Here is a 230,686-nt window from a genome sequence, read left to right on the forward strand (position 1 = left end):
TCCACCCGTGTTCTCCACGGCTTTGTTACCCCGCACCATGAAACCGTAAATCTTCCATTAGGAGTACTGAAGAATCGTGGCACAGAAAACCACCATTGAAACCGTCGTGAACCTCTGTAAACGACGCGGACTGGTCTACCCCTGCGGCGAGATCTACGGCGGTACCCGCTCCGCGTGGGACTACGGCCCGCTCGGTGTCGAGCTGAAGGAGAACATTAAGAAGCAGTGGTGGCGTTCCATGGTCACCTCCCGTCCCGATGTCGTCGGACTGGATTCCTCGGTGATCCTCCCCCGACAGGTGTGGGTCTCATCCGGGCACCTGGAGGTGTTCACCGACCCGTTGGTGGAGTCTCTTCACACCCACAAGCGTTACCGTGCTGATCATCTGCTGGAGGCATACGAGGAGAAGCACGGACACCCGCCGGCAAACGGGTTGGCCGACATCAACGATCCAGAGACCGGACAACCCGGAAAGTGGACCGAACCCCGCGAGTTCTCCGGAATGCTCAAGACATTCCTCGGTCCCGTCGATGATGCCGAGGGGCTGCATTACCTGCGCCCTGAAACAGCTCAGGGCATCTTCGTGAACTTCAAGAACGTCATGACCTCGGCCCGGATGAAGCCGCCGTTCGGTATCGCGCAGATCGGCAAGTCCTTCCGCAACGAGATCACCCCGGGCAACTTCATCTTCCGGACCCGGGAGTTCGAGCAGATGGAGATGGAGTTCTTCGTTAAGCCCGGAGAGGACGAGGAATGGCACCAGTACTGGATCGATCACCGTTTCAACTGGTACGTCGACCTCGGTATCGACCCGGAGAACCTGCGCCTCTACGAGCATCCGCAGGAGAAGCTGTCGCACTACTCCAAGCGCACCGTAGACGTGGAGTACGCGTTCCACTTCGCCAACGGTAAGTGGGGAGAACTGGAGGGCGTGGCCAACCGGACTGACTTCGACCTCTCCACCCACACCAAGGGGTCCGGGGAGGATCTTTCCTACTTCGATCAGGAGAGTGGAGAGCGCTGGACCCCGTACGTGATTGAACCGGCTGCCGGACTCGGCCGGTCGATGATGGCGTTCCTCATGGATGCTTACCACGAGGATGAGGCCCCGAACTCCAAGGGCGGGGTGGACAAGCGCGTCGTACTCAAGCTCGACCGTCGTCTCGCCCCGGTCAAGGTCGCGGTCCTGCCGCTGTCCAAGAAGGACACGCTCACCCCGACCGCCGAGAAGATCGCCGAAATGCTCCGTCAGCACTGGAACATTGAGTACGACACCTCCGGTGCCATCGGGCGTCGTTACCGTAGGCAGGACGAGATCGGTACCCCGTTCTGCGTCACCGTGGACTTCGACACCCTCGAGGACCATGCCGTCACAGTCCGGGAGCGCGACACCATGGAGCAGGAGCGCGTCGCCATCGACGAGCTGGAGAGCTACCTGGCCACTCGACTGCTCGGCTGCTGAAACCATGCTCAGGGGAAACCCGGCGCCCTGATTCGGGGCGCATTCGTTCACCGGAAGAAAGGCTGACACACCGCCATGGAGAATCTGACCTGGGGTCCACGGCAAACGACTGACGGAAACACGAAACTGTCTCTCGCACTGGGGGACAGAGACGTCGCCGTCTTCGGGACCGAGCCCGCAGACAACCACTCCGCCACAGTTGAAGGCGAAGAGTGGCGGTTGTCCGCCTCGAAATCAGGTCCACTCCGTGCGACTCTCGCCGACGGGAGGGTATTCACCGCGACCCCGGACAAGTCCAGGCTCGCCCGTGCCAAGACCATCACCGTGGACTTTGCAGGTGACGCTGAAGCTGTACTGGTCAACGAATCCCGGTCCGACTGGGTCATCGAGGCGTCCGACGGGAAGAAACTAGGGCAGTTCTCCGGTGCGAATCACGGGGTACGTCGCGTCATCGTCGAAATGGAAGCGGACGCGGAGCTGCCGCTCGACCGAGCCGTGTTCACCGCATGGGTGTCCCGGAAGGCCCTCGAAGCGAAGATGATCAGCTCCACTCTCGTGCTCACGGTGAGTCTGCTCATCCTCACTCCACTGATCATCTGGTTCTTCCTCAACTGATCGCCGGGATCCGATATTGATGGATGATGAGGACAGGGCCGGCCTATTTGCTGAGGAATCCCCGAACCACTGGGTTTGGGCGGATGGCTACCTCCGTGACGGGCACGGCAACATCATCGCCATGATGTCAGCGGGAGTGATCCACACATCCGGGGAGCGGATTTTGATCGAGAGATCGGCCCCCGGACTGCGGTTCCGCTGCCGGGCAACCCTTTCCGGAGGGGAGGTCTACACCGTCGTGCAAACGGGATTCACCGTTCGCCGCCTGGCTGCCTATTGCTCGGGGACCAGGTACACCTTGCGGAGAAGATCATTCTTCGGTACCGACCGGGACATCATCGGGCCATACGGGGTGGTGGCCCGGACTCACCCCGACCACCGGGGATCCCTGTCGGTTTTCGACGGCCCCAGGCACACGGACCTGCCCATGTTTCCAGGCATTGTACTGTCCTGGGCGTGTGTCCTTGTGGATGCGGTCGAACACAACGTGAAGGTCTGATCAGCTCAGAACTTCCCGCCGAAGGAGCCGCCGAGATTGCCCCCTCCGCTGCTTCCCCCGAAGCCGCTGCCTCCACCGAAGCCGCCACCCCGGCCTCCGTTGCTGAGAATGGAATTGAGCACCATACCAGCGAGAAATGCACCGTTGCCGCTGCCGTTACGGCGGTTCATCCGGCGCTCGTAATCACGGATGTCTTTCTGGGCGCAGGCGAGTGCGGCGTTCGATGCGGACACACACTGCCCTGCTGCTCGAGTCGCGGAACGCAGATCAGTGTTGCGTTGCTGCAGGGCTGTGGCGTGGAGGCGCTTCGCTGCGGCGAGATGTGTCCGTGCGGTGCCCCCGATTACCCTGCCGCGGGTGGAGATGAGATCCTCCGCTGCCTGCAGAGTAGCGGCTGCAGTGCTGAGTGCCCTGTTGAACATGGCTTGTCGACGGCCGGCGTCGGCGGCCTCCGAACGGAACGTCGCCAGATGATCATCAAGCTCCGCATCCAACGCGAGTAACGTTTCCCAGGCCCCCAACGGATCTGAATCGGCGCGGCTCAATGCTTCTGCGCTTTCACGTTCCGCTCGGTTCGTCACCTCAGTGAGAACGGTGTGGTCGACATCGAGCCCGTCGCGTCCGGCGTCCGCGATGATCTGACGTGACTCGGAGATCTCGGTCCTGATCTCATCCGCGAGGGGGCCGAGATTGCTCTGTGCGGCACGAATGTTCGATTCCCCGTGTTCCACGCCATCAATCAGCATTTCAGCCTGCTGCAGCGCAGACTCGATGTGCCGGATATCATCCACCAAACCACCCTGCTGGCCAGCGGGTTTCACGATGAGAGAGCGTGCATGTTCCATCGTGGATTCCGCCTCGGTCACATGTGCCTCGGCGAGATCCGGATTGTCCTCAAGCGGGGAGATCCACTGCGGATCGAGGCGAGCATGCATCTGGGTGAGGGAATCACGTACCTGTGGTAGCCGAGTTCGCAGCGTGATGGTTCGACGGGTGAGTTCATCGAGTCGGCTGTCAGCGTTGATGAGAAGATCCCGCATTGAGTGGAACTCCTCGGCCCGTGCCTCCAGCGCCTGATCGGCCTTTTTGCAACTCGTGATGATCTCGATCAGCAGGCTCCTCCGGGTAACGGCATCCTCCGGTATCGAATCATCGAGTTGTCGACGGATCGAGAACGCACGTTGCAGTGTTCCCGTCGAATCGTTCATGGCACGGGTGAACGGCCTCGTACGTTCCGCGCCAAATTCAGCGACAGCGAGATCCAGCTCCTCGCGGGCCCCGCGAATCGACTCATCCGTACTCACCAGTTCATCCTGCGCCAGATGCTCCAGGACATCGAGTGGCAGATCCTCCAATCGATCAGACTGTTCCGGGGCCAGTCGCTGGGCATCAGCGAGCAGGGTGTTCCGTTTCTCCCGGGTGTTTTTCTTTGCGGAATGCCTGATTCCGAGGAATGCCGCCGCTATCGCACCGCCACCACCGAGCAGGAACAACCAACCCGTGCCCGACATGCCGCCACCCCCACCGGAACCTGAAGCAGCATCGACAAGAGCAAAGGCAGCCCCCGGGAAATCATCTTCCACCAGGTGCTCATAGGCAGTGGACCGTAGACGTTCTGCCTCGGACGGGGAGAATTCCTTTCCGTAACTCAGACCGAAATCCCGGGACTCGACCGCCACAGCGAAAATCAGGACATTCGCACCGTCATTGGCGCGGAACTCCCGTTCTGCCCACGTCGAACCCTCGATGCCGCCGAAATCACGCTCGAACACGACATAGATCTTGCGCGACGAGGTTTTCTGGTATTCCTTGATCTTCGACTCTAGTTCCGCCACCTGGCTGGGATTCAGAACTCCAGCATGATCCGTGACCGTGGAGGTGAGAGCACCGGGCTGCTGTGCGACGACGGAGATGTCCTGTACGGCCCATGCAACTGGCGCGCCTGCACCGAGCAGCGCCATCAGGCACACTGCTGTCATCCCGGCGAGCCGTGCGGGGAACCTCCGGCGCATCAGCGGCGAAGATACCGATCGGTCAGTGTTGCAGGCTCGAAGGAACCGTGTTGCAGAATTCATGGCCCAAGGGTACCGCGATCAGTTTCATGATGAGTGGCACACTGGGACCCATGAACCGTCTTGCCCCAGTATTACCGATGGCGGTCGTGCTGATTCTCTGGCCTCTGCGGATACTGCTGGAGCCGCACCGTCGGCCCCCTGATCCTCGGCGGGCTGATGCGCTCATCATCCCGGGGACAGCACAGTACGACGGTCGGCCTAGCGCGCAGTTCGCAGCCCGCCTCGATCACGCGATCACTCTGTGGAGACGGAACCCCGCTCTCCACATCATCACCGTCGGTTCCTGTCTTCCGGGAGATCGGTACACGGAAGCCGACGTGGGGGCTGCTTACGTTCAGGCGGCAGGCGTCACCCCGGATTCCATCGAGGCCGTGCCGGTGGGGAATGACACCCGGGGTTCACTCTCGGCGGTAGTCAAGGAAAAAGGAGGACGCGGCGAGGTCATCATCGTCACTGATCCGAACCACTGTCTGCGGGCGAGGATGATAGCCAGGGAGGTCGGATTCGGGCGGGTTTCGACGGCCCCGGCCCCTGGAACGCCGACACGGTTCCCTGGGGCACCCTGGGCGTGGACACTACTCCACGAATCCGCCGGGCTCGCGGTAGCCGATCTACGTCGGCTACCGTTTTCTGCGCCGGCAGCCGATAAGCTGGAACATGCGTTACGTGCTGCAGCGGGGCGTCTGCGACCGTCGAGAAACACCCGCTATCGACACCTCGACCGCGACAGGACCTGACCCAGAACACCTCGATCCCGGAGGAGACGTCGAAAAGCCGTGGACAGTTTCGCCCGATATCACTACACCACCGAAGATTCCGCGCGCTTCTGTGATGAGAAGCCCAAAGGTAGCCAGATGATCGCTACAACAGTGGACAGTCGCAGTGCCTTCGCACGTGACCGGGACAGGGTGCTTCATTCCGCCGCACTGCGGAGGCTCGCTGACAAAACACAGGTTGTCGGCCCACGGGACGGAGACACCCCCAGGACGAGGCTCACCCATTCCCTTGAAGTAGCCCAGATAGCCCGTGGAATCGCCTCCGGTATCGGGGTGAATCCTGACCTTGCTGATCTGGCCGGGCTCTGCCATGACATCGGGCATCCTCCCTACGGACACAACGGAGAGGTTGCCCTCGATGAACTCGCTGCCGGATGTGGTGGATTCGAGGGAAACGCCCAGACGCTGCGGATCATTTCACGCCTGGAACCGAAAATCCTCGCGACCGACGGCACCCCGCACGGCCTCAACCTGACCAGAGCCTCCCTCGATGCCGCCTGCAAATATCCGTGGACACGGGTATCACCCGACGGGACGGTGCGCCGGAAATACGGTGCATACGAAGAAGAAGCAGAGTTGCTCGCCTGGATCCGTGAGGGGCACCGGACGGAAGACTTCCGACCGTCCATCGAAGGTCAGGTCATGGATTGGTCCGATGATGTCGCCTACTCCGTACACGACGTCGAGGATGGAATCTGCTCCGGCCGAATCAGTCTGAAGGTTCTATGGGACCTCTTTGAACTCGCGGAACTCGCGGAGAAGGGGGCCGAGGCGTTCGGCGGAGATCCGGAGGAAATGATCTCCGCAGCGGATTCCCTGCGTCAGCTCCCAGTCGTTGCGGCAGCAGCGGACTACGACGGTTCGCTCTCATCTCTCGTTGCACTCAAGGCGCTGACGAGTGAGCTTGTGGGGCGGTACGTGGGAGCCACCGTCACCGCGACGCTCGCTGAAGCTGACGGTCAACCGCTCGGAAGAATGCATGGTCGACTCGTGGTTCCTCCGGCTGCAGCATCGGAAGTGCAGATGCTGAAGACGATTGCGGTGCTCTACGTGATGGAGGAAAGTCGGCACCGACAACGTCAGGACCGTCAACGGGAGAGGATCGCCAGGGTGCACGATTATCTGACCTTCGGAGCACCAGGTACCCTCGACCCGATATTTGCCGCCTGGTGGACAGAAGCTGACAGCGACGCGGCACGGTCCCGGGTGATCATCGACCAGATCGCCTCGATGACTGAATCTCGCCTGGAGCGGACGGCAAAGCAGGCCACCGGAATCGCCGGGTACTACATTTAGTCATGCATCAGAGGCGTAGGGGAGGGAGGAGAGTCGACCGTCCCCAAGATAAACAAGACAAGGGAACGCAACATTCCGGCACTATCGTCACGTGTTTGTCGATGAGGCCGTGATGTCTCATCTGGTGGAGAAGTCGCGTACTCCACTCGTCTCGAATCAGATCAGGAAGAAAATGATTCGGGGGATTGAAGTGTCCTAATGGGGTTGGTGAGTTTCCTTTTTCTGGCTGCGTGGTGGGGCGGTGGCAGCGGAGGCTGGGGGTGTCACACCGTCTCGACGTGGCCCCGACTCCGGGGTCTGCCGTACTCATGCCGCCGGAGCCATCGATCTGTTGATGATGCGGACGTTGTGTAGAGGTGTGGAACGGTCTAATGTTTTTAAGTGTGCGCACTAATGCACATTAGACCGTGCTTCACGCAGGGTTTCGGTCCAGTGGCCGGAGACTTTGCCATAACGAGGAAACGGGGGCGGTATGACAACCGTAAGGGCCAGGGTTTCACCGCTGCTGAGTGTTCTCCGTCATCGAACGTACAGGAGGCTTTTTACAGCGCAGATCGTTGCGCTCGTGGGCACCGGCTTGCTTACGGTCGCCCTGGGATTGCTCGCCTTCGACATTGCGGGAGGGGATGCCGGGCTTGTTCTCGGGACAGCGCTGACTATAAAAATTCTCGTCTACGTGATCGGTGCACCGACCATTACTGCGATGGCTGCGAAGCTGCCGGATAAGCCGGTTCTCATCACCGCGGACATCATCCGCGTTGCGATAGCTCTCTGCTTGCCCTTCATTCATTCTGAATGGCAGCTCTACGTCGCGATATTCCTTCTGCAGGCGGCTTCGGCCACCTTCACTCCAACGTTCCAGTCCGTCATCCCCCAGGTTCTTCCTGATGAGGACGACTACACCAATGCGCTGTCACTTTCCAGGATGGCCTATGACGTGGAACAGATCACCAGCCCCGCTGTCGCAGCTCTTCTGCTCATAGTGATGAGCTACCACAATCTGTTCATCGGAACGGCGATGGGTTTCTTTGTCTCGGCGTTGATGGTTATCGGGACGAAGCTCCCCGTACGACCCCAGTTGTCGGAGTCTGCTGAGGGGGGATTTTTCGCCCGGATGTTCCGTGGTGTTGGCCTCATGGTTTCCCTGCCGGAACTGCGTGGGGTGTTGTGGTTCAATCTTGCGGTCGCGGCACCGATGGCCATGGTGATGATCAACACGGTTGTCATCGTTCGTGGGGAGATGGGGAGAAGCGACACGGCCCTCGCTATAACCCTGGGGGCGTTTGGGGCGGGATCCCTGATGACGGCGCTTGTCCTGCCCAGGATGCTCTCGGCTGTCGGTGATGTTCGGGTGATGGTGTGTGGAGCAGGCGCAGGAGTGGGGGCTCTTGTAGGAGTGATGGCGATTCTGTGGAGAGGTGCCCATTACGACGGATATGGGCTCTGGGCTTTACTTATCGTGTTGTGGTTTGTCTTGGGCTCCGCTACGTCAGCGTTGCAGACCCCGATGTCCAGGGTTCTGCGCAGGAATGTCGAGCCTGATGCATATACGTGTATTTTTGCAGCCCAGTTCTCCCTGTCGCACGCCTGTTACCTGGTTACCTATCCCGTGGCAGGTTTCATAGGGGTCAGGTTCGGATTGACCGTGGCGTCCGGAGCCCTCCTTGTCTTGACCGTTCTGGGAGGGGTTGCGGGTTGGTCAGCAATCCGGAGGACGACCGCAGTAGCGTGAGAAGGCATGGATACCCAGCATCAGGATCCCCCCGCATCTCTGAACCATGATCCGTCGATAACGGATGAGTTGCTCGATACCGGAGCTGCGACGATGAAGCTTCTTGCTGAGCCGACCCGTCTCCACATCCTTGTGCTACTGCGTGGTGCCGAATACTCGGTCACCGATCTTGTTGCGGTTACGGGAGCGTCGAGAACGGTCGTGTCGCAGCATCTCGCCAAGCTGAGAGCCGGAAAACTGGTACAGACCCGTAAGGATGGCCGCCGTGTTATCTACCGTATGGATGATGGGCACCTGGTTCGGCTCATTTCCGAAGCTGTCAATCATGCGGATCATGTGTTGAGCGGGGAACCTCGACACAGCTAGGTTCCCCCCGGGGGTATTTTTCTAGTACAGGCCATTGAGGTGTATTTATTTTTCTTTACCGTAAGGAAAATGTGTATCCAGGTAATCGGTAGCGGGTAGTTTTGGGCATTTATTTATTGGCGCCTTCTGTCGGTTATGAGTTCCTTCAAAAGTCGGCTATAAAGTGAGCGTGCTGTGCGTCCTGGCGCTCAAATTTGGTAGTACTAAAATTGGTTCGGATTGTTTCCGTATCAATTTTGAAATGATCAATCCCTATAGTTCTATCAAATTGATTCCGGAGAAATTCGGTTGAGCGAGGGTGGGTGACAGTGTCCATAAGTGCATGCACGGAAGACAGATCACATGTGTCCGACTAGTCTGATGGGAAAAGAATGGCCATGATCAAGAACTCGGTGCACAGTCGCCGACTGCAGGGTGCTCTGAAGCGGATGACCGCCGTGAGCTCTGCTCTGATGCTGGGAATGGTGACGTGTGTTGTTCCCTCAGTAGCCAACGGTGCGGATGGAGCGAGTACGGCAACCTGTGAGATTGACCCGATGGAAGACTATCGTCCCTGGAACGTCGTCGCGTTCGAGGACCTCACGGCGAATGCTGAGAGTGACGGTTCGATGGGGGTTGGCGGGACCCTCAGTTTCCGTGAGACCAATGTTGTTCTGCACTCCAAGGACATCGCCAGGGTGGAGGGATATGATCAGGCAATTGGTCTGGTCGCTGGAAAGTTGAACCTTGGTGCTCCGACATCCGGCGAGTTCAAGATCTTGCACGGAGATCTGATACTGGAAGATCGTGAGGGAGTCGAGTTTACTCGGGCAGGTGGCAGCGGAGATGTAATGAAATTCGTCGTTGCCGAAGGAAGAACCCGTGACAGTCGACCCAGGGTTGCACTGAATAATAAATACAACGACACGGTCCATGAGCCTGGAGCCTTCGAGAAAATCTTCGGATCCCAGGAGAAGGCCCAAAAAATTAGCGCTCAGATTGCAGCCGCAGCCGATGAAGGGGCCGCCGTTGAACCGAAGGTGGTCTGGGAGGGTACGAAAGTCAGTATCGATCTGAAGCCCGGAGAAACAAACATCTGGTCGGTGACCCCCGAGGAGATCAGTAAACTCACCGAGCTGAAATTCCAGGGCAAGTCCCCCAACGTCAACTCTGGCTCGACCCTCATCGTCAACGTTGTCGGCGATGAACCGGTCACCTTCAGGATGAACATGGCGGGTGGCCGTGATCCGAAGGCGATCCTGTGGAACATGCCTAATGTCACACAGATTTACCAGAACGGTGACTCCATTGATGGATCGATCCTCGCACCACTGGCGGATCTGCAGAAGAACAGTGCCAACATTCAGGGAACCCTGGTCATAAAGGGAGGAACCCTGGGCGGAAGTGAACAACACTTCTTCCCGTTCACCAGCAAGGTGAAGGTGCCTTGCGGAGCCACCCCTCGTACCGGATCCTTCTCGGTGGTGAAGAACGTCAGTGGTGACTACACACCATCATTAGATGAGAAATTCCGGATCACCTACACGTGTGATGACGCCAGCACCACCTCGGGAGTGCTTGAGGTGCCCGGTGACGCTACTCCGGTGAGCGGGCCCGACCTGCCGGAAGGAACCCGGTGCACGATCAGCGAGGAGGAATCCTCAGCGGACCGTGACGGTTACCACGTTGAAACGACCTACACCGGTAACCCGGTGAGTATCGCGGCAGATTCCACGTCGAACGTCCGGGTCACGAACAAGTACACGAAACCCGTCGCCGGATTCAGCATCACGAAGACGATGCAGGGGATTTCCCCGGCACAGCCGGATCGCGAATTCACATTCAGATACTCCTGCAATGACCCAAAGAAAACCTCGGGAGACGTTCGCGTCACAGCCAACGGTGAAAAGGTGGACGTTGTCTCGGACGCGCCAATCGGAACAGCGTGCGTCATCTCGGAGGACGCAACAGATGCGCAGGTCACCGGTTATGCGCTGAAAGAACCTGATGCTCAGACCGTGACTGTTGCCACGGCTCTTCCCACCGCGCATTTCGTCAACGAGTACACCGCTGTCACGCCGGGCCCCACGCCTCCGGAAGAGGAGCCCACGCCTCCGGAAGAGGAGCCCACGCCTCCGGAAGAGGAGCCCACGCCTCCGGAAGAGGAGCCCACGCCTCCGGAAGAGGAGCCCACGCCTCCGGAAGAGGAGCCCACGCCTCCGGAAGAGGAGGATCCTTCTTCCTCGGTGGGACCGTCCAACAGTATATTGCCTGCGGTTGTGGCGACGATCGCACTGTTCGCGTCTCTGGCTGTACCAGCAGCATCCTCGTTCGTAGCGCCTGCGGTACCAGCAGCAGCGCCGGCAGCAGCACCGGCAGCAGCACCGACGACAACAGCCGTTCTCCCGGCGGAAAACCAGCCGACTACGACGACGGCTCCGCGGAACGCGGTACTTGCTGCGACAGGTGCTGACGTCGTTTGGATCGTATTCATCGCTGTTGTGGCGATGCTTCTCGGTGGTCTACTGTTGGCGTCGAAACGGCGGAAAGGGCAGTAACCGACGTCGGGTCGCGCACTGACCTCTGCGTCAGATGATCGGATAGCTCCGATGGACCTCGGAGCTATTCGATAGGCACACCGAATGATGAGGAAGTGATCCCCATGGTGGTACGTCACACCGTGGGGATCACTTCATCTGTAGATCGACACCGGTATCCAGGAAAACGGTGCACAATCCAATCCGTCGCTCCCGAGGCCAGTGCTCCAAACCATGACAGATGACTTTTCTCAGATACGTGCGTTCACGGAGAAAATCAGCGAGGGAGTCCAGGTTCCGGGGGATAGGCGTCCCGTTCCCGGCTCCACTGGCTCTGAAAAGGGCGGAAAACCAGGTGGACTCGTCGGTGGCAGCCGCACGGTCAAGCGAAACTGTCCGTGGTTCCAGCTCCATCACTTCTCCTCTGCATCCGGGATCAGACAGAAACTGTCGTAGTGGTCATCCGTGTAGTACCAGACGTCCGGGTCGCGATCAGTCCCACCGCCTGTGATGATGCGACGTTCACCGCGGTGCCCGAGACCCGGGGTCTCCACCGTGTACTCCCGGTAGTAGCTGGTGTTCTTCCTTGGTAGCCGCTGCTCGTAGTTGCCGAAATGTGTTCCATCGTGCGACGGATAATTGAATGGGCCGCCCGCGAGGATGTCGGAAACTACCATTTCAGCCTGGTCGGGGAGAGTGCCCAGGGGACAGGTCTGTTTCAGTGCCGCGGATGGAGACCGTGTCCCCGCCTGTGCGGGTGAGGAAGGTGTCGTCGACGAGCTGGTGGTCGGATACGTCGGCCGGGACTGAGGCGCGGAGTCTCCGCCCAGATCGATACCGAACCACGCTGCACCGAGGACAAGGGCGGCTCCGGCGATGGTGCCCAGCAGTCGGCGATTGTTCATTCCCCCATGATTGCACGGACACCGGTCTGACCGTGGGTCTGGGCGGTGCCATCGAATCACTGTCGGAGGCGAGGTCAGTCTTCGCACCCGTGGCTCCGGCACTACAGTGGTGGGCATGGCAAAGGGACGTATTCCGGAGAGTGACATTGCGGCGATCCGTGAGCGTACCCCGATCGAGGAGATCGTCGGGGAGTACGTCCAGCTCAAACCCGCAGGCAGTGACTCATTGAAAGGCCTTTCCCCCTTCAAGGACGAGAAGACGCCCTCTTTCCACGTTCGCCCGAACCGGGGCTACTTTCACTGTTTCTCGACGGGGGAGGGCGGGGACGTATTCAGCTTCCTGATGAAGATGGAACAGATTCCCTTCCCGGAGGCCGTGGAGATCTGCGCCGAGAAGATCGGCTACCACATCAATTACGAGGGAGGTGGCCCCGGGCGCCGTGAAGAACCGGGGACCAGGCAACGACTCGTCGCCGTCAACAAAGCCGCCCACGCCTTCTACCGAGAACAATTGGAGACGCCGGAGGCGGCCGCCGCCCGCGCGTTCCTGACTGACCGAGGTTTTTCCGCCGAACACGCCCGGAGCTTTGGCTGTGGATACGCGCCCGGCGGATGGGACACGACGACGAAGCATCTGCTCCGGAGAGGCTTCGATGTCAAGGAACTCACCGCGGCCGGTGTCACCACCATGGGGAAACGTGGTCCCATCGACCGCTTCCACCGGCGTCTTCTCTGGCCCATCCGGAATCTCGCGGGCGACGTCATCGGTTTCGGAGCGCGAAAGCTCTTCGATGATGATCAGATGGGCAAGTATATGAACACCCCCGACACTCTTCTGTACCACAAGTCAAAGGTGCTGTTCGGGCTCGATCACGCGAAGAAAGCCATCGCCTCCGGGCACCAGGCTGTTGTCGTTGAGGGGTACACCGATGTCATGGCAATGCACGCGGCCGGAGTCACCACAGCGGTTGCGGCATGCGGTACTGCGTTCGGTGAAGAACACCTTCAGATACTGCGCCGTCTCATGCTCGACGACAACTACTTCCGTGGTGAGCTCATCTACACCTTCGACGGAGACGAGGCCGGCCAGAAGGCCGCGATGCGCGCTTTCGAAGGGGATCAGCAGTTCACCGGGCAGTCCTACGTCTCGGTGGCTCCCGACGGCATGGACCCGTGTGATCTCCGTCTGGAGCGCGGCGATGTCGCGGTCCGGGATCTCGTCGCGAGGCGAGTACCCATGTTCGAGTTTGTCGTGCGGACCATGATCGCCGACTACCCCCTTGATTCAGCGGACGGGCGCCTCCAAGCACTACGTCGGGGTGTACCAGTGGTCGCCGGAATTCGGGATGAGACCCTGCGCAACGAATACGCCCGCCAACTTGCAGGCTGGGTCGGTTGGGCGGACCCCACCGAAGTCCTCGACCAGGTACGGGCCGAGGCTCGGCGTCCGAAGAGAAAACAAGAGCCACGGCGTGCGCGAAGGTTCGACAACGCAGAAACACCATCGGCCAATATGCCGTCGAAATCCGCCCTGGAAATGCCTGACCAGCGTACCCCCCGGCTCTGGCCGGAACGTGAGAGCCTCAAACTAGCGCTGCAGTATCCCGAGCATGCCGGCGGGTACTTCGACGGATTACCCGCCGATGCATTCACACATCCCACTTATCAGGCCATCCGTCGTGCCATCGGTGACGCAGGTGGATGCGGAAATGCCCACGACGGTGTCGACTGGCTGTCGAAGGTCGCAGGCGAGATGGATGACTTCCTCGGGCAATCACTGGTTTCCGGACTTGCAGTAGAACCGATCCACTGTGACTCGGAGGAACTGGAGAAATACACTGACAGCGTGCTCTCCCGACTGCAGGAGGTTCGTGTGGGAAACCAGATCGCGCAGCTCAAAGGACAGCTACAACGGATGCGCCCCTCGGATGACGAACTCGCCTACAATTCGATGTTCGCCGATCTCGTCGCACTCGAGCAGGCGCGTCGGGAACTACTCGACCGGGCATTCAGGACCGGATGACCCCGCATCTCACATCACCTGCGGAGATTCGGGAGTCCAGTTTGATCCGCAGAGGTTGATTTCGGTGTTGTCTCGGCCGCAGAAAACGGAACACCCGGCGGGACCAGTCGATTTGAGACGGGATCCTGCTGGAGCATGAAGCTGCGGACCGCCGACAAACACCGTAAAAGATCCAGTACCAACACGGCATGGTGATTCACGGAAATACTGACGGCGGTGCTCAAGAAGAACGGTCAATCTCTGTCAGGTTCAAGAACCGTCTGATCCGGATTGTCACCTCTGAGATTCTTGACCTCCCGCATACGGGGCTCAGGATCAAGCTTGTTGGCGACGGCCTTCCTGGTCGCGGTCACAGCAGCCCGAGCGATAGGGGACTCGACCGCCAGGCTGTACCCCTTCTTGATCTGGTGGTAACGCTTTCGCCCGGCTTTCGTCCCGAAGACGTAACCTGCTGCCGCACCAACGACGAACTGGATCATGGGTGAGGGATACTCCTTGGTAGAGAACATAGGACAACTCTCTGCCCACTCTACCGAAGCGATCAAACCAGGCGCGGCGAATTGGCGGAGCGGCGAGCTAGGTGACCCACGCAGGTACCCGAAAGACAGGAAGAGAAGGTTGTTAGTCTTGCACCGTCTCCGTGCCCGGAACCAGGACACGGAGACGGTGCACCGCACATATGAACATTCACTGACCTCCGAGGAGAAGAACGTGGAATCACCTAACACCACCTGGTTCGACAACCAGCAACTACGCGCATCCGTCGATATGCGCACCCTCATCGCCGAAGTGCGTGATGCACTGGTTGGATTGCACAAGGGTGACTTCGAAATCCCACTGCGACTCGCGCCGGGTGATGGAAGATTCCTGGTTATGCCGGTCCGGCACATCGGTAGCGAAACCCTCGCGGTGAAATCCCTGTCGGCGAACTTCACCGGACGTCGACCCGCCCTCTCCGGAACACTCACATGGGAAGAATGGCACACCGAACGACACGTCGGCGTCGACGCCGCAGAAGCCACAGCCATGCGAACGGGCGCTATCAGTGGAGTCGCCACGGACCTCCTGGCCTTTCCCGGGGCCCGGAACCTCACCGTCATTGGTGCGGGAGGTCAGGCACCCGACCAGATCAGAGCTGTACTCGCCGTCCGCGACATCACCTCAGTCACCGTCACATCACTCAAACGTGATTCAGCCCTCGCATGCATCTACCGGGTCGAGAAGGAATTCCACGGAGTGCGCTTCACGGCAACCACCGACCCCAGGGACGCGGTCGCGGAGGCGGACATCATTTGTTGTGCCACCCCATCGACGGCACCGCTGTTCTCCCTCGACGACCTGAAACCCGGGTCCCACGTCAACCTCATCGGATCCTACCGCCCAGAAATGCGGGAAATGTCGGGAGATGATGTCGCACAGGCATCATTGTTCGTCGACGACATCCAGGCGGTGACCACCGAAGCAGGAGAAGTCATCGAAGCCCTGGAATCCGGGGTACTAGACCGGTGCGAACTCCGCACCCTCGGATCGGCGCTCACTGAGGGAAACGTCGCACATGAGCCGGAACAGGTATCGATATTCAAATCAGTCGGGGTCGCAGTGCAGGATTGGGCGCTGATGCGGACGCTGGTAGACACGATGGACACTGGGGCCCGGAACTGATCGGCAGAACCTGCTTGATATGTAAAAGGGCCGGACGGAAAAACCGTTCGGCCCTTTCTTTGGCTCCCCCAACTGGACTCGAACCAGTAACCCTTCGATTAACAGTCGAATGCTCTGCCAATTGAGCTATGGGGGAATATCGTGTCCCGGCTTGTAACCCGGCAACGAGAAGTAACTATATCGACGCCTGTGTGTGATAGCAAATTGCCAGGCCAATGAGGTTTTTGGGGGATGTCGATCGAGGGGTGATTATCCCGGTGTGCTCCGAAGGTTGTATCGTGGCTATACTGGCTCCCGACCGTCGTTCTCTCACCGGCGGTCGGGGGCTGTAGCTCAGTCGGTTAGAGCCGCGGACTCATAATCCGCTGGTCCCGGGTTCGAGCCCCGGCGGCCCCACAATGAAGCCCCGTTGCCTGTTGGTGGCGGGGCTTCGTGCTGTCTCTTTCTGTCGTCCTTGCCTGTCGGGAGCCGGGCGATTGTGGGGAAGCCGATTCGGGGGTGGTTGCATGCCACCCCCGGTGTGTGGGGTGGCATGGGTGGTTTATTCGTGGTCGGATAGATTTCATGCTCACTGTTGACCCCTCAATCCTGGGGATATACCGAAGTCTCGATCTGATTGGCGTTTTGCTCAATGGTGCGATTGGCGGGACGATTGCCCGGCAACGGAATTTCGACATCATCGGTTTTTCGGTGCTGGCCCTGCTTTCTGCGCTCGGGGGTGGCATGGTTCGGGATGCGTTGTTGCAGCAGGGGCCTCCGGCGGCGATCGCAGAGCCGATGTACATGGGTGTCGCCGTCGCCGGTGGTGTGCTGGCCATGGTCATTCATCTCAAGGGGCGGCCCTGGGAGCTGTTTCGGGTGCACGGGGATGCGGTGATTCTCGGTGTGTGGGCGGTGACCGGTTCGACGAAGGCGCTCAGCTATGGGCTGCCTGCGGCGTCGGCGGTATTCATGGGGGTTCTCACGGCGGTCGGTGGTGGAATGATCCGGGATGTCGCGTGTGGGGAGATTCCGTCGATCTTCGGTGGGAACACGCTCTATGCCACGCCTGCGATCACGGCGGCGACGACGATGGTCGCATTCAACTGGGCGGGTCATGATGGTGTGGGGATGATTGTGGCCACCGTCTGTGGGGCGGGCTTTGCGATTCTCGCGTATTGGCGTGGTTGGGTTCTACCTGCGAATCCGGAGTGGGCGCCGGTCAACATGACGGCGGCCCAGATGGTGAAGGCGCTCAAACGGGCGGAGCGCAAGGGGGAACGTGAGGGAATCGCTGAGGGGAGGCGTGAGGGTCATGCCGAGGGAGTTGCCGAGGAGCGTCGACGGTGGCGCGATTCGGGTGGGGAGGATCCGGGTCGCTCTGACTGATTCTGAGAGATACTTTCATTCACTGTCCTGAACTGGGGTTACCCATCGAAAAAATATAGACAGATATGTCTATATTGACCATACAGGTCGGTACAGAGTAGGGTCGTCGGCATGAGCTTCCGTCAGCCCCCGCGCATGTCTCCCGGCACCGCGACCCGAGTGGTCGCCCGCTGTCGCCCGTACATGTGTGCGCTGTGCCGCTGTCGCTGACTCTCAGACTCAGGCGTGATTGCTGTCGTTCGTATTGAACTGCGCGACAGAACGCCCGCGTGTCCCGTGGAACCGCAGTCGGACTGTGCGGCGACTCTCCGTGTTCGTGAATCCATACCACTCGTTTGAATCCAAACTCTCTAAGGAAACATTGACGTGTCTACATCAATCTCCGGCTCTCCTGCACGCTCTGACGGGGTGCAGAAACCCGATGCCGAGGCGCCCACGAAGCGCTCGAATCCGCTGACCAGCTTCGGCGCCCAGATCATCTACGGTCTGATCGCCGGCCTCATCCTCGGCCTCGTCGCCAGATCCATCGGTGGCGAAAATTGGCTTGCCACCACGTTGACGGCGGTTGGATCGGCCTATGTCGGTCTACTCAAGGTTCTCATTCCACCGCTAGTGGTCACCGCTGTCGTGACGTCGATTGCGAATCTCCGTCAGGTCACCGATGCGGCTCGTCTCGCGTGGCAAACACTGCTCTGGTTCGCCATCACTGCCTTCGTGACGGTCTTCGTGGGTATCGGTATCGGTCTGTTGATGCACCCCGGACGTAGTGCCAGCATTGATGTTGCTGCGGCTGCGGCTCCCGGATCCATTGGAAGCTGGTCCGCGTTCATCCAGTCCCTGGTTCCGAGTAACATCCTCGGTCTTGACCTTTGGGTGCGTGGTTCAGGTGACAATCTCTCTGTCAACCCCGATTTCAATGTTCTGCAATTGCTCCTGATCTCCATCGCTTTTGGTATCGCTGCTGTCAAGGTCGGTAAGGATGCGGAGCCTGTGCTCGGAGTCGCCCGTTCACTGCTCACCATCATCCAGAAGGTGCTCTGGTGGATCATCCGGCTCGCGCCCATCGGTACCGCGGCGCTGATCGGCAAGGCGGTTGCAGTCTACGGTTGGGAGACCCTCGGCTCCCTCGGTAGTTTCGTCCTGGCGATCTACATCGGTCTCGCCCTCGTGATCGGTGTCGTCTACCCGCTGGTACTGAAATTCAACGGACTGTCGATCGCACAGTTCTATCGCAAGGCATGGCCGGTTACCTCCCTCGGTTTCGCGAGTCGTTCTTCGATGGGCACCATGCCGGTCACCGAACGGACTGTGGTTGGTGCGTTGGGAGTGCCCCGTGCCTACGGGTCCTTTGCGGTGCCGCTCGGTGCGACGACGAAGATGGATGGTTGCGCCTCGATTTATCCTGCCATTGCCGCGATTTTCGTGGCGGAGTTCTACGGCATCAATCTGGGACTGACTGACTACCTGTTGATCGTGTTCGTCTCCGTCATCGGTTCCGCAGCGACTGCGGGCACCACCGGTGCGATTGTGATGCTCACGTTGACGCTGTCCACACTCGGTTTGCCGCTCGAAGGCGTCGGACTTTTGCTTGCCGTCGACCCAATCCTGGACATGGGGCGTACCGCGGTCAACGTCACAGGTCAGGCGTTGATCCCCACCATCGTCGCCAAACGGGAGGGAATCCTCGACGAGGAACTCTTCGCATCCGACCGAACGGCAGCCAGCGCAGAACGCTGACGATGCCAACCATCTGAAAAGGAGGCCCCGGAATAATCGGGGCCTCCTTTTTCTCGGCTCAGTTCTCCAGGTGCCGGGCCAACCAATCGACGATCGGTGGGACGTGTGTCACAGCCGGGTCCGGGTGTCCGGTCATCAGTGCTCGTGCGATCGGAGAATCCGGCGCCTCGATGACGCTGACATCTCCGCCGTGGGCACGCCAGGATTCCCCGAGAGTCTTCGAGTCGTGGCCGTTCACCACCAGATCAGACATGTGATAGGTCAGCAGGACGGGAACAGTCGGTGCTTGGGTCCCGAGTTCCTGCCTGTGGAACTCTGCACCTACCTCGGGCATCCGGTCGATGACGTCGATGAGACTCTCACCCGTGGTGGTGAGGGACGAGGCCTTCCGGAACGCTGTCGGAAGAAAAACTCCGGGGGTGCATGTTCGCCGCATGTCCTCGATCATCTGTCGGCCCTCGTCGGTGAGGATGCGCTCCATCTCCGCCCGGATCGTCGGGGAATGACGCATCTGGGTGTCGGTGGCCATCAGCATCAGGCCCATGGCCAGGCTGCCATCAGCATCCGCTGTCAGTTGCCGGAAATTGTAGGGGGGTGAAGAGACTGCGACCGCTCGTAGATTGAGCTCCGGGGTGTACTCGTGGGCATTCTCTGCCATCCAACCTGTTGCGGCCCCTCCCTGTGAATGGCCGGTGGCGACAACGGGAGCTCCCGGCCGGTTGAGCAGCGTCAGGGCTGCGATGCCGGCATCTGCAGCGGCGCGACCCGTTGCGACGTTGTCCATGTAGGGGTGAAGGCCGGGTGATCCGAGTCCGGGATAGTCGGTGACGACGACATCGATGCCCCGATCAAGTAAGAGGTGCGCACGGAAATAATCCGGTGCGGTCGCGGACAGCTCGGGGTGCGCTGGGCTGAAGGTAATACCTGTGCGGACGACGTTGGAGAATGCACAGACGTCGTCCATTCCCTGGGTGACGGGCGCGATTACCGCCAGGGGGCGTTCCCCCGGTCCAGTCCACGGTCGGCGTGTTCGCATCAGCAGTGCGGTAGCTGGAATCTCGACGTTGTCCGAATTGAGTGTGGAGTAGGTGAATGTCGTGTCATCGCTGATGTCGAGTGGGGTGCCGTCGGTGAAGACCCGGGTGGGGTGCTCTGGTCCGGGAATACCGTGATCGGGCAGTGGTCCTGACCAAAGGACTGCGTCCTGTCCCGGTTTAGGGGCCGGATCGGGGGGAGCCGCAGTGGCGATGCTTGTTGTGGTGGTGAGGATGGCGGTGGTGATCAGAGCCGCAAGTACTGGTCGGGATCTGAAGGACGTCGCTGACATGGAGTATGCGCTCTCGGAATTTTGTGGGCGGTTGGTGGGCTTTTTGGGGTAGTTCATTCTAAACACCCGTTAGAATCACCGATATGCAGCGTAGTGTTACCGAGTTCCTCGATTCTGTCGCGGGTTGGCCCGTCGAACACGTCTCTGCGGCGGTGATCGCGGACGGGAAGGTACGATCCATCGGTGACGCTGAACGTCCCTATGAGCTGGCGAGTGTGACCAAGCTACTCTCCGCCTGGGGCGTCCTTGTGGCGGTTGAGGAGGGGATCTTCGAGTTGGATTCGGAGGTCGGGCCAGATGGGGCGACAGTCCGGCAGCTTCTCTCCCATGCTGGTGGCGTTGGTTTCGCCTCACGGGAGCTGGAGCGGGCACCAGGGGTGAGACGGATCTACTCATCCGCAGGCTTCGAGATCCTCGCTGATGTCATTGCCGCTGAAGCCGAGATGGATTTCGCCTCATATCTCCGGCAGGCGGTCTTCGCTCCGCTCGGTATGACAGGGACCTCGCTGGAGGGGTCCGCCGGCCACGGGGCCGTGTCCACGGTCCGGGACCTGACGGTCTTTGCACGGGAAGTCCTTGATCCGGTTCTGCTTCATCCGGTGACTGTGGCGGAAGCGATCGAGGTGCAGTTCTCGGAACTGGATGGCGTGGTTCCCGGCTACGGCATGCAGAAACCGTGCCCCTGGGGTCTCGGCTTCGAGATTCGGGGTTGCAAGAACCCGCACTGGACCGGGGCGTCGATGCCGGACGATACGGCCGGACATTTTGGTCAGTCAGGTACCTATTTTTGGGTGCATCGACCGACGCGTCGGGCCATGGTCGTGCTGACCGACCGGGATTTCGGTGCTTGGGCGAAACCGCTCTGGGCAGAGACCAATGATGCGGTGTGGAGGAAACTCGACACCGAGTGATTCTCAACTTGAGGTTGAAAAAATGGGGGGATCAAGTTGGTGTCGAGAGTTGCCGGTGTGATCTATGTTGCCTGAAACTGGGGTCAGGATAGCCCGCTGTTGTTCATCCATTGCTCTCTGATAGCTCTTTTCACGGGGCAGGAGTTTAGTCGGACAGGCGGGGGCGCGGACAGAGGCCGTTGGGGAAGACGAACCTCGTCTTGCACCGTGTCTACCGCGGGATCACTCGCATGATGTAACCATCGTGCGTTTCAGCCGTGATGACATGGTGTTCGTGCTGCCCATTGCGAGGACATCCGTGAAACAGCAATCACCATGCTCTACAACGCCTGCCCTACGCGACGGCTACGGCACCACCACGCCGGATCCGTTCGCTGTTGCTCAGGCGGACGCTGCCTATGCGCGTCTCCGCATCGTCGGGTTACCGGTAAAACTCCGGCCGTTGGTGGAGTCCGCCATGGTCGTGTGTCTGCCTACACCGGGAATTCCGGCGCAACCGGGGGTCGATCCGCTGACCACTGAGTGGTGTACACGCTGGCGGCGGTCAGACACCGTGCCGCGGGCCGTCGATTGTGATCAAGCGCTGAGTGGTGCGCGAAAAGAATTCCTCCGTTTGTCCAGGATCTTGGACGGTCTCGGGTCCGCCCACGGATTTGATGTGGAACTGAAGGTTTCAGATCTTCGGTCAACGGAGGATGGGTGGTGGCCTTCACGGACACCACGAGGATCAGTCAGGGCTGCCACCGGCGGCATGCTTCTCGACGAGCGTCACGATGTCGGCGACCGAGTCGAGGCGGTCCATGTCGGTGTCGATGATCCGGATGCCGAATGCGTCCTCCAGACGCACAGCTATCTCGACGAGTGACAGGGAGTCGATGGCGAGATCCGCGATCCGGGCGTCGGCGGCTATCTCATCATGCTCAAGGCCCGTGGCGGTCGCGATGATGTCCACCACGGGCGTCAGTGTGCCGGTACCTGGCTCCGCGGGATGGGTGATGGGTTCGGTGAGTGACATATCGTGTGGTGTCCTTCGCTGTTGATCGGACTGTTCAGAGTGCGGGGCGCTGCCGTCAAGATTACCGGCAGAGCTCTGTGTCGGAAGAACAGCCCCCGAGGCGGTATTGTGTCATCAATCATTCCCATCTGTTCCCGTACAAGGAAGGCCGTCAATGGTCCTGGATCCCGGCCGCGCAGTGAACGCGCTACGTCGTATCTCACACCGGATCACCCCGTGGGGTCGCTCCGACTTGCGTACCGTCCGTGATGGCATCCAGGCTGAAGGCGTCCGGCCCGGACTCACCGACGTGGATCGCCGTGGAACCGTCACCAACGACGGAATCGACATCCACTATTATGAGGTCGGTCCGGAGGATGCGGCGACCGTGGTCGTCTTCGTCCACGGGTTCACGTTGACCGCTGAATCGTGGTTCTTCCAGGTTGATCACCTGCGGCACGTGTATCCGGGCGTGCGTTCAGTATTACTCGATCTTCGTGGACACGGTGCCACCGGAATGGTTCAGCCCGAACGTTGCACGGTCGACGGTGCGGCTGATGACGTTCTCGCAGTGATCGCGGCGCGGGTTCCAACCGGTAGGATCATCCTGGTTGGTCACTCCATGGGGGGAATGATCCTGATGAGTCTCGTCCGTCGCTGTGGGGAGGTACTGCGTGGCCGCATCGGTGGTGTCGTCACCGTGTCCACCGCGATGGAACCGATGGCTTCCGGCGGTATCGCCCAGATCATCGATAATCCCGTGGCAGATAAGGTGCACGGGGTCATCTCCCGGAATCCGGAGGAATCCGACCGGATCCGAAAAGAGATGATGGAGATGCTGGCTCCTCTTCTAGCAGTGACGATTTTCCAGCGTAACGGTACCGACTATGATGTCATCGAATTTCATGCGGACCAGATCCATACGACCCCGGCAGAGACCTACATCGGGTTTTTCTCGGAGCTCCAGAGTCATGAGGAACTCGCTGCGGTGCCCTACCTGAGTGAGGTTCCCGGGTATGTGGTGGTTGGTGACAAAGACAATGTGACTCCCGTGGAACAAGCGGAACGCGCCGTCGAACTCTGGCCCGGTGCGAAACTTCGGGTCATTCCCGATGCCGGGCACATGGTGATTCTTGAGGCGCCGGATTCCGTCAACCGGATCATCGACGAAGCCATCCTGGCGGAACACCCGGCGGTTCCCCACACGAACTGAACATCACCGGAGGAAGTCGAACCAGCTACCGCTTCCTGCGGAATGTCCCGGTGCCAGGGTCTTCACCTTGAGATTGCCACCGAAGCTGAATCCCCTGACCTCGATCTCGGGATCTCCGGGCAGACCTGTCTCCGCGGTCTGGAGATCACCCAATATCGTCGCGTGGTCACGTTCACAGACACCCCCTCCGGGGACGATCACGGTGCAGTTCCCGATCAAGCTCATCAGCGTGATTCGGCACGAGTTGGATTCCATCGTGGTTTTCCGCAGATCGAGTGTGACATCCTCGATGAGCGTATGGATACGTAGATTCCGGGGCAGATACCAGGTGCGCTGTCTGGTGATGTCCCCGAGCACAGCGGTGAGATGGCTTTCGGGACTGGATTCATCGGGCCCGCAGGTTCCGGGATCGGTGCAGCGACTCGTGGGACGATCGCGCGGATGTCGCCGGGATTCTCGGCTGTTCATACCGCTGTGGACAGCTCACTGAACGTTCCGAGATCCAGGTGTCCCCGCCCCACGGCTCTGATCAGTTCCGCCTCGGTTTCATCGCGTAGTCGACGATGCGGGATTTCACCGAAACCTCCGGTTACACCTGGATTGCCTCGTGTCGAGTCCATGTTCCCGCGACTAGCGGGACCGTCCCGGGTGGCGTGTTGCTGATCGTCTGGGGATCGGAGGAGTGTCTAAGAGGAGGGCTTTCGCCCCGGAAACTCAGTTTCCGGGGCGAAAGCCCTCTAAGGAGAAGCGTCGATGATCCGGTCAGACTACCGTCGGATCCGTGATCTCGAACTTCTTGGCGGCATTGTCCGCCACGGAGACATCGATTGCGCCCTCGCGCGCCAAGCCTGCGAGAACTGCGACGACGACGGATTCGGCGTCAGTGTTGAAGAAACGGCGGGCAGCTCGGCGGGTGTCGGAGAAACCGAAACCGTCGGTCCCGAGGGTGGTGTAGTCCCCAGGCACCCACTTGCGGATCTGCTCCGGAAGCGTGGTGGCGAAGTCGGACACCGCGACGAATGGCCCCTCGACGTCGGCAAGTTTGCGCTGCACGAACGGAGCCTCGAACTCATCGGCAGGGTGACGCAGCTGCTGGAGGTCATGGGCCTGGCCGTCGCGGGCGAGTTCGTTCCACGAGGTGACGGAGAAGATGTTGGTGCGCACACCGTACTCCTCGCCCAGGATCTTCTTCGCCTTCAGCGCCGCCTGCATGCCGATACCGGATGCGAGGATCGAGGCTTCGTGGCCCTCCCCGTCACCGGCGGGATCATAGAGGTAGATGCCCTTGTGCAGGCCCTCGAGATCGAGGTTCTCCGGCTCCTTCGGCTGGGGGGTCGGCTCGTTGTAGATCGTGATGTAGTAGATCACGTTCTCGCCGCGGCCCGGACCGTACATCCGGTCGATGCCTTCACGGATCAGATGAGCCAGCTCGTAGGCGAACGCCGGGTCATAGGTGACGACAGCCGGGTTGGTGGACGCCAGAATCGGGGAGTGGCCGTCCATGTGCTGCAGTCCCTCACCTGTCAGCGTGGTGCGGCCTGCGGTGGCGCCTAGGAGGAAGCCACGGGCCATCTGGTCCGCGGCTGCCCAGATGGAGTCTCCGGTGCGCTGGAAACCGAACATCGAGTAGAAGATGTAGAGCGGAATCATCGGCTCACCGTGGGTGGCGTAAGACGTGCCTGCGGCCATGAACTCGCCCATGGAGCCGGCTTCGTTGATGCCCTCATGCATGATCTGCCCGTCGACGGCCTCACGGTAGGAGAGCATGAGGTCGTTGTCGACCGGGGTGTACTTCTGGCCGTGGGGGTTGTAGATCTTCAGTGTGGGGAACCAGGAGTCCATGCCGAATGTACGGGCCTCATCCGGGATGATCGGAACGAAGCGCCGACGGAGTTCCTTGTCGCGCATGAGTTCCTTGAAGGTACGCACGAGGGCCATGGTCGTGGCTACCTCCTGCTTGCCGGACCCCTTCCGGAGTGACTTCAGCACGTCCATGTCGGGAACCTCCAGCGGCGTGTAGGACTCACGGCGCTCAGGTACGAAGCCGCCGAGTTCGCGGCGGCGCTCCAACATGTACTTGATCTCCTCGGAGTCCTTACCGGGGTGGTAGTACGGAGGAAGATAAGGATCCTTCTCGAGTTCCTCGTCGGAGATCGGGATCTGCTGCTTGTCGCGGAACAGCTTCAGATCATCGAGGGTGAGTTTCTTCATCTGGTGGGTCGCGTTGCGTCCCTCGAAGTTGTGGCCCAGGCCATAACCCTTGATGGTGTGCGCGAGGATGACAGTCGGGCGGTCCTTCGTCTCCATGGCCCGCTGGTAGGCAGCGTAGATCTTGCGGTAGTCGTGGCCACCACGCTTGAGCTTCCAGATCTCCTCGTCGGTCATGTCCTCGACGAGCTTCTTCGTCTCCGGTGTGCGGTTGAAGAACTCCTCACGAACGAACTTGCCGTCGTTGGCCCGGAACGTCTGGAAGTCGCCGTCGGGGGTGGTGTTCATCAGGTGGACGAGCTCACCGGTCTTGTCCCGCTCGAACAGTTCATCCCACTCGCGGCCCCAGACCACCTTGATGACTGACCAGCCGGCACCACGGAAGAACGACTCCAGCTCCTGGATGATCTTGGTGTTGCCGCGGACAGGGCCATCGAGACGCTGTAGGTTGCAGTTGATCACGAAGGTCAGGTTGTCCAGGTTGTTCAGAGCGGCAAGCTGGATCAGGCCGCGCGATTCAGGCTCGTCCATCTCACCGTCACCGAGAAATGCCCAGACATGCTGCTGCGAGGTGTCCTTGATTCCGCGATTGTGCAGATAACGGTTGAACCGTGCCTGGTAGATGGCATCCATCGGTCCGAGACCCATGGACACCGTCGGGAACTCCCAGAACTCGGGCATGCCGTGCGGGTGCGGGTAACTGGGCATGCCCCCCTGCGGACGGGAGACCTCCTGGCGGAAACCATCCATGTCATCCTCGGTGAGGCGACCTTCGAGGTACGCGCGTGCGTACATGCCGGGAGAGGCGTGCCCCTGGAAGAAGACCTGGTCTCCGCCGCCCGGGTGGTCTTTGCCCCGGAAGAAGTAGTTGAAACCGACCTCATACAGGGGGGCAGAGGAAGCGTAGGTGGAGATGTGTCCACCTACCCCGATCCCCGGACGCTGGGCACGGTGCACCATGATCGCGGCATTCCAACGCATCCACTTGCGGTAGCGACGCTCAATGGCTTCGTCTCCGGGGAAATCCGGTTCCATCTCAGTGGGGATCGTATTGACGTAGTCGGTCGAGGTGAGAGGAGGCAGCGGAACCCGCTTTGCCGTGGCTCGTTCCAGGAGACGGAGCATGAGGAAACGGGCCCGGTCAGGACTCGCTTCAGCGAGGAGTCCGTCTAGTGAGTCCATCCACTCGCTGGTCTCCTCGGGGTCCGAGTCGTTCAGATACGAGGCGACTCCGTCCCGGATGAGCGCGAAATTACTGTCTTCGGACGGGGTGGCCGTGGCGTCCTGCTGCTGGGACATACCGAATCCTCCTGTGGATCATTCATCTGGTCTCTGTGTACGGGTCTTCCATCCCGGAGGCATATGTGATCATGATTCTCCGGAGATACACCCGTCTCCGCGGTGGGCGGAGATGTGCACATGTCCACACCAGGATACGGGTAGTGTCCGTGGAAGGGTGTTCCGGGAGAAACCTTCTATTCAGCATGTGCCGCGAGCACTGCTTTTAGGGGTGTTTGTCGTGGCCGCTCTGATCGGCTTTTCACCGTTGCGGGGGTCGTTCCCTGATTCCTCGGAGTTTTCTTCCGGAAAAAACCCGGGTGATGGTCCGCTGCGGGGAGAAACCCGGTAGCGTGTACATGCGAGATCACTTTCACCGGGGAATGTCCGATGTCCTTACGCTCCGCCCCACGGGCGGGCGGAAGGATCGGGTAGCATTCCCGGACCAATTCTTTAGGAGGAAACGCACAGTGAGCGACGCTCCGGGCGCGGCCAAGGAAAGCGCCCAGGAATACGCCAAGCTTCTCGGGGTCAAACCGGACCATATCGTCCAGGAGGTGGGCTGGGACGAAGACTGCGACAGTGAGATCAGTGAAGCGGTCGAGGACGTCATCGGGGAGGCTCTCCTTGAGGAAGACACCGACGAGATCTGCGACATCGTTCTGCTGTGGTGGAGAGAGGAGGATGGTGACCTCGTTGACGGACTCGTTGATTCGATCCGTCCACTCGCTGAAAACGGCCGCATCTGGCTTCTGACTCCGGGAGCAGGAAAACCAGGGCACATCGAACCTGGACTGATCGCGGAATCCGCGCAGCTTGCCGGCCTAGTCCAGACATCAGCGGAACGACTCGGATTCTGGCAGGGATCGTGCCTGGTGCAGAGCGGTAAAAAGCGCTAGCTTCGCTTTGTGGTGGGACTCGTGCTAGAGTATCCGACGTTGTCCACCGCAACTGCCGCCAGCTATGGCCGCGTGCGGTGTCAGCGCCTTTAGCTCAGTTGGAAGAGCAGCTGGTTTACACCCAGCAGGTCGGCGGTTCGAGCCCGTCAGGGCGCACATACGGAGAAAACCCCGGGAAATTCCCGGGGTTTTCTCCGTATATGCGGGAAAGTGGGCGTGGTCAATTGGGATCCACGGTCCGGATCGGTCCCGTCTCATCGGATCTTCTGCGGGTATTCGTACAGGCCAGCGTTCTTCACGGATGATATTCGGTGGGGTGCGGCGTTACCATGGCAGCCATGATTCTCGATGTACCCCCGGTAACAGGTGTCAGTGATCCGTTCCCGATACAAGTCTCGGATCTGACCCCGGGAGACATCGTGCGGGTGGGAATCCGGGCGACGGATGCCAGGGGCATCGTCTGGTCGTCGACGACGGAGTTTACCGCGGCAGAGGATGGCTGCGTGGACACCGGAGCGACCTTACCCGGGGCTGCGGAGTGGAGACCCGCAGACAGCCTCGGCCCACTGTGGACACTTCGCCCCGAGCACGGCACACCAGGCGCGGAATTCCTCGTGGAACCGGGGTTCACGGTGAGTCTGGACATTCGGGTTCGGACCGTCAGCGCAGCCCTGGGGGCGGGTGCCTCTAGGACGGTGGGGCGACGGGCCAGGGAGATCAGTGCTGCTTCCCATGTTTCTCCGCTCGGGGGGCAGTCGCTCAACATCCGGATGTTCGCTCCAGATGACGGATCGCCGCGTCCCGGGGTGATTCTGCTCGGGGGCGCTGAAGGAGGTGTTCCCGCTGCTGCTGCGGCGGAGCTTGCGGATCGTGGCTGGACCACCGCGGCGTGGGGGTGGTTCCCGCAGGAGTCGGGTGGTGTCGACGTCGGGGTTCTGCGTGCTGTTTTGCATGATTTTGTGGCGCATCCGAGGGTTGACGGGGACAGATTGGCTCTGATCGGGAGAGGCCGGGGCGCCGAACTCGCACTACTGTTGGCGGTGGCGGAACCTGATCTTGTCGGACCCGTGGTCGCGCATTCACCGAGTGATGTGCGCACGAATGATCCGCATGCCGGATCGTCCGGTTCGACCTATCGCGGGGTCGTTGAACCGTCGGTGGCTCTTTCCTCACAGGGGTCGAGTTCTCGGTGGTCGAGAGTGTCCACGTTTCTTCGGCCGGCGTTGTCCGGACGTCCGCTGCACTTGGCACCGTACTATGCGGAGGCACGCCGGAAGGCCGGTGATGGGGAGGTGAAAGCCGCCCGGATTCCGGTGGAACGCATCCGTGGTCCGCTGCTCGTGACCGCAGGAACCGGGGATGAGGTCTGGGATTCGGCAACGATGGGTGAGGCGCTCGCGCATCGGGCTGCGGAAGCCGGAATTGATGCTTATGGCGTGGTGTATCCGGGAGCGGGTCATGGGGTGGGCTGGCCGTTCACCCTGTCTGGTTTACCGGTTGCTGATACCGCTGTCGCTTACGGCAAGACGGTGCTCCTGGGTGGGGACCGTGCGGCATCTGGCGCCGCAGCGGCACGGTCCCGGGATCTGGTTCTTGAATTCCTCCGGCAGACTCATGGAGGGGAACCGGAGTGAACGTCGGGCTCTTTGCCGGTGTGATCGCGGATCGGGTGGTTCCGGACCCCAGGAGAGGACATCCTGTTGCTCTTTTCGGGCGGTGGGCTTCCTGGTGTGAGAGACACAGCTACCGGGATACGAGAGCGGCGGGGTGTGTGTATCTCGTGGCGTCGGTGGCACCGCCGGTCGCTGCGTCAGTGCTGATGTCGCGATGGGCCCCCAGGCTGTCGTTGGCGATGTGCCTGTGGGCCGCACTCGGAGGCGCAATGCTGGAGCGTACGGGAACACGGATGGCAGACGCTCTGGAAGAAGGGGACATGGCGGCGGCACGGTATCTGGTTCCCTGGCTGTGTTCCAGGGAACCAGAGCTTCTCGACGCCGCGGGTATGGCGCGTGCGGCTGTTGAATCGTTGGCTGAGAACACATCGGATGCCGCCGTCGCCCCGCTGGTCTGGGCGGTCGTGGGAGGCGCCCCGGGGGTGGTGGCACACCGGGCCGTGAACACCCTCGACGCGATGGTCGGTTACCGGAACGCCCGTTACGCCAACTTCGGTTGGGCTGCGGCCCGTGCTGATGATGTGATGGCTTGGGTGCCCGCTCGGGTGACTGCTCTGGTGCACACGTGTCTTGCCGCATTCGTGGGGCGCGGTGGTGAAGCCGTGCGCGCGTGGCGGGAGGACTCGGCGGCCCACCCGAGCCCCAATGCGGGGATAGTTGAGGCGACTGCCGCGGCGGCACTGGGGGTGCGGTTGGGTGGCCCCACGGTGTACGCGCACGGGATGGAGGAACGACCTTTTCTCGGCGGTGGGCGGGCGCCGGATACGGCAGCGCTCAGGGACGCAGTCCGGTTGTCCCGCCGTACGCAGATGTTTATCGCTGTGGCTGCGGTCCTGTCCCGTGTCCGCTGAGGCTGAACGCGCCGGGGTAGTTCAGGCTGTCGGCATCCGGAGAACGGCGGTGTAGAATCCGTCCTCCCGTTTCCCGGAGTGCAGGAGTCCCGTTCCCGGCCCTTCGAGGAAACTCAGGGAGGAGTCTGCGGCCACCCGGTCACCCGACATCGCGAGAGCTGCGAGCAGAGACTGCATCGAGTCCACACCACCCGATGCGGACTCGACGTCGCCGTCCGACAACCCGGTGATACGCCAGCGGGTCTCCCAGAAATCTTCGCCGCGATTGACGGGGGCCGCGATCTCCACAGTGACGGAGCTTCCGTCCTCGCGGTGCAGGGTACGGCTGACCAGAACCTGGATGGTGTTGTCCACGGCTAGAACCTCTCTTCATTCTTCTCGGCGATGGTGCGGTAGTAATCGGTGTGTCCGGCGCCGTAACTAGCCCGTTTACGCCGGCGGGACCCGTGCGGCTGGCGTGCGGCGTCGGTGGAGGCGAGCTCCGGCAACGCGCCCCGGAGCGGAGATGGGTTTCGGTCGTCTCCATCTTCGCCCGATGGAAGAGTGGCACCGTCTTCCTCACGGTCCCGGCGCCGCTCCCGGATCTCGGCCCAGATGAAGTACCCCAGACCGAGTGGTGCCATGATGCCGAAGGCGATCCACTGGACACCGTAGGAGAGGTACGGTCCTGCATCCAGTTTCGGCAGTGGGATGGCGTTGAGTTGGCCGGGGGAACCGTCGGCCAGTTGTATGTAATCCTTGCTGAGTGGAATACCCGTGAGCTCGGATATCTGGTCGGTGGAGATTCCGTGGACCTGTGTGTGATTCTGCTCGGTGACCGGCTCCCGCTCAGGCGGGTCTTCGGTACGGCGGAGATAGCCGGAGATCATGACCTCGCCCTCGGGAGCATCCGGTATCTGCGGAAGTGAGTCGGCTTCGACGGGTAGCCAGCCCCGGTTGACCAGGAGCATATTTCCATCAGTCGACTCGAAGGGAACGAGCCCCTGTATCGCGGGTTGATGGTCGACCGGGCGGAGCCGGAGCAACACCTCGTCCTTCGGGAGATATCTCCCGTTCAGGGTCACGCGGCGCCATTCCAGTTCAGGGGATACCGTGCCACCGGGACCGAGGAGATCAGTGGCGGGTACGGGGTCAGTGTCGAAGGCCTGCTCGATGCGCTGATTACGTTCGCTCGTGGCCTCGTTCTTACCCAATTGCCAGGGGGCGAGGACCGTGAACGCGGTGTAGGCGAAGACAACCACCACCACTGCGGTGATCACCCAACCCGGTGTGAGAAACACCTTGAGCACCGACAGCGGACGTATGGGTCCTCCGGGGCGTGCTGCTCTCGCGTTCACATCGGTCAGTCTAGTGCCCGTCGGTGGGACAACCGAAAAATCGGTAGGTCCGGGTCACCGTCCGGACATGTCTGTGCAGGTCTCCCGGACCCAGTTGATGAGTCCGGGGAGGGCTGCATCGATTTGCTCACGCACGACCGTGAAGTCTGCGGATGTGCCGTAGTAGGGGTCGGCGCAGTCATCGTCACCACTGGTGGGGTCGAAGCTGCGGAGCAACCGGATGCGCTCGCCGGGAACCCCTGCGTTCCGGAGTTCCCGGACATGACCTGAATCGAGGGCGATAAGGAGGTCGGCGTCGCGGTGTCCGTCACCGAACTGACTGGCGCGGTGGGTGGATCCATCGTGACCGGATGCCTCGAGCTCGGCTACGGCCCTTTCATCGGCGGGTTGACCGACATGCCAACCGCCCATTCCGCAGGAACGGATGAGGACGCGTTCGGTGAGACCGGCGTCCTCCACCGCATCGCGGGTCATGATCTCCGCCATCGGGGACCGACAGATGTTTCCAGTGCACACGAAGACTATGTAGACGTCCTCGGTGCGCTCCCTAACTCTGCTCGTTCCACTCATCGACTATGTCCTCCAGATGTTGGGCGTTGGTGGCGGTCCAGCGTGCCTTGATGTGTTCGTCGGTGTTCCCGTATCCCCAGGCACAGGCGACTGCATCGATTCCGAAAGCGGCCGCGCCGTCGAAGTCGTGGATGCGATCGCCGATCATGAGGATATCGGACTCAGCCCCCCGTAGCTCCATGGAATCCAGGACGTGGGCGATGACCGATTCCTTGGACCTGCGGGTACCGTTCTCTTCGGCGGCACCGAGAAAATCGATGAAGTCCATCATCCCGTAGAGCTCGAGGGATTTTCGGGCGAAGTATTCCCCCTTGGAGGTCGCGGTGCAGACCCGGAATCCCTTCTCCTTCCAACGTGCGAGGAGTTCCCGCATGCCGGGGTACGGGTCGGAGTCGGCCCACGAGCCTTCGCCGTAATGGCGGAGGTAAACCTCGACGGCGTGATGCGCTTCATCCGGTGTCATGCCGACGACCCGCATGGTCTGCTCCATCGGGGGACCGGCGATGCGTGAGAGGATGTCCTCGCTCGGGCGCGGGTGGCCCATGGTGTCGAGGGCATGGAGGAAACTGGCCCGGATCCCCGGGTAGGAGTCGATGAGTGTTCCGTCAACGTCTAACAGCAGAGTTTTCACACCTCTCAGTGTGACAGAACGTAACCTGGCCCGTGTGAATGAGGATGACCTGCTGCGGTACCACGGTGATCTGGCCACCGCCGATATGGTGGGCATCGCCGGGGACGTTGTCGATTTCGCCGTGAATGTCCGGGCCGGGGGACCCCCGGAGTGGTTGGCTTCGGCATTGCGGGAGGAGATCGTTTTTCTTGGGTCCTACCCGTCTCCCGCGCTTATCGACGCCGCGCGTTCCGCCGCCGCGCGTAGGCACGGCGTTGATCCGGAGTGTGTGCTGCTGCTTGCCGGGGCTGCGGAAGGGTTCTCCTTGATTGCCGGTCTGGGGGCGAAGCATCCTGTCGTCGTACATCCAGGATTCACTGAACCGGAAGTGGCGTTGCGTGCGGCGGGCACCACAGTGGAACGTATGGTGCTGGAGTCTCCCTTCACCCTGGGGGACCGTATTCCCCCGGCTGCCGCCGACCTTGTTGTGGTCGGTAATCCCACGAATCCCACTGGAGTACTGCATTCGGCGGATGTCCTCCGGAGTTGGTGTCGGCCGGGGAGAATCACTGTCGTGGATGAGGCCTTCATGGATCTCACCGATGAAAGCACCTCGGTGGCCCGGGACGTCAATGACCATACGGGACTCGTGGTTATGCGTAGTCTCACCAAGACGTTCTCTCTCGCGGGACTGCGTTGCGGTTACCTGCTCGCTGCTCCGGATCTGGTTCGGCGCCTGTCAGTGAGCCGCCCGCACTGGCCGGTGGGGACTCTCCAAGCCATCGCAATCAGGAACGCGCTCCGCGACGGGGCCGGGTTTGTCTCGGAGCAGCGGGTGACGGTGGAAGACCAGCGTGCCCGGATGCGTCGGATGCTCTCGAACGCTGGATTTCTCGTACACACGGACTCCCAGGCGCCGTACCTCCTGGTTACACCCCCGGTTGATGATCCAGAAGCCACCCGCCTCGCGCTCGCCGGGCGGGGCATCCTCGTTCGGCGCTGCGACACCTTCCCGGGATTGGACCATACCTACTGGCGGCTCGCCGTGCGCGGTGCCCGGGAAGTTGCCACACTGGTGGAGTCGGTCACCGGACATGCCCCGAAGAACATCAAGGAAAGAGGACGATAATGGCCACCACCGTCGCCGAGATCCGTCGGATCATGGACACCGCCTATCCGCCGCACCTCGCGGAGAGCTGGGACAGTGTCGGATTGATCTGCGGTGACCCCGATGCCCCTGTGAGTAGGGTCGCCTTCGCGCTTGACTGCACCGATGAGGTTGCCCGCGCCGCGGTCGACGCCGGTGCAGACATGCTCATCGTCCACCACCCACTCCTCCTACGTGGCGTGGACAGCGTCGCAGCGGATACCCCGAAGGGACGGGTACTGCACACCCTGATCCGCGGGGGAGTGGCGTTGTTCGCCGCGCACACCAACGCAGATTCCGCCCGTCCCGGAGTCAACGACGCCCTCGCCGAAGCGATCGGCGTCACCCCGGGTCGTGCGGTCGCTCCGAAATGCGGCAAGGGGCCGGACAAGTGGGGGGTCCAGGTTCCCGCCGGAGATGTGGATGCCGTGAAGAAAGCACTGTTTGACGCCGGTGCGGGGGCCATCGGAGACTACCGCGAATGCTGCTTCCAATTTCCGGGACGAGGCCAGTTCCGTCCCGTCCATGGAGCGAACCCCGCTCTCGGAACAGTCGGGAACCTCGAGTACGTCGACGAGATTCGAGTTGAGTTCGTAGCCCCCAGGTCGAGTCGTGCAGCGATCACCGCGGCCCTGCGCGCCGCACACCCGTACGAGGAACCGGCCTTCGACATCACCGCATCAGAGGACGAGGGGGACCCTGACACCGCACCGGGCCTTGGTCGCATCGGCGATCTGCCGGAACCGATGCGGTTCGTCGATTTCGTGCAGCAAGTCGCGGATCGCCTCCCTGTTACCGAATGGGGAGTGCGAGCCGCCGGTGATCCGGACCGGATGGTGCAGCGGGTTGCTGTGTGCTCCGGATCCGGAGACAGCTTCCTCGACGTGGTCGCGGGAATGGGGGACATTGACGTGTTCCTCACCTCCGACCTTCGGCATCACCCGGTGGATGAGCACTTGCGTGCCGGTGGCCCAGCCGTGATTGACACCGCACACTGGGCGAGTGAATCACCCTGGTGCGCCCGCGCCGCAGAACTCATCGCCGGCAGGGCCGGTGTTGAGACCCGTGTCCTCGACATCCGCACCGATCCGTGGACCATATCCCGGCATCCGCGCGATGAGGGGTAACGTGAACTCTCCCGTACCGTGATCAACGGCGGTAGCCCGCTCCGACCGAAGAACAGAAAGCCCCACCGTGAAACTCGCTCCCGACAACCAGCGCCTCATCCTCAAGCTCGCCGACATCGACACCGCGCTCATCGCCGACCGTGCCGAGCGTACCTCCGACGAGCAGAAGGAGCTCGACGCGCTCATCGCGGAACGTGCCAGACTCCGGGATGGCGCCGCTGTATCCAAGATGGGTGTCGGAGATCTCCGCCGTGATTTGCTCCGCCTCGATCACGATCTGGTCAAGCTCGAACGTCGTCAGAAGGCTGATCTCGAGGGACTCGGCGCCGCCACAGAACTCAATGATCGGCGGGATCTCGAGCACGATCTCGCTTCCACCCGCAGACGCATCAAGGAAATCACCGCTGAACGGGAGGCGATGCGGCGAAGGATTGAGGCGACCAGCCTCAACCATGACTCCGACGGCGCCGTTTTCGATGAGATCGAGGAGAAGATCGCCGCCGCGACCCGCGCCCGTGATGCTGCTCTCAGGGCACGCGAATCCGCACATGCTGACCTGGAGATGGCGCGCGATGATCTCAGATCCCAGCTCGCTGATGTGGCTCCCGAGGCGCTCGAAGCCTACGACGAACAGTACGACTCGTACGGGGTGGGAGCGGCTCGTTTTGCGGGAAACTCCTGTACGGCATGCTATCTCGTGCTTCCCGCCGCCGGAATCTCCCGGATCCGCGCTACGGCGAAAGACAGTGTCCCCAGGTGCCCGGAATGCGGTACCTGGTTGATCCGCAGTTGAACGTAACCCCGGAATGAAAACGGAGAACACACGGTGAAGGTGATCATCGAAGCCGACGGAGGCTCCCGCGGGAACCCCGGCACGGCGGGTAGCGGGACCCTGATCTTGGACGGGGACGGCAAGACGGTGCTTCGGCGGATCGCTGAGTACGTGGGAAAAGCAACGAACAATGTCGCCGAGTACCGGGGCCTGATCAACGGCCTCGTTGCAGCGCGTGATCTCGGGGCGACCCACGTCGAGGTCCGGTTGGATTCCAAACTCGTCGTCGAACAGATGTCGGGGCGATGGAAGGTCAAGCACCCCGACATGAAGAGTCTCGCCCTCGAAGCCCGTGATCTCGCCGCTGGATTCGAGCGGATCCGTTACACCTGGATTCCGCGGAAGAAGAACAGTCGTGCTGACGAACTCGCCAACTTCGCGATGGATGCTGGGGCTGATGGCGCGGAACCGGGGAAAATCGATCTTGGGGAACGCTCCGGGGACAACCCCGACTCCGCTGCGGAACCGGGGGCCGCTGCCGCAGCGGCTTCAGCAGATGCTCCGGCCACCCCGGCCACCTGGAACGGCGCGGTGACTCGACCCACCCGGATGATCCTGCTGCGACACGGGCAGACAGCGATGTCCGCGGCTGGTCTGTACTCCGGGCGCAGTGACCCCGAGTTGACCGACCTCGGGCGTAGACAGGCGGAACGTGCGGCAGCGATGCTTGCTGGGCGGGGCGGTATCGACGCCATCGTGTGTTCGCCTCTCACTCGTGCCCGGCAGACCGCGGAGGTCTGCGCGGCAGCACTCGGTCTTGATGTGGACAGTATCGATGATCTCACTGAGCTCGATTTCGGGGCTTGGGACGGCCTGACTTTCGTGCAGGCTCGGGAATTGGACCCCGAGCTCCACGAGAAATGGCTCTCCGATATCTCCGTCACGCCACCCGGCGGAGAATCACTTCAGGCGGCGTACCGACGCACCAGACGCGTGAAGAAACACATCGAAGAGACATACGGTGCCGCCAATGTTCTCGTGGTGAGTCATGTCACTCCGATCAAGGGGATTCTGCGGCTCGCACTCGACGCCGGTCCCGGGATCTTTCACCGCTTGCATCTCGATCTCGCGTCTCTCTCGGTGGCGGAGTTCTACGCCGACGGCCCCACTACCGTTCGACTCGTGAACGAGACCGCCCACCTGCGCTGATTCCCCCGTGAGTTCCGCCGTCTCGTCGGATGAGGCCGGACACTGTACAGTGACGGGTGCGAATGAGTCGATCGGGCGGTCGCGGCCGGTGAATCGGCGGGCGGAACTTCTGTTTCTCCCAGCGCAGACACCGTAGTCGAGGAAAGTCCGGACTCCTTAGGGCAGGGTGGTTGTCAACGGCAACCCAGGGTGACCTGCGGGACAGTGCCACAGAAAATAAACCGCCCCGAGTTTCCGGGCAACCGGGATTCGGGGTAAGGGTGAAACGGTGCGGTAAGAGCGCACCAGCGCCGCAGGTGACTGCGGTGGCTAGGTAAACCCCACCCGGAGCAAGGTGAGAGGGCGCATCACCGGATCTCAGTGAAGAGATCCCGGTGTGCCTGCGCGGACGATTGAGGGCTGCCCGCCTGAGTCCGCGGGTTGACCGCTTGAGGCGTCCAGCGATGGTGCGTCCAGATGGATGACCGCCGCCGCGCCGGTTAGACGGCGCGGTACAGAATCCGGCTTACAGGTCGGCTCATTCGCGCGAATCTCCCCGGGGGGCTGACGGTCAGCTCCAGTTCCCCGGAACGTTATCCACGGCCGCAGGACTGCCATCCGCCAGTGGAATGACGAGCAGTCCGTCATCGGTGAGGCGGATCGCCGCGTCGTCGTGGGAGTCTTCACAATCAGCATCGGAGGGAAACCACGCGATGACGGCGCGGCTCGCCCCAGCGTGTGCGGCCCGAGCGACCGCCGCACCCCGGGCAATGCACAACCGAACCAGTGCATCCGTGTCAGAACCGAGACCGAACGCGGCACACATCTGAGCCTGTGAATCGGAGAGCGTTCCTAGAGCTTCTGGGATTCGGCGCGACCGCAAGAACGCGGCGCAGTCGAACGCCCGTCGAGTTTCTGCAGTGAGGAAACCCATCCATCCCGCCGCTTCAGCAACGGGCGGTTGGGCTTCAGGCCCCCGAACCTCATGGACGGTCTCGAGCCAGTCGATCACCCTTTCCTCGGAATCGGGAAGGAGCCGGAGGGACTCTACCCCGTAGATTCGGGAGGCGAGTTCGATGAAATCGCCTCGGCGCTTCAGCTCAGACACTCCGGAGCCCGAAGGTTCAACGGAACCCGCGGGGACCGTGACGAGGTAGGTGCGGTAACTCAGTGGGGCCGGTGAGGGTGCCTGGGTTACGGAGCCGTCCGCGTAATCGATGACGGACAGCACCTGACCGGTACCGCCGCGTAGCGCCGTCGTGTGCCGGGCTCTCATCGGTGGGGTTCCACCGAACAAGGAAGCCGCTTGGGTGCATACATCGGCGATTCTCGTCCTGAGCGGTGCATCCGGTTGGTGCCCGGCAAGGTCAGCGAGGCCGAGCGCGAATGCCGTTTCCGCGGCTGCGTGCTCACCGAGACCGCAGCCCGGCGGAATGTCAGAAATGATCGTGATATCGAACCCCGGGGTCTCACGGCTGATCAGTTGCCGCTGGATCATCATCCACGCGACGCCCCCGAGCCGGTTGGCCCAGTTGTCCTGTATCCCTGACAACGGAGACGCGGGCAGCGCCGCATCCGGTTCGTTAGGCCCGTTCGACCGCAGGTTGGCGTGTGTGGAGAGAATTTCCATGGTGGTCGACGTCGTGACGACCACGGGTGTGTCATCGGTACCGTTGCGCAGCACCCGAACCCGGACTGTGTCGTCGCGGCGCCTGGATGCGCCAACGACAACGCGACGTCCGCTCATCCCGCTCAACACGATCCCTCCGTAAAGATCGGTGTGCTCCCCGATGACGAGAAAGGTCGCTGGCGCGGTGGCGATGAGGCCCGGTGCGCTGCCGTAGGCCGTGGTGTGTTCCTGGAACATTGTGTTCCGGTTGGCGGTACCGGTGGTCGGCCACATCAGTCTGGTCAAGAACTCGGCTCCTCGGATCGGTGACGGACAGCCCCACTGTAGTCGGCGTATCGTCGACGCCCGCACGTCCGGGGTGATCCGATAGGTAACCTGGATCGTGATGAGAACCGATGGGCGACGCCTGTCACCGGTGGGGTGCGTTTCCTGCGGTGGACACCGGGGAATCGGACGCTCCCGCCGGTTTCCGCCAAACTTATTCAAGGAGCATCTAGGACGATGGACACCATGTCACCAGACGATCGTGAATGGTATTACAACCCTGAGACCGGTGAGGTCGTTCGCGGTAAACAGGGAAGCTGGACGAACCGTATGGGACCCTATGATTCAGAGGATGAGGCCAGACAGGCACTCGACATCGCGGAACGCCGCACCCGTGAGGCTGATTCATTCGACCGCGAGGATGAGTCCTGGGGTGTGGCGCCGTCGTGGGAGAAGAACGACGGGCAGTGACACCACTCGGGCGTACTATTTCTTCCTGTCGCCCTTCTTCTTGTGCTTCTCCGGCTTCCCACCGGATTTACGGCGGGTTTTCCTCCGCTGGTTGTCGAACTCGGAGTATGCGTCGACGACATCATCCATGGTTGCCCGGTAGCCGTTCAAGGCATCGGCGCTGTTCTCGAGTTCCCGCTGGTACAGCATGCCGTGGAGGAAGGTGTCGGTTCCGGTGGCACGTGCTTGGCGTGCCTTCTCGAGGAGCAGCTCCCTGGAGGTCGCCGCGTCCTGGAAGTCTCCGAGCACGGACTGCATCGTGCGGCAGGCTCTGTACAGGTGTTTCGTCTTCAATCCGGTAGCCGCGCCGACCGCTTCCGCAGAGTAGCGGAGCTTCTTCACTGCCTTCCTGATCCGGTGGATGTTTTCCTCACGTTCCCGCAGCGGCAGTGATTCGTCCCGCCAGGTTGACATCGCATGGTCATGGCGGGCAAGCAGTCGTTTGTAGGCGTGGGTGAGGTGATCCACCAGGACCTCCGCCGCCGGAATGGTCGTGTCATCGGAAAACTCACGGAACGGCGGCTCCGCCAGCAGTTCCTCCAGATCGCCGAGCAGTCGCAGGTAGTCCGTGGAATTCAGGTGTTCGACGACCTTCCGGTGGGCGGCCCGGTAGTCCGCAAGCACTGAGTCGATCAACTCACGGCAGGACTCGGCGGGGATCACACAGGGATCCTCATTCGCGGTCAGCTCCCGGAACCGCTCAGCCACCACCTCTGCGTCGCGGGCCGCACCGAGGACAGCGGCCAGTTCCTTGAGCCTGCGGGCTGTTCCGCGGTAACGGTCGCCGTCCATGACGCCGTTGAAGGCCTCAAGATGGCTGCGAAGTTCACGCGTGGCGACGCGCATCTGATGCACGGAATCCCACTCGTCTCGTCGGACCCTGGGGTCGAGGTTGATCAGACGGCTGTGGTTCTGCGCGAGCGCTGCGAGCACCCCGGCTTCCGCCGAACCAGGTTCGGGTACAGCGACCCTGGGGGGAGCCGGTGCGTTGTCAATGGAATCCCCGAGAGCGGACACCAGCTTCGAGGGGCTCTCCGCTGGACTGGCTCCGGCGTTTCCGAACAACTCCGTGGCGGATCTGAGCAATCCGGTTCCCGCATCGGTTCCGGCGTAATCGTCCGAGAGCTCGATTTCCCATTCCCGCCAGGTGGTCCGGTCTCCGTCCGGGAGCAACGACCATGCGGTGACGTGGTCATCACAAAATTCGGCGCACACCGTTCCATCGGCAGACACCAAGGTCGACTCGTATCGTTGATTGTCCACCCTGGCGATCGGGATGAGCGGCAGATCCCGGACAATCGACCGTACGGATTCGACCAGTGCCTCGGGGACGGTGTTCGCGTCATCCTCGGCCAGATCGTGATGGAGTTCCATACGTCCGCCGTCACCGGGGAGCTTCGCGTGCCAGCCGGCGTCGGTGCCGCCGGTGCGTCGGCGCAAGGTGATCCTGGACCGGGTGAGCCGGAGATCACCCGTGTCGTAGTAGACGGCCGAAAGATCATGAACTGCTGTTTCCGGCACGGCGGAGACCCCGGTGATCCCGGTCAGGTCGGGTACCTCCGTGGCGTCGGTCACCGCGAATTTAACTTCAACCTCAAAAAACTCACGCGTGGACATATGTTCGTTTGTACCAGCTTTTATTCCCTCTACACGTGGAATATCTGTGTCAGGGGAGACTTTGGCGCCATCGGTCAGTGGCGGGAAGACGGTGGGGACCGAACACTGCGTGTGCGGGGAGTGGAGAGGAACAGATCCTATCTGCGACGGCTGATTCATCCTTCCGCATATCACGGTGTGCTTGCTGTGCTCAGACGCCCTCTCCGGGTGTACGGACGGCTAGAGTTGGGTGGCATGAACAGTCAACAGGAATTCGTCCTGCGCACCGTTGAGGAACGTGAGATCCGTTTCGTCCGGCTCTGGTTCACCGACGTCCTCGGATATCTGAAGTCGGTGGCGGTCGCTCCCGCGGAGTTGGAGACCGCGTTCGCGGACGGCATCGGATTCGACGGTTCCGCAATCGAGGGGTTCTCCCGGGTCAGTGAGGCGGATACCATAGCCCGACCTGATCCCTCGACGTTCCAGGTGCTTCCTTTCGACAGGGACGAGAATTCCCCGAAACAGGCCCGCATGTTCTGCGACATCACGATGCCTGACGGCCAACCCTCGTGGGCGGATCCGAGACAGGTGCTGCGACGTCAGACAACATCGGCGGCCAATGACGGGTTCGTCTGCAACATTCACCCGGAGATCGAGTTCTTCCTCGTCAGATCTCTTGACACAAATGGTCAACCGCCGGTTCCCACCGACAACGGTGGATACTTCGATCAGGCTGTCCACGACGACGCCCCCAACTTCCGACGGGATGCGATCGAGGCCCTCGAGTACATGGGTATCTCGGTGGAGTTCTCCCACCATGAGACCGCGCCGGGACAGCAGGAGATCGACCTGCGGTACGCCGATGCCTTGACGATGAGTGACAACATCATGAGTTTCCGGTATCTGATCAAGCAGGTCGCCCTCCTCAACAAGGTACGTGCCACTTTCATGCCGAAACCGTTCACGGATCACGCCGGATCTGGGATGCACACCCACATGTCCCTGTTCGAGGGGGATTCCAATGCCTTCCATGATCCGGATGATCCGTACAACCTCTCCCGGACGGCGCGGAGTTTCATCGCGGGGATCATCGAACATGCGCCGGAAATCTCGGCAGTGACGAACCAGTGGGTAAATTCCTATAAGCGGATAGTCTTCGGTTCCGAGGCGCCGACGGCAGCGACCTGGGGGTTATCCAACAGGTCCGCGCTTATCCGGGTACCCAACTACCGTCCGGGCAACGTCGATTCCAAACGGATCGAGGTGCGGAACCTTGACTCAGGATGCAATCCGTACCTTGCCTACTCTGTGCTTCTGGCCGCAGGTCTGAAGGGGATACGCGAGGGATACGAGCTGGGTGAACCCGCCGAGGACGACATCTCCTCGCTGACCCGTCGTGAACGACGTGCACTGGGGTACAAGGATCTGCCGACTTCCCTTGATCAGGCGTTGCGCCTGATGGAACAGTCGGAACTCGTGGCGGACACCCTGGGGGAGCACGTCTTCGAGTTCTTTCTCCGTAACAAATGGCGGGAATGGCATGACTACCAGGCGCAGATCACCCAGTGGGAGCTGCGCACCAACCTCGACTACTAGCCAGCCGACATCTCGGGGGTCTAGGACCGGCCCCCGGGGGAAGGACCTGCACCTCTCATGAATCAACCGCGCTCCACCCGCAGGGCGGTACCTGCTCCGGCGGGCCTGAGTCTCAACGGACCCGGTGCCGAACGTGATCTTACCTGGCTTGGCTGGATGAATCCGGAGTCCGTTGAGCTCCTCTGGGCGCTGTCTGGGGCTGGTGACCCAGACCTGGCGTTGAACTCCCTGGTTCGACTGATGGAGGCACTGGATTCCGCTGACGGGGTGCCCAAAGGGGAGGTCGGGCCATCCCGGAGAGAACTGGACGGTCAACTGCGTGTCGACGTTCCACTCCGGGTCAGGTTGATCTCACTGCTCGGAGCCTCGACGGCATTGGGTGATCATCTCGTGGCGAACCCCGAACTGTGGCGTCTCATCTCGAAACCGGCACCGGATCGTGCCGAGATGATGCAGGCGATGCTCGGTTGTGTCGATGCTGTTCCCGCGACGTTCGATCTCCCGGACGGGGCGGAATCCGATGATGCCGCGAACGACTATCTCTCGGCTGCGGGAACCTACCGTGCACGGATGGTGGGGCGAGACGCCGAACAGGTACTCCACCGTACCTACCGCACCCTTCTCATGCGGATCGCTGCTCATGACCTCGCGGGTACTTACCCCGAATCCCCGCGCCGCGTGGGGCAACCCGAAGTTCCGTTCACCGTCGTCGCGGGACTTCTCACGGATTTGGCGGATGCCGCACTGACCGCAGCCCTCGCGGTTGCGGTGGGCGGGGTCTACGGGGAGAAACCCGTGGACACCCGGATCTCGGTGATGGCGATGGGTAAATGCGGTGCACGCGAGCTGAACTACATCTCGGATGTCGACGTCATCTTCATCGCCGAACCCGCGCACAGCCGCGTGACACGGGTCGCCGGTGAATTCATCAGGATCGGCTGCCGGGCGTTCTTCGAGGTGGACGCGGCCCTCCGTCCGGAGGGGAAGCATGGTGCACTCGTCCGCACCCTGGACTCACATATTGCCTACTACCGGCGTTGGGCGCACACCTGGGAGTTCCAGGCGCTGCTGAAAGCCCGCCCAATGACCGGGGACCGAGGCCTCGGCCAAGCCTACCTCGACGCTCTCAACCCGATGGTGTGGGACGCCAGCCAACGGGAGAGCTTCGTCGACGATGTTCAGGCGATGCGCCGCAGAGTCATCGAAAACGTTCCCGAGAACCTCCGGGAACGGGAACTGAAACTCGGGAGAGGAGGACTTCGGGATGTCGAGTTCGCCGTTCAACTGCTGCAGATGGTGCACGGCCGCTCCGATGAGAGTCTCCGTGTCACCTCGACGGTGGATGCACTCGGTGCACTGATCACAGCAGGCTACATCGGAAGGGAAGACGGCCAGGCACTGATCGGCGCCTACGAATTCATGCGTCTACTGGAACATCGGCTGCAGCTTCAGCGTGTCCGACGTACCCACACCATGCCGGATGCCGGAGACGAAGCAGCGCTGCGCTGGCTCGCCAGAACATCCGGGGTCAGAGGCTCCGGGCACACCTCACTCGCAGTGACGATGCTCGAGGAACACCGTCGTGTCGTCCGCCAGATCTCCTCACTGCACGCGAAACTCTTCTACCGTCCACTGCTTAACTCAGTGGTGAACCTCCCCGTGGAGACACTTCGGCTTTCGGCCGAATCGGCGAAGCTCCAGCTCGCGGCCCTCCGCTACCAGTTCCCTGACCGCGCCTACGAGCACCTCCAGGCGCTGGCTTCCGGGGGGTCTCGCCGGGCGAAGATCCAGGCGATGCTGCTCCCCACGCTGATGGAATGGCTGTCCACGACGGCGGATCCCGATGCCGGACTGCTGAATTACCGGAAGTTGTCCGAGGCCGCGAGAGACAAGCAGTGGTTCCTGCGGATGCTCCGTGATGAAGGCATCGTAGGGCAGCGATTGATGAAGATACTCGGCAACTCACCGTACGTCTCCGACCTCATTCTCTCGACACCGGACACGATCAGACGCCTGGGGGATGGAGCCAACGGGCCGAAATTACTGGACACGGACCCCGACACCGTGTCCAGTTCACTCGTCAGTGCCGCGTGCAGACATGCGAACCCGGACAAGGCCATCGCCACGGCGAGATCCCTGCGACGGGCGGAACTCGCCCGGGTTGCGGCCGCAGACCTTCTGGGGATGATGGATGTAAAAGAGGTGTGTCGCAGTCTGTCCCTCGTCTGGGATGCTGTTCTCGAGGCCGCACTGAGGGTGGAGATCGCGGCGGCCACCGCGAATTCTGGGGATACTCCGCCCGCTCGGATCGCGGTCATAGGGATGGGGCGCCTCGGCGGTGCCGAACTCGGCTACGGCTCTGATGCGGACGTCATGTTCGTGTGTGAACCCGCCGAAGGGGTCAGTGACACCGACGCGGTCAAATGGTCCGTCGGTATCTGTGATCGGTTGCGACGGCGGCTCTCGAAGCCCAGCGACGATCCACCACTCGAGGTGGACCTGGGGCTCCGCCCGGAGGGCCGGTCAGGCGCGATTGTCCGGACGATCGAATCATACGGGAACTACTATGAGAGATGGGGGGCGACCTGGGAGATCCAGGCACTCCTTCGCGCCGCCGCGATCGCGGGGGACCCCGACGTCGGAAAGCGATTCCTCCGCACCATTGATAGGTTCCGGTACCCGGAAGAGGGGATCGGTGCCGAGACCGTTCGCGAGGTCCGCCGGATGAAGGCGCGGGTGGACAATGAACGGCTACCGCGTGGAGCCGACCGCAAAACTCACACCAAACTGGGGCGTGGCGCTCTCACCGATATTGAGTGGACGGTACAACTGCTCACCATGCTGCACTCGCAGGAGTTCCCGGAACTGCACAACACCTCAACCCTCGAAGTCCTCGATGTCATCGAGGAGCACGGAATCATCGAGAATTCGAAGGTTGCGCGACTGCGTACCGCGTGGTTGACCGCCACCCGTGCCCGGAATGCCCTGGTTCTCGTCCGGGGAAAACGCACCGATCAGCTTCCGTCTCCCGGGCCCCAGCTCGCGCAAGTCGCAGGAGCAGCGGGCTGGGACCCGAACCGGTACCAGGAGTTTCTCGAGTACTACCTGAAGGTCACCCGCCGTGCACGACAGGTCGTCGACGAGGTGTTCTGGGGCGAACCAACCTTTGAACCCTAGATGTCGGTGCTATGCCGTATGAATATGCGACGCGCGACCCAGATGGCGGGCATCAGAACCACGAGAAGGATTAGTGCGGCGATCACCGGGATATCCGAGGCGGCTCCCGGTGCGGGTGGGGTGAACAGAGCACCGATGCCGCCGAGCATGTTGAACGTCGCGTGCAGCAGGATCACCGCGGGCAGATCGCGGGTCAAGTGATAGATGACACCGAGGAGAAGTCCGATCGCGAAGGCATAGAACACCTGGGTGGTGACGGTCAGGATGAGCTGGGGATCTGTGGTGAGACGGATGAAGTGCAGTACCGCGAAGATCCCGGAGGCTGCGATGATTGACCACCAGGTACGTCGTTGATCTGTCCCGAACGCCTCGGTAAGAACATTCTGGATCAGCCCGCGGCACAGCAATTCTTCCCAGGTACCGGTCAGAAGAGCGCCGACCACGAAGAACAGCACGGAGCTGGGGGAGGGGAAAACAAGTCCACCGGAGGGTGGTGCCAGGAAGAAGGCGGATGCCAGAACCGCACCCGCAATCAAGAGATAGCCTCCGTACCGGATGTTCCTGACGCGGAACCTGGTGTCACGGAGGGTGGAGACACGCCTGAGGAAGACATACAACAGGCCGGTGACAATGAGCGGGAACACGTAGATAGTGATCGCGGTGGATTCGGTGGATTGTTTGCTTCCGACCAGAAGAGATGACACCCAGAGGCTCGCGAGCCCGATTGACGCAATGACCACGGCCAAAGGAGCAGCCCACCGGTGCTGCCAGTGAAGTTGACGCAATATCGTTCCTTTCTCTCGAACGGTACCGAGCGATACCGCAGAGAATGCTAATCCCCGGAAAGCCCCGAAACTTCGTTCCCAGGGGCCTACAGGCAAAGTCTCCTGAAACTCACAGTGGACCCACAGAACCCGCCGAGTGATGACGCACAGAATGAGTGAGGGTCCTATCCACGGTCATGCAGAACCGGTGACGCCCGGAGGGCCTACCTAGGCGAAAAAATGGGGGATCCAACGGGAGAAGATCCTCAGAAGTAGCGGGCATGAGGAAGCAGGAGGTTCGAGAGGGCATCAACAATTCGATCTATAGAACAGTCAGGGTGCCCTTAGTTACAGTTGGGGCACCGAATCGGAACACGACATGGTGCACGTGATCCGGCGGGGAAACCGCTTAAGGAGCCCACGATGCTCCGCAAACATGAAGGTAGAGAAGGCATGACGACAGCAGTCCAGCCACGGAGCGGCTCAGATTTCCTCCCGCTTTCCAAGGCCCTCAAAGCGTCCACTGCGGACGCCCATGAATCGGCTGAATACTCGACATTCACCCAGGATCTGATGGCCGGTGACCTCACCGTCGCCGACTTCATCGCGCTCCAGGAGCAGTCCTGGTTGTTCTACCGGGCCCTCGAGAATGCTGCGCGTGTCGTCGCCAATGACCCCATCGCCGCCGTGATCGTGGATCCGGCGCTTGAACGTGTCCCTTCCATCGAGGCCGACCTCGATGCCCTTCACGGCAATTCTGAATGGAGGGAGACGGTCATACCGTTACCCGCCACCGTGGCATACGTCGCCAGGCTCAACGAGATCGCGGATGCGGCTGACGCCCCCGGGTTGATCGCACACCATTATGTCCGCTACCTCGGTGATCTCTCCGGTGGACAGGTTATCGCGCGTATGATGCAGCGCCACTACGGTCTCGGGCCGGAGGTGCTTTCTTTCTATCGATTCGCCGAGATTCCGAAGATCAAGCCATACAAGGACAGTTATCGTGCGGCACTCGACTCCCTCCCCCTTGGAGTGTCCGACCGCGAGCGTCTGCTGGATGAGGCGTGCGCGGCCTTCCTCTTCAATTTCAACCTTTTCGCTGAGCTCGGGCGCAGTAACCGGTAGAAAGCCGTGAACGGTGCATGTCTATCCGGCATGATCTTGGTCTGTGACAGCTTTATCCTCCGAGGAATCTCAGTGGCAGAATAAACGCATGGACTCTCCGCGTCGTGATCGTGGTTGCGGCTCCGACAGACCCGATGCCGTGCTCCGGAAATTCCGGCCCACGACGTTCCGTTTCGGAGAGGCATGGTGGGGTTGGATGAATGCCACTTTTTGTGTCTGTCTCATCTGCGTTGCTGTGACGCGCGTGTCCCGAGACCTCACCTACTGCATGGTCCACATCATCCACCGGCTACGTGCAGCCCCTCACTTCGCTCAACCAGGTTTTGGAGACTCTTTAACCTGGGGGAGGTTCGTCATGCCTGGGATACATCGAGAGTGGAGCCTCAACAGGTGGGGGTTGGAGTACTCATCGGATGCTGGGAAAGTAGCGGTTTTCTGAGGATTGTGGAGACATCGAATCACCTATATGTTGTGCCTGTGACTTAATCAATGGGTGTATATCGTGTTTCTCACAATCGCGTTCGAATAATCCCATCAGTGTCATTTGCGGCTTAGAGTGGCGGGCATGAGCACATTGACCCCACCGCAGGCGCAGCACACGAGCCAGGGCGCCCACCTCGTCGATCCCGTCAACACCGTCACCGAATATCTGTCCCGCGCCGACTGGCGGGTCAACGCGAATGCCAACCAGGACTACTCGCTCGGTGGACTGATGCTCAACGCCACCGGAAAGGTGGTGGCGAACTACTGGCTGGGCGAAATCTTCAGTTCCGCGGCCGCAGCAGCACACCGTGACGGTGACATCCACATCCACGACCTCGACATGCTCGCCGGTTACTGCGCGGGATGGTCGCTGAGGCAGCTCCTGGAACAGGGCTTCGGGGGTGTCCCGGGCTCGGTCAGTTCCGCTCCACCGAGGCACTTCTCATCAGCTTGTGGACAGATCGTCAACTTCCTCGGCACCCTGCAGAACGAATGGGCAGGTGCGCAGGCGTTCAGCTCCTTCGATACGTACATGGCCCCGTTCGTCCGGATCGACGGGCTCACGTATCCGGAATTGAAACAGCTCATGCAGGAGTTCATTTTCAACCTCAACGTGCCCAGCAGATGGGGAATGCAGACCCCGTTCACCAATCTCACCTTTGATTGGACCTGTCCCGCAGATCTCCGGGAGGACCACCCCTACATCGGCGAGGAGGTCATGGACTTCACCTACGGGGATCTCGGCCTTGAGATGGAGCTAATCAATCGAGCCTTCATCGAGGTGATGGCGGAAGGTGACGCCGACGACCGGGTATTCACGTTCCCGATCCCCACCTACAACATCACCCGTGATTTCGACTGGGACAGTGAGAACGCTCATCGGTTATTCGACATGACCGCCCGCTACGGTCTGCCCTACTTCCAGAATTTCATCAACTCCGATCTCGATCCCGGCCAGATCCGCTCCATGTGCTGCCGCCTCCAGTTGGACCTCCGGGAACTCCTGGCCCGTGGAAACGGGTTGTTTGGCTCGGCCGAACAGACCGGCTCCATCGGTGTCGTGACCCTCAACTGTGCACGCCTCGGGTACCGTTTCGCAGGCGATGAGGAAGCACTTCTAGCCGAGGTTGAGCGCTTGGTTGAACTCGGGGTGGATACGCTGGAGCGGCGTCGTGCGACGATTGCGGAACTCATCGACGTCGGCCTGTACCCCCATACCCGGCGGTGGCTGCCGAGCCTGGACAACCACTTCTCCACCATCGGGGTCAACGGGTGCAACGAGATGGTCCGGAACTTCACCGGTGACACCTACGACATCACCGACCCCCAAGGGCATGCACAGGTCGCCCGGCTCCTCGACCACATCAACACCCTCCTCGTGAAAGCACAGGAAGCCACCGGGCACCTCTATAATCTCGAAGCCACCCCTGCGGAAGGCGCTACCCACCGTTTTGCGAGAGAGGACATCCGACGTTTCGGGGGCACGATCATCCACGCCGGTACCGCCGCGGAACCGTACTACACCAACTCATCCCAACTACCAGTCGATCACACCCCAGACCCCTTCGCCGCACTGACTCAACAGGAGGATCTGCAGATGAAGTACACCGGCGGTACCGTCCTCCACCTCTACATGGGGTCGGCGATGAGCTCCGGGGATGCGTGCTCAACTCTGGTGCGGCGGGCTCTGGAGACATTCCGGCTCCCGTACATCACGATCACTCCGACGTTCTCCATCTGCCCGAATCACGGCTACCTTTCCGGGGAACATCCCCACTGCGAACACTGTGGGGAAGAAACCGAGATGTGGACCCGGGTCATGGGGTACTTCCGTCCGGTATCGAGCTTCAACACCGGGAAGAAGGGGGAGTTCCGCGAGCGGATGTACTTCGTGGAACCGGCACTGTGACGACGGAGAGTACGGAGCTCGGTTTGCCAGTCGCAGGGATCATCCCGTTCTCCGCGACGGACTGGCCCGGTCGGCTCACCGTCACGGTGTTCACACAGGGCTGTCCGTGGCGGTGCATCTACTGCCACAACCCGACGCTCCAGCAGGTTTCCGCCGGGGCCCATGATTTTTCGGAGGTCACGACACTGCTGGAGCACCGCCGCGGACTCATCGACGGGTTGGTGATCAGTGGCGGAGAACCGACCATGCACCGTGCACTTCCCGGTGCGGTCCGGGAGGTGCACCAGCGTGGTTTCCAGGTCGGGCTCCACACGTGCGGGTATGCGCCGATACGTCTCGCGGCGCTCCTGGACGATGAATCCACCCGGCCCGACTGGATCGGGCTTGATGTCAAGGCGCAGGTGTCTGACCTTCCCGGTGTCGTAGGTTGTACCCCCTCTGCTGCAGCCCGATCCACGGCTGCTCTGAGCATTGTCGCGGAGGCGGCCGCACGAACTGGGATGGAGGTGCAGGTCCGCACCACGGTTTGGGCGGGCGGCGTCGTCGAACGGAATCTGGCTGCGCTCCGGGACCACGTGGCCGAGTACGGGTTCGACCTGGTAGTGCAACAGGCGCGGGGCGTCGGCCCGGACGGACACTACCGGGTTAGCGCCTAGCGTCGGCAGCTCGTTATGTAGCTGGATACGCCGACAATAGGGCCAGGGACCCGATTACTCCGTGCAATCGGGTCCCTGGCCATTTTCCCCACGGCCCCTCACCGCCGGTTCTGGGGCCGACGACAGAGAGATGACGTTATTAGTCCTCCACAGCGGTGACGGTCACCTCGATGTTGCCCTTCGTTGCGCGGGAGTAGGGGCACACGGTGTGCGCGGTGTCAGCGAGCTTCTGTGCCTCGTCCAGCGTCATCTCCGGGATGTGCACCTCGATCTCGACTGCGAGGGCAAATCCCTCAGCATCCTTGCCCAGGCTCACTCGCGTTCCAACGGAGGAGCCGTCGATGGATGTGCCCTCGTTCTTGGCGACGAGCTGAAGCGCTCCATGGAAGCAGGCGGCGTAGCCAGCGGCGAAGAACAGTTCGGGATTCGGTGCCTTCTCAGAGCCGCCCATAGCCTTCGGCAGGGCAAGATCAGTGTCGACGAGACCATCGGTGGTGCGGACATGTCCGTCACGCCCACCACCGGTGGCCAGTGCTTCTGCGGTGTAGATGTTCTCCATGTTAGGTCTCCTCGATAGGTTCAATGGAAGGGTACCGACAACGGTAGAGGAAACACGGGGAGAAAGTGTACTAGCAGATCACCGTACGCCGATTGCGCCCTGCGCGGGGTTCTCCTCACCTTGGGCGCTAGGGCGTGTGGCGTCATGTTTTCGCAGGGCACGGCGGCTGATGAGGAATCCGATGATCCCGAGTCCCCACACCGCGAGAGCCGCTGATCCAGCGAACTGGAAATCCGCCCACACATAACCGGATCCGCTGTCGCCGTGTGCGACGTCGAGAAGCACTCCGATACCCTGCGTCGCCAGCATTCCCCCGGTGAAACCACCCATGTTCGCCAACCCCGTACCAGCCGCAAGTACCCGACGGTCCATATATTCACGGACAGTGTCGAACGCGAAGTTTCCCGCCGGACTCACGACCGCCATCATGAGATTCACCGCCATTAGCACCGTGAAGCTCCTCGGCGCGGCGGGAAGCAGGAACCATACCCAACCCCCGGCGAGGATCACCGCCGAAGCCAACACGAGTCCGTCACGCCCTCGTCCGACCCTCCCGGAGACTAACCCGGCGAGGGGGCTGGCAATCATGATGACCACCATGTTTGCCACGAGGACGGTACTGATCTGAGATTGACTCAACCCGAGTCCCAGGGACATCAGGGGAACACCCCAGATGAGAGTGAACACAATCTGCGGGAATATACAAGTAAAGTGTGTGAAAAATCCTTGCCAACAGGCCGGATGAGTGATGACACAGCACAGTGCTGCCGCGAGCTTCACGGGCGCCTGCTTCCGCACGGAGCGAACTGGTTCCGGGACGTCCCTGATGACCAGTATCGCCGCTACCGCAACGATCAGCCCCGTTGCCCCCAGAGAGACGAAAGCTGTCACCCATCCTCTCGAATACAGGATTGCAGCGAAGGGGATCGCGGAGAGAACCTGGCCGAGCTGACCCAATGCAGAGGTGAGCTGCATCATCAATGGAGCCCTGCGCAGGGGGAACCAGTTAGGCAGTATTCGGAGCACCGAGAGGAACGCTGTCGCATCACCGGCTCCGATCAGAACTCGCGCGGAGATTGCTACGGCGTAGGCGGCAGTGCATCCGAGGATGATTTGCCCGATCGCCATGATGACCGCGCCGACCACCAACATGCGGCGTGGCCCGAAACGGTCGACCGCCAACCCCATCGGGATCTGCATCAGCGAGTAGACACCGACTTGTACGGCGGTGAACACCGCCACCCGGGAGGCGTCGATCTGGAAATGATCGAGGGCGGCGACGCCTGCGACACCGAAGGACGTTCTGCCGGTGGTCGCGGTGATGTAGACGGCGACCGCCGCCAACCAGACCGCCAGCGAGCGCCCGGTCACCCTAGTTGATTCGTCTCCGCCGCGAGCCATACGGATGACAATAGAACGTGGTTTCCCGATCACTGATCCCCGTTATGCGGACAGGGGGGAGCATCCGGGGGAAACGGAACTGCTAATCGACGGCGGCGACCGCTGCTAGGACCAGATCCCAGAACCGTCGGTGGTCGAGATCGACCGCGACCTTTGTCCGGCAACCTTTAGGAATCGGCTCCCGAAAATCGGCGACGGTCATACCGGCTGTCAATGACCCGGACAATTCCACATCGACGGGCACGGTCCGGGTGGTCATCACTTCGGGGTCAATGAGGTACGCGACCGCGCAGGGGTCGTGAACCGGCGGATCGTCAAACCCCTGGTTGTCCTTGTATGCCCGGCGGAAGAATCCGAACAGCCCCAACAGGAAACGCCCGGTTGCACTATCGAGTTCGCGGAGTTCGGCTTCGATCTCCGGAGTGGCGAGTGCCTGGTGCGTGAGGTCAAGCCCCACCATCGTGACCGGCCAGTCCTCGTTGAACACGATGTGCGCGGCTTCCGGATCGGTGTGGACGTTGAACTCGGCGACTGCCGTGCAGTTGCCCGTCTTGTAGCCGCCACCCATGAGCACCACTTCACGGACGCGCTCAACGATCCGGGGTTCCTTGCGTACCGCAAGGGCAATGTTCGTCAGCGGTCCGATCGGGACGAGTGTCACCGTCCCCGGCTCCGAGGACATGACTGTGTCGATGATGAAATCGACGGCGTGCCCCGCTGCAGGCTCTGCGGTGACGTTGGGGAGATCGACACCGTCCAATCCCGATTCACCGTGGACGTGGGCAGCGAACACGCCTTCCCTCACGAGTGGTTGACCGCAGCCTGCGTACACCGGAACCTCGGGATGGCCGGCAACCTGGAGAACGGCCAGTGCGTTGCGGGTCACCTTCTCCAGTGTCTGGTTTCCACCGACGGTGGTCACACCGAGAAGATCAATCTCGGGGTTACCGACTGCGAGGATCAGCGCTACTGCATCGTCGTGCCCCGGGTCACAGTCGAGGATGATTTTCCGTGCCATTGTGTTCCGCCCTGCCTGTCATAGCTCAACATTGATGGGAACCCCACCTACTCCTCGTCGATGGTACGTGCGTCGAACAAGTCAGTGACGTGAAAGCGTCAGGATTCCCCGGTCGTCCTCGCTGCTGGCTGTGACCCGGACCAGTTCACCGAGGGGGTGTGCTGGAGTCAGATCGAGGGACTCCACGGTGGGGGCTCCGGGAATGTTCGCGAAGACACGCCACCGGAGCCGGCCGTTATCGAGCATCCCGAACGCGACCGCCTGATCGCCCCCGATCTGTGCGAGGCACTCCGAGAGTCGGTCATCGGGAAGAGCCATCGCGACGATGAGTTCGCTGTCTCCGGCCGTGGTGACATCGCGCAATGAGGGAATTAGCTCGGGGTCGGTCGTCAGTGCCTTCGTGAGACGGGGAATCATGAGGTTCCGCAGATCGAGATGGTCTTCCTCTGGGTCACGGTAGACCCTGACCATCACTGAACCGGAATCATCGAGGGGCTTCTCGTCGAAGATCTTGATTGTTACCTCCGACGGTTCGACGCCCCGGGCGGCTGCTGCCGCCGCCACCGCTTCTCCCAGTGCGGTGCTCCGGGTGGTCGTTTTCGTCGTGAACTCGAAATCGAGGCCCCGGGTGGTGCAGTTGTCCGCGAAAATCCTCTGGGCGACACGTGCTTCATGGGTTTTCATGCCGTCATCAATCCTTGGGGGTTCGTGTTTTGGGAGCGGTCCGGTCTGCCCGAGACAGGCCCGGCATCAAGGATAAGGCACCACTGGTTAGGGCAGGGTGATCGCCCGGATGCCTGATCTGTGAACTTGATCCTCGGCCTGTTTCCGGATTTTGGTCCGCCACCGCCGTGAACGGTGTGTTCGCTGAAACCTGGGCGGACGTGGGGGAGTGGGCAGACATCCGCCAGGGGTGGCTACGACATGGTTCGGGTCGGGATGTTTGTCCGATCTGATTGCTGTGTTGACGAATGTGATCGTCATCTCGGGAGTTCCAGGAGGCTGCGGTCCTGCGGTTTATAGAGGTGATCTCGACCACGTCTGCGCAGCGTGTTCGGGATATGGGCACTATTCCGCGCCGTGTCGAGTGCTCTATAAGACAGAGGGCGCCATGGAGTGTTCCGGATCACGATAGTTAATGTTATGTTTGTCTCTGATTCTGATGTTTGTAACGCGTTTAGACACATCCCCGATCAAGGAGATCTTGTGAACACAATTCGCCGCATGATGGCGGCCGGTTGCATTGGTGCCGTTGCCTTGGGAGGCCTCGTGGCCTGTGGATCAGGCGGTGGCTCTGACGACGGCGTCGGCTCCGTCTACTTCCTGAACTGGAAGCCGGAGCAAGAGGCAGCATTCAAGGAGATAGCCGAGGAATACACGGCGGAGACCGGAGTGCCGGTCAAGGTTGTCACCGCTGCTTCCGGTACTTACGAGCAGACCCTCAAATCCGAGATCTCTAAGTCAGATGCACCGACTCTCATCCAGGTCAATGGCCCTGAAGGTCTCAAGACCTGGAGCAAGTACATCGAGGATCTGAGCGATACCGATTTCGCGACCAGGCTGAAGGACCCCGAGCTTGCGCTGACCGGTGAGGACGGAAAAATCTACGGTGTTCCCCTCGCGGTTGAGGGTTACGGCATCATCTACAACCAGGCGATCTTGGACGACTACTTCGCGCTTTCCGGTGCCAAGGCGGCTTCTGTCGATGAGATCGACAACTTCGCCACGCTCAAGGCCGTCGCCGATGACATGCAGGCGCGCAAGAACGAGCTGGGCATCGATGGAGTTTTCGCCTCCACCTCGTTGGCGTCCGGAGAGGACTGGCGCTGGCAGACACACCTGTCGAACATTCCCGTCTACTACGAGTTCCGTGATTCGGGGGTGACTGACAAGGAGCAGCTCGACTTCACCTACAACAAGGAGTTCAAGAACCTCTTCGATCTGTACCTGAACGATTCCACCACCCCGAAGACCCTCGCTCCGTCGAAGACCGTCACCGACTCGATGTCCGAGTTCGCCCAGGGCAAGGCCGCCATGGTTCAGAACGGAAACTGGGCATGGAGCCAGATCTCCGACATCGACGGTAACGTCGTCACCGAGGAGAACATCAAGTACCTACCGATGTACACGGGACACGAAGGGGAGGAGAAGCAGGGACTGGCTGTCGGTACCGAGGCCTACATGGCGATCAATGCCAAGGCCGATGAGGCGGACAAGAAAGCCACGAAAGACTTCGTGAACTGGCTGTTCCTCACGGATGCAGGTAAGAAGCACGTCGTCGAGGATCTCGGTTTCATCGCCCCCTTCGATAACTACACCGATGCCGACATCCCGAATGACCCACTGGCGAAGGAGATCGCCGTCTCGATGAACGACACATCCCTTAACGTTGTTCCCTGGGTGTTTCAGGTGTACCCGTCGCAGAAGTTCAAGGAGGACTTCGGACAGGCTCTCGCGCAATACGCTTCTGGCAACCTGGCATGGGATGAGGTTGTCAGCACGGTGCGCGATAGTTGGGCCGCAGAGAAGAACTGAGTCCACAGTCACTTAACCGCTTTAGCCATCGTCCGGATGCGTTTCCGGGGGTCCACCGTAGGCGCATCCTGACGATGGCATGTGGCCGAAAAGAGTAACCGATGAGATCCAGTCTCAAGTACTACTTCCCGATCTTCGTTCTCCCGACTCTGCTGGCGTTCGCCGTAGCGTTCCTCGTTCCCTTCTTCATCGGTCTCGTGTTGTCCTTCTTCGACTTCACCACGATCACCGACGGCACCTTCGTCGGGGTACAGAACTACATCGACGTCTTCGCCGATCCCAGGAGTGGCTTCACCGAGAGTTTCATCTTCACGATCATGGTCGTCGTCGTTTCAATGATCACGGTCAACATCTTCGCATTCGCCATTGCCTGGGCACTGACTCTCAAGCTGCGGGGAACGAACTTTTTCCGGACTGTGTTCTTCATGCCCAACCTCATCGGTGGCATCGTCCTCGGTTACACCTGGCAGGTGATCATCAACGCGATACTGGCGAAGTATGGCACCACGATCGTCGCTGACTGGAAATACGGGTACATCGGCATGATTGTGCTGATCAACTGGCAGTTGGTCGGATACATGATGATCATCTACATTGCCGGTCTGCAGAACGTTCCCGCCGAACTGATCGAGGCCGCGGAGATCGACGGTGCCGGTAAGTGGCTGATCCTCCGGCATGTCACTGTCCCGATGGTCATGCCGTCCATCACGATCTGTCTCTTTCTCACGCTGGCCAACACGTTCAAACTCTTTGACCAGAACCTCGCGCTCACCAACGGTGCTCCGCAGGAAAAGACCGAGATGGTCGCGTTGAACATTGTCAACACGATGTTCCTGCGTATCGGCGAAGAAGGCATCGGGCAGGCGAAGGCCGTCATATTCGTCGTGGTGGTCGTCGTGATCGCCATGTTCCAGATTCGCGCAACCAGATCAAAGGAGATCGAGGCATGAGTACATCCGCATCCTCCGGGGTTCCGGATTCCGCAGCCCTCGGCCCCGTGGGCGCCAATCCGTCCCGTCAAGGTCGTACACATCGCGATGACGGGGCGATCGGCCCAGTTGGCAAGGTGTTCACCTATGCGCTGCTCGTATTCCTGACGATCGTGTTCCTCGGTCCGATCGTCTTCATCGGAATGAACTCATTCAAAACCAAGTTCTCCATCGCGACCGATCCGTTCTCTCTGCCGGTGAAGAATATGTGGGTTGGACTGCAGAACTACGCGACCGGGCTTCAGTTGTCTGGTTTCTACAACGCGATCATCTGGTCTTTCTTCATCACTGTCTGCTCAGTCGTCGTCATCGTGTTCTTCTGCGCGATGACCGCCTACTACATCACCAGGGTGAAGACCTGGTGGACGTCAGCGCTCTACTACATGTTCGTGTTCTCCATGGTCGTGCCCTTCCAGATGGTCATGTTCCCGACCGTCAAGATCGCAGACACCCTGGGACTCGACACCCCGTGGGGAATAATCGTGCTCTACCTCGGCTTCGGCGCGGGACTCTCCATATTCATGTACTCGGGCTTCATCAAGTCGATTCCGTTGGAGGTCGAAGAAGCCGCGATGATCGATGGGTGCAATCCACTGCAGATCTACTATCGTGTCGTCATGCCGATGCTCAAACCGACGGCGATCACGGTCTCGATCCTGAACACCATGTGGATCTGGAACGACTATCTCCTGCCGTACCTGGTGATCGGACTGTCGAGGCCGGAGTACCGGACGATCCCCGTCGTGGTCCAGTTCCTCGTGGGGTCCAACGGTAACCGGGACATTGGTGCACTGATGGCGATGCTCGTGCTGGCAATCATCCCGATCATCATCTTCTACGTGGCCGCCCAGAAGTACATCATCGAAGGCGTCGCAGCCGGCGCAGTCAAGGGATGAGCGGGGAACCTGGGACACGGAGTTCGCCCGGGGAGCAGATGTTCTCGGTGAATGGCCGGATGCACGCGGCGATGGCACTGTTCGCGGATGTCGTCACCGTGAACGTCCTCGTCGTAATCAGCAGTATCCCTCTGGTTACCGCCGGAGCGTCCCTCGCCGCGGCCTACAGTGTCATCTTCCGCAGGCTCAATGGAGAACACGGTTCCTTACCTCGGTTGTATGTGCGCAGTTTCCGGTCCGTGTTTCGGAGGATCACCCCACTGTGGGGCGTCTTCGTCGCCCTCATTCTACTTGCGGTATACGAAATCGCGCTTCTCGACGCAGTGTCCGACGGTGCGGCGGCCACAATGTTCCGGGCGTTCATCATCGGCGGATCGGTCATCGTCGTGATGATAGGTTCCTGGGTGATCCCGGTAGCCGCCGTCGGTGGGGCGGGGCCACGCGACACCCTGGGGGTCGCGGTATCGCTGGCGTTCCGGAAGCTGCCGAGGACGCTTTCTCTGCTTCTCATCCTGCTGTCACCCTGGGCGTTGGCGGCGGTGTCACCGATGTGGGCCGCGCGGGTGCTGCTGGCCCTGCTGACCTTCGGGACCGGCCTCGTGGTGTACCTGGGTGCGCTGATCGTCCGCAGGCCCGTCCACCGTGTTTTCGGGATTCCGGTCACGGAAGAGCCAACTGAAACGATGAAGAGCCCCTGCACCCGGTGCGTCGGAGAGCGAGAATAAACGCCGTGTGATCACCCTGTCCACCAGTTCGAACTGGTGGACAGGGTCAAGATCCGGTCAGCAGTCGTAGTACATCTCGAACTCCTGCGGGGTGGGGCGCAGGCGGACCGGGGTGATCTCGTTGTCGTACTTGAACTTGATGTACGTGTCGATGAGGTCCTCGGTGAACACGTCTCCCTCGGTGAGGAAATCGTGGTCACGCTCCAGCTCTTTCAGGGATGCCTCGAGGGAGGTCGGCGCCTGCGGGATGCTGGCTGCCTCCTCCGGGGGAAGCTCGTAGAGGTCCTTGTCAACCGGCGCGTGCGGTTCGATGCGGTTCTTGATGCCGTCGAGACCGGCGAGCATCATCGCGGCGAAGCCAAGATAGGGGTTACCGGACGGGTCCGGTGCGCGGAATTCGATGCGCTTGGCCTTCGGGTTGGATCCGGTGATCGGGATGCGCACGGCGGCGGACCGGTTGCGCTGCGAGTAAACGAGGTTGATCGGTGCCTCGAAACCCGGCACGAGACGATGGTAGGAGTTCAGCGTCGGGTTCGTGAAGGCGAGGACGGCACCAGCATGGTGCAGGATACCGCCGATGTAGTAGCGGGCCATGTCTGAGAGACCGGCGTACCCGGACTCATCGTGGAACAGCGGTTTGCCGTCCTTCCACAGTGACTGGTGGGCGTGCATCCCTGAGCCGTTGTCGCCGGCGATGGGCTTCGGCATGAAGGTCACCGACTTGCCCTGCTGGAAGGCTGTGTTCTTGATGATGTACTTGAAGCTCTGGAGATCATCCGCTGCGTGCAGGAGAGTGTTGAACCGGTAGTTGATCTCCTGCTGTCCGCCGGTACCGACCTCATGGTGCGCGCGCTCCAATGAGAAACCACACTTCGCCAGATTGCGGCACATGTCGTCGCGGAGATCTTGAGCGTGGTCGTATGGAGCGACGGGGAAGTAACCGCCCTTCATGCGGGTCTTGTATCCGAGGTTGGGGGAGCCGTCGAGGTTTTCCTCCTCGCCGCGGTTCCACCAGCCCTCGACAGAATCGAGGTGGTAGAACCCAGAATTGGTATCAGTGGCGTAGGACACCTTGTCGAAGATGTAGAACTCGGCTTCGGCGCCGAAGAAACACGTGTCGGCGATACCGGTGGAGGTGAGGTATTCCTCCGCCTTGCGGGCGACGTTGCGCGGATCGCGGGAGAACGGCTCGCGGGTGAATGGATCGTGCACGAAGAACTTCATGTTGAGGGTCTTCGCCTTCCGGAACGGATCAACCACCGCGGTGGCGAGATCCGGAAGCAGATTCATGTCGGATTCATCGATCGTGGTGAATCCGCGGACGGAGGAACCGTCGAACGCGAGCCCCTCCTCGACCGCATCCTCATCGAACATGGACGCGGGAATTGTGAAGTGCTGCTCAATTCCCGGAACATCGGTGAATCGGATGTCGACGAACTCGATATTCTCGTCGGCGATGAACTTGGTGACGTCTTCTGTGGTTTCAAATGCCACGGTGACTCCTAATAGCGGGCCGGTTCGGGGTGGCCGGATGCATGATCGTCTCGGATGATCTCTCACATGAAGGGAGCCGGACCAGTGACCGCGCGCGGCCGCCGATGCGGAACCTATTCACATATACCCAACACTGTACCCAGTTTCTGTCGCGTGACCATAACCCACGCCGTGTGCGCAGTGGCACTGTTCGGACGCTAGATTGGGGGTATGGCACGCGAAAGACACAGTTGGCTGGATGGACCGAAGATTCCCGCGCAGAACGAGAATCCGCTCGCACCCGCAAAATGGCCGGGGGAACGGCTCGGTCTCCCCGAAAACGGCTATGGTGCCCTGGCCAGTGTGATGCGCCGTGTCGGGGGGATTGCATTGGATTGGATCGTCGCGATGCTGGCTACGGTCATTGTCACCTCGATGACGGATGCACTCGGGGGGTTCGCTACCGTCGAGCTACTGATGTTCTTCATCATCAGCGTTGTAACTGTCAGCCTTTTTGCCCGCACTCCGGGGCAGGCGATGATGAAGATGGGGGTCGCTCGTGTCGACCGTCCCATGGAACGTGTCGGGTTCCTCCGTGCTCTGGTTCGTGCCGTTCTCACCGTATTCATTTTTCCCCCTGTTCTTGTTGATTCTGACGGGAGAGGCCTCCATGACCGGGTTACCGGCACAGCGGTGATCCTCGGCTGAACGCCCTGCAGTGTCACAAGAAAAAACCTGGGAATGGCGTGCCATTCCCAGGTTTTCCGCTGCGTCTTTCCTACAAGAGTATGAACAGCACCGCTTGAGCGGCGATGATCTTCGCCATCATCGCCATGGGGTACACCGTCGTATAGCCCATGGATGGCAGTTCATTTCGGGTCTGATCGGAGACATAGCTGAGCACCGCGGGGTGAGTCTGTAGGCCGGCGACGATTCCCGCAGTCTGGCCGAAGGGGATCCGCATGACCTTGTGCCCGATGAACAACGTGAACAGGGACAGCGTGAAGGTCAGGATCGCGCCACCCGCGATGATCTTCAAGGTTGCGGGATCGCCGAGAGCTTCCTTGAAACCAGCTCCTGCGGTCGTGCCGATACCGGCGAGGAACAGCGTGATACCGAACTGCCGAAGTGCGAGATTCGCGCCGTAGGGAACCTGCCAGACGATCCGTCCGGTGCGTCCGTAGGATCCCAGGATCAGAGCCACGACGAGAGGACCGCCAGCGCTTCCAAGCCGCAGTGTGATGCCACCGGGGAGTGGGATCGGGATCATCCCGACGAGCACGCCGATAGCCATCCCCGCGAGGAGTGGGAGGAGGTTGATGTCAGACAGTCGCTTGTAGGAGTCTCCGAAAAGACGGGTAGCCTGATCAATCCGATCATGGGTACTGACGACACGCACCCGGTCGCCCAACTGGAGAACTGTGTCGGGGGTCGCGACCATGTCGACATCGCCGCGGCGCACGCGGGTGACGAGCATTCCGGGCATTCTGGGGTTCAACTTCGAGAGCGGAATCCCAACCATGGAACTGGTGGAGACGAAGATTCGGCGGTAATCCAGACGTTCATCGTGCGTCGGATCCCCGGGGAGCAGTTCACCGATTTCCGCTGCCGCGAGTTCAACTTCTTCCGGCGTTCCGACGATGGAGAGGATATCCCCGACGCTCGCCGTGTCACCAAGCTCCGGTAGAAAAAGTCTACCGTTGTGCTCAATCCGCGACACGATGATCTGGCGGTGGAGGCGGTTCCGGATGTTCGTGATCTCGGCGAGATCCTCCCTTTCGACGCGGACACGGCGGGTGATGAGTTTCTGTGGCGCGACGCCAGCCTTCTGTGCCTCCTTGTCGTGATCGATCTTCCATACCTTGCCGAGTATGGCTACCGACAGGATGACACCCAAAACACCGATCGGATAGGCCAATGAGTACGCCACGACCGGTAGCTCGATGACTGCTGCAAGCTCGGCCGGGTCACTGACCAGCCCCGGGACGGCATCCACCACCGCGGCCATGGCCGGGGTGTTGGTCATCGCTCCGGTGAACATGCCGGCACCTGATGCACCACCGATCCCGAGCATGGGGATGATGGCGAGAGCAATCAAAGCGACGATGAGAATTGCTCCGACTCCGAGGATGTTGTGCCGGATACCGGTGGTCCGGATGGAACGGAAGAAACCGGGTCCGGCTTCGAGTCCGATCGTGTAGACGAAGAGTGAGAGTCCGATGATGAAGACGATCGGCGGGAGCTGGATCTCGGGTTCGATGGTGGAGAACCCGATGCCGACGAAAAGTACGGCGGCGACACCGAGGCTGAATCCACCGATTCGGAGTCGGCCGAAGACCAAACCGATCGACATGATGACGAGCAGGGCCAGGAGTTGATTGTCGACGAGTAGTTGCACACCTCTATGATCCCCCCGGTCATGTCCGTTTTGCAACAAGGTTCACTAGGGGGATGATCACAATAAGTCGCAGGTGGGGGCGCATAATGGAGTTACCCTGCGAATAGTGTTTGTGAGGGGTTGTTATTGAGGGGTGGTAAAACGGACATAATCAGAAATGTGCGGCGGGAACTTTTTGGATACCTTATCCTAGATGAGGGCGGTAGTAATGTCCGGGTGTTGCCCGGGGGACACATCGGAGAAGCAGAAAAGCCGCTTTCGTACGGTCTCGTACGAAAGCGGCCCGGAAGACGAGAACTACTTCTTTTTCCGTTCGGCGGCCCGGCGGGCGCGTCGGCTCAATCCAGCCACTGAGCCCCCCTTGGGTACCGGCCCCTTCGGAATCCCGGGGTTACCCTGTTGTGCATCCATCGCCTCGAGGCGGGCATACAACGAATGCACCTCATTCTTCTTGATGTTCCGGGGGAGTCTGACCAAGGCACGCTGTAGCTTGGCCACTGGGACAGCATCCTCACCGTCACCGACGTAGATCTCATACACGGGATACTGACTGGCTATTCGCTGTAGACGACGACGTTGTTGTGCGACGAGAGGCTTCACCCGGCGGGCATCTCCCTCAGCAACGAGAACGATGCCGCAGACACCGACAACGCGGTGCACAGCATCCATCTGGGGTGTCGCGGCAACGGCGGTGTGGGTCTTCCAGACCATGCCAACGCCACTCCGCAGATTCTCCAGCGCCCAACCAGCGGCCCCGGGCTGCCCTTCCGCCCGGCTGTAGACCGACTTCTGTAGACGGTTGGTGAACAGCCAGAGGGCGGCAAGAACACCGAACACGAGACCAATGGGCAGCATAAACCACTGCCCACCCCAGAGCAGTCCGATGAGGAATCCGAGTGCACCGAGACCGATGATGGCGAGTACTGCCAGAGGCAGGAACTTTTTGTCCTGTTTCCTTAGCATGTTGAATGCCTGCCACATTTGGGCACGGGTCTGCTTACGCTGAGCCCGCTTGGCGGCTTTCTCTTCCTTCATCGCGGCCTTGGCGGCCGCCTTCTTCTCATCTGCCATGACCACAACAATAGGTGATGGCAGATGAGAAGGCGTTCACCGACCCCGGCCCCGGTCAGCAACCAGTGCGCTGGAACGGGGCGAAACTCTGCACCGGAGTGTCCTGAGATGCTCCATACTTGCTGATGAGGCTTGATGCCTCCTGAGCGGTGGTGCCCTCGGTCGTATCCTTCAGATGCGCGAGATTCTCAGGGAGTTTTTCACCGCGCGCTTCGATTGTCTGGGCGTAGAGCCTACCGGCGCGGTAGGAGGAGCGGACGAGTGGCCCGGACATGACACCTGTGAAGCCCATCTCCTTGGCTGCCTCAGCATGCTCAAGGAACTCCTCCGGTTTCACCCACCGCTCAATGGGGTGGTACATGGGTCCGGGCCGCAGATACTGGGTGATCGTCAGGATGTCACAACCTGCATCATGCAGATCGTGCATCGCCTGGGTGATCTCCTCGTATGTTTCACCCATGCCGAGAATCAGGTTGGACTTGGTCACGAGACCGAAGTCTCGAGCCTGCCGTATCACCTCAAGCGAACGGTCGTAACGGAATGCGGGCCGGATCCTCTTGAAGATCCTGGGAACTGTTTCGACGTTGTGCGCAAAGACCTCTGGCCGGGCTTCGAATACCTCCTGGAGGAGGTCGGGTTTTCCGGAAAAATCTGGGGTGAGGTTCTCGACACCGGTATTTGGATTGAGCTCGTGGATCTTCCGCACGACCTCCGCGTAGAGCCAGGCACCCTCGTCCGGGAGATCATCGCGGGTGACGCCTGTGATCGTCGCATAATTGAGCTTCATCTCACGGATTGATTCCGCCACCCGGCGGGGTTCATCCCGGTCGAGTGGTTCCGGTTTTCCGGAGGAGATCTGGCAGAAGTCACATCTGCGCGAACACTGCGACCCACCGATGAGGAAGGTTGCCTCCCGGGATTCCCAGCACTCATGCAGATTCGGGCAGCCCGCCTCCTGACACACAGTGTGCAGGGAGGCTCCGGCCACCCGTTTCTTCATGTCCTTGAATTCGGGACCGGTTTTGGCGGTGGTACGGATCCAGCGCGGCTTGGTCTCGATCGGGGTCTGAGCGTTACGGGCCTCAACCCGCAGCAGCTTGCGTCCTTCTGGTGCTACAGTCACGGCCCCCACCCTACCCGGGGGAGTCCGCACGGTGAAAAGAGCAGTCAGTGCTCTGCTGATCCACCCCGGATGCCCGGAGCGGGTGGAACCGCACACGGGTCCGGCGCAGAACCGATGGTGTGCTCGGCCACCGTGAGTCTGCCGGAGAGTGTTTCGTCCAATGCGGACGCGAGTGGGGAGATCATCTCATCAGGGGTCACGGTGCGGTTCAGCTCCACGGAGAGCGTCGTGACTCCTGCGTCTGAGATTCCGCACGGGACGATGTGTTCGTAGTATTCGAGTGTGTTGCAGCAGTTGAGCGCGAGCCCGTGCATCGTTACCCCACGAGTCACTCGGATCCCGAGAGCCGCCACCTTCCTGTCCGGTTGATCCCCGTCAGATGGTAGCCAGACCCCGGAACGCCCCTCGATCCGGCCCGCGCCGGTGAGTCCGACCTGCCGGACAACCTGGATCAGCGCTTCCTCGACCCGCCTGACGTAGTCCACGACGTCGATAGGCTCTGTCAGCTTGATGATGGGATAACACACGAGCTGTCCAGGACCGTGCCAGGTGATGCGGCCACCCCGGTCAACATCCACACACGGTACCCCATTGGTGGGACGATCCGACGGCTGTGTTCGCTTCCCGGCCGTGTAAGTCGACGGATGAGTCAACATAAGGAGCTGGTCCGATATCTCATCCGCAGCGCGGGCGCTCGCTATCTCGGCCTGTTCATTCCACATCCGGCGATAGTCCACCTCGCCGAGCTCTCGGACCACGAGCGGGACACTCAAATTTCGGATTGGGGAATCTGCTGGTGTGAATGGAGGACGCGGGGCACTCATAGTGGATTCAACAGTACAACCACTGGAATGCTGGCAGGGAATTAGGGGCAGAAGGGGAGTACGTTCGTACGTTGTTGACGGCAGTAGGGTTCGAATGTACTGACCAGAGTTTCCCAGACAGTGTCGGCGAAGGAGGCGTCGGGGTAACGGTTATCCGTTTCCATGCACGCGATTCCGTGGGCTGCAGACCAGAGGGTTGTCGCGACAAGTTCGTTGTCCGCGATCATTGTGACAGGGCTACCCGCCCACTCCTGCATCTCCTGAAGTAACCGGCGCCATGGATCTGACTGGAGGGTCTCACAGGTGGTGGTGCCACTGGCAACCAGTCGGTAGAGCTCCGGCTGAGCGGTAGCCACCTCCCGAAATGCGGACATGAGATCCGCCAGATGGAAATGGCCATTCTCGTCACGTGTCGCCCACAACATTTCACCGATAATCGCTATCGCATCGATAGTGAGCATCGCACGGAGTTCATCCTTGTTGGATGTGTGCTTGTAGAGTGACGGGGCTTTAATGCCGATCCGCTCCGCGAGGCCTCTCATGGTCAGGGCATCCCACCCTTCGGATTCCGTCATGTCCCGGGCGGTGGCTATGATTTGCTCGGCTCGCGCAGTGCGTGAGGGGAGTGTGGGGGCGGAGATATTCACGCCCCTAAATGTATCACTGTTGACGTAATGTGGCCGCAGGAACGAAGCCCCAGCCCGGTGAACGAAGCCACCGGGCAGCACCCCGTGAGCGACAGGTGAATCTGTATCCAGGTCCAGACGAACCACATATTTGGGGCTGGAGTTGCCGTCAGCGGAATACTGAACAGTCGCTGTTAAGAAAGCCGGAAAGGCTGATGCCCGTCACTCGCCGGAGGCGGTCAACGGGCATCAGCATGGAATGTACGGAGCTAGAGGTCCAGATCCTCCACGAAGTCAGCCTTCTCGAGGCGGTCTCGGACAGTCGTCATGAAACGTCCTGCATCGGCACCATCGATGACCTGGTGGTCGTACGTCATTGGGAGGAACACCATCTGACGGACGGCGATGGCGTCGACACCGTCATCGGTGACCACGACCGGACGCTTCACAATGGCACCCGTTCCGACCATCGCAGCCTGCGGCGGGACCAGGATCGGGGTGTCGGTGAGGGCACCTTCGGAACCGATGTTCGTGATGGTGAATGTTCCACCGGTCAGATCGCTCGGCTTGAGCTTGTTGTCGCGGGCACGCTGAGCGATATCCGCGATTGCCTTGGAGATTTCTGCGATCGACATGTCCTGCGCCTTGTGGATGACCGGTGAGAGCAGCCCACGCGGGGTATCCACGGCGATGCCGAGGTTGACGTCCTCGTGGTACGTCATTTCCTTGGTCTTGGCGTTGTAGCTCGCGTTGACGTTCGGGTGGGAGACGAGGGCCTCGATCATCGCCTTCGCGAAGAACGGGAGGTACGTCAGATTGACACCATGCTTCTCCTGGAAAGCGACCTTGTTGGCCTTGCGCAGTTCGGCCACCTTGGTCATGTCGACCTCGTGGACCTGCGTCAGTTGGGCGGCCGAATGAAGGGACTCGAGGGTCTTCTTCGCGGTGATCTCACGGATCCGGTTCACCCGTTGCGTGGTTCCACGCAACTTCGCCTTCTCCGGGTCGACCGACTTCGTCGAGGCCCGGGAAGCCTTCTCTGGAGCAGTGGTTGTTGACTGTTCTCCACCGTTCGCGGCGGCGAGAACGTCCTGTTTACGAATTCGCCCACCGACGCCAGTACCCTTGATCGAGGTGAGATCAACCCCGTGCTTGTCTGCAAGTTTACGGACAAGCGGAGTTACATACGGTACGGAACCATTGTCGGAGGTCTTTTTCTCCGCTCCCTTCTCTTGCTTGGGCTCGGGCTTCTTCTCCGGCTCGGTCATCTTTTCTGCAGCCTTCTCTTGCTTGGGTTCGGCCTTCTTCTCCGGCTCGGCCTTCTTTTCTGGTTCAGCTTTCTTTTCTGGTTCAGCCTTCTTTTCCGGCTTCGATTCCGGGGCCTCGGCAGGCTTTGCGGATTTGTCTCCGATTCGGACGATGACCGCGCCGACGTCGACGGTATCGTCTTCCTCCGCGAGGATTTCCAGGATGGTGCCTGCGACGGGGGAGGGAACCTCGGTGTCGACCTTATCTGTGGAGACTTCGAGGAGTGCCTCGTCGACCTCGACGGTATCGCCGACAGATTTCAGCCAGCGGGTGATTGTGCCCTCGGTGACTGATTCGCCGAGTTCGGGCATCTCGACATCGGTCGACTCACCGGAACCGGATGTATCAGCGGCTTCCTCGACCGTGTCATCCTCGTTTTTCTCCTCGGATGCCCGGATCTCCTCTTCGGAGGGAACCTCGCCGTCGGAATCGTCCGGATCGTCACTGGACGTGGATTCGTCTCCGATTCGGACGATGACCGCGCCGACGTCGACGGTATCGTCTTCCTCCGCGAGGATTTCCAGGATGGTGCCTGCGACGGGGGAGGGAACCTCGGTGTCGACCTTATCTGTGGAGACTTCGAGGAGTGCCTCGTCGACCTCGACGGTATCGCCGACAGATTTCAGCCAGCGGGTGATTGTGCCCTCGGTGACTGATTCGCCGAGTTCGGGCATCTCGACATCGGTCGACTCACCGGAACCGCTCTTCTTCGCGGATGTCGAATCCGCGGAATCCTTTTCTTCGGATTCATTGGAAGTATCCGATTCCTGTGCGGATTCACCGCCCTCATCGGAGGAATCAGAGTCGGAATCGTCAGCCGTATCAGCGGAATCGCCGATCTCGGCGATGACCGCACCGACATCGACCGTCTCGTCCTCTTCTGCGAGGATCTTGGTCAGTACACCGGAAACCGGGGACGGGATCTCGGTGTCGACCTTGTCTGTGGAGACCTCCAGCAACGGCTCGTCGGTTTCGACCGTGTCACCGACTTCCTTGAGCCAGCGGGTGATTGTGCCCTCGGTGACGGATTCACCAAGTTCGGGCATCTCTACAGAGAACGCCATTGTGTCAGACTCCTCAAAAACGTCGTGTCGGGTAAAGCTCTTAGTACCTTGAGAGTACCGGTTCGACCCGCCAGGTGTGGCCTTCGCCCCACAGAGAATCAGATTTTCCCCCTACAATCGTTGATTGTGTTCAACATATTCGGTCGCAGCAAGTCGAAACCGGGCCTGAAACCCCCGAGGGCCCCCGGGGATACGATCCGGGAGGACGATCTCGCTGACCTCATGGAGTGGAATGGGGGTAGGGCCCTCGTCGAAGGTTTCGTCGAACCGGAGACGGTGGTCAACGAGATGTCAGTGGTTCTCGTGGATGGTGACGGTGACTTTATCCGCCGCAGTATCGGTGGGCCGAAAGGTATTGACGTGGTCGCGCGGCGACTCGGTGTTCCCATCTATGACGTGGAGGAAACCGGCTATCCGCAGCGTATGCGCGAACGTATCGAGCGGGAGCGCCTACTTCGTAAACGTCGTGAGCAGCAGGAGCGTCGCGCGAGATTTGAACGAGGTGAAACTCCGCGTCCCTGACACGGCTCCTAAGACAGGAAACCGGCTTCCGGACCATCGGTCGGAAACCGGTTTCCTGGTCGGTAAGAACTAGACGGTCATTCCGAGGCGATCGCGGTGAGTGCATCCACGATGGTGCGTACCGGCACACCTGTGGCGCGCTTCGGCGTGTACCCCCAGACTCCACCGGTGTTGAACGCTGGCCCGGCCACGTCGATGTGAACCCATTCGACACCTTCGGTAACAAAAGCACTCAGATAATGGGCGGCACCGAGCATGCCGCCAAACCTGGAGGGATTGACGTTACGGAGATCGGCAACCGAGGACTTCATTCCTTCGGCGACGTCCTCCGGGATGGGCATCGCCCAGGCGTCCTCACCCACAGCCCGACCGTGCGCGGCGATCCGGTCCCGGAATTCTTCGGATCCCATCACACCGGACGTTCGCACACCGAGGGCAACCAATTGTGCGCCCGTGAGGGTCGCAGTTTCGATGAGATAGTCCGGATCATCCTCACAAGCACGGGCGATCGCGTCGGCCAGGATCAGCCGTCCTTCGGCATCGGTATTCAAGATCTCCGATGTTGTTCCGCCGTAGTGGGTGATCACATCTCCCGGTCGGTAGGAGTCGCCACCGGGCATGTTCTCTGCCAACGGAACCGTGGCGGTCACGTTCACCCGCAGATTGAGGCGCGCCGCGGCGATGATTGAGGCGATGACGGCTGCGGAACCACCCATGTCCGAGATCATGTGATCCATGTTCGAGGCGGGTTTGATGGAGATTCCGCCAGTGTCGAAGGTGATTCCCTTGCCTACCAGCGCAACGGACTTCGAGGCCTTGCGTGGGTTCCAGGAGAGGCGGAGGAGACGGGGCTTCCTGGCGGATCCTCGGCCCACGGCGGTGATGCCGCCATACCCGTCCTTCAACAGGCGTTCATCATCGAGAACCTCGACCTTGATTCCGTGTTCTCGGGCTTCACGCGCCGCGATCTCGGCGTAGGACTCCGGGTAGAGGTGAGAGGACGGGGTGTTCACCAGGTCGCGGGCGAATACCACCGCTTCCACGGTGATCTGCGCCCTGACGAACTCCTTTTTGTCGCCGCCGAGAAAGACAACCTCACCGACCGTCCGCTTCTTTGCGGGGGCCTCATCGGTCTTCAACCCGCGGTACTCGTACGCGCCGAGGGCGATTCCCTCGACAGCGGGCCGCAGGCCGAACGCACCGATCGTGGTCGCCACCGTCGTGAACCCCCGCAACTCGCGGGCGGCGACACCGGCTGCCCGGCGTAGACGGTCATCATCAAGCTCATCCGAATTTCCCAGCCCCACCGCGACAACCGTGCCGACCCCGGTCGCCTTGAGCCCAGGTACCCGGGTGACCTCTTCTTTGGCCCCTGTGGCACCGACTGAAACCAGTTGCTGCCACACGGCGATTTCTACCTCATCATCGAACATGCCTGTTGCAGCGAGTTCGAGCCCCTCGTTCCCCTCGAATACCGCGACGAGCAATGCGTCGGTGTCATCGGGGAGTTTCTTCGCGAGGCTGAGGGCAGGGACACTGCCTCGGGCCGGAAGTGTGAAAGTGGCAGACACAGTGATAATCCTCCAGAGATAACTTCGTCGGACGGTGATGGCCGAGAACCCGGAATGAATCTGAGTACCACGATCCGTCCCGGGCACGCGAACAAGCCTAGCCTGACCGGGGGAACATCGCTCGATAAGGGGACGTCGGAACACAACCGGTTCCCGGATCGGGGAGGTGTAACCTGATCCGCATGAGCTCCCTGACATTCGAAGTGACCCGGAACGAGAACCCGACCAGTGCCGAACGACGAACAGAGATCCTCGCAGATCCCGGTTTCGGACGCTCCTTCACCGACCACATGGTCACCATCGAGTGGACCGCTGAGAAGGGGTGGCATGACGCACGAGTACGCCCTTACGGACCGCTGAGCCTTGATCCCTCCACCTCGGTGCTGCACTATGGTCAGGCCATCTTCGAGGGCCTCAAAGCCTACCGTCATGCCGATGGATCCATTCGTAGTTTCCGTCCCCATGCAAACGCAGAGCGCCTCCAGCAGTCCGCGGCCCGTATGGCCATGCCGGAGCTTCCTGTCGACGTTTTCGTGGAATCGGTACGGCAGCTCGTGGACATCGACCGTGACTGGGTTCCCACAGCGGGTGGGGAGGAAGCGCTTTACCTGCGACCGTTCATGATCGCGACCGAGAGCACACTCGGGGTGCATCCGTCGAACAGTTACACCTATGCGGTCATTGCGTCACCTGCCGGCGCCTACTTCCGTGGCGGAGTCAACCCCGTCTCCGTCTGGCTGTGCGAGGATTTCGTGCGGGCCTGCCCCGGGGGAACCGGTGCCGCCAAGTTTGCGGGAAACTACGCTGCTTCCCTGAAAGCTCAGGCTCAGGCTGCGGAGAAGGGATGTGACCAGGTCGTCTGGTTGGATGCGATCGAGCATTCCTACGTCGAGGAAATGGGGGGGATGAACCTGTTCTTCGTCTACGGTGACGGCGACGCAGGACCCGGTGAAATCACCGTCGCCACACCAGCACTCTCCGGTTCGCTTTTACCGGGTGTCACCCGCCGTTCGCTGCTCCAGGTCGCGAAGGACCAGGGGTTCAGGACCGAGGAGGTCCGCATCTCCACCGAACAGTGGCGTTCAGATGCCGCTTCCGGACGGTTGAGAGAGGTGTTCGCTTGCGGCACAGCGGCGGTGATCACGCCAGTTGGTCACGTGAAGAGCAATCAGGGAGACTTTGACATCGCAGGTGGAGAGTCCGGCGAGATCACGATGAAACTGCGTGAGATCCTCACCGGAATCCAGAAGGGTGAGATCGAGGACACCCACGGATGGTTGTACACGCTGGTCGAGTGATGGAGCCGGGTGATTCTGCGCTTTTCACCCGTCGATGAGTGGACCGGGCCTCCTTCCTGTGCGATCTGGGGGCCCGCTTCTTCCCATGCACCGGAGGGCGTGATGTTCAGGTTGGTCAGATACGGCAATGGACGGCAGTGAGCAGGGCCAACGTAACCACTGCAGTGGACATCTCTATCAACGCCCCGATGCAGTCCCCGTTGAGGCCACCCAGTCTGCGCGCGAGATGTCCTGCCACCGCCAACGCGAAGATCACGGCAACGAACCCGGCGAATGCAACCCCTGTGACGACCTCGGGAAGAACATCTCCACTCGGCAGGATGAGTGCACCCGTACCACCGACAAGTCCGCTGATGGATATCCACCAGAGAGCGATCCATCGGAGCGGTAAGGTGCCGATGATCAGGGCACCGAAGCCGGTTCTGGAAAAGGGCCGGAACAGTCGGCTGCATCCGACCATCGCCGCCATTCTGGCGAGAGCGGGCACCACCGCGACAAGGAGCAGTCCGTTTACACCTGAATATGAGGTGATCAGGTCGGACAACGCAACCACCTGTACCCCCACGGTCAGTACGACCGCCGTGACACCGAGAGCACCGGTGTACCGGTCCGAGATGATTTCCCGTGCGCGTTCCGGGGCGGCGTAGGAACCCAGCGCGTCGCCGACATCCGCGAGACCGTCGATGTGCATCATGCGGGTCAGTAGAGCCCAAGACACAACACAGAGCATCGCGGTCACTAAGGGGCCGAACCCCACTACCTCGGCTACGGAGCAGATGAGGACTGCGGCGGCCCCGAGGACCAGCCCGGGGACTGGTAGTACAGCCATCGCCCTGCGCCCGGTGATCCTGTCGAAGACTGTGGCTCCCCGGAAAGGAAGCACGGTTAACCAGCTCAGTACCGTAGACAGCCCCTCAGTGATCGCCGGGCCGTGTTCGCCGGTGGTTTCGGCGGCTTTACCGGACACCGTTAGTTCGCCCCGGACACACCGGCTGATTCGAACGTTGTCATATCACGCATCACGTCGACGGCGACTTTCACGAGTGGTAAGGCAGCGGCTGCGCCTGAGCCTTCACCCAGGCGCATCTGAAGTTCGATGATCGGCTGTTTCCCCAGATGTTCGAGGGCGATGCCGTGTGCGGGCTCGGCACTGCGGTGGCCGGCGAGCCACCATTCTGAGGCTCCGGGGGCGAGACGCTCCGCCCACAGTGCCGCGGACGTCACCACGACGCCGTCGAGAATCACAGGGGTACGCCGTACCGCGGCTTGCGCAAGGAACGCAGCCAACGCGGTTATGTCGGGAGAAGACACTGTGCGGAGCACGGCCACGGGATCATGCACGAGGTTCCTTGCGCGGAACATAGCGTCCCGGACGGCCGTGGTCTTCCGTTTCCATCCCTCATCGTCGATACCGCTACCACGACCGACGACAACTACCGGTTCCGTACCCGTAGCCAGTCCAATCAGGACGGATGCAGGTGTGGTGTTCCCTATGCCGAGGTCGCCCGCGATGAGGAGGTCAGCGCCCGAGTCAATTTCCCGGTCGGCGATGGTCCTCCCGACCTCGATTGCCCGTGACGTCTCGTCGGCGGTCATCGCATCCTCGACATTGATGGCTCCGCTCCCCCGACGAACGCGATCCGGCCCGTTGGCATCGTGATCGAGGGAGATGTCGGCAACTCTGACTCGGGCGCCCGCAGCACGGGCAAGGACATTCACGCCCGCGCCGCCGACCTCGTCGATGTTCCGTGCCATCTGGAGCGAGACCTCCGCCGGGTAAGCCGAGACGCCGTACCTGGCAACCCCGTGATCGCCTGCGAAGACAACGATAGACGGGTCAATGAGGGGGACTGGGGGACAAGATCCCTGACATGCGGAGAGCCACGCGCCGATCTCTTCGATTCGACCGAGGGAACCGGCGGGTTTCGTGAGCGTGAGTTGGTGTGCGACAGCGGCCCGGTAAGCCCCCGCATCGGGAGATGTAACGGCTGGGAACAGATCGGCATCGGTCATGGAGCTGTCTCCTTCGATCAAAATTCGGGTGAGAGCTGAATGCCGTACCGCTGACACGGAGGCCATTCACGCTGGTGTCTTTTCCCGGATGCCATCTGTTGGTTCCCGGTGACGCTGAAATTGGCTGTTGAGTTACTTCAAGACTAGCGGCAGACCGGCAACAACCAGTATGACCCGATCGCAGACCTCCGCGAGCTCAGAGTTCAGCCTGCCGATTTCATCTCGGAACAGTCGAGCCGAACGCTGTTCGGGGATGACACTCATTCCAACTTCAGGTGACACGAGGATGAGATCGAAACCGACCGGTAACCGCGCCACCGCGGACACCAGTTCCCGACAACGTGGAGCGACGGTACCCCGGGGTTCCTCCCACGCGGCTGCGGTATCGACGGTGGACGTCAACCAGGTGCCGAGGTCATCGATGATGATCCAGCCTGGAGGCGGATTCATCAGTACATCGACCGCGTCAACGGTGTCGACGGTGCGCCAGTACGACGGACGACGCGCGGCGTGCTCACGGATTCGCGCGGAAAAATCGTGATCACCGGGCCAGGGCCGAGCTGTAGCCACATAGGTGACATCAGGAGCGTCGGGGGGAACCAGAATCTCGGCATACGATGACTTACCGGAACGGGCACCTCCGAGGACAAGCGTGCGCATCGTACCCGGACCCCGTTCTTATACCTCGGCTCCGACAGTGACACGCGGTTTCGGGGTGCGCAGTTTCCGTGGCTGCGTCGCACGGGAGTAAGCGTAGAAACCAAGGGATACCCCGGGGGCGGTACTGCCGGGGAAACGCTCCCGGGTGGCACGGTTCACCCTGCGGGCGATCACGACCCCCTCGATGAAGAACATCAGGATCACCGCCATGGCGATCAACGTCAACGCGTTGGCGACGACCGGGTAGTACTGCGAGGTGAACATGATGACGAGCAGAACAAGGGCGACCGGCATCACCAACGAATTGAAGAATCGTTGACTGTCGACCCAATCGCGAACGAAACGCCGTTCATCGCCTTTGTCCCTGTCCTGGAGGTATCGGTCATCGCCTGCGTCGATGTGTTTCTGTACTTCACGTCTGCGGGCTGCGCGTTCGTCGCGTTCGCGTTTCTTGTACGCCTTGTATTCCTGTTTGGTCATTGACGCCTTCAACGCCTTCTTGCGTTCCCGCATCTGCCGGAGAGTCTGTGGATTGTCGACTGGGTCCCGGATGATGCCTCTCTCGCGCTCAACCTCCTTACGTTTGGGAGTTGGACGTCCCTTGGGTGGGGTGTACCCCTTGGGGAGTGAGCGCGAAGGAGCGTCATGTTCGTCGGTGGAACCGGCCCCGGTGGGTCCGGACTGCGTTGTGCCGTCGGAGGCACCGGTGCTCGAGGATTTCTGCCAGGGTAGTTTCACACAGTCAAGATTACAGCGGGTCTCAGCGGCTCGGGGTACCGGGAGGGGCAGCACCGTGATCAGCGTTCCGGGTGACGTCTCGATCACGAGGTCACGATGTCGGTCCCCGCTCATACTTCGCTGGTGTGCGGGAGATGGCACCCGCCAGGTGCATCGTCCCCCGGCGCAGTAGTACGGTGGTGCACACAAGCTCGACGTCACCCTTCACGGGTGCCATCTATCAAGGAGAGACACCGACATGACCGCACCCGAGACAAGTACCGGTGTGATCCTCACTGAAGCTGCGGCTGCCAAAGCCAAGGCACTGCTCGATCAGGAGGGTCGCGATGATCTGTCCCTGCGTATCGCCGTACAGCCTGGTGGCTGTGCTGGGTTGCGCTACCAGCTTTATTTCGATGACCGTGATCTCGATGGAGACAAGGTCGATATGATCGGTGGTGTCCGCCTCGTCGTGGATAAGATGAGCGTTCCCTACCTCAATGGGGCGCGGATCGACTTCGCGGATACGATCGAGTCCCAGGGCTTCACCATCGACAACCCGAACGCCTCCGGTTCGTGCGCCTGCGGGGACTCCTTCAACTAATTCAGGTTGTTCAACACCGCTCTGGTCGGTACGTAGGAAGAAAGATGACCGTTCCCGGCCCCGGGAACGGTCATCTTTCTTTGTGTTCCAGATGGTGGACTGTTGAAAAGTGCGGGAAAACGATGTCCGTACCGTACCCGATTCGGTTCCCACAGCCGGTGGTCCCAGACCCAGTTCGGCGCGTGAGCGTCAGATCTCGACCGGGTACTCCCGCTGTTCGATGTTCGGGTGGATCCGGTGCTCGACGAAAATCCCGTGCCAGATCATGAACGCCAGAACCGTCCACAGACGGCGGGAGTGGTCGGAGACTCCTTTACGGTGTTCGGTGAGCATCTCGCGGACGGCCGGGATGTTGAAGATGTGTTCCGTCCCGGATGCATTGATGGTATCCAATGCCCAGTCGTGGAGTTCGTCGCCGGCGAGCCAGTGCCGCATGGGAACCGGGAACCCTAGTTTACGACGATGCAGGACATGCGGTGGAACGATCTGTTCGAGTGCTTTGCGCAGGGCGTATTTCGTTGTTCCCTCCGCGATCTTCAGGTCATACGGGATCGTCTCGGCGACGGCGAACACCTCACGGTCGAGGAACGGGACACGAAGCTCCAGTGAGTTGGCCATCGTGATTTTGTCCGCTTTGACCAGGATGTCTCCGCGCATCCAGGTGAAGAGGTCGAGGTGCTGCATCCGCGCTACTGGGTCCATGTGTGTGGACTGCGCGTAGATGGGGGCCGTGACATCCGTGTGGTCCCAGTCGCGGCGGGCGTCGGGGAGCACTCGCTGTAGTTGCTCCCAGTTAAACGAACGCGCATTGCCGTAGTAGCGCTGTTCCATGGGCATAGTTCCGCGCTCGAGGAGTGACTTCCCCTTCATTCCGTCCGGAAGCGACCGGGAGAACATCGCGAGGGCTTTCTTCAGCGGGTCGGGTACCCGGTTGAAGGGGGCGAGCGACAGCGGTTCCTTGTAGATGGTGTATCCGCCGAACAGCTCGTCCGCCCCCTCGCCCGAGAGCACCACCTTGACGTGTTTTCTGGCTTCGGCGGCGACGAAGTAGAGAGGGACGAGCGATGGGTCAGCAACCGGATCATCCAGGTACCACATAATCTTCGGTACCGCGTCGACGTATTCTTCCGGTGAGACAACCTTGACGATGTGCTCTGCACCGATCGCCTCCGCAGATTCTGCGGCGACATCGACTTCGGAGTAGCCCTCACGTTCAAAGCCCGTCGTGAAGGTGAGGAGATTCGGGTTGTGCCGTTTGGCGAGGGTCGCGATGGCAGTGGAGTCGATTCCACCGGAGAGGAAGGATCCGACGGTTACATCCGCTCGCATGTGTTTTGCGACGGAATCCTCCAGCGCTGCGGCGATACGGTCGAAGAGATCCTGTTCGCGCCCCTTGGGGACAGGGCGTGCCGGGAACTGCGGTCGGAAGTAACGGCTCTGGATGACCCCGCCGCCGGGAACGACAGTGGCCGTGCATCCGGATTCGAGGCGGCGGACCCCGGCATGCAGGGTCTCAGGTTCCGGTACATACTGAAGATCGACGTAGTGCTCGATGGCGCGGTTATCCAGGGTGTGATCGAGTCCGATGGCCGGGCCCATCTCGAGGATGCACTTCTTCTCGCTGGCGAACACGGTGCCGTGGTCGGTTGTCGCGTAGAACAGCGGTTTGATACCAAAGGGGTCACGGGCGAGGAAGAGCTCGTGATCCTTGGTGTCCCAGATGGCGATGGCGAACATCCCCCGAAGGTGGTTCACGACATCCGCCCCCCAGTGGTGGAAACCGACCAGAATTGGCTCACCGTCACCGGAAGTGGTGAACGCATAGCCGCTCTCCTCGAGTTCACGCCGGAGCTCGAGATAGTTGTAGATCTCACCGTTGAAAGTCATGGTGTAGCGGCCGGGTTCACCCTCCGGGCCCCACGAGATCGGTTGGTGTGAATGTGCGATGTCGATGATTGATAGCCGATTGAAACCGAAAACGGCTGATTCATCGTGCCAGGTCCCGTCCTCATCCGGGCCGCGGTGCCGCATGCAGGGCAATGCCTGCTCAACAGCAGTCACGTATGATGCAGCGTCTCCGCCGGACGTGAGCATTCCTAGTAGACCGCACATTGCCGGTTGTCCTTCTTCCTGTTGATGCCGGGTGATTTTGAGCCTGTCCGTGCCGGGGCCGGACCCATTGGAGATACTGTACTTGGCTGTGGAACAGCTACGGTTCGAGCACCGCTGATCGGGTGGCGATACGGAGGGGGAATATTCTCTCTGACCGTAGTCTGGGGGTGGAATGGGGGGTATTCCTCTTGGTTTGGATCAGGGGGAAAGGGGCTCGATACTCCGGTGCGTGAGCTGACACGCTAGATGACGAGTGGGGTCATTCGCCCATTTGAGGGTATCCACAAGGATGAGATTGTGTGAGTTACCTAACAGGGGGAGGGGTTGATGTTGGGTCTGACCATGGCGCATGCAGTAAAATCCTCACCGTTCTATAAGGCGTGAAACGGTCACGTCGGTGCAGCGACAGCAGACGGCGTGGTTTCCCGGCCCGGATGCGATAGTCTGCGAAGTTAGGAAGGGCGTTGACGTCCTTATATTTTTAGTGTGGACAGGAAGGCAGACACACGTGGAACAGCGAAACAAGCGTGGTTTCAGGCGCAAGGCGATGCTCGTGGGCACCATCGGTGCGGGCAGTCTTGCACTGACCGGCTGTGATGTCGAGGCGCCAGGCGGAACGATCGGCCATCTTCTCCGTTTTGGATGGCCGGAGGGAATTACGCCTGAGGCCACGGCCATGGGTAACTTCTGGGTCTGGATCTGGGTCGCGGCCTGGATCATCGGAGCAGTGATGTGGGGGCTCATGCTCTATTCCCTCTTTATGTTTTCGGCGAAGCGTGCTGAGAAACAGGGGAAGGGTGAGTTTCCGAAGCAGGTCGGTTACAACGTTCCGGTCGAGCTGGTTCTCACCGTCATGCCCATTCTCATCGTTCTGACCATCTTCTTCTTCACTGTCCAGACCCAGGACAAGGTGACCGCGCTGGACAAGGATCCCAAGGTCAAGGTTGATGTGACTGCTTTCCAGTGGAACTGGAAGTTTGGTTACGGGGAGGTCGCTGCTGAGCTGTCCCCGACAGGAAACCTGTATGACGGAACTGATCAGGCACGCCAGGCGGCCGCGCAGCAGCATGAGGGCTTCGAGACGACCCGTGGCGCGGAGGGTGAGGCACATCATCCGAAGGAAGCCGGTCCGATTCATGGCAAGCCTTCGTCCGATTTGAGCTACCTCCATTTTGACAAGATCGAGACCGTGGGAACTACGGAGGAGGTTCCCGTTCTGGTGCTTCCTTCGCAAACCGCCATTGAATTCGATCTCGCTTCCGCGGATGTTGTTCACTCCTTCTGGATCCCGGAGTTCCTGTTCAAGCGTGATGCGTTCCCGCACCCGGAAGCGAACCTCTCCGAGCGCCGTTTCCAGGTTGCAAAGATCGAGGAGGAAGGCGCATTTGTCGGACGGTGTGCCGAGATGTGCGGTACCTATCATGCGATGATGAACCTGGAGATCCGGGTTGTCTCTCCGGAGCGGTTCACCGAGTATCTTAGATACCGGATGGAGAATCCGGATGCCCCGAACTCCGAGGCGCTGAAGGCGATCGGCGAGGCTCCTTACGCGACGAGCACCAGCCCGTTCCTTCCCGGACGTACCGACACACGTTCCGTCAGCCCCGGCAGCAACACCGTCGACCTCAACAAGACCGCACAGTAAAGGGAGCTGACCAACAATGAGGAATGCCTCCAAGATTTTCTACGGGATCACTGTTTTCATGGTGGTCATGACCGTGATCTACATCGTATCCACCATGCACCTCAATGATTCCGCGAATATTCAGGGCCTGGAGTGGGTCGGCGCGACCGGTCTCGCACTGTCTGCGGCACTTGCACTGATGCTCGGCGGTTACTTTCATTTCACCGAACGTCGTATGGACATCCTTCCCCAGGACTGGGAGGAAGCTGAGGTTGAGGATGGATCCGGGATGCTCGGGTTCTTTAGTCCCTCGTCCATCTGGCCTTTCGCGATGACCTGTGCTATTGCGCTTCTTGGATACGGCGTCGTGTTCATGGCATATTGGCTGGTCGGTATCGGGGCTGTGCTACTCATCATCTTTGCCACGATGCTCAATCTGCAGTACGGCGTTCCACCCGAGAAGCACTGACCGGCGTATCGGTCGAAATTAGCGGTCCTCCAGCCTTCCGGAGGACGCCCCACAGTACCCCGCCCTTATTTTACGGGCGGGGTACTGTGGTTTTGCTATGTCGTTGGTGATCCGTGATGTTGTGCTGTTGAACATGTCGGTGGAAATGGTACAGGCTCTCGTTTCGTTGTCGAATACCTGTACGATCCTCCTCGTGGAGTCATCTCGTCTCAGAAGTTGGCGATTTGACGTGATTATGTCGTGTTCCGCTTCTCCACCTTTATTTATGTATGGGCAGAGAGGGTGGTGGGGGGACATGGCGCGGAGGAGTCGGAATGTGCCTCCGCGAAGAAGAATGCCTGCGGTGAATTTCCCTCTCCTGAACTTTCCGGTGGGGCTAGGCGATCCGTAACGCGCTGGCTGCATTAAAAACCCTGGTGAGCGGGGGTCAAACTAAAGTTGTAGAGGGCGCAATTCCAGTCGGTCTAAAATGTGAGATGGGTAACATCTGTTTTTCCGTTCCGTCCCCGATGGTCCTCTGGGGGGTGTTTAGGATTTACCGCGGATGACGCAATGTGGGGGAGGGGGTGAGGGGGTGTGGCCCTGCTACCTGCGAAAATCGTGCGTCGGATGGAAGAGGCGGAAAGTTCCACGGTCCAGGAAAATTTCCGGATAATTTAAGGAACGCCTGGAAGAACCTGCACCTTTTGATAATCGACTGATTGTCGTGGGGGGCGTGAGATGACTTAAACCTGAAAACCGACCATACTGGTTGACGTGACGAGCGCAGTAGGAAACCCAGGAATGGCAGCAACGCAACGTGTTGCGGCACTGAACCGACCCAACATGGTCAGTGTCGGCACCATTGTGTTCCTGTCGCAGGAATTGATGTTCTTCGCTGGTCTGTTCGCGATGTACTTCGTGTCTCGCGCCAACGGCCAGGGGGAGAGCTGGGACCATGGGACCAGCTTTCTCAACGTCCCGTATGCGTTGGTGTTCACCACCATTCTGGTGGCCTCTTCGTTCACCGCGCAGTGGGGCGTCTTCGCTGCGGAAAGGGGGGACGTCTTCAGCCTGCGGATCTGGTACACAATCTCTACTCTGATGGGTCTGACCTTCCTCGGGGGCCAGATGTACGAGTACACGCACGCGGTGCATGAGGGATTGACGATTCAGGGCAGTGTCTACGGTTCGGTTTTCTACATCACCACCGGATTCCATGCGGCCCACGTTCTCGCGGGTGTCCTCGCTTTCGTGGTCGTCCTGATCCGGGTCAGCAAGTCGAAGTTCACGCCGGCCCAGGCAACCGCAGCGATGGTCGTGTCGTACTACTGGCACTTCGTCGACGTCGTCTGGATCGCACTGTTCATCACTATTTACTTCATTAAGTAGGCCGTAGCCGCCGACGCGATCACGGACTCACCCCCGGGTATCCGCGCACAGGCCTACAGCCCTTCACTTTCCGAGCACACGTAATAAGGAAAATGATGGAAACCAACCCACAGACCACCGGGACCGCCGCATCAGCAGCGGCCTCGGCCAAAAAGGTCAAGAACCGCCGCAAGGTTCGGCGCACCGTAGCTGGTGCCGTCGCGCTGACGGTCGGACTGACTGGCGCCGGCCTCCTGGCTGGCGCTCTGACACCTGATGTTCAGACCGCTACCGCGGCCAAGGATGAACAGTCCATGATCCAGGAGGGCAAGGATCTCTATGACACCGCCTGCATCACTTGCCACGGGGCGAACCTCCAGGGTGTGAAGGACCGTGGTCCTTCACTGATAGGCGTCGGTGAAGGTGCCGTCTACTTCCAGGTTCACAGTGGCCGGATGCCGATGATGTCGAACAACGCTCAGGCGGAGCGGAAGCCCGCTCGGTACAACGAAGAGCAGACTCTCGCGCTGGCCGCTTATGTCAACGCCAACGGCGGCGGTCCCGGTATCGTCCGTAATGAGGACGGAACCGTCGCACTCGACAGCCTCCGGGGCAAGAACTACAACGGCAAAATCGACCCGGCCGACGTTGCCCGTGGTTCGGATCTTTTCCGACTCAACTGCGCGTCATGTCACAACTTCACGGGTAAGGGTGGAGCCTTGTCCTCGGGTAAGTTCGCACCGCCACTGGCACCGGCTAATGAGCAGGAGATTTACCAGGCCATGCTCACCGGGCCCCAGAATATGCCGAAGTTCTCCGATCGCCAGCTCTCTCCGGATGAGAAGAAGGACATTATCGCCTTCCTGAAGTCCGTCAAGGAAACCCCCGACCAGGGTGGTTACGGTCTCGGTGGTGTCGGACCAGTCGCTGAAGGCCTCCTGATGTGGCTGTTCGGCATCGTGGTTCTCGTCGCCGCCGCTCTGTGGATTGGATCGCGCTCATGAGCAACACCGAAAAGAAGTACACGACGCAGGAACTCAACGCGATGACTAATGAGGAGCTCGCCCGTCTGGGTACCGAGCTCGATGAGGTCACGGTCGCCTACCGTAAAGAGCGTTTCCCGCTGGATAATGATCCCGCTGAAAAGCGTGCGGTTAGGACCGTCGGATTCTGGTTCGGTCTCGGTGGTGTCATGGCCATGGCCTGTATCGCGATCTACATCTTCTGGCCTTGGGAGTACAAGTATCTCGGCCAGGATGGGCTGTGGGCCTACTCCCTTTACACGCCGCTTCTCGGACTGACGCTCGGTCTGTCGGTGCTTTCCCTGGGTATCGGAGCGGTCGAGTTCGTCAAGAAGTTCATCCCTGAAGAGGTGGCGGTCCAGCGTCGTCACGACGGTCCCTCCGATGAGGTCGACCGAAAGACCATTGTCGCACTGTTGAATGACTCCTGGGAGACCTCGACTCTCGGCCGCCGTAAGGTGCTCATGGGAATCATGGGAGGCAGCGCGGTGCTCGCTGGTCTCGCGATGTTTGTCCCATTAGGTGGAATGGTCAAGAATCCCTGGAAGAAGGGCCCTCTCGGTATACAGGGTGACGGTACGTTATGGACGTCCGGGTGGACGTTGTTCGACCACGGTGAAAAACTCTATCTGGGCCGGGACACCGGTGCCATCGCTATCGAACATGACGGTCATATGACAACCCAGGGGATCACACGGTTGACCCGTATGCGTCCCGAGGACATGGAGGCCGGCGGCATGGAGACGGTTTACCCACTGCCGGTGAGCTACGTGAACGACGGTGACGCCTACGATCCCAAGGCTGACGTCTACACGGAGCAGATGCACTCGATTCACGGGCCCCGTAACCCGGTCATGCTGATTCGCCTTCGTAGTGCTGACGCAGCCCGTGCCGTTCAGCGTGTGGGCCAAGAGGCCTTCCACTATGGTGACTACTACGCGTACTCGAAGATCTGTACCCACATCGGTTGCCCGACCTCGCTGTACGAACAGCAGACCAATCGTATTCTCTGTCCGTGTCACCAGTCGCAGTTCGACGTGCTGCAGTTCTGCAAGCCGGTGTTCGGTCCCGCTGCCCGCGCACTTCCGCAGCTTCCGATCACCGTCGATGATGAGGGTTACCTCGTCGCGGCTGGCAACTTCATCGAGCCGGTTGGTCCGGCCTTCTGGGAGCGTCGCTCATGAGTAACAAGAAACTTGCCCAAGTAGCCGACAACCTCGATTCACGGCTCACCATCTCCGGTGTCATGCGCACCCAGATCAATAAGGTCTTTCCGACCCACTGGTCGTTCCTCCTCGGTGAGATCGCGCTTTACAGTTTCGTGATTCTGTTGATGTCCGGGATCTACCTCACCCTCTTCTTTGATCCGTCGATTACCAAGGTCATTTATGACGGGACCTATGCTCCCCTGCGAGGCGTGGAGATGTCGCGCGCCTATGAGACTGCCCTGAACATCTCCTTCGAGGTTCGCGGTGGCCTGTTCATCCGCCAGTTACACCACTGGGCGGCTCTGATGTTCGCCGTCTCGATCATGGTCCACATGATGCGTATCTTCTTCACCGGCGCCTTCCGGCGTCCGCGTGAGGCAAACTGGATCATTGGTTGTATCCTGCTGCTGCTCTCCGTGGCTGAGGGCTTCTTCGGCTACTCACTTCCCGACGACCTGCTTTCCGGTGTCGGTCTACGAATCATGTCCGCCATCGTCATCTCACTCCCGGTTGTCGGCACCTGGATGCACTGGTTGATCTTCGGGGGCGATTTCCCCTCTGACCTGATGCTGGATCGCTTCTACATCGCTCACGTACTGCTGATACCGGGTATTCTTCTCGCACTCATCGCTGCGCACCTGGCGCTCGTGTGGTTCCAGAAGCACACCCAGTTCCCAGGGCCTGGACGTGCGGAGAACAACGTCGTTGGCGTTCGTATTCTTCCGGTGTTCGCTGTGAAGTCCGTGGCATTCGGTTTGATCACCTTTGGTCTTCTTGCGCTGCTCGCAGGTATAACCCAGATCAACGCTATCTGGAACCTCGGTCCGTACAATCCGTCGCAGGTTTCGGCCGGTTCCCAGCCGGATATCTACATGCTGTGGACTGACGGTGCTGCCCGTGTCATGCCTGCGTGGGAGCTGTATTTCGGTAACCACACGATTCCGGCGGTGTTCTGGGTCGCTGTGATGCTCGGTATCCTGGTCGGCCTGCTGTTCGCCTACCCGTTCATAGAGAAGAAGATCACGGGCGACGACGCTCATCACAATCTGCTCCAGCGTCCGCGGGACGTGCCGGTGCGTACCTCGATTGGTGTCATGGCGATGGTTTTTTACTTCCTACTGACCTTGTCCGGTGGAAATGACCTATTTGCTCTGCACTTCGATATCTCCTTGAACGCCATGACCTGGATTGGTCGTATCGGGTTGGTTGTACTTCCGCCTCTGGCTTATTTCATGACGTACCGTCTGTGCATCGGGCTCCAGCGTTCTGATCGAGAGGTCCTGGAGCACGGTATTGAGACAGGCATCATTAATCAGATGCCGAACGGTGCATTCGTCGAGGTCCACCAGCCGCTCGGACCGGTGGATGAGCACGGTCACCCGATTCCGCTCGAATATGCTGGTGCGAAGGTACCGAAGCAAATGAACGAACTCGGTTACGCCGGGCACCCCGGACGCGGAGGTTTCTTCAAGGCTGACCCCGAAGATATCGCGGCGAAGGCACGTGAGATTGAGGAATCGAATCATCACGAAGAGACCGAGATGCTGCGGAGGTTGCAGGAATCGGTTCGTGCTGAGGATCGTGCCCGCGGGTTCGACAACTAGAATCATTTCCGGTTCTTCGAAATCGGTGAAACCCCGGATCTCCGGCCACATTCAAAGTGGCAGGGATATCCGGGGTTTCCCGTTTTCCGGTACTTCCAAAGTCAGTGGCGTTAGTGTTCCTCTGTTCCCCTTGTGCGGGCATCTGCGGGTGCGTGACACTGCTGCGGGCTATCCAACGGTGTTTCCGAGGTAAGCGGATTCGAGGACAGCTCGTGGCGTGAGGCGAACCGAAGTGGGGCCGATACTTCACAAATTCGATTTTCGACTGCTGCTGATGACAGGTAAACGGTAGGTGCTCGGCATTGTCTTCCCAGATGCCCGAGTGGGTTCTCGTCGATTCTGCTTGGGATAGTGATCAGTTTTGGGGCGCGGTGATACAAAGGGGGCCTCCCTGGGGTGTAGTTGTACTGATGACGTTGTATCGGCGCAATGTCTGGGCGCGGTGGAAACCGGAACCTGCTGGGTGGACGTGAAGTCGGAGTCTGCAGGGCGCATTATCCTGCTAGGAACCTAGCGGGGGGGGCAGGGTTTGGGTGCCTCCGGATAGTGGAGGCCGGTGGTCGTCTTCATCGGATTCGCTGTATTCGGACCTCGATTCGGAATATGTGACGAGTACCACAAATATTTATCTGCTACTAGATACTGTGTTTGGTTGGCGAGGGGACATGTTTCTCGAGGCTATTTGGAATTTGCGGTAAACTGCTGGTCAGTGCCTTTTTTGCTAGACTGTGCAGTTGGGGAGCTTGCCAGGGGGGACGGGGCTGATGGTTTGGTTGAGGTCCGGTTGAGAAACGATAACGGAGCGATAACGTCCTTGGATTGACGGTTTGAGTGGACATGTTGTTATCCGTTTCGTAATCTGATTGAGACATTGCGGCAGGCGACGGGGATAGTCCCGGAAGCACCGCCAATGAAAACCGAAATACACACCTTTTCGCACCTTCGACAGACGGCAGAGAGTCTGCCTGAATCGATACCGCGAGCCGGGGACCCGACACCCAAAGTAACTCTGGGGTGAATCCCACACGAGAACGACCACCGTCGCACGATGGCCGTGGAGTGGGGTAGGAGCCTTCCGCTTCCGAGCCCGACAGCTAACCCGGCAGGTAACACACTGGAAGATTTGGAGATTCATTCGTGGGTAAGCACAGCCGCCGTAGTAACAAGACGGTCCAGCGGGCAGCAATCGCATCCGCTGCAACTTTCGGAGCTACCGCCGCTCTGACCTCCCCGGCACAGGCCGCGGAGGTTTACATTCCCAATACTGACCTCTCCTTTGAGGTTGCGGGTCTGGAGAATATTCCGAACATCGCATCGGTGCCGGGCATTTCCGAGTGGGTTCCTTCACTCGCGGGACAGGCAGCCCAGGCCAATTACTCCGCTATCGCGGCGGCTCCGCTCGAGCAGCAGTTCGTTGCTGCGCCGGCTGCTGATGGGCAGCGTGTTGTCGATGCCGCCCGCTCAAAGATCGGATCCCCCTACGTGTGGGGTGCCACGGGTCCGAATGCGTTCGATTGCTCGGGTCTGACCTCCTGGGCTTACGCCCAGGTGGGCAAGCACATTCCCCGTACGTCTTATGCACAGGCTGCAGGTGGAACGCCCGTTTCCTTCAATAATCTTCAGGCCGGAGACATCATAGCCTTCTACTCAGGCGCGTCCCATGTGGGAATTTACTCGGGACATGGAACTGTCATCCATGCGATTCAGTCGGGCACCCCGCTCTCCGAGACCTCACTCGACTACATGCCGTTCCATTCAGCGGTTCGTTACTGATTCACCTCGGTGACCACTTCCGTTCCGCCATTCGGGTTTCCCGGATGGCGGTTCGTCAGTTCAGGGTGTCGGAGCGCTGATCCAGTGAAGTACCGGTGAAGAGTGTGGATCGTCGCTGAACTCCGCTCGCAGTCATCCCAGGGGTATTTTCGGAAGACCCGCTAACGTTCTATAGTCGTTTGAAGCGGATCGCTCTCCCGGTCTGTTCCCTTAATGAACCACACTCTCGGAAAGTTGAACACCGTTGCAGTTCTTCAGGTTGCGTCGACGTCAGTCGATCTTCGCCAGCGTTGCTGTCGTTGGTCTCATGTTCTGCCCGTCGGTTCCTGCCGTCGCAGACCCAGAGGGGGTGCAGGCAGAGGCTGAGGCGCCACAGGATCTCGGATTCCTCATCGAGGAACTCGGCCGGAATTCTCACCAGGCTGAGGTGCAGAATGAAGAGGTGAAGCAGCTTGAGGAACAACTTGCCGAGAGGGAACGCGAGGTTGAGGAACTCCGGAAACGTGCCGATGAGGCCCGCGAGCGTGCAGAGCAGGCTGATCGTGAGGTTGACGGGGCCAGAGCTGAGGTCGACCGGATCGCCCAGTCTCGTTACCGGGGGGTGGCCGTTGATCCTCTCACGATGTTGATCGATGCCGCTGGGCCGCAGGAAGCGATTGATCGGTCAGCATATATGAATGCCCTGTCTCGTCGATACTCGGATGCGCTCAATGAGCTGAAGAGGGCCCGTGCGGATGCGGGACGCGCCAGGGGAAAGGTGTCGAGGGCGCAGGCACAGGCTGAGTTCCGCGCCGGTGAGCTCAGAGCCAGACGTGCGAAGTTGGAAGCGGAGCGTATTGATCTTGAACGCCTTATAACGGATATCCGGAATCGGGTCGAGAACATGTCTGCGACCGAGAAACTCGCCTGGATCAACAAGAACGGGCCCGTAGACCATTCTCTTGACGGAATTATGGGCATGAATCCGTCAGGGATGTCGGCACTTGAACAGGCGATGTCCAAGATCGGGGCGCCGTATGTCTGGGGTGCCACCGGTCCTGATTCTTTCGACTGTTCAGGGTTGGTGGTCTGGGCGTACGCGCAACAGGGCAAACGGTTGCCGCGCACCTCTCAGGCGCAGATGGCGGATGGTGTCCCGGTGAGCCGGGACCAGCTTCAGCCGGGCGACGTGATCGGTTTTTATCCCGGAGCCACCCATGTAGGAATCTATGCGGGTGACGGAATGGTGGTCCATGCCTCGGATTTCGGGATTCCTGTGCAGGCGGTGCCGATGGATTCGATGCCTTTCTTTGGCGCGCGTCGCTACTAGCGCGGACTTACCCGATGACGCGGACTCTTCTGGTCACCAATGATTTTCCACCCGCACTCGGTGGAATCCAATCGTATCTCAGGGATTTTATCGGGACGTTGGATCCCGAGGAGACGGTGGTATTTACCTCGACCCAGGACCGGGCCGCAGCGGTTTCCCATGATGCCGATGTTCCCTATCGCGTCCATCGCTGGCACAGGAAGATCATGCTTCCGACCCCCGCCACTGCCCGGGCGATGCAGGGCGTGATTCGTGCAGAGAAGATTGACACGGTTTGGTTCGGAGCTGCCGCCCCTCTTGCTCTCCTCGCACCAGCTGCGAGGCAAGCTGGTGCCCGCCGGATAGTGGCTTCGACGCATGGACACGAGGTCGGGTGGTCGATGATCCCGGGGGCAAGAGCGATGCTCCGCCGCATCGGATCCCAGTGCGACCATGTCACCTACATCTCCAATTACACACTCGGTAGATTCCGGAGTGCCTTCGGTCCTGCTGCCACATTCAGCGCCTTGCCGTCAGGCGTCAGCACGGATGTGTTCTGCCCGGCGGACGAGGCGGAGAAAGAAGCTACCCGGCGTGAGTTCGGTATTCCGGGGGAAGCACCTCTGGTCGTCTGTATTTCCCGCCTTGTCCCTAGAAAAGGCCAGGATCAGCTGATTCGTGCGATGCCCGGGGTGCTTGCGGTGAATCCTGAAGTCAGGCTACTCATCGTTGGTGAGGGTAGCTACCGGAGGCGTCTATCGGCCATGATCACACCGAACCTCGTGGATAGTGTGCAGTTGACCGGGAAACTCGATTTCGAGGCGATGCGACGCCTGCTTGCGGCAGCAGATGTGTTCGCTATGCCGTGCCGTACCCGGGGGGGCGGGCTTGATGTGGAAGGACTGGGAATTGTGTACCTCGAGGCTCAGGCCAGTGGTGTACCGGTTATCGCCGGTGATTCCGGAGGCGCACCGGAAACCGTCACTCGGGAGACCGGGATCGTTGTCGGTGGGCGTGACACCGGAGCGTTGACTGAAGCGCTGAACCGTCTTCTCGGAGATGCAGATCTGCGATCCCGGATGGGTGTTGCCGGGCGGCAGCATGTACTCGGTAACTGGACGTGGGACATCATGGGCGCCCGCTTGAGGCGTGTTCTGGAAGGAACTGCATCGGTTTAGAAACCCGCCAACCGTACCGCAAGTGGGGAGTACGGCTCTCTTCCCGATATAATGGCCAGGTTGTTGAACAAGACGTCACAGAAACAAGGTGCGAACATGCCACTCCCATCGGGTTCGGTCACCGTCGGGTTCGATATCGGCGGAACCAACCTGCGGGGTGCGGCGGTGGATGCCGAAGGCCACATCATCGACACCACGCAGGTGCCAACCCCCGGAACCGCTGAAGAACTTGAAACCGCAGTCACCGAAATCGTGTCCCATTACCGTCGTCGCCAACAGGTGACCGGTGTGGGGCTCGCGGTAGCCGGGTTCCTTGATCCCGAATGCACCACGGTGCGTTTTGCCCCCCACCTGCCGTGGCGGGACGCTCCGGTTCGGGACATACTCCAGGAGCAGTTGGGACTTCCGGTCACTCTTGAGCACGATGCGAACGCGGCGGCGTGGGGTGAGTACCGTTTTGGGGCTGCCCGGGGTAGTCGAATCTGGGTGTTGTTCGCGGTGGGTACCGGTATCGGTGGTGCGCTCATGATCGAGGGAAAACTCTACCGGGGTGCATACGGCACCGCCCCAGAGTTCGGCCACCTCACTGTCGTCCGTGACGGTCGTCCGTGTTCGTGCGGAAAATTCGGTTGTCTCGAGCGCTACTGTTCAGGTACTGCTCTGGTCGACACCGCCCGGGAGATCATCGTGGCCGGGGCCGACGATACGTACGGTCTCGCTGCAGATTACCGCGAGAGCGGAAGTGGGGAACTCACCGGACGGGTGATCATGGACGCCGCTCGAGGTGACGATCCGGTCGCGGTTGCGGCGGTACGGGATTACACCGCGTGGTTGGGACAGGGGCTCAGCGTTGTCGCTGATGTGCTCGACCCGGAACTGATCGTCATCGGGGGAGGGGTCTCGACGGATGCCGATCTGTGGCTGGAGGATGCGCGTTCTCACTTCACGGGGGCGATCGTTGGAGCTGGGCACCGTCCCCTTGCTCGTTTGGCCACAGCAGAGCTGGGTGCTGACGCAGGTATGATCGGCGTGGCGGACTTGGCCCGGGGAGACACCTGATACCCGAGCTGCAACCCGTCAGCCCTGACTCACATGGTGCATTACTGATCAGTGGGCCGGTAGAACGAGTCTTTTCGTCTTGTCGAAGGAGCGTATAACGCCATGAAGATCAAGTGGTACTGGTTGTTCAAACATGTCGTGATCGGGCCGTTCCTGCGGGTATACAACCGTCCTGATGTCCGCGGTGTAGAGAACGTTCCGGCGACCGGTGGCGCGATCATGGCGTCCAACCACCAGACCGTGATGGACTCCTTCTTTCTGCCGTTGCTGATCCCCCGTCGGATCACGTTCCTTGCGAAACAGGAGTACTTCACGGGAAAGGGGATCATCGGTAAGCTGCAACGCGCATTCTTCCTCTCTGTCGGTCAGGTTCCCATCGACCGGAGTTCCGGAGATGCCGCACGCTCTGCCATCGAGACCGGAATCGAGCTCGTGCGTCAGGGTAAGGTTCTGGGGATATATCCGGAGGGGACACGCTCACCGGACGGCCGCATCTACCGGGGAAAGACGGGGGTGGCGCGTATGGCATTGGCGACGGGGGCACCGGTGATACCCGTCGCCATGTTCGGTACTCGTAAGGCGAACCCGATCGGTACTTGGGTGCCACGGCCCGCTAAGGTTGGCATGCACATCGGAAGTCCCATTGACCCGATTCAGTTCGTCACATCAAGAGGACTCTCGTCCGATAGCTATGAAGCTGCGCGGGCGCTGACGGACCATATCATCAAGGTTCTCGTTGATATGACCGGCAATGAGTACGTGGATTGCTATGCAGCGGACGTCAAGCAGTCCCTCGCTGCCGGTAACGGTTATCCTGATGGAACGGAGCCGGGCTTCGGCCAGAAAAAATCCCCGGGGGAGTGAGTACTCCATTTCCGGGGGCCGTTCCGGGAAAGATCCATACGAGGCCAACCTGGGTGACTCACTCGGGACGGATCATCGATCTCTTCTTTTTCATCATCGCTACACTTGCCGCGACCGTCCTCGCCATCGACGTCTTCCGTGCTTCTTTCAGCGCCAGACTTCTACACCTGCTTCTTCTGCTACCTTTCTGGGGGATAGTCGCTTATCTGGTTCTCCCTCGAATACACACACTTCTGACCGCGATCTACGTTCCCAACTATTTCATCGGACGGGCGCGGACATCCGACGGATTGTTGGGTGATCCGATCAATCTCGCATTCGACGGAAGCGCCCGTGAGATACACACCGCCATGACGAAAGCGGGATGGCGCCTCGCCGACGACATCACGATGCGTAGTTCCCTCGGAATAATCCGTTCGGCTTTGCTCCGAAAAAGTTATCCTCACGCTCCTGTCAGTCCACTCCTGGTTTTTGGGCGGAAGCAGTGTTTCGCGTATCAGCAGGAGGTGGATGGGAACGCGTCACAACGCCACCACGTTCGCTTCTGGCGGTGCCCTGATGGGTGGTTCCTGCCGGGGGGAATCCGGGCAGATTGGCTCGCCGCAGGTACCTATGACCGTGCTGTGGGTCTGTCTCTCTTCACATTGCAGATTACCCACAAAGTCGATGCAAATATCGACGTCGAGCGTGACTACATCGTCAATTGCTTGGAGGGGTCGGATGCACGGATCCAACACCGGGTAATCGAGAATTTCTCAACCGGCTACCATTCCCGGAACGGCGGCGGAGATGAGGTGCGGACTGATGGGAACTTGCCGGTGGTCGACCTGACAGGGGTCATCCCGGACCAGGATTTCGATCAAATGCCGTGGGCCGTGGTACGAGCAGCGTGCGGATATCCCGACCTCGGTGATCCCGCTGCCGGCGCCGCAGCGAGCCCTGACTCAGACCTGCATGAGGTGCTCCGGTCGTCTGGCGCGAAGGAAGACGGCGACCGCAGGCCGAATTCGGTGATCGCGGGAGTGTTCCTTGCATTCGTTGCTGTCTTTTTCGACGTCATCATCGATGTCCAGGCTGTGGAGCGACTCACCGCAGAAATCGACCCGGTACTCGGAGGTATCGTCCAGATACTACGTGGAGTCAGCTACGTGGGGTTGTTGATCTGCGCCTGGCGTACCTGGCGGGGCAGTGGCAGCTCGAGAATATGGTTGCTCGGATTTGCGCTGTTCAATCTGTTGGCAGACGGCGTCATTTTCAAAGCCATGGGAGAACAACTCGATGCGGTCTTACCGGTTGCGGCGATCTGCGTCAACATCGTGCTTCTTCTGGCGTTATCCGAGGATAGTGCGAGGATCTGGAGTACCCGGAGGGGTGTGTGCTCGAAGGCTCCATCTCGGGAGGGGCCCGTATGGTGAGGTGCACACAGCACATGGTTGGATGGAGGTCATGACTGATACCACACCTCCGTGTCCCGAATGCACCTGCGAGTACACCTATCCGATGGACGCCCTGATCATCTGCCCGGAGTGCGCCCATGAGTGGGCGCCGGGCGAGGAGCTCGGTGAGTCGGAGAATCCGGGTACTCCCGTGATTGTGGATGCCGTAGGTAATGTTTTGCAGGACGGAGATACCGTTACCGTTATCAAAACCATGAAGGTGAAGGGAGCGGCTCAGCCCATCAAAGCGGGTACGAAGGTCAAGGGAATCCGCCTCGTTGACGGAGTTGGGGACCACGACATTGACTGTCGAATCGAGGGGTTTGGAGCGATGCAGTTGAAGTCATCGGTCGTGCGTAAGGCATAGACGTGCAGGCTGGATCAGCGCTGAAAACGTCGCTGCCACACACATCGTCCTGAACAGGGTTGTTTTCGTGCTGGGGTCAGACCAGGTGGCCGGACACGATTACGTTGTAGTCCAGGTCGCGGCCCCCGCCTACGGCGCATGCGATGAGAATGATCCGTCCCGGAATATCGGTTGAGTTGAGTTCGATGTCGTTGATGGCGTCTGACTTCGGGACGAGCCAGGTATTGTCGACCACCCACTGTCGTTGACGTCCCGTGCCGTCCGACAGTGTGATCAGGGAACCGTTGAGGACCGGCGTCGCCCAACGGCGTACAGTGCCCCCACCATAGGCGGGAACCATTTGTGGCGGAGCCGAAAGGTTCACGGAACGCGTCGCCAGTTCGGAGAAACCGTTGAACACCAGCCACTGCTGGGCCCACGCGTGGCCGAGGACATAGACCGTACCCCGGTCGGCGGAGGTCGGCGATACTCCCATCCCACGGACCCACCGGACCATGCTGTTCTGCGGGCCGGGGGGATTCAGTGGGAGCACGTACGCCATCGGCCCGTAATCTGCTCTCTCCACCGGGGCTGGACCAGTCATCCGGAAGATCCCGGTTTCACCTGGGGCGGGTCCTACGTTGGGATTGTGGCCGGGAAGGTTCATCACGGCTGCGGGTGTGGGAATGAGCGGTGGTGCAATAGGAATCGGGTGCGCGACATGTGCAGCGACGGGGGTGTGATCGGTGTTTCCACTGGGAGAATCCGGTGTCGGTGACGGCGGGATGTCAGCCGAACCTGCTCCGGCGTCAGGTACCGGGACCAGTGGTCGAACCGAAGCCGGATCGGATTCCTTCCGTGGATCCACCGATGCGGGGTGCGTGGTCGATTGTGCGGGACTAATGTCCTGATCTGACGAAGACTCACTGGTTGAAGGGGGTGTGGAGCTCGTTGATGATGGGTTCATCGCATGGGGGGAGGCCTCCGCGGTTGTGTTGAGACCTGATGGCTCAGAGGTCACTGACTTCACGACCACGAAGGTGGTGAAAGCCAGGAGGATTACCGCGAGGACGGCGAGTACCGCGCGGGTACGGGGTGGAATGCCGCTGGTGGCTTCGTTCATGATACCCATGTTACGCGCCTGTCTGGGGATTTAAGCAACGTCCGTGGAATATCGGGGTGGGGTTCCGGACCCTGAACATTCGCTTAGACAGACCGGTCCGTGGAACTGGTGGTCAGAGTTGGATCTGGCAATGCTCCGGGGGTGGTTGGCGTAGGGGGTGTTGATTCGGTGGGGGATCGCAACATGCGTGTTATCTGCCCTGTTGAACGGATAGTTTTGGCAGGATGCTTGGGTGTTCGATGGTTTTGGGGATGTGAGTCGGTGGGTGGTTTGGTGTCCACACGCTTGACAGACCAAGCGGTCTAGTATTGGCTTGTCTGCATGGCCACAGGCCACCTTGGGCCGCCCCAGCGGTCAGACATCTGATCTGTTCAAGACGAACAAAAGGACCCTCCATCCATCATGAGTAACTCGATTACCGCCACTGTCGTCGGCGTACCCCGCATTGGACCGAAGCGAGAGCTGAAGAAGTCGCTGGAAACCTACTGGCGTGATTCATCGACCGGATCCGACCTCGCGGAGACAGCTCGGGTTCTGGCCCGAAACTCCGCGGCCGATCTGGTTTCCGCAGGCCTGGATTCTGTACCCACCATCGGTCGCAGTTTCTACGATCAGGTTCTGGATACTTCAGCACTACTCGGGGTACTGCCGCGGCGGGTCGCGGACATCACCGATCATGACAGCACCGGCGAGGGGGATGATCTGCCCGCCTTTATCGACCGTTACTTCGCTGCGGCCCGCGGCACCTCGGAGCTTCCCGCATCCGCGATGACCAAGTGGTTTGACACCAACTACCACTACATCGTCCCGGAATTGACGGCGGACACTCGTTTTGAACTTGATGACGAGGCATTCGTCGCGGATGTCAGGGAACTGGTTGCAGCGGGTCTGCCCGCTCGTCCGGTTGTCATCGGCCCGCTGACCTATCTTGCTCTCGCCCGGACCACCGATGGCTCAGATGCGTTGGACCACCTTGAATCGGTGACGAACGCATACGTCGCGCTCATCGACGACCTTGCCAAGGCCGGTGTCACCTGGATCCAGTTCGATGAACCCTGGCTGGTCACCGATGTGGCCTCCGACGCCGGTCGCCGTGATGATCTGCTCAAGCGCACCCGTGTCGCTTACGAGCGTCTCGCCGCCGCTGCGGCCGCCGTCCCCGGTGCTCCCGAGCTGCTGGTCCAGACCTACTTCGGTGACGGCGACGTCGCCGTGCGCACCCTCACCGGGACCGGTGTCGCCGCTATCGGCGTCGATCTCGTTACAGGCCGCACCGATGAGCGCCGTTCCGACGCCACCGCGATTGCAGATGGGGATCTCCTCCCGTCCTGGAAGGGAACAGAACTGCTTGTCGCCGGAGTCGTCGACGGGCGTAACATCTGGCGCACGGACCTCAGCGCCGCGCTGAACACCCTGAAGGCACTGAAGGAGCGCGGTTCTGTCGCCGTGTCCACCTCCAGCTCATTGCTGCACGTACCCTACTCCCTCGCCCAGGAAACCTCCCTGGACGATGATGCCGAGCTGCGCTCCTGGCTCTCCTTCGGTGCGGAGAAGGCCGCGGAGGTCGCCCTCCTCGCCCGCACCCTGACGGGTGAGGACACCGATGCCGACCGCGCGGCGGTCAAGGAATCCGCCGAGGCGGTCGCGTCTCGCCGCGGTTCGGCCCGCACCCACAACGAGCAGCTGCGGTCCCGTACCTCCGCAGTCACGGACGCCGACCGCGACCGCGACGACTATGAGACCCGTGTCGTCGCCCAGCGCGAGGAACTCGGCCTGCCGCCGCTGCCCACCACCACTATCGGTTCCTTCCCCCAGACGACCGAGATCCGTCGCGCCCGCGCGGCCCACAAGAAGGGCGAACTCACCGACGAGCAGTACACGCAGGCTATGAAGGACGAGATCGCCGACGTCATCCGCCGCCAGGAGGAACTCGGACTCGACGTCCTGGTCCACGGTGAGCCCGAGCGCAACGACATGGTGCAGTACTTCTCCGAGCAACTCGAGGGCTACCACTCCACGGACCTCGCGTGGGTCCAGTCCTACGGGTCCCGGTGCGTCCGCCCGCCGATCCTGTTCGGTGACGTCACCCGGCCCACCCCGATGACCGTCGACTGGTTCCGCGTCGCCCAGGAGCTCACCGACAAGCCCGTCAAGGGCATGCTGACCGGCCCGGTCACCATGCTCGCCTGGTCTTTCGTGCGTGACGACCAACCTCTCGGCGAGACTGCCGACCAGGTGGCCCTCGCCCTGCGCGATGAGATCGACGACCTTGTCGACGCAGGCGCGAAGATCATCCAGGTCGACGAGCCCGCCATCCGAGAGCTCCTCCCGCTGAAGGCCGAGCAGCAGACCGACTACCTCCGCTGGGCCGTCGGTTCCTTCCGCCTGGCGACCTCGGGTGTCGCCGCGAACATCCAGATCCACACCCACATGTGCTACTCGGAGTTCAACGAGCTCATCGGTACCGTCAGTGACCTGAACGCGGACGTCACCTCGATCGAGGCCGCCCGAAACGGGATGCAGGTTCTGACCGCGCTGAAGGACTCGGGATTCCACGCCGGCGTCGGCCCCGGTGTTTGGGACATCCACTCACCGCGTGTCCCCGACCGCGGAGAGGTCGACGAACTTCTCGCCGCTGCTCTCGATTCCGTTGATCCGCGTCAGCTCTGGGTCAACCCCGACTGTGGTCTGAAGACCCGCGCTTGGCCTGAGACGACCGCGAGCATCGAGGTGCTCGTCGCCGCCGCGAAGAACGCCCGAACCACCGTCTGACCCTGGTGACACCCACCGACACTGACCCCCGCGGCCGTCGACATGCACGATGACGACTGTGGGGGTCATCCCTTTCCCGACCACGAAAGACACACCATGACCGACAACAATTCACTCTGGGAACTCGCCACCCGGCTCCGTAGCAGACACCGCTACGTCGATCTGACCCACGCATTCCATGCGGGGCAACCGAAGTTCTCGGCACTCCCCGACGAGGACCGTACGCGCCTGTTCACCGTCACCGAGCACGGATTCACCGTCGACGAGTACCGGTTCGTCGGGCAATGGGGGACCCACGTCGATCCGCCGATCCACTTCGTCAACGATGCGCGAACCCTCGACGAACTTCCCGTCAACGAGATGATCCTCCCGTTCGCCGTCCTGGATGTCACGGAACAGGTCGCCGGGAACCCGGACTACACGCCGACCGTGGACGACGTCCTCGCCTGGGAAGACCGGAACGGCCGCCTCCCCGAGGGCGGGTTCGTGGCGCTGCGGACCGGCTGGTCGAAACGTTGGCCCGACGCGGAGGCGATGTTCAACGCCGACGCTGACGGCGTGTTCCACTACCCGGCCTGGAACATCGAGGTCGTCCGCTTCCTCCTGGAGGAGCGGGGGATCACCGCCATCGGCCACGAGACCACCGATACAGATCCCGGTGTCGTGGTCAGCGGAGGAACTCTCCCGACCGAGTTGTTCCTGCTCCAGCAGGACCGCTGGCAGATCGAACTCATGGCGAACCTCGAGGAGGTTCCGGAGACCGGCGCCATCATCGTAGCTACCTGGGCGAAGCCGAAGGGCGGAACCGGGTTCCCAGCCCGGGTGTTCGCTATCCTGCCGTGACCGTGGCCGGTTTTCTCTGGACCAAAATCAGCCAGGTGACCACGAGATAGAATGCGGGAAGCAACGCGAGGAACTCCGTCAAGGGGTTCCACCCGGAGGTGGGGCCGGAGAACCCGGCTTCGAGTGCAGTGGGAGGCCAGAAGAAAAGGAGCATCCAGACACCGAGTGCGGCGGCAACGGTGCTCCGAACTTGCTCGGTACCCACTTCCGACCGGGTTCGTATCATCAACATCACCACCAGAGGCACCGCGAGAGACCACAGCGGGACCGATACCATCGGCAGTACCAGCAACGGGATGGTGAACCACACCGCCATTTTCTCGTGCTCGGATGCCGTTGAGTGGTGCAACCGGTACAGTACCCAGCCGCCGAAAGCTGCGGCGGTCAGTACCGGGGCAACCGTCGTGAAGGGGCTGGTTCCTGTGGTGGTGCGAGCGAGGAATCCCACCGGGGATGCGTTGAGCGCCGACCCCAGGGATATCCCCGTCAACGCGGGGAGGAACCCAGCAACCGGCCAGAGGATTACCATTGTCGTTGCTCCGGTCACCAGGGCTGTTACCAGTCCACGGCGGGTACCGCGTACCACTATCGCGCCGAGGGTCATTAGTGGCCACCCCGCGAGACCTATCGCGATTCCACTCAGAAGCCCTCCCGGAAGACGATTGCTTCGTGGGGCGAACGCATCGGCTGCGAGTAGTCCCACAACCAACAGCGTCAGTGGTTGGGTGGACACCCCTAAGCGCACGGGCAGACAGAGCATGATGACGGGGGCGCTGAACGCCAGTACCCTCCAGCCGTGTCCCGGGACAACCACAACCGCGATGACCACTATGAACAGTATCGCAGCCAGTAGTGAGACCCTGGGATCGGCGTTACCTCCGGTGCCCGTGAGCATGTGGCGAATCGCCACCGCAGCCTCCTGGCTGACATCAACGGGTACGACGCCGGGTACCGTACCGCTGACCACCCCCGATGAGATGATGATCCCCACTGCGACAAGAATAGCTCCCGGCCAGGCCGGGAGTTTCGTGTTGACTCCACCGAGTCGCCCCGGATCGCCACCGAGGATCTCCGGTGCCGCGATCACTGCTCCGATCAGAATCAGAGTGAGTAGGACGTAGGTGTTCCCGATGAGATGAGCGCCCGGTGACCAGTCGACCTCGGCCCCTCGGTAAGGAAGCGTCCACTGCGGAGCGACAATGCAGGCTGTGGTGAACAGGGCAGTGAGCCACAGTGCCAGTGCTCCCGACCGGGTGCCCCGGAGATCGACTGCGCGGAATCCGAGTACCACCACGAGGGGTGCCAGCCACACCCAGTGGTGTGTCCACGCGACCGGGGAACATAAGAGTGCGACGGTTGCGTTCAGGAGGAGTGCCCCTGTCATCGCACCGCGGTTCACTGCTCTGATCATGGCGAAGATGACAGCAGCGAGGATGAGTCCGACAGTCATGAGCCATAGGGTTGTTTGTGTGCCCTCCGGGAGGGTCCGTGCGAGAACACCTCTGAGCGACTGGTTTCCGGTGTACGCGAGTTGTCCGATACGGTCTGGATCGGAAATGGTGTGCAGCCAGTATTCAACGGAATTGGACGGGGTGATCGTCCATGCAACCGCAGTGAATCCGATGCCGGAGAGGACACAGACACCCGCGGAACGCCAGTCTCCGCGTACGAGAAAATAGAGACCGAACACGGCGGGAGTTAACTTGATCGCCGCAGCCAGGCCGATGAGTGTTCCCCTCGGGAGTACTGTCCGGCGGCCCAGAACATCGATGATGACAGCCAACATGAGCAGGATGTTGACCTGTGCGAAGTTGAGCGTCTCCGCCACAGGTTCCAGACGCAGAGCAATGGGAAGGAGCACCAGTGCCGTTGACCAGGTGGTTGAACGGCTCCACCCGGGTCGTGACCGTTCAAGTACCACGACTAGGCACCACCACAGCGCCACTACGCTCGTGATGTTCAGGAGTGCGGCGCCTAGGTCTCGGTCCAGGAAAGCCGTTGGGACGAACAGGATTGCCGCAAGCGGGGGGTAAGTGAAGGGCAGTTTGATTCCGCCAACCGGAAATGAGGCGGTGTAGAGGGCGATTCCATCGAGCAGCGCGCGGCCACCGTTGCGATAGACATCGAAATCTATGTGGTAGCGCAGGAGTTGTTGATTTCCGGGGTGTGAGGTATTGAACACGAACGGGAGTACCGCGATCACGGTCGCGATGAGCGCTGCGGCTCTGAGGCCTACATAGAGTGGGTCGGGAAGGCGGTCGCCGACGGTCACCGGGGCGGAAGCGGACATGATCCGGGATTCTATCTGCCCCGGGCCGTCCGTGGAATGGAGTGCCCCGTTAGGCTGGAGAGGATGACGCCATGATCCGGGCGCCACCGCCGATTTGATCGGCCTGATGACGAACAGTGAGGTTCCAGAGCGTGCGCTTCTTCTATGACACCGAATTTATCGAGGACGGACGTACGATCGAACTCGTCTCCATCGGGATCGTGGGCGAGGACGGCCGTGAGTACTACGCGGTGTCCACGGAGTTTGATCCCCGGAAAGCGAATGACTGGGTGAACCGAAACGTGCTCTCGCAACTACCGAACGTCAGTTCTCCGTTATGGCGGGACCGCATGAGGATCAGGGATGAGGTGAAGGAGTTTCTGACCAATGCGCCCGGAACCCCGGAACTCTGGGCCTGGGTGGGGGCCTATGATCACGTCGTTTTGGCCCAGCTCTTCGGGGATATGCGTTCTATGCCCCGTTCGCTGCCCCGGTTCACCCACGAACTTCGCCAGTACTGGGAGGCGGCCGGTCGCCCTACTCTCCCGGATCTCCCAGAGGGAAACCATGATGCGCTCGTGGATGCCCGACATAACCTGGATAAATTTAGGTTATGTGAACGGTATCTTCCGGTTGACAGCCTGAATCGTGTCCGGTCTGCATACTGATATTATCTTTCAGTGGGTCGGTGCGGCTTTCTTTTTGGGGGTCGGGGGCCGGAGATGTACTGCGCACGTGGTATGAATGTAGCGTGAGTTGGACAGTAGACCTCCCAGTAGATGAACTTCCCGATCTTCCTCCGTTGCCCGATGGTATTCAGCAACGCTTCGATGCTGTGATAGCCAGGGACGCGAAGCAGCAACCGACCTGGGATCAGCGCCAGGCCGATAATGTTCGTAAGATCCTGGAATCCGTACCCCCGGTTGTCGTAGCGCCCGAGATTCGGAGGCTGAAGAAGCAGCTCGCCGATGTTGCGCTCGGCAAGGCGTTTCTCCTGCAGGGCGGTGACTGTGCGGAGACCTTCGAATCGAACACTGAACCGCACATCCGTGCGAACGTCAAGACGCTTCTGCAGATGGCTGTCGTTCTGACCTACGGTGCTTCAACACCGGTGGTCAAGATGGCGCGGATCGCAGGCCAGTATGCCAAGCCCCGGTCCTCGGACCTGGATGAGAACGGTCTGCCGAACTACCGCGGAGACATCGTTAACGCGGTCGAGGCAACCGCGGAAGCTCGGCGCCACGATCCGGCGAGGATGATCCGTGCTTACGCCAATGCGTCGGCGGCACTCAACCTGGTTCGTGCCCTCACGTCTTCGGGTACCGCTGATCTCCACAAGTTGCACGAGTGGAATCGCGAGTTCGTGGCAACATCATCCGCGGGTGCCCGTTATGAGCAACTCGGTCAGGAGATCGAGGCGGGTCTCAAGTTCATGGCCGCGTGCGGAGTGAACGACCAGAACCTGCATTCGGCGAACATCTACTGTTCTCATGAGGCACTCCTCGTTGACTATGAGCGTGCAATGCTGCGACTCGCGGAAGATGAGAACGGGAAGACCGAACTTTATGATCTGTCCGCACACCAGGTGTGGATCGGTGAACGTACCCGTGGGATGGAAGACTTCCACGTCAACTTCGCGGCCCTCATCGCCAACCCGGTCGGACTGAAGATCGGTCCCGGGTGTACGCCGGAAGAAGCGGTTGCCTACGCTGAACGGATCGACCCGAACCGCGAGCCCGGACGGCTCACACTGGTGGCCAGGATGGGCCACGACAAGGTTCGGACAGTACTACCGGACATCATCCGGGCGGTTGAGGAATCCGGGCACCGTGTCATATGGCAGTGTGATCCGATGCACGGCAACACCACCACTTCGTCGAATGGCTACAAGACCCGTCACTTCGATCATGTCATCGACGAGGTGCAGGGCTTCTTCGAAGTGCACCGTGAACTGGGTACGCACCCGGGTGGCATTCACATTGAGTTGACCGGTGAAGATGTCACCGAGTGTCTCGGTGGAGCAGAGGACATCACGGACATTGACCTCCCGGGTCGTTATGAATCCGCGTGTGATCCTCGATTGAACACCCAGCAGTCCCTAGAACTGGCGTTTCTCGTCGCGGAGATGCTGCGCAACCAGTAGTTTTTCCGCTGAACGTGCATAAATGAACACCCCGCACGGGTTAATCACCGTGCGGGGTGTTCTGCTTGTTCCCCAGGCTTAGAATGCGGGAGTCTTCTTGTTGTAGGTAAGGGTAGGGAGTCATTCGTCGCGCCTCTGAGACCGCTGGACCGCGATTTCCCGGCATAGGTTGTTCTTTATCCGACTGTCCTGATCTTCACCGTCGTTTCCGGAGAAACGTCACGGTTCCCGGAAGGGGACTGGGTGACCACGCGAGCCCCGTCAGAGGTGCCATCGAGGCCCGTGTACTGTAGCCCCGCATCCTCTAGGAGCTTCCGGGCCTCATCGGTGCGCTTTCCGATGAGGAAAGGGACGTTAACCTTCTTGGCGACGAGAAGATTGACTCTGGGGTCCGAAGGATTGACTCTGGTACCGGGATCGGGGGAGACATCCATGACTGCATGAGCAGTTGCCCCGACGAGATCTGTGCGGGATACATCTCCTATCGCAAATCCGGCTTCGGAGAGTTCTCTGCGGGCATCTGGCTCGCTCATACCGATGACATCGGGAACGGTGAGTGCATTTGAAACGAGCAGTGCGACGTCGGAACCCCGTTTCAGTGTGGTCCCTGGCGCTGGTTCGGTGGTGATCGCGTTGCCTGCGTCTACGTTGGGATCAAACTCGTTGGTTGTGGCAGCTACGGTGAGCCCTGCCCTCTGCAGAGCATCCATGGCTTCGTCTTTCGACATGCCGGTGACCCTGGGAATTTTTATGGGAGCTGGTCCCTTGCTCAGATACACGGTTACTTTTCCACCGACCGGAACGACTCCGCCGGAGGGCGGTTCTGTCCTGACCACCCCGCCAGCGGCAATGTCATCGGAGTATACGGATTCACCGTCGTTCCATTCGAGGGTCCGATCGGCGAGCGCCGCCCTGAACCGGGCGGCGTCGTGGTCGGTGGGGAGGGCTGGAACTGTCGGGGCTCCCAGCGAGACGAGAACTGAAACCTGTCTGCCCCGGGGAATTCGTTCCATTCCCGGTGGGTCGGTGCCGACAACCTGAGCTAAGGGGATCGTGTCGTCGTAGACACTGCGGGAGACAGGTTCAAACCCGGCCTCGGTGACAGTCGCAGTGGCCGTCGCGGGATCCATTCCGAGAACCTGTGGTATCTCACCGTATCGACCGGATCCGAACCACCAGGCACCTACCGCGATTGCTGTCGTGCTGACTGCGACCAGTGTCAACCAGATGATCAGACCGACCTTTGATCCGCTCGTCACCGGTGGTCGGTAATGAAAGTCCAGTTCCGGTTCTGCTTCTGACTCCGGTGTCGGTGTCGTGTGGACGGAGGGGACATGTGCACCGGAGGTGACCCCGGTGGCGGGGAGAAACGTCGTCTCAATTGAACCTGGTGGTGCTGCAGAAACGGGCGGTAGCATTCGGGTCTCGTCCGCCGGTGCGTTCTGGGTAGCGATGTGGGTGGTCTCCATATCGCCGACACCATGATCGGTTCCTCGGCAATCAATCTGGTCAGGCACCGAGATGGTGCCTGTGAGCATGTCTGTGGGCATGTCGATGAAACCGGTCGCCCGATGTGCCGCCGAGTTTTTCGGTGCAGGAACTCTGAACGCCGCGAGCCCGAGTTCTGTGGACACGTCTTCGAGTGCATCAAGGAACTCACCGGCATCGGTGAACCGGTCTCCCGGGTTGCGGCTGGTCGCAGTGGCGACCAGCTCGTCGAAAAGCCGGGGTACCCCTTCGATACGGGTGCTGGGTGGCGGAACATCCGACGTCAGACGCGCGCGGGCCCTGGTGACATCATCCTCACCGTAGAAGGGGGTTTCTCCGGTGAGAAGCTCGAAGAGCACTATACCTGCGGAGTAGACGTCGCTCGGTGGTCCGATCTCGCTGTTCTCGACCTGCTCCGGAGAGAGATAGTTCGCGGTGCCGATAATTCGATCACCTGCGGCGGGGGAGGCGGCGGCCGCACGAACCAGGCCGAAGTCCGCGAGTTTCACCTGCCCGTCAGAGTTGATCAGGATGTTGTCGGGCTTGATGTCCCTGTGCACCATCCCCGCCTTATGGGCGATCGACAGTCCCGTCAGGGCGCTCCGCATGACCGCTGCCGCAGCGTGTGGTGGCATCGGCCCCCGCTCGGCCAGGAGTTCACGGAGCGTCCCCCCGGTAATGAGCTCCATGATGAGAAATACATGCCCGCCGTCCGCGCTCGTGTCGTACACATTGACGAGACACGGATCCGACAACTGGGCCATGGAGCGGGCCTCCCTGCGGAAACGGTTGCGGAAGACAGGATCCCCTGCGTAACGGTCATCCATCACCTTGGCCGCGACGCTTCGTCCGAGTCGAAGATCCACGCAGCGGTAGACAGTGGACATCCCACCGCGGGCTATCGGCGTGTCGATCCGGTACCGGTTCTCCAGAACTTCTCCGACGTCCAGGTGTGTCATGGACCCAGTATGGTCGAAGGAGGCCGAGTGTTCCAGCCGACTGATGGTCAGAACGCGTCGTATGGCGGCTGAGTAGGGTAGAACGTTACGACGCGCTACATTGATTGGTGTGAGTTTCCCAGAAGCCCGTGAAGTCCTGCCCGCCGATGAACCATTGCTGAGTATCCCCGAAGCTGCCGAGAAGATGGGGGTCGTTGTCACCCATGTTTTTGATCTTCTCGGTGAGCACAAGCTCATCGCCGTCACCGTGGACGGAACGAGGATGCTGCCCGCCGTCTTCTTCGGCGCGGACGGCCGGGTCAACCGCTTTGTTCCCGGTGTTATCGCCCTGTTGACGGACGGTGGTTACGACGACCGTGAGATTTTCGATTGGCTGTTCACCGCCGATGACTCCCTTCCAGGTCGTCCGGTGGACGGTTTGCACGGGCACCTCGCCCGAGAGGTCATGCGCCGCGCTCAGGCTGCGGGGCTCTGACAGAGGTCGGCTCAGCCCCGGACCCGGTTTCCGGTTCTGTTGATATTCGGGGCACGTCCGTGTCTGTGAGCAACCACCTGGTGAGGTACCACGCGATCACCGCCAGCGCGCCCATCCACATGAGGTTGTACATCTGGTGGTTGCCGCCGCCGGTGAACGACATCGCCACGACCACCGAACACCAGAGCGTTGCCCCGACGATGCGCCGAGACGGGGTGAAAGTACCCAGCAACACGAGCAGGCTGACGTAATACCAGGGAAGGGTAACGGCATTGAGCGTTACCACTGCTGTGTAGGCTGCCGCGATTCCCATGATGTTCCTCCGGTCACCATCTCGGAACACCCACCATGCCGTGACAAGACCACCGAGCATGCCGAGCATCCCGACCTGCCGCAGAACCGCTAGGACCGTGTTGTAGCTGACGTCGTTTCCCAGCACCCCGAGTACAGGGGTCAGCACTCCCGCAGACAAGGACGGGAGAGCGAGTGGATTGATCACCTTGGAATTTCCGGATAATTGCGCGATCCATCCCCAGCCTGCACCGGAGAGAACGGTGCATCCGGTCACCACAACAAGGGTCGTCACAACGGCCCACAACCCTGCGGCCAGGAAAGAAAACAGACTTCCGAACATTGGACTCCGGCGGATCAGATGTCGCTGCATCATCCAGACGAGGAATGGAAGAGCAATGACCGCGGTGGCCTTGAACGACACGGAAACCGCGATCAATACCAGAGCAGATGTGAAGTGTCGGTCGAGGGCGAGCAGCAGCCCCAGGGAAACCAGGCCGACCATGACGGACTCATTGTGCATGCCTCCGATGAGATGGAGCACCGTGACCGGGTTTGCGACGCCGAGCCAAAGTGCCGTCGCTCCGTCGCCACCGATTTTCGCCGCTATCCGGGGAATGCTCCAGACGATTGCACAGAAACCGGCCATGGTGATGATCTTGTAGAGCAGTACTCCGAGCGTGACGTTGTCTCCCGCGAGGGTGGTCACCCCGTTTCCCAACCAGAGGTGTAGAGGACCGTACGGTGTGGTGGTGTTCCGCCAGTCGTGGGAGACCTCAAGGAGCATGGGGCCTGGGTTGACGGCCGCCCCCTGGGAGTAAGGATCGAATCCGTCGCGGACCATCGCCCCCTGCATGAGATACGAGTAGACGTCGCGGGAGAGAATCGGAGCGGCGAACAGGAATGGCAGAGTCCACCAAGTAAGTGAACGGACCACGCCACGGCAGTCCACCATGCCCCTTAGTACGCCACGTCCCAAAAGAACCCATGCCAGACTCATCAATCCGAGCCCCAGCCACATCGCCACGGTGGATACCGCGGCACCGTGTCCATAGGAGAGGAAGGACAGGCCCAATGCGTCGAGAACACCGCCACGGTAGCGGATCGCACCGCCGCCGAATGAGGCGAGTGTGATGATGATGGCGGCCACGGCCCCCACTCGGCGGGCGTCCGGGTGACGGGTGGACAGTCCGTCGAGTAGGCGGAAGCGGAGGATGGTGTTCACGGTGTCACATTCGCCGGGTGGTGGCACGGACCGTGAGATCGTCCAGCATCGACCGGACGGACGGTGTGAGCTCGACCGCGTCCAACTTTGAGAGCCCCGACGCCGTCAGTTCTTGGATGCGGTGCTCGACCTTCTGCTCAGCGCCGGTCATACGAATCAGATCGGTCAGGTCCGCGATGTCGGACGGTGAGGTCACTGCGCCGATTCCAGCCCGCAATTTCTCTGCCTCGGCGGGAGCGTTCGCATCGAGGTGGCGCAGAGCCTCCGCCACCAGTACTGTCCGTTTTCCTTCCCGGAGATCGTCTCCGGCAGGCTTCCCGGTCACGTCAGGATCGCCGAACACCCCAAGGAGATCGTCCCGAAGCTGATATGCGATGCCGATGTCATGTCCGAAACCGCGGTAGGCGGAGACAAGCTCAGGGGACGCCCCGCCCAGCATTGCTCCGAGATGGAGAGGACGTTCGATGGTGTAAGCGGCTGACTTGTAACGATTGATCTTTTCTGCGACCTCGATCCGTTCATCACGAGAGGATTCCACGGTGATATCGAGCATCTGCCCGGCGATCACCTCGGTTCGCATCGCCCACCACGGTTCCATCGCTGCACGGAGTCTTTCCACCGGGAGGTCCGCTCCCAGAAGCATCTCATCGGACCACGCGAGTGCGAGATCCCCCAGCAGCGTAGCCGTTGACAGGCCGAAATGTGCTGGATCTCCCGCCCACCCAGCCTCGCGGTGCCGGTCCTCGACGATACGGTGGACCGTTGGTCGGCCGCGTCGAGTGTCGGAGGAATCGATGATGTCGTCATGGATCAATGCGCAGGCCTGAATCAGTTCTAGGGAACTCACGGCTTCCAGCACCGCGTCGGGATTTTCTGACGTGGATTGCGTACCCAACCAGCCCACCCAAGCGAAGAGGGGACGAATGCGTTTTCCACCCCCGAGAACGAAGTCCTCGAGCAGATCCGTCGCCTCGACGACGTGTGCGTCGATCCCGGTAACTACCTCTCTTCTCGTGGCGAAGAAAGTGGCCAGGTGGCACTGGACGAGTGCTGGGATCATGCTCAGGTCGTGGGGCTTGTCTGTGCTGGTCATGCGAGTCCTCGGGGGGTGGTTGAGGGGGGATGGTGGACCGAATTATGAACAGAGCGGTCTATTTCGGGGTAGGTTCGTTGGGCAACCGTTCCTGCCTCACCAACAAGATACCCAGAGATGTCTCCATCACATACACCTGCCGTCAACCAGACCTCGGTAACTGAAGCGATAAGCCGTCCTGCCAAGGGGCGTATCCCGTTTTCGGTCGAATTCATGCCGCCTCGCGATGATGCCGCAGAGCAGCGGATGTGGCACGCGGTCGACACCTTTGACAGTCTCGGTGCCGCTTTCGTTTCCGTGACGTACGGGGCAGGTGGGTCGACACGTTCCAGGACTAGTCGGATAGCCCGGCAGCTAGCGAGACGTCCACTCCCGACGCTTGTGCATCTGACCCTGGTCAACCACACCGTCGAGGAGCTTGAGGATATTCTGTGGACTTATGCGGGGGTCGGCCTAACAAATCTGCTCGCGCTCCGAGGAGACCCCCCGGGTGACCCGACCGGCGAATGGAAGCCAACCCCGGGAGGGCTCACCTATGCCATCGACCTCATCGAGATGACTCGTGCGCTTCCGGAAACGCGACACTTTGAGATCGGTGTCGCGTCCTTCCCGGAACTCCACTACCGGGCGACCTCGGAGGAAGCGGACACACTGCACACCTTGAATAAACTCCGTGCGGGAGCCGAGTACTCGATTACCCAGATGTTCCTCGACTGCGACCACTATCTCCGGTTGCGGGATCGACTTGCCGCGGCTGATCCGGTGCATGGCGCGAAGCCTGTCATTCCAGGGCTGATGCCGATTACCTCTCTTCGATCACTCCGTAGACAGATTGAATTGTCCAGCGCGAAATTACCGAAGAAACTGGAGCAGCAGATGGTTCGGGCGGCGGGCGGGGATGAGAACGCGAACGCAGATGCTGTCAGGGAGGTTGGGATCGAATGGACCACATGCATGGCTGAACGTCTCATCGCCGAGGGGGCGCCAGATCTTCATTTCATGACGTTGAACAATGCTCGGGCGACACAGGAGGTTCTGCATAACCTTGGGATGGCGCCTGAATGGAGTGGCAACGGGGTTATCGGGAGCTTCGTGGCGGGATGACTCTCTCCGTGTTCCGGAGGGGGAGTTCGGCCGCTAGAACGGCGAAGAGTCTGGGATCCGCGAAGAAGGTGAAGTGGCGGATGACGTCGGTGAAGCCCAGGGACCGGTAGAGGCTGAATGCGCGGTTTGCTTCATGGGGTACCTCGGGGGTGGAAAGCAAGGCCCAGGACTGGGGGGCATCCTCGAGCAGTGCGGTGAGTAGTTTTCTCCCGATACCGCGTCCCTGCATCTCCGGGAGTACGTGGAGTTCACTGACCTCGTAATAATCCGCGAGCATCTCAGGCCACCGGGGATCCACTCCTCCGGATCTGGCGAGGCCATCGGCGATCGCGCGGGTCCAGTTCTTTCCGGGCTCACCGTTCATTCCGTATGCGATTCCGGTTATCTGACCGTCGGATACCGAACAGACGGCTTTGAACCCGGGGTTGTGGACGAGACTCCGCCATTGGCGGACTCGGCCTTGTCGGGAATGTCCACCTAGGCCTTGGGCATCGAGGTCCATTGCGATCCAGTAGATGTCCACCAACTCCGGGCAGTGGTTTACGAAATCCAGGGGGGACATGGGGAGGATGGCGGTATTCACAGGCTCCATGGAACCATGTGTATCCCTGTTGACGGGAGGGACGGGGTGTGATTCCGGTCGCGGAGCAGTTGTTGGGGGTTTCCTGGTTGAGGAATCGGTGACTCATTCCTGACTGCACCCCGAGGAATATATCGAATATATGTTCTAAATTTGGTTCGGTGTGTCCCCCGGGTGTTCTACCTTGTTTGAGAAAACAGTCTCCGGGATGGGTGTGGCTGGGTTTCGATGGAAAGGAAGGTGAATGATCGTGTCCAACGTTGTTTCCGCAACCACGCGTTTCAATCAGGATGTGGGGGCCCGGACGAAGTTTCTTCGGCGTGCGGTTCTTCTCCTGTCGGAAGCTCGTTCTCAGCAGGAAAGGGGTGTGCTTGATGCGGCCGTGGAAGAGGGGTATCGGGCCGCGTTGAGAACTGCGGGTGCTCTGGTGGCGAATAGTTCCGTCTCCCGGAGGCGCCGGCTGCCGTCGAGTGCGTGGGATCAATTGTCACTGGTGGATGCTGAGTGTGCGTGTTGGGCCGCGCGTCTATCCCGGTATTCTGGTCTTCGGAATCGGGCTATGTGTGTGACCGGTTTTCTCGATGGTGCCGTGGTGGATAAGTTTCTGAATGAGGTGGGGGAGTTTATTGATGTGGCGGAGCGGCGGGAGGGGATACTGCGGTCTGCGGCCTGAGTGGCGTCTCTGTGGATGGACGGCGGTGTCCGTATCGCCTCACTGTGTTGCGGTGGAGGTGGGGTGGGAACTTTCCGGATAATCTGAGCGTTATCGTTTATGACAGCAAGACACAGAAGTATGGCGCCACGCCCCGGGAGGATCACCATGTCGCTTTCTGAGCAGGAACAGAGGATGTTCCGTGAGATCGAAGAGTCGCTGATGGCGGACCCGAAGTTCGGGTCGGGGCTCGGTGGGGTTGTGTCGAGTGGGTCGGCTTCACCTGCGGTGTCCATTAGGGGAATTGCGGTCGGTGCCGTGGGGTTGCTGCTGCTTATCGGGGGCGTGGCCTTCAGTCTCCACAGTCTCTGGTTTGTCGCGTTGAGTGTGCTCGGCTTCCTGATTATGTTCGGGGCGGGGGTGTGGATGCTGCGTGGTGGCGGGGGTCTCGATGACGGCTTCGATGATGATCTGGGCGACCTGACGTCCCGGGCGCGATTCAGTGGATTCGGGGCGCGTGACTCGTCGTCCGGTTTCGGCTCCCGAATTGAGGATCGGTTCCGCAAACGTTTCGAGGAGTGATTCAGGGCTCTATCGACCGTAGATGAGAACCCCGCCGGAGAACCTTTCCGGCGGGGTTCTCATCTGTCTGCTTGCTCGCGGGAGTGGGCCCGAAGGTGTGTACTCGCGCATCCCCACTTTCCCCCACCATTTTTCCCCACTTTGCCCCACTGTCATGGGCGAGTGTTCTTTGCATTCTTAAATCACCAGGTAGATGGGGTAATTGAGGGCTTTGGGTCCGGTGGTGTGGATGGGGTTGGAGTTGTGTGAGGTCACTTTTGGGGGAGTGTAGTAATTGTGGAGCTTCTGTGTCTCCCACTTGAAATCTTGATAAAAAATGCAGGTTAAAGCATTGATTGATGAACTGTAGGTTTGTGAATTGAGTCCTCTGGTGTTGCTGGTGGGGGAAAGTGGGGTACTGTGGTGCTCAGTGGCGGGAAGACCGGGGATACGTGTCCCGGTTGGACCGTCGGAGATGGATTCATCCTCCTGAGGACACGCGAGTGAAAGGCGGTGCCGGACATGTTTCTCGGCACCTACACCCCGAAGCTCGATGACAAGGGAAGGCTGACTCTTCCGGCGAAGTTCCGTGAGGAGCTTGCCGGTGGTCTCGTTGTTTCCATGGGGCAGGATCACTCTCTGGCGGTCTTCCCCAAAGAAGAGTTCGAGGCGCGCACCCGGCGTGCCGCCGAGATCTCACGGACCAATCCGAGGGCGCGTGCCTTCATCCGTAATCTCGCCGCGAGCGCGGTGGAGCAGCGGCCTGATGGGCACGGTCGGATCACGCTCTCTCCGGCGCATCGTGAATACGCGAGGCTCACCAAGGAGTGCGTGGTCATCGGTGCAGTCGAATCCCTCGAGATCTGGGACGCCCAGTCCTGGGATGAATATCAGAAGCAGACAGAGGAGATGTTCTCTGCTGCTGCTGATCCGGATCTCAGTGGTCTGCTCTGACCGTGACCACAACAACCGAATCGAGTGGAGTGCGTGCACGGACTCTGTCCGGAGCGTCGCTCTGGTGTACTTCCCCGACATCAGATAGATGCCCCGGACAGGGCCCTGCACTCACCCCATCGACCATATGAACAGCAACCCGGGCCCGGTGGCCTGGCCGACCGACCAGGAGGGGGCGATGATGATGACCGTCGACGGCGACCACGGACATGTTCCCGTCCTGCGTGACCGAGTCACGGAGTTGCTTCAACCTGCGGTTGAAGCCGCAGGAGACCAGGCGGTGATCATCGACGGGACACTCGGGGCCGGTGGACACACAGAGCATTTCCTCACGACTTTTCCCAATGTTCGCGTGATTGGGCTGGATCGTGACCCCATCGCGCTGGCCCGGGCGACTGAGCGGTTGGCGTCCTTCGGAGACAGGTTCCGTGGCATTCACACCCGCTTCGACCATTTCTCTTCCGCGATTTCCGATGATGGTGGTGCAGTCTGTGCTCTCGTGAGGGAGTGCGGGGTCGCTGGTGCGCTGTTTGATCTGGGCGTCTCATCCATGCAGCTCGACCAGACTGAACGTGGTTTCGCGTATTCGAAGGACGCACCATTGGACATGCGGATGGATCCGACTTCAGGGATCACCGCCGCGGACATCCTCAATACCTACGACCACGGTCAACTGGCCCATGTACTGAAGGCCTACGGGGATGAGCGTTTTGCAGGCAAGATTGCTTCAGCGGTGCTCCGTGAACGGGAGAAGGAACCGTTCACGACGTCCGGCCGACTCGTCGAGTTGCTCTATACCACGATCCCGGCGGCCGCCCGACGTACGGGAGGGCACCCCGCGAAGCGGACGTTCCAGGCACTGCGCGTCGAGGTCAATGGTGAACTTGATTCGGTGGCTGCGATGGTTCCGGCGATCACCCGGGAATTGAGGGTTGGTGGCCGTGCTGTGTTCATGGCCTACCAGTCGTTGGAGGACCGCATCGTGAAACGGGAACTCGCAAGACTGACCGTTTCCAGGACTCCACAGGGGCTACCGGTTGATCTACCGGGTACCGCCCCTGAGTTCCGCCTCGTGACACGTGGTGCAGAAAAGGCACCACAGAACGAGATTGAAGACAATCCCCGGGCTGCCCCAGTGCGGGTGCGCGCAGTGGAACGGATAGCACAGTCGAACGGAGAGACCCGATGAGCACGACAGCACGCCTCCGGGCGACCCCTGAATCAGATTTCGCCCATGTCCCTGCAACCCCCACCCGTGGCCCCTCACGGGGTCGGATGTCTACCCCAGGAGGAGATACCAGAACCCCGGTACGTGGGGGAGGTGGAGCTGACGCTACGGTGATTGATCTGCGGCCTGCTCCACGGGTCCGTCCTCAGCGTCCGAATGCGACTCCGCCGATGCCGCAGCGTCGGAGGTTCCAGTGGGCACCTGGATCCAGACAGGTGGTGTCGGTCCGAGGTCGTCGTATCGTGGCTCCGAAGGCCGATCCGGTTCGTGTCCGATTCGCGATTGTTCTCGTTGTGACGCTTCTCGCCGGGGTCATGCTGACCATTTACCTTTCCGGTCTGACCACTCAGCAGACCTTTCGGCTCCAGGAACTGTCGCGTACGGACAGTCGACTGGGAAATCAGATCGAGACACTGAACCGGGATCATCAGTCGGCGACGTCTGCCGCGGAAATCGCGCGCCGGGCGGCGGAACTCGGAATGGTCATTCCGGATCAGCCCGGTGTTCTCTCCGTCAGGTCCGATGGAGGTGTTGACGAGCTGCGTGCAGCGGAACCCGATGCCGTCCGACCGATTATCGACGTCAACGGATCCCGTGTCATTCCGGGTCCTGCCAGTAGTGATCCGGTGGAGACCGACGCTGTCGTGGACCGGGTTCAGCCGTTACCCCGCGGTGGACTCCCCGGTGCGGAGCAGATGCCTGTTCCCGTGCCATCTGAGCCCCCTGCTCCTGCACCGATTGAATCTCCCGCGGCTCCTCCGGTGTCAGGTGCCAACAGTCTGGTTCCTGCAATCGCACCATATGCGCCGAATGTCCGAACTGACCGGACGGGTGGGAGCGGACAGTGACGACACCTCCGGACCAGGGGGGCGGGAAACGTCGTTCGGCGCCCCGGACTTCCCGGTCCGGAAAGCCCGTGTCGACGGTGCCGTTCAGAAATGAAAGTGTTCCGCGGCAGGCGCAGGGGACCGATCAGATGGTGCGTCGGATGAAAATTGTCCGATCACTCGTTGTCGTGGGCGTTGTGGTACTCGCGGTTCGGCTCGCCTGTGTGCAGCTCGTCTGGGGGCCTGAACTAGCGGCTCATGCGCAGAGTCAACGTACCCGGGAGTACACCGATTTCGCGCGTCGTGGAATGGTGACCGATCGTGACGGTGCGCAACTCGCCTACACGATGCAAGCTCGTTCGTTGACGGTAGCACCGCTCGTGTTACGCCGGGAGATCACGGAACGGCATGAACTGGCGGTGAGGAGTGGTGATCCGGAATTGCTGGAGAAAAATCCGCCGTTGGATGACGTCCTAGAAGAGATGTCCGAGGTCATCCCGAAGATGGTGAAGGATGCGGGGGCCTCGGTCCAGAAGGTCAAACCCACGGAGATCCTGGAAAAGCTACGGGCGGACAACTCCTACACCGTTCTGGTCCGCAACGTTGATCCAGACGTCGCGGTGGAGATCGCCGAGCGTTTTCCCGGTGTCGCCGCGGACCGCCAGGATATCCGGCAGTATCCGAACGGTGCGATCGCGGAAAACGTGATCGGGAAGATCTCCATCGACGGTGAGGGGCAGTTTGGGTTGGAGGCTGCGTCAGATGCCGTATTGTCCGGAATCAACGGGAAATCAACCGAAGATGTGTCCACCAACGGACAGATCATTCCGGGGACCCTCCGGGATCAGGTTCCCGTGGTACACGGCTCAGATGTTCGGCTGACTCTCGATCTCAACCTGCAAACCTACGTGCAACAGGAGCTTGAACAAGCGAAAGAGAATTCCCGGGCCAAGTCTGCATCCGCGGTTGTCCTTGATGCGGAATCTGGTGAGGTACTTGCGATGGCTAACACGGATACGATCGATCCGACCGGTGACATTGAAGCACAGCTCGCCAGAGGAAAGTTCTTCGGGAATCCGGCGGTTCAGGCTCCGTTCGAGCCCGGTTCCGTGGCGAAGATCATCACCGCCGCGACCGCGATCGAGGACGGAGTCACCACACCCGATGAGGTTCTCCAGGTACCGGGGTCCATCAACATGTCCGGGGTCACCGTCAAGGATGCCTGGCCGCACGGTGTAGTCCCGTTCACCACAACCGGTGTGTTCGGAAAGTCCTCGAACGTCGGCACGTTGATGTTGGCTGATCGGGTCGGGCAGGATCGGTTCGCGGAGATGCTGGATAGGTTCGGTGTGGGCAGGTATACGGGAATCGAGCTTCCGGGTGAATCCCCTGGTCTGCTTCTCGATCGTTCCCAGTGGTCCGGTGGTACCTTCGCCAACCTTCCGATCGGACAGGGTATGTCTCTTACCCTGTTGCAGATGGCGGGGGTCTACCAGACCATCGCGAACGACGGTGAGCGGATCGAGCCACGTATCATCCGGTCCGTGACCACCGCGGACGGGGAGGTCATCGAACAGCCGGAGCCCGGGAGGGTGAGGGTCGTGAGTCCGGAGACCGCGAGGACCGTTCGGGACATGTTCCAGGCCGTTACCCAGCAGGATCCTTCGGGAGTTCAGCAGGGGACAGGGCCGCAGGCTGCGGTTGAGGGGTACCGAATTTCCGGGAAGACCGGAACCGCCCAGCAGGTCGACCCGACGTGCAACTGTTACTCCAACTCCGATTACTGGATTACTTTCGCGGGTATCGCTCCGGCGGATGCGCCCCGTTTCGTGATCGGGATCATGCTGGATGATCCGGAGCGGGGTGTGCACGGTGAAGGAGGTCAGTCCGCTGCACCGTTGTTCCACGACATCGCGGCGTGGCTGTTGAACCGGGACAATGTTCCGTTGTCGGACCCCCTGGAGGAAGACCTGATCCTCCAGGCGCAGTGAGGGCGCCGAATCGGAATCCACCCCGGAAGGCGGCCCAGGACTCTCGTCCTTCGGTGACCACAGATAGAATCACGTTCCGCCCCTTAACCGAGGCAGTACACATATGAAAGCAATAAGGAGTGTGCCAGAATCGTGGCCATCACACTGGATACCATCGTCGAAGCGAGTGGCGGAAACCTGAGCCAGGGTGCCGACACTTCGGTATGCATCAACGCGGTCGGTATCAACGCCCAGGAGTTACCTGACGGGGGATTGTTCGCCGCTGTTCCCGGGACCAGGGCACATGGGGCAACGTACGCACGGGAGTCCGCGGCGGCTGCAATCCTGACTGACGCCGAGGGAGAGCGGATACTGATGGACCGGCACGAGAAACGACCGCTCATCGTCGTTGATGATGTCCGGTCGGTTCTGGGCGAGGTTGCTGCCGCGGTGCATGGACACCCGTCCCGTGATCTGACGTTGTTCGGTGTGACGGGTACATCGGGTAAAACGACAACGAGCTATCTGCTGGAAGCCGGGCTTCTCGCTGCTGGGCACAGTGTCGGTGTCATCGGTACGAACGGTACCCGGATCAATGGTGAGCCGCTCCGGACGGAACTGACCACACCCGAGGCACCCGTCCTACAGGAGCTGCTGGCCCGGATGCGGGATGAGGGGGTCACCCATGTGGTCATGGAAGTTTCCTCGCACGCGATTGCTCTGGGGAGGATCGTCGGCACTGAATTCGATGTCGCGGGTTTTACCAACCTGTCGCAGGATCACCTTGATTTCCACGGCTCAATGGAGAACTACTTCGCCACCAAGGCCCGCTTCTTCCGCCCGGGATCGTCGATCCGTGCGAAGCATTCGGTCATCTGCGTTGACGATGAATTTGGGCAGAAACTGTCCCGCCTCGCTGGCCCGGCAGCCGTCACCGTGTCCACGGGTTCACACCCCGCCTCGGTAACGGTGACTGATACGGAGACGGGGAAGGCGGGTACTCAGCGATTCACGATGCGTATTGACGGACTCGACATCGGTTGCGATGTTCCTCTGCCCGGACGGTTCAACGTTGCTAATTCAGCGTTGGCGTTGAGTATGGCTGTCGCGGTGGGTGAGGATGCGAAAACCATAGCGGAAGGGTTGAGCCACGTGAATGTGCCGGGCCGCATGCAGAACATCGACTGTGGTCAGGATTTCCTCGCGGTCGTCGATTACGCACACAAGCCTGCCGCAGTGTCCGCGGTACTCACGACCCTGCGGAATCAGGTTGAGGGGCGAGTCGGTGTCGTCATCGGGGCCGGGGGAGACCGAGATACGACGAAGCGGCCGTTGATGGGGGCTGTGGCGGCTCAGTTGGCGGACCTCGTCGTGGTAACGGATGACAACCCGAGGAGCGAGGATCCGGAGACGATCCGGGAGGCGATCCTTCAGGGGGCCCGGGAAGCTGCGAGGGAAGGTAAAAATACGGGAAAAAAGAAAAGGTTGGCTGATATCCGGGAGATCGGTTCCCGGGCGGATGCGATCCGGACCGCCGTCGACTGGGCGCGTGCGGGGGACGCGATCATCATCGCAGGTAAGGGACATGAGACAGGGCAATTGATCGGTGATGTTCGCCATCATTTTGATGATGCGGAGATTCTGACCGAAGCCATCGAGGCCCGGGTACGGGCGGAAGCAGAAACGGAGGAACCGGCATGATTCGGATGTCTGTGAGCGACATCGTCGGGATCACCGGCGGCTATCTCGCTGATGGAGCCAACCCGAACGCCGTTGTCACGGGGTCGGTCGAGTTTGATTCGCGGAGGGTCCGGTCCGGGGGACTCTTCGTCTGTTTACCTGGAGCGCAGGTGGACGGTCACGATTTCGCAGGCAGCGCGATCGAAGCCGGCGCAGTAGTGGTGCTCGCGGCACGCGAGATCGGTGTCCCGTCGATCGTCGTCCCGGAGGTACCGATTCCAGAAAGTAACGCGGCGGCGTATGAGCATGATCCTGCGGGCCACGGTGCTGCGGTGCTCGCTGCGTTGGGTCGGCTCGCCCGCCACGTCGTCGATGTCACAGCCGGTCACGGGATGCGCGTGGTCGGAGTCACAGGCTCAGCAGGGAAGACCACCGTCAAGGACCTGATTGCCTCCGTACTGCATACCGCGGGATCCGTTGTAGCTCCGCCCGGATCCTTCAACAACGAGATCGGGCACCCGTACACCGCACTCCGTTGCTCCACGGATACGGACTATCTGGTCGCAGAACTCTCCGCCCGGGGAACCGGACACATCGCGCAGCTTGCGGCGATCGCGCCCCCGGTGGTGGGGGCAGTACTGAACGTGGGTACCGCTCACATCGGGGAGTTCGGGGACCGGGACACCATCGCCCGGGCCAAGGGGGAACTGGTGGAGGTGCTGCCGACGTCCTCGGCCGGCGGAGTCGCCGTTCTCAACGCCGATGATCCACAGGTCGCCGCTATGGCGGGGCGCACCCGTGCCCGGGTTGTCACGTTTAGCGCAGCCGGCAGGCTCGAAGCCGACTACCGAGCTGCAGATATTCGTCTTGACGACGGTTGTCGACCCAGCTTCAAGCTCACCGGTCCCGACGGTCTTTCGGCGAGCATCAAGCTGAAACTCGTGGGGGAGCACCAGGTTTCCAACGCGTTGGCAGCGGTCGCCGCCGGTATAGCTGCGGGAGCGGATCCCGCGTCCGCGTGCGCAGCGGTAGCTGCGCACGAACCCGTGTCTGGGCGTCGGATGGAAGTTACCCAGCGGGGTGACGGGGTCACCGTGATCAATGATTCCTACAACGCCAATCCCGACTCGATGGCGGCCGGGATCCGGGCACTGGCGCACAGTGCCGGTGCCCGCGGAGGTACCGCGTGGGCGGTGCTCGGTCAGATGAACGAACTCGGTCCTGATTCCGCGGAGCGGCACGCGGAAATCGGTACCCTGCTCGGTGATGCCGGAATTCAGCGCCTCGTCGTTGTCGGGACCGGGGTCAACACCCACGCTCTGGCACAGGCGGCGGAAGTTGCGGGAACCCGGGTTGCCACGGCTGATTCAGTTGATGCGGCGATCAACCTGGTTCAACCGGCGCTTGCACCGGAGGATGTGGTGCTGGTCAAAGCGTCATCCTCCGAGCAACTCTGGCGGGTGGCTGAAACGCTGCTCGCACTGCCGGTAACGGACAATCTAGAGGAGCAGGACGTAGAACAGTGACTCAGATCATCATCAGTGGAACCATCGCTTTCCTCGTCGCCATTTTCCTCACCCCGGTGCTGATCCGCTGGTTCAGCAACGAAGGCCTGGGACAGCAGATCCGCGAAGACGGTCCCGCCTCCCACATGCGTAAGCGCGGAACTCCGACGATGGGAGGTGTCGCGATCATCGTCGGAATCGTCGTGGCCTATGTTCTGGCGTCTCTGATCGGAGTAGCCCGTGGATTCGGAGGTTTCACCGCCTCCGGTCTCATCGTCCTAGGACTCACCGTGGGGATGGGGCTACTCGGATTCGCCGACGATTACATCAAGCTCGCAAAGGGACGCAACCTTGGATTGAACAAAAAAGCCAAGCTTATTGGCCAGATGGTTCTCGCTCTGGCTTTCGGTTGGCTGGTCCTGCAATTCGCGAACGATGATGGTCTGACCCCTGGTGGCACCAATCTGAGTTTCATCCGGGACATCGACACCTTCAACATTGCTCTCGGAGGTGGCGCCATCGGGCTCATCCTATTCCTTGTGTTCATGAACATCGTCATTGCGTCGTGGTCCAATGCGGTCAACCTGACGGACGGACTTGACGGTCTGGCTGCAGGGGCGACCGCGATGGTCATGGGAGCCTACACGTTGGTGACTTTCTGGCAGTTCCGGAACTCCTGTTCAGTTTCAGTGGAGCCCGGCTGCTACTCGGTGCGTGATCCACTGGATCTGGCGATCCTCGCGTCGGCGGGCCTGGGTGCATGCCTCGGATTTCTGTGGTGGAACGCAGCTCCCGCCAAGATCTTCATGGGAGACACCGGCTCTCTCGCTCTCGGAGGTCTCGTAGCCGGTGTCTCCGTTGCCTCCCGCACTGAACTTCTGATGGTTGTCGTCGGAGCGCTCTTCGTCATCGAAGTGGCCTCCGTCGCTATCCAGATAGTGGTGTTCCGGACCCGCGGCAAGCGGTTCTTCCGCATGGCCCCCTTCCATCACCACTTCGAGAACGGCGGGTGGGCAGAAACAACCGTGGTCATTCGTTTCTGGCTACTCACCGCTATGGCGTGCATGACAGGCATTGCGCTGTTCTACGGCGAGTGGCTCACAAGTTCCGGGGTATAAAATGATCTCTTTCGATGGCTCGATCCTCGTCGCAGGAGCCGGTGTTTCCGGTACCGGATGCGCACGCATGTTGTGTGAGCTTGGTGCACGGGTGGTGGTTGCGGATGATAACGAGACCGCCCGACTGCGGGTTTCGGAAGCTACTGGGTGTGAGACGACGGATGTCGTTACGGCGCTCTCTCAGATCGGGGAGTACAGCATGGTGATCACTTCACCCGGTTGGCGTCCAGATACGCCGCTGCTCCGCAAAGCGACGGAATGCGGAGTCGAGGTCATCGGAGACGTCGAACTCGCATGGAGGCTCGACCGCGCCGGTTGTTTCGGGAACCCGAGGACCTGGCTCGTGGTGACTGGAACCAACGGAAAGACCACCACCACCGCAATGTGCGCCGCGATGATGATGCGGGGATCGGGGACAGCCGCCGCGGTCGGGAATATCGGTGTGGCCATCGGCGACGCTCTTTCCGCGAAACCACGTATTGACGTCCTCGTTGTGGAACTCTCCAGCTTCCAGTTGCACTGGGCACCGACACTCGTCCCAGATGCAGGCGTGTTGCTGAATCTTGCAGAGGACCACATCGACTGGCACGGATCCTTCGATGGCTACGCAAACGCGAAACTCAGGGCACTTCGCGGGAAGACTGCGGTCATCGGTGCAGATGATGCAGAAGTGGTCACCCGCGTATCGGGGGTAGAGACAACCGCCAACCGGATCGTTAGCTTCACCCTGGGTTACCCGGAGGAGGGGCAACTCGGAGTACACGACGGACATCTCATCGACAACGCCTATGGCGACAATCTGATCCTGGCGTCGGCTGACGGTATCTCTCCTCCCGGCCCAGCGGGTATCTACGATGCTCTGGCCGCGGCTGCGCTGGCACGGTCCCAGGGACTCGGACCTTCGGCGATCAGAGAGGCACTGGAGGTATTCGAGGTATCCGGGCATCGGGGACAGGTGGTCCACACGCATGCCGGTGTGACTTATATCGACAACTCGAAGGCGACGAATCCTCATGCCGCGGACACCGCGCTCACCGGACATGATTCCGTCATCTGGATCGCGGGTGGACAGCTCAAGGGAGCGGACGTCGATGATCTCGTCGCGCGTCACGCCCACCAACTGAAGGCAGTGCTGTTACTGGGCGTCGACCGGCGTCTGATCGCTGATGCCGTTGAAAAGTACGCACCGCAAGCACACATCCACTGCACCGGCTCCACTGATCCGGAGGAGGCGATGACAGAACTGGTCAACCGTGCCATCCAGATTTCCGAAACCGGAGATATCGTCTTACTTGCCCCGGCGGCCGCCTCGCTCGACATGTACCGCGGCATGGGGCACCGCGGTGACTGCTTCGCCCGGGCCGCCCGAGTTTTGACCGACTGATTTGAAGAGAGGCCCTACGACCATGACCCAGGACACCACCGCAGAACGAAAACAATCAGCACCGGACCGGCTGAGTGCCAGGTGCCGAGACTATCTTTCGCGCCCTTTCTTCGACTATTTCGTCATCCTGTCCGTTGTTGGGCTCCTCACTGCGGTGGGGGCCGTCATGGTTCTTTCATCGTCCACGACCTGGTCCGCACTCAAGAGCGGGGTTTGGACGCAGGGAATCCGCCACATGATTTTCCTCCTCATCGGTTACGGAGTCCTGTGGCTGGCCCTCTGGATGCATCCGGCGATGGTCCGGCGACTCGCGAATCCTCTGCTCGTGGTCACGATCATCCTTCTCGTCGCGGTGCTCATCCCGGGAATCGGTACGGGACTGGAGCAATCCGGTGCGAGGTCGTGGTTAGCGTACCGCTCCTTCACATTCCAACCTTCTGAACTGGCGAAGGTCACCCTCGCGGTGTGGGGTGCACACCATCTCAGTGATCGTGGACCTGTCCGGCACTGGATCAACAACCCCTACATGCAGTACAGCGCGGTCTCAATGTTGATCGTGTTTCTGATCCTCGGCCAGCCCGATGTGGGAATGGCAATCGTCTGTTTTTCAGTTGCAGCCCTTGTTCTCATTTTCGCAGGTGTCCCCGGACGGTTCATCGCAGCGATTGTCGGAGCCTTTGGGTTCCTGGCTATCGGTTTCTCTGTGCTGTCCCGGCTCCGCAACAATAACGGTGCCTACCGTACGCACCGACTTGAGGTCTATTGGGATGCCCTTCTCGGTGACTTCGATGATGTCCGTGGTAAAGCATTCCAGTCATACCAGGGTTTCCTCTCTCTCGCTGAGGGAGGCGCCAGTGGCGTCGGCCCGGGACAGTCCCGGGCGAAGTGGTTCTATCTTCCGGAAGCGAAGAACGACTTCATTTTTGCGATCATCGGTGAAGAGACCGGACTAGTCGGTGGAACCATCGTGATCATGCTTTTCGGTGCGCTCGGTATCGTCGGACTCCGGTGTGCGATCCGGTCTTCGGACCCGTTCCTGAAACTCCTCGCCGGTACGCTCACGGCAGGTGTCGTCTCCCAGGCCTTCGTCAACATCGGATATGTCATCGGGCTGCTTCCGGTCACGGGTATCCAGTTGCCGATGATCTCCTCCGGTGGGAGTTCAGCCATCATCACAATCGGATCGATGGGATTACTCGCCAGCGCAGCCCGTCATGAACCCGAGGCTGTGTCGACGATGCAGTCCTATGGACGTCCCGCACTCGACCGACTCCTCCGGTTACGGGAACCCGACCCTGAGGGATCACGAGGGTTCGTGCACAGGAAGCCTCGTCCGACGAGGAAGCGGGCGGAACAGGTGACTCGGAGATCACGGGGTGGGGACGCGGGAGAATCACGTGCCCGTCAGTCAGCACGATCCGCCCGCTCTACCGATGGTAGCGTCACTGACAGGAAGACCCCGCCGCGTAGACCGCAGCTCGGCGAACCCACCCGATCCGACCGTCGTCACACTCGCAGAAGAGGCTGAAACACCCATGAACACCCCGTTGTCCGTCGTTGTCGCTGGAGGTGGAACCGCCGGTCACATTGAGCCTGCACTCGCGGTCGCGGATGCCCTGCGTAGCCGCCACGGTGCTCGGGTCACGGCGCTGGGAACCAGCCGTGGCCTGGAACAGGAGTTGGTTCCGGCGCGCGGGTACGAACTCGCACTCATCGATCCTGTTCCGGTACCTCGAAAGCCAGGTCTGGATCTCGCCAGGTTGCCGCTGCGTGTTCGTCGTGCGGTCCGCCAGACAGTCGACATTCTTAGGGAGGTCGACGCTGATGTTCTCATCGGTTTCGGTGGCTATGTCGCGGCCCCGGCGTATCTCGCCGCCCGGAAGGTGGGGATCCCCTTCTTCGTTCATGAGGCCAACGCACGTACGGGACTTGCCAACAAGCTTGGTGTTTGGTGCGGAGGAACCGGTCTCAACGCGGTGGAAGGCTCGGGTCTACGGGGACAAGTGGTAGGGGTTCCGATTCGGCCGGGACTGTCCGGTGAAGAACTCACCGATTCCGGGAGGGCCGCCCGTAAAGCGCAGGCCGTCGCAAAATTCAGGCTCGACGCCGATAAGAAGACGCTGCTGGTCACCGGCGGATCTCAGGGGGCTGCATCGATCAACCGTGCTGTGCGTGAGGCCGCCCCAGCGATCACTGCTGCGGGTCACCAGATCCTGCACGCGTACGGGCCTCGTAATGCGGCACCGGAGACCTGTGATGGTTGGTGTGCACTGCCCTACATTGACGCGATGGAACTTGCTCTCGCTGCGGCTGACCTCGTGGTCTGTCGTGCGGGCGCGATGACGGTCGCTGAAGTTACGGCATCGGCCCGCCCCGCAATCTATGTTCCGCTTCCTCATGGAAATGGAGAGCAGGAACTCAACGCCCGCCCCGTGATCGGGGCAGGGGGAGCTGAACTCATACGTGATGCCGACCTCACCGGCTCCGTCCTCGCGGAGCGGGTGAACGCTATCCTCGGCGATGAGGACGTCCTCGCACGGTTTGCCGCGGCCGCCCGTGGCAGTGGTCTCGGGCATGCCGCGGAGACGATTGCCGATCTGGTGGCCGAAGCCGCCCAAACCAACTGAATTCCCGCCCCAAGAAAAACAACGAGGTAGATGATGACTGACCTTTCCCGTGTCCATCTGATCGGCATCGGCGGCGCCGGGATGTCGGGGGTGGCCCGGATCCTCCTCGCCCGTGGAATGCAGGTCTCCGGTTCCGATGTGAAGGACTCCCGCATCGTTCTCGCGCTTCGGGCGATGGGGGCGACTATTGCGATCGGCCACGATGTGAAGAATCTTGAACTGTTGGGTGAACGACCTACCGTCGTTGTCACCTCTTTTGCGGCGATTCCGGAGGACAATCCGGAACTCGCGGGTGCTCACGCCGCAGGTATCGAGGTTATCCGACGCTCGGATCTCCTCGCGGAACTGATGTCGGGGCGCCGGCAGCTCCTGCTTGCGGGCACACACGGCAAGACCTCGACTACCTCGATGGCTGTCGTGGCTCTCCAGACCGCAGGCTGTGATCCGAGCTTCGCTATCGGTGGTCAGCTCAATAAAGCTGGTACCAATGCGCACCACGGTACGGGGGATATTTTTGTCGCTGAAGCGGATGAATCGGATGCCTCACTTCTCCGATATGAACCGACAGTCGCCGTGGTGACCAACATCGAGCCTGACCACCTCGATTTTTTCGGCACTCCGGAAGCGTACTTCCGGGTGTTCGACGACTTCGCTCGCCGTCTGACCCCGGATGGCACACTGGTGGTTTGTCTTGATGATGATCACGCGGCCGCCCTAGGTCAGCGATGCATCGAAGCTGGAATCCGTGTTCAAGGGTACGGTACCGCCGCTGCAGCCGCAGCTCATCCGAGCATCGAGTGCGGGGCCAGAGTCACGGGGATCACCACAGAAGCGTTCGGCTCACGTGCCACCGTTGACGTCTCCGGGCGAACGCTGACGGTGAACATGCACACCCCGGGTGTACACATGGTGTTGAACGCGACCGCCGCTCTCCTTTCGGGGATTCTGCTCGGGGCTGATCCGGATCGTCTCGCTGCAGGATTGTCCGGATTCACGGGGGTGCGCCGTCGGTTCGAGCTACGCGGTGAAATTCTCGATGGAGCGGGGCGACATGCGGGAGTTCGTGTCTACGATGACTACGCCCATCATCCGACTGAGGTCAGTGCGGTGCTTCGGGCGACCCGGGAGAAACTAGACGGTGAGGACGGGGACGGTCGTATCGTCGTGGTGTTTCAGCCACACCTCTATTCCAGGACCAGTGAATTCGCCGTTGAGTTCGCGGAGGCGCTCTCCCTAGCTGAGCGTGTCGTTGTCCTGGACATCTTCGGTGCCAGGGAAAGACCCGTCGAGGGCATCGACGGACGAATTATCGCGGACAAGGTGAAGACGGAACGCTGTGTTTACGTGCCGGAATTCAACCGAGTCCCCGGTGTCGTAGCGGACCTGGCGGGTCCTGGTGACATCGTGCTGACGATGGGGGCCGGAAGTGTCACTGTCCTCGCCGAGGAGATTCTCGCGGAGTTGGGGCAGTGAGAGGGCGGACCTCCTGGACGGTCGGTGTGCTGGCAACCGTCATCTGTATCGGGTTCATCGTGTGGTTCGCGCCGGTACTGCAGGTCGGTGAGATCAAGGTCAGCGGGGCGAAGCAGACAACCGAAGCCGAGATTGTGGCTGCCACAGGTATCGTTCCCGGGGCGAACATGGTGCGCGTTGATCCCGCTGGAGCGGCTCAGAAGGTCGCCGCGTTGCCGTGGGTTGAGCGCGCCCATGTCGAGCGTCACCTTCCGGGAACCGTAGTTGTGGAGGTCGCCGAGCGGAACGCGGTGCTGTATGCGACGCGGTCGGACGGCGATCATCTCATAGATGCCAGGGGTGTTCCATTCATCATCGCGGATCCACCGGTCGGTGCGGTCGAGATCACGGGTACGTCCGAGGACGATCCCGATGTGTTTGCGGGTGTAGCCTCGGTCCTTGAGAGCCTCGACAATCCCCTGCGTCGGCAGCTTGCGCGAGTGCGTGCACCCGATACCTACGAGATAACACTCTTCCTTCTAGACGGTCGTGAAATTTACTGGGGTGCTCCGGAGGGAAACCGGGACAAGGCACGTGCCGCCGCTGCTGCACTGAGTCGTGCAGGCCGGGTCTACAATGTTTCGGACCCGGTGCAGGTCACGGTACGTCAATAGCGTTTCTGGAGCGACTGTTTGCCCATGTCAGAAACCTTAAAGCTGTGGTTGAGACTACCGACACGCCGCGCGAATGTCCGCCACATCTGTGTCTCCATCGCACATGATGGTGTACAACAAGTCTTCCGAACTCTCCCGTGCGCACGGTGCTGGAGCTGTGCGGCCTTCTCCATCTGATCCAACAACCTGAAAGGCGAGTGCCTAAGACCATGACCTCACCGAAAAACTTCCTCGCCGTCATCAAAGTCGTCGGTGTCGGCGGTGGCGGCGTTAATGCCGTCAATCGCATGATCGAGGAGGGGCTCAAGGGCGTCGAGTTCATCGCCGTCAACACCGACTCGCAGGCACTGATGTTCTCAGAGGCGGACGTCAAGCTCGACATCGGACGTGAGGCCACCCGGGGGCTTGGGGCGGGAGCCAACCCCGATGTCGGACGTACCTCCGCCGAGGACCATAAGTCCGAGATCGAAGACTGCCTCAAGGGTGCCGACATGGTTTTCGTCACCGCAGGTGAGGGCGGTGGAACAGGTACCGGTGCGGCCCCCGTCGTGGCCAACATCGCCAAGAAGGCGGGCGCGCTGACCGTCGGTGTGGTTACCCGCCCGTTCCGATTCGAGGGGCGCCGCCGTACTAAGCAGGCTATGGAGGGGATCGAGGCACTGCGCGCTGTCTGTGACACCCTCATCGTCATTCCGAACGACCGCTTGCTGCAGCTCGGTGACCTCAATCTCTCCATGATGGAGGCATTCCGTACCGCTGATGAGGTTTTGCATAACGGCGTCCAGGGCATCACCAATCTCATCACCACTCCCGGCGTGGTCAACGTCGACTTCGCGGATGTCCGTTCTGTTATGGCTGATGCCGGTTCTGCACTGATGGGAATCGGTTCCGCGAGCGGTGAGAATCGTGCGGTTGAAGCCACACAACAGGCGATCAATTCACCGCTGCTGGAATCCACTATGGAGGGGGCACGGGGTGTCCTGCTGAGTTTTGCTGGCGGTTCCGACCTGGGACTGCAGGAGGTCAATGAGGCGGCGGCTCTCGTTGAGGAGAAGGCTGACGAAGACGCCAACATCATTTGGGGAACGATCATTGACGACAATCTCGGTGATGAAGTACGGGTCACCGTGATTGCGGCAGGATTCGATTTCAAGCCTGCCCCCGCGGAGAGTAGTCGACAGGCGCCCCGGGAAACGAGTTCGACGCCGGTTCCCCCGGCAGCCCCGACCCCGACGCCGGAACCGGCCCGGGGACAGTCCTTGTTTGGCGGTGGTGGTCACGAGGAGGACCGTCCTACGGATCGTGATCCCGTCGGCCGCACGGAGAGCTCCAATTATGATCAGCGCGCGGACTCGGTGCGGCATCGGCTCGGTTCAGAACGGACTGGGGCCGACCGGTCGGCGGGAGGGATGTTCACCGGCTCACGTGGCCGCCGTGATGACATCGATGACACCGATGATCTGGACGTCCCGGATTTCCTGCGCTGACCGGAAAACGATGATGGTCGATGATGCAGTACCCGGGGAGAAAGACCCCGGGGAACGTCCGGTCCGGAAGGTGTTCACCACTCGGTCCGGAGGTCTCTCGGAGCCGCCTTTCGACTCCTTCAACCTTGCCGACTACGTCGGTGATAACCCTTCTGCGGTCGGAGCGAATAGGGAACGGCTGGCTCGGGTCATGGGGCTCTCGTCGGATCAGATCGTTTGGATGGAGCAGTTACACACTCCGACGGTCACAGTGGTCGAGGGGCCCTGTTCTGAACCAGTCCCGGCGACGGACGCATTGGTGACTACGGTCAGGGGACTGGCCCTCGCTGTTCTTACCGCTGATTGCGTACCGCTTCTGATCAGTGATCACGAGGCGGGTGTCATTGCGGCGGTCCATGCCGGTCGGATCGGTGCGCGTAACGGCATCGTGGAACGTACCGTTTCATGCATGGTTGACCTGGGGGCGGATCCGGTGCGTATGCATGTTTGGATGGGTGCCGCAGCCAGTGGCGTCAATTATGAACTCCCGGAACCCGTACTCACCGATCTCGAAGCGAGGCTTCCGGGTGTCCGGACCCGTACACTCCTCGGTACCTGGGGTGCAGATCTCCGGATCGGTATCTCCAGGAGGTTGGAGGAGCTTGGAGTCACGCATATCGACGCCGATCTAAGGTGCACTATCGCGGATCCCGAGTTCTTCTCGTACCGCAGGGATGGTAAAACCGGTCGACAGGCCGGGCTGATCTGGATGCCCGAGGAAGATTCACCGTGAACCGTGCCGAGGAGATCGAGCGCCGTCTATTGGTGGTGAGGGGGAGGATCGCAGAGGCTGCACGATGCTCAGGCCGTGATCCTTCCGGGATTCGGCTCCTCCCGGTGACGAAGTTCCACCCGGTGTCCGACATCGGAATCCTGCGTGGTCTCGGTATCGAGGCAGTGGGCGAGAGCAGGGTCCGTGATGCTGTGGAGAAAGCTACCGCGTACCCGGATATAGCGGTTCACCTGATCGGACAGATCCAGACAAACAAGGCCAACGCTGCCGCCCGGATCGCGGCGGCGGTGCACTCCCTGGACAGTGTCCGGCTCGCTGAGGCGCTCGATCGGGGTATGGAGCTGGCGATTGATCGGGGCCAGCGGCCGGATACGCCGTTGCCGGTACTCGTCCAGTTCAGTGCGGACGGTGATCCGGCTCGTGGTGGGGTCGCAGAGGGGGATCTCGGAGAACTTCTGGACGCGCTGTCCCGCTGTCCGCGTCTGATCCTGGCCGGTGTGATGTGTGTGCCGCCGTTGGACAGTGACCCCGCCGAGGTCTTCGCGGTTGCTGCGGAGATCCGGGATCGGTTTGCCCAGGCGGAGGGGCGACCGATGGAGCTCTCCGCGGGAATGTCCGCAGACCTCACCGAGGCGGTATCCGCGGGTTCGACGATCGTGCGTGTCGGTACCGCGATTCTCGGTCCGCGTGGATAGGGTGGGGTCCGAACCGCAGTGGGAGATGACCGGAGGTCGCTTAAGTCGACGTCCCTTGAGAAGCAAAGGAATTTACATGTCGAGTGTCAAGAAGTTCAAGGAGTTCTTCGGACTGGCGCCCTACGAGGATGGAACGCACGACGCGGCCTACTACCGTGATGATGTCGCGTACGACGAGATGGTCGGTCCCGAGGACCACTATGGGGCAGCTCCGCGTGCTGCGTCATCTCGCGGGTATGGCTACGGAACGGGGCGTCCAGCATATGAAGCTCCGACGTACGCCCCCACGATCGTTCCTGTCCGCCTAGTCAGCTTCAAGCAGTGCACCCGTGTCGGGGAACCCTTCCGTGCCGGTGACGCGGTGGTGATTGATCTCAACGCGATGGACCGCGAGGAAGCCCGCAGGGTGATTGATTTCGCCGCAGGACTCGTGTTCGCTTTGCGCGGGGAAATGCGTAAGCTCTCGTCGCTCACCTTCGCGCTGATCCCTGATGGGGTTGAGGTGACCATCGCGGAGCTCGAGGACGCGGCGGGGCTCCGTTAGTCACTTCGTGCGGTCGGTCCGAATATCTCGGGTACCATCTCTCCGGTACTGAACCAACCCCCGTTTCCGGCGTGAATTGCCCGGAGACGGGGGTTTCGCTCGTCGGCACTACGATCCGATAAGCTCAGAACGGTGTACTCTCTCATCCTGATTCTGCTGCTCCTTCTCCGGCTCTACAGCTACATTCTCATCCTCCGGATCATTGTGGAGATGATCCACTCCTTCTCCCGGAATTTCCGCCCGCCGCGGTGGTTCGCGTATCTCGCGGAACCTCTGTTTGTGGTGACCGACCCGCCGGTGAAGGCGTTGCGTCGTGTAATTCCTCCACTCCGGATGGGAAATGTCGCGCTCGACATGTCGATCATCGTGCTGTTTTTGTTGCTTTCGCTGGCCCGTGTCGTTCTCTACACGTTGCTCTGAGGAGATGTGTATTCTGGAACACGGATGTTCGGGCTGCCAAAGGGTGGGTCGTTTAATTCCGACACAGTGAAGTGTCCGGATACACTTTCCTGATAATTAGAAGTAATATTGGTTCAGTCAATGAGCCACAGGTGACCCCTGTGGGCACCAGGGGCCCGATTTCTCCGTTTTCACCAGGGTCCACCAACGAGCGAAGGGAACCGTCCATGCCGCTGACTCCAGCCGACGTGCACAATGTCGCTTTCAGCAAACCGCCGATCGGAAAGCGTGGCTACAACGAGGACGAGGTTGACCAGTTCCTCGACATGGTTGAAGACACCCTCGGTCGTCTGATCGACGAGAAGGAAGATCTGCAGCAGCAGGTCGAGGAAGCGCACAATGAACTGAGGCAGGCCCGATCCGGCTCTGCTGGGGTTGATGAGGGCGCTCTCCGGTCCAAGCTCGAGAAGGAAATCCGCGCGGAGTACGAGCGCAAGCTCGCTGATGCGAACGCGGTGGCTGACAAGGCCCGCGCCGATGCGAAACAGGCCCGTGCTGACGCTGAAGAGGCCCGGGCGGAGGCGGCGAAGGCTGCCGAGGCTTCCTCGTCGGCAGCTTCCCAGCCCGCAGCGTCCAGTGCAGACACGCAGGTTCAGGCTGCCCGTGTTCTCGGCCTGGCCCAGGAAGTTGCGGATCGTATCCAGGCAGACGCCCGTGCGGAGTCCAAGTCCATGCTGGATGAGGCTCACGCGGCTGCAGAGCAGGAGATCTCCGAGGCATCCCGCAAGTCTCAGTCGCTCGTTTCCGATGCCGAGAAGCGTGCTTCCGAGAAGCTCGCCGCGGCGAACTCCGAGGCTGATCAGAAGATCGCGGACGCAAATTCTCGCGCAGAGAACCTGGTGAATGAGGCAACCCATAAGGCGGAAACCATGGTTGCGGAGGCGAAGCAGACCTCCGAGTCGATGGTTGCGGATGCGAATGCACAAGCTGACGCGCAGGTTAAGCAGGCTCAGGACAAGGCTGATGCACTTCAGGCGGACGCTGAGCGTAAGCACACCGAGATCATGGCGACGGTCAAGAACAAGCAGTCGGTTCTGGAAGCTCGGATCGCTGAATTGCGCACCTTCGAGCGGGAGTACCGTACTCGCATGAAGACCTTCCTCGAGAGCCAGCTTGAGGAGCTGTCTAGTCGCGGTTTCGCTGCCCCCAACGGTGGGGACACCGAGGGTAAGGCTTAACCCCTCACCACGGTTTTATACACAGACAGGCCTCCCGGCGGTTATGCGTTCGGGAGGCCTGTCGTTTGCGGTTGACACAACCGACATGGCCTCTCGTCGGGAAGAGGAAGGAATTTCATGCTGATTGCTGCGCTCATCACCGCACTCATCGGTTTTGGTCTGCTGGTGATGACGGTCCAGTCCGGTTCTGACGTCTACTCATGGTTGCTGATCGTCGATGCCGCGGTCGGTCTCGGGCTACTGGCCGCGGACTTCACTGTAAAACGTCGACGCAGACGGACGGCATCCGAAGATTGATCCGGTGCGGTGGTGAGTTATACTTTATTCACGCTGCGGTTCCGTTTTCGGAGCGCGCTAGGCTATGATCCGGCCATCACCGGGGAGCCTTCCGGAAGAACAGTTTCCCCTTGTTGGGGGAGCTAAGTAGAACCGGACGGTTGGGACCGTGATAGACCTTCTCGAAGACAATCAAGTGGGGCGCCGTACACCGGTGTCCAAGCAGGGTGGTACCGCGTGTCGGTTTTCCGACGCGTCCCCGCGCACGATGAACACCTGACAGTGATTGTCCTCGAACGCAAGGAGCGTTGATCTCCCATGAATAACCCAGTTGGCGGTGTCTACCCGAAGGTGGATCTTACCGGTGGTTCCACCCGTTTCCCCGACATGGAGAAGTCGGTCCTAGACTTCTGGCGGACGGACGGTACGTTCCGCAAATCCATCGAACAGCGAGAGGGCGCACCGGAGTATGTCTTTTATGACGGTCCGCCTTTCGCGAATGGCCTGCCGCACTACGGTCATCTTCTGACCGGATACGTGAAGGACATCGTGCCACGGTTTCAGACGATGCGGGGAAAGAAGGTTGATCGAGTCTTCGGCTGGGACTGTCACGGCTTGCCTGCTGAGTTGGAAGCGGAGAAGCAGCTCGGCATCAAGGACAAAGGCGAGATCGAGTCCATGGGGTTGTCGACGTTCAATGAGTACTGCGCTTCCTCTGTCCTTCGGTACACCGAGGAATGGAAAGATTACGTTACCCGGCAGGCCCGCTGGGTTGACTTCGACAACGGGTATAAGACGATGGACTCCGATTTCATGGAATCCGTCATGTGGGCCTTCAAGGAGCTCTATGACAAAGGGCTGATCTACCAGGGTTTCCGTGTTCTTCCTTACTCCTGGGCGGAGCACACGCCTCTGTCGAACCAGGAGACCCGACTGGATGATTCCTACAAGATGCGCCAGGATCCGACCCTGACTATCACGATGCCGTTGACTGGGGCGCTCCCCGGTTCGGCCGCGGAAAAGACCCTGTCCACTCACCCCGAACTCGCAGATGCCGCGGCTATCGCCTGGACGACGACGCCCTGGACGTTGCCGTCCAACGCCGCACTCGCGGTGAATCCGGGTGTTGATTACGTACTCGTCCGCATAGGAGAGCAGGGGCATTCGGACTTCACCGGTCGGATGATCCTCCTCGCCGAGGCCCTCGTCGGGGCGTACGTTAAGGAGCTGGGGGAAGATCACGAGGTATTGGCGACTTTTGCGGGCGCTGATCTGGTGGGCTTCACCTACGAACCCATCTTCACGTTCTTCCCGGTGGAAAATGGATTCCAGATCCTCGCGGCTGAATACGTGACCACCGAGGACGGTACCGGTATCGTCCATCAGGCTCCGGCTTTCGGTGAGGACGACATGCTCATCTGTCAGGCCAACGACGTCGAGGTTGTCGTGCCCGTCGACATGGACGGCAAGTTCACCTCCATGGTCCCGGACTATGCGGGGACTCTCGTGTTTGATGCGAACAAGGACATCATCCGGGATCTAAAAGCGAAGGGGCGTGTGCTGCGGCACCAGACTATCGAACACTCCTACCCGCACTCGTGGCGCTCCGGTGAACCGCTCATCTACATGGCGTTACCGAGCTGGTTCGTCGCTGTCACCAAGTTCCGTGATCGCATGGTTGAGTTGAACCGTGAGGAAATCGAGTGGATGCCGGCTCACATCCGGGACGGCCAGTTTGGTAAGTGGCTCGAAGGTGCACGGGACTGGAATATCTCCCGCAACCGTTACTGGGGTTCTCCGATCCCTGTGTGGGTGTCCGATTCCGAGGAGTATCCCCGCGTCGACGTCTACGGCTCATTCGACGAACTCGAGCGTGACTTCGGTCGTCGTCCTGAGTCACTGCACCGTCCTCATATCGATGAGCTGACCCGTCCGAACCCCGACGACCCTACGGGTAAGTCCACCATGCGCCGTGTCCCCGAGGTGCTGGACTGCTGGTTCGAGTCCGGGTCCATGAGCTTCGCACAGAAGCACTATCCCTTCGAGAACAAGGATTGGGTGGAGACCCACTGGCCCGCAGATTTCATCGTCGAGTACTCGGGTCAGAGTCGTGGTTGGTTCTACACCATGCACGTGCTCTCGACGGCGCTGTTCGACAAGCCTGCATTCAGGAAGTGCGTCGCCCACGGCATTGTGCTCGGTGACGACGGCCTGAAGATGAGCAAGTCCAAGGGTAATTACCCGAACGTGAACGAGGTCTTCGACCGCGACGGGTCCGACGCGATGCGCTGGTTCCTGATGAGTTCCCCGATTCTGCGGGGAGGTAATCTCATCGTCACGGAGCAGGGAATCCGTGAGGGCGTGCGGCAGGCGCTACTACCGATGTGGAACGCCTACAGTTTCCTGCAGCTCTATTCGTCGAAGTCTGCGGAGTGGAGTACCGCCTCTGACAATGTTCTCGACCGGTACATCCTGGCGAAGTTGCATAATCTGGTGGGCAATGTCCGGGATGCACTCGACGGGACCGATGTTGCGCGGGCTTGTGATGAGGTGCGATGGTTCTGCGATGCGCTCACGAACTGGTATGTGAGGCGTTCCCGCGAGCGTTTCTGGGCGGGTGATACCGAGCATCCGGAGGCCTTCAACACCCTTTACACGGTGTTGGAGACTCTGACCCGTGTTTCGGCACCCCTGCTACCGCTGGTTACGGAGGTCATCTGGAGAGGCCTCACGGGAGGCCGTTCCGTGCATCTGGCGGATTACCCTGATCCGTCCGATTTCCCGGTGGATGACGATCTGGTGCGCGCTATGGATCAGATTCGTGGTGTCTGCTCGGCGGCGAGCTCCGTGCGCAAGTCACACAAACTGCGTAATCGTCTGCCTCTGCCCAAACTCACGGTCGCGATGCCAGAGTCTGGCCTGCTCGCACCGTTCGCTTCGATTCTTCGCGACGAAGTGAACGTCAAGGAGGTCGCACTCACTGACGATGTTGATTCGGTTGGACGTTTTGAGGTCGTGGTCAATGCACGTGAGGCGGGACCGCGTCTGGGCAAGGACGTACAGCGTGTGATCAGGGCCGTGAAGTCAGGGAACTACACTCGCGAGGGCGACAGTGTCATCGCGGATGGCATCGAGCTGAAGGCTAACGAGTACACCGAACGTCTGAAAGCGGCTGATCCGGAGTCGACCGCACAGGTGGACGGAGCCGAGGGGCTGGTTGTCCTCGATCTCAGTGTCACCCCGGAGCTGGAGGCCGAGGGGTGGGCTGCGGACGTTGTCCGGGGTCTTCAGGATGCCCGCAAATCCAGTGGCTTCGAGGTTTCGGACAGGATCACCGTGGTGCTGTCGGTTCCCGGGGAAAAACTGGAATGGGCGGAACGACACCGTGACTTCATCGCGGGAGAGGTGCTCGCCGTCGAGTGTGAACTGGTGACCGGTGAACTCGATGGTGACGCAGCGGACATCCATGAGGTGATCAGCGGGGTGACCGCGATGGTGGCCAAGGCCTGACTCGGTGCCGATGTCGGCATCCGCGTGGTTGTGCGATCCGGGTGGCGGGGTGTGGTTGCGGACATTCGCCCACATGTTCGTTTCACGCTACGCTGTCCGGTATGCAACGGTGGGTGCTGCACGTCGACATGGATGCGTTTTACGCGTCAGTTGAACAGATGACCCGGCCCACGCTGCGTGGGCGGCCCGTACTGGTTGGTGGAGTCTCGGGGAGAGGCGTGGTTGCGGGCGCGTCGTATCAGGCACGGGCTTTCGGCGCGCACTCTGCGATACCCATGCACCAGGCCAGGAAACTCGTCGGATTCGGGGCCGTCGTGGTGAGTCCGCGTGGAAAAGTGTACTCGGCGGCGTCGAGGCGGGTCTTTGAAGTGATACGTCGGCAGGCAGGTGTCATTGAACAGCTCTCCATCGACGAGGCGTTCATGGAGCCACTGGAACTCGTTGGAGCGACGTCGGAAGAGGTTCTGTCCTGGGCGGAGAATCTGCGCGCGGAGGTGAAGTCGGAGACGGGTCTCCCGTGTTCGATCGGTGCGGGATCCGGAAAACAGTACGCGAAGATCGGGTCCGGTGAAGCGAAGCCCGACGGGGTGTACGTGATTCCGGTGGAGCGTCAACGGGAGATGCTCGATCCCTTACCGGTACGCAAGCTCTGGGGGATCGGGCCGGTTGCGGAGGCGAAGCTGCGTCAGCTCGGCGTAAACACCATCGCGGACTTCGCGGCGATGACGGAAGCTGAGGTACGTATCAGTCTCGGTGGCACCGTTGGCGTGGCGCTCTGGCATCTCGCTCGCGGTCATGATGACAGACCTGTCATGCCGCGTGCCGTCGCCAAACAGATTTCCACCGAGCACACCTATCCGAAGGATCTGACCACCGTGGCGGAGGTCGATGACGCGATTGACCGGGCGGCTTCCGGGGCGTACAACCGGCTGCTCGCTGACGGACGAGGAGCGCGGACCGTCACGGTGAAACTCAAGATGGCGGACTTCCGTACTGAGTCCCGCTCCCAGTCTCTGCCGTACACGACGGATGAGAAGGCGACTCTCGTCGCCGTGGCGCACAACCTCGCCCGCTACCCGGATGAGGTCGGCCCGATCCGTTTGGTCGGGGTGAGTTTCTCCGGGCTTGAGCACGCCAGGCAGAACATCCTCTTTCCCGAACTCGATCAGAAGATCACCGTGCCCCGAGCTGATGCTGACTATGAGGTGGGCGTTCGTGGAACGGATCACCAAACTCCGGTGATCACGGTGACGGAACCTGCACCGGAATCGAGATGGAAAGCCACCCAGGATGTACGCCATCCGGAGTACGGTCACGGCTGGGTGCAGGGGGCGGGACACGGGATTGTCTCGGTTCGATTCGAGACACGTACCACGGGCCCCGGAAAGACACGGACATTTGATGAGGATGATTCTGCCCTGGAGGCGGCGGACCCCCTCGACTCACTGGATTGGGGGGACTGGTTTGCGGACCAGAGGTACTCGACCGGCTGATTTCTCATCACGGCGGTGAGAAATCAGACCGGGCGGGTGGTTCTGGTGAGGCTTGTGGTTCTCTGCAGGAAGGCGGCATCGGGGTTGCCTCAGATTATCTGAACAGGAACGATTCCTGAAGAAAACACGCACTGCGCTGAAAGCGGGGGACTTTCCCGTAAACGATCCCATTATCCCTTGAGGTTGCGTATGAACAGCGGATTTTTATCCGCTTTCCTTTCTTGGGGGGGCGAGAGTGCTTCGTAGCCTATCTCGGCAAGCTTCTCATCGGGTCGATTTCCGGGGATCCCCGTGGAGATTCGCTGCAGTGGTTATCGGGAGCTCGACGCGCCCGGTCGGGCGGCGGAACGGGATGATCTGTGGGCAATCAGAAAATTAGAAAAAGGTCGCCGGGTGTCGCCCGGTTGCAATCGCGATCGCCAGGAGAACCCGTGCCTGCCCTGCCCGGAAGTATGTGGAGCCGACCGCTCCGAGAGAATTCAGTGTGGCTCCGCCACCCGCGCCACCGTACGATCCACTGACATTGCCTCGAGGAACCCGCGTGCTGATTACGACGGGTACCCCGTCGCGTAGCGCATCACCGACACCTGTGGCGAGTGCTGTGCCGATGTTTCCGGACCCCATCGCCTCAATGACCAAGCCATCTGCTCCTGATGCCAGAGCCGAGTCGACGAGTTCTCTCGGAGCTCCCGGGTAGGCGCTGATGATGTGCACCGTAATATCGGCCAGATCAACCGGGGGGACGGGGTCCGCGCGGGTGGGCTCCTCGGGAGCGTTCGTGGCGAAGGCCAGTTCATCAGTGGTGTGCCACTTCACCGCGCCACGGGCAGGTAGCACGGCCCTTCCGAAAACGATCAGAACCCCGATTCCCCGGGCGGTCGGTGAGGTGACCACGTTGATCGCGTCAAGAAGGTTCAATGGGCCGTCGGACTCCGGATGGTCGTAGGGCAGTTGTGCACCGGTGAGTACTACTGGCCGCTCGTCCCGGTGGAAGGTGTCGAGCGCGACCGCTGTCTCCTCCATGGAATCGGTCCCGTGGGTGACAACCACACCGGTGACATCCGGGTCCCCCAGCGCTTCCTCCACTGCGCGACGGAGTTCATCGATGTCGGCGAACGTCATCGAGGAGGAATCGAGGCGGCTCAGTTCACGGATGTCGAAAACCACGTCTGCGGTATCGAATCGTGCCGCCACTGGGGCGAGGAGATCGTGACCGTTCACCGTGGGGACCAGCGCACCGTCAGGTGCCGCGGTGCAGGCGATTGTTCCTCCTGTGGTGATCACGACGATTCGCTGTGGAGGAGTATCGAGGAGCGTCTGTGAACCGTGCTGATGCTTGTTCATGGGTTCAAGCCTGCCATATCGTGTGGCTGGAGAATGGCTCGGTACAGGGCGTGCAACCATTTGAATGGCAGCGTCAGTAACTTCTGTTCCCGTCAGACACGCTGGTAAGCTGGGCACCTGTGCACGCCCGCCATGCGGTGGATCGCGGCCGTAGCCGTGAACCGGCTCGGTTTCGTTGGACCCCGTACGGACACCGAACGAGGTACCGGGCGTCCTACTCATGAGGAGATAACGTGAACATTCGCACCTACCTGACCCCCGCCGCAGCGGGGGCCGCCATCCTGTTGCTCGCAGCCTGCTCCGGTGGTGATGAGGGCATGGACGCCACTGTCGTTTCGTCGTCGGAGAGCATTGCTTCCAGTACGGGTGTTGCACCGATTCAGCAGCAGCCGACAGCCGAGGACCTGAATGCCATCCTGGCCACGGCGACGAACCCGGATGCCTCCGTCGAAGAGAAGATCCGCACGGTGCAGGGAGGAGAGCAGGCCCCTGAACTCTTCGAGACGATGACCCGGTCGAAGCAGGAGTCCGGTGCTGATTTCCAGGTGGTTCCCCCGGTTCTTCCGGGATACACCACCGATTCGGTCCTGGCAACAGTGAACTTCACGCTTCCGGATCGGCCCAGTCAGGTCGCCGACAACGTTGAATTTGTCTATGAGGACGGGACATGGAAGCTGTCCCAGAGTTGGGCATGTACCTTGATCACGAACACTGTCCCGCCGGAACAGGTTCCTCCGATGTGTCTTGAGGACGGTGGTGCTCCGCTGCCGGCCGTTGATCCGGTTGCCCCGGAGGCAACAACGCTGGAAGCTCCGGCGGAGTAGATCTTCCGGTCCCGCAGATAGCTAAGCCGGTCCCCGACGCGGGGCCGGCTTTTTCAATGTGTGTCTCAGCCGAAGTGTGTGGCTGTGTGACTGTCCTGGACCACCCGGATATCGGAGCCGTCTCCGGTGTAGATGATCCGGGTGGTGAAGGCCACACCACCGGAGTTCGGTAACGGGTCACCAAGATCAAGGTCCAGTCGGCCGGTGGATGTGGTCTCTGTACTCTGGACGCGTAGTTCACCGGCGGATGTCCCGTCTGCTCCGGGGGGCAGGATCGCATCGAGGGACAACGCCCCGATACTCGGGCGTTGATCGACTTCGACGTTGAGGCTGACGGTTCGGTCATTCAGGCTGGTGAGCGTGTAGGTCACGGTCTGCAGCATTGTGGTCGATCCGGTGATGCGGCTCTCGACGGTCCATCGTGCGCCCGGCCCCACCGGCTCCCCGGGAAACACGACCGCTAGCGTCACGAGACTTCCCAGTTTGGTTTCCATACTCGCTCTACTGATGTCTGATGCCGATTCAGGAGCGTGGAGCGACATTGTCAATGGTTTGCCTGACGGGGTGGTCGCATAACTCAGCGTGAATCCATCGGCACCCGCCAGCTCGGTGTTCCAGTCGATGTCGGAGTCACCATAACTGGTCAGGCGCGGGTCTCCGCCCGCGAACCGTGGGGTGCGTGCGGTGATAGTCACCCTTCGTGTCGCACCGGTTTCTTCTGCGGTGACGGTGTCACCGTCAACTGCCCGTACGGTAGCTTCTGCGTCGAAGTTCAACACTGGGAGGTTGTCTGGTTCAGCGGGGGGTGTGGTGTCCAGCCCGGTGTCAGGATCGATGAGTGTGCTGAAGCCGCCACCGAGCCGCACGGGAAGTAGCTGGGTGTCCGCCTCCTCCGTGGGAATTCCGTAGGTGAGCACCTTCGTGGCGTCTCCGGCATCGAGCAGGGTGACGCGCGGTGGGTCGAGGGTGATGGTCACGGTGTCTTCGGAGTCCTGGTTGCTCTGTGCCGGATCCTCAATGGGGTCCGTGACGCCGGAACAGGCGGTCAGGAGGAACACTGTTGCTGCGACGACACAAGCGGTACGGATACGGCTGCTGGTTTTGATCGGGGAGCGTCTCACCCCGACAACGCTACCGGTGACCGCCGGTTCAGGTGGTCAAGTGGGTTTTGCGTCCGTTTTGGGGGAAGATGGTGTCCGTGACTGACATGGTGAGGCGAAACAAGGGTTATCTGGCGTTCACGGTGGTCGTGATCGTCATTGCCGCCACCGTTGACCAGATGAGTAAAGCTCTGGTGTTGGCGGGTATGGAACCGGGTGAGGTTGTGCCGCTCATCGGGGAGTGGTTCCGGTTCCACCTGGTGTTCAATCCTGGTGCGGCGTTCTCCTTCGGTACCTCATTCACATGGGTGTTCACCGCGATCCAGTTGCTGTTCGTCGTCGGTATCCTCTGGAATTCGCCTCGTGTCGACGGGAGGCTTGCCGCTTTCGGTCTGGCGCTTGTTGGTGGTGGGGCTGCGGGGAATCTGATTGACCGGTTGTTCCGTGATCCCGCTTTCTTCTTCGGGCATGTCGTCGACTTCATTTCTGTGGGGAACTTCGCTGTCTTCAATGTTGCGGATTCGTGTATTACCGTCGGGGTCATCGTGTTCCTGGTGTCGGCTCTCCTGGATTCGCGTGCCGGGGGCCATCGGTCGGAGGTGTCGGCATGACCCGTCCTTCGAGGCAACTTCCGGTGCCGGATGGTCTCGCAGGCATGCGTGTGGACGCGGGTCTGGCGAAGCTCCTCGGTCTGTCACGTACGGTCGTCGCGGACCTCGTTGCCGCGGGTGACGTACTGGTGGACGGGCGGGTGGTCGGTAAATCAGATCGGTTGACCGCGGGTGACTGGCTTGACGTCACCCTGCCGGAACCCGAGCGTCCTCTGGTCCCGAAGGAGGAGTTCGTGGAAGGCATGGACATCCTCTACTCCGATGATGATGTGATCGCCGTGAACAAGCCCGTCGGTGTGGCCGCACATCCGACTGTCGGTTGGGAGGGGCCGACTGTGGTCGGTGGTCTCGCAGCAGCCGGTTTCCGGATTTCCACCTCGGGTCCACCGGAACGGAAGGGCATCGTCCAGAGACTCGATGTGGGCACATCGGGAGTTATGGTGGTCGCCGCCAGCGAGCGTGCCTATACTCACCTGAAGCGCGCGTTCCGGGACCGTACCGTGACCAAGACCTACCATGCACTGGTGCAGGGGCATCCCGATCCGTCGACGGGTACCATCGAGGCGCCCATCGGTAGGCATCCGTCCGCAGGCTGGCGGTTCTGTGTACGTAGTGATGGGAAACACTCGGTGACCCACTATTCGACGATCGAGGCGTTTCGGGAGGCGTCGCTTCTCGACGTTCATTTGGAAACCGGGCGCACCCACCAGATCCGTGTGCATTTTTCCGCACTGCATCATCCGTGCTGCGGTGATCCGATGTATGGATCAGATCCGAATCTCAGTAAACGACTGGGGCTCGACCGCCAATGGTTGCACGCAGTGTCCCTCGGTTTCACGCACCCGGCCGATGGTCGGGCGATGGAGATCGTTTCCCCCTATCCTGACGATCTTCAACACGCCTTGGATATCCTCCGGCAGGTCTGAACAATGGACGTCGAGAAGATCCGGATGGGCATCGCGGTCGTGAGTACCGCGGTGCTGGTGGGATCCGTGGCCTGGCTGTCCACCTCAGACCGGGTGGCGAAACCAATGCCCGTCAACGGTGACACCCTCGGCCGGGATAACACCGAATCCCTGGAGGAATACCGGTTGAGGGCGTCCGAGAGTCTTCGCTCGGCGTCGGCGAATGATCCAGGGTTTGCATTGGTGACCTTCCGTGAACTGCAGCCTACTGAGTCCGCGGCCCAGATTCTGGAGCAGGCGGACATCGGACGGGTCAACGCCCTGGTTCTTGAGGGAGCTGTTCCAGTCGCACTCCCAGAGCCCACGGGAGCGGAGGGGCGGCGCGAAGTGTTCGACAGAACCTTGACCCTCATCGGTGACTCTCTCGGAGAAGGTCACGATCTTCTCGATCGGCGACTCCGTGCAGTGGTGGTCTGGGAGGACGGTCGGCACCTCCGGTTCCTCGCCCGGGAACCGGAGGTACTGGCCATCGAGGTACTGCCACCGGATGCCGTCTGGGGGCGGATCGGTGTGCAGCCGGTGATCAGGCCGGAGTGACGTCCTCGATCGTCGCGGTGGATCGGCGCCGGGATCTTTGCTGCGCGAGCAGGTCTGTGAGGTAGATCGCCACTGAGACCCAGATGATGCAGAATCCGATCCACCGGACGGGGGAGAGAGTCTCGTCGACGATGAGTACGGCCCACAGCATCTGAATCGACGGGGTCATGTACTGGAGCATGCCGACCGTGGCCAACGGGATGCGACGTGCAGCCATACCGAACAACAGCAGCGGGACTGCAGTAACGACACCGGTGCTCATGAGCAGCAGTGTGTGTCCGGTGCCGTGGCCGGTGAATGTGCTTTCTCCCCGTACTCCGAGAAATACCAGGTAACCGGTTGCAATGGGGAGAAGGACGAGGGTCTCTCCGGCGAGGGAAGCCGTGGCGGAGATCCCTATTCTTTTCTTGAGTAGGCCGTAGGCACCGAAAGTCACGGCGAGGGTGAGTCCGAGCAGCGGCGGTTCACCCCCGACGATGGTGAGTATGAGGACGGCGACGAGAGCGATCGCGACCGAGATTTTCTGCGCCGGGCGGAGTCGTTCCTTCAGGAAGATCATCCCCATAGCGACACTGACGAGTGGGTTGATGAAGTAGCCGAGGGCGGCCTCCGACACGTGGCCGGTGTTGACGGCGATGACGTAGACCAGCCAGTTGAGGGCGATCAGGAACGCCGCTGCGATGATTGTCAGCCAGGTTCGCCGGTCAGCGCGGCGGAGCGCGGGGATTCCTCTGGTGGTACCCATGATGATGAGCATGACCAGCGCGGTCCACACGATGCGATGGGCCAGGATCTCTAGCGGTGAAGCCGGTTTGAGCAGTGGAAAATAGGCCGCGAACGCTCCCCAGAGAAGATAGGCGAGAACACCGAATATCATTCGGAACACACTACTCTTCCCGTTTCCGGTGACTGTCCCACGTTTCGTCTTGATCCGGATCGCATTGCTGTCACCCACGGGGTGGGGTCATGACCTGCACCCCTCGCCGGGGTCTGCTCCGGCGGATAGACTATGCGGCCATGAGCGGCTCTTCTTTCGTCCACCTGCACAACCACACCGAATACTCCATGCTTGACGGCATGGCCAAGGTGGACATGCTCGCCGAGGAGGTTGTCCGACAGAAGATGCCCGCCGTTGGCATGACCGACCACGGTAACATGTTCGGTTCCGACGCCTTCTATCACGCCATGACTGATGCGGGGATCAAACCGATCATCGGCATCGAGGCGTACCTGGCTCCGGAGTCGAGGTTCAACAAGCAGCGCATTCGTTGGGGTGAACCTCACCAGAAATCCGATGACGTCTCGGCCTCCGGTGCATATCTGCACCAGACGATGATTGCGGAGAACGCCACCGGGCTGCGTAATCTCTTCTACCTGTCCTCGATGGCGTCCTACGAGGGGCAGCTTGGTAAGTGGCCCCGCATGGACGCCGATCTCATCGCGGAGAACGCCACCGGCATCATCGCTACGACCGGCTGCCCGTCCGGTGACGTCCAGACCCGCCTACGCCTGGGGCAGTTTGATCAGGCTCTCGAGGCTGCGGCGATGTGGCAGGACATCTACGGCAAAGACAATTATTTCCTCGAGCTGATGGACCACGGGATCGACATCGAGACCCGGGTCCGGCGCGAACTACTGGAGATCGGTAAACGCCTCGACCTACCGCCGCTGGTGACCAACGACTGCCACTACGTCGTCAAGGACCAGGCCAAAGCCCACGAGGCGATGCTCTGCGTGCAGACCGGCAAGACTCTGCACGATGAGGACCGGTTCAAGTTCGGCGGTGACGGTTACTACATCAAATCCGCCGAGGAGATGCGCTCCATGTGGGATGACACCGTCCCAGGGGCCTGCGACAACACCCTGCTCATCGCTGAGCGGGTCCAGGACTACAGCGAACTGTGGACGCCGCACACTCACGACCGCATGCCGATTGCTACCGTTCCGGACGGGTACACCCCCACCTCGTGGCTCACCCACGAGGTGATGGAAGGACTGAAGGAGCGTTTCAACGGTGGTCAGGTTCCGCAGGAGTACCTGGATCGGGCGACCTACGAGATCGATGTCATCGACGGCAAGGGCTATCCCTCCTACTTCCTCATCGTCGCGGAGCTGATCAAGCACGCCCGCTCGGTGGGAATCCGGGTCGGGCCAGGTCGAGGTTCCGCAGCCGGTTCGTTGGTTGCCTACGCCCTGACGATCACCAACATCGACCCCATCGAGCACGATCTGCTTTTCGAGAGGTTCCTCAACCCGGAACGTCCTTCCGCGCCCGACATCGACATTGACTTCGACGACCGCCGCCGGGGTGAGATGATCCGATATGCGGCGGACAAGTGGGGTGAGGACAAGGTCGCGCAGGTGATCACCTTCGGCACCGTGAAGACGAAGCAGGCGCTGAAGGACTCCGCGCGTGTGCAGTTCGGTCAGCCCGGTTACCAGATCGCCGACCGGATCACCAAGGCCCTGCCTCCGGCACAGCAGGCCAAGGACATCCCGCTGTCCGGGATCATGGATCCCTCACATGCACGCTACGGGGAGGCTCAGGAGGTGCGTACGCTCATCGAGAATGACCCTGATGTGCGTGCCATCTACGACACCGCACGTGGTTTCGAGGGCGTCATCCGCCAGGCCGGTGTGCACGCCTGCGCGGTGATCATGGCGAGCGTCCCGCTGCTCGACTGCATACCGATGTGGAAACGTGCCCAAGACGGCGCGATCATCACCGGCTGGCCCTATCCCTCCTGCGAGGCCATCGGCCTGCTGAAGATGGACTTTCTGGGTCTGCGCAACCTCACCGTCATCGGTGACTGCATCGAGAACATCAAGGTCAACCGGGGCGTCGACATTGACCTAGAAGCACTCACCACCGATGATGAGGAAACCTACAAGCTGCTCGCCCGCGGAGACACTCTCGGCGTGTTCCAACTCGACTCCGGCGGTATGCGTGAGCTACTGAAGCGGATGGAGCCCACCGGCTTCGACGATATCGTCGCCGCTCTCGCGCTCTACCGCCCGGGCCCGATGGGAATGAACGCGCACTGGGACTACGCGGACCGGAAGAACGGCCGCCAGCCAATCACCCCGATTCACCCCGAGCTGGAGGAACCACTCAAGGAAATCCTGGAGGACACCTACGGTCTGATCGTGTACCAGGAGCAGATCATGCGTATCTCCCAGAAACTCGCGAACTACACCGCCGGCCAAGCCGACGGGTTCCGCAAAGCCATGGGTAAGAAAAAGCCCGAGGTGCTGGCCAAGGAGTTCGTGAATTTCCAGGCGGGTATGCGCTCCAACGGCTACTCAGACGAGGCGATCAAGAAACTCTGGGACACCATCGAGCCGTTCGCCGCCTACGCGTTCAACAAGTCCCACGCCGCCGGTTACGGCCTGGTCAGCTTCTGGACGGGATACCTCAAGGCCAATTACACCGCCGAATACATGGCCGCCCTGCTGACCTCGGTCGCGGACAACAAGGACAAGTCGGCGATCTACCTCGCCGACTGTCGACACCTTGGCATCCGGGTGCTCTCCCCGGACGTCAACGAATCTCAGCTCACGTTCCAGTCCGTTGGCGAGGACATCCGCTTCGGTCTCGGGGCGGTGCGCAATGTCGGTGCCGACGTCGTCGCCTCCATCGTGAAGAGCCGTGAGGAGAAGGGGACGTTCGCGAACTTCTCTGATTACCTGGACAAGATCGACACCGGCCCCTGCTCCAAACGCGTCACCGAATCCCTCATCAAGGCCGGTGCCTTCGATTCCCTCGGACATCCCCGCAAGGGTTTGATGCTCATCCACGAGGAAGCGGTCGATGCCGTGATCACCACGAAGAAGGCTGCTGATAAGGGACAGTTTGACCTTTTCGCCGATCTCGGTGGACAGGACGAGACCCTCGCCAACGCGTTCGCGGTACAGGTACCGGACGAGAAATGGGAGCGTAAACACGAGCTCGCCCTCGAACGCGAGATGCTTGGCCTCTACGTCTCCGGGCACCCGCTCGACGGGTTCGAGCAGGCGTTGGCCGCGCAGACTGATACCCCGCTCACGACGATCCTCGCCGGGGAACTGAAGAACAAGGCCGAGGTCAAGATCGGCGGGATCATCTCCGCCGTCGACCGACGCTTCTCCAAGAAAGATGGCTCCCCGTGGGCGATCGTCACCGTGGAGGACCACAACGGGGCCTCCGTGGAACTGCTCGTGTTCAACAAGGTCTATGCACTGGTTGCGCCACAGATCGTGGAGGACAACATTATCCTCGCCAAGGCCCACATCTCGATCCGCGACGATCGCACCAGCCTGTTCTGCGATGATCTGAAGACGCCGGATCTTGGGCCGGGCAACGGCGCCGGGCTTCCCCTACGGCTGACGTTGCGCACCGACCAATGCACCATGCCCACCATAGCGAAGCTCAAGCAGGTGCTCATGGCGAACAAGGGGGACTCGGACGTGTACCTGAACCTGGTCGACGGCGATGAATCAACGGTGATGATCCTCGGGGAGCATCTGCGGGTCAACCGTGACGGAAACCTCATGGGTGACTTGAAGGCAACAATGGGGCCGGGGATATTGGGTTAGCTGACGGTATTCCGTCAAGTCACGGTCGCCGATGAAAGCACCGTTTTGAATATGCGGACGCGAACACTGAATCGATCGCCATTGAAGCAGGGGGTATCTTCTGCGAAACCAGTGTGATGGCGGGATACAGCAGCTCCGGGCCCGGGTTGAGGTGCTGTTCTGGGTGTTTCTTTCCCTTGGGACGTCCGAGCTTCCAGGTGAGATCCCTGTAGTGGGGTGGGGGATTATCGCTGGGATTGGAAGAGTCCTAACACCCATCCGGTGGTATGGCGACGGCGGAGGATTGTGGCGCAGTGATTGTCGGAACACGGTGACCTTGGTCGGGGAGCTCCATTTTCTTGCATCATGGTGCACGGAAAGCTGGGGTTGGGCGAACAGTCCCGGTAACTGCGGGGTGTGTTCCGGTGCCCGAGACCCGGAGATACGGAGATGATGTTGGGCGCACTACAATCAACGGTCATGACCGATCATCGAACCAATTCTGTCTCATCCGACCCTGTATCGACGGCGACCATGCCGATTCATGCTGCAGACATCCAGATGGCACAGGCGCGAATTTCCACGGTGATCGGCCCGACCCCGCTCCAGTACTGTCCCCGGTTGAGTGAGGAATCCGGCGCCGAGGTGTACCTCAAGCGCGAGGACCTTCAAGATGTCCGCTCGTACAAGATCCGGGGGGCCTACAACAACGTGGCTCAGCTTACCGAGGAACAGCGGGCGGCCGGGATCGTCGCCGCATCCGCCGGTAATCACGCACAGGGAGTTGCGTATGTGTGCCGGACTCTCGGGATCGACGGTCGGATTTTCGTGCCGGACCAGACTCCGAAGCAGAAACTTGACCGGATCCGCGTCCACGGTGGGGACCGCATTGAGGTCGTCGTGACCGGCCACAACTTCGACGAGGCCTCCGCCGCGGCACGGGCCGCGGCCGCGGAATCCGGTGCGACCGTCGTGGAACCTTTCGACGCGCGGAACACCATCATCGGCCAGGGAACAGTGGCTGCAGAGATCCTCTCCCAGCTCACGTCCCTGGGGAAGACCGCCGACAGCATCCTCGTACCTGTCGGTGGCGGTGGACTCATCGCCGGTGTCACGAGTTACCTCGCGGACATGGCCCCGCGCACCGCGGTCGTCGGCGTCGAACCCGCCGGTGCTGCATCCATGCAGGCCGCACTCGCGGCCGACGGTCCCGTCGCACTCGACTCCATCGACCCCTTTGTTGACGGTGCCGCCGTCAAACGGATCGGTGATCTTAACTACGAGGTGATCGACCGGAACCGTTCCCGGGTGCACATGATGAGTGTCAGCGAGGGCGCGGTCTGTACGGAAATGCTTGGTCTGTACCAGAATGAGGGGATCGTAGCGGAGCCCGCCGGGGCGCTCTCCGTCGCGGGGCTCAAGGAGTTCCGCCCCCGTAAGGGGGATGTCGTGGTGTGCATCATCTCAGGCGGTAACAATGATGTGCTGCGCTACAACGAGATCGTGGAACGTTCGCTCGTTCACCGTGGGCTCAAGCACTATTTCCTGGTTGATTTCCCGCAGGAACCGGGGCAACTGCGCATGTTCCTCGAGGAGATCCTCGGGCCGGACGACGACATCACGCTGTTCGAGTACCTGAAGCGTAACAACCGGGAGACCGGAACCGCACTGGTCGGTCTCCAGCTCGGTGCCGCCACGGATCTTGACCCGCTGCTCGAGCGGATGGCGCAGTCGCGGATCGGGTGCCGCCAGTTGCAGCCCGGAACCCCGGAGTACCACTTCCTCACGTAGCGCTCCACCGGTTTGTCGAGGTCGGAAGCGGTCGTGTTATCTGAACTAGGTAAGCACACTCGGACCGACCCCGGAAGAACCCGTGACAGATACCGCTCAGGCCCACCCGCGACGCTGGTGGGGACTCACCGTCCTCTGCTTCGCCATCGCTGTTCTGGCGATCGACACCACCGTACTCAACTTCGCCGTACCGGCGATTGCCGCGGACCTTGACCCGTCCGCGACGCAGATGCTGTGGATCATCGACGTCTACGCCTTCGTGCTGGCCGCGCTCCTCATCACGATGGGGACGCTCGGCGACCGGGTGGGACGCCGGAAGGTGCTTCTCATCGGGGCGGGACTGTTCGGTGGGGCCTCGGTGCTCGCCGCCACGGCCCAGACGCCCGAATGGTTGATCGTCGGGCGTGCACTCCAGGGTGCCGCCGGGGCGACGCTCATGCCGTCGACGCTGTCGCTCATCCGGGAGATGTTTACCGACTCCCGGGAACGGGCACGTGCCGTATCGGTGTGGGTGTCGGTGTACGCCGTGGGTGCCGCCATCGGCCCCGTGCTGGGCGGCTATCTGCTCGGGCACTTCCACTGGGGTTCCGTGTTCCTCATCAACGTGCCACTCGTCGCCGTGATCATCGTCGGGGGACTGGTGAGTCTCCCGGCGTCCGCCGGGAAGAACGGTGCGGCATTCGACGGCCCCGGCGCCGTGTTGAGTATTCTCGCGTTGTTCACCCTCGTCTATGTGGTGAAGGTCGTGCCCGTCGAGGGGATCGACGTCTGGGTCCTCGCGTGCGCGGCAGTGTGCGTCGTCTCCGCCCGTCTGCTCGTCCGGCATCTACGGACCACGGAGACACCGCTGATCGACGTCGAGCTCCTCCGCAACCGCGTCTACGCGACGGTCGTCGTCATCAACGGGGTGTCGATGTTCCTCTACATCGGGGTGCTGTTCTACCTCTCCCAGTACCTGCAGACGGTGCTCGGATACACCCCGCTCGCCGCTGGTCTGCTCATGTTCCCCGGGCTGATCGCCTCGGTCCTCGCGACGCTGGTCACCGGTCGGCTCATGGTGCGGATCCCGCCCCGCCCCCTGCTCGTCGCCGCACTGATCCTCGCCGCCGTGGCGAGTGTCATCTTCGCCGCCGACGCCCTCGGCATGGGGGAGCACCTCGGCGGCTCGGGCCCGTGGCTCGCTATCGGATTCACGGTCCTCGGCATCGGCTGCGGCATGATCGACCCCGTCAGCAACGACTACATCCTCACAGCGGCACCACCCAGGCGCGCCGGTGCCGCCGCCTCACTGTCAGAGACCGGCTACGAGCTCGGTGGGGCGTTCGGTACCGCGGTACTCGGCGCGACGGTGATGGGGGTGTTCGGCCACCGGCTGGCCGTGACAACCGATCTCCCCGAGACCGCCGGAGACTCCCTCGTGCGCGCCCACCATCTGGCGGGCGGGAACACCGACCTCATCGCCGCCGCGGACCTGGCGTTCCGCTACGGGGTCGTCGCCGCCAGCGCGGTCGCCGCGCTCGTGGCGCTCCTGACCGTTCTCGTCGCGAACCGGACTCTGCGAGAGTCGGACTGAGACCGCAGGAAGCATCTTTCTCGCTGAGCGGGAGTCAGCGTTTGATGAGCGCGAAGCCCCAGGCATCCAGCGTCGTCGTATCTGTCTGGACCTCGGGCGCGGTGAACGAGTAGATCAGTTCACCGCCGACCTCGACCTCGATCGGCTGGTCGGAGTAGTTACCCACGAACACCACGTCGCCACGGTCGACCGCCACCCACCGGTCACCGTGGGTGACGCCGACGTCAGGCAGCCACGGGCGTGCGAGCCGGTGCTCGTGGCGGAGCCGGAGCAGCGTCCGGTAGGCCTCGAGGATGCCACACTGTTCGGTGGTGAAGTCCCAGTCCAGCTTCGAGGCTTCGAACGTCGCGGGATCGGAGGGCTCCGGGATCTCCTGCTCATCCCAGCCCCAGCGGGTGAACTCGCGCTTTCTGCCTTCACCGGTGAGTCGATTCAGCTCGTCGTCGGTGTGGGAGCAGAAGAACGCGAACGGCGTCGTCGCACCGAACTCCTCTCCCATGAACAGCATCGGGGTGTAGGGCGAGGTGAGGATTGTCGCAGCCTTGAGTACCTGCTGGGCGGGGGAGAGGTTCATGCTTGGCCGGTCCCCGGTGGCCCGGTTGCCCACTTGGTCATGCGTGGTGGTGTAGGTGACGAAGGAACTAGCCGGGGTGAACTCCCGGTTCACCGGACGACCGTGGCGCTTGCCCCGGAACGTCGACATCGTGCCGTCGTGGAGGAACACCTCCCGCAGTGTCTTTGCCAGGACCTCAGTGGTGCCGAAGTCCGCGTAGTAGGCGTGGCGTTCCCCGGAGACGAGGGTATGCAGTGCGTGATGGATGTCATCGTCCCACTGGCCGGCGATACCGTAACCACCGGCCTGGCGTGCGGTGACCAGGCGGGGATCGTTCTGATCCGATTCGGCGATGAGACTGCGCGGCACACCTGTCGCTGCGGATACCTCGGTAGCCATGATCTGCAGTTCCTCCAGTAGATGCAGGGCACCCGGATCGTGATAGGCCTGCACCGCGTCGAGGCGTAACCCGTCGACGTGGAAGTCCTCGAACCAGCCGCGTGCGGCGTCGATGATGTACCGGCGCACCTCGTTGCTGTCTGGTCCGTTGAGGTTGACCACGTCACCCCAGCCGGTGGAGCCACCGGCGGTGTAGGGGCCGAAGAATCCGTTGTAATTTCCGTCTGGGCCGAAATGGTTGTAAACCACGTCGAGCATCACTGCGATACCCCGATTGTGAGCGGTGTCCACGAGTTTCTTCAGTCCTTCGGGACCGCCGTAGCCCGCATGGACCGCGTGCCACAGCACGCCGTCGTAACCCCAGTTCCGGTTGCCGCCGAAAGGCTGAACCGGCATGAGTTCGATGGTGGTCACACCCAGATCGACGAGGTGGTCGAGTTTGTCTACTACACCTGCGAAATCGCCGGTGGGGGAGAAGGTGCCCACGTGGAGTTCGTAGATCACCTGGCCGGGGAGATCACGGCCCGTCCAGTCTCTGTCGGACCACGGGTAGGTGTCCTCCGGGACGCGGGAAAGTCCGTGGATACCGTCCGGTTGCTCGGTGGACCTGGGATCGGGCCACGGACCGGACCATTCGTTGTCCTTGTAGACCCGGTACCCGTAACGCATACCTGGTTCCGGGATCAGGGGTGTCTCCGGTGTCCACCAGCCGTCATCGATCTGCCGCATCGGGTGGGTGGTGTCGTCGACGATGAGCTGGAGGTCGTCGGCGTAGGGGGCCCAGACTGAGAAGTTTCGCATGCACCCAAGGCTAGGCGAGTCTGCTAGTTCCGGCACAATGGAGTTCATGTACCGCCTTCCCGCTCCTGATGTGGTCACCACCACCGAACTCGAGATCAAACGGTCCCGGTTCATTACCCTGATCACCAGGGCTGCGGATGAGGAACGGGCACGGGCGTTCATCGCCGAGGTCCGTGGCATGTACCCGGATGCTCGCCATCACTGTAGCGCCTACATCCACCACGTGGATGGTGCGAATCCGGTCGAGCGCTCGAGTGATGACGGGGAACCGTCGGGAACCGCTGGTGCGCCGATGCTGGAGGTACTCCGTGGATCGGGTCTTCTCGACGTCGCGGTGGTCGTCGTCCGTTATTTCGGCGGCGTCAAGCTCGGAACAGGTGGGCTGGTACGCGCCTACTCGGACGCGGTGTCCGGTGTACTGGAGCGAGTTCCGGTGGTGACCCGGGCGCGGCGTGAGTTGTACGCGGTGACTGTAGGTCATGCTGACGCGGGCCGTCTGGAATCAGAACTGCGTAACCGGGGGATCGATGTGACCGGTACCGACTACGGGGCGCAGGCGACAATCCACCTCGCGGTGGAACCCGGGGGCGGAGAGGTGCTGACCGGAACCCTGGCGTCCGTGACACAGGGAACCGTGGCGCCGGAACGGTTGGGCACGGAGTGGATTGAACTCCCTTGACGGAGTGACCGATAGACTTGTTTCCCATGAGTATTGAAAAATATCCGAGGAACCCGATTGAACAGCGGAAACACGCGGTCCGGAAACACGCGCGGGCCGGTGTGGTGTGTGTCGGTGGTGGCGTCGTCGGAGGCATTGTCCTGGCGCTCGTCGCGTCGAGCTGGTTCTGGTTGATCCTGGGGCTCATCGTCGCGGTCGTCGGGGGGTTCTACAACTGGCGACGCATCCAGGCGATCACAAGCCATCGGGATGACTACTGACGATGGCCGGTGGCACGCAATCCGTGGAAGAGACCGGGCCGGTTCGCGTTGATGCGTGGGTCTGGGCGGTCCGGCTACTGAAAACCCGTCAGGCTGCCGGTCAAGCCTGCAAGGCGGGACATGTGAAGGTCAACGGTGGAGCGGTGAAACCCGCCCAGCAGATTGTTCCGGGTGATCGTGTCAGGGTGTGGGTGAACCATCGACTGTATGAGGTCGAGGTGACTCGCACCATCCGGAAACGTGTCGGTGCCGCGGTTGCCAGGACCTGCTACATTGACCACTCGCCGCCGCCACCGCCGAAGGAGGTATTCGCTTCGGTGCCGCGACGTGACCGGGGAGCCGGGCGCCCGACGAAGCGGGAACGACGGGAGACGGACCGGTTGCTCGGTAGAGCTCCCTGACCGTCTCACATCGCAGCTCACATGCTGGAGCCTGCGGGCGGGAAGTTGGCGCCGAACCCGCGGAAGAAGTCCGCTACGGACAATGCCCACACGTGGATGGCGTCGGCGAGGTCGGGGAAATTCTGGATGGAACTCATGTTATTCATCTACTCCTTGTATCCGATGCCGCAGATGTACTGCGGTGTCGTTGCAGTGTGTCCGTTCAGTCAGCCGATGATGTGATCAGCTTCCATTACCTTAAGGCGTTGCCTGAGCCGAGCGGCCCGGCTCGCCGCGCGGGTACCTGTCTTTTTTGTTCGTTCGATGTGTTCCTTGCCGAAACGACGCAGTAGCAGATCATCGATGATCCGCACCTGGCCGGGGGTGAACCGGTAGCGCATGCACTTCTGCACCGCGTCGATGTCCGTCTCATCGAGAAGATGCCGTAGTTCTCCGACGGTGGTGATTCCGTTCGCGGCGAGGATCTCCTCCAACCATACGTAGTACTCGAATTTGGACCTGGGGAAACGGTTTCCCACGAGAACCGCGAGTACTCCGGGGAGAGTCTCGGCGGATAGCTCCACGTCACCGGTGGACCCGGGTGCGTCACCCTGGATTGAGGCGATGAGGTCGAACTGCTGGTCTGCCAGTTCGATCAGGCCCGCTGTCAGCGTGAACGCCCGGTCGACACGTGGATCGAGGCTCTGCCCCCCGCCCTTGTACCGAATATCGTGCTCGAATTCCGCCCACGCATGCTGCAGGACGGTACGCACCTGAACCTCGAACCGGAGTCCCGCGTAGTCGGTGAGTTCGGATGCCGTATCGCTTGTTCCATCGACGCTGACGATGAGATGGTGGGAGCCGTATCCGAAGGAACCGGATACCCTGGTTTCCGCTGTCTTGTCCACCGATCGGTGGACGGTGAACGCCTCCCGCAGAACACTGATCACCTGGGGGATCTCCGTGGAGTGGTACACCGTGACCCGGACACCGAGGATGTCGTGGATGTCTGCCCACGGGTCGGGGTAGATAGGTTTACCAACGCCGTCTGTCTTGTAGGCCTTGGCCTTCAGTGAACGCCATTCTTTGACCCGTACGGAGACACGGTCATAGGTGACACCGGACTCCGCGAGAAGGTCCTCGATCACGTCCCGGAACTCAGCCGCAGCACGCGGGTGGGCACGGACCCAGTCCGCGTAGCGCTGGCCAAGTTCGGAGATTCTCTTGGCACGTCCTCCCATCAGCGCTCTCCGGGCTCCCTGACCAGAAGAGCTGCTGGAAGAAGGGTGAACAGATCCGTGGCAGCCTGCACGCCGGTGAACGTCCTCCCGGTCAGGCGGTCGGTCCAGGTTCCCTCGGGAAGGGTTACCGTGGTTCCGTGCCAACCACCGGCGGTGGCGAGACGCAGGGGACGACGGACCGCGAGGGCGATGACCTGGACATCCCGTTCTTCCGGACCGCGGGCGATACCGACGACGTGTGATTCGGCGGGGCCGACCGCGAAGACCGCCTGGTAATCACCGCCGACGAAACAGTCGGGATGGTCGCGGCGGACCTCCAGTGCTGCCTGGACGACAGCCTGTTTCGCCATGCTCGCCCGGACCCGGAGATGCGGATATGTGTCCTCGGCCTCCTCCGGGGTGAGCGCGAGACTCCCACTGTCAGTGCGCGAGGTTGGAACGGAGACACCGGCGGACACCGCGGAATCACAGACCGCGGTGACGGGACTGTTCGCCGTGGTGAGGAGATCCAGGGTCTGACTTCGCGCCGTGTAATCGACGAATCGCCGGTTATCGGGGTCCACCAGGGAATCATCCAGGAACTCGGTTCCCTGGTAGACGTCGGGGATACCCGGGCCGATCAGTTGCAGGAGCTTTCTTCCGAGGGTGATCTGGACGGCCGCTGCTGCGAGCGGTTGGGCGTAGCTCGCTATTCGGTCGGTCGCAGGTCCGGAACAGAGCGCGTCGATCCAGTCTGAGACCGATTGTTCGAAACTCTCGTTGACCTCGGTCCATGTGGTGTGGACCCCAGCCTCGCGGATCGCCTTAGTGGCGTACGCCTGGAAACGTTCACGGACGGAATCTGTCATCTCGCCGTCTGCGGGCCACACCCCGATGAGGTTTTGCAGGAGGAAATGCCCCGTTGCGCCGTCCGGCGGTGGTGTGATGGCGGTGACCTCGCGGACGAGTTCAGCGAAGTCACCGGGGATGTCCGTCATCTCGATGATCCGGGCGCGCACGTCTTCGCCACGTTTCGTGTCATGGGTGGACAATGTGGTCATCGTCCGGGGCCAGAGCACACTGCGTTCCTGCTGGAGCAAGTGGAACTCCGCGGGGCCGACTCCAAAGCGCCCAGGTGCGCCGCCGACTTCCTGCAGAGCGACGAGACGGCAGGCCCGGTAGAAGGTGGTGTCTTCGACGCCTTTGGCCATCACTGCACCACACACCTGCGCGAAGCGGACGGCAGCTTCCCCATCCGCGAGCAGGCCGGCGGTGATCAGGTCGAGAGCATCCCGACGGGAGGGGAACCGGCGGGTCATCTCCGCCACGACGGTCGCGGTGACCCTGGACAATGAGATGTAGTCGGCGCGGTAGACGGGCATCGCGGCAACAAGTTCCATAATCGTGTCCGTGAGTACCCCCTCACTCACTCCGTCGCCGGCGGTTGAGAAGTTGTCGCGGCGAACTGCCCGGGCCAACCGGCGGATCTCCGCGGCCAGTTCATCGGCGGCCACGGACCGCTTGAGTGCGTGTTCCGTGGCGGTTACCGCGGCTTCGTCCCATGCGGAGCCAGATTGTTGCATCGCCAGCATCGAGAGTGTGTCTTCCGCATCGCGGGAGATGAAGACGCCGTCCAGCTCGCGCAATGCGTCGTACCCGGTCGTTCCGTCGACATCGAGGCGAGGATCGAGGGGTTCATCGACACCGAGGATCTTTTCGACGACGAGCCAGCGGTCCTCGCCGATCAAGGCCCGCAGGCGTCCCAGATAAGAGAAGGGGTCGGACAATCCGTCAGGGTGGTCGACCCGGACACCGTCGATGAGGTCTTCCGCAATCAGCCGGGACAGGACACGGTGGGTGTGCTCGAATACCACCGGATCCTCCTGGCGGACCCCGGCGAGCCCGTTGACAGAGAAGAAACGGCGGTAACCGATGATCCCGGACTTCCAGTACATCAGACGGTAGCTCTGGGCGTCATGGACTGCGACAGGATCACCGGCATTCTCCGTGCCTGGACGGACCGGGAAGACGTTGTCGTAGTAGCGGAGAACGGGTTCACCGTCGATCTCATCCAGGGTGAGTTTCTCGGCGTCATCCTCGGCACCGAGAACCGGCAATCCGAGTTTCCCACCCGCACCATTGTCGTTATGCCAGTCAATGTCGAAGTAGCTCTCATACTCGCTGTCGCGACCGAGTTTCAGCACATCCCACCACCAGGTGTTCTGACGGGGATCGTCGACGCCCAGGTGATTTGGGACGATGTCGATGATGAGCCCGAGCCCGTGTTCCCGGGCGGTTTCCGCGAGACTACGCAGACCGGTTATACCGCCGAATGCCGGATTAACCTCGGTCGGATCGATGACATCGTAGGAGTGCGCGGAATCCGCAGGAGCGGTGAGTATGGGGGAAAGATAGAGGTGACTGACCCCCAGTCGTGCCAGATACGGAACCACCGCCTCGGCGTCGGCGAAACCGAAGGACCGCCCGGAGGGATCAGCATCGGGGCCTCGAAGCTGCAGGCGATAGGTGGCAGTGATGGGACGGCGGGTCATGATTCTCCTGGATGGGGGATTGGTACGGGCACCGGGGCGCATGCGTCCACCACTGTAGCCCGCGAAGCGAGGCGAGTAAGCACGGCGTGGAAGGAAACATGGTGACATCACGGAAAGTCCCACGGATCGTACTCAAGGGAGACAGGAAACCGTCATCTCGATGGATCGGGTCGAGGTAGGACACCCAGGCCGGAATCTTGGCCGCGCAACCTGTTGATGGGAGCGGGAGGTGGGCAGACCCGGTTGAGAACGGGTACGAGGTTCCTCCCAAACGTCAGAACGGGGGCTGTAGGTCTTCTTCTTCCGCGGGGTCAAGGCCGAGGGTCGTGTAGAGCTGTTCCGCCGACCAGAGTGCGATTTCCTGGCCTTTGGAGATGAGTTCTTCGGCTCTCTTCTGTTTTGACGTCGGTTTTCCCCATTCACCGCAGACGAGAATCGTGGTCTTCCTAGTCACGTTCTTACCCACTGTCGCGCCTGCCTCCGCGATTTCCTGCCAGAGTCGCCCCTTGTCAAAGGCTCCGAAATCGCCGGAAAGGGTCACGTTCTGGCCGAAGAGCAGCCCCTCGTGGTCCGCGTCCGGATTCGGTTCGGGGATGGTGTCAGGTACTGCTACCTTCGCCCAAGGCACCGCCCTGGAACCCCTTTCCTTTTCGCTACGGCCGGAGTGGGATGACGCGGTACGGGGCGCCTTCCCGGGTGCGGTGACCAGAACAGGCCAGACCCGTTCATCCTCAACACGCCCGAGGGTGAATCCAGCTCCAGTGTGTATCTCATCCACGGTGGTACCCGAGGCTGTCCCTCCGCGACTATCGCGAAGGAGGACGAGAATCCGAGCTGTGGCTTCCGCGGCAGCGGCGGCTGAATCAGGTTCCGGGATCCCGAATGTCGTGCACAGGCCACCGAGAGAATGGTCAGTGTCATCGGGGCGCACCTCACGTGCGATAGCCAGGGTACAACCGAGCGGGCACCCCGATAACACTGATGAGGCTCCGGTGGAACGGAGAGTACGGATGAGAGCCGTCGCCTGCCGGTAGGCGTTATGAGCGACGAGAGGCCCAGGACGGTCTGTGAGGTACTCTCCGAGTGCGGCGATGAGAGCTTCCGCAGCAGATCCGGTTGTTCCGGTGGAAGTCCACTCGGTGGAATCAACGACCACACCGTTTCGGACGCTGGCTACACCAATTCCACTGATCCCGTCCCAGGATATGTCATGTTTGACGTGGATCGCTGAGAAATCCAGACCGGGAATCTCGACATCCGGTAGGTCGCCGCTCCCCGCGGCTGCGAGGGCATCGACGAACCGCTGCAGTTCCGTTGTCTGGTTCGGACTGAAGACGATCTCAGCACCGGAGCCTTCGAGGAGAACCCTGGCGCAGGTGACGGAGTCACCCGGGATGACGGTGACATCGGTGATCGACGCCAGCGGGATCTCGGGCCCGGGACCACGGAGGGCCGTCAGCAGTGGATCATTGTGTACCGTCACCCGTTGACCGGTGACGATGACCGAACATCCGTGGGCTGCGATCACGTGGGTTCACCTCTCGATGCTGATGATGTGGGACGGGATCAGACGTAGTCCCCGGTTCGATCGCGGTAGTCATCCTCGGAAGATACGGTCCGGCGGGTTCCGAGATTACTCGGCTTCGACTCCGGCATATCATCGTCCGTTCCGTGCACGCAGCCCGGAGATGCGTTCGGCGTGTGGGCGTCCTCCTCCAGCTCCGTATCTGTTTCCGGTGGGACCATCTGCTTGAGGATCATCGTGGAACGTGCAGACACGGTGATCTTTCCACCGGCTTCAATGACTTCCTCCTCCAGCGGGTAGCCAGTTTCTTCGACGGTGTCGACGATCAGGCGCCAGCGGACTCCGAAGCGCTTACCCGGGAGAGTGAACTCCAATGGTTCGTGGTACGCGTTGAAACACATGATGAAGGAATCATCGGTGATCCGCTCGCCTCGTTCGCCGGGCTCCGCTATAGCGTCGCCGTTGAGGTAGACCATCAGAGACTTACCGAAGGTGAAGTCCCAGTCAGCCTGCGTCATGAGTTTTCCGGATGGTACGAGCCATGCGATGTCACGCTGACGGAGATCGTCATCACCGAGTGGGCCACCGGCGAGGAAGCGGCGCCGACGGAACACTGGATGATTAGCCCGGATCCGCAGCAGTCTGCGAGTGAAGTTCACCAGGGATTTGTTGTCCTCGGCTTGTTCCCAGTCGATCCAGGACAGTTCGGAGTCCTGGCAGTAGACGTTGTTGTTACCCTCCTGGGTGCGGCCCATCTCGTCACCGTGGGCGATCATCGGGGTGCCCTGGCTGAGCAGCAGCGTCGTCAGGAAGTTCCGGCGTTGCTGTGCACGGAGCTGCAGCACCTCAGAATCTGAAGATGGACCCTCGACTCCGCAGTTCCAGGAGCGATTGTGGCTCTCCCCATCGCGTCCGTCTTCGCCGTTGGCGTCATTGTGCTTCTCGTTGTAGCTCACCAGATCGTTGAGGGTGAAGCCGTCATGGGCGGTGACGAAGTTGATCGACGCGGTGGGGCGTCGGCCGTTGTTGGCGTAGAGGTCTGAGGATCCCGTTAGCCGCGAGGCGAATTCACCGAGGGTCGCGGGCTCACCACGCCAGAAGTCACGAACGGTATCCCGATACTTTCCGTTCCACTCAGTCCAGAGCGGTGGGAAGTTGCCCACCTGATAGCCGCCCTCGCCGATGTCCCAGGGCTCAGCGATGAGCTTCACCTGACTGACCACCGGATCCTGCTGAACGAGGTCGAAGAATGCGGAGAGCCGGTCCACATCGTGGAGTTCGCGGGCGAGGGTCGAAGCGAGGTCGAAGCGGAAGCCGTCGACGTGCATCTCTGTGACCCAATAGCGCAGCGAATCCATGATCAACTGCAGAGTGTGCGGATGACGGACATTCAGGCTGTTTCCGGTACCGGTGTAGTCCATGTAGTGCCGTTTGTCGTCTTCGACGAGCCGATAGTAGGCGGCGTTGTCGATGCCGCGGAACACGATGGTCGGGCCCATGTGATTGCCCTCGGCAGTGTGGTTGTAGACCACGTCGAGGATGACCTCGATACCGGCATCGTGGAATGCCCGGACCATTCCCTTGAACTCGCTGACAGCACCACCGGGCTTCGTGGCGGCCGCGTAATCCTGATGTGGCGCGAGGAAACCGAAGGTGTTGTATCCCCAGTAGTTGCGCAGTCCGAGCTCGCGGAGCCGGTCATCCTGTAGGAACTGGTGGACGGGCATCAGCTCGATAGCGGTCACACCGAGATCCTGCAGGTACTCGATGATCGAGGGGTGGGCCAGTCCGGCGTACGTGCCACGGAGATTCTCCGGGACATCGGGATGGGTCATTGTCATGCCCTTGACGTGGGCCTCGTAGATGACCGTCTCGTGGTAGGGCGTTTTCGGGGCTCGGTCATTCGCCCAATCGAAGAAGGGATTGATGACGACAGAGGTCATCGTGTGCCCGAGGGAATCCTCAGTGTTCCGCTTGCTGAGGTCCTCCGGATCAGTGATGTCGTAGGAGAACAACGATGGGTGACCGTCGAACTCACCGTCGAAGGCTTTGGCGTAGGGATCGACGAGCAGCTTGTTGGGATCACACCTGTGTCCGTTGGCCGGATCGTAGGGGCCGTAAACGCGGTAGCCGTAGCGCTGTCCTGGCTGTACACCGGGGAGGTAGCAGTGCCATGTGTGGGCATCGACTTCCTCAATCGGGATACGGGTTTCGTTGTCGTCCTCATCGAGCAGGCACAGCTCGACCTTTTCCGCGACGTCGGAGAAAAGAGCGAAATTGGTGCCGGCTCCGTCGTATGTGGAGCCGAGCGGATAGGCGTCGCCGGGCCAAACCTGGTGGGCGTCTGCGGTGGAACTAGTCATGGTCAGCAATCATATATCGCACGGTGCGCCAAGTCCCTTCAGCACAACTGACACACCCCGCCGGAAAGCTTCTTCTTCAGCTAGGTCACAGGGAGAATGTTGTTCACTGTGCGGGTCGGATACGGTGGCCAGTCGCAGTGCCATCACGGATTGTTCGTGGAGTGTCACGCCCATGATGAAGTGGAGAAGAGTCGTGGCTCCGGTTTCACAGGCTTTCGGACCGAGTTCACTTCCAACGTTCAGAGCTGCAGAAATGGTGTTGATGAGGGCGGTGCGGAGAGTTGGATCGGGTAGTGCTGCGGAGACGATTTCCGCTCCGTCGCGGTGATCCAGGAGTACGGACCGGAGGCGGGCGCAGATGTCTTGGGTTGCTTGCGGCCATGTGTCGGCGATGACATCGGGGGTGCTTTCGAGAACCGGAGCACAAATAGCCTGCCCGATGGCCGCGATGAGTGCTTGTTTGCTGGGAAAGTGCCAGTAGAGGGCGCCTGGGGCGACCTCGAGCTGTCGGGCCACCCGGCGCATGGTCATGTCCGCTAGGCCATAGGTGTCTGCGATCTCGAGGCTGGCGGAGATGATGGACTCACGGGTCAACTGCACACTGCCACGATAGCCGTCCACAGGTTCGTTGAGGCGGATTGGGTAGCAGGGGGTTCCCGGGGACGAGAAGGTGGTCTGTCCGGGGTGGTTCCAGTGGATCTATGTCATTGGGTTTCGCAGATCGGTGCCGCACATCTGACAGTCAGTCAAAGATTGCTCAAGTTTAAGGAAAAACAACTGGCAATCTGGGGTCAGGTTGTTAGGGTGGGAATGCTAGATCTTGTGAAACATCAGATCAGGGCGCGGATATTCTCCGTGCCGTCCGAATGAACTAGTCAGGAGAACCACCCGTGCCGAGTCTCAGTCTCGCAAAGAAGACCATTGCAGCAGCCGCACTGATCGCTCCGCTTTCCATGAGCATGGTGGCATGCAGCTCGAACGGAGATGATGCGGAGGGATCGATGACGTCGACCTCCACGTCGGCATCCACTACGACGTCGACCGAGACCTCCACCTCAACCACGAGCAGCAGTACCGAGTCCGAGGAGATGCCGAAGCCGGAAGGAACATCTTCAGGGAAGGAGCCTGCTCCTGCTCCTGCGCAGGAGCAGGAGGCCGCTGCCGCTGTTGCTGCTGCGGCGGCGGCTCTGCCGTCTCCGAAGCCGGCCGCACCGGTTGAGGGAGGGCGCCCCGCTACTCCGGAGGAGACCCAAGAGATCGAATCTCTGGCCCGGAGCGTTGCATGGGGTCCCACTTTGAAGAGCTACCTTGGGGGTATCCTCGATAACACCTGCCGGTCCGTTCTCCAGGCGCAGGGCGGTCGCGAGGCATTCGATCTGAACCAGATCCCGGATATTCCGATGGAGGCCATTCCTGAGTTGCAGGGCCGCAAGGCTGAAGTGCAGAGCGTGAAGGATGTCAAGGTGGACGGAAATACAGCCTCCGCGACGGTCACCACTGCCACGGGGGGTCATGTTGAGTCGGGAACTATGCGGTTCCTGAAAGAGGACGGTGCCTGGAAGCTGTGTGACTGAGTGACCTGACGCCCGCAAAGGTGCCTTTGGCTCTTCCATAACAACCCCCTGCACGAACCCTGGTGGTTCCGGTAGGGGGTTGTTTTCATGTTATGGGGATGATGAGAGTTCCCCCCGGATCGGGTCATCCGTGTAAGGTGACGGGCTATTTCTTGAACAGTGTTCAAGGGAGCCGGTACCCTTGAATTTTGAGCGGCCACCAGCTCAATCTTGACGAGTATCTGGTGAACGAAGTTAGTCCATACACCCAGGAGGGCCCAAAGATGACCAAGGCAACCATCGACAACGATGCACCCGAGCATGCGCAGGGTGACATTCTCGCGGTCGCGCGGAAGAAGGTTCTCGAAGGTGGAATGGGGTTGAACAAGGACGAGACTCTCGCAGTACTGCAGCTTCCTGATGATCGACTGTCCGAACTGCTTGAACTCGCGCATGAGGTCCGACTGAAGTGGTGTGGTGAGGAAGTCGAGATGGAGGGCATCATCTCCCTCAAAACGGGAGGGTGTCCGGAAGACTGCCACTTCTGTTCGCAATCGGGTTTGTTCGAGTCCCCGGTGCGGTCAGCATGGCTGGATATTCCGGCCCTTGTGGAAGCAGCGAAGCAGACACAGAAGACCGGGGCCACCGAGTTCTGCATCGTCGCAGCGGTGAAGGGGCCGGACGAGCGATTGCTATCACAGTTGGAGCAGGCTGTCGCGGCGATCAAATCCGAGGTTGAGATCGAGGTCGCGGCGTCCGTGGGAATCCTGACGCAGGAGCAGGTCGATCGCCTCGCAGCCGCCGGTGTGCACCGGTATAACCACAATCTCGAGACCGCCAGATCATTCTTCCCCCAGGTTGTCACCACCCACTCGTGGGAGACCCGCCGGGACACACTCCGGATGGTCAAGGAAGCGGGTATGGAGGTCTGTTGCGGTGGAATCCTCGGAATGGGGGAAACCCTCGAGCAGCGCGCCGAGTTCGCGCAGGATCTCGCGACGCTTGATCCGACAGAGGTCCCGATGAACTTCCTTGATCCACGCCCCGGAACCCCGTTCGCGGATTACGAGGTCATGCCGGCCCAGGACGCACTGCGTGCCATCGGTGCCTTCCGACTCGCGCTACCGAAGACGATCCTACGGTTCGCGGGTGGCCGTGAGCTCACACTCGGGGATCTCGGGGCGGAGCAGGGGCTACTCGGTGGCATCAACGCCATTATCGTGGGTAACTACCTCACCACACTCGGGCGTCCACAGGAGCAGGATCTTGAGATGATGGGCAAACTCCGACTGCCCATCAAGGCGCTGAACTCCACCTGTTAGCGAGTCCGACAGCGAATACCGAAAGGGAATGGAACATGGCCCGTGTCGCGGACAACAATGATCTTCTTGAGGCCCTGATTACGGGAGCTTCACCTGTCTATCATCCGAACACCGGCCAGTGCATTGCCGAGGGAGAAGAGATTCGCTTGTCGCCCTCCGCGCGCGCTGGTCTCGAGGCCCCGCGGTACTGTCAGCTTTGTGGTCGGCGGATGATCGTTCAGATTCGACCTGATGGCTGGGACGCCGCCTGTTCCCGGCACGGTCGTGTCGACTCCGCGTACCTCGGTCGACGTTGACCGCAACCGGGGCGGTGTCCGGGGGTTACGGGATGATGCCCTTTTCCGCGTAGATTGGACGTCCATGAACCTTCCCCATTCCTCCGACGGATTGAAGGACACCCCGGACGGTACCGAGTTCCTGACTCCGGAGCGTGGGAAACCCGCGCGCCGGAGTCAGGTCAGGCATCTGTTGCCCCGCGTGAGTCGGGCGACCGGTTCCTACGCGGGGATCCTCGCGTTGGCCCTCATTCTGTCTCTTGTGGCGGGAGTTCTCTCGGGGGTGTTCCGTCCGGTCTATACGGCGCGGATCGCAGAGGACGCGAACATCATTCTCGTGTCTCCCGGATCACAGGAGTTCGACACGTGGTTGGGGATGATCACGGGCAGTTCGATCCTCGGGATCATCGTGGCGCTGGTCGCGTTCTTCCGGGCACCCGAGCTACTCGGACCGAAAATGCTGGCGTGGGTGACGCTCTGTTCTCTCCTCGGGGCGTTCACTCTCGTTGGTATCAGCGACGTCGTCGCTCATCTGGTGCATCAGCCCCCTGCACCGGATGCCCTGGAGATTGGGCAGGACTATGAGTTGGTGCCCCGTGTCGACCTCGATTGGGGGGCGATTATCTCCCCCTATCTGGCGTTGCTGAGTTACTGGTCAGCCACGGTGCTCGTCCGTCCGGGTCAGCCACGCGATCGCGGAGACGGATGAGATTCTCCTAGTCCTAGATCGGGTCGGAGAGCACCTTCCGGATCACGGTGACAGCTTCGACGACACCCGTGATACCGCATTCGAGTGCTGATTTGAGCTGGGCATCGGTGGCCCCGCTGGATGCAGGGAACAGCGCCACCGCGCACACGATGACCCGTTCGGTGTCCCGGCTGGTTGGCTCGGTGTTCGGCGCACCGACGAGAGCGGCCCGGACGTTGACCGTTGGACAGCGTCGGTCGAAAGCGGCACATGCCATCGCAGCTTCACCGAACGCATCGGTCGGCGGACCATCCCAGCGGACCGTCCAGCGGGCGATGATGATGACGTCACCGGGGCCTGCGGCGGTGGTCGTGTTCACCGTGACATGGATGTCCACGTCGTTGATCCGCAGCGCCAGAGCACGGTAGTGGGGATGGGGTTCGGCATCACCACGGACTTCCTCGAGGATGAGCCGGAGACGGTACAAGTCCAGAGGCTCCGGGAGAGAGAGTTCAACCGGCTTTGAGACGCGGGGCGGAATCACGATTCCCTCGACCGGCTGCGTGGCTTCAACGGAATCGGAACGAAGGAGTTCCGATGCATCCACGCGGGGACCTGCGAGGACGGGTAACTCGTCGAGAAGGGTCAGGCATCCGGTGATCACCAGGACCAGAGCACGCTCGAGGAAGGTCCGCAGTTGGGTTCTGCTGATACCGGCTTCCACGCACAGGGACGTGTGGAAGCGCACGCTGAGGGTGGCGTCTGCGGCGACGGCCGGGTAGAAGCAGACCAACAGGGAACGCTCATCTCCCAGAGACAGTGCGTCCTGAAGCAGGGGGAGCTGCTCCACGCCGGTCCGTCCGCGGAGCCGTCCCCTCAGTACGAGATGCAGACCACCGTTGTCACTGAGTAGGAGAAGCTCACTCCGGACTGTCGGCCAGGCTATCAGGATACGGTCCGGCATCACTGTATGACGGATCCCGAGTGCGTCAAGTACCCCGGTGAGGGTATCGACGCTCAGGGGACGAACGGGTTCCGGTGTCTGGTTCCGGAGTCTGCGCACAGCCCGGAACGGCGCAGGTCCGAGTATCCGGAGCAGTGTCCGACGCAATCCACGATTGAGCTTGCCGGGGGGTGTCTGCCGGGAGAACACCGTGTCATACCCGTCGGAGAACAGCGCGGATGCATCCCCCGGGATGCTCGGGAGGGAGGAGTCGCCGTCGGCGGAAGGAGAAGTCACGGGTTCAATCTTCCGGCCACTCCACCACCGAGGATCCCGTGACATCCTCGCTGATGGAACCGACCGCGAACAGTACCCGTCGCAGCCCCAGAGAAAGCGTGTGCCGGAGTTGTGCGGAGGTCAGTCCCGCTGCCGTGGGGACCGACATCTCGACCCGAACCTGAAGTCCGTCGTCGTCGGTGTGGCAGTACGCTTTCGTCAGCGCAGATTTTTCATTCCAGGTGTTACAGCAGAGGAAGAGCCGCATGAAGTCCCGGTCCGGATCAAGGCCCGGATCCCACAGTCCCCGAAGTATCAGGGACGGGCCGTTGTCCAGGTGCAACCCGACGAGCACCCGATTGACCGTCGTGGCGAGCCAACTCTCGCCGCGGTGCATTCCGTGGATCCCCAGTTCATTGAGTGTCGATTCCAGTCTGGGGAGATCAACCGGTGTGGGCGACTCAGGATCGGGAAGACCGTTACCTCCGGTGGCGTTCCCGTTGATCCCGTCGCTGATGTCGTGATCTTCCTCCGGATACTCTGGTTCCTGCACGGGCGATTCCCTCTTTTCTTCTGCGCTGGTACCTGGACCGGTCTGAAACGGTAGTGTTCCGTGGAGTGCACCGGAATCCTGTGCACTCGGTGATGTCGGTTCATCGCCTGTGGCCTTGATCTGCGGAAATTCGGTCAACAGCCGGTCAACAGCTAGTTCTATGACCTGCATCGCCGTACGGATGAAGGTACGCAACTGCTCATCGGTGGCACCAGCGTCGATGGGCAGTGATATTCGGAAACGGATGGACACCGCACCGTCATCGGTGATGTGCAGCAGGGCTGTCGGATTGATCCGTTCCGCATTCCACGAGTTGATGGTGCGCGCTACTGCATTGATGTCGGAGAGATCAAGCGTGCGGCGCAGTTCCCCCTCCGCAATGAGTACCCGCGCCTCGACTCTACCGATGTAGAGGAGAACCCGGTGATCCGCCCAAGGCAGTAGTAGACGCCCGTCCCCGGTGCGGAAACGGTAGTCACACGCCCTGACGGCTGCGATCACGTCCTCCATGCCGATGTTCGTGGGGCCCGGCTGGCCCCCGGCGCGGTCGCTCATGATCTGCTCCACTCCTCACCGTGTGACCTCGTAGACCTCTCCGCCAATATACGCGGCGATGCGTCGGCACCGTCCTCATCCGGTGTCCCCATGGTCGTTGCGCTGTCGGGAGAGAATACAATGACCGCTGAAAGCACCACGGCCCCCGCACCGCATCCGGGGGCACCGGGGTGTGACCTTTCACCGCAGACACACGACGGGATGATGCAGTCAATGCCCATGCTCACGCTCACCGATCTCACCGGACAGAACCCGACCAACAGTCATCTGCGGAGGACTCTGCCCCGAGGCGGCACCGACGTCGACTCCGTCCTCGGGGTGGTCGCACCGTTGGTCGCCGATGTCCGGGACAACGGAGCCATCGCAGCCCTCGCATACGGCCAGAAGTTTGACGGAATCATCCCGGAGAGTGTCCGGGTGCCAGCCGACGTCATCGCCCGTGCAGTGGACACCCTCGACCCGGAGGTTCGTGGGGCTCTCGAGGAATCCATCGACCGGGTACGACAGGTCCACCGGGCACAGATTCCAGAGGGACACACGGTTGAGCTCAGTCCTGGCGGTATCGTCGAGGAACGCTTCATCCCCGTCGAGCGCGTCGGTCTCTACGTGCCCGGTGGCAACGCCGTTTACCCGTCAAGCGTGATCATGAACGTCATCCCCGCACAGGAGGCAGGCGTCGACACGCTCGTGGTCGCCTCGCCCCCGCAGGCCGCACACGGTGGCTGGCCCCACCCCACCATCCTCGCCGCCTGCGCGCTGCTCGGTGTCGACGAGGTGTGGGCCATCGGCGGGGCGCAGGCGATCGCGCTGCTCGCCTACGGCGATGAGGAGGGAGCTGAGCTGGTGCCCGTCGACATGATCACCGGCCCGGGCAACATCTTTGTTACCGCAGCGAAACGGCTCTGCCGTTCCGTGGTCGGCATCGACTCCGAAGCCGGGCCGACGGAGATCGCCATCCTTGCGGATAACACCGCAGATCCGGTACACGTCGCCTATGACCTGATCAGCCAGGCGGAACACGATGTCATGGCGGCGAGTGTCCTGGTCACCGATTCCCGGGAACTTGCAGAGGCCGTTGATCGGGAGGTCACCGCCCGTTATGGTGTCACCCGCAACGCCGAACGGGTAGCTCAGGCGTTGACCGGACCTCAATCCGGCATCATCCTCGTCGATGACCTTGACACCGGTATCCGTGTCGTTGACGCTTACGGCGCGGAGCACCTGGAGATTCACACAGAGAACGCCGCAGACGTGGCCCGCCGGATCCGCAATGCGGGCGCCATCTTCGTCGGCCCCTATGCACCGGTGCCACTCGGTGACTATTCCGCGGGGTCCAACCACGTCCTGCCGACCTCCGGAACCGCACGCCATTCATCCGGTCTGAACACCCGAACCTTCCTCAAGGCCGTGCACCTCATCAACTACGACGAATCCGCGCTCAAGAACATAGCGGGTACCGTCGTGGCGCTCGCCGACGCCGAAGATCTGCCCGCCCATGGAGAAGCGATACGCGCCCGCTTCGAGAATCTGCCCACCGAGACAACCGCAGCATCAACCACTGAGGACAATCGATGACCGACGTCACCACACCGCTCGCCGCGTCCACCACCCTCGCGGACCTGCCGCTCCGGGAAGCGCTGCGCGGCGAACACGCCTACGGCGCGCCGCAGCTTGACGTCCCCGTGCGGCTGAACACCAACGAAAACCCCTATCCGCCGTCCGATGCGTTGATCGAGGATCTGGTGGACACCATCCAACGCCTCGCGGGAGAGCTGAACCGGTATCCCGAACGTGACTGTGTTGAGCTTCGCGATCATCTCGCGGCCTACATCACCGCGCAGACCGGCATCACCGTGACCCGGGAAAACCTGTGGGCCGCCAACGGATCCAACGAGGTTCTCCAGCAACTGCTCCAGGCCTTCGGCGGCCCCGGCCGTACGGCTCTCGGATTCGTGCCCAGCTATTCCATGCACCCGATCCTGTCCGCAAGCACGCATACCGAGTTTCTACGCTGTGAACGCGGTGCCGATTTCCGAATAGACATGGATGCAGCGCTGTCCGAGATCAGGCGTCTCCAGCCTAACGTCGTGTTCGTGACCACCCCGAACAATCCCACCGGTGACGTGACCTCCCTCGACGACATTCGCCGGATCGCAGCAACCGCGCCGGGCATCGTCATAGTTGATGAGGCATACGCCGAGTTCAATGACGGGCCCTCCGCAGTGGAACTCATCGAGGAATTCCCCTCCCGACTGGTGGTATCCCGGACGATGAGCAAGGCCTTCGACTTCGCAGGTGGTCGTCTCGGATACTTCGTTGCGGCTCCGGCCTTCATCGATGCGGTCATGCTCGTGCGTCTCCCGTACCACCTCTCCACTCTGTCTCAGGCTGCGGCGATCGTGGCACTCAAGCATTCGGGGGACACCCTGGCGACGGTCGCGAGGATCGCGGCGGAACGTGACCGCGTGGTCGCTGCACTAGAGCAGATTGGCTACGATGTCGTGCCGAGCCGGTCGAACTTCATCTTCTTCGGGCACTTCGATGACGCGGGCGCGGCCTGGCGAGCATTCCTCGACGCGGGGGTGCTCATCCGTGACGTCGGGGTCCCGCACCGGCTCCGTGCCACGATCGGCCTTGACTCGGAAAATGACGCGTTCATCGCCGCGGCCCGCGATATCGCGGCCGCAACCGGTATCGGCGATGCCGCTTCCACAACCACTCCGTAACACAATCATCCGGCAACACTGGTCACGAGGAATGAGAACTCACCCATGGCAGATCTGAACCACATCACCACCGATGGACCCTCCGGCTCCGGGAAAAACCGCCGCACCCGTGTGGAGCGTGCCACCCGGGAGTCGACGATTGCGGTGGAGATTGACCTTGACGGCACCGGCCGGTGCGAGATTGTCACCGGCCTGCCGTTCTTCGACCACATGCTTACGGCATTCGGAACCCACGGTAGCTTCGACCTGACCGTGCATGCTTCGGGCGACATCGAGGTTGATGCGCACCACACCGTGGAGGACACTGCAATCGTTCTGGGCGGTGCGATACGCGAGGCATTGGGAGATAAGTCCGGGATCCGGCGTTTCGGGTCCTGCCAGCTCCCGATGGACGAGACCCTGTGTGAAGCGATCGTCGATGTTTCGGGGCGTCCGTACTTCGTCATGGACGGAGAACCTGAACAGATGATCACCTCCGTGATCGGTGGGCACTATGCAACCGTGATCAATCGTCACTTCTTCGAGACCCTGGCGTTCCATGCTCAGATTGCCCTGCACCTGCGCTGCCACTACGGCCGCGACCCGCACCACATCACCGAGGCCGAGTACAAGGCTGTAGCCCGCGCACTGAGGGCAGCCACGGAACCGGATCCCCGGGTCACCGGGATTCCCTCGACCAAGGGGTCGCTGTAACCAATGTCGGAGCTTGTTAGAGTGGCAGCCGGACAGACGGATGGATCCGCACACTGGGTCGTCTACCTGTTGTTCGTCATTGCCGGCCTCTTGGTCGGTGGGACCTGGGCTGCTTACCAGGCGGAGAACCGGGTCATGACATTCATTGGCGCTCTCGCGGCGGCTGTGGCATTTGCCGCAGCGTTGCTGTGGTTACTGGGAGAGGTGGGTTAGATAGGTGAAGACTTCGGCGCGGCTGCTGTCACGCGATGAACTCGAGAAGCTCGACAACATGTGGAGCAGTCCGGCGCTGAAGACGGCACTCGTCGCCGTCGCCGCAGCTTTCGCCTCTTGGTCCTTGATGTTGCCGGTGGTGCCGCTGGCGGTTATCAGTTCGGGGGGATCCGACAGCCTTGCCGGTGCGGTCACGGGCGTGTTCATGGCGGCGACTGTCCTCACTCAGATGTTCACTCCGAAGGCGCTACGGAAGTTCGGATACATCCCGGTGATGGTCGTTTCCGCGTTTCTCCTGTGCGTGCCCTCCGTGTTCTACGCATTGTCCGTCGATGCGATCCCCGTGCTGTCGGTGTCCGCTGTCCGTGGCGTCGGTTTCGGTGCCCTGACTGTCGCCCAGTCCGCCCTCATGGCGGAACTTGTGGCCCGCAGATTCCTGGGTAAGGCTTCTGGAGCTCTCGGACTTGTCGTAGGCCTGTTGCAGATGATTTTTCTTCCCGCTGGGCTCTACCTCGCGGAGACAGTCGGTTTTACTGCCGTCTACCTCATCGCCTCAGTGATCGGGATCGGTGCCACGGCTCTGTGCTGGTCGCTTCCCAGGCTCTCCCCGGAGAAGCGGGAGTCCCTGCGTGCCACCGGTTCGGTCACCGAGACCGGGTATTCGGTCGCCACCTGGAAACTCATCACCGTTCCTGCCCTGGCTATCTCGACGATTGCTATGGGCTACGGTGCTATTTCCTCCTTCCTGCCCGCTGCGGTCAAGGAACTCGATCCTGCTGGGGGTGCCGCAATCGGTGGTCTCGTTCTCGCACTCGTCGGTGGGTCACAGATGCTCAGTCGTTACGGAGCGGGAATCATCGCGGATCGGAGGGGGGAAGCAGGGCGCCTGGTGATTCCTTCACTGGCTGCGGGTATCGCTGGGCTCGTTCTGGCCACACTTGTTCTCGGGCTCGGGCTCAGTCCGTGGCTTCTGCTCTTCTCCGCTCTACTCTTCGGCGCTGGTTTCGGTGCAGTGCAGAATGAGGCCCTGTTGATGATGTTCGCCCGGCTGCCCAGGTCACGGGTCACCGAGGCCTCGGCGATGTGGAACATCGCCTTCGATTCCGGGACCGGGCTCGGGTCCGTCGTACTCGGCGTCGTCGCCGCCCGTGCCGCCTACTCCGGTTCCTTCGGGACTGCCGCCGGACTGGTCACCTTCGGTCTCGTCATCGTTCTCGGGGATCGGACCATCGGCCGCCACCGGATAACCGAATACAACAACACTCGGGCAACTCTCCGCCGGGTTCCGATGGCCCGTACAGCGGTTCGCAGCGCCCGTGCCATCGGTCGTGCAGGCATGAAGCCGGTGCACGTCGCGGAACTGCTCGCCAAGAGCACCCCCCGGCCACACGTTCGTCGACGCCCCGAGGGCATGACTCGGGAGGAATTCAACGCCGAACTCCGTGCCGAGGCCGCCGAGCGCCGGGCGCAGAAAGCCGAACGTCGTTCCGGCCAGCGTGAATACAAGCTACAGGTCCGGGAGATTCGGGCCGATGCGCGCGCGCACGTGGAGCGCGCGCGGAAGGAAGCTCAGGCACACATCGAACGTGCCCGCGAAGAGGCCCGCGAGATGGAGCGGCGTCGTCTCGCGGAGCTCCGGAAACCGGGGCATTCAGGCTCGACCACGCAGTTGCGGGCGGCGAGAAAAACATCGATCACACCCGTCGACCTTGATCCCCGGACAGATCCCCCGCCAGGAGCGGACGATATGCGGGAGATGGGCGCCGACAGGCGGAGCCACGACCACACCACTGACACCGACACCACCGGGAGCACCAGATGACTGCACGACACACCCCCACCGTCGCCTTGCTCGACTACGGCTCGGGCAACCTGCGTTCCGCTCACCGAGCCATTGAACGGGTGGGTGCCGACGTCACGGTGACGAGCGATCCGGCGACCGTTCTCGCCGCAGATGGACTCCTCGTCCCCGGTGTAGGTGCTTTCGCAGCATGTATGGCGGGACTCGGGAACATTCAGGGAGCACGTCTCATCGGTGAACGGCTAGCCGGCTCACGTCCTGTGCTGGGTATCTGCGTCGGCATGCAGATCCTCTTCGAGCGTGGGGTCGAGCACGGCACCAGCGCTGAAGGATGCGGGGAATGGCCAGGAACGGTAGAGAGACTCCGGGCTGAAATCCTGCCGCACATGGGCTGGAATACCGTGGATGCCCCGGAGGAATCCCGGATGTTCCGGGGGATCCGGGACGAACGTTTCTATTTCGTGCACTCCTACGGAGTCCGTGAGTGGGCGATGCCTGCTGACGGTATGCTGGCACCCCCGACCCTGAGCTGGGCTGAGCACGGCGGTGACCGTTTCCTCGCGGCGGTCGAGAACGGGCCGCTGTGGGCGACGCAGTTCCATCCGGAGAAGTCTGGAGACGCCGGAGCCGAACTTCTGCGCAACTGGTTGGACACTCTCTGAGGGGTGGCTCCAGGTGGGGTGACGCAATCGCTTCAGCCACCGCTAGGATTGGCTCCATGACTCTCACACTTCTGCCCGCAGTCGACGTCGTGGATGGTAAGGCCGTCCGCCTGCATCAGGGAGAGGCAGGCAGTGAAAAGAGTTACGGTAGCCCACTCGATGCAGCTTTGAACTGGCAGTCTCAGGGAGCCCGGTGGCTGCACTTTGTTGATCTGGATGCCGCATTCGGGCGTGGCTCCAACCATGTGATGATGGCTGAGGTTGTCGGGGCCCTCGACATCGATGTTGAGCTGACCGGGGGGATCCGGGACGATGAATCTCTCGAACGGGCGCTCTCCACCGGTGCCCGGCGCGTCAATATCGGGACCGCTGCCCTGGAGAATCCCGAGTGGGCCGCGAGGATCATCGGAGCTCACGGAGATCGAGTCGCGGTCGGGCTCGATGTTCGGCTCATTGATGGTGAGTGGCGTACCCGCGGCCGGGGTTGGGTTTCCGACGGTGGAGATCTCTGGGAGGTTCTTGAGCGTCTGGACCAGGCGGGTTGCCAGCGCTTCGTGGTTACGGATGTTTCCCGGGACGGAACTCTCACGGGTCCGAACATTGATCTTCTCCGCGATGTCGCGGCGGCCACGGATGCTCCCGTGACGGCCTCCGGGGGGATTGCGGAGCTCTCCGATGTCACGGGTCTTATGCCGTACGTGGCAGAGGGAATCGACTCTGTGATCATCGGTAAGGCCCTGTATGAGGGCCGCTTCACCCTCCGTGAGGCACTTGACGCGGTGGCTGGTGCCGATGTTCGGTTCTCCGACGAGCAGAATAGCCGTCACTGATCGTGTCCGGTGGTCTGGATGCCCGTGGCCTGCTGGCGGTCGCGGAAGCCGTCGCCGATGATGCGGAGCGGTCGATCCGTTCTTCCCTGGGGATTGCCCGCATCATGGAGAAGGGGGAGGGGGACGTAGCCACCGAGGTTGATCTCGCGGTGGAAGCCACTGTCAGGAGGCAGCTCACGCTGTTGACCGGGATTCCCGTCTTTGGTGAGGAAGCGGGTGGTGACCCGGATTGCGGTGCCGTCTGGGTGGTTGATCCCGTGGACGGTACCTCCAATTTTGCGGTGGGAAATCCCATGTGTGCGTTTCTGCTCAGTCTTCTCGTCGACGGGCAGCCGGTGTGCGCTCTGACTTCTCAACCTGCGACAGGTCAGCGTTTCACCGCCTACTCCGGTTCACCGCTCATGGTGAACGGGAAACCACAGCGCCCGATCAGTGAGCGGGATCCCTGGTTGAGTCACATCGGATTCGGGTCAATCATCTCTCCCGTCCAGTCCTCGTACCCGACTTCCGCCCGCCATGAACTCCTGGACAGACTCGGTGCCAAGCATCCGCGGCTCCGGGTGACTGGATCGGTGGGGCTTGATCTCGCTTTCACCGCGGCAGGGATCTTCGGTGGTGCCGTCACGTTCAGCCCGCACGTGTGGGACAATGCAGCGGGTGTACTGCTCGTCCGAGCGGCCGGAGGTGTGGTGACCGATCTGTTCGGGGCGGAGTGGCAGCCGGATTCCTTCGGGGTCGTGGCCGGGGCGAAGAGTGTGCACGACGTGATCCTCGGTACGATCAGTGAGACCCTCGGTTCCGACCGTTGAACAGTTCCACCCGATCTGAGAAGGAGGCTGACGGAACGTGTCCGTAGCTGTCCGTATCATTCCGTGCCTAGATGTGGCCGACGGCCGTGTCGTCAAAGGCGTTAACTTCACAAACCTGCGTGATGCCGGCGACCCCGTTGAACTCGCCGCGCGCTACGACGCCGAGGGAGCTGATGAACTGACGTTTCTCGATGTCTCCGCGTCCAAGGATGGGCGGGGGACGATGCTTGATGTTGTTCGGCGTACGGCGGAACAGGTGTTCATCCCGTTGACTGTCGGCGGTGGTGTCCGTTCAGCGGAGGACGTTGATCAGTTGTTGCGTGCGGGAGCGGACAAGGTCAGTGTGAACACCTCTGCCATTGCCCGCCCGGAGCTCCTTCGCGAGCTCTCGGAGCGGTTCGGTGCGCAGTGCATCGTGTTGTCCGTCGATGCCCGCAGGGTTCCTGAGGGGGGAATGCCCCAGCCGTCCGGGTTCGAGGTGACCACGCATGGTGGTTCACGGTCGGCGGGTATCGACGCGATCGACTGGGCCCGTCGTGGAGAAGAACTCGGGGTGGGGGAGATCCTCCTCAACTCGATGGATGGCGATGGCACCCGGGACGGTTTCGATCTGGAGCTGTTGGAGGCGGTTCGCGCAGCGGTGTCGGTACCGGTGATCGCATCGGGTGGTGCGGGTGCGAAGGAGCATTTCCCGCCGGCGGTCGCAGCGGGAGCCGATGCCGTCCTCGCCGCTACGATCTTCCATTTCCGGGAGCTCACCATCGGGGAAGTCAAGGAGGCACTCGCCGATGCGGGATTCGAGGTCAGACGATGAGTGTGAACGGTACGACGGACACCGGGCGGTGTGAGGACCCGTCCCGGTACGATCTCGATCCCTCGGTCACGGAGCGGTTGAAGCTGAATGAAGCAGGCCTCGTGCCCGCCGTCGTTCAGGACGCTAATTCCGGTGCCGTTCTGATGCTGGCGTGGATGGACACTCATGCGTTGGCCTATACCCTGGCCACCCGCCGCGGCACCTACTACTCCCGTTCCCGCCGTGAGTACTGGGTCAAGGGGCTCACCTCCGGCCACGTCCAGGAGGTCACGGGTGTCCGTCTGGACTGCGACGGGGACACTATTCTGCTCACTGTCCGGCAGACAGGTGGCGCCTGCCATACCGGAGACCGCACTTGCTTCGACGCGGACGAACTGCTGTGAAGGCTGGGGCGATGACCCGGTTGGCTACCCTCACTCTCGGTGTAGGGGCGGTTCTACTTTGGTTCTCTTCGCGGTTGCGGTGGGTCACGGTGACCGCGTACGACGACAAATCCGGGGATGCTGTCCGGAACCTTCCCGGTGCGGTTTGGGCGTCGGAGGTCACCGTGATCGCACTCGTCCTTCTCGCGGGGACTGTCGCTGCATGTGCGCTTCGTCGTACCGCACGTCGGGTCATCGGGGTCCTGACGGCCTTTGCTGCTGTCGGGGCCAGTTGGGCACCTCTGTCGCTGTTTGCGGGGACCCCGGATGCGGAGCGGGCGCGGATTCTCCTGACCTCGGGTGTCGCCACGCAGAAAGCGGATTCCCCCGTGACGTTGAGTCAATGGGCTGCGGTTCAGTCGCTTGATGTCCACGTGGCGGGGCCGACCGTCGCATTCGTGGGGTGTGCATTCGCGCTGGTCGGGGGAGTGATCCTCGTCCTCCGTCCCGGTGGTTCGGTAACGGCCGGTTCGAGCCGTTACGTCACCCCGGGGGCACGTCAGGAGCGCTTGGCGGAGGATCTGGAGAGGTCTCCGGAGTCTGGGAGGGTTTTGTGGGATGCCCTTGATGCCGATATCGATCCCACTGATGGACACACCGATGGTACCGGGGGTGACTCACGGCGATGATCTTGTGATCTCCGTTCCAGAGATTGGGTGACGGGAGGGGTGTTTCCTGTCTGTTCGGAGGTAGCCAATTTCACCGGACACCAGGCCAGCCGTTAGCCTTGATACTGAACACGGGTGACCCGGTCCACCGGATGCACCGCAGGAAGATGGATCGGACGGATCAGACATGACCACGGTTTTCGATCAGATCATCGCAGGAGTCGTCGAGGACGTCGCCGCGCGGGAGGCTGTCGTGCCGTTCCGGGAGATGAAGGCACGCTCTCGTGATGCAGAACCCGCCCGAGACGCCATCGCGGCTCTGATGAAGCCCGGCTGTGGGGTGATTGCCGAACTGAAGCGGGCGAACCCAGTCGGCGGTCCGATTGCACTCATAGAATCCCCCTCGGAGTTGGCGTGCGCCTTTGAAGCGGGGGGTGCCCGGATGATCGGCTGTCAGACGGAGCGGAGACGATTCCATGGTTCACTAGAGGATGTCCGTGCCGTTCGCAGAGCGGTGACAGTTCCCGTGATGTGCCGTGACTTCATGGTCGATCCTTACCAGATACACGAAGCCCGGTACTATGGCGCGGATATGGTCCCGTTGCAGGTCAGGGCTTTGGAGCAGGCACATCTGGAAGCGCTGCTTGATCGTGTTCAGTCCTTGGGGATGACTGCGATGGTAGAGGTTCGAACTCCTGAGGAGGCGTCCCGGGCCATTCAGGCCGGTGCGCGGGTCATTGGTGTCAATGCTCGGGATCTCAACACACTCACCATCAACAGGGAGGCTTTCGCGGAGATAGCCCCAGGTCTTCCGTGTGGAACCATCCGGGTCGCTTTGTCCGGGGTCCGGACGACGCGGGATCTGATGAGTTATGCCGGTTCCGGGGCAGACGCTGTGGTCATCGGTGAGGAACTCGTCACAGCAGCGGACCCGGCGGGTATGTGCCGCAAGCTGGTCACCGCCGGGCAACATCCAGCCTGCCCCTCCAACCGGTGGTTTTGAGGGTGGGCGTCACTTGCCGCAGGCCCGGTGTAAGGACACACTGGAACGCATGACGATCTCACCTGAACTCCCCAGCATTCTCCGGCGTCGACAGGCGACGGTGCTCCGTGTCTCCGTTGCGACGCTGTCCGCCTCGGCGTTGCTACTCGCTGCTTGCACGAACCCGAATTCCGATACCGGTGTGATGGAGGAAGGCACGAGCACGACCACTGCCCGTGAGGAGACCTCCGACACCACTGTGATGGGTGCCCTGTGCAATGCCTTCTACAGTGTTGCGGCGGCTCAGGCTGACGTGGGTTCCGGCCCGCTCCTGGCCGGAACCCACGGTTATCTGGTCACCGCCCAGGAAAGACTAGGCGCTGTCGAAGGTGAGGCCGAGGGGGACGCCGCAGAGCAGTACGACACCGCGAAGAAGCTCATCGACAAAGCCGTCGAAAATACCCCGGACCTGACCGTCAAGCAGTACTCCGCGAACGGTGACCGTGACATGCAGCCGGTTGCGTTCGAGGGAGCGGCTGAGGGGGTCCAGGGATTCTTCACGTTCGTCGAATCACTCGACGGGGAACAGCGTGAACAGTTCGATGCAGCCCCGGTGTGCGCTGGTTTCACCGAACCCCGGGATGTGGAGGAAAGCAAGGTTGTTACTGCATTCATAGACTTCATGGAGCTTTCGCAGGGGGAAAGCGTCCGTGACAACGAGGCGTTTGGGAATGCGGTGGACCGTCTCCCACTGGAGAATCCTCCTGCCCCGGGGTCAGACCTCCCGGATCTTGATTCCGACGACTACCGTGTCATCGCGGAGTCAATCGGTGAGATCGCAGAGGGATTCGAGAAGTGGGCTATTCCCGCGGACGCTACCGATGCTGAACGCCGGGCACTTGAACCGCTGTTGTGGCACCAGCCGAAACTCGCGGAATACTACCGGGCGGCGGCCGACGCCGCGGAGAAGATGGCAGAGGACCCCAATGAGGACAACCTCTACGAGCTGATCGACGCGGCGCTGGAATCGGGTACCGCTTCAGCGCGGGTGGTTCGGATGGTACCGCCACCGAACACCGCTACCCTCGATGAACTGGTCGCGCGCCAGGAACAGCAGGCCACCACTCAGGAACAGTAACCTCCGTTTGGTGACGCCCCGGTTCAGGAGAGGACCGGGGGCGTCACCATGTCGCTGGTGGGAGGCACTTTGTTGGGCAGTCGCGGGGAAATAGGGCACACTAGTCTGGTCAACCCGGCGAGGGCGACCGTTTGGTCATCCCCGCCGTGCCCCTCTCACACCGGACGACAGGTTCTTCTCTCGTGACCACCACACTTCTTGCCGCCATCCCCTCGCCTCCGCAGGGAGTCTGGTACCTCCCAGTCAGGGCTTACGCTCTGTGTATCGTCGTGGGAATCGTCGCGGCCATCTTTCTGACCCGGGCCCGATACACCGCTCGGGGAGGAAACAGGGAGACTGTCCTGGATGCGGCTGTTCTCTCGGTGATCCTCGGGATTATCGGCGGTCGGCTTTACCATGTCATTACCGACTATGACTCTTACTTCTGCTCGGACTGCAACCCCGTCGACGTATTCAAGGTCACCAACGGTGGTCTCGGAATCATCGGGGCGGTCACGCTCGGGGTGCTCGGGGTTTGGGTCATGATGCGGCGCAAGGGGCTACCCTTCGCTCCGCTGGCCGATGCGGCCGCCCCGGGCATCATTCTCGCCCAGGCCATCGGCAGGCTGGGTAACTGGTTCAATCAGGAGCTCTATGGCAGGCCAACCGATGTTCCGTGGGGACTCAAGATCTACCGCCGGGTCGACGAGACAGGTGCCGTTGCACCGCTCACCGGCCATTCCACGGGGGAGATACTCGCGGTGGTGCATCCGACGTTCCTGTATGAGCTGCTGTGGAACCTCGGGGTTGTTGTGTTGTTGCTCTGGGCGGATCGGCGCTTCCGGATGGGACATGGGCGGGTATTCGCGCTCTATGTGGCGGCGTACGCGGCGGGGCGGTTCTGGGTGGAACTCATGCGCGCGGACCCCGCGAACCACATCCTCGGTTTCCGGGTGAACACCGTGACGTCGACACTACTGTTCCTCGGTGCTGTTGCCTTCCTCATCCTTGTACGGGGAAAGCGGGAGAACCCGGAAGACGTGGATCCGTTCGGTGACGGTGCGGGCGATCCCGACGTCCCAGCGAAGGCGGAGAACTCCGTGGGTTGTACAGGACACACTGCCCGGAGGGCAGACGTCGAGCGGAACGACGACGGTACAAGCGGTGACACTGCGGATAATTTCCGGTGAAAATCCGGATCACGGCACGGTGTGAGCAGTATCGCGCGTGCGGTGCGGAACACGTTTCCCCATGACTGTTTGTGTCTGAACATGTCCGCTTGTGCCTGGTTGGAGGATTTTTACAGCCAGTGACCTGGGCCTGTGTTGGGTGTCACACGGGTGAGGTGACGTGCGAAGGTGCCTTATCACACCGCTTCCGTGGCGGCACAGTCGGGGATGGGGGACTACAGTCGAAGGCGTGGAAAGACGAACCAAGATTGTATGCACCCTCGGACCTGCCGTTGCGAGCAAGGAGGGCATCGAATCCCTCGTTGAAGCGGGCATGGATGTTGCCCGACTCAACTTCTCGCACGGCGACTACCCTGATCATGAACAAAACTACAAGTGGGTACGTGAGGCCACTGACACCTCCGGGCGCGCCATCGGTATCCTGGCCGACCTGCAGGGGCCGAAGATTCGTCTCGGCCGTTTCGCTGATGGGCCGCAGATGTGGGCCACCGGCGAAACCGTGCGCATCACCGTTGACGATGTAGTCGGCACCCATGACCGCGTTTCCACCACCTACAAGAATCTGGCCAAGGATGCCCAACCCGGTGACCGGTTGTTGGTGGATGACGGAAAGGTTGGCCTCGTCTGTATCGGTGTCGAAGGCAACGACGTCATCTGTGAAGTCACCGAAGGCGGTGAGGTCTCAAACAACAAGGGCGTCTCGCTACCCGGTATGGACATCTCCGTTCCGGCTCTTTCTGTGAAGGACATCGCTGACCTGAAGTTCGCGCTGAAACTCGGCGTCGACTTCATCGCGCTTTCGTTCGTCCGTTCACCGGCGGACATCGAACTCGTGCACGAGGTGATGGATGAGGTCGGACGCCGCGTCCCGGTCATCGCGAAGCTGGAGAAGCCTGAGGCAATCGACGCCCTCGAATCGATCATCCTCGCATTTGATGCGATCATGGTTGCCCGTGGTGATCTCGGAGTTGAGGTTCCACTGGAGCAGGTTCCGCTCATGCAGAAGCGTGCCATCCAGATTGCCCGGGAGAACGCCAAGCCCGTCATTGTGGCCACCCAGATGCTTGACTCGATGATCGAGAACTCCCGTCCGACCCGTGCGGAAGCCTCCGACGTCGCTAACGCTGTTCTTGATGGCGCGGACGCAGTCATGCTTTCCGGTGAGACCTCGGTCGGGCGTGATCCGCAGAACACGGTGCGCACCATGGCGCGCATCGTTCGTACAGCGGAGTCAGCGGGCAATGTCCCACCGCTCAGTCATATCCCGCGTACCAAGCGTGGTGTGATCAGCTACTCCGCCCGCGACATCGCGGAGCGACTCAATGCGAAAGCGCTCGTCGCATTCACCTCCTCGGGGGACACCGCGAAGCGGGTTGCCCGTCTGCACTCACAGCTTCCGCTGCTGGTGTTTACCCCCGATCCGGCTGTTCGCTCGCAGCTCGCTCTCACCTGGGGTGCGGAAACCTTCCTCTGTCCCCGGGTTGAGGATACCGATGGCATGATGCGGGAGGTCGACAAGGCGTTGCTGGCTATGCCCGAGTACAAACGTGATGACATGATGGTCGTTGTCGCGGGAACCCCGCCCGGGATCCGTGGTAATACCAACATGATTCAGGTACATCTGCTCGGTGAGAATTCGACCACGGAGTCGACGACCATCGGTGCGGCACCCGCCGAGGCGGCACCCACTGCGGTCTCGACCACTGAGACAGCTTCCGCGGAATCCTGATCCACAACGAAAACCAACGCTCGACCACGATGGCCTGGCCCGCATTCGCGGTGCCGGGTCTTCGTGTGGATGAGGGGTAGAAAATTCGCCACGGCTGCACCCCTACCGATCCGATCGGCCATGAAACCACAATCGCTAACGTAAGGTTGAACGAGTGATTTCTTCAGCAAACGTCCATATTTCCCACAACACCCCGACGCCGCTGCTGCCCCTGCGCCGTCTCGCTTTGAATTTGCGCTGGTCATGGCGTGATTCAACCCGTGATCTCTTCGAGTCGATCGATCCCGTCCTCTGGGCGGAACTGGGCGAGAACCCGAAGATGATGCTGCACCGCGTGGATAATTCCCGGTTGCGGCAGCTCGCCGAGGACAAGGACTTCATCCAGCGGATGAAGTCAGAGGTCGAGGATCTAGACGCCTACCTGGCGGATAACTTCTGGTATCAGAAGACACATTCCGCTGATGCCGCGGCAGGTTCCACGGATCCGGTGGCAGCCTACTTCTCCATGGAGTTCGGTATCCATCCGTCACTCCCGATCTACTCGGGTGGACTGGGTGTCCTTGCCGGTGACCACATGAAATCCGCCTCCGATCTCGGTGTGCCGTTGATTGGTGTGGGTCTGCTCTACTCCTTCGGCTACTTCACGCAGTCGCTGTCCGCCGATGGTTGGCAGCAGGAACGCTACGAGTACCACCATCCGGAAGATCTCCCAATCGAGCGTGTCACCGACGCCAACGGTGAGCAGATCAAGGTCTCCGTTGCATACCCGGATGGCCGTGACATCGTTATCGCACTGTGGGTGGCGCAGGTCGGGCGTATCCCGCTCCTGTTGCTGGACACTAATATCGACGACAATCCTCCCGGGATGCAGGAGGTCACGGATCGACTGTATGGCGGTGACAGTGAACACCGGATCAAGCAGGAGCTTGTCCTCGGCGTTGGTGGCGTGCGGGCCGTCAATGCATTCTGTGATTCCCGCGGTTTGAAGCGACCGCAGGTTGCGCACCTGAATGAGGGCCATGCCGGATTCCTCGGCTTGGAGCGGATTCGTGAACGCATGGATGAGGGTGTGAGTTTCGATGCCGCACTCGCTCAGGTTCGTGCCGCCAACATCTTCACCACGCACACCCCGGTTCCCGCCGGTATTGACCGCTTCTCGGTCGATCTCGTGCGCCGGTACCTGGGTGATGGACAGGATCCCAGCAGACACCTCTGCCCAGGAGTCCCGATCGGCCGTGCTCTCGAACTCGGTGCCGAGGATGCCCCGGGGACATTCAACATGGCCCACCTCGGTCTGCGGCTTTCGCAGCACGCGAATGGTGTGGCCAAGCTCCACGGTGAAGTTTCCCGCGGTATGTTCGCCTCGCTGTACCCGGGTTGGGTCGGCGATGAGGTTCCGATTGGCTCCGTCACGAACGGTGTGCATCTTCCCACCTGGGTGAAGCCTGAGATGGCGGAGATCATCGAGAAGATCTCCGGTGGCGCAGATCTCACCTCCACGGACGTCTGGGAGCATCCGGATGCTGTGAGCGATGATGAATTGTGGAACGCACGCAACGGTCTGCGCCATGATCTCGTTGCGGTGGCCCGCGAATCGGTCCATTCCTCCTGCCTGATCCGTGGGCAGCATGAGGCACAGTTGTACTGGACTCGGAATGTCCTCGATCCGGATGTGCTCACGGTCGGCTTCGCCCGCCGTGTCTCCACTTACAAGCGCCTGACCCTGATGCTGCGTAATCCGGAGCGCCTGCGCCGGATTCTGACCAACCCGGACCGCCCCGTCCAGTTCGTTATCGCTGGCAAGGCACACCCGCATGACGAGGGTGGTAAACAGCTCATGCAGCAGATCATCCAGTTCGCGGATGATGCGGGGCTACGGGACAAGTTCATCTTCCTTCCCGATTACGACATCGGTCTCGCCGGATACCTGATCTCCGGCGCGGACATCTGGTTGAACAACCCCGTCCGTCCGCAGGAGGCCTCCGGAACCTCCGGTATGAAGGCGGTCATGAATGGTTGCCTGACTCTGTCGGTATCCGATGGCTGGTGGGATGAGATGCCGCAGGATGGCTATGGTTGGACAATCCCGACGGTGGATACCCTCGACACCGATTACCGCGATAATCTCGAGGCTCAGGCGCTCTATGATCTCCTTGAATACGAGATCGCCCCACTGTTCTACGATCGCGACGGCGAAGGAATCCCGCGCCGCTGGCTCGAGATGGTCCGCCGCTCCCTGACGACGCTGTCGCCGATGGTGACCTCGTTCCGTATGGTGCGGGACTACACGGATGAGTACTACCGTCCGACGGATGCATCGGCACGCCGCATCATGGAGCACGCCGGTGACGCTGCGGAGTTCGTGGAGTGGATCAACCGGCTCCGCGGAAACTGGGATGCAGTGCATGTGCATGACCTCAAGGTCAACGGTGTTCCGGCCCGGTCCACCGGGCAGGTTCTGGCGGGAGAATCGATGACGTTCACCGTTGCAGCCGATCTCGGTGGTCTTACTCCGGAGGATGTCACGGTTCAGCTCATCACTGGACATCGGACCACAGACGGAACCTTGGAGAACACGGAGGTGTTCGAGATGGCACGTTCCGATGACGGTTACACTGTCACGCTGCCCAGCGACCGCCCGGGTGACATCGGTGTTACTGCCCGTGTCATTCCCTCGCATCCGCTTCTGGTGAGCCCGGCGGAACTCGGCTTGATCAGCTACCACTCCTGATCCGTTTGGTGGCGTGACCATCGTCACCGAACAACGAACGACGCCCCACGCGCCGCCCGGTCATCCGGGAGGTTCGTGGGGCGTTGTCGGCGTGTTGTGCGGGGGAAAGGACGTTCCTTTCCCCTTTCTGGATCAGCGGCCGAGGTAGCTGAGTACCGCGGCCGCCGCGGCCTTGGTTGAGGCGTCAACGGAGGGAACGTAATCCGGGAGAAATGTACCGGAGTGGTTCGTCGGTATGTCTCGGCTGATTCGACCAGCAGCTTCCGCTGCCGCCCATTGTTCACGTGGTGTGACCCCCACGGTCCAGAACAGGTAGGGAACCTTGAATGCATTCGGGATGTCACAGAAGTCCTCGGATGCGGTCCACCGTCGTGCATCGACGGAATCATCGCCGAATACCGCATCGAATGTCGCTCTCACCTGTCGGAATACTCCCGGGTCATTGTCGGTGAGATCTCCGTGCGCCGAGTACGCGAAATCCGGTTCTCTCTCACAACCGCTCGCGATGCATTCCGCCCGCACCACCCGTTCGATGGCCCGGTAGACCCGGTGCTTCACGTCGTTGTCGTAGAAGCGGCAGTTGAGGACCAGAGTGGCGGTACCTGGAATCGTGTTGTTCGTGTGCCCGGCGCTCAGAGTCCCGACCGTGATCACCGCGAAGTCCTCCGGGGAGACCTCTCTGCCGACGATGCCCTGGAGTCGCACGACGATCATCGCCGCGATGAATGTTGGATCGATTGCGTTGTGCGGCATTGAACCGTGTGCGCTGCGACCGTGGACGGTTACTGTGATGGTGTCACATGCTGCGAGCGCGGCACCGGGCATCGACATGACGGTTCCTGCTGGGCCTGGAACGACATGTTGTCCCAGGCACACCTCCGGCTGGGGGATCTTGTCCATCAACCCGTCGTTCACCATGGCAATGGCGCCGTCAGAGTTCTCCTCAGCGGGTTGGAACAGTGCGATGAACGTGCCGCGCCATGCGTCACGGTGTTCATCGAGGATCTGGCATGCCCCAAGCAGCGCCGTGGTATGCATGTCATGCCCGCAGGCGTGCATGACCGGGCTGACATAACCGTTGTCCTGAGTGTGGATGTCCGTGGACGCGAAGTCAACCCCGGTCTCCTCTTTGACGGGAAGGCCGTCGAAGTCGGCGCGCATGAGTACACAGGGGCCTTCGCCGTTGGTGAACACCGCCACGATCCCGTATCCACCGATGTGGGTGGTTACCTGTGCATCGAAGCGGGCGAGTTGAGCGACAATGCGTTCCGCGCTCTCTTTCTCGTGACCGGATAGCTCGGGATGGGCGTGCATCTCCCGGTAGAAGTCCCACTGCCAGGACAGATCGCTGCTGTGGGAGGCGAGGAGCGCTGCCACCGAGGATGGGGCTGCTGTGGTGGTGTGTAAGTCTGTCTCCGTGTTCTCCGCCATGTGTGGAGGGCTCCTATCGAAAATATGCCGGTGACTTGTCTAGGTGGTGATGTCCGCATCTGGGTTTCAGGTGTCACCAGAACTGGAAATGGTGGCCGGGGCAACCATGCTGAGTGGAGGATCTACCTGCTGATTCCAGATATACCGGAGCGGCCGGTCCGTGACGGGGATTTGACGGTACAGTGTCTTGATCGGAAACGCCCGAGGGACCGATTCCACTGTAGCCGGGCTTGCCCGGGAGTCATTCAGCGGCCGTGCAGGAAAGGGTTGTATCGGAGACTGTTTCGTTCGAGGTGACATTCCGTGGCGATACGTAGATTGGCGGAGATCGCTCCGTCGTCACGCAACGCGTACATCGCCGCTACCATGCGGTCTCTGATGGACTGGGGGGAGATGGTGTTGAGATAGATTTTCGTGCCTCCCTCGAAGCCCGCGAGCGTGGAAACCCGCCATTTGATGACGACGCGCCAGGGCATCGGCATGTCGAGGTCGACGGGTTTGTGGTGCCACTCTTCGTTACACGGAACGTCAGGTCCAGCCGCGGCGTGACAGGCGTGGATCAGATCGCTCATGCCGCGCACCTCGTCAGGAGACTGTAGCCAGGGCTCCGGTGTGGCGGACTTCGAGTAGATTTCCAGAGTCGGGTACCGGTGTCCGATTCCCGCGAAGCAGATCGCATGGTCGTTCTCGGCGATGGTCAAGTTGTGGTAAGCGGCGTAGTCCACCGCCAACTCGTTGTACATGTTCGGATTCGCCCGGAGCTGCGCTATCTCGGTGTCTGCTTGTACCCCGCGCTCGTCGATGGCGACGAGTTGCTTGTGCAGATGATCAAATGAGGCTCCGGCGGGCTTCAGCCAGTTCTGGAATACCGCCACATACGGTGTGTAACGGTTCCGTCCGTAGAGGTCTGCGGTGGACGCGATGGTGAAGCGGATCAGTGCGGCGTGTTCTTCCGGGGTGAGAGTCCCGGAGGACGCGAGCTGGCCGGAGTCGGTGGCCCCGGGGGCGAAGTGGTTACGGGCGATGATGACGTCGTGTCCTCCTGCGAAGAAACCCCCGGCCCGTTCGAGGAGGTCGGATTCCGTGAGGTCGGCGACCTCGTCGGCTGCGAGGGTGCCGGATGCGCGGAGGCGCGTTTCGACGGTGCGTCTGACGTGTTCTCTGCCGTCGGGGTCCGCGATGTAGGCGGCCATTCGGGAGGAGGTCTCGGAATCCATGATGAATCCGTAGTTTGCACGCCAGTAATCGTAGGACACGATTTCGAAGAGATTGGGTACTCGACGGAATGCTGCGCGCGTTTCGTGCAGTTGGTGAGGAAGTAACCCAGTGCGGATCTCCCATCCGTCGCTGTCATTCTCCGCACCCCCGGTGCGGATCATCCGGGACTTCTCCGGGGGAGTGAGCAGGAGGTTGCCGGGGCAGAATGCGCAGTGGTGCTCGGTGTCGATCTCAGACAGGGGGGTTGTGGTTGTGGCGGGGGCCGACAGTGGCCGGTTGCCGCGGCCCGGAACTGTCCACACCTCCGTTCCGGTGAATGGGTTGACCTGCTTGATCGTTCCGTCCGCCATTGTCGTGAGCGGTATCGGTCGGGTGGGAAATGAGGGGGTCATAATTATCCAGATTATTCGCTAGGGTGGCGGCATGCCCACGATAGTTTTTGATTGTCTGGTTCCCGATGCGGAAGCTGAAGGTTTGTCCGAGCGTTTCAACCGGGTCACAGATGAGCTCGTCGATTCGGGCGAGGTGGAGGACGCCAGCGTCACCTTTGACATGTCTCCGCGTGTGGATCCGGATCTGGAGGTCGAGCTCCGGCGGATCTACCGGCTGGAGCACGCCGATCTCGACATGAACGACGCATCGGTGTGCCGGTACCGGATCCGTGTGAACGGGGTGCGGGGGTCGGTGAATCAACTGGCGATGACCTTGTCTCGACTGTTGACGCCACCCGCCCGTCTACCACGCGACCGGGTGTTGCTGGAGCAGGAGGCCCTCTTCGAACTTCCGGCCACCTACCCCTGGTCGGTGCAGGTCTTCAGGTAGCGTTCCGCGAGTTGACGTCCTGCCTCCCGTAACTGGGCTTCGGTCCGCCGTGGATCTCCGATGGGGGCGTCGCCGTCGAGTTCCACTCCTGTGACACCGTGGGGAAGTACAGTTTTTATGGCACCCGCGACAACGGCTGCCGGTTTTTCGGCATCCCTGGCGAGATCGATGACAGTTCCCACGACCTTGCCGGTGAAGCTCTGTTCGTCGAGTCGGCCCTCACCGGTGACGACGAGATCGGCATCGGCAATGAAATCGGCGAGTCCTACGGCGTCTGCGACGGTGCGGGCTCCGGGAAGCAACCGTAGCCGGGGTTCTCCCCCAGTGATGATCGAACTCAACCAGTGAATCCCCACGGGCACTGCTCCCGCAGCACCGTAGCCAGGTGTGGTGGGGTCGATTCCGGTGAACTCGCAGAGTCTACCCAGTCCGGCGTCAAGGTGTGTGATGAGTTCTGGGTCGGCGCCTTTCTGGGGTCCGAATTCTGCGGCGGCTCCCGTCGGGCCGGTGACTGGGGCTGTGACGTCGGCGAGTAGGGTCCATTCGACTGCGGCGGCCCGCACGTTGAGTTGTGCGGTGTCGATGTCCGCTAATTCGGTGAGGTGTTGGCCTCCTTGTGGGAGTGCGTGGCCGGCGTGGTCCACGGGTTGAGCTCCGAGAGCGATGAGGATGCCGGTGCCGCCGTCCACTGTCGCCGATCCGCCGAGTCCGAGGATTATGCGTACCGCCCCGCGAGAGACCGCATCGGCGATGAGTACTCCGGTGCCGAAGGTGTCACCCGATCCGGGTACCGGTGTGTCGGCTACTGCCGGAAGTCCGGATGCCGCAGCGACATCGATGTACGCCTGTGGTACCCCGGTTCCTCCGCCGGTGCGGTCGAATACATAAGAGGCTTCGGTGAGCCGACCCGCAGCGGTGACTGTGGGGAGAGTACAGATTTCGCCGCTAAAACAGGATGCGGTGCCTTCACCGCCGTCGGCCATCGGAACCAGGATGACGGTGGCGTCGGGGCAGACGTCGGTGAACCCGGACCCGATCCATTCTGCGGCCTGCATTCCGGTGGCGGTGCCCTTGAAGGAGTCCGGTGCCAGAACCACTGTTGGTGCGGCGAGGGTGGAACCGGCGGCGGTGTTCGGATTGGTCACGGTCTCTTCCTTTTCGGGTCGGTCCGGGCCGGAGCTACCGGACGCTACTGTGGGGCCCATGCGAATCGGTTGGGGAAAACCTGTGTCTCGCGTCATTGCTGCGGTGGCTGCTGGTGTGATCAGTGTAGTGGGTGCGGTGCCGGGCGATGCATCCACGGCTACTGCCGGGTTCGTCGGCGACGATATCCCCGGGCCGCCGAACACCGATCTGTCCGGGGCCCGGAAGGTGGAACGCATGATGGGATATCGGCCACTGGTTCCCCAGGGGGTCAATGATCTGGGGTGCCGGGTGCGTCCGGGGCGGGAGCAGGCCGTGGTCCTCGTGCACGGCACGGATTCGACGCTTTACGCCGACTATTCTCTGCTCGGCGCGGAACTGGTCAGGGAGGGGTGGTGTGTATACGGGATGGACTATGGCCGGGGCCCGGAGCCAGATGATGGATTCGGATGGCGTCCGGTGGCGGATTCTGCTGCGGAGATGGACGTCACTGTCCGTGCGGCGTTGCGTTCGTCAGGGGCCCGGCAGGTGTCCCTGGTCGGGTTCTCCCAGGGCGCGACCGTCGCACGGTATTGGACGAACATCATCGATCGTGGTGTGCACACCGCGACCTGGATCGGGCTTGCCTCCCCGACGCGGGGAGGCGGTCCCGATGGTCTCGTCGGGCTACTTGAACTGGTGCCACCGCCGCTTCGGGAAAGGCTGCTCTCGCCTGCATTGCAGGATCTGTTGGTGGGGTCGCGGTTTTTGGAGGCGTTGAATTCTGTGGGTGAGACCGTCCCGGGGCCGGCTTACGTAACGGTCTCAACGAGATTCGACGAGATGAACTGGCGACGGGACCTGGAGCCGATTCACGGGGACCGGGTACGCAACATTGTGCTGCAGGACATCTGCCCCGTGAATCTCGGTGGACACATGTTGATGCCCTACAACCCCACGGTGGTGGAACTCATCAAATACCTGTTGGTCGATTGGCAGGCCGGGGGTGGGGAGGGGGAGGTTCACTGTGTTTCGATGCCGTTGGGTGCGGCGATCGGGCCTGTCGTTGTGGAGACGAACATCGGAAAACTGCAGGGTAGGCCACCTGAACGTCTGGGTGTGATCTACGTCACCTAATTTTGAGTTGCGCGACAGGTATTACCGGTCAAGACTGGGGTAAACCCCATCGCACCCACCGCGGCCCACGGGGTCCCGGAGATTTCCCGGTCCGTCCAGTGCGGAACTGGGTTGCCGGTCTCGGGACGACACAGTTCGTCCCGCGTCGTAGCCGGGTCGCGGAGACAAGGAATCTAAGCCACATGAATGTTGACGAAAAGGTCTCCCAGTACTACAACACGGTGCTCAACCGGAACCCTGGCGAGGCCGAGTTCCACCAGGCCGTCGCCGAGGTGCTCGACTCGCTGAAGATCATCCTCGAGAAGGATCCGCACTACGCTGCGGAAGGTCTCATCGAGCGGCTCTGCGAGCCCGAGCGTCAGCTCATCTTCCGGGTGCCGTGGACCGATGACGAGGGCAAGGTCCGTGTCAACCGCGGTTTCCGTGTCCAGTTCAACTCCGCACTCGGCCCGTACAAGGGTGGCCTGCGTTTCCATCCGTCGGTTAACGTCGGCATCATCAAGTTCCTCGGCTTCGAGCAGATCTTCAAGAACTCCCTGACGGGTCTGCCTATCGGTGGCGGCAAGGGTGGCTCGGACTTCGATCCCAAGGGTAAGTCGGACGCTGAGATCATGCGCTTCTGTCAGTCGTTCATGACCGAGCTGCACCGCCACATCGGCGAGTACCGCGACGTTCCCGCCGGTGACATCGGAGTCGGTGGCCGCGAGATCGGTTACCTCTTCGGCCAGTACCGTCGTCTCGCGAACCAGCACGAGTCCGGTGTCCTCACCGGCAAGGGGCTGACCTGGGGCGGTTCGCTCGTTCGTACCGAGGCCACCGGCTACGGCCTGGTCTACTTCACCAAGGAGATGCTCGCCGCCCACGGTGAGACCTTCGACGGTAAGAAGGTCATCGTCTCCGGTTCCGGAAATGTCGCCATCTACGCCATCGAGAAGGCTCAGGAGCTCGGCGCGACCGTTATTGCGTTCTCGGATTCCTCCGGCTGGGTCGAGACCCCCAACGGTGTCGATGTCGCCAAGTTGAAGGATGTCAAGGAAGTTCGTCGCGAGCGTATCTCCGCCTACGTCGATGAGGTCGAGGGCGCAACCCTGCACACCGACGGTTCCATCTGGGATCTTTCCTGTGACGTGGCTCTTCCCTGCGCCACCCAGAATGAGCTCGATGGTGAGCACGCCAAGAAGCTGGCGGACAACGGCTGTAAGTTCGTTGCTGAGGGTGCCAACATGCCCTCCACCGCGGACGCCGTCGAGGTCTACCGCGAGCGCGGTGTCCACTTCGGTCCCGGTAAGGCGGCCAACGCTGGTGGTGTCGCTACCTCGGCACTGGAGATGCAGCAGAACGCCTGCCGTGACTCCTGGACCTTTGAGTACACCGACAAGCGTCTGCATGAGATCATGAGCAACATTTTCAAGATCTGTGATGACACCGCACGCGAGTACGGCCATGAGGGCGACTATGTCATCGGCGCCAACATCGCCGGCTTCAAGAAGGTTGCCGACGCGATGATCGCTCAGGGCGTCATCTAGTCCGAGCTGTGTCACCGTCACTCACGTGACTGAATCGACGACCCCGTTTCCCCCGTCACCTTGCTGGTGCGGAGTCCGGAAACGGGGTCGTTGTTGTGTCACATCTGGCCCATGCTGCAGATTCAGTACTGTGTCCTCACCACGGAGCCGTCTTTGTTGGGTACCGTAAAGGGCATGTACCGCGTATTTGAATCCCTTGATGAGCTCAACGCAACCGTCGAGCAGGCCTACGGTGTTCCGATGTCCTCGAACTGCCTCGTTCCCCGGACGGACATGCTCCGGCTCCTCGATGATCTCCGGGAAGCTCTGCCCCAGGAGATGGACGATGCCCAGGATGTCCTGGATAAGCGGGATGAATTGATCCGCGGAGCGGAGGAGCAGGCTGAATATCTGGTCACTGAAGCCGAGAACGAGGCCTCCGCAATCGTGTCCACCGCACGTTCCGACGCCGATGCGATGGTGGCTGACGCGGAGAACCACGCGAATCTTCTTGTCGCGCGTGCTGAGGAGGAGGCCGAGCGCCTCGTCTCCGAGGCGCGCCGTGAAGCAGAATCCACGGTGAATCGCGCCACCGCCGAGGCCGAACGGCTCGTTGCCAAGGGCAATGAGACCTACCAGCGGAGTGTCGATGAGGGACTCGCCGAGCAGCACCGCCTCGTCAGTGATTCCGAGGTTGTCCGACGTGCGGATGAGGAGGCGCATCGGATCGTCGATGCCGCACACGCCGATTCCAATCGGCTCCGCAGTGAGTGTGATGCTTTCGTTGATTCCAAGCTTGCGGAGTTTGAGGAGTCGTTGTCCTCGACGCTGCGCAGCGTCTCCAAGGATCGTGCGGCGCTCCGCCGTGGCGCAGGGGCCGCCGGTCGCGGTGATCGTATTGAACGCGCGGAACTAAGGGATCGCCCCGAGCGAGGAACCCGCTATTCCGCTCGCGGTTACGCGGATTAGGTTCGGCGGTTGATGTCGGCCCGGATTCCGCTGTCTGGGCGGTGACCGTGCCAGAGGGTAGGCTGTGGAGCGTCATGAACTCACCATTTGTATTTGATGTCTCAGCCCTGTTGCGCTCCTCGGCAACCCCTACCCAGTGCACCCAGACAGGCCCCAGTCCATTGAGGATCGGTCTCCCGCTGGTCGCGATCGAGGAAGGTGCTCCTGTCACGGTTGATGCCTTCCTCTCGCCTCTGGGGGATGCAGTGCTCGTGGATGCGACCGTCACCGCCACACTCTCCGGTGAATGTGCCCGTTGCCTGCGTCCCCTCGATGTTGAGCACCCCTTCCAGGTTCATGAGGTGTTCGCCGCCTCCGATGACTTCATCCACGGTGATGCCGCAGACGACGAGGCCGACGAGAACCCACCACGCATCGAGGGCACCGAACTGGACATTCAGCAGGTGTTGATTGATGCCGTCGGACTGGCCCTGCCGTTCTCCCCGACCTGCGCCTATTTCGGGTTAGGAGCATGTGATTCGGAGCAGACCCCGGCGCCGGACGGTGTTTCGGGAGAAGATGAGAAGAAGCTTCCTGATCCTCGGTGGGCCGGTCTGGAGAAGTTCCTGTGAGCGCCCGGAAACAACGTCCTACAGGTATGGTGGCGCTCACCAAGGCTTTCGATTCCATCGAACACGCTCCGCTGCTCGCCAGTTTCGGTGTCGAGCTGCCGACTGATCTGCTGCGTCTCGCGTTGACCCACCGCTCATTCGCCAATGAGAACGGGCACCTGCCGAACAATGAGCGCCTCGAGTTCCTGGGGGACTCGGTACTCGGCCTCTCGGTTGCCGCGCGGCTCTATCAGTTGCACCCCACACGCTCGGAGAGTGACATCTCGAAGATGCGTGCCTCCATCGTGAGCCGTTACGGTCTCGCTGAAGTTGCCCGGGACATCGGTCTCGGTCGATATATCCTCCTGGGTAAGGGAGAGACCAGTAGCGGCGGCAGTGACAAAGATTCCATCCTTGCGGACACCACCGAGGCTCTGCTCGGGGCGATCTACCTGGAGCACGGTTTCGAGGTGGCGCGTGCGGTGGTGCTCCGGCTCTTCTCACATCTCATCGAAACCGCTGCCGCGACAGGTATGCACAATGACTGGAAGACGTCACTCCAGGAGCGGCTCGCAGAGCGGAAACTGCCGATGCCCGAGTATTCCGTCACCTCTGAGGGGCCGGATCATGACCGGCAGTTCACTGCGACGGTGACTGTCGCGGGACGTGAATTGGGGACAGGTCGCGGGACGAGTAAGAAGACCGCGGAACAGGATGCCGCGGCGGTAGCTTACGACCGGCTGCGTGATGAACTTGACTTCGGTCCCGATTCCGCGGAGACGATCGCGCGGGACATTGCATCGGGCCGCAAGCGATCCTGATCCGGGACGATGCCTGAACTTCCCGAAGTCGAGACCGTCCGTTCCGGGCTCGCCGGCCAGATCACCGGTGCCCGGTTCGATCACGTCGAGGTGTTCCATCCGCGTGCCGCGCGGAACAACCAGGGTGGCCCCGAAGAGGTATCCGAGGTTCTCCGGGGCCGCACGGTCATGTCTGTGGAGCGTCGAGGAAAATTCCTCTGGATCGTGCTCTCCCCGGGAGGTTCCGCGCTTCTGGTGCACCTCGGTATGAGCGGACAGATGCTCATCAAAGATCCGGGAACCGGTCGATCTGATCCGGTCCGGAGACATCTGCGTGCTCAGGCGATTCTGGATGACGGCCGGGAGGTCTGGTTCGTCGATCAACGGACCTTCGGATACTGGTGTGTGGGGCCACTCGTCGACGGACGTGTGACTGTCGCCGGAACCGTGCCGAGAAAGGTGCCGCAGCGTGTGGCCCACATCGCGCCTGATCTGCTGGAATCGGATCTTGATCTCACGGCCGTTTCGGGCGTCCTCAAATCGAGGGATACTGAGGTCAAGCGGCTGCTGCTGACGCAGGAGATCGTCTCAGGGATCGGGAACATCTACGCCGACGAGATGCTGTGGCGGGCGCGGATACATCCCAGACAGCGCACCTCCCGCATGTCTCTGACGCGGATCACACACCTGTTGACGGCGGGGGCTGACGTGATGCGTGATGCACTCCGGCAGGGTGGGACGTCGTTTGATGCCCTGTACGTGAACGTGAACGGTGACTCAGGATATTTTGACCGTTCGCTCAATGTCTACGGTAGAACCGGGAGGGACTGTGTGCGCTGCGGTTTTCCCGTGACTCGTGAGCAGTTCATGAACCGGTCCAGTCATTTCTGCGGAAATTGTCAACGAAGATACTGACTTTTTGCCTAGTTTTAGGTTAACGTTTCTCCGCATGGAACAACTTCAGAACTTCATCGGCAAGTTCAACGACACATACTGGCAACTGGTCCTCGTTCTGCTCGTCGGCGCGGGGCTCTACTTCTGTTGGACCACCCTCGTGGTCCAACTGCGGTTCATCCCGGACATGTTCCGTTCGATCGTCGAGCGGGCCCCCGCTGAGAAGGGGCAGAAGAATATCTCGGCCTTCAAGGCGTTCACCGTCTCGGCGGCGTCCCGTGTCGGTACCGGCAACGTCGCCGGTGTCGCCATCGCCATCGCCGTGGGTGGTCCCGGAGCGGTGTTCTGGATGTGGATGCTCGCTGTCATCGGCGGTGCGACCTCATTCGTGGAGTCAACGCTCGCCCAGGTGTACAAGGTGCGGGACAAGGACTCGTTCCGTGGTGGCCCCGCCTACTACATCACCAAGGCGCTCGGTTGGCGCTGGTTGGCCGTCACCTTCGCGGTGCTGATCACCCTCACCTATGGCTTCGTATTCAACGCCGTGCAGTCGAACTCCATCGCCGCGTCGATGAGCACCTCCTTCGAGGCGTCCAACCCGACCGTCGTCAAGGTCATCGTCGGCGCCGTCCTCGCTCTGGTCACCGCAGCCGTGATCTTCGGTGGTATCCAGCGGATCGGTGCCGTCACCCAGATCATCGTTCCCATCATGGCGGTGGCCTACATCATCGTCGGATTCATCGTGGTCTTCATCCACATCGGCGAGGTTCCGGCGATGATCGGCAACATCTGGGCCGAGGCCTTCGGCTTCCGGTCGGTCTCCGGTGCCGCGATCGGCACCGTCATCATGAACGGCGTCCGCCGGGGCCTGTTCTCCAACGAAGCCGGTATGGGTTCCGTTCCTAACGCTGCGGCGACCGCAACGGTCTCGCACCCGGCGAAGCAGGGCCTCATCCAGACACTGGGTGTCTACTTCGACACCGTCGTCGTCTGCTCCGTCACCGCGTTCATCATCCTGCTGTCCAAGCCCGAGTACGGCGAGGGACACGGCGGCATGGAACTCACGCAGAACGCTCTCGCGGACAGCGTTGGCACGTGGGGAATCCACTTCCTCACCGTGATCATCATTTTCCTCGCGTTCTCTTCCGTGATCGGCAACTACTACTACGGCGAGGCCAACATCGAGTTCTTGACCGGGTCCAAGTCGGTCCTCAACGGTTTCCGTGGCCTCGTGGTTCTCTGCGTCTTCGCGGGCGCGCTCGGTTCCGTCCCGCTCGTCTGGGCACTGGCCGACACCTTCTCCGGCCTGATGGCCACAGCTAACCTCATCGCCATCATCCCGCTGGGTGGCGTGGCCGTCGCGCTGCTCAGGCACTTCTCGGAGCAGCGGGCGAAGGGCCTCAATCCCGTGTTCCACCGGGACGATCTGCCCAAGCTCCGTGGCTGGGAGAACATGGAGTGCTGGGACGGCACCGATGCCATCCTCCAGCGTGATGAGCGTTACGACGAGGTCTCGCGCCGTGTGAAGTAGGCGCAGCGATCTCCGTCAACGGGGCACCATCCGGTATGCCGGGTGGTGCCCCGTTCCGCGTGTCTATTCCTCGGTACAGTGAACGGCAGGACAGATCTTCACCACGCTGATGATCACGGAGGACTGGAAACGATGGGTGCAGGGGATACGACGAGGCTCACGGCATGGGTGCACGGACACGTCCAAGGGGTCGGGTTCCGTTGGTGGACCCGCTGCCAGGCGAAGGAACTCGGGCTCGCCGGTTCCGCGACCAACTATCCGGACGGGCGTGTGCTCGTCGTCGCGGAAGGGGATGAGCGGGCGTGCGTCGCGCTCCTCGATCGGCTCGCCGAGCAGCCCAGCACCACCCGACGCCCCGGGCGGGTCGACAAGGTGATCGACCAGTGGTCCGAGCCCCGGGGCGAATCGGGATTCACCGAACGATGAGGATACTGATGCGCCCGCTGATTCTCGCTTCGGTTGCGGTTGTCGCGATGCTCGCGGGATGCTCGCCGCAGGGTGCTGACACCGATCCAGCACGACCCGTATCATCGACCGCTTCAACTGCGGAGATCCCGGACGAAGGCGATGACGCGGGAACCGGTGTGGTGCCCCTCGCAGAGTATCCGGTGGACAGGGCACCCGACAGGATGCGTGATGAACACATCGCCCGCATCGAGGACCATGCGGTCATCGATCAGCGGACCATCCGGATCGCCGGGATGACGGGCACCGCGCGGTGTTTCGGAGTCCGACCCGTCGTGGACGAGACCGACAACGAGGTTCGGCTCGCGCTCGTCGCCGGAACCCTTCCGGGCACGGACGGCCCCTGTACCGAGGAGGCGCGCTTCGCCGCCGTCGACGTCCCGCTCTCCCGTGATCTGGGGGACCGGGAGATCGTGCTCCTCGACGAGCTGGAACCGGGGGAACTCACCCGAAACCGCTGACCGGGGCCGGTGCTACTATTTTCCGGTGCATCTGAAATCGCTGACGCTCAAGGGATTCAAGTCCTTCGCGTCTGCGACGACCCTGAAATTCGAACCGGGCATCTGCGCCGTCGTCGGCCCGAACGGGTCGGGTAAATCCAACGTCGTCGACGCGCTGGCGTGGGTTATGGGGGAGCAGGGCGCGAAAACCCTGCGCGGCGGGAAGATGGAGGACGTCATTTTCGCCGGGGCTGGCGACCGTAAACCGTTGGGCCGCGCCGAGGTCACCCTCACCATAGACAACGCCGACGGTGCCCTCGACATCGACTACTCCGAGGTCTCAGTCACCCGCCGGATGTTCCGCGACGGCGCGAGCGAGTACGAGATCAACGGGACGAAAGCCCGACTGATGGACATCCAGGAGCTGCTGTCCGACTCGGGCATCGGCCGGGAGATGCACGTTATCGTCGGGCAGGGGCGCCTCGCCCAGATCCTCGAAGCCAAACCGGAGGAGCGGCGCGCCTTCATCGAGGAAGCCGCCGGTGTGCTCAAGCACCGGAGACGTAAAGAGAAGGCGCACCGGAAACTCGTCGGCATGCAGGCGAACCTCGACCGGCTCACCGATCTCACCGGTGAGCTCAAACGTCAGTTGAAGCCGCTGGCCAGGCAGGCCGAGGCCGCGAAGCGTGCGGCGACGGTGCAGGCCGAACTCCGTGACGCCCGGCTCCGGCTCGCCGGTGACCGCCTGGTGCGGTTGCGCGCCGACGCCGAGGATGCCGAGGCAAAGGCGGAGCTGCTCGCCGCCCAGGTCCGCAGCGTCACCGAACAGCTTGAGGAAGCCACCGGCAGGCAGCTCGAGCTGGACGAGGAACTCGCCTGCATCACGCCCGAGGTCGAGGCCGCCCAGAACCTGTGGTTCACCCTGTCCGCGCTGGCCGAACGGGTGTCCGCGACGGTACGCATCGCCGCCGACCGCGCCGCGAACCAGGTTTCGGACATCAGCTACTCCGGCCCGGACCCCGATGATCTCGCCCGGCGCGCGGACCGCGCCGATGAGGAACTCGCTGGTCTCGAGGAGGCCGTCGAGATGGCCACCGAGCGCCTCGAATCCATCCGCGGGGAGGTCGAGGAACGCGAACAGACCGCCCGGGAACTCGAACGCGAGCACCTCGCGCAGATGCGGGCCATCGCGGATCGTCGTGAGGGCGTGGTCAGGCTCCTCGCCGCCGAGGAATCCCAGCGCAGCCAGATCGAGGCTGCCGATGCCGACATCGAGCGGCTCACCGAGCAACTCGAGGAGACCCTCGGGCGGGCCGATGCAGCCCGGGCCGAGGCCGAGGCGATCGCGTCCCGCATCAACGAGACGACCGGCGACCGCGAACCACTGGAACAGGCGCACACCCGAGCGTCCGCAGAGGCACAGGCCGCCGACGCGCGCCTCAACCAGTTACGGGACGCCGAACGCACCCTGGAACGTCGGGTGTCCTCGCTGACCTCCCGGATCGACACCCTCGAATCCACCGTGCCCACCGTCGACGCAGCCGAGCTACTCGGTGACGGCTTCGCACCCCTCGCCGCCCTCATCCACCCGGCTGCGGGAACGGAGAAAGCCGTCGCCGCGGCCCTCGGGACCGTTGCCGAAGCCGTCGCCGGAGACCTCGAAGAGAGCGTCCTCCGCCGCCTGTCCGACGCGAACATCCCCCGGACCACGCTCATCGACACGACCGGCACCGGAAGCGGGGATTGGCGCCTCGACACCGATCTGCCGCCCGGATGCTCCTGGCTCCTCGACCACCTGGAACTCGATCCCGGTGTCCGCGCAGCCGTCGTGAGGCTCCTCGTTGACGTTGTGCTCACCGATGATGAGGTGGCGGCACGGCAGGCGATCAGCGACGACCCCAGACTGAAGGCCGTCACCCGTGACGGAACACTCCGCGGACACGGCTGGCTGACCCTCGGCCAGGGAACCGGAACCGCCGTGGAGATCACCGCGCAGATCGATGCCGCCCGCGCGGAACTCGCCACCGCCGAGGCCGAACTCGCTGAACTCGCCGGGACACTCTCCGGCGCCGCAACAGCCGCGGAGGAGGCCCGCGTCGACGCGGCCGCCGCGAAAGCCGCCCTCCGCGAACACGACCGTGACCTCGAGACCCTCAACCGGGATGCGGCACGACTGGCCAAGAGCCACGACGCGGCTCGGGCCGAACACCAGCGCATGGCGTCGCGCGTCACCGCAGCGGAACTCCGCCGGAACGAACTCGCCGAACAGCTCGAGGAAACCCTCGACCGCCTGGCCCGCGTCGAGGACACCGACGAACCCGACGAGCCTTCCACCGCAGCCCGCGACGAGGCGGCATCCGCCCTCGCCCAGATCAAGGCGATGGAGGTCGAGGCCCGTCTCGTGCTCCGCACCGCCGAGGAACGCACCGGGCAGGTGCGCGGGAAAGGCGATGCGCTGCGCCGTCAGGCGGAGCACGAACGGCAGGCGAAGGCCCGTCACGAGAAGGCGATGGCTGCCCGCCGGGCGGCGGCCGAACTCGCTGCCGCCGTGGAACGCGGTGCCCGTGAGGTCGCGGACCGCACCACGGACGCCACCGCGCGGGCTGCAGCCCAGCGGGATGAGCTCAACTCGGCGCGGGCGGGTATCAGCACACGCCTCGCCCGGGCCAAGGACGAGGTCAACGCCGCCCGGATGCACCTCAACCGGCTCACCGACACCGCGCACGCCTCCGACATCGCCCGCAGCCAGGCGCAGGTGCGCATGGAACAGGCCGAGGAACAGATCACCGGGCAGCTCGGCCTCACCGTCGACGTGATCCTTGCCGACTACACCCCGGGGGAGGACTTCGACCGCGCCGCCGAACAGAAACGGCTCAAACAGGCGGAGAAGGATCTGGCGTCCCTCGGCAAGGTCAACCCGCTCGCCCTCGAGGAGTTCAAGGCCCTGGAGGAACGCTACGAGTACCTCTCCACGCAACTCTCCGATGTCGAACAGGCTCGCCGTGACCTGACCGGTGTGATCGAGGAGGTGGACGCCAAGATCCTCCAACTGTTCACCGACGCCTGGCGCGACGTTGAGGACGAGTTCCCCCGCGTCTTCGCAACTCTCTTCCCCGGCGGGGAGGGGCGGCTGGTGCTCACCGACCCCGACGACATGCTCACCACCGGCATCGAGGTGGAGGCCCGACCACCCGGGAAACGGGTCAAACGCCTCTCTCTGCTGTCCGGCGGGGAGAAGTCCCTCACTGCGCTGGCGATGCTCGTCGCGATCTTCCGCGCCCGGCCCAGTCCCTTCTACGTGATGGACGAGGTCGAGGCCGCCCTCGACGACGTGAACCTGCGCCGCCTGATCAACCTCTTCGAGGAACTGCGTGAATCCAGCCAGCTCATCGTGATCACCCACCAGAAACCCACGATGGATGTCGCCAACGTGCTCTACGGGGTGACCATGCGCGGCGACGGAGTGACGCGAGTGATCAGCCAGCGCATGTCGCCTTCGGGGCGTTCCCGCGATGACAACGAGCGTCCCCCGACCGCCACCGACTGAGCGCGACGGACCTGCATCCCAGGAGCATCGAGCGGGGCTTGGGACGTCGCCCGCGCACATCGTGGGCGGGGACGCTAGAATCAACTGGCCTGCTCGCCGCAGGCACACATCAACCGCCACACATTCCAAGGGGCACACACCACGTTATGAGCGGCAGCACCAATCCGATCGCGGACCTGAACGATTCCCTCCTCGGCTGGGCTTCCCAGACCGAACTGAAACTTGCGCAGGTCCTCGCTGACCGGGACCGGGTCACCGGAACAGGGCTGAAGTCCGATGACATCGAGTGCATCGAACGCTTCTACGGCACGTTCCTGTCGCGGCAGATGGCGGCGGGTGCGACACTCGACGCCCTGATGGATGTCACCCCGACGGTCGCCGTCGTCACGCTGGTTTCCCGGGCGGCACGGATGACCGACCAGACCAATTTCTTCGCCGAGTACCTCCATGGTCTCGGGCTCGCCCCGACGAACGGACTCGATGAAGAGCTCTCGGGAGTGACGATCGACCTTGTTCGCAGGGTCGGGCTTGTGGTTCCCGAGAAGCTGGATGACCCGGTGCTGCTGCTCGTCGCGCACGCCGGGATCACGGGTAATGAGGTTCCGGGGCTGCTGGAGCTTCTCGATGTCCTGCAGGACGCAGGGCACGAACTCACCGGTGCAGGCATCGTGGACATGCTCGCCGATGGCAGTTACGTGGGATTCCTGCCCGCAGAGGACGAGGAATCCGACGGGGAACTTCTTCCGGTCACCGTCGGTGTCGCCGCAGCGGCACCCGAGATGCTCACCGATGTCATCACCCGGGTCATCGACCTGCGCGAACTGACCCGGACCGATCCCCTCGGATGGCGCGCTCTGGACACCGGGCGGGACACCCAGAATAACGGATCGCTCCCCGTCCTCCTGCGGGGAACACTCGCTGCAGAGCTCCGGGAACGGCCCGTCGGAACAGAGAACCGGGGGTCCGCCGTCGGCGTGGCCACCCGCGAACACACCCCCCGCATCATCTTCGACGCAGCACGCGGCAAGGTGTGTCTCCGGCTTCCGGAGCAGGCGCTGCCTGAAGGACAGGACGCCGAGGTCCAGTGGCGCGTATCGGTCGACGGCACGACCCGGATCTACCGGACCGGCCGAAGCTGGGGCGAAACCGGAGGATACTCCGAGCTGCTCGACCTCCACGTCGAACGTCAGCTCCGTGAACTCACCGTGGCGGACATCACCAACGAGACGACCTGGGTCGTGCCGGTCGTCGACTCCGAGGATCCCGTCCTCGTGTTCTCGGTGAAGGGACAGAACCTCACCGAACTCGCCTCCCTGCACCACCCCGAACTCATCGTCGTCACCCCCGATGACTCCCGACTCGTCGATGTCGTCACCGGCGACGACATCCCGGTCATCTCATCCGGGACCGTCGACGGCTGGGCCGGCTGGACCGCGCGCCGTGTCGACACCTCCCAGGCCGCATCACTCCAGGTCCTGCGACCGGGCCAGACCCCCTCACCGATGCACAACGTGCGCTGCGTCGACCCCCGCCAACGGGTCATGTTCCGCGACCCCGCCGCACCGGTGGCCGACCTCCGCAGCCTCGGCGGACTGCCCATCCACTCCGCGTCACTCCTCGCCGAGTTCCCGCCCACGGTCTCCGGGGCCGAGGAAACCTGGTGGCTGTCCATCTCCGCATACGCGGGAACCGGGCACGCCGGCGATGAGGTCGCACCCGCCGAACCGCTCATCATCCCCGCCGAAGGTGGCGTCTTCGACATCTTCGACCCCGAACTCTACGACGCACCCTGGGTCGGGGAATACCTCGTCCGACTACGCGGCCCCCGCAATGAATCCTTCCGCCATGAATACGCCATCGTGGAAGGCCTGAACGCCTCCACCGACATCCACGGAGCCTGCCGTTCCGTCCGCATCCCGGCCTCGGGAGGCCTCAGCGAAGCGAGCTGCACCGTCCGCGCAGGGGCCAAACCGTTCACCGCGCAGCCCCGCACCATCCACGTCGACCCGGAGGAAGCCGGCGGCGGCACCGTCATCACCACCGACGAAGGCGACGCGATGCCCCTGCGGTTCACCCCGCCCCGCCTGACCTTCGAGGTGCCCCTGACCACCCAGCCGCCGATGTGGCGCACCACCCGCCTCATCTGTGGTGCCCGCCAGTTCGACGCAGACGGTACCCTCCGCATCCGGGCCACCGGGGAACTCGGCGATCCGAAGGTCACCGTCCGCAACCACCACGGCGCACCACTGCGCACCGTGCGGCTCACCGCAGAGGACGGTCGCACCTACACCGCGCCCATGACGCAGCTCGCCGCGTCCACCGCCGTTCTACCCGGCGGGCGCATGGAGTTCGAGTGGACCGACCCCCGCAGTGACCGGCGGGTCTCCGTCAACCTCGCCCTCATCGATTCCACTCCGCACGCCACCGGCGTCACGGTGGAGGACGGTCACCTGGTGTTCGAGGGGCTCGCCCGCGACCGGAATCTCGCGGCCTGGGTGTGGCCTGCAGCCGCGCCGTGGGTGTTCGGCCGCACCATCCCCGTCACCGGCCAGCGCACCGAACTACCGGCTGACCTCGTGGACGCGGGCGATCTCACCATCCAACTCCACTCCGCCGACCCGTTCTCCGTTCTCCGCGCGCCCATCGTCCCCGGATCCACCGCATTCACCTTGGCCCAGCCCGGGCACTACACGGGAAGCAGCGAACCACTCAACGAACTCTCCGCGTTCCTCTCCGGAGACTCCGACACAGCACCCACCGACACCTCCGTCATGCCCGTACTCTGGGACTTCCTTGCCGGATTCACACCCGAGGTCACGGCGCCCACCGATCCGGAAAACGAAGCGGCAAACGCAGCCATCCAACTCCGCAGGGCGGTCAGCACCGCACTCGCGGCGAACCCGGCGGCCGCGCTCGCCGGACTCTCCGCATCCCTCGTTCCCAGCGAAGCGCAACCCGGAAAGGTCGTCGTCTCCGGGCTCGTCCACGGCCCCTTCGCCGCACCCGCCGCCGACGCAGACGATGGCACGGATGCCGACGCAGCCGACGCAGCCGACGCCGATGCGCAGGACACGGACGTCGCCATCCACCGAACCGCGTGGATCGGAACCCTCGAACTCCTGGCGCAGCTCCCCGCCGTCCACACCGCAGTCGAAGAGGGCGAACCGCGTGCCCGGCTCCGCGCCCTGCTCGACCGGCTGGCGGAGGTTGCCGGAAAGCGGCTCGTGGAGACGCTGTCCACGGGACGCGACGCCACCCTCGACACCGCGTGCATCGACCAATCCACCGTCCAGATCGCCCAGATGGACGAAGCACAGCAGGAATCACTGCTCAAGATGTTCTTCGCCCAAGCCGAGATCGTCCCCGGCCCCATCATGGACGACAGCGCCCGGCTCCTCGCCGTGTTCGAGACATTCAACAAACGCCACGAACTCAACGCCCTGCTCGCCGACCGTGAGATGGTGACCTCCGCCGCGGCCCTGATGAAGGCGATGCGCGGCGCGAACCGGCGCCTCTACTCCTCGGCCCGGGTCCGCTTCGACAAACTGGAGGGCGTGGACACCGACTCCGGCGCGAACACCTGGGCACTCGCCCCCGTCGTGTCCCTCGTCTTCGCACTCGCGGCCCGCATGCACGCCCACGGGCTGATGGGTAAATCCAAGCTGCTCACCGCGGCGACCCCCGGATGGAGCCGCCTCGCCGACCTCACCCCGGACCTCGTCACCGGCGACCTCATCGCCGCCGAGGCGATGGTCCTCGCCGTCACGAACCCCGGGATCGGGGACTAGGGGCAGGGACGTCCATCCGTGTCGGTGGTGGAGGTCGAGAATTGACCGCCACCACTTCGTGCACGGTCAGGACGTGGACGAATCCGCCGGTTTGCGCAGGATACCCGTGACACCAGCAAGGAAGATCGTGAGCAAGATCCAGGAAAGCCCGGCGGTGAACGCAAAACTCAGGCGCAGCCAGATCGGGGTGTCATCAGCCAGCGAACATTTGGTTGTCGCCCCGGGGAAACTCGGGATCGCGTTCTTTCCCGCGTATTCGGTGATCCGCCACCCGTCCCGGCAGACTGCCCCCATCTGATCCGCTGCTTCCAAGTGGCCGGCCTGCCACCACGTCAGTAGCCACGTCAACCCGAACAGGAGCACGATCCATACCAGTGCGTACCAGGGACGTTCGCCGTATCCACTCGTCACATGCAGCATCCACCGCCCCGGCCGAGACTTGAGCGGCATATTGTTCGTCACCTGACTGTGCGAATACACCCGAAGATGACGCGCACGATGGGGGAGACCAACACGATCGAAATACCGCGCCAACTCCATGAACGGCTGAGGAGAGAACCCATCTTCCGGTGTTGTGGCGAGCCACTTTTTGGCGGTCTCCGGATTAGTGTGCAGAGCTCCTGCTATTGAGTCTACTTTCCAGCCGGTTGCCAGAACTTTTCCATGCCTGGGTTCAATCACGTCTGGGGGTTGAAGGTATGAAATCCTGGTATTCACTAGGCTAATTTTCCCATCAACGTTCTTGTAGTCGAGAAACAGAGCGGTGATGGTGGCGCCGTCGAGTTTGAGGGCGTGGTCGTGTGGGTTTTTTAGCTCCACGTTGGAGAGGATGAGGTGGCCGATGGTGGCGCCTGGGGCTCGGACTTCGCCGTGGGTGGTTAGCCTTCCGATGATGAGGCCATCGGTTATGGTGGCGCCGTCGAGTGTGAGGGCTCTTCCGTATATATTGTCCACGTATATATTGTCCAGCTCCGCGCCAGTGGTGAGGATGATCTGGCCCTTGATGGTGGCGCCTGTGGCGCGGATTTCGCCGCGGGCGGTGAGGCTTTCGGCGATGAGGCCGTCGGTTATGGTGGCGCCGTCGAGTGTGAGGGCTCTTCCGTTATTATTGATCAGCTCCGCTTCGGTGAGATTGAATTGGCCATTGATGGTAATACCTGGGGCTTGTAGCTCACCTTCGGTATGGAGGTTGACGGCAAGCAGCCCCCCCGTGATCGTGGTGTGATTGAGCTTGAAGGGTCCGGTTAGCTTCGCATTATTCAGATGGAGTGGACCTTTGATAGTGGATCCTAAGATCCTGATCGCTCCTTTTGTTTCGAGTTTGTCGGCGAATAGTCTGCCGCTGATCTTCGTCCGATTGAGTATGAGGCTCAAGCCAAGCGGGTTTTCCAATTTAGCATTTTGGAGGTTGATTTGGCCGTCGATGGTGGCGCCCAGGATGCGGACTTCGCCTTTAGTTTTGAGTTTGTCAGCGAATAATCCACCTGTGATGGTCGCTCGGTCGAGATGAAGGGCATGGCCGGATGGGTTTACTAGTTTCGCACTATTAAGGTGAATTGGGCCACTGATGGTGGCGCCCAAGGCACGGACTTCGCCTTGGGCGGTGAGCTGGCGGGCGATCAGCCTGTCGGTGATGATGGTGTTGTTGAGTGTGAGGGCTTTGCTATGTGGGTTGGTCAGTTTTGCATTGTTGAGCCGGAATGATCCGTTGATGATGGCGGCTAGGGCGCGGACTTCGCCTACTGTCTTGAGATGATCGGCTAATACTCCTTCGCTGACGGTGGTGTGGTCAAGGTGGAGAGCATAGCCGGGCTGATTTGTGAGTGTTGCATTGGTGAGGTTTAGTGGTCCGTCGATTTTAGAATTTAGTGCGCAAAATTCACCGTTTACTATTATTCTCCTGGTGAGAACTCCTCCATTGATGGTGGCGTGATTTATTGTCAAGGCGTTACGTGTTGGATTGCTTAATGTAGACTTTTCAATAAAAAATCTACATTGGATTTCTGCTTCGTCTAGGCAAAGTTGGCCGAATATGTGGAGGTTTAGGGCGGTAAACCCTTTGTATATCTTGACTCCGAACAAATCTAGTGACCTGTCTATTGCGCTATTTATTGTGGATTCTTTAATTGTAAAGGTTCCATTGATAAGGGAATATTTTAAACTGATTGATGAAACAGTACATTTTTGGAAATAAAGTGAATGAATGTTTGCGTGCTTGGCTTCTATGGCTAATGGAAAAGTGCAGTCCTCGAAGCTGAGGTCATGGTTTATCGTGTAGTTATTTAGCTTCAGCCCGCCGGCGAAATAGGCGCCCTGGATCGTCAACCCATCGGGATGGGGTGTGATGTCGGGATCGCGGAGCACCTTGAGCAGGTCTGTGGTGAAGTCCAGCCAGGCCCCAACATCGGGTTTCTCGCCGGGTGCACAGATCAGCGCTTTGCCCGTTCGCAGTGCGTCGTAAATGTCGTCCCTGCTGGGTACATGTGTGCTCACCTTGCAGAGTATAGAGCTGTGAACATGCTTTCGGGGAGATGTTTGAAGCATTCGGGAGGGGCCGTTCCCACCCATCCGCAGAATCAGATGATCGGCGACTGTGATCGGTTGACATCTCTCCGGTGAAGCGTCACAAGCGCACGTCTCCCGGATGTGAAACCATGTACGCATGGACAACCTGCAGAACGTGATGGATCAGTTCGCCACGAACCCGACCTACCAGATCATCGCCGGCGTCGTGCTGGTGCTGCTCATCCTTATACTTCTCATCGTCTGGGGCCTGAAACGCAAGAAGGCCAAGACGATCAGTTTCGGTGAGGAGGAGGCCGAGGAGCCGAAGGAGCTCACCCAGGCGGAGAAATCGGGTAACTATACCGCGCAGGGCGGCTTCAACTTCGCCCCTGCGGTGAAGGAGAAGAAGGCGGAGCCGCAGCCGGTGCAGCGCAGTAGCGCCGCGACGCCGGAGAAGCCTGCTACGTCACAGGCTGAGGCTGCTGCGTCCCTTCCGGATCGGGATCGCGAACAGACTCCGGCCCCGTCGAACCCGGTAGCCGAGGAACAAGCACCGCAGGTCACGCCGATTCCCGCCCCATCCCCGGAAGCACAGCCGGTGCGTGAACCCGAGCCGGAGCCCGCACCTGAACCACAGCAGCACTCCGAACCGCAGCGCACCCCGGCACCGCCGACGGACGCAGCACCCGTCGTTGATCCCCAGGCCCCGGGACAGTCCTCTGAGGCCGGGGAGACCCCGGTCCACCGGTTGGCTTCCGGTGAGTCCGTGACCCCAATTCCGGCCCCGGCTCAGAACGAGACGATCGAGAAAAAGGCCGACACCACCGACGAGCCGTCCGACGCTGAACCCGCTGCCCCGATCTTCCGGGAGCTCGCCGACAACACCGAGGCGGTCGACGCCGACACCTTCGCCGCCGAGGACGACAAAGCCGACACCGCGGAGGGACCGGAGAGCGTCGAGGAAGCCACCGACGACGATCCGCGCGTGATCGAGGCCGCCGCAGCGGCCGAGTCCGCGCAGGCCGCCGCCGAGGCTGCGGAGGCCGCGCTCGTCGAGACGCCCGCCCCCGTAGAACCCGCACAGCCGGAATCGGTGGATGCCGCCACGCAGCGCAACATCGACGAGATCGCCCCCGCGGAGGGCAGGCTCGGCAAGTTGCGGGGAAAGCTGGCCCGGTCGCAGAGCGTCATCGGCCAGGGCGTGCTCGGCATCCTCTCTGCGGGTGACCTGGACGAGGACGCGTGGGAGGAGATCGAGGACACGCTGCTCATGGCGGACCTCGGCACGCCGACGACGATGCGGGTCGTGGATCAGCTCCGCGAGAAGATCGCCGCGCGCGGTGTGTCCAGCGAGGCGGAGGCCCGCGCCATGCTGCGCGAGACCCTCATCGAGGCCTGTAAGCCCGAACTGGACCGCTCGATCCGTGCGATGCCGGCAGACGGCAAGCCCGCCGTCGTTCTCGTCGTCGGCGTCAACGGCACGGGTAAGACCACCACGACCGGCAAGCTCGCCCGGGTGCTCGTGTCGATGGGGCACAACGTGCTGCTCGGCGCCGCCGATACCTTCCGTGCCGCCGCCGCCGACCAGCTCGAGACTTGGGGTCGCCGGGTTGGCGCGCAGACGGTGCGCGGTAAGGAAGGCGCGGACCCAGCGTCCGTGGCCTTCGACGCCGTCGCCCGCGGCGTCGATGAGGGCGTCGATGTGGTGCTCATCGACACCGCTGGTCGCCTGCACACCTCCACCGGTCTGATGGACCAGCTCGGCAAGGTCAAGCGCGTCGTTGAGAAGAAGACCCACGTCGACGAGGTCCTGCTCGTGCTGGACGCCACCGTCGGACAAAATGGCCTCACCCAGGCCCGTATCTTCCGCGACGTCGTCGACATCACCGGTGTGGTGCTGACGAAGCTGGACGGTACCGCCAAGGGCGGCATCGTGTTCCAGGTCCAGGAGGAACTCGGTGTTCCGGTCAAGCTCGTCGGACTCGGTGAGGGCGCGGACCATCTGGCGCCGTTCGAGCCGGAGAGCTTCGTCGACGCCCTGCTCGGCTAGAAGCGCATGGGCAACTCGGGACAGAGTTGAATGATGGGGTAGAGAGACGCCCCGGGAAGCACCTGCTTCCCGGGGCGTCTTGCACTCAAACCGCGCTAGCACACGGTTGATGTGGGGGTTGATCAGCGGGCGGAGGAACCACCGGGGATCAACTTGGCGATCTGCGGCGGAAGAACCGTGGAGGTGAGGAAGTGGAACAAGCTGCCGAAGATGGTCACCATGACGCCGAGGAAGGAGAAGATTCCCGTGAACGTGGAACCGGTGGACGTGGAACCCGAGAAGATCGTTGACCCGTCCGATTTACCGGAGCTGGTCTCGCCACCGGACATCGGCGGGATGTGGATGAGGTTCTTCGGGGTGAGTTTGACGATGGAGTCCTTGTCGGCTGCGTTGCCGATGGCGGGCTTGTTCACGACATAGACGGTGCCCTTGCCGTCGGTCGCCAGATGGTTCGGATTAAAACCAACATCCAGGTTGGCGACGACCTCAAAGGTCTTGGCATTGATGACGGTCGCGCTCCGGCTGCCCCGGTTGATCACGTAGACGCGGTCAGTCACCGCGTCGTAGAGTGCGTCCAGAGAGCCTGCGCCGGTGCGGATGGTCTTTAACAGTGCGCCGGTGTTGATGTCGAAGACATCGACGGAGGACGGGATCTGGCTGGCGACGAACAGATGACCACGCCTGGTGTCGAGGCCCACGCCGCCACCACGATAGGCATCGGCGTTCGGGAGGTTGACGATGTCGGCCTGGCCGGTTTCGACGCTGATCTTGGCGGCCTTGCCCGTCTTGAAGCTCACGGTGTAGATGGATTTGGTTGCGGCATCGAAGCGCAGTTCCATGTGACCGGAGAATCCGGGAGTCTGCAGCGGGCTGCGAACGTCCAGTGAGTCGCCGCCGAATACGACGATCTCTTCTTTACCGCTGGTGGGAATGGATACGTATGCGTAGCCGGTGCTCTCATCGACGGCGACGGCGCGCGGGTGGGGGGCGAGGCCTTTATCGAATGCCTTGAGTAGTTCACCTGTGACGGTGGAGTACACGGAGACCGAGTCATTGAGGGTGTTGGTGACCCACAGGCGATCACGCACATCATCGACTGCGACGCCGAACACACCTGCCGCGGGGGAGCTCATACCCTGCGCATCGACGGTGGCGAATTCCTTCTCGGGCTCCAGGGTTTCAGGATTGACCTTGAAGATGGAGGAGGTCTGGTCGCCGAAGTTGTTGCGGGTAACGAACACGGCATGCTGCTTTGCGGAGTAGGCCATCTGGTAGAGGCCGGGGCCGAGTTCGCGGGAGGAGACGTTGTACTGGTCGGAACCAAACAGTCCTAGTCCGGGGGCGATGGTCCCGGTCTTGGCCAGTGTGACGTCAGCGTCGGACCCGGCGACGCGGACGGTCACCGCGATCTTCTTGCCGATGAGTGAATCATCTGCGGGGATGCTCAGGTCGGGAACGGTGATCGTGCCGCTTTCCGGAACGGTGAAGGTAGTTCCTGCGGGAAGCCAGTTGGCGCCGTCGACTCCGATGGCGGTGATGGTGGAGCCGGGCTTCAGGGTGCGGACCGTGACTGCGAGGTCCGTGGCCCCCACGGAGAGGTTTTCCACATCAGGGGCGTCTGTACTGCCGAAGGAAACAGCCGGTTCGAGGTACGCGGAGGCTGCAGCTTTCGTTTCTCCAGCGGTGAGGGTCACCGTATGCTCGGTTCCACCGAAGAACGTGTCTGCGGGGCCCACAACGCGGCCCTTATATTCACCATTCTCATCTGCGGTGGCGGTTGAGACCACCGTGGAACCGCCCGCGTGGAATCCGGCCTCGGTGTCGTCGATCCCGGCGGTCAGCGTCGCACCGGGGGCGAATCCGGTCGCCTTGACCTCGAAGACACTGGCGACGATTCCGTTCCGGGCGGTGATAAAGGTACGGGAAACAGAAACGGCAGCCTCCGCTGTGGTTTCCAGGTTCGCCGGTGCCGGATTCTCTTCTGCGGCTGCACGTGACTCGTTGACGGCTTCACTGGTGGGAGTGGATTCCGCCTCCTGGGCCAGTGCATTCGGGGTTACGACCGCCATGCCTGCGGAGAGCAGTGCGGCGGTGGTGATCGCCGCGATGCTGCGGCGGCCGATGAGACGGTGGGTGGATAGGGACACAGATAACTCCAAGGCTCGAGGGGTAAGGATAAATGACTGTCTAATTTAGGGAAGGCATCCCTATCTAAAGACGTTAGGGGAAATGTAGCGTTCTTCCCCCCGGTCTGGCAATGCCTCGGAACTGGGGACAACCGTGGCTGCTCTCTCTTGTCCCTCCCGTGTTCGGTCTGGGTGTTTCTGACATGGTGAAACCTCCCTCCTCCGGTGGTGCTGGAGGAGGGAGGTGATGGGATGTGTACACCCGCCCGTCGGTGCTGGTTCGTGCTAGCGGTCGGGCGTGGCGATTACTTCTTCAGCCAGGGAATGAGGTTGGTGATCTCGGTGGGGAGGGTGGCTGAGGTGATGAGATGGAACAAGCTGCCGAGGACTGCGGCAAGGGCTCCCAGGATCGCGATGACGCCCACTGTCGATCCTGCGGTGGATCCGGCGACGGATCCGGCCATGGAGCCCGCTGGCGTGGAACTACCGGTGCTTCCGGGGATCGGGGTTTCGGTGATCGGTTCGATCTTGAAGATGGAGTCAGCAGTGCCGTAGTTGCCGCTGGTCGGCTTGTTCACCCCGTAGATGGTGCCCTTATCGTTGGTCGCGAGATCATTCGGATAGAAGCCGACGTCCAGATTTCCGGTGATCTCCAAGGTTTCTGCATTGATGACAGTGACGGTGCCGCTGCCGCGGTTGACTACGAAGACACGGTCGCTGGCGGGATCGTAGATGGCGTCGAGAGGGTTTGCGCCGGTGACGATGGTAGAGATGACGGAACCGTCGGAAAGGTCGATGACATCGACGGTGGAGGGGTTCTGGTTGGCGACGAACAGGTGGTTGCGTTTGGTGTCTAAGGCGACTCCGCCGCCTCTGGGGGTGTCATCGCCGGGGAGATCGTAGACGGTGGTGGCGCCGTCAGAGATCGAGATGCGGGCGGCCTTGCCGTTCTTGAATCCGACCGTGTAGATAACCTGCGCCTCGGAGTCGAAGCGCAGTTCCATCGCTCCTGAGAATCCGGGGGTCGCGAGGGAATCCATCTGAGTGAGGGTGTTTCCATCGAATACCGCGATAGATTCCTCGGAGGAGGTTGGGGTGGAGACGTATGCACGTCCGGTGGCTTCGTCAACGGCGATGGCGCGCGGATGGGGTACGGATCCCGCGGGGAATTCCTTCAGTAGTTCACCGGAAGTGGCGGAGTATGCGCTGACGGAGTCGTTGAGGGTGTTGGTCACCCAGAGGATGTCGCGAGCGTCATCGATGGCGAGTCCGAAGACCTTGGCGGCATCCGTTCCCGTTGTGCCGTCGGCGGTGACTGGGGTGTAAGTGGCCTCGATGTCGAGGGTGTCGGCGTTGACCTTGTAGATCGAGGTGGGATTCTCTGATCCGAAGAACTGGGAGCGGGTGACGAACAGTGCGTTCTGTTTGGCGGAGTAGGCGACCTGATAGAGGCCGGGGCCCAGTTCCTTTGAGGTGACGGCGAATCCGTCGGTGTTTTTCAGTGGGGAAGCGGGGGAGATCGTCGCGGTGTCATCGAAGGTGGTCTCCGTCTCGGACCCGGAGACTCTGGCTGTGACGGACAATTCCTGCCCGATCAGCGCGGGGTCATTCGGGATGGAGAGCCCGGGGATCGTGAGGTTGCCGCTGTCATCGACGGTGTGTGTGACACCGTCGGAGAGCAGGTTGAGATCGCCGGCGCTGACGCGGGTGATGACGGAACCGGGCTTGAGGTTGAGAATGTGGATGGCGAGATCCGTGGTACCGATGGCGGTGTTCTCCACTTCGGGGGCTTCTGTGCTACCGAAGGTGATCTGTGGGTCGAGCTGTTCATCCGCGCTGACCGTGTTCGTGCCGTCAGAGAGAGTGACCGTGTGCTGGACGCCACCTGCGACAGCGGGCGCCATTCCGACGACGCGGCCGGTGTAGGTACCGTCCTCGTTGACTGTTGCGGTGGGTGCGATATTCAGGCCACCCGCGTGGAACCCGACGGGTTCACCGTCGATCAGCGCTGTCAGCGTGGCACCGGGGGTGAGGTTCGTCGCGGTGACCTCGAAGACGGCGGCGGTGATGTTTCCGGCGGGGTAGGTGTAGGAATACCTAATTGTTACCGCAGCCGTGGAAGCGTCGGTTTCTGCCGCGATGACCTGCGGCGCGGTGACTGTGGTGATGCCGGTGGAGAGGAGCGCGGCGGTTGCGAGCGCCGCGATGGCACGACGTCCGAGTGTGGTGTGGTTCAGTGTGTGGGCCAAGGGGGACTCCAGAGGTAGGAAATGAACGGACATGCTGCAGGCAAGTGATGTACAGAGCCTCACCTAACTTAAGTCAAGGTAATTCCACCACTGTGTTGTTGCAAGTGTGCGGCAACCTTTGTGGGAGGGGTTGGGCCTGTCGATGTCATGTTTCCTGTGTCGCACGGGGGCCGACCGGTCGGACGGGGGTAAAACCTGTCCAGTTATAGAAAGCTAAACCTGTCGAGCTATAGTTAGGGTTGTGCCGCGGATGTCCGCCGTCACAATCGACTACACGCAGGGGTCGGTACCGCCATGCCGACCCGCGTCTGACCAGGAGGCCCCCGTGACCCCAGACATGACAATGGCAGCATCAGGAAATGCCTCGTGGATCCTTATCTCCGCGTCTCTCGTCTTGCTCATGACCCCGGCCCTGTCACTGTTTTACGGTGGCATGTCAAGCCAGAAGTCCGTGCTCAACATGATGATGATGTCCTTCGGTTCGCTCGCGGTAGTCACCGTCATGTACATCCTCATCGGGTGGTCGATGTCCTACGGAACCCAGTCGCTTGGTGGTTTCGTCGCGAATCCGTTCCAGTACTTCGGTCTGAAGGATTCGATCGTCACCCCTGATGGAAGCTACATTGAGGGCGCCAATGGATATGCGAACGTGCTTGATATCGGATTCCAGCTCACCTTCGCCGTAATCTCCTGTGCCCTCATCTCCGGTGCATTGGCTGATCGCGTGAAGTTCACCCCGTGGCTGATCTTCACCGCGTTGTGGGCAACCTTCGCCTACTTCCCACTCGCTCACATGGTGTGGGGTGGCGGCCTGCTCAGTCACCATGACGGCAGCCTGTCCGCCCGACTCTTCGGAACCGTTATTGACGACGGTGAGAAGATCGCCCGAATTGCCCCCATCGACTTCGCGGGGGGCACCGTCGTCCACATTTCGGCAGGTACCGCAGCGCTGGTACTCGCGATCATCGTCGGACACCGGCGCACCTTCCTGAAGAGTGTGCAGCGTCCTCACAACCTACCCATGGTGATGATGGGTGCAGGCCTTCTGTGGTTCGGCTGGTTCGGATTTAACGCGGGATCCGCTTTTGCCGCAGACGGTACAGCGGGTCTGGCCTGGCTCAACACCACGGCCGCTGCAGCGGCCGGTATCGGTGGCTGGTTGATTGTGGAGCGCATTCGGGATGGTCGGGCGACCTCCCTCGGAGCCGCTTCGGGTGTCGTTGCCGGGTTGGTTGCCATCACTCCGGCTGCTGGTGCTCTCACCCCGGTGACTTCACTGATCCTGGGGGCCGTGGGCGGCGGACTGGCCGCACTCGGGGTCGGGCTCAAGTACCGCTTCAAGTTCGATGACTCACTTGATGTCGTCGGTGTCCACCTCGTTGCAGGTCTCTGGGGGACGGTTGGTGTCGGTCTCCTCGCTACCGATGTCGGCTGGTTTACCGGAGGCGGATGGGCAGGATTCCAGTTGTTCATCATCCAGATCCTCGTTGCGCTCGCTGCGATGGTGCTCTCCGGGCTCGTCACGGTAGTCATCGCCGTCGCTATCAAGGCCACCATCGGTTGGCGTATCGACCCGGAGGATGAGCATAACGGCATCGACTTCGCCCTCCATGGCGAATCCGCGTATGAGCAGGCCGGTGGACACGTCCGCTGAGTCTGTCCTACCCGCCTGCCACGGGCGGTAGAGTGTCCGGGAGAACCAGCGCCCGGACCTCCAGCAACGCTTCCCACAGCGATTTCCCCAGGAGAATCAGATGAAACTCGTCACCGCCATTGTCAAACCCTTCACACTCAATGACATCAAGAACGCTCTCGAACAGATCGGCGTCCACGGAATGACCGTGACCGAGACGCAGGGCTTCGGCCAGCAGAAGGGGCATACTGAGGTCTACCGTGGAGCGGAATACGCCGTTGACTTCGTACCGAAGATCCGAATTGAGATCGTCACCACCGAGGACCGCACCGAGGATGCCGTCACGGCCATCGTTGAAGCTGCCCGGACCGGTAAAATCGGTGACGGAAAGGTCTGGGTCACTCCGGTCGATGAGATCATCCGCGTCCGTACGGGTGAACGCGGAACTGACGCGATCTAGGAAGCAGTGGTGCAGGACATGCCTGTGGAACGTCCGGTGCAACCCAGCGCGCCGGAGCTCCGGGAAAAGGCGTTCACCCGGGCGCTGGGAATCATCGGAAACATCGATGTTCCAGCCGGTTGTGCCCTGGCGGCCACCGGATCTTTGGCCCGTGGAGAGCTTACGCCACAGTCGGATATCGACCTGATGCTCCTGCACACCGGCTCTCCGCCACCTGAAGCTGCGGAGATTTGGTATCCGGTGTGGGATGCCCACATCCGGCTCGATCATTCGGTACGGACTCCGGATGACTGCGTGAGTATCGTTGCCGAGGACACCACCGCGGCGCTCGGGTTACTGGATTTGTGTCATCTCGCCGGGGATGAGGATCTCCTCGCCGACGCCCGCCACCGGGTTCTGAACCAGTGGCGGCGCACACTACCCAAACGTTTCAACCACATCACCGACACAGCTATCGAGAGGTGGCGCAGATCAGGGTCCGTCGTCGCGATGACCCACCCCGATCTCAAACATGGCCGAGGTGGACTTCGGGACGGGGAACTGATCAATGCACTTGCTCTGGGGAATCTGTGCGACGCGCCACCACTTGCGGAACAGCGTGGCCTGCTGCTTGACATCCGGACCCTGCTGCATGACGAGGCTCGCCGTCCCCGGGATGTTCTCGACCCTGAGTTCGCCCACGACATAGCCCTACGACTCGGCTATCCGGACCGCTACGAGCTCGCCCGTGCGATTGCCCGCGCAGCTCGGGCGACCGATGACGCCCTGACCTCGGCGTTGGCTACCGCACGTTCGATCCTCCCGACGCCGGGCGGTATCCGGCGTACCCCCCGGCGTCCTCTCGACGTCGACGTCGTTGACGGGGGCGGATACATCACACTGTCCCGTGATCCTGATATGGATGACCCGTGCCTCGTGCTGAGAGTTGCAGCAGCAGCCGCACGGACGGGGCTTCAGGTACCCGACGCGGTCTGGCAGCGATTGACCCGTGTTCCCGCACTTCCCGACCCGTGGCCGGCTCATGCGGCTGACGATTTCGTGGCGCTACTGGCATCCCCGGAGCACACCGAGACGATCATTGATGGGATGGACAGGCATGGCCTCTGGACACCCCTGGTGCCCGAATGGTCCCGGATCCGTGGACTCATGCCCCGCGAACGCAGTCACGTGCACACCATTGACCGCCATCTGATTGCCACCGTCCGTAGCTGCGCGGAAACCACGGTGACGGTGGCCCGCCCGGACCTGCTGCTCCTCGCCGCACTGCTCCATGACATCGGTAAAGGAACGCGGCGACCACATTCTCAGGTGGGGGCGGAGATCATCGCCCGGATGACGGCGCGCATGGGGCTCGGATTTCGGGATCGCTGCTGTGCCCAGAACCTTGTTGCACAGCACACAACGCTGATGGCGTTCGCGTTGCGCAGGGATCCGACGGATCCGGAGACGGTCCGCGCGCTTCTCGACGCCGTCGGCTACGACCTCCTGACCCTCGACCTGCTGCAGCAGCTCACTCGTGCGGATGCCCTCTCGACGGGTCCAGGGGTATGGACGCCCCGCGTGGCACAAGCTGTGAACTGTCTCGCTGAGGGAGCCAGGCGGGCGCTTACCGCTATTGTAGCCACCCGCCCGTTCGTCACAGCTCCCACGCCCCTCGGACTGATGCCCCGGGAGAACGGAGAACTCCGGGTGCACTGGCGGGGCGGCTATCAGCGTGAAATCGTCCGTATCCTCGCCCTCATCGCGGCAAAGGGGTGGAACATTCAGGGATCACGGATGGTGAGTGATCCCGCTGACGGAAGTTGTCGGGCGGAGTTCGACGTTCGACCGCGTGCTGTGAAGCGCCCGGCGGACATTGATGAGGGGGCGTTTATCCAGGCCTACGCGTCAGGCGTGTTCTCTACGCTTCCGGAGGTCCGTCCAGCGGCCACAGCGACGGCCTGGACTGGCCGTACGCTGGAAGTCCGTACTGTCGACCGTCCTGGGGTCATCGGAGCGGTGATGAGCGTTTTGCCCGAGATCGACTGGATGGAGGCAGCTACGCCCGGAGCCACGATGGTCGCCCGGTTCCGGTTGCGGGGCGGAACTGCGGATCGTGCGCGTATCGAACGGGATGTCAATCGGGTACTCAACGCTGCTTAGCGTGGCGGGAGTGTCGGCCACCTGCAGATAGGGTGCTGTGCCTCGGTGGGATACCATGGTGGAATTACCAGTGTTGTCGAGCCGCCCAATAGGGGAGTGGAACGTGTTTGAGTCTCTGTCTGACCGGTTGACCGGAGCCCTGAAGGGCTTGCGGGGCAAGGGCAAACTGAGCGAAGCCGACATCGCCGCTACCGCGCGCGAGATCCGGCTGGCTCTGCTTGAGGCTGACGTCTCCCTGCCCGTCGTACGTGGTTTCGTCAAGCGCATCAAGGAGCGTGCAGCGGGTGCGGAGGTTTCCGAGGCACTTAATCCTGCGCAACAGGTCATCAAGATCGTCAACGAGGAACTCGTCGGTATCCTCGGCGGGGAGACCCGTCGTATCCGACTGGCGAAGACTCCGCCGACCGTTATCATGCTGGCGGGCCTTCAGGGCGCGGGTAAGACCACGCTCGCTGGTAAGTTAGCCCATCATTTGGGCAAGCAGGGACATACCCCGATGCTCGTCGCCTGTGACCTGCAGCGGCCGGGTGCCGTCCAACAGCTTCAGATCGTCGCCGAGCGGGCCGGGGTGCCGTGCTTCGCACCGGATCCCGGGACCGCCGTGGATTCCTCCGATCATGAGATGGGCACCTCCCACGGTGATCCCGTCGATGTTGCCCGCCGCGGTATCGAGGAAGCACGGGCGAAGCAGCACGACGTCGTGATCGTGGACACCGCCGGACGTCTGGGTATCGATGACACGTTGATGACCCAGGCACGGAACATCCGGGACGCCGTAGATCCGGATGAGGTTCTCTTCGTCATTGACTCAATGATCGGTCAGGATGCCGTCCAGACCGCGGAGGCGTTCCGTGACGGGGTGGACTTCACCGGTGTCGTGCTCACGAAGCTCGACGGTGATGCGCGTGGCGGTGCGGCGCTCTCCATCCGTGAGGTCACCGGCAAGCCCATCATGTTCGCCTCCACGGGTGAGAAGCTGGAGGACTTCGATGTCTTCCACCCCGAGCGCATGGCGAGCCGAATCCTCGGTATGGGTGACATGCTCACCCTCATCGAGCAGGCCGAGTCCATGCTCGACCACTCCAAGGCGGAGGCCACGGCCGCGAAGCTCGGGTCCGGGGAACTTACCCTGGAGGACTTCCTCGACCAAATGCTGATGATCCGTCGCATGGGGCCAATCGGCAATCTGCTGAAGATGCTGCCCGGCGGCAAGCAGATGAACGAGATGGCCGACATGGTCGATGAGAAGCAGCTCGACCGTATTCAGGCCATTATCCGGGGTATGACTCCGGCGGAGCGGGCCGATCCCAAGATTCTCAATGCCTCACGACGCAAGCGTATCGCCGCTGGTTCCGGTGTCACCGTTTCTGATGTGAATCAGTTGGTCGAGCGATTTTTCGAGGCCAAGAAGATGATGGGGCAGATGGCTGGCCAGTTCGGTATGCCTGGGATGAGTCGGAAGGCGACGAAGAAGAAGCCCAAGGGCCGCAGGAAGAAGAACGGCAAGCGCAAGCCCCCGAAGAAGGGACCCTCGCAGCCGCAGATGCCGGGCGGTATGCCCGGTGGCATGCCGGGAATGCCCGGGATGGGTGGCGCAGGCATGCCGAGTATGGAGGAGCTGCAGGCACTCCAGGAGCAGATGGGCGGCGGTGGGAAGCTACCCGGGCTCGGCGGGCTGGGTAAACTCCCTGGTATGCCGAAGATGCCCAAGGGGATGGAGAACATCGACCTGGACAACCTGGATTTCGGCCAGGGTGGGAAGAAATAGGGCGTCAACCCCATGAAGGTCAGAACAAGGTGGTCTGACCTTCCGGCGTGGGCGGAGAACCGAAACGGCGTCTCGCTGCCCGCTCAGTGACCCCCAGGTGGGTGGCGATCTGCGCCCAGGTTGCGCCCGAAGCAGATGCTCTGGTGACGGCGTTCCGGAGACGTTCTCTGGCTTCGGCTTCTTCTATGCTGGCTCGCTGAACCCGCAGCAGATCCCGAGCCACACGTTCACTTGTGTTCATGTGGCTCAACTCTGCCAGAGTGCTGTGCCACTTCGGGAAAGGCACGCACACGGGCAGCGGCGTTGGCACTAGCTTCCAGTAACTGGTATCATGTCAAAGGTTGTCGCAGCATCATATCTTGGTGTTCGCAGTTTGCTCCCCCTACCCGTGCATAATGGGCAGATTTGGGAATGAGCATGGCAACCGACAACTGACTTTCCTGCGTTACACCGTCCCCGACCCCGGTCGAACGGTGGTCACGCGCAGGTTAAATCCAAGGGCTGAACCGGCTCGCCGATCCGGCGGGTGTCCGTACTGCCCAGTGACCGTTCAACAAGAAGGAGCCCCACATGGCCGTCAAGATCAAGCTTCAGCGTCTCGGTAAGATCCGTACCCCGCACTACCGTATCGTCGTCGCCGACGCCCGCACCCGCCGCTCCGGCAAGGTTATCGAGAACATCGGTATCTATGAGCCGAAGGCCGATCCGTCCGTCATCAAGATCGATTCCGAGCGCGCACAGCACTGGCTGTCCGTCGGTGCACAGCCGACCGATCCGGTTCTCGCCCTGCTCAAGGTGACCGGAGACTGGCAGAAGTTCAAGGGCCTGCCGGGTGCCGAGGGTACCTTGCGTGTCGCTGAGGAGAAGCCCAGCAAGCTTGACCTGTTCAACAAGGCTCTGGCCGAGGCGAACGAAGGCCCGAGCGCTGAGGCCATTACCGAGAAGAAGCGCAAGTCCCGCGCTGAGAAGGAAGAGGCCGCCAAGAAGGCTGCCGCTGACGAGGTCAAGGCCGAGGACGAGGCTGAAGAGAAGGCCGCAGAATAAATCTGCCGTGGTTGTCCGCTTCACTCTCTCCGGGGCGGGTAGACACAAAGCCCGTGGTACACCCTATACGGTGCGCCACGGGCTTTTTCGTATTCAGCTCCGTTGAGTAATCCCCAGCATTTCTGATTGAACTGGATACCGGGATCGGGATGGTCTTCCGATATGAGGGGGAACGGCATCCGCGATTTTCCCATCGGTGAGGTGAGCACACTCTGCTTCTCTCAGGGCATCGGCGGTTCGATGTTTGCGCGAGAGACGCGTCCGGCTGTCTTCGGCGTCGTGCCGTCGAACGGATCATCCGGCTGTCAGGACAACAAGAGACATCCTCTCGGGACAGGTTGTTGGTTCCCGTCCACGAGAGGATGCCTCGGTGTGTCTACTCAGGCCCGGTTACGCACTGGTCCGTGAACCATCCGGGTCATGAGGGATGGCTGTCAGTCCTTTTTCCAGCCGATGTTCTCGACGGGGAGGACCGCGAAGCCGAGAGCACCAGTGTTGACCAGACCATCCTTGACAGCGTAGATGTCCGCACCGTTGCTGGTCGGAATCAGGCCATAACGTTTGAACGCATCGACTTCGAGTTCGTTCGCGCGCTTGATCTGTTCCTTGGCGGTCGGTAGTTCCTGCAGTTCCTTGATCTTCTCATCCAGCTCGGGAGTACCGGTACCGGACAGATTCAGTTGAGAGTTCGACAGATAGGTCTGGCCGAAGTAGGCGACTCCGTAGGGATCTGAGGAGTTGAATCCCATCGGGAAGATCTCGAAATCCCGGTTGGTGTAGACATCGGAGAACTCCGAGGACGGCCGCTGCTTGATCTCGAGATCGATGCCGATGTCCTTCATCATCTTCTGCGTGGCTGTGGCCTGTGCCTTCGATGCCTCATTGTCGCCGATGAGGGTGTACGTCAGGTGCAGGCTCTCGCCGTCCTTCTCCCGGATTCCGGAGGATCCTTCGGTCCATCCCGCCTCTTCCAGAAGTGCCTTGGCGGCTTCGGGATCAAAGGTTGCCGCCTCGGAGAAGTTGTCCTGGTAATTCTCCTGGAACGGGTAGATGGTCAGAGAGCCGGGAGGGGTCTCCGAGTACGGGGTTCCGTTGAAGCGGATCTGCCCCAGCAGCTCGCGGTCGAGGCCGCGTGCGATGGCTTCACGGACCTTGATGTCACCAAGTGCGCCGGCTTCGGAGTTGAGGGTGATGAGTGCATTGGCGGTGCGGGTCGCCATGCGAAGATCGATGCCGTCCATGTTCTCGACGGTTGCATAGCTCTCGCGGCTGCTGGCGCCGACTACATCGATTTCACCGTTCTTGAAGGCGTTGATCGAGGCCTGGTTTTCCATCTGGCGGTAGATGCGGCGATCAAGTTTCCCCTTCGGCCCCCACCACTTGTCATTGCGCACGAAGACCGCTTCACCCTTGTTGAAGTCGATGTTCTCGACGGTGTAGGGACCTGCACCCCACTCCGGGTGAACTTCCTTCAGGTAGGAGTTGTAGTTTGCCGGGTCAGCGAGTGCGGGGTGGGCGATCTGGTTGAACAGACCCTCCCACCATGGGTACACACCGTCGAAGGTGATGACGGCCTGTTTCGGGGTGTCGCCCGCTTTCACGGAAGTGATGCGCTCGTAGCCGTCGGTTGCACTCGGGGTGTAGTCGTCGGACTCGCCGTTATTGATCTTCCAGGTCGTCTCAAAGGCGGACCAGTCGATGTCGGAGCCGTCGTTCCACTTCGCGTCATCGACGATGGTGAACGTGACGATGGTGTTGCCGTCGACGAGTTTGTCCGTGACCTCGGAAATGTAGCTCGGGTTCGCGGTGTAGTTGCCCTCGCCGTCGAACAGGGCGATCTGGGGGTTGTACCAGTTCCAGAGCGTCACGACGGGTGCGGAGGCGTCAGCGTGGAATCGGTTCTGCTGCTCGGGGATCTCGTAGATGGAGGTGACCAGTTCACCACCGTCCTTGATGTCGTCGCGTTCCGTTGGTGCGTAGTCTGAGGCAGCGACCTTGACGGCGTCAGTACTCGACGCGGAACCGGACTTGGAGGAACTCGACGAACCACTGTCTCCCGAGCAACCGGCGAGCATGAGGGCGCCGGCGGCGAGGGCGGCCGTCAGTTGGAGGACGAACTTGTTGGGTTTCACGGTATGCGAGGTCCTTCTCTGAGTGAGCGGGGTGGCATACAGGGACCGGCTGATCCCAGACGCCGAAATTTCCCGTAGCTTAACCCGTTTTTCATCACACGTTTGGATTTCGGGTGATGTCAGTCACCCGACGCCGTAATTCCCATCACGATATTGATTGAGTGGGCCCCCTTTTACCTCGGTAAAAACGTCGGAGGTCAGCACTAAAAAATCTCTCAGGTGCTACCTTTGGGGGTAATTTGAAGGGGTGATGGGGATTTGGGTCATCGGTGTCAACGGTTCCGGTAAATCCACGCTTCTCGGAATGCTGACCGATCCTTCGGTTCTGGGGTCCGGTGTCCGTCTCGGGCGCATCGACCAGGCACGCGAGGTATTCCATGGTTCCGAACCGCTCGTCGACGTGTTCGGTGCGGAGAAACCCGATCTCGCCACCGTGGAGCTACGGCCCCTGCTCGTGAGTTCGGTTTCACCGGGGACCACGTCCACCGCGTCTGCGACTCCCTCTCACCGGGGGAGCGGACCCGCGCCGCCCTCGCGCACTGCTGCAGGTGCGCGGAACCAACGTGACCGGCGACTGGCAGAAGTTCAAGGGCCTGCAGGGGCCCGGGGGCATCCTGCGCGTCGCCGAGCCGAAGCCCAGCAAGCTGCTGGGCCTGTTCAACGCCGCGCTCGCCGAGGCCAACGAGGGCCCCTCCGCCGAGGCCATCACGGAGAAGACGCGCAAGTCCCGCGCCGAGAAGGAAGAGGCAGCAAAGAAGGACGCCGCGGACGAGGTCAAGGCTGAGGACGCTGCTGAAGAGGCAGCAAAGAAGGACGCCGCGGACGAGGTCAAGGCTGAGGACGCTGCTGAAGAGGCTGCCGCTTCCGAGGAAGCCGCTGCTGAGTAGTCAGTATCAGTGATTCCGGTTATCCGGTGCACACAATAAACCCCAGGTACGCATGAGCGTCCTGGGGTTTATTGTTGCTTACGTCTTTTGCTTTAAGGTTCAAGCAGCGCCGCGTTGGACGACCCGTCAGGGGCCCAGCGTGGCGCTGCTATAACTCACCCGAGATTAGAAACGGGGGAGCTGGGGGAGCTGCGGAAGGTGGATAGCACCCAGCAACTGCTGTGCGGGGTAATGGAAGATCCACGCCAGGCCGCCCAAGAGAGCTGCGATAGCGGCAAAGATACCAAGGAGTCCGGCGCTGCTCGATGTCGAGCCGGGGGTGCTGCCGTTATCCTGAGTCTTCTTCGGGCTGATACGCAGCAGCGTGTCGCCGCCCTGGAGTTGGGCACGGCTGGGGGCAGTGGTGACAAAGAAGTGCCCTGCACCATCGGTGGAGACATCGTTAGCCAAAGGGCCTACGGCCTGGTTGGATTCGATGGCGAAGGTGCCGGGGTTGATGGTGGTGAATGTACCCGATGTCCGGCTGACCACACCGATCGTGTCGATGGACGGGTCATATGCGACACCAAGGGTTTGCCCGCCGACCTCGACGCTATTGACAACGGCCCCGGTGTTCAGATCGATCGCGTACACAGCGGACGGGAACTGGCTGGCAACGTAGAGACGGTTGCGCTTCAGGTCAAGAGCTGAATAGCCGCGTCGTGATTCACCATCACCCGGCAGCGTAAAGAGGTCCATCTTTCCGGTTTCCGTGTTGATCCGTGCGGCGCTCGTCCCCTTCCAGTTGTTGGTGTAGAGGCTATGCGTCGCTGGATCCAAGACGAACTGCATCGTGCCGGCGTAACCCGGTGTCGGCAGGGAATCGAGCTTGGCGAAGGTCGTTGCATCGAAAACGGAGATGCTCTCCTGGTCGTGCTGGAGCGGCTCGGACACGTACACGCGGTTGGCGGCGGTGTCGATGGCGAAGCTACGCGGGTGATTGACCTCACCCGGAGCGCTGATGTGCTTGAGTGCACCCGTGGTGGCGTCGTAGATACTCACGGAGTCGCCGTGGCTGTTGCTCACCCAGATATTGTTGTGCACCTCATCGATAGCAATGCCGTGCGGCTGTGATTCGGTGGTGTTCTTCTTTCCGTTGCGGTCGATAGTATCGAAGCTCTTTTCCACCGCAAGCGTGTCGGGGTTAATGACGTAGATGGTGCCCGCATTGTCGCTATCGCGGGATGCGCGGGTGACAAACAGCTTGTTCATCGTCGGTGCGTAGGCGCTCTGATAGAGACCACGACCCAATACGGTGGACACGATCTCGTTGGCGCCGGGGTTGAGCACCGGCGACGGCGGTTGGATCTCCTCGTCAGTGTCGTACTCACGGGGCGTGGTTTCGCCGGGTGCGAGATAAGACACCTTGACGGTCTTATTGATCAGCGATGGATCGTTGGGGATGTGTACGTCGGGGATGGTGAGATTGCCCGCCGAATCGGTGACGTACGTGGCGTTGGGGGTAAGCCAGTTGGCACCATCGACACCGACTGCGGTGATCTTGCTGCCCGCGGCGAGGTTCTGCACCTTGACTTGCAAGTTCGTGGTGCCGATAGCGGTGTTTGCCAAGGTAGGGGCATCAGGGCTGCCCAGATTAAATAGCGGGTCGAGCATTGCGGTGGTCGTAGCCGTGTGCGTGCCGTCGGTGATTGCGATGGTGTGCTCGATACCACCGAAGATCTCGCCGGCCTTGCCGGTGATTTCCACAGAAGCGCTCTCCGCGGAGTCGATGGTCCTGGTCGGCTTCAGTTCGTCCCCTTCAAACCAAAAACTAACGGGCTTGCCGTCAACGGTTGCGGTGAGGGGCACTCCGGGGGTAAGTCCGGTGACCGTGACGAAGTAACCGGCATCAATGCGGCCGAAGCTCGTCACGTAGGTGTACGAACTCGTGACCGCTGCGGTCGGTGCCGTGGCGGTGTCGCTTGCTGCGTCGTTGTGCGTGGTTTGGGCGTAGGCGGTGGGTGCTACCGCAGGGACGATCGCGAAGATAAGGGCCGTAGATGCAAGCGCTGCGAGAGCGTGCCGACCGGCGCGGGTGGAACGAGAAGGCAAAGCCATGGAAGTCTCCATATGTGTTTATTGAATGGGGAACCATGAGCGCGTAAGGAAATAATAGATACACGACACGCTTAAGGTGAGGCTATCCTATGTTCACGTGGCTGGCGGGGGAAAGATTTTGTTCCGACAAAGTTATGGAATGTGTCGGACACCACAAAGCAGGTGTGCTATTTCTGCATTATTGGGCATTAAAAATACCGCGGGTACTATCGCGGCATGAGTACGATCACGGTCACCTCGTTGAGTGCCCACTATGGGGCGCGCACCTTATTTGATGGCCTAAATCTGGTGATAGATTCGGGGCATCGTTGGGGTTTGACTGGACCGAATGGCGCGGGAAAATCCACTGTTCTCTCGGCGTTAGCGGGGGTGCCCGGTGCCGCGGAAATACGCGGTACGATACGGCGCTCACCGCACGATATGACAGTGGGGTTCCTCCATCAGGAGATTCAACGCCGTGTGGAAAGCGTCAGTGAGTTCATCGCGCGTCGTACTGGGGTGGCCGCCGCACAACATGACATGGAACGGTATGCGGCCGCGATGGCGGCGGGGGACGACACCGTGGATGACGCTTATAGCGATGCGCTGAATACCTGGTTGGCGCTCGGCGGCGCGGACTTTGAAGAGCGCTATGCTCACGTTGCCGCGCGACTGGGGCTGACGGTGGATGGTGCACTGCCGATGAGTGCGTTGTCCGGTGGACAGGCCGCTCGTGTCAATCTTGCTGTCATTTTGCTGTCGAGTCATGACGTATTGCTTTTGGATGAGCCAACTAATGATCTTGACCTTGAAGGACTGGAGATCCTTGAAGCGTTTGTTCTGTCCGATCATCGGCCCATGATGATCGTGAGCCATGATCGTGAGTTTCTGGCGTGCACGGTCACCGGGGTGGTGGAACTTGATTCTGCACAGCAACAGATCACTGTGTATGAAGGCGGATGGGAATCTTATTTGGTTGAGCGCGCTCGTGCGCGGGCACAGGCACGAGCCGACTATGAGGAATACGCCGCGAAGATCGCCGGGTTGAAGGAGCGCGTGCAGACCCAAAAGACGTGGTTGGATCGGGGGACAAAGAACGCTATTCGACGCGCCCCGGATAATGACAAACACATTCGGCACCGGGCTGGCCAACGCAGTGAAAAACAAGCGGCAAAGATCGCGCAGTCGCAGCGTGCTATGAAACGCGTGGAGGAGGTGGCTGAGCCGCGTAAGGAATGGATATTGCAGATGGATATTGCGGCGGCACCCCGTTCCGGCACAGTGGTATCCAGTGTGCGTGACGCGGTGGTATGTGCCGGTGACTTTCAGCTCGGTCCGGTGACGCTACAGATCAACTACGGGGACCGGGTGCTGATCAACGGGGCAAATGGTGCAGGAAAATCGATGCTGCTACGTCTCATGCTGGACCCGGACAATCTGGGGGCTGGCGTGCGTGTGGGGGAAGTCGATCAAGCACGCGCGGTGGTGAGCGGGGAGCGGACGCTTCTCGACGCGCTCAGCTCCGAACTGCCCGATCTTTCTCCCTCCGAGTTGCGTACCGTGGTGGCGAAGTTCGGTCTCCGCGACGATCACGTGACCCGACCATGTGCCGCACTGTCGCCGGGGGAGCGCACGCGTGCCGCGTTAGCGCTTTTGCAGGTACGAGGAACAAATGTATTGGTTCTTGACGAACCCACCAATCATTTGGATCTGCCTGCCATTGAACAACTGGAGGAAGCCACGGATCGGTTCAGCGGTACGGTGCTACTGGTGACACATGATCGACGGATGCGCGATGGTTTCCGGGCGACGCGAGTACTCACCGTCGCCGCCGGTCAGGTCACGGAGGATGGCTAGGTTAGGGGGTTTTTCCGGTGAGCATGTGAAGGAGAAGGATCGACTGTTCCTCCGCGGTATCGTCCGGACACTGCACTCGGTGCATCACATAGGGGTCAAGATGGAGGACCGTCCCCGGAGTCATGCGGACCGTGGTGTCATCGCAGATGAAGTCCAGGGTTCCACGGAGACATTGCACGGTAATGGGATGTGCGGCCTTATGGTCGTTGAGTCGCTGACCCGGGGCGAAGCTGAAGGTGATGATGTTCGCCCCGTTGCCCTCGAGAATCCGCTTCACGGCCGGGACTCTGCGGTCCGGATTGGCGTCCGCGGCCTCCCCGATGAGGTCCAGCACCGTCATCGTTCCGGTTGACTCGCGCTCGGGCTTACCGAAGGTGTCCGGCTGGTTGACCGGGATCTCCATGTTCCTGTCACTTCCTCTCGAGCACCATACCGATGGCGTTCAGGTTGTCGGCGTAGGTGGTGAACGTGCGGCGCATCGTCATCACCCGCTTACGGATCTCGGGCTGCCGGAGCACGTTGAAGATGATCTTCAGGGTCCGTGGCAGGCCCTCATCAGCGACCATACGCTTCGGCTCGAGCAGTGCCATCGGCGCGTGGTAGACGTCCACGACGCGGAAGCCGGCCTCCTCCGCCAGCTCGGTCCACTCCGCCGTCGTCAGGGGCCGGGCGTTGACCTTGATGGCGCGGGCGAGATCCTTCTGGATGCGGTTCTTGATCACCGGATCCAGGTTGTCCGGGTGCAGCCCGAGCTCGTGGATACCGTAGCGTCCACCGGGGCGGAGGATCCGGTGAGCCTCCCGCATGATCTCCAGCTTGTGCTTGTCGGTCTGCATCGTCAGCATCGCTTCGCCGATGACGACATCGGCCGACTCGTCGTCGAGGTTTGTCTCCTTCGCGGAACCGAGCTGCATCCGGAAGTTAGGGTTATTCTGCGGGAGCTTAGCCCCGGTGATAGCGCAGGCCTCAGCGTCCGCGTCGACACCGATATAACTCGACGGCTTCCTGGCCAGCAGCTCAGCGGCCGTTACCCCGAGGCCCGGGGCAAACTCCACGACCGCGTGGCCCTCGACGGGCAGGTGGTTGATCACCCATTCCGTGGTTTCCCGTCCACCGGGGCGCAGAACCTTCTTCCCAACCCGGGCGAGTAACCAGTGCCCGGGGGCTTTGCCGGGTTCCCGGTCGCTGGCTGGGAGAGGATGCGAATTCTGCGGCTTCTGGGACATGGCGTTCTCCTGATGGTCGAAAGGGGGCGTACACAACCAAGCCTAATCAAAGAACATTGGATTTCTTGTGGACACAGACGTCGATACGTTGTCGATTAGGATCGGTCCCATGGAGAATGTGGAGTTGTTGGTCGGCCGTGTGGTGAAGTCCCACGGAATCAGGGGTGAGGTCTCGGTGGAGGTGACCACCGATGAACCCGAGGCCCGCTTCGTTGTTGGTGAGGTGCTCACCGGGCGTCAGGGTGGGCGCGAGCACAACCTGACCATCGACTCGGTGCGCGGGCACCAGAACCGGTTGCTGATCAAGTTTGCGGAGATCGCCGACCGGAACGCCGCCGATTCCCTGCGCGGTACCCGGTTTTTCGGGGAACCTCGAGAATCGGAGCCAGGGGAGGAGGGCTTCTACGATCACGAGCTCGAGGGCCTGCGCATCGTGCAGGACGGTACTGAGATTGGCGAGGTCACCGGCGTTCTGCACGGGCCCGCCGGGGAGACACTCGAGGTCCGCCTGGACACCGGGAAGGATGTGCTCATCCCCTTCGTCCACGCCATCGTCCCCGATATCGACCTCGGGGCCGGTACCGCCACGATCACCCCGCCGGAAGGACTGCTGGACCTGTGAGCGGGCTGCGCATCGACGTCGCGACGATTTTCCCCGCGTACCTTGATCCACTGCGGCACGCCCTGCTTGGGAAGGCCATCGAGCGTGGCATTCTCTCCGTCGGTGTCCACGATCTGCGTGACTGGGCCACGGACGTGCACCGCTCGGTCGACGGCCCGCCCTACGGCGGTGGCCCCGGAATGGTGATGAAACCCACTGTGTGGGGTCCGGCACTCGACGACATTTCGGCCGGAACCGGCCCTGCCGCGGTCGCCGACAGACTCGACTCGGCACAGCCCCACGTCGATCGCCCCCGGCACGACGATCTGGCGGGTGCGGGCTTTGCCGGATACGACACCCGGCGCGACATCCGCGCTGAGGAGGACGGGAGCGCCCCGCTGCTCATCGTCCCAACCCCGGCCGGTGTGCCCTTCACGCAGGAGATGGCTCGCGCCTGGTCCCACGAGGACCACATCGTCTTCGCCTGCGGCAGGTACGAGGGCATAGACCAGCGCGTGGTCGACGATGCCGCCCACCGCTACCGGGTGCGCGAGGTCTCCATCGGTGACTACGTGCTCATCGGCGGTGAGGTCGCGGTCCTCGTCATCGCGGAGGCCATCGTCCGGCTGATCCCCGGGGTCCTCGGCAACGCAGCGAGCCACGTGGACGACAGCTTCTCCGACGGGCTGCTCGAGGGCCCGAGCTACACGAAACCCCGCGAGTGGCGCGGCTTCGAGGTCCCGGAGGTGCTGATCAGCGGCAACCACGCCCACATCGACGCCTGGCGGAGGGAACAGTCACTGCTCCGTACCGCTGCGCGACGTCCCGAACTCATCGAGAAACTACGACTGGAGAACGCTTTGAGCACCAACGACGAGAAGATCCTCGCGGACGCCACCCCACGCGCCGTGTCCACTGACCTGAACCTGCTGATCACTCCCGGTGAATGGCGGAAGATTTCGAAGAAGCTGGGTCGCGGACTGGAGCGCGCCGGGTATCTCGAAGCCACCGTGCACGCCGAGGAGATCTCGCTGTCCTGCGAGCCGGAGAACATGCTCGTCGCCCAGTTCATGCAGGCCGAGGGGCATGCACCGACCTCCGAGGTGCTGCACCGCGTGATCGTCAACGGGGTCTCGGGCCTCGATCTCCGGGCCGTCAC

Annotated in this window: 189 protein-coding genes, 3 tRNA genes, 1 other RNA gene, 2 pseudogenes and 1 riboswitch (1 of these 196 cut by a window edge); of the genes and pseudogenes, 132 read left to right on the forward strand and 63 right to left on the reverse strand. The window is 61.4% G+C overall.

Annotation, left to right across the window (positions count from 1 at the left end):
* The first annotated feature begins 76 nt into the window (after positions 1 to 76).
* From QWU43_RS01275 to QWU43_RS01285, 3 genes are all read left to right on the forward strand, one after another.
* Positions 77 to 1,462 carry a glycine--tRNA ligase gene (locus QWU43_RS01275; protein ID WP_370913733.1) on the forward strand — a complete coding sequence of 462 codons (1,386 nt, stop codon included), beginning with the start codon at positions 77 to 79 and terminating at the stop codon, positions 1,460 to 1,462.
* Positions 1,463 to 1,537: 75 nt separating this feature from the next.
* A complete protein-coding gene (locus tag QWU43_RS01280) occupies positions 1,538 to 2,077 on the forward strand; it encodes a hypothetical protein (RefSeq protein WP_370913734.1) in 540 nt (179 codons plus the stop codon).
* A gap of 19 nt (positions 2,078 to 2,096) precedes the next feature.
* Complete coding sequence (locus tag QWU43_RS01285; RefSeq protein ID WP_370916961.1) at positions 2,097 to 2,576, forward strand: hypothetical protein; 480 nt, start codon at positions 2,097 to 2,099, stop codon at positions 2,574 to 2,576.
* A gap of 5 nt (positions 2,577 to 2,581) precedes the next feature.
* On the opposite strand, the gene QWU43_RS01290 is transcribed toward QWU43_RS01285, so the two are convergent.
* On the reverse strand, positions 2,582 to 4,651 hold the full coding sequence (locus QWU43_RS01290; RefSeq protein WP_370916962.1) for a TPM domain-containing protein: 2,070 nt from the start codon (positions 4,649 to 4,651) through the stop codon (positions 2,582 to 2,584).
* Between the two features lie 50 nt (positions 4,652 to 4,701).
* Between QWU43_RS01290 and QWU43_RS01295 the strand changes: the two genes are divergently transcribed.
* The 5 genes from QWU43_RS01295 to QWU43_RS01315 all read left to right on the forward strand — a co-directional run bounded on the left by QWU43_RS01295 (position 4,702) and on the right by QWU43_RS01315 (position 11,358).
* The gene (locus QWU43_RS01295) at positions 4,702 to 5,388 is read left to right on the forward strand and encodes a YdcF family protein (protein ID WP_370916963.1); all 687 of its coding nucleotides are present in this window, start codon (positions 4,702 to 4,704) and stop codon (positions 5,386 to 5,388) included.
* A 39-nt stretch (positions 5,389 to 5,427) separates the two neighbouring features.
* Positions 5,428 to 6,723, forward strand: a complete 1,296-nt coding sequence (locus QWU43_RS01300) for a deoxyguanosinetriphosphate triphosphohydrolase (protein ID WP_370913738.1) — start codon at positions 5,428 to 5,430, stop codon at positions 6,721 to 6,723.
* 472 nt (positions 6,724 to 7,195) lie between these two features.
* On the forward strand, positions 7,196 to 8,455 hold the full coding sequence (locus tag QWU43_RS01305) for an MFS transporter (RefSeq protein ID WP_370916964.1): 1,260 nt from the start codon (positions 7,196 to 7,198) through the stop codon (positions 8,453 to 8,455).
* A 6-nt stretch (positions 8,456 to 8,461) separates the two neighbouring features.
* The gene (locus tag QWU43_RS01310; protein WP_370913740.1) at positions 8,462 to 8,821 is read left to right on the forward strand and encodes an ArsR/SmtB family transcription factor; all 360 of its coding nucleotides are present in this window, start codon (positions 8,462 to 8,464) and stop codon (positions 8,819 to 8,821) included.
* A gap of 377 nt (positions 8,822 to 9,198) precedes the next feature.
* On the forward strand, positions 9,199 to 11,358 hold the full coding sequence (locus QWU43_RS01315; protein ID WP_370916965.1) for a collagen-binding domain-containing protein: 2,160 nt from the start codon (positions 9,199 to 9,201) through the stop codon (positions 11,356 to 11,358).
* A gap of 129 nt (positions 11,359 to 11,487) precedes the next feature.
* On the opposite strand, the gene QWU43_RS01320 is transcribed toward QWU43_RS01315, so the two are convergent.
* Positions 11,488 to 11,751, reverse strand: coding sequence for a hypothetical protein (locus tag QWU43_RS01320; protein ID WP_370916966.1), 264 nt, complete (start codon positions 11,749 to 11,751; stop codon positions 11,488 to 11,490).
* Positions 11,751 to 12,242 carry a ribonuclease domain-containing protein gene (locus QWU43_RS01325; RefSeq protein WP_370916967.1) on the reverse strand — a complete coding sequence of 164 codons (492 nt, stop codon included), beginning with the start codon at positions 12,240 to 12,242 and terminating at the stop codon, positions 11,751 to 11,753. The genes QWU43_RS01320 and QWU43_RS01325 overlap by 1 nt, the downstream gene beginning before the upstream one ends.
* A gap of 115 nt (positions 12,243 to 12,357) precedes the next feature.
* Between QWU43_RS01325 and dnaG the strand changes: the two genes are divergently transcribed.
* A complete protein-coding gene (dnaG, locus tag QWU43_RS01330) occupies positions 12,358 to 14,265 on the forward strand; it encodes a DNA primase (RefSeq protein ID WP_370913743.1) in 1,908 nt (635 codons plus the stop codon).
* A 233-nt stretch (positions 14,266 to 14,498) separates the two neighbouring features.
* Here the strand turns inward: dnaG and QWU43_RS01335 are convergent, their stop codons facing one another.
* A complete protein-coding gene (locus QWU43_RS01335; protein ID WP_370913744.1) occupies positions 14,499 to 14,744 on the reverse strand; it encodes a hypothetical protein in 246 nt (81 codons plus the stop codon).
* Between the two features lie 187 nt (positions 14,745 to 14,931).
* On the opposite strand from QWU43_RS01335, the gene QWU43_RS01340 reads away from it, so the two are divergent.
* On the forward strand, positions 14,932 to 15,927 hold the full coding sequence (locus QWU43_RS01340; protein ID WP_370916968.1) for an ornithine cyclodeaminase family protein: 996 nt from the start codon (positions 14,932 to 14,934) through the stop codon (positions 15,925 to 15,927).
* Positions 15,928 to 15,987: 60 nt separating this feature from the next.
* Here the strand turns inward: QWU43_RS01340 and QWU43_RS01345 are convergent.
* A tRNA-Asn gene (locus tag QWU43_RS01345) sits at positions 15,988 to 16,063 on the reverse strand.
* 186 nt (positions 16,064 to 16,249) lie between these two features.
* On the opposite strand from QWU43_RS01345, the gene QWU43_RS01350 reads away from it, so the two are divergent.
* The 3 genes from QWU43_RS01350 to QWU43_RS01360 all read left to right on the forward strand — a co-directional run bounded on the left by QWU43_RS01350 (position 16,250) and on the right by QWU43_RS01360 (position 19,032).
* Positions 16,250 to 16,323: transfer RNA gene (locus QWU43_RS01350), tRNA-Ile, on the forward strand.
* Positions 16,324 to 16,491: 168 nt separating this feature from the next.
* Positions 16,492 to 17,295 carry a TRIC cation channel family protein gene (locus QWU43_RS01355; RefSeq protein ID WP_370916969.1) on the forward strand — a complete coding sequence of 268 codons (804 nt, stop codon included), beginning with the start codon at positions 16,492 to 16,494 and terminating at the stop codon, positions 17,293 to 17,295.
* Between the two features lie 408 nt (positions 17,296 to 17,703).
* Positions 17,704 to 19,032 (forward strand): dicarboxylate/amino acid:cation symporter, encoded by a 1,329-nt coding sequence (locus QWU43_RS01360; RefSeq protein ID WP_370914272.1) that lies wholly within the window; start codon positions 17,704 to 17,706, stop codon positions 19,030 to 19,032.
* Positions 19,033 to 19,090: 58 nt separating this feature from the next.
* On the opposite strand, the gene QWU43_RS01365 is transcribed toward QWU43_RS01360, so the two are convergent.
* Positions 19,091 to 20,416: an alpha/beta fold hydrolase gene (locus QWU43_RS01365; protein WP_370916970.1), complete on the reverse strand. Its 1,326-nt coding sequence runs from the start codon at positions 20,414 to 20,416 to the stop codon at positions 19,091 to 19,093.
* Between the two features lie 26 nt (positions 20,417 to 20,442).
* Between QWU43_RS01365 and QWU43_RS01370 the strand changes: the two genes are divergently transcribed.
* Positions 20,443 to 21,270 carry a serine hydrolase domain-containing protein gene (locus QWU43_RS01370; protein WP_370913748.1) on the forward strand — a complete coding sequence of 276 codons (828 nt, stop codon included), beginning with the start codon at positions 20,443 to 20,445 and terminating at the stop codon, positions 21,268 to 21,270.
* Between the two features lie 727 nt (positions 21,271 to 21,997).
* Here the strand turns inward: QWU43_RS01370 and QWU43_RS01375 are convergent.
* Positions 21,998 to 22,285 (reverse strand): acyl carrier protein, encoded by a 288-nt coding sequence (locus QWU43_RS01375; protein WP_370913749.1) that lies wholly within the window; start codon positions 22,283 to 22,285, stop codon positions 21,998 to 22,000.
* A gap of 154 nt (positions 22,286 to 22,439) precedes the next feature.
* On the opposite strand from QWU43_RS01375, the gene QWU43_RS01380 reads away from it, so the two are divergent.
* Positions 22,440 to 23,477, forward strand: a complete 1,038-nt coding sequence (locus QWU43_RS01380) for an alpha/beta fold hydrolase (RefSeq protein ID WP_370913750.1) — start codon at positions 22,440 to 22,442, stop codon at positions 23,475 to 23,477.
* A 3-nt stretch (positions 23,478 to 23,480) separates the two neighbouring features.
* Here QWU43_RS01380 and QWU43_RS01385 read toward each other — a convergent pair whose 3' ends face one another.
* The 3 genes from QWU43_RS01385 to aceE form a co-directional block, all read right to left on the reverse strand.
* Positions 23,481 to 23,945 carry a LiaF domain-containing protein gene (locus QWU43_RS01385; protein WP_370913751.1) on the reverse strand — a complete coding sequence of 155 codons (465 nt, stop codon included), beginning with the start codon at positions 23,943 to 23,945 and terminating at the stop codon, positions 23,481 to 23,483.
* Positions 23,942 to 24,097: a hypothetical protein gene (locus QWU43_RS01390; protein ID WP_370913752.1), complete on the reverse strand. Its 156-nt coding sequence runs from the start codon at positions 24,095 to 24,097 to the stop codon at positions 23,942 to 23,944. Before QWU43_RS01390 ends, QWU43_RS01385 begins: the two co-directional genes overlap by 4 nt.
* A gap of 142 nt (positions 24,098 to 24,239) precedes the next feature.
* Entirely contained in the window at positions 24,240 to 26,984 is a 2,745-nt protein-coding gene (gene aceE / locus QWU43_RS01395; protein WP_370913753.1) for a pyruvate dehydrogenase (acetyl-transferring), homodimeric type, read from the reverse strand.
* Positions 26,985 to 27,433: 449 nt separating this feature from the next.
* Here aceE and QWU43_RS01400 point away from each other — a divergent pair, with 449 nt between their 5' ends.
* The 4 genes from QWU43_RS01400 to cbiB all read left to right on the forward strand — a co-directional run bounded on the left by QWU43_RS01400 (position 27,434) and on the right by cbiB (position 30,386).
* Positions 27,434 to 27,862 (forward strand): DUF3052 domain-containing protein, encoded by a 429-nt coding sequence (locus tag QWU43_RS01400; RefSeq protein WP_370913754.1) that lies wholly within the window; start codon positions 27,434 to 27,436, stop codon positions 27,860 to 27,862.
* Between the two features lie 83 nt (positions 27,863 to 27,945).
* Positions 27,946 to 28,018: transfer RNA gene (locus QWU43_RS01405), tRNA-Val, on the forward strand.
* A gap of 173 nt (positions 28,019 to 28,191) precedes the next feature.
* Positions 28,192 to 29,496, forward strand: a complete 1,305-nt coding sequence (locus QWU43_RS01410; protein ID WP_370916971.1) for an acyl-CoA thioester hydrolase/BAAT C-terminal domain-containing protein — start codon at positions 28,192 to 28,194, stop codon at positions 29,494 to 29,496.
* Positions 29,493 to 30,386, forward strand: a complete 894-nt coding sequence (gene cbiB, locus QWU43_RS01415; RefSeq protein ID WP_370913756.1) for an adenosylcobinamide-phosphate synthase CbiB — start codon at positions 29,493 to 29,495, stop codon at positions 30,384 to 30,386. The genes QWU43_RS01410 and cbiB overlap by 4 nt, the downstream gene beginning before the upstream one ends.
* 21 nt (positions 30,387 to 30,407) lie before the next feature.
* Here cbiB and QWU43_RS01420 read toward each other — a convergent pair whose 3' ends face one another.
* Genes QWU43_RS01420 through QWU43_RS01435 form a run of 4 tightly spaced genes read right to left on the reverse strand, consistent with a single transcriptional unit; the run spans position 30,408 to position 32,924 of the window.
* A complete protein-coding gene (locus QWU43_RS01420; protein ID WP_370913757.1) occupies positions 30,408 to 30,740 on the reverse strand; it encodes a hypothetical protein in 333 nt (110 codons plus the stop codon).
* A 2-nt stretch (positions 30,741 to 30,742) separates the two neighbouring features.
* Positions 30,743 to 31,723: an SURF1 family protein gene (locus QWU43_RS01425; RefSeq protein ID WP_370913758.1), complete on the reverse strand. Its 981-nt coding sequence runs from the start codon at positions 31,721 to 31,723 to the stop codon at positions 30,743 to 30,745.
* Positions 31,724 to 31,777: 54 nt separating this feature from the next.
* Positions 31,778 to 32,293 (reverse strand): low molecular weight protein-tyrosine-phosphatase, encoded by a 516-nt coding sequence (locus tag QWU43_RS01430; protein WP_370916972.1) that lies wholly within the window; start codon positions 32,291 to 32,293, stop codon positions 31,778 to 31,780.
* Positions 32,271 to 32,924 carry an HAD-IA family hydrolase gene (locus QWU43_RS01435; protein ID WP_370913760.1) on the reverse strand — a complete coding sequence of 218 codons (654 nt, stop codon included), beginning with the start codon at positions 32,922 to 32,924 and terminating at the stop codon, positions 32,271 to 32,273. The genes QWU43_RS01430 and QWU43_RS01435 overlap by 23 nt, the downstream gene beginning before the upstream one ends.
* Positions 32,925 to 32,958: 34 nt before the next feature.
* Between QWU43_RS01435 and cobC the strand changes: the two genes are divergently transcribed.
* The 5 genes from cobC to rnpB all read left to right on the forward strand — a co-directional run bounded on the left by cobC (position 32,959) and on the right by rnpB (position 37,682).
* Entirely contained in the window at positions 32,959 to 34,032 is a 1,074-nt protein-coding gene (gene cobC, locus QWU43_RS01440) for an Rv2231c family pyridoxal phosphate-dependent protein CobC (RefSeq protein WP_370916973.1), read from the forward strand.
* On the forward strand, positions 34,032 to 35,177 hold the full coding sequence (locus QWU43_RS01445; RefSeq protein ID WP_370913762.1) for a Nif3-like dinuclear metal center hexameric protein: 1,146 nt from the start codon (positions 34,032 to 34,034) through the stop codon (positions 35,175 to 35,177). Before cobC ends, QWU43_RS01445 begins: the two co-directional genes overlap by 1 nt.
* Before the next feature lie 67 nt (positions 35,178 to 35,244).
* Positions 35,245 to 35,970, forward strand: a complete 726-nt coding sequence (locus QWU43_RS01450; protein WP_370913763.1) for a zinc ribbon domain-containing protein — start codon at positions 35,245 to 35,247, stop codon at positions 35,968 to 35,970.
* A 33-nt stretch (positions 35,971 to 36,003) separates the two neighbouring features.
* Complete coding sequence (locus QWU43_RS01455; protein ID WP_370913764.1) at positions 36,004 to 37,158, forward strand: bifunctional RNase H/acid phosphatase; 1,155 nt, start codon at positions 36,004 to 36,006, stop codon at positions 37,156 to 37,158.
* Positions 37,159 to 37,221: 63 nt separating this feature from the next.
* Positions 37,222 to 37,682: RNase P RNA component class A (rnpB, locus tag QWU43_RS01460), an RNA gene on the forward strand.
* A 26-nt stretch (positions 37,683 to 37,708) separates the two neighbouring features.
* Here the strand turns inward: rnpB and QWU43_RS01465 are convergent.
* Positions 37,709 to 39,052, reverse strand: a complete 1,344-nt coding sequence (locus tag QWU43_RS01465) for a galactokinase family protein (RefSeq protein WP_370916975.1) — start codon at positions 39,050 to 39,052, stop codon at positions 37,709 to 37,711.
* 216 nt (positions 39,053 to 39,268) lie between these two features.
* Between QWU43_RS01465 and QWU43_RS01470 the strand changes: the two genes are divergently transcribed.
* Positions 39,269 to 39,502: a hypothetical protein gene (locus QWU43_RS01470; RefSeq protein WP_370913766.1), complete on the forward strand. Its 234-nt coding sequence runs from the start codon at positions 39,269 to 39,271 to the stop codon at positions 39,500 to 39,502.
* Between the two features lie 15 nt (positions 39,503 to 39,517).
* On the opposite strand, the gene QWU43_RS01475 is transcribed toward QWU43_RS01470, so the two are convergent.
* Entirely contained in the window at positions 39,518 to 41,158 is a 1,641-nt protein-coding gene (locus tag QWU43_RS01475) for a CHAD domain-containing protein (RefSeq protein WP_370913767.1), read from the reverse strand.
* A 234-nt stretch (positions 41,159 to 41,392) separates the two neighbouring features.
* Here QWU43_RS01475 and QWU43_RS01480 point away from each other — a divergent pair, with 234 nt between their 5' ends.
* Together QWU43_RS01480 and QWU43_RS01485 are read left to right on the forward strand one after the other, a co-directional pair.
* Positions 41,393 to 42,733: a glutamine synthetase family protein gene (locus QWU43_RS01480; protein WP_370913768.1), complete on the forward strand. Its 1,341-nt coding sequence runs from the start codon at positions 41,393 to 41,395 to the stop codon at positions 42,731 to 42,733.
* A gap of 57 nt (positions 42,734 to 42,790) precedes the next feature.
* A complete protein-coding gene (locus tag QWU43_RS01485) occupies positions 42,791 to 45,910 on the forward strand; it encodes a bifunctional [glutamine synthetase] adenylyltransferase/[glutamine synthetase]-adenylyl-L-tyrosine phosphorylase (RefSeq protein WP_370913769.1) in 3,120 nt (1,039 codons plus the stop codon).
* Here the strand turns inward: QWU43_RS01485 and QWU43_RS01490 are convergent.
* On the reverse strand, positions 45,907 to 46,695 hold the full coding sequence (locus tag QWU43_RS01490) for a lysostaphin resistance A-like protein (protein ID WP_370913770.1): 789 nt from the start codon (positions 46,693 to 46,695) through the stop codon (positions 45,907 to 45,909). The genes QWU43_RS01485 and QWU43_RS01490 overlap by 4 nt on opposite strands.
* A gap of 432 nt (positions 46,696 to 47,127) precedes the next feature.
* Between QWU43_RS01490 and QWU43_RS01495 the strand changes: the two genes are divergently transcribed.
* The 3 genes from QWU43_RS01495 (at position 47,128) to QWU43_RS01505 (ending at position 50,850) form a co-directional block, all read left to right on the forward strand.
* Entirely contained in the window at positions 47,128 to 47,802 is a 675-nt protein-coding gene (locus tag QWU43_RS01495; RefSeq protein WP_370914273.1) for a heme oxygenase (biliverdin-producing), read from the forward strand.
* A gap of 565 nt (positions 47,803 to 48,367) precedes the next feature.
* The gene (locus tag QWU43_RS01500) at positions 48,368 to 50,194 is read left to right on the forward strand and encodes a ribonucleoside triphosphate reductase (RefSeq protein ID WP_370916977.1); all 1,827 of its coding nucleotides are present in this window, start codon (positions 48,368 to 48,370) and stop codon (positions 50,192 to 50,194) included.
* Positions 50,191 to 50,850 carry an anaerobic ribonucleoside-triphosphate reductase activating protein gene (locus tag QWU43_RS01505; RefSeq protein WP_370916978.1) on the forward strand — a complete coding sequence of 220 codons (660 nt, stop codon included), beginning with the start codon at positions 50,191 to 50,193 and terminating at the stop codon, positions 50,848 to 50,850. Before QWU43_RS01500 ends, QWU43_RS01505 begins: the two co-directional genes overlap by 4 nt.
* Before the next feature lie 139 nt (positions 50,851 to 50,989).
* Here the strand turns inward: QWU43_RS01505 and QWU43_RS01510 are convergent, their stop codons facing one another.
* The 4 genes from QWU43_RS01510 to QWU43_RS01525 all read right to left on the reverse strand — a co-directional run bounded on the left by QWU43_RS01510 (position 50,990) and on the right by QWU43_RS01525 (position 54,512).
* Positions 50,990 to 51,409, reverse strand: coding sequence for an organic hydroperoxide resistance protein (locus QWU43_RS01510; protein ID WP_370916979.1), 420 nt, complete (start codon positions 51,407 to 51,409; stop codon positions 50,990 to 50,992).
* A gap of 78 nt (positions 51,410 to 51,487) precedes the next feature.
* The gene (locus QWU43_RS01515) at positions 51,488 to 52,810 is read right to left on the reverse strand and encodes a nitrate/nitrite transporter (protein ID WP_370916980.1); all 1,323 of its coding nucleotides are present in this window, start codon (positions 52,808 to 52,810) and stop codon (positions 51,488 to 51,490) included.
* An 82-nt stretch (positions 52,811 to 52,892) separates the two neighbouring features.
* Complete coding sequence (locus tag QWU43_RS01520) at positions 52,893 to 53,828, reverse strand: nucleoside hydrolase (protein ID WP_370916981.1); 936 nt, start codon at positions 53,826 to 53,828, stop codon at positions 52,893 to 52,895.
* Positions 53,829 to 53,909: 81 nt separating this feature from the next.
* A complete protein-coding gene (locus tag QWU43_RS01525; RefSeq protein ID WP_370913776.1) occupies positions 53,910 to 54,512 on the reverse strand; it encodes a hypothetical protein in 603 nt (200 codons plus the stop codon).
* 522 nt (positions 54,513 to 55,034) lie between these two features.
* Here QWU43_RS01525 and QWU43_RS01530 point away from each other — a divergent pair.
* From QWU43_RS01530 to QWU43_RS01545, 4 genes are all read left to right on the forward strand, one after another.
* Positions 55,035 to 56,363: an ABC transporter substrate-binding protein gene (locus tag QWU43_RS01530; RefSeq protein ID WP_370913777.1), complete on the forward strand. Its 1,329-nt coding sequence runs from the start codon at positions 55,035 to 55,037 to the stop codon at positions 56,361 to 56,363.
* A gap of 101 nt (positions 56,364 to 56,464) precedes the next feature.
* A complete protein-coding gene (locus QWU43_RS01535; RefSeq protein ID WP_370913778.1) occupies positions 56,465 to 57,313 on the forward strand; it encodes a carbohydrate ABC transporter permease in 849 nt (282 codons plus the stop codon).
* On the forward strand, positions 57,310 to 58,248 hold the full coding sequence (locus QWU43_RS01540; RefSeq protein ID WP_370916982.1) for a carbohydrate ABC transporter permease: 939 nt from the start codon (positions 57,310 to 57,312) through the stop codon (positions 58,246 to 58,248). Before QWU43_RS01535 ends, QWU43_RS01540 begins: the two co-directional genes overlap by 4 nt.
* 38 nt (positions 58,249 to 58,286) lie before the next feature.
* Positions 58,287 to 58,973 carry a DUF624 domain-containing protein gene (locus QWU43_RS01545; RefSeq protein WP_370916983.1) on the forward strand — a complete coding sequence of 229 codons (687 nt, stop codon included), beginning with the start codon at positions 58,287 to 58,289 and terminating at the stop codon, positions 58,971 to 58,973.
* Positions 58,974 to 59,030: 57 nt separating this feature from the next.
* Here QWU43_RS01545 and glnA read toward each other — a convergent pair whose 3' ends face one another.
* Positions 59,031 to 60,467 (reverse strand): type I glutamate--ammonia ligase, encoded by a 1,437-nt coding sequence (glnA, locus tag QWU43_RS01550; protein WP_370913781.1) that lies wholly within the window; start codon positions 60,465 to 60,467, stop codon positions 59,031 to 59,033.
* 210 nt (positions 60,468 to 60,677) lie between these two features.
* Between glnA and QWU43_RS01555 the strand changes: the two genes are divergently transcribed.
* Positions 60,678 to 61,154, forward strand: a complete 477-nt coding sequence (locus tag QWU43_RS01555) for an RDD family protein (RefSeq protein ID WP_370913782.1) — start codon at positions 60,678 to 60,680, stop codon at positions 61,152 to 61,154.
* Between the two features lie 70 nt (positions 61,155 to 61,224).
* Here the strand turns inward: QWU43_RS01555 and QWU43_RS01560 are convergent, their stop codons facing one another.
* From QWU43_RS01560 to sucB, 6 genes are all read right to left on the reverse strand, one after another.
* Complete coding sequence (locus QWU43_RS01560) at positions 61,225 to 62,844, reverse strand: aspartate:alanine exchanger family transporter (RefSeq protein WP_370913783.1); 1,620 nt, start codon at positions 62,842 to 62,844, stop codon at positions 61,225 to 61,227.
* Positions 62,845 to 63,141: 297 nt separating this feature from the next.
* Positions 63,142 to 63,915, reverse strand: a complete 774-nt coding sequence (locus QWU43_RS01565; RefSeq protein WP_370913784.1) for a DUF4191 domain-containing protein — start codon at positions 63,913 to 63,915, stop codon at positions 63,142 to 63,144.
* Positions 63,916 to 63,970: 55 nt separating this feature from the next.
* On the reverse strand, positions 63,971 to 65,038 hold the full coding sequence (gene lipA, locus QWU43_RS01570; RefSeq protein ID WP_370913785.1) for a lipoyl synthase: 1,068 nt from the start codon (positions 65,036 to 65,038) through the stop codon (positions 63,971 to 63,973).
* Positions 65,039 to 65,082: 44 nt separating this feature from the next.
* Positions 65,083 to 65,862 (reverse strand): lipoyl(octanoyl) transferase LipB, encoded by a 780-nt coding sequence (lipB, locus tag QWU43_RS01575; RefSeq protein ID WP_370913786.1) that lies wholly within the window; start codon positions 65,860 to 65,862, stop codon positions 65,083 to 65,085.
* A gap of 41 nt (positions 65,863 to 65,903) precedes the next feature.
* Positions 65,904 to 66,509, reverse strand: coding sequence for a TetR/AcrR family transcriptional regulator (locus QWU43_RS01580; RefSeq protein WP_370913787.1), 606 nt, complete (start codon positions 66,507 to 66,509; stop codon positions 65,904 to 65,906).
* Positions 66,510 to 66,757: 248 nt separating this feature from the next.
* Positions 66,758 to 68,860, reverse strand: a complete 2,103-nt coding sequence (sucB, locus tag QWU43_RS01585) for a 2-oxoglutarate dehydrogenase, E2 component, dihydrolipoamide succinyltransferase (protein WP_370913788.1) — start codon at positions 68,858 to 68,860, stop codon at positions 66,758 to 66,760.
* A 126-nt stretch (positions 68,861 to 68,986) separates the two neighbouring features.
* Between sucB and QWU43_RS01590 the strand changes: the two genes are divergently transcribed.
* Positions 68,987 to 69,382, forward strand: a complete 396-nt coding sequence (locus QWU43_RS01590) for an oxidoreductase (RefSeq protein WP_370913789.1) — start codon at positions 68,987 to 68,989, stop codon at positions 69,380 to 69,382.
* A 77-nt stretch (positions 69,383 to 69,459) separates the two neighbouring features.
* Here QWU43_RS01590 and QWU43_RS01595 read toward each other — a convergent pair whose 3' ends face one another.
* The gene (locus QWU43_RS01595) at positions 69,460 to 70,953 is read right to left on the reverse strand and encodes a leucyl aminopeptidase (protein ID WP_370913790.1); all 1,494 of its coding nucleotides are present in this window, start codon (positions 70,951 to 70,953) and stop codon (positions 69,460 to 69,462) included.
* Positions 70,954 to 71,135: 182 nt separating this feature from the next.
* Here QWU43_RS01595 and QWU43_RS01600 point away from each other — a divergent pair, with 182 nt between their 5' ends.
* Positions 71,136 to 72,251 (forward strand): branched-chain amino acid aminotransferase, encoded by a 1,116-nt coding sequence (locus QWU43_RS01600; RefSeq protein WP_370913791.1) that lies wholly within the window; start codon positions 71,136 to 71,138, stop codon positions 72,249 to 72,251.
* Positions 72,252 to 72,366: 115 nt separating this feature from the next.
* Here the strand turns inward: QWU43_RS01600 and QWU43_RS01605 are convergent, their stop codons facing one another.
* The 5 genes from QWU43_RS01605 to QWU43_RS01625 form a co-directional block, all read right to left on the reverse strand.
* Complete coding sequence (locus QWU43_RS01605) at positions 72,367 to 73,218, reverse strand: adenosylcobinamide-GDP ribazoletransferase (protein WP_370916984.1); 852 nt, start codon at positions 73,216 to 73,218, stop codon at positions 72,367 to 72,369.
* 2 nt (positions 73,219 to 73,220) lie between these two features.
* Entirely contained in the window at positions 73,221 to 74,264 is a 1,044-nt protein-coding gene (gene cobT / locus QWU43_RS01610; protein ID WP_370916985.1) for a nicotinate-nucleotide--dimethylbenzimidazole phosphoribosyltransferase, read from the reverse strand.
* 132 nt (positions 74,265 to 74,396) lie between these two features.
* Positions 74,397 to 74,924 (reverse strand): bifunctional adenosylcobinamide kinase/adenosylcobinamide-phosphate guanylyltransferase, encoded by a 528-nt coding sequence (locus tag QWU43_RS01615; protein ID WP_370913794.1) that lies wholly within the window; start codon positions 74,922 to 74,924, stop codon positions 74,397 to 74,399.
* An 18-nt stretch (positions 74,925 to 74,942) separates the two neighbouring features.
* Entirely contained in the window at positions 74,943 to 75,776 is an 834-nt protein-coding gene (locus QWU43_RS01620) for a DUF3043 domain-containing protein (RefSeq protein WP_370913795.1), read from the reverse strand.
* Positions 75,754 to 75,879, reverse strand: a complete 126-nt coding sequence (locus tag QWU43_RS01625; protein ID WP_370913797.1) for a hypothetical protein — start codon at positions 75,877 to 75,879, stop codon at positions 75,754 to 75,756. Before QWU43_RS01625 ends, QWU43_RS01620 begins: the two co-directional genes overlap by 23 nt.
* A 21-nt stretch (positions 75,880 to 75,900) precedes the next feature.
* Between QWU43_RS01625 and QWU43_RS01630 the strand changes: the two genes are divergently transcribed.
* Positions 75,901 to 76,245 carry a HesB/IscA family protein gene (locus QWU43_RS01630; protein WP_370913798.1) on the forward strand — a complete coding sequence of 115 codons (345 nt, stop codon included), beginning with the start codon at positions 75,901 to 75,903 and terminating at the stop codon, positions 76,243 to 76,245.
* A 189-nt stretch (positions 76,246 to 76,434) separates the two neighbouring features.
* On the opposite strand, the gene asnB is transcribed toward QWU43_RS01630, so the two are convergent.
* On the reverse strand, positions 76,435 to 78,357 hold the full coding sequence (gene asnB, locus QWU43_RS01635) for an asparagine synthase (glutamine-hydrolyzing) (RefSeq protein WP_370913799.1): 1,923 nt from the start codon (positions 78,355 to 78,357) through the stop codon (positions 76,435 to 76,437).
* Between the two features lie 508 nt (positions 78,358 to 78,865).
* Here asnB and QWU43_RS01640 point away from each other — a divergent pair.
* The 13 genes from QWU43_RS01640 (at position 78,866) to QWU43_RS01700 (ending at position 93,599) form a co-directional block, all read left to right on the forward strand.
* Positions 78,866 to 80,002: a cytochrome c oxidase subunit II gene (locus QWU43_RS01640; RefSeq protein ID WP_370916986.1), complete on the forward strand. Its 1,137-nt coding sequence runs from the start codon at positions 78,866 to 78,868 to the stop codon at positions 80,000 to 80,002.
* 16 nt (positions 80,003 to 80,018) lie between these two features.
* Positions 80,019 to 80,450: a cytochrome c oxidase subunit 4 gene (locus QWU43_RS01645; protein ID WP_370913801.1), complete on the forward strand. Its 432-nt coding sequence runs from the start codon at positions 80,019 to 80,021 to the stop codon at positions 80,448 to 80,450.
* A 756-nt stretch (positions 80,451 to 81,206) separates the two neighbouring features.
* A complete protein-coding gene (locus tag QWU43_RS01650; protein WP_370913802.1) occupies positions 81,207 to 81,821 on the forward strand; it encodes a heme-copper oxidase subunit III in 615 nt (204 codons plus the stop codon).
* Between the two features lie 92 nt (positions 81,822 to 81,913).
* Complete coding sequence (locus QWU43_RS01655) at positions 81,914 to 82,804, forward strand: cytochrome c (protein WP_370913803.1); 891 nt, start codon at positions 81,914 to 81,916, stop codon at positions 82,802 to 82,804.
* The gene (locus QWU43_RS01660; protein WP_370916987.1) at positions 82,801 to 84,006 is read left to right on the forward strand and encodes a ubiquinol-cytochrome c reductase iron-sulfur subunit; all 1,206 of its coding nucleotides are present in this window, start codon (positions 82,801 to 82,803) and stop codon (positions 84,004 to 84,006) included. Before QWU43_RS01655 ends, QWU43_RS01660 begins: the two co-directional genes overlap by 4 nt.
* Complete coding sequence (locus QWU43_RS01665; protein WP_370913805.1) at positions 84,003 to 85,634, forward strand: cytochrome bc complex cytochrome b subunit; 1,632 nt, start codon at positions 84,003 to 84,005, stop codon at positions 85,632 to 85,634. The genes QWU43_RS01660 and QWU43_RS01665 overlap by 4 nt, the downstream gene beginning before the upstream one ends.
* Positions 85,635 to 86,586: 952 nt before the next feature.
* Positions 86,587 to 86,759, forward strand: a riboswitch (cyclic di-AMP (ydaO/yuaA leader).
* A gap of 12 nt (positions 86,760 to 86,771) precedes the next feature.
* A complete protein-coding gene (locus QWU43_RS01670) occupies positions 86,772 to 87,407 on the forward strand; it encodes a C40 family peptidase (RefSeq protein ID WP_370913806.1) in 636 nt (211 codons plus the stop codon).
* A 244-nt stretch (positions 87,408 to 87,651) separates the two neighbouring features.
* Positions 87,652 to 88,716: an NlpC/P60 family protein gene (locus tag QWU43_RS01675; protein ID WP_370916988.1), complete on the forward strand. Its 1,065-nt coding sequence runs from the start codon at positions 87,652 to 87,654 to the stop codon at positions 88,714 to 88,716.
* 14 nt (positions 88,717 to 88,730) lie between these two features.
* Positions 88,731 to 89,873: a glycosyltransferase family 4 protein gene (locus tag QWU43_RS01680; RefSeq protein WP_370916989.1), complete on the forward strand. Its 1,143-nt coding sequence runs from the start codon at positions 88,731 to 88,733 to the stop codon at positions 89,871 to 89,873.
* A 96-nt stretch (positions 89,874 to 89,969) separates the two neighbouring features.
* Positions 89,970 to 90,932, forward strand: a complete 963-nt coding sequence (locus QWU43_RS01685; protein ID WP_370913809.1) for an ROK family protein — start codon at positions 89,970 to 89,972, stop codon at positions 90,930 to 90,932.
* Positions 90,933 to 91,034: 102 nt separating this feature from the next.
* Positions 91,035 to 91,796: a lysophospholipid acyltransferase family protein gene (locus QWU43_RS01690; RefSeq protein ID WP_370913810.1), complete on the forward strand. Its 762-nt coding sequence runs from the start codon at positions 91,035 to 91,037 to the stop codon at positions 91,794 to 91,796.
* Positions 91,793 to 93,211 (forward strand): LssY C-terminal domain-containing protein, encoded by a 1,419-nt coding sequence (locus QWU43_RS01695; protein ID WP_370916990.1) that lies wholly within the window; start codon positions 91,793 to 91,795, stop codon positions 93,209 to 93,211. The genes QWU43_RS01690 and QWU43_RS01695 overlap by 4 nt, the downstream gene beginning before the upstream one ends.
* 31 nt (positions 93,212 to 93,242) lie before the next feature.
* Positions 93,243 to 93,599, forward strand: a complete 357-nt coding sequence (locus QWU43_RS01700) for a zinc ribbon domain-containing protein YjdM (RefSeq protein ID WP_370913812.1) — start codon at positions 93,243 to 93,245, stop codon at positions 93,597 to 93,599.
* Between the two features lie 76 nt (positions 93,600 to 93,675).
* Here the strand turns inward: QWU43_RS01700 and QWU43_RS01705 are convergent, their stop codons facing one another.
* On the reverse strand, positions 93,676 to 94,701 hold the full coding sequence (locus QWU43_RS01705; protein ID WP_370916991.1) for a hypothetical protein: 1,026 nt from the start codon (positions 94,699 to 94,701) through the stop codon (positions 93,676 to 93,678).
* Positions 94,702 to 95,103: 402 nt separating this feature from the next.
* Between QWU43_RS01705 and metE the strand changes: the two genes are divergently transcribed.
* A complete protein-coding gene (metE, locus tag QWU43_RS01710; RefSeq protein ID WP_370916992.1) occupies positions 95,104 to 97,473 on the forward strand; it encodes a 5-methyltetrahydropteroyltriglutamate--homocysteine S-methyltransferase in 2,370 nt (789 codons plus the stop codon).
* 96 nt (positions 97,474 to 97,569) lie between these two features.
* Entirely contained in the window at positions 97,570 to 98,316 is a 747-nt protein-coding gene (locus tag QWU43_RS01715) for a cyclase family protein (RefSeq protein WP_370913815.1), read from the forward strand.
* Here QWU43_RS01715 and QWU43_RS01720 read toward each other — a convergent pair.
* Positions 98,303 to 100,606 carry a glycosyltransferase 87 family protein gene (locus QWU43_RS01720; protein WP_370916993.1) on the reverse strand — a complete coding sequence of 768 codons (2,304 nt, stop codon included), beginning with the start codon at positions 100,604 to 100,606 and terminating at the stop codon, positions 98,303 to 98,305. The genes QWU43_RS01715 and QWU43_RS01720 overlap by 14 nt on opposite strands.
* Before the next feature lie 131 nt (positions 100,607 to 100,737).
* Between QWU43_RS01720 and QWU43_RS01725 the strand changes: the two genes are divergently transcribed.
* Together QWU43_RS01725 and QWU43_RS01730 are read left to right on the forward strand one after the other, a co-directional pair.
* Positions 100,738 to 101,253: a polyadenylate-specific 3'-exoribonuclease AS gene (locus QWU43_RS01725; RefSeq protein WP_370913817.1), complete on the forward strand. Its 516-nt coding sequence runs from the start codon at positions 100,738 to 100,740 to the stop codon at positions 101,251 to 101,253.
* An 83-nt stretch (positions 101,254 to 101,336) separates the two neighbouring features.
* A complete protein-coding gene (locus QWU43_RS01730; RefSeq protein ID WP_370913818.1) occupies positions 101,337 to 102,728 on the forward strand; it encodes a class II 3-deoxy-7-phosphoheptulonate synthase in 1,392 nt (463 codons plus the stop codon).
* A gap of 176 nt (positions 102,729 to 102,904) precedes the next feature.
* On the opposite strand, the gene pknB is transcribed toward QWU43_RS01730, so the two are convergent.
* Positions 102,905 to 105,175, reverse strand: a complete 2,271-nt coding sequence (gene pknB / locus QWU43_RS01735; RefSeq protein ID WP_370913819.1) for a Stk1 family PASTA domain-containing Ser/Thr kinase — start codon at positions 105,173 to 105,175, stop codon at positions 102,905 to 102,907.
* Positions 105,176 to 105,284: 109 nt separating this feature from the next.
* Between pknB and QWU43_RS01740 the strand changes: the two genes are divergently transcribed.
* On the forward strand, positions 105,285 to 105,650 hold the full coding sequence (locus QWU43_RS01740) for an Rv2175c family DNA-binding protein (RefSeq protein ID WP_370913820.1): 366 nt from the start codon (positions 105,285 to 105,287) through the stop codon (positions 105,648 to 105,650).
* On the opposite strand, the gene QWU43_RS01745 is transcribed toward QWU43_RS01740, so the two are convergent.
* Complete coding sequence (locus tag QWU43_RS01745) at positions 105,619 to 107,157, reverse strand: alpha-(1->6)-mannopyranosyltransferase A (RefSeq protein ID WP_370917193.1); 1,539 nt, start codon at positions 107,155 to 107,157, stop codon at positions 105,619 to 105,621. The genes QWU43_RS01740 and QWU43_RS01745 overlap by 32 nt on opposite strands.
* Positions 107,158 to 107,170: 13 nt before the next feature.
* A complete protein-coding gene (locus tag QWU43_RS01750; RefSeq protein WP_370916994.1) occupies positions 107,171 to 108,259 on the reverse strand; it encodes a polyprenyl synthetase family protein in 1,089 nt (362 codons plus the stop codon).
* Between the two features lie 117 nt (positions 108,260 to 108,376).
* On the opposite strand from QWU43_RS01750, the gene QWU43_RS01755 reads away from it, so the two are divergent.
* A complete protein-coding gene (locus QWU43_RS01755; RefSeq protein WP_370913822.1) occupies positions 108,377 to 109,363 on the forward strand; it encodes a methylenetetrahydrofolate reductase in 987 nt (328 codons plus the stop codon).
* Here QWU43_RS01755 and QWU43_RS01760 read toward each other — a convergent pair.
* Positions 109,338 to 109,955 (reverse strand): GNAT family N-acetyltransferase, encoded by a 618-nt coding sequence (locus tag QWU43_RS01760; protein WP_370913823.1) that lies wholly within the window; start codon positions 109,953 to 109,955, stop codon positions 109,338 to 109,340. The genes QWU43_RS01755 and QWU43_RS01760 overlap by 26 nt on opposite strands.
* Positions 109,956 to 110,187: 232 nt before the next feature.
* On the opposite strand from QWU43_RS01760, the gene QWU43_RS01765 reads away from it, so the two are divergent.
* The 23 genes from QWU43_RS01765 (at position 110,188) to QWU43_RS01875 (ending at position 136,989) form a co-directional block, all read left to right on the forward strand.
* On the forward strand, positions 110,188 to 110,616 hold the full coding sequence (locus QWU43_RS01765; RefSeq protein ID WP_370913824.1) for an SAV_6107 family HEPN domain-containing protein: 429 nt from the start codon (positions 110,188 to 110,190) through the stop codon (positions 110,614 to 110,616).
* A gap of 147 nt (positions 110,617 to 110,763) precedes the next feature.
* Positions 110,764 to 111,177 (forward strand): DUF3040 domain-containing protein, encoded by a 414-nt coding sequence (locus QWU43_RS01770; RefSeq protein ID WP_370913825.1) that lies wholly within the window; start codon positions 110,764 to 110,766, stop codon positions 111,175 to 111,177.
* 501 nt (positions 111,178 to 111,678) lie between these two features.
* Positions 111,679 to 112,110, forward strand: a complete 432-nt coding sequence (mraZ, locus tag QWU43_RS01775) for a division/cell wall cluster transcriptional repressor MraZ (RefSeq protein ID WP_370913826.1) — start codon at positions 111,679 to 111,681, stop codon at positions 112,108 to 112,110.
* 178 nt (positions 112,111 to 112,288) lie between these two features.
* On the forward strand, positions 112,289 to 113,299 hold the full coding sequence (gene rsmH, locus QWU43_RS01780) for a 16S rRNA (cytosine(1402)-N(4))-methyltransferase RsmH (protein ID WP_370914275.1): 1,011 nt from the start codon (positions 112,289 to 112,291) through the stop codon (positions 113,297 to 113,299).
* Positions 113,296 to 114,186 carry a hypothetical protein gene (locus QWU43_RS01785; RefSeq protein ID WP_370913827.1) on the forward strand — a complete coding sequence of 297 codons (891 nt, stop codon included), beginning with the start codon at positions 113,296 to 113,298 and terminating at the stop codon, positions 114,184 to 114,186. The genes rsmH and QWU43_RS01785 overlap by 4 nt, the downstream gene beginning before the upstream one ends.
* Positions 114,187 to 114,314: 128 nt before the next feature.
* Entirely contained in the window at positions 114,315 to 116,156 is a 1,842-nt protein-coding gene (locus QWU43_RS01790; RefSeq protein ID WP_370913828.1) for a peptidoglycan D,D-transpeptidase FtsI family protein, read from the forward strand.
* Between the two features lie 132 nt (positions 116,157 to 116,288).
* Positions 116,289 to 117,836: a UDP-N-acetylmuramoyl-L-alanyl-D-glutamate--2,6-diaminopimelate ligase gene (locus QWU43_RS01795; RefSeq protein ID WP_370916995.1), complete on the forward strand. Its 1,548-nt coding sequence runs from the start codon at positions 116,289 to 116,291 to the stop codon at positions 117,834 to 117,836.
* A gap of 5 nt (positions 117,837 to 117,841) precedes the next feature.
* Positions 117,842 to 119,341, forward strand: a complete 1,500-nt coding sequence (gene murF / locus QWU43_RS01800; protein WP_370913830.1) for a UDP-N-acetylmuramoyl-tripeptide--D-alanyl-D-alanine ligase — start codon at positions 117,842 to 117,844, stop codon at positions 119,339 to 119,341.
* Positions 119,338 to 120,438 carry a phospho-N-acetylmuramoyl-pentapeptide-transferase gene (gene mraY / locus QWU43_RS01805; protein ID WP_370913831.1) on the forward strand — a complete coding sequence of 367 codons (1,101 nt, stop codon included), beginning with the start codon at positions 119,338 to 119,340 and terminating at the stop codon, positions 120,436 to 120,438. Before murF ends, mraY begins: the two co-directional genes overlap by 4 nt.
* 1 nt (position 120,439) lies before the next feature.
* The gene (gene murD, locus QWU43_RS01810) at positions 120,440 to 121,822 is read left to right on the forward strand and encodes a UDP-N-acetylmuramoyl-L-alanine--D-glutamate ligase (protein ID WP_370916996.1); all 1,383 of its coding nucleotides are present in this window, start codon (positions 120,440 to 120,442) and stop codon (positions 121,820 to 121,822) included.
* A 22-nt stretch (positions 121,823 to 121,844) separates the two neighbouring features.
* A complete protein-coding gene (locus tag QWU43_RS01815) occupies positions 121,845 to 123,350 on the forward strand; it encodes an FtsW/RodA/SpoVE family cell cycle protein (protein ID WP_370916997.1) in 1,506 nt (501 codons plus the stop codon).
* A gap of 7 nt (positions 123,351 to 123,357) precedes the next feature.
* Complete coding sequence (locus QWU43_RS01820) at positions 123,358 to 124,449, forward strand: glycosyltransferase (RefSeq protein ID WP_370913834.1); 1,092 nt, start codon at positions 123,358 to 123,360, stop codon at positions 124,447 to 124,449.
* A gap of 33 nt (positions 124,450 to 124,482) precedes the next feature.
* Positions 124,483 to 125,922, forward strand: coding sequence for a UDP-N-acetylmuramate--L-alanine ligase (murC, locus tag QWU43_RS01825; RefSeq protein ID WP_370913835.1), 1,440 nt, complete (start codon positions 124,483 to 124,485; stop codon positions 125,920 to 125,922).
* Positions 125,919 to 126,575, forward strand: coding sequence for a cell division protein FtsQ/DivIB (locus QWU43_RS01830; RefSeq protein ID WP_370916998.1), 657 nt, complete (start codon positions 125,919 to 125,921; stop codon positions 126,573 to 126,575). The genes murC and QWU43_RS01830 overlap by 4 nt, the downstream gene beginning before the upstream one ends.
* A gap of 209 nt (positions 126,576 to 126,784) precedes the next feature.
* Complete coding sequence (ftsZ, locus tag QWU43_RS01835) at positions 126,785 to 128,062, forward strand: cell division protein FtsZ (RefSeq protein WP_370913837.1); 1,278 nt, start codon at positions 126,785 to 126,787, stop codon at positions 128,060 to 128,062.
* A 13-nt stretch (positions 128,063 to 128,075) separates the two neighbouring features.
* Positions 128,076 to 128,834: a peptidoglycan editing factor PgeF gene (gene pgeF / locus QWU43_RS01840; RefSeq protein WP_370914276.1), complete on the forward strand. Its 759-nt coding sequence runs from the start codon at positions 128,076 to 128,078 to the stop codon at positions 128,832 to 128,834.
* Positions 128,831 to 129,529 (forward strand): YggS family pyridoxal phosphate-dependent enzyme, encoded by a 699-nt coding sequence (locus QWU43_RS01845; protein WP_370913838.1) that lies wholly within the window; start codon positions 128,831 to 128,833, stop codon positions 129,527 to 129,529. Before pgeF ends, QWU43_RS01845 begins: the two co-directional genes overlap by 4 nt.
* 76 nt (positions 129,530 to 129,605) lie before the next feature.
* Positions 129,606 to 130,073: a cell division protein SepF gene (locus QWU43_RS01850; RefSeq protein WP_370913839.1), complete on the forward strand. Its 468-nt coding sequence runs from the start codon at positions 129,606 to 129,608 to the stop codon at positions 130,071 to 130,073.
* Positions 130,074 to 130,205: 132 nt separating this feature from the next.
* A complete protein-coding gene (locus QWU43_RS01855) occupies positions 130,206 to 130,493 on the forward strand; it encodes a YggT family protein (protein ID WP_370916999.1) in 288 nt (95 codons plus the stop codon).
* A gap of 206 nt (positions 130,494 to 130,699) precedes the next feature.
* A complete protein-coding gene (locus tag QWU43_RS01860; RefSeq protein ID WP_370917000.1) occupies positions 130,700 to 131,710 on the forward strand; it encodes a DivIVA domain-containing protein in 1,011 nt (336 codons plus the stop codon).
* Between the two features lie 117 nt (positions 131,711 to 131,827).
* The gene (locus QWU43_RS01865; RefSeq protein WP_370913842.1) at positions 131,828 to 132,007 is read left to right on the forward strand and encodes a hypothetical protein; all 180 of its coding nucleotides are present in this window, start codon (positions 131,828 to 131,830) and stop codon (positions 132,005 to 132,007) included.
* Between the two features lie 297 nt (positions 132,008 to 132,304).
* Complete coding sequence (gene ileS / locus QWU43_RS01870) at positions 132,305 to 135,496, forward strand: isoleucine--tRNA ligase (protein WP_370913843.1); 3,192 nt, start codon at positions 132,305 to 132,307, stop codon at positions 135,494 to 135,496.
* 101 nt (positions 135,497 to 135,597) lie between these two features.
* Positions 135,598 to 136,989, forward strand: a complete 1,392-nt coding sequence (locus tag QWU43_RS01875) for a DNA polymerase IV (RefSeq protein ID WP_370917001.1) — start codon at positions 135,598 to 135,600, stop codon at positions 136,987 to 136,989.
* Positions 136,990 to 137,364: 375 nt separating this feature from the next.
* Here QWU43_RS01875 and QWU43_RS01880 read toward each other — a convergent pair whose 3' ends face one another.
* Positions 137,365 to 138,333: an asparaginase gene (locus tag QWU43_RS01880; protein WP_370917002.1), complete on the reverse strand. Its 969-nt coding sequence runs from the start codon at positions 138,331 to 138,333 to the stop codon at positions 137,365 to 137,367.
* A gap of 233 nt (positions 138,334 to 138,566) precedes the next feature.
* Between QWU43_RS01880 and QWU43_RS01885 the strand changes: the two genes are divergently transcribed.
* On the forward strand, positions 138,567 to 139,157 hold the full coding sequence (locus tag QWU43_RS01885; protein WP_370913846.1) for a hypothetical protein: 591 nt from the start codon (positions 138,567 to 138,569) through the stop codon (positions 139,155 to 139,157).
* Between the two features lie 65 nt (positions 139,158 to 139,222).
* On the opposite strand, the gene QWU43_RS01890 is transcribed toward QWU43_RS01885, so the two are convergent.
* Positions 139,223 to 140,278, reverse strand: coding sequence for a hypothetical protein (locus tag QWU43_RS01890; RefSeq protein WP_370913847.1), 1,056 nt, complete (start codon positions 140,276 to 140,278; stop codon positions 139,223 to 139,225).
* A 68-nt stretch (positions 140,279 to 140,346) separates the two neighbouring features.
* On the opposite strand from QWU43_RS01890, the gene lspA reads away from it, so the two are divergent.
* Genes lspA through QWU43_RS01905 form a run of 3 tightly spaced genes read left to right on the forward strand, consistent with a single transcriptional unit; the run spans position 140,347 to position 142,370 of the window.
* Positions 140,347 to 140,868, forward strand: coding sequence for a signal peptidase II (gene lspA, locus QWU43_RS01895; protein ID WP_370913848.1), 522 nt, complete (start codon positions 140,347 to 140,349; stop codon positions 140,866 to 140,868).
* On the forward strand, positions 140,865 to 141,794 hold the full coding sequence (locus QWU43_RS01900) for an RluA family pseudouridine synthase (RefSeq protein WP_370913849.1): 930 nt from the start codon (positions 140,865 to 140,867) through the stop codon (positions 141,792 to 141,794). The genes lspA and QWU43_RS01900 overlap by 4 nt, the downstream gene beginning before the upstream one ends.
* A gap of 3 nt (positions 141,795 to 141,797) precedes the next feature.
* Positions 141,798 to 142,370, forward strand: coding sequence for a hypothetical protein (locus tag QWU43_RS01905; RefSeq protein ID WP_370913850.1), 573 nt, complete (start codon positions 141,798 to 141,800; stop codon positions 142,368 to 142,370).
* Here the strand turns inward: QWU43_RS01905 and rarD are convergent.
* The gene (gene rarD / locus QWU43_RS01910; RefSeq protein ID WP_370914277.1) at positions 142,357 to 143,247 is read right to left on the reverse strand and encodes an EamA family transporter RarD; all 891 of its coding nucleotides are present in this window, start codon (positions 143,245 to 143,247) and stop codon (positions 142,357 to 142,359) included. The two genes, QWU43_RS01905 and rarD, sit on opposite strands and share 14 nt — an antisense overlap.
* Positions 143,248 to 143,387: 140 nt before the next feature.
* Between rarD and dnaE the strand changes: the two genes are divergently transcribed.
* The 3 genes from dnaE to QWU43_RS01925 all read left to right on the forward strand — a co-directional run bounded on the left by dnaE (position 143,388) and on the right by QWU43_RS01925 (position 150,288).
* Positions 143,388 to 146,945 carry a DNA polymerase III subunit alpha gene (dnaE, locus tag QWU43_RS01915; RefSeq protein WP_370913851.1) on the forward strand — a complete coding sequence of 1,186 codons (3,558 nt, stop codon included), beginning with the start codon at positions 143,388 to 143,390 and terminating at the stop codon, positions 146,943 to 146,945.
* 459 nt (positions 146,946 to 147,404) lie between these two features.
* Complete coding sequence (gene ilvA, locus QWU43_RS01920) at positions 147,405 to 148,715, forward strand: threonine ammonia-lyase IlvA (protein WP_370913852.1); 1,311 nt, start codon at positions 147,405 to 147,407, stop codon at positions 148,713 to 148,715.
* 82 nt (positions 148,716 to 148,797) lie between these two features.
* A complete protein-coding gene (locus QWU43_RS01925; protein ID WP_370913853.1) occupies positions 148,798 to 150,288 on the forward strand; it encodes an MFS transporter in 1,491 nt (496 codons plus the stop codon).
* A gap of 34 nt (positions 150,289 to 150,322) precedes the next feature.
* Here the strand turns inward: QWU43_RS01925 and treZ are convergent, their stop codons facing one another.
* Positions 150,323 to 152,041, reverse strand: coding sequence for a malto-oligosyltrehalose trehalohydrolase (gene treZ / locus QWU43_RS01930; RefSeq protein ID WP_370913854.1), 1,719 nt, complete (start codon positions 152,039 to 152,041; stop codon positions 150,323 to 150,325).
* 37 nt (positions 152,042 to 152,078) lie between these two features.
* Between treZ and QWU43_RS01935 the strand changes: the two genes are divergently transcribed.
* The 3 genes from QWU43_RS01935 to QWU43_RS01945 are packed head-to-tail and all read left to right on the forward strand — an operon-like array spanning position 152,079 to position 153,381.
* Entirely contained in the window at positions 152,079 to 152,720 is a 642-nt protein-coding gene (locus tag QWU43_RS01935; RefSeq protein ID WP_370913855.1) for a YigZ family protein, read from the forward strand.
* 26 nt (positions 152,721 to 152,746) lie between these two features.
* The gene (locus QWU43_RS01940) at positions 152,747 to 152,980 is read left to right on the forward strand and encodes a hypothetical protein (protein ID WP_370913856.1); all 234 of its coding nucleotides are present in this window, start codon (positions 152,747 to 152,749) and stop codon (positions 152,978 to 152,980) included.
* Positions 152,981 to 152,982: 2 nt separating this feature from the next.
* A complete protein-coding gene (locus QWU43_RS01945) occupies positions 152,983 to 153,381 on the forward strand; it encodes an RNA-binding S4 domain-containing protein (RefSeq protein WP_370913857.1) in 399 nt (132 codons plus the stop codon).
* Between the two features lie 206 nt (positions 153,382 to 153,587).
* Here QWU43_RS01945 and QWU43_RS01950 read toward each other — a convergent pair whose 3' ends face one another.
* The 5 genes from QWU43_RS01950 to QWU43_RS01970 all read right to left on the reverse strand — a co-directional run bounded on the left by QWU43_RS01950 (position 153,588) and on the right by QWU43_RS01970 (position 161,620).
* Complete coding sequence (locus QWU43_RS01950; protein ID WP_370913858.1) at positions 153,588 to 154,601, reverse strand: GTP pyrophosphokinase family protein; 1,014 nt, start codon at positions 154,599 to 154,601, stop codon at positions 153,588 to 153,590.
* Positions 154,601 to 157,132, reverse strand: coding sequence for a malto-oligosyltrehalose synthase (treY, locus tag QWU43_RS01955; RefSeq protein WP_370913859.1), 2,532 nt, complete (start codon positions 157,130 to 157,132; stop codon positions 154,601 to 154,603). Before treY ends, QWU43_RS01950 begins: the two co-directional genes overlap by 1 nt.
* 274 nt (positions 157,133 to 157,406) lie before the next feature.
* Positions 157,407 to 158,660: a hypothetical protein gene (locus QWU43_RS01960; protein WP_370917003.1), complete on the reverse strand. Its 1,254-nt coding sequence runs from the start codon at positions 158,658 to 158,660 to the stop codon at positions 157,407 to 157,409.
* A 38-nt stretch (positions 158,661 to 158,698) separates the two neighbouring features.
* A complete protein-coding gene (gene glgX / locus QWU43_RS01965) occupies positions 158,699 to 161,020 on the reverse strand; it encodes a glycogen debranching protein GlgX (RefSeq protein WP_370913861.1) in 2,322 nt (773 codons plus the stop codon).
* A gap of 9 nt (positions 161,021 to 161,029) precedes the next feature.
* On the reverse strand, positions 161,030 to 161,620 hold the full coding sequence (locus QWU43_RS01970) for a TetR/AcrR family transcriptional regulator (RefSeq protein ID WP_370917004.1): 591 nt from the start codon (positions 161,618 to 161,620) through the stop codon (positions 161,030 to 161,032).
* Positions 161,621 to 161,910: 290 nt separating this feature from the next.
* Here QWU43_RS01970 and QWU43_RS01975 point away from each other — a divergent pair, with 290 nt between their 5' ends.
* The 4 genes from QWU43_RS01975 (at position 161,911) to QWU43_RS01990 (ending at position 164,879) form a co-directional block, all read left to right on the forward strand.
* Positions 161,911 to 162,594, forward strand: coding sequence for a hypothetical protein (locus QWU43_RS01975; RefSeq protein WP_370917005.1), 684 nt, complete (start codon positions 161,911 to 161,913; stop codon positions 162,592 to 162,594).
* A gap of 263 nt (positions 162,595 to 162,857) precedes the next feature.
* Positions 162,858 to 163,895 carry a biotin synthase BioB gene (bioB, locus tag QWU43_RS01980; protein WP_370917006.1) on the forward strand — a complete coding sequence of 346 codons (1,038 nt, stop codon included), beginning with the start codon at positions 162,858 to 162,860 and terminating at the stop codon, positions 163,893 to 163,895.
* A 35-nt stretch (positions 163,896 to 163,930) separates the two neighbouring features.
* On the forward strand, positions 163,931 to 164,191 hold the full coding sequence (locus tag QWU43_RS01985) for a hypothetical protein (protein WP_370917007.1): 261 nt from the start codon (positions 163,931 to 163,933) through the stop codon (positions 164,189 to 164,191).
* Positions 164,192 to 164,255: 64 nt separating this feature from the next.
* Positions 164,256 to 164,879, forward strand: a complete 624-nt coding sequence (locus tag QWU43_RS01990) for a hypothetical protein (protein ID WP_370917008.1) — start codon at positions 164,256 to 164,258, stop codon at positions 164,877 to 164,879.
* 13 nt (positions 164,880 to 164,892) lie between these two features.
* On the opposite strand, the gene QWU43_RS01995 is transcribed toward QWU43_RS01990, so the two are convergent.
* Positions 164,893 to 166,098, reverse strand: coding sequence for a hypothetical protein (locus tag QWU43_RS01995; protein WP_370913867.1), 1,206 nt, complete (start codon positions 166,096 to 166,098; stop codon positions 164,893 to 164,895).
* 4 nt (positions 166,099 to 166,102) lie between these two features.
* On the reverse strand, positions 166,103 to 167,185 hold the full coding sequence (locus QWU43_RS02000) for a YbjN domain-containing protein (protein WP_370913868.1): 1,083 nt from the start codon (positions 167,183 to 167,185) through the stop codon (positions 166,103 to 166,105).
* Positions 167,186 to 167,404: 219 nt separating this feature from the next.
* Between QWU43_RS02000 and hisD the strand changes: the two genes are divergently transcribed.
* The 16 genes and pseudogenes from hisD (at position 167,405) to glgP (ending at position 184,512) form a co-directional block, all read left to right on the forward strand.
* Complete coding sequence (hisD, locus tag QWU43_RS02005; protein WP_370917194.1) at positions 167,405 to 168,760, forward strand: histidinol dehydrogenase; 1,356 nt, start codon at positions 167,405 to 167,407, stop codon at positions 168,758 to 168,760.
* A complete protein-coding gene (locus QWU43_RS02010; RefSeq protein WP_370917009.1) occupies positions 168,757 to 169,911 on the forward strand; it encodes a histidinol-phosphate transaminase in 1,155 nt (384 codons plus the stop codon). Before hisD ends, QWU43_RS02010 begins: the two co-directional genes overlap by 4 nt.
* A gap of 45 nt (positions 169,912 to 169,956) precedes the next feature.
* A complete protein-coding gene (gene hisB, locus QWU43_RS02015; protein ID WP_370913870.1) occupies positions 169,957 to 170,604 on the forward strand; it encodes an imidazoleglycerol-phosphate dehydratase HisB in 648 nt (215 codons plus the stop codon).
* 21 nt (positions 170,605 to 170,625) lie between these two features.
* Positions 170,626 to 170,817 (forward strand): hypothetical protein, encoded by a 192-nt coding sequence (locus QWU43_RS02020; protein WP_370913871.1) that lies wholly within the window; start codon positions 170,626 to 170,628, stop codon positions 170,815 to 170,817.
* Positions 170,818 to 170,875: 58 nt separating this feature from the next.
* Positions 170,876 to 172,135, forward strand: a pseudogene (locus QWU43_RS02025) (MFS transporter); the annotation flags it as partial.
* Between the two features lie 500 nt (positions 172,136 to 172,635).
* Positions 172,636 to 173,280 carry an imidazole glycerol phosphate synthase subunit HisH gene (hisH, locus tag QWU43_RS02030; protein ID WP_370913872.1) on the forward strand — a complete coding sequence of 215 codons (645 nt, stop codon included), beginning with the start codon at positions 172,636 to 172,638 and terminating at the stop codon, positions 173,278 to 173,280.
* A 56-nt stretch (positions 173,281 to 173,336) separates the two neighbouring features.
* Entirely contained in the window at positions 173,337 to 174,110 is a 774-nt protein-coding gene (priA, locus tag QWU43_RS02035) for a bifunctional 1-(5-phosphoribosyl)-5-((5-phosphoribosylamino)methylideneamino)imidazole-4-carboxamide isomerase/phosphoribosylanthranilate isomerase PriA (RefSeq protein ID WP_370913873.1), read from the forward strand.
* A 14-nt stretch (positions 174,111 to 174,124) separates the two neighbouring features.
* Positions 174,125 to 174,919 (forward strand): inositol monophosphatase, encoded by a 795-nt coding sequence (locus tag QWU43_RS02040; protein WP_370914279.1) that lies wholly within the window; start codon positions 174,125 to 174,127, stop codon positions 174,917 to 174,919.
* 37 nt (positions 174,920 to 174,956) lie between these two features.
* Positions 174,957 to 175,733, forward strand: a complete 777-nt coding sequence (gene hisF / locus QWU43_RS02045) for an imidazole glycerol phosphate synthase subunit HisF (RefSeq protein WP_370913874.1) — start codon at positions 174,957 to 174,959, stop codon at positions 175,731 to 175,733.
* The gene (gene hisI / locus QWU43_RS02050; RefSeq protein WP_370917010.1) at positions 175,730 to 176,116 is read left to right on the forward strand and encodes a phosphoribosyl-AMP cyclohydrolase; all 387 of its coding nucleotides are present in this window, start codon (positions 175,730 to 175,732) and stop codon (positions 176,114 to 176,116) included. The genes hisF and hisI overlap by 4 nt, the downstream gene beginning before the upstream one ends.
* A gap of 11 nt (positions 176,117 to 176,127) precedes the next feature.
* On the forward strand, positions 176,128 to 176,784 hold the full coding sequence (locus QWU43_RS02055; RefSeq protein ID WP_370913876.1) for a TIGR02234 family membrane protein: 657 nt from the start codon (positions 176,128 to 176,130) through the stop codon (positions 176,782 to 176,784).
* A gap of 166 nt (positions 176,785 to 176,950) precedes the next feature.
* The gene (gene trpC, locus QWU43_RS02060) at positions 176,951 to 177,766 is read left to right on the forward strand and encodes an indole-3-glycerol phosphate synthase TrpC (protein ID WP_370913877.1); all 816 of its coding nucleotides are present in this window, start codon (positions 176,951 to 176,953) and stop codon (positions 177,764 to 177,766) included.
* Between the two features lie 49 nt (positions 177,767 to 177,815).
* Positions 177,816 to 178,883, forward strand: coding sequence for a hypothetical protein (locus QWU43_RS02065; RefSeq protein WP_370917011.1), 1,068 nt, complete (start codon positions 177,816 to 177,818; stop codon positions 178,881 to 178,883).
* A gap of 182 nt (positions 178,884 to 179,065) precedes the next feature.
* Complete coding sequence (gene lgt / locus QWU43_RS02070; protein ID WP_370917012.1) at positions 179,066 to 180,052, forward strand: prolipoprotein diacylglyceryl transferase; 987 nt, start codon at positions 179,066 to 179,068, stop codon at positions 180,050 to 180,052.
* 229 nt (positions 180,053 to 180,281) lie between these two features.
* Positions 180,282 to 181,781 carry a pyruvate kinase gene (gene pyk, locus QWU43_RS02075; protein WP_370913880.1) on the forward strand — a complete coding sequence of 500 codons (1,500 nt, stop codon included), beginning with the start codon at positions 180,282 to 180,284 and terminating at the stop codon, positions 181,779 to 181,781.
* A gap of 157 nt (positions 181,782 to 181,938) precedes the next feature.
* The gene (gene glgP, locus QWU43_RS02080; RefSeq protein ID WP_370914280.1) at positions 181,939 to 184,512 is read left to right on the forward strand and encodes an alpha-glucan family phosphorylase; all 2,574 of its coding nucleotides are present in this window, start codon (positions 181,939 to 181,941) and stop codon (positions 184,510 to 184,512) included.
* A 132-nt stretch (positions 184,513 to 184,644) separates the two neighbouring features.
* On the opposite strand, the gene QWU43_RS02085 is transcribed toward glgP, so the two are convergent.
* On the reverse strand, positions 184,645 to 185,943 hold the full coding sequence (locus QWU43_RS02085) for an amidohydrolase (RefSeq protein ID WP_370917013.1): 1,299 nt from the start codon (positions 185,941 to 185,943) through the stop codon (positions 184,645 to 184,647).
* A gap of 245 nt (positions 185,944 to 186,188) precedes the next feature.
* Positions 186,189 to 187,553: a DUF4921 family protein gene (locus tag QWU43_RS02090; protein ID WP_370917014.1), complete on the reverse strand. Its 1,365-nt coding sequence runs from the start codon at positions 187,551 to 187,553 to the stop codon at positions 186,189 to 186,191.
* Positions 187,554 to 187,584: 31 nt separating this feature from the next.
* Between QWU43_RS02090 and QWU43_RS02095 the strand changes: the two genes are divergently transcribed.
* The gene (locus tag QWU43_RS02095) at positions 187,585 to 187,983 is read left to right on the forward strand and encodes a hypothetical protein (RefSeq protein ID WP_370913883.1); all 399 of its coding nucleotides are present in this window, start codon (positions 187,585 to 187,587) and stop codon (positions 187,981 to 187,983) included.
* Here QWU43_RS02095 and QWU43_RS02100 read toward each other — a convergent pair.
* Positions 187,953 to 189,128 carry a glycerate kinase gene (locus QWU43_RS02100; protein ID WP_370913884.1) on the reverse strand — a complete coding sequence of 392 codons (1,176 nt, stop codon included), beginning with the start codon at positions 189,126 to 189,128 and terminating at the stop codon, positions 187,953 to 187,955. The two genes, QWU43_RS02095 and QWU43_RS02100, sit on opposite strands and share 31 nt — an antisense overlap.
* A gap of 82 nt (positions 189,129 to 189,210) precedes the next feature.
* On the opposite strand from QWU43_RS02100, the gene QWU43_RS02105 reads away from it, so the two are divergent.
* The 11 genes from QWU43_RS02105 (at position 189,211) to QWU43_RS02155 (ending at position 204,771) form a co-directional block, all read left to right on the forward strand.
* Positions 189,211 to 190,242 carry an esterase/lipase family protein gene (locus QWU43_RS02105; protein ID WP_370917015.1) on the forward strand — a complete coding sequence of 344 codons (1,032 nt, stop codon included), beginning with the start codon at positions 189,211 to 189,213 and terminating at the stop codon, positions 190,240 to 190,242.
* 182 nt (positions 190,243 to 190,424) lie between these two features.
* Positions 190,425 to 191,768: an NADP-specific glutamate dehydrogenase gene (gene gdhA, locus QWU43_RS02110; protein ID WP_370913886.1), complete on the forward strand. Its 1,344-nt coding sequence runs from the start codon at positions 190,425 to 190,427 to the stop codon at positions 191,766 to 191,768.
* A gap of 174 nt (positions 191,769 to 191,942) precedes the next feature.
* Positions 191,943 to 192,716: a DivIVA domain-containing protein gene (locus QWU43_RS02115; RefSeq protein WP_370913887.1), complete on the forward strand. Its 774-nt coding sequence runs from the start codon at positions 191,943 to 191,945 to the stop codon at positions 192,714 to 192,716.
* 74 nt (positions 192,717 to 192,790) lie between these two features.
* The gene (locus QWU43_RS02120; protein WP_370913888.1) at positions 192,791 to 193,327 is read left to right on the forward strand and encodes a DUF177 domain-containing protein; all 537 of its coding nucleotides are present in this window, start codon (positions 192,791 to 192,793) and stop codon (positions 193,325 to 193,327) included.
* On the forward strand, positions 193,324 to 194,127 hold the full coding sequence (gene rnc / locus QWU43_RS02125) for a ribonuclease III (RefSeq protein ID WP_370913889.1): 804 nt from the start codon (positions 193,324 to 193,326) through the stop codon (positions 194,125 to 194,127). The genes QWU43_RS02120 and rnc overlap by 4 nt, the downstream gene beginning before the upstream one ends.
* 9 nt (positions 194,128 to 194,136) lie before the next feature.
* On the forward strand, positions 194,137 to 195,021 hold the full coding sequence (mutM, locus tag QWU43_RS02130; protein ID WP_370917016.1) for a bifunctional DNA-formamidopyrimidine glycosylase/DNA-(apurinic or apyrimidinic site) lyase: 885 nt from the start codon (positions 194,137 to 194,139) through the stop codon (positions 195,019 to 195,021).
* A gap of 34 nt (positions 195,022 to 195,055) precedes the next feature.
* The gene (locus tag QWU43_RS02135; RefSeq protein ID WP_198736204.1) at positions 195,056 to 196,531 is read left to right on the forward strand and encodes a sodium:alanine symporter family protein; all 1,476 of its coding nucleotides are present in this window, start codon (positions 195,056 to 195,058) and stop codon (positions 196,529 to 196,531) included.
* 132 nt (positions 196,532 to 196,663) lie between these two features.
* Positions 196,664 to 196,957: an acylphosphatase gene (locus tag QWU43_RS02140; protein ID WP_198736203.1), complete on the forward strand. Its 294-nt coding sequence runs from the start codon at positions 196,664 to 196,666 to the stop codon at positions 196,955 to 196,957.
* An 8-nt stretch (positions 196,958 to 196,965) separates the two neighbouring features.
* The gene (locus QWU43_RS02145; protein WP_370913891.1) at positions 196,966 to 197,457 is read left to right on the forward strand and encodes a hypothetical protein; all 492 of its coding nucleotides are present in this window, start codon (positions 196,966 to 196,968) and stop codon (positions 197,455 to 197,457) included.
* Positions 197,458 to 197,482: 25 nt separating this feature from the next.
* Complete coding sequence (gene smc / locus QWU43_RS02150) at positions 197,483 to 200,983, forward strand: chromosome segregation protein SMC (RefSeq protein WP_370917017.1); 3,501 nt, start codon at positions 197,483 to 197,485, stop codon at positions 200,981 to 200,983.
* A 146-nt stretch (positions 200,984 to 201,129) separates the two neighbouring features.
* Positions 201,130 to 204,771 carry a hypothetical protein gene (locus tag QWU43_RS02155; protein ID WP_370917018.1) on the forward strand — a complete coding sequence of 1,214 codons (3,642 nt, stop codon included), beginning with the start codon at positions 201,130 to 201,132 and terminating at the stop codon, positions 204,769 to 204,771.
* Between the two features lie 66 nt (positions 204,772 to 204,837).
* Here the strand turns inward: QWU43_RS02155 and QWU43_RS02160 are convergent, their stop codons facing one another.
* Entirely contained in the window at positions 204,838 to 207,264 is a 2,427-nt protein-coding gene (locus tag QWU43_RS02160; RefSeq protein WP_370917019.1) for a hypothetical protein, read from the reverse strand.
* A 169-nt stretch (positions 207,265 to 207,433) separates the two neighbouring features.
* Between QWU43_RS02160 and ftsY the strand changes: the two genes are divergently transcribed.
* Positions 207,434 to 209,326 carry a signal recognition particle-docking protein FtsY gene (ftsY, locus tag QWU43_RS02165; protein WP_370917020.1) on the forward strand — a complete coding sequence of 631 codons (1,893 nt, stop codon included), beginning with the start codon at positions 207,434 to 207,436 and terminating at the stop codon, positions 209,324 to 209,326.
* Between the two features lie 122 nt (positions 209,327 to 209,448).
* Here ftsY and QWU43_RS02170 read toward each other — a convergent pair whose 3' ends face one another.
* Both QWU43_RS02170 and QWU43_RS02175 read right to left on the reverse strand, forming a co-directional pair.
* The gene (locus QWU43_RS02170) at positions 209,449 to 211,473 is read right to left on the reverse strand and encodes a YncE family protein (protein ID WP_198736198.1); all 2,025 of its coding nucleotides are present in this window, start codon (positions 211,471 to 211,473) and stop codon (positions 209,449 to 209,451) included.
* A 284-nt stretch (positions 211,474 to 211,757) separates the two neighbouring features.
* Positions 211,758 to 213,701, reverse strand: a complete 1,944-nt coding sequence (locus QWU43_RS02175) for a hypothetical protein (protein ID WP_370917021.1) — start codon at positions 213,699 to 213,701, stop codon at positions 211,758 to 211,760.
* Positions 213,702 to 214,038: 337 nt separating this feature from the next.
* Between QWU43_RS02175 and QWU43_RS02180 the strand changes: the two genes are divergently transcribed.
* From QWU43_RS02180 to ffh, 4 genes are all read left to right on the forward strand, one after another.
* Positions 214,039 to 215,355, forward strand: coding sequence for an ammonium transporter (locus QWU43_RS02180; RefSeq protein ID WP_370917195.1), 1,317 nt, complete (start codon positions 214,039 to 214,041; stop codon positions 215,353 to 215,355).
* A 100-nt stretch (positions 215,356 to 215,455) separates the two neighbouring features.
* Entirely contained in the window at positions 215,456 to 215,794 is a 339-nt protein-coding gene (locus QWU43_RS02185) for a P-II family nitrogen regulator (RefSeq protein ID WP_370913898.1), read from the forward strand.
* A gap of 18 nt (positions 215,795 to 215,812) precedes the next feature.
* Entirely contained in the window at positions 215,813 to 217,936 is a 2,124-nt protein-coding gene (locus tag QWU43_RS02190; RefSeq protein ID WP_370917022.1) for a [protein-PII] uridylyltransferase, read from the forward strand.
* A gap of 103 nt (positions 217,937 to 218,039) precedes the next feature.
* Entirely contained in the window at positions 218,040 to 219,704 is a 1,665-nt protein-coding gene (gene ffh / locus QWU43_RS02195) for a signal recognition particle protein (RefSeq protein WP_370913900.1), read from the forward strand.
* A gap of 19 nt (positions 219,705 to 219,723) precedes the next feature.
* On the opposite strand, the gene QWU43_RS02200 is transcribed toward ffh, so the two are convergent.
* On the reverse strand, positions 219,724 to 219,945 hold the full coding sequence (locus QWU43_RS02200) for a hypothetical protein (protein ID WP_370913901.1): 222 nt from the start codon (positions 219,943 to 219,945) through the stop codon (positions 219,724 to 219,726).
* 329 nt (positions 219,946 to 220,274) lie between these two features.
* On the opposite strand from QWU43_RS02200, the gene rpsP reads away from it, so the two are divergent.
* Positions 220,275 to 220,748 carry a 30S ribosomal protein S16 gene (gene rpsP, locus QWU43_RS02205; RefSeq protein WP_370913902.1) on the forward strand — a complete coding sequence of 158 codons (474 nt, stop codon included), beginning with the start codon at positions 220,275 to 220,277 and terminating at the stop codon, positions 220,746 to 220,748.
* Between the two features lie 434 nt (positions 220,749 to 221,182).
* Here rpsP and QWU43_RS02210 read toward each other — a convergent pair whose 3' ends face one another.
* Positions 221,183 to 222,823 carry an ABC transporter family substrate-binding protein gene (locus QWU43_RS02210; protein ID WP_370917196.1) on the reverse strand — a complete coding sequence of 547 codons (1,641 nt, stop codon included), beginning with the start codon at positions 222,821 to 222,823 and terminating at the stop codon, positions 221,183 to 221,185.
* 569 nt (positions 222,824 to 223,392) lie between these two features.
* On the opposite strand from QWU43_RS02210, the pseudogene QWU43_RS02215 reads away from it, so the two are divergent.
* Positions 223,393 to 223,767, forward strand: a pseudogene (locus tag QWU43_RS02215) (hypothetical protein); the annotation flags it as partial.
* Positions 223,768 to 223,932: 165 nt separating this feature from the next.
* Here the strand turns inward: QWU43_RS02215 and QWU43_RS02220 are convergent.
* A complete protein-coding gene (locus tag QWU43_RS02220; RefSeq protein ID WP_370917023.1) occupies positions 223,933 to 225,864 on the reverse strand; it encodes a hypothetical protein in 1,932 nt (643 codons plus the stop codon).
* Between the two features lie 216 nt (positions 225,865 to 226,080).
* Here QWU43_RS02220 and QWU43_RS02225 point away from each other — a divergent pair, with 216 nt between their 5' ends.
* Positions 226,081 to 227,700: an ABC-F family ATP-binding cassette domain-containing protein gene (locus QWU43_RS02225; RefSeq protein WP_370917024.1), complete on the forward strand. Its 1,620-nt coding sequence runs from the start codon at positions 226,081 to 226,083 to the stop codon at positions 227,698 to 227,700.
* A gap of 1 nt (position 227,701) precedes the next feature.
* On the opposite strand, the gene QWU43_RS02230 is transcribed toward QWU43_RS02225, so the two are convergent.
* Entirely contained in the window at positions 227,702 to 228,103 is a 402-nt protein-coding gene (locus tag QWU43_RS02230; protein ID WP_370917025.1) for a cupin domain-containing protein, read from the reverse strand.
* A gap of 7 nt (positions 228,104 to 228,110) precedes the next feature.
* Complete coding sequence (locus tag QWU43_RS02235) at positions 228,111 to 228,926, reverse strand: class I SAM-dependent methyltransferase (RefSeq protein ID WP_370913906.1); 816 nt, start codon at positions 228,924 to 228,926, stop codon at positions 228,111 to 228,113.
* Between the two features lie 109 nt (positions 228,927 to 229,035).
* Here QWU43_RS02235 and rimM point away from each other — a divergent pair, with 109 nt between their 5' ends.
* Together rimM and trmD are read left to right on the forward strand one after the other, a co-directional pair.
* Positions 229,036 to 229,548 (forward strand): ribosome maturation factor RimM, encoded by a 513-nt coding sequence (gene rimM, locus QWU43_RS02240; protein WP_370913907.1) that lies wholly within the window; start codon positions 229,036 to 229,038, stop codon positions 229,546 to 229,548.
* 5 nt (positions 229,549 to 229,553) lie between these two features.
* Positions 229,554 to 230,686, forward strand: the 5' portion of a protein-coding gene (gene trmD / locus QWU43_RS02245) for a tRNA (guanosine(37)-N1)-methyltransferase TrmD (protein WP_370917197.1). 106 nt of this gene lie beyond the right edge of the window; the window shows 1,133 of its 1,239 coding nt (coding positions 1-1,133); its start codon is at positions 229,554 to 229,556; its stop codon lies off the right edge, out of view.

It is taken from the genome of Corynebacterium sp. CCM 9204 (assembly GCF_041357695.1).
GTDB lineage: Bacteria > Actinomycetota > Actinomycetes > Mycobacteriales > Mycobacteriaceae > Corynebacterium.

What these genes read in the sequence shown, in the direction of transcription:
- QWU43_RS01280 (WP_370913734.1), top strand. Translation starts at nt 1,538, where the DNA reads ATGGAGAATCTGACCTGGGGTCCACGGCAAACGACTGACGGAAACACG.
- QWU43_RS01285 (WP_370916961.1), top strand. Translation starts at nt 2,097, where the DNA reads ATGGATGATGAGGACAGGGCCGGCCTATTTGCTGAGGAATCCCCGAAC.
- QWU43_RS01290 (WP_370916962.1), bottom strand. Translation starts at nt 4,651, where the DNA reads ATGAATTCTGCAACACGGTTCCTTCGAGCCTGCAACACTGACCGATCG.
- QWU43_RS01295 (WP_370916963.1), top strand. Translation starts at nt 4,702, where the DNA reads ATGAACCGTCTTGCCCCAGTATTACCGATGGCGGTCGTGCTGATTCTC.
- QWU43_RS01305 (WP_370916964.1), top strand. Translation starts at nt 7,196, where the DNA reads ATGACAACCGTAAGGGCCAGGGTTTCACCGCTGCTGAGTGTTCTCCGT.
- QWU43_RS01310 (WP_370913740.1), top strand. Translation starts at nt 8,462, where the DNA reads ATGGATACCCAGCATCAGGATCCCCCCGCATCTCTGAACCATGATCCG.
- QWU43_RS01315 (WP_370916965.1), top strand. Translation starts at nt 9,199, where the DNA reads ATGATCAAGAACTCGGTGCACAGTCGCCGACTGCAGGGTGCTCTGAAG.
- QWU43_RS01320 (WP_370916966.1), bottom strand. Translation starts at nt 11,751, where the DNA reads ATGGAGCTGGAACCACGGACAGTTTCGCTTGACCGTGCGGCTGCCACC.
- QWU43_RS01325 (WP_370916967.1), bottom strand. Translation starts at nt 12,242, where the DNA reads ATGAACAATCGCCGACTGCTGGGCACCATCGCCGGAGCCGCCCTTGTC.
- dnaG (WP_370913743.1), top strand. Translation starts at nt 12,358, where the DNA reads ATGGCAAAGGGACGTATTCCGGAGAGTGACATTGCGGCGATCCGTGAG.
- QWU43_RS01335 (WP_370913744.1), bottom strand. Translation starts at nt 14,744, where the DNA reads ATGATCCAGTTCGTCGTTGGTGCGGCAGCAGGTTACGTCTTCGGGACG.
- QWU43_RS01355 (WP_370916969.1), top strand. Translation starts at nt 16,492, where the DNA reads ATGCTCACTGTTGACCCCTCAATCCTGGGGATATACCGAAGTCTCGAT.
- QWU43_RS01365 (WP_370916970.1), bottom strand. Translation starts at nt 20,416, where the DNA reads ATGAACTACCCCAAAAAGCCCACCAACCGCCCACAAAATTCCGAGAGC.
- QWU43_RS01370 (WP_370913748.1), top strand. Translation starts at nt 20,443, where the DNA reads ATGCAGCGTAGTGTTACCGAGTTCCTCGATTCTGTCGCGGGTTGGCCC.
- QWU43_RS01375 (WP_370913749.1), bottom strand. Translation starts at nt 22,285, where the DNA reads ATGTCACTCACCGAACCCATCACCCATCCCGCGGAGCCAGGTACCGGC.
- QWU43_RS01380 (WP_370913750.1), top strand. Translation starts at nt 22,440, where the DNA reads ATGGTCCTGGATCCCGGCCGCGCAGTGAACGCGCTACGTCGTATCTCA.
- QWU43_RS01385 (WP_370913751.1), bottom strand. Translation starts at nt 23,945, where the DNA reads ATGAACAGCCGAGAATCCCGGCGACATCCGCGCGATCGTCCCACGAGT.
- QWU43_RS01390 (WP_370913752.1), bottom strand. Translation starts at nt 24,097, where the DNA reads ATGGACTCGACACGAGGCAATCCAGGTGTAACCGGAGGTTTCGGTGAA.
- aceE (WP_370913753.1), bottom strand. Translation starts at nt 26,984, where the DNA reads ATGTCCCAGCAGCAGGACGCCACGGCCACCCCGTCCGAAGACAGTAAT.
- QWU43_RS01410 (WP_370916971.1), top strand. Translation starts at nt 28,192, where the DNA reads ATGGCAGCCATGATTCTCGATGTACCCCCGGTAACAGGTGTCAGTGAT.
- QWU43_RS01430 (WP_370916972.1), bottom strand. Translation starts at nt 32,293, where the DNA reads ATGAGTGGAACGAGCAGAGTTAGGGAGCGCACCGAGGACGTCTACATA.
- QWU43_RS01445 (WP_370913762.1), top strand. Translation starts at nt 34,032, where the DNA reads ATGGCCACCACCGTCGCCGAGATCCGTCGGATCATGGACACCGCCTAT.
- QWU43_RS01470 (WP_370913766.1), top strand. Translation starts at nt 39,269, where the DNA reads ATGGACACCATGTCACCAGACGATCGTGAATGGTATTACAACCCTGAG.
- QWU43_RS01475 (WP_370913767.1), bottom strand. Translation starts at nt 41,158, where the DNA reads ATGTCCACGCGTGAGTTTTTTGAGGTTGAAGTTAAATTCGCGGTGACC.
- QWU43_RS01480 (WP_370913768.1), top strand. Translation starts at nt 41,393, where the DNA reads ATGAACAGTCAACAGGAATTCGTCCTGCGCACCGTTGAGGAACGTGAG.
- QWU43_RS01485 (WP_370913769.1), top strand. Translation starts at nt 42,791, where the DNA reads ATGAATCAACCGCGCTCCACCCGCAGGGCGGTACCTGCTCCGGCGGGC.
- QWU43_RS01495 (WP_370914273.1), top strand. Translation starts at nt 47,128, where the DNA reads ATGACGACAGCAGTCCAGCCACGGAGCGGCTCAGATTTCCTCCCGCTT.
- QWU43_RS01500 (WP_370916977.1), top strand. Translation starts at nt 48,368, where the DNA reads ATGAGCACATTGACCCCACCGCAGGCGCAGCACACGAGCCAGGGCGCC.
- QWU43_RS01510 (WP_370916979.1), bottom strand. Translation starts at nt 51,409, where the DNA reads ATGGAGAACATCTACACCGCAGAAGCACTGGCCACCGGTGGTGGGCGT.
- QWU43_RS01515 (WP_370916980.1), bottom strand. Translation starts at nt 52,810, where the DNA reads ATGGCTCGCGGCGGAGACGAATCAACTAGGGTGACCGGGCGCTCGCTG.
- QWU43_RS01520 (WP_370916981.1), bottom strand. Translation starts at nt 53,828, where the DNA reads ATGGCACGGAAAATCATCCTCGACTGTGACCCGGGGCACGACGATGCA.
- QWU43_RS01525 (WP_370913776.1), bottom strand. Translation starts at nt 54,512, where the DNA reads ATGAAAACCCATGAAGCACGTGTCGCCCAGAGGATTTTCGCGGACAAC.
- QWU43_RS01535 (WP_370913778.1), top strand. Translation starts at nt 56,465, where the DNA reads ATGAGATCCAGTCTCAAGTACTACTTCCCGATCTTCGTTCTCCCGACT.
- QWU43_RS01540 (WP_370916982.1), top strand. Translation starts at nt 57,310, where the DNA reads ATGAGTACATCCGCATCCTCCGGGGTTCCGGATTCCGCAGCCCTCGGC.
- QWU43_RS01545 (WP_370916983.1), top strand. Translation starts at nt 58,287, where the DNA reads ATGTTCTCGGTGAATGGCCGGATGCACGCGGCGATGGCACTGTTCGCG.
- QWU43_RS01555 (WP_370913782.1), top strand. Translation starts at nt 60,678, where the DNA reads ATGGCACGCGAAAGACACAGTTGGCTGGATGGACCGAAGATTCCCGCG.
- QWU43_RS01565 (WP_370913784.1), bottom strand. Translation starts at nt 63,915, where the DNA reads ATGGCAGATGAGAAGAAGGCGGCCGCCAAGGCCGCGATGAAGGAAGAG.
- lipB (WP_370913786.1), bottom strand. Translation starts at nt 65,862, where the DNA reads ATGAGTGCCCCGCGTCCTCCATTCACACCAGCAGATTCCCCAATCCGA.
- sucB (WP_370913788.1), bottom strand. Translation starts at nt 68,860, where the DNA reads ATGGCGTTCTCTGTAGAGATGCCCGAACTTGGTGAATCCGTCACCGAG.
- QWU43_RS01600 (WP_370913791.1), top strand. Translation starts at nt 71,136, where the DNA reads ATGAGCTCCCTGACATTCGAAGTGACCCGGAACGAGAACCCGACCAGT.
- cobT (WP_370916985.1), bottom strand. Translation starts at nt 74,264, where the DNA reads ATGACCGATGCCGATCTGTTCCCAGCCGTTACATCTCCCGATGCGGGG.
- QWU43_RS01615 (WP_370913794.1), bottom strand. Translation starts at nt 74,924, where the DNA reads ATGCGCACGCTTGTCCTCGGAGGTGCCCGTTCCGGTAAGTCATCGTAT.
- QWU43_RS01620 (WP_370913795.1), bottom strand. Translation starts at nt 75,776, where the DNA reads ATGAGCGGGGACCGACATCGTGACCTCGTGATCGAGACGTCACCCGGA.
- QWU43_RS01625 (WP_370913797.1), bottom strand. Translation starts at nt 75,879, where the DNA reads ATGGCACCCGTGAAGGGTGACGTCGAGCTTGTGTGCACCACCGTACTA.
- QWU43_RS01630 (WP_370913798.1), top strand. Translation starts at nt 75,901, where the DNA reads ATGACCGCACCCGAGACAAGTACCGGTGTGATCCTCACTGAAGCTGCG.
- asnB (WP_370913799.1), bottom strand. Translation starts at nt 78,357, where the DNA reads ATGTGCGGTCTACTAGGAATGCTCACGTCCGGCGGAGACGCTGCATCA.
- QWU43_RS01645 (WP_370913801.1), top strand. Translation starts at nt 80,019, where the DNA reads ATGAGGAATGCCTCCAAGATTTTCTACGGGATCACTGTTTTCATGGTG.
- QWU43_RS01655 (WP_370913803.1), top strand. Translation starts at nt 81,914, where the DNA reads ATGATGGAAACCAACCCACAGACCACCGGGACCGCCGCATCAGCAGCG.
- QWU43_RS01660 (WP_370916987.1), top strand. Translation starts at nt 82,801, where the DNA reads ATGAGCAACACCGAAAAGAAGTACACGACGCAGGAACTCAACGCGATG.
- QWU43_RS01665 (WP_370913805.1), top strand. Translation starts at nt 84,003, where the DNA reads ATGAGTAACAAGAAACTTGCCCAAGTAGCCGACAACCTCGATTCACGG.
- QWU43_RS01680 (WP_370916989.1), top strand. Translation starts at nt 88,731, where the DNA reads ATGACGCGGACTCTTCTGGTCACCAATGATTTTCCACCCGCACTCGGT.
- QWU43_RS01685 (WP_370913809.1), top strand. Translation starts at nt 89,970, where the DNA reads ATGCCACTCCCATCGGGTTCGGTCACCGTCGGGTTCGATATCGGCGGA.
- QWU43_RS01690 (WP_370913810.1), top strand. Translation starts at nt 91,035, where the DNA reads ATGAAGATCAAGTGGTACTGGTTGTTCAAACATGTCGTGATCGGGCCG.
- QWU43_RS01700 (WP_370913812.1), top strand. Translation starts at nt 93,243, where the DNA reads ATGACTGATACCACACCTCCGTGTCCCGAATGCACCTGCGAGTACACC.
- QWU43_RS01705 (WP_370916991.1), bottom strand. Translation starts at nt 94,701, where the DNA reads ATGAACGAAGCCACCAGCGGCATTCCACCCCGTACCCGCGCGGTACTC.
- metE (WP_370916992.1), top strand. Translation starts at nt 95,104, where the DNA reads ATGAGTAACTCGATTACCGCCACTGTCGTCGGCGTACCCCGCATTGGA.
- QWU43_RS01715 (WP_370913815.1), top strand. Translation starts at nt 97,570, where the DNA reads ATGACCGACAACAATTCACTCTGGGAACTCGCCACCCGGCTCCGTAGC.
- QWU43_RS01720 (WP_370916993.1), bottom strand. Translation starts at nt 100,606, where the DNA reads ATGTCCGCTTCCGCCCCGGTGACCGTCGGCGACCGCCTTCCCGACCCA.
- pknB (WP_370913819.1), bottom strand. Translation starts at nt 105,175, where the DNA reads ATGACACACCTGGACGTCGGAGAAGTTCTGGAGAACCGGTACCGGATC.
- QWU43_RS01750 (WP_370916994.1), bottom strand. Translation starts at nt 108,259, where the DNA reads ATGACCAGCACAGACAAGCCCCACGACCTGAGCATGATCCCAGCACTC.
- QWU43_RS01755 (WP_370913822.1), top strand. Translation starts at nt 108,377, where the DNA reads ATGTCTCCATCACATACACCTGCCGTCAACCAGACCTCGGTAACTGAA.
- QWU43_RS01760 (WP_370913823.1), bottom strand. Translation starts at nt 109,955, where the DNA reads ATGGAGCCTGTGAATACCGCCATCCTCCCCATGTCCCCCCTGGATTTC.
- QWU43_RS01765 (WP_370913824.1), top strand. Translation starts at nt 110,188, where the DNA reads ATGATCGTGTCCAACGTTGTTTCCGCAACCACGCGTTTCAATCAGGAT.
- QWU43_RS01770 (WP_370913825.1), top strand. Translation starts at nt 110,764, where the DNA reads ATGTCGCTTTCTGAGCAGGAACAGAGGATGTTCCGTGAGATCGAAGAG.
- mraZ (WP_370913826.1), top strand. Translation starts at nt 111,679, where the DNA reads ATGTTTCTCGGCACCTACACCCCGAAGCTCGATGACAAGGGAAGGCTG.
- rsmH (WP_370914275.1), top strand. Translation starts at nt 112,289, where the DNA reads ATGATGATGACCGTCGACGGCGACCACGGACATGTTCCCGTCCTGCGT.
- QWU43_RS01785 (WP_370913827.1), top strand. Translation starts at nt 113,296, where the DNA reads ATGAGCACGACAGCACGCCTCCGGGCGACCCCTGAATCAGATTTCGCC.
- QWU43_RS01790 (WP_370913828.1), top strand. Translation starts at nt 114,315, where the DNA reads ATGGTGCGTCGGATGAAAATTGTCCGATCACTCGTTGTCGTGGGCGTT.
- murF (WP_370913830.1), top strand. Translation starts at nt 117,842, where the DNA reads ATGTCTGTGAGCGACATCGTCGGGATCACCGGCGGCTATCTCGCTGAT.
- murD (WP_370916996.1), top strand. Translation starts at nt 120,440, where the DNA reads ATGATCTCTTTCGATGGCTCGATCCTCGTCGCAGGAGCCGGTGTTTCC.
- QWU43_RS01815 (WP_370916997.1), top strand. Translation starts at nt 121,845, where the DNA reads ATGACCCAGGACACCACCGCAGAACGAAAACAATCAGCACCGGACCGG.
- QWU43_RS01820 (WP_370913834.1), top strand. Translation starts at nt 123,358, where the DNA reads ATGAACACCCCGTTGTCCGTCGTTGTCGCTGGAGGTGGAACCGCCGGT.
- murC (WP_370913835.1), top strand. Translation starts at nt 124,483, where the DNA reads ATGACTGACCTTTCCCGTGTCCATCTGATCGGCATCGGCGGCGCCGGG.
- ftsZ (WP_370913837.1), top strand. Translation starts at nt 126,785, where the DNA reads ATGACCTCACCGAAAAACTTCCTCGCCGTCATCAAAGTCGTCGGTGTC.
- pgeF (WP_370914276.1), top strand. Translation starts at nt 128,076, where the DNA reads ATGGTCGATGATGCAGTACCCGGGGAGAAAGACCCCGGGGAACGTCCG.
- QWU43_RS01850 (WP_370913839.1), top strand. Translation starts at nt 129,606, where the DNA reads ATGTCGAGTGTCAAGAAGTTCAAGGAGTTCTTCGGACTGGCGCCCTAC.
- QWU43_RS01860 (WP_370917000.1), top strand. Translation starts at nt 130,700, where the DNA reads ATGCCGCTGACTCCAGCCGACGTGCACAATGTCGCTTTCAGCAAACCG.
- QWU43_RS01865 (WP_370913842.1), top strand. Translation starts at nt 131,828, where the DNA reads ATGCTGATTGCTGCGCTCATCACCGCACTCATCGGTTTTGGTCTGCTG.
- ileS (WP_370913843.1), top strand. Translation starts at nt 132,305, where the DNA reads ATGAATAACCCAGTTGGCGGTGTCTACCCGAAGGTGGATCTTACCGGT.
- QWU43_RS01875 (WP_370917001.1), top strand. Translation starts at nt 135,598, where the DNA reads ATGCAACGGTGGGTGCTGCACGTCGACATGGATGCGTTTTACGCGTCA.
- QWU43_RS01880 (WP_370917002.1), bottom strand. Translation starts at nt 138,333, where the DNA reads ATGAACAAGCATCAGCACGGTTCACAGACGCTCCTCGATACTCCTCCA.
- lspA (WP_370913848.1), top strand. Translation starts at nt 140,347, where the DNA reads ATGGTGTCCGTGACTGACATGGTGAGGCGAAACAAGGGTTATCTGGCG.
- QWU43_RS01900 (WP_370913849.1), top strand. Translation starts at nt 140,865, where the DNA reads ATGACCCGTCCTTCGAGGCAACTTCCGGTGCCGGATGGTCTCGCAGGC.
- QWU43_RS01905 (WP_370913850.1), top strand. Translation starts at nt 141,798, where the DNA reads ATGGACGTCGAGAAGATCCGGATGGGCATCGCGGTCGTGAGTACCGCG.
- rarD (WP_370914277.1), bottom strand. Translation starts at nt 143,247, where the DNA reads ATGATATTCGGTGTTCTCGCCTATCTTCTCTGGGGAGCGTTCGCGGCC.
- dnaE (WP_370913851.1), top strand. Translation starts at nt 143,388, where the DNA reads ATGAGCGGCTCTTCTTTCGTCCACCTGCACAACCACACCGAATACTCC.
- ilvA (WP_370913852.1), top strand. Translation starts at nt 147,405, where the DNA reads ATGACCGATCATCGAACCAATTCTGTCTCATCCGACCCTGTATCGACG.
- treZ (WP_370913854.1), bottom strand. Translation starts at nt 152,041, where the DNA reads ATGCGAAACTTCTCAGTCTGGGCCCCCTACGCCGACGACCTCCAGCTC.
- QWU43_RS01935 (WP_370913855.1), top strand. Translation starts at nt 152,079, where the DNA reads ATGGAGTTCATGTACCGCCTTCCCGCTCCTGATGTGGTCACCACCACC.
- QWU43_RS01940 (WP_370913856.1), top strand. Translation starts at nt 152,747, where the DNA reads ATGAGTATTGAAAAATATCCGAGGAACCCGATTGAACAGCGGAAACAC.
- QWU43_RS01945 (WP_370913857.1), top strand. Translation starts at nt 152,983, where the DNA reads ATGGCCGGTGGCACGCAATCCGTGGAAGAGACCGGGCCGGTTCGCGTT.
- QWU43_RS01950 (WP_370913858.1), bottom strand. Translation starts at nt 154,601, where the DNA reads ATGGGAGGACGTGCCAAGAGAATCTCCGAACTTGGCCAGCGCTACGCG.
- treY (WP_370913859.1), bottom strand. Translation starts at nt 157,132, where the DNA reads ATGACCCGCCGTCCCATCACTGCCACCTATCGCCTGCAGCTTCGAGGC.
- glgX (WP_370913861.1), bottom strand. Translation starts at nt 161,020, where the DNA reads ATGACTAGTTCCACCGCAGACGCCCACCAGGTTTGGCCCGGCGACGCC.
- bioB (WP_370917006.1), top strand. Translation starts at nt 162,858, where the DNA reads ATGACCAAGGCAACCATCGACAACGATGCACCCGAGCATGCGCAGGGT.
- QWU43_RS01985 (WP_370917007.1), top strand. Translation starts at nt 163,931, where the DNA reads ATGGCCCGTGTCGCGGACAACAATGATCTTCTTGAGGCCCTGATTACG.
- QWU43_RS01990 (WP_370917008.1), top strand. Translation starts at nt 164,256, where the DNA reads ATGAACCTTCCCCATTCCTCCGACGGATTGAAGGACACCCCGGACGGT.
- QWU43_RS02000 (WP_370913868.1), bottom strand. Translation starts at nt 167,185, where the DNA reads ATGAGCGACCGCGCCGGGGGCCAGCCGGGCCCCACGAACATCGGCATG.
- hisD (WP_370917194.1), top strand. Translation starts at nt 167,405, where the DNA reads ATGCTCACGCTCACCGATCTCACCGGACAGAACCCGACCAACAGTCAT.
- QWU43_RS02010 (WP_370917009.1), top strand. Translation starts at nt 168,757, where the DNA reads ATGACCGACGTCACCACACCGCTCGCCGCGTCCACCACCCTCGCGGAC.
- hisB (WP_370913870.1), top strand. Translation starts at nt 169,957, where the DNA reads ATGGCAGATCTGAACCACATCACCACCGATGGACCCTCCGGCTCCGGG.
- hisH (WP_370913872.1), top strand. Translation starts at nt 172,636, where the DNA reads ATGACTGCACGACACACCCCCACCGTCGCCTTGCTCGACTACGGCTCG.
- priA (WP_370913873.1), top strand. Translation starts at nt 173,337, where the DNA reads ATGACTCTCACACTTCTGCCCGCAGTCGACGTCGTGGATGGTAAGGCC.
- hisI (WP_370917010.1), top strand. Translation starts at nt 175,730, where the DNA reads ATGAGTGTGAACGGTACGACGGACACCGGGCGGTGTGAGGACCCGTCC.
- QWU43_RS02055 (WP_370913876.1), top strand. Translation starts at nt 176,128, where the DNA reads ATGACCCGGTTGGCTACCCTCACTCTCGGTGTAGGGGCGGTTCTACTT.
- trpC (WP_370913877.1), top strand. Translation starts at nt 176,951, where the DNA reads ATGACCACGGTTTTCGATCAGATCATCGCAGGAGTCGTCGAGGACGTC.
- QWU43_RS02065 (WP_370917011.1), top strand. Translation starts at nt 177,816, where the DNA reads ATGACGATCTCACCTGAACTCCCCAGCATTCTCCGGCGTCGACAGGCG.
- QWU43_RS02085 (WP_370917013.1), bottom strand. Translation starts at nt 185,943, where the DNA reads ATGGCGGAGAACACGGAGACAGACTTACACACCACCACAGCAGCCCCA.
- QWU43_RS02090 (WP_370917014.1), bottom strand. Translation starts at nt 187,553, where the DNA reads ATGACCCCCTCATTTCCCACCCGACCGATACCGCTCACGACAATGGCG.
- QWU43_RS02095 (WP_370913883.1), top strand. Translation starts at nt 187,585, where the DNA reads ATGCCCACGATAGTTTTTGATTGTCTGGTTCCCGATGCGGAAGCTGAA.
- gdhA (WP_370913886.1), top strand. Translation starts at nt 190,425, where the DNA reads ATGAATGTTGACGAAAAGGTCTCCCAGTACTACAACACGGTGCTCAAC.
- QWU43_RS02115 (WP_370913887.1), top strand. Translation starts at nt 191,943, where the DNA reads ATGTACCGCGTATTTGAATCCCTTGATGAGCTCAACGCAACCGTCGAG.
- QWU43_RS02120 (WP_370913888.1), top strand. Translation starts at nt 192,791, where the DNA reads ATGAACTCACCATTTGTATTTGATGTCTCAGCCCTGTTGCGCTCCTCG.
- mutM (WP_370917016.1), top strand. Translation starts at nt 194,137, where the DNA reads ATGCCTGAACTTCCCGAAGTCGAGACCGTCCGTTCCGGGCTCGCCGGC.
- QWU43_RS02135 (WP_198736204.1), top strand. Translation starts at nt 195,056, where the DNA reads ATGGAACAACTTCAGAACTTCATCGGCAAGTTCAACGACACATACTGG.
- QWU43_RS02140 (WP_198736203.1), top strand. Translation starts at nt 196,664, where the DNA reads ATGGGTGCAGGGGATACGACGAGGCTCACGGCATGGGTGCACGGACAC.
- QWU43_RS02145 (WP_370913891.1), top strand. Translation starts at nt 196,966, where the DNA reads ATGCGCCCGCTGATTCTCGCTTCGGTTGCGGTTGTCGCGATGCTCGCG.
- QWU43_RS02155 (WP_370917018.1), top strand. Translation starts at nt 201,130, where the DNA reads ATGAGCGGCAGCACCAATCCGATCGCGGACCTGAACGATTCCCTCCTC.
- ftsY (WP_370917020.1), top strand. Translation starts at nt 207,434, where the DNA reads ATGGACAACCTGCAGAACGTGATGGATCAGTTCGCCACGAACCCGACC.
- QWU43_RS02180 (WP_370917195.1), top strand. Translation starts at nt 214,039, where the DNA reads ATGACAATGGCAGCATCAGGAAATGCCTCGTGGATCCTTATCTCCGCG.
- QWU43_RS02185 (WP_370913898.1), top strand. Translation starts at nt 215,456, where the DNA reads ATGAAACTCGTCACCGCCATTGTCAAACCCTTCACACTCAATGACATC.
- QWU43_RS02190 (WP_370917022.1), top strand. Translation starts at nt 215,813, where the DNA reads ATGCCTGTGGAACGTCCGGTGCAACCCAGCGCGCCGGAGCTCCGGGAA.
- QWU43_RS02200 (WP_370913901.1), bottom strand. Translation starts at nt 219,945, where the DNA reads ATGAACACAAGTGAACGTGTGGCTCGGGATCTGCTGCGGGTTCAGCGA.
- rpsP (WP_370913902.1), top strand. Translation starts at nt 220,275, where the DNA reads ATGGCCGTCAAGATCAAGCTTCAGCGTCTCGGTAAGATCCGTACCCCG.
- QWU43_RS02210 (WP_370917196.1), bottom strand. Translation starts at nt 222,823, where the DNA reads ATGCTCGCCGGTTGCTCGGGAGACAGTGGTTCGTCGAGTTCCTCCAAG.
- QWU43_RS02220 (WP_370917023.1), bottom strand. Translation starts at nt 225,864, where the DNA reads ATGGCTTTGCCTTCTCGTTCCACCCGCGCCGGTCGGCACGCTCTCGCA.
- QWU43_RS02225 (WP_370917024.1), top strand. Translation starts at nt 226,081, where the DNA reads ATGAGTACGATCACGGTCACCTCGTTGAGTGCCCACTATGGGGCGCGC.
- QWU43_RS02230 (WP_370917025.1), bottom strand. Translation starts at nt 228,103, where the DNA reads ATGGAGATCCCGGTCAACCAGCCGGACACCTTCGGTAAGCCCGAGCGC.
- QWU43_RS02235 (WP_370913906.1), bottom strand. Translation starts at nt 228,926, where the DNA reads ATGTCCCAGAAGCCGCAGAATTCGCATCCTCTCCCAGCCAGCGACCGG.
- rimM (WP_370913907.1), top strand. Translation starts at nt 229,036, where the DNA reads ATGGAGAATGTGGAGTTGTTGGTCGGCCGTGTGGTGAAGTCCCACGGA.